221 protein-coding genes, 1 tRNA gene, 1 pseudogene and 1 riboswitch (2 of these 224 cut by a window edge) are annotated in these 230,686 nt (G+C 42.7%); of the genes and pseudogenes, 76 read left to right on the forward strand and 147 right to left on the reverse strand.

Annotated elements, in window-relative coordinates; all coding sequences use genetic code 11:
* Positions 1-945 carry the 3' portion of a cryptochrome/photolyase family protein gene (locus tag QE417_RS09295; protein WP_311949484.1) on the forward strand. The gene continues 363 nt to the left of window position 1, outside the view, so only the last 945 of its 1,308 coding nucleotides appear in the window; its start codon lies off the left edge, out of view; its stop codon occupies positions 943-945.
* A 2-nt stretch (positions 946-947) separates the two neighbouring features.
* Here QE417_RS09295 and QE417_RS09300 read toward each other — a convergent pair whose 3' ends face one another.
* The 4 genes from QE417_RS09300 to ggt all read right to left on the reverse strand — a co-directional run bounded on the left by QE417_RS09300 (position 948) and on the right by ggt (position 4,858).
* On the reverse strand, positions 948-1,904 hold the full coding sequence (locus QE417_RS09300) for an FKBP-type peptidyl-prolyl cis-trans isomerase (RefSeq protein WP_311949485.1): 957 nt from the start codon (positions 1,902-1,904) through the stop codon (positions 948-950).
* A 9-nt stretch (positions 1,905-1,913) separates the two neighbouring features.
* Positions 1,914-2,438, reverse strand: a complete 525-nt coding sequence (locus QE417_RS09305; protein WP_311949486.1) for an FKBP-type peptidyl-prolyl cis-trans isomerase — start codon at positions 2,436-2,438, stop codon at positions 1,914-1,916.
* Positions 2,439-2,548: 110 nt separating this feature from the next.
* The gene (locus tag QE417_RS09310; RefSeq protein WP_376717522.1) at positions 2,549-2,989 is read right to left on the reverse strand and encodes a MarR family winged helix-turn-helix transcriptional regulator; all 441 of its coding nucleotides are present in this window, start codon (positions 2,987-2,989) and stop codon (positions 2,549-2,551) included.
* A gap of 183 nt (positions 2,990-3,172) precedes the next feature.
* A complete protein-coding gene (gene ggt / locus QE417_RS09315; RefSeq protein WP_311949487.1) occupies positions 3,173-4,858 on the reverse strand; it encodes a gamma-glutamyltransferase in 1,686 nt (561 codons plus the stop codon).
* A 179-nt stretch (positions 4,859-5,037) separates the two neighbouring features.
* Here ggt and QE417_RS09320 point away from each other — a divergent pair, with 179 nt between their 5' ends.
* Positions 5,038-5,532 (forward strand): hypothetical protein, encoded by a 495-nt coding sequence (locus QE417_RS09320; RefSeq protein WP_311949488.1) that lies wholly within the window; start codon positions 5,038-5,040, stop codon positions 5,530-5,532.
* Positions 5,533-5,598: 66 nt separating this feature from the next.
* Here QE417_RS09320 and QE417_RS09325 read toward each other — a convergent pair whose 3' ends face one another.
* Positions 5,599-9,357 carry a S8 family serine peptidase gene (locus QE417_RS09325; RefSeq protein ID WP_311949489.1) on the reverse strand — a complete coding sequence of 1,253 codons (3,759 nt, stop codon included), beginning with the start codon at positions 9,355-9,357 and terminating at the stop codon, positions 5,599-5,601.
* A 121-nt stretch (positions 9,358-9,478) separates the two neighbouring features.
* On the opposite strand from QE417_RS09325, the gene QE417_RS09330 reads away from it, so the two are divergent.
* Positions 9,479-9,949, forward strand: a complete 471-nt coding sequence (locus QE417_RS09330) for a hypothetical protein (protein ID WP_311949490.1) — start codon at positions 9,479-9,481, stop codon at positions 9,947-9,949.
* A gap of 9 nt (positions 9,950-9,958) precedes the next feature.
* Here QE417_RS09330 and QE417_RS09335 read toward each other — a convergent pair whose 3' ends face one another.
* The 3 genes from QE417_RS09335 to QE417_RS09345 form a co-directional block, all read right to left on the reverse strand.
* Positions 9,959-11,758, reverse strand: a complete 1,800-nt coding sequence (locus QE417_RS09335) for a hypothetical protein (RefSeq protein ID WP_311949491.1) — start codon at positions 11,756-11,758, stop codon at positions 9,959-9,961.
* A 93-nt stretch (positions 11,759-11,851) separates the two neighbouring features.
* Complete coding sequence (locus QE417_RS09340) at positions 11,852-12,526, reverse strand: DUF4136 domain-containing protein (protein ID WP_311949492.1); 675 nt, start codon at positions 12,524-12,526, stop codon at positions 11,852-11,854.
* Between the two features lie 306 nt (positions 12,527-12,832).
* A complete protein-coding gene (locus tag QE417_RS09345; RefSeq protein WP_311949493.1) occupies positions 12,833-14,488 on the reverse strand; it encodes an NAD+ synthase in 1,656 nt (551 codons plus the stop codon).
* Between the two features lie 67 nt (positions 14,489-14,555).
* Here QE417_RS09345 and gldB point away from each other — a divergent pair, with 67 nt between their 5' ends.
* Positions 14,556-15,599 carry a gliding motility lipoprotein GldB gene (gldB, locus tag QE417_RS09350; protein ID WP_311949494.1) on the forward strand — a complete coding sequence of 348 codons (1,044 nt, stop codon included), beginning with the start codon at positions 14,556-14,558 and terminating at the stop codon, positions 15,597-15,599.
* 147 nt (positions 15,600-15,746) lie between these two features.
* Here the strand turns inward: gldB and QE417_RS09355 are convergent, their stop codons facing one another.
* The 10 genes from QE417_RS09355 to QE417_RS09400 all read right to left on the reverse strand — a co-directional run bounded on the left by QE417_RS09355 (position 15,747) and on the right by QE417_RS09400 (position 23,027).
* Entirely contained in the window at positions 15,747-15,947 is a 201-nt protein-coding gene (locus QE417_RS09355; RefSeq protein WP_311949495.1) for a hypothetical protein, read from the reverse strand.
* An 86-nt stretch (positions 15,948-16,033) separates the two neighbouring features.
* The gene (locus QE417_RS09360) at positions 16,034-16,909 is read right to left on the reverse strand and encodes a DUF4349 domain-containing protein (RefSeq protein ID WP_311949496.1); all 876 of its coding nucleotides are present in this window, start codon (positions 16,907-16,909) and stop codon (positions 16,034-16,036) included.
* 302 nt (positions 16,910-17,211) lie between these two features.
* Positions 17,212-18,105, reverse strand: a complete 894-nt coding sequence (atpG, locus tag QE417_RS09365; protein ID WP_311949497.1) for an ATP synthase F1 subunit gamma — start codon at positions 18,103-18,105, stop codon at positions 17,212-17,214.
* 87 nt (positions 18,106-18,192) lie between these two features.
* Complete coding sequence (atpA, locus tag QE417_RS09370; RefSeq protein ID WP_311949498.1) at positions 18,193-19,767, reverse strand: F0F1 ATP synthase subunit alpha; 1,575 nt, start codon at positions 19,765-19,767, stop codon at positions 18,193-18,195.
* Between the two features lie 36 nt (positions 19,768-19,803).
* A complete protein-coding gene (gene atpH / locus QE417_RS09375; RefSeq protein WP_311949499.1) occupies positions 19,804-20,349 on the reverse strand; it encodes an ATP synthase F1 subunit delta in 546 nt (181 codons plus the stop codon).
* Between the two features lie 80 nt (positions 20,350-20,429).
* The gene (gene atpF / locus QE417_RS09380; RefSeq protein ID WP_311949500.1) at positions 20,430-20,939 is read right to left on the reverse strand and encodes a F0F1 ATP synthase subunit B; all 510 of its coding nucleotides are present in this window, start codon (positions 20,937-20,939) and stop codon (positions 20,430-20,432) included.
* Between the two features lie 163 nt (positions 20,940-21,102).
* On the reverse strand, positions 21,103-21,309 hold the full coding sequence (gene atpE, locus QE417_RS09385) for an ATP synthase F0 subunit C (RefSeq protein ID WP_157540113.1): 207 nt from the start codon (positions 21,307-21,309) through the stop codon (positions 21,103-21,105).
* Positions 21,310-21,358: 49 nt separating this feature from the next.
* A complete protein-coding gene (gene atpB / locus QE417_RS09390; protein ID WP_311949502.1) occupies positions 21,359-22,420 on the reverse strand; it encodes a F0F1 ATP synthase subunit A in 1,062 nt (353 codons plus the stop codon).
* Between the two features lie 32 nt (positions 22,421-22,452).
* Positions 22,453-22,833 carry a hypothetical protein gene (locus tag QE417_RS09395; protein ID WP_311949503.1) on the reverse strand — a complete coding sequence of 127 codons (381 nt, stop codon included), beginning with the start codon at positions 22,831-22,833 and terminating at the stop codon, positions 22,453-22,455.
* Positions 22,830-23,027 (reverse strand): AtpZ/AtpI family protein, encoded by a 198-nt coding sequence (locus tag QE417_RS09400; RefSeq protein WP_311949504.1) that lies wholly within the window; start codon positions 23,025-23,027, stop codon positions 22,830-22,832. The genes QE417_RS09395 and QE417_RS09400 overlap by 4 nt, the downstream gene beginning before the upstream one ends.
* A gap of 110 nt (positions 23,028-23,137) precedes the next feature.
* Between QE417_RS09400 and porW the strand changes: the two genes are divergently transcribed.
* The 3 genes from porW (at position 23,138) to uvrC (ending at position 30,249) form a co-directional block, all read left to right on the forward strand.
* Complete coding sequence (gene porW, locus QE417_RS09405) at positions 23,138-25,963, forward strand: type IX secretion system periplasmic lipoprotein PorW/SprE (protein WP_311949505.1); 2,826 nt, start codon at positions 23,138-23,140, stop codon at positions 25,961-25,963.
* A 3-nt stretch (positions 25,964-25,966) separates the two neighbouring features.
* The gene (locus tag QE417_RS09410) at positions 25,967-28,207 is read left to right on the forward strand and encodes a penicillin-binding protein 1A (RefSeq protein ID WP_311949506.1); all 2,241 of its coding nucleotides are present in this window, start codon (positions 25,967-25,969) and stop codon (positions 28,205-28,207) included.
* Positions 28,208-28,407: 200 nt separating this feature from the next.
* A complete protein-coding gene (gene uvrC, locus QE417_RS09415; protein ID WP_311949508.1) occupies positions 28,408-30,249 on the forward strand; it encodes an excinuclease ABC subunit UvrC in 1,842 nt (613 codons plus the stop codon).
* Between the two features lie 181 nt (positions 30,250-30,430).
* On the opposite strand, the gene porN is transcribed toward uvrC, so the two are convergent.
* The 8 genes from porN to QE417_RS09455 form a co-directional block, all read right to left on the reverse strand.
* A complete protein-coding gene (porN, locus tag QE417_RS09420; RefSeq protein ID WP_311949509.1) occupies positions 30,431-31,384 on the reverse strand; it encodes a type IX secretion system ring protein PorN/GldN in 954 nt (317 codons plus the stop codon).
* Between the two features lie 14 nt (positions 31,385-31,398).
* Positions 31,399-32,934: a type IX secretion system motor protein PorM/GldM gene (gene porM, locus QE417_RS09425; protein WP_311949510.1), complete on the reverse strand. Its 1,536-nt coding sequence runs from the start codon at positions 32,932-32,934 to the stop codon at positions 31,399-31,401.
* A 42-nt stretch (positions 32,935-32,976) separates the two neighbouring features.
* Complete coding sequence (porL, locus tag QE417_RS09430) at positions 32,977-33,774, reverse strand: type IX secretion system motor protein PorL/GldL (protein WP_311949511.1); 798 nt, start codon at positions 33,772-33,774, stop codon at positions 32,977-32,979.
* Between the two features lie 68 nt (positions 33,775-33,842).
* The gene (gene porK / locus QE417_RS09435; RefSeq protein WP_311949512.1) at positions 33,843-35,150 is read right to left on the reverse strand and encodes a type IX secretion system lipoprotein PorK/GldK; all 1,308 of its coding nucleotides are present in this window, start codon (positions 35,148-35,150) and stop codon (positions 33,843-33,845) included.
* 244 nt (positions 35,151-35,394) lie between these two features.
* Positions 35,395-36,159: a uroporphyrinogen-III synthase gene (locus QE417_RS09440; RefSeq protein WP_311954635.1), complete on the reverse strand. Its 765-nt coding sequence runs from the start codon at positions 36,157-36,159 to the stop codon at positions 35,395-35,397.
* Positions 36,160-36,180: 21 nt separating this feature from the next.
* Positions 36,181-37,173: a DUF4271 domain-containing protein gene (locus QE417_RS09445; protein WP_311949513.1), complete on the reverse strand. Its 993-nt coding sequence runs from the start codon at positions 37,171-37,173 to the stop codon at positions 36,181-36,183.
* Positions 37,174-37,234: 61 nt separating this feature from the next.
* On the reverse strand, positions 37,235-37,825 hold the full coding sequence (locus QE417_RS09450; protein ID WP_311949514.1) for an HPP family protein: 591 nt from the start codon (positions 37,823-37,825) through the stop codon (positions 37,235-37,237).
* Between the two features lie 287 nt (positions 37,826-38,112).
* Positions 38,113-38,967, reverse strand: a complete 855-nt coding sequence (locus tag QE417_RS09455) for a CPBP family intramembrane glutamic endopeptidase (protein ID WP_311949515.1) — start codon at positions 38,965-38,967, stop codon at positions 38,113-38,115.
* A gap of 121 nt (positions 38,968-39,088) precedes the next feature.
* Between QE417_RS09455 and QE417_RS09460 the strand changes: the two genes are divergently transcribed.
* The 4 genes from QE417_RS09460 (at position 39,089) to QE417_RS09475 (ending at position 42,471) form a co-directional block, all read left to right on the forward strand.
* Positions 39,089-39,412, forward strand: a complete 324-nt coding sequence (locus tag QE417_RS09460; RefSeq protein WP_311949516.1) for a winged helix-turn-helix transcriptional regulator — start codon at positions 39,089-39,091, stop codon at positions 39,410-39,412.
* A gap of 120 nt (positions 39,413-39,532) precedes the next feature.
* Positions 39,533-40,654, forward strand: coding sequence for a radical SAM family heme chaperone HemW (gene hemW, locus QE417_RS09465; RefSeq protein ID WP_311949517.1), 1,122 nt, complete (start codon positions 39,533-39,535; stop codon positions 40,652-40,654).
* A 149-nt stretch (positions 40,655-40,803) separates the two neighbouring features.
* Positions 40,804-41,346 (forward strand): fasciclin domain-containing protein, encoded by a 543-nt coding sequence (locus QE417_RS09470; protein WP_311949518.1) that lies wholly within the window; start codon positions 40,804-40,806, stop codon positions 41,344-41,346.
* Positions 41,347-41,589: 243 nt separating this feature from the next.
* Complete coding sequence (locus QE417_RS09475) at positions 41,590-42,471, forward strand: cupin-like domain-containing protein (protein WP_311949519.1); 882 nt, start codon at positions 41,590-41,592, stop codon at positions 42,469-42,471.
* An 87-nt stretch (positions 42,472-42,558) separates the two neighbouring features.
* On the opposite strand, the gene QE417_RS09480 is transcribed toward QE417_RS09475, so the two are convergent.
* Together QE417_RS09480 and QE417_RS09485 are read right to left on the reverse strand one after the other, a co-directional pair.
* Positions 42,559-42,753, reverse strand: a complete 195-nt coding sequence (locus tag QE417_RS09480; RefSeq protein WP_311949520.1) for a hypothetical protein — start codon at positions 42,751-42,753, stop codon at positions 42,559-42,561.
* Between the two features lie 73 nt (positions 42,754-42,826).
* On the reverse strand, positions 42,827-43,246 hold the full coding sequence (locus QE417_RS09485) for a YybH family protein (RefSeq protein WP_311949521.1): 420 nt from the start codon (positions 43,244-43,246) through the stop codon (positions 42,827-42,829).
* Positions 43,247-43,311: 65 nt separating this feature from the next.
* On the opposite strand from QE417_RS09485, the gene QE417_RS09490 reads away from it, so the two are divergent.
* Entirely contained in the window at positions 43,312-44,175 is an 864-nt protein-coding gene (locus QE417_RS09490; RefSeq protein WP_311949522.1) for a carbohydrate kinase family protein, read from the forward strand.
* 56 nt (positions 44,176-44,231) lie between these two features.
* On the opposite strand, the gene ispF is transcribed toward QE417_RS09490, so the two are convergent.
* Positions 44,232-44,711, reverse strand: a complete 480-nt coding sequence (gene ispF / locus QE417_RS09495; protein WP_311949523.1) for a 2-C-methyl-D-erythritol 2,4-cyclodiphosphate synthase — start codon at positions 44,709-44,711, stop codon at positions 44,232-44,234.
* The gene (gene porV / locus QE417_RS09500) at positions 44,708-45,886 is read right to left on the reverse strand and encodes a type IX secretion system outer membrane channel protein PorV (RefSeq protein WP_311949524.1); all 1,179 of its coding nucleotides are present in this window, start codon (positions 45,884-45,886) and stop codon (positions 44,708-44,710) included. Before porV ends, ispF begins: the two co-directional genes overlap by 4 nt.
* 222 nt (positions 45,887-46,108) lie before the next feature.
* Here porV and QE417_RS09505 point away from each other — a divergent pair, with 222 nt between their 5' ends.
* Together QE417_RS09505 and QE417_RS09510 are read left to right on the forward strand one after the other, a co-directional pair.
* Positions 46,109-47,743, forward strand: a complete 1,635-nt coding sequence (locus QE417_RS09505; protein ID WP_446670064.1) for an SUMF1/EgtB/PvdO family nonheme iron enzyme — start codon at positions 46,109-46,111, stop codon at positions 47,741-47,743.
* Between the two features lie 116 nt (positions 47,744-47,859).
* Entirely contained in the window at positions 47,860-48,186 is a 327-nt protein-coding gene (locus QE417_RS09510; protein ID WP_311949526.1) for a hypothetical protein, read from the forward strand.
* Here the strand turns inward: QE417_RS09510 and QE417_RS09515 are convergent, their stop codons facing one another.
* The 33 genes from QE417_RS09515 to QE417_RS09675 form a co-directional block, all read right to left on the reverse strand.
* Positions 48,187-49,068, reverse strand: a complete 882-nt coding sequence (locus QE417_RS09515; RefSeq protein ID WP_311949527.1) for a glycosyltransferase family 8 protein — start codon at positions 49,066-49,068, stop codon at positions 48,187-48,189.
* A gap of 259 nt (positions 49,069-49,327) precedes the next feature.
* On the reverse strand, positions 49,328-50,113 hold the full coding sequence (locus tag QE417_RS09520; protein ID WP_311949529.1) for a hypothetical protein: 786 nt from the start codon (positions 50,111-50,113) through the stop codon (positions 49,328-49,330).
* 30 nt (positions 50,114-50,143) lie between these two features.
* On the reverse strand, positions 50,144-50,776 hold the full coding sequence (locus tag QE417_RS09525) for a DUF4159 domain-containing protein (protein WP_311954638.1): 633 nt from the start codon (positions 50,774-50,776) through the stop codon (positions 50,144-50,146).
* A gap of 222 nt (positions 50,777-50,998) precedes the next feature.
* Positions 50,999-51,709 carry a 16S rRNA (uracil(1498)-N(3))-methyltransferase gene (locus QE417_RS09530; RefSeq protein WP_311949530.1) on the reverse strand — a complete coding sequence of 237 codons (711 nt, stop codon included), beginning with the start codon at positions 51,707-51,709 and terminating at the stop codon, positions 50,999-51,001.
* A gap of 92 nt (positions 51,710-51,801) precedes the next feature.
* The gene (locus QE417_RS09535) at positions 51,802-53,145 is read right to left on the reverse strand and encodes a hemolysin family protein (RefSeq protein WP_311949531.1); all 1,344 of its coding nucleotides are present in this window, start codon (positions 53,143-53,145) and stop codon (positions 51,802-51,804) included.
* Positions 53,146-53,153: 8 nt separating this feature from the next.
* Positions 53,154-53,699, reverse strand: coding sequence for an inorganic diphosphatase (locus QE417_RS09540; RefSeq protein WP_311949532.1), 546 nt, complete (start codon positions 53,697-53,699; stop codon positions 53,154-53,156).
* A gap of 29 nt (positions 53,700-53,728) precedes the next feature.
* Positions 53,729-54,373, reverse strand: a complete 645-nt coding sequence (locus tag QE417_RS09545) for a DedA family protein (protein WP_311949533.1) — start codon at positions 54,371-54,373, stop codon at positions 53,729-53,731.
* 38 nt (positions 54,374-54,411) lie between these two features.
* Positions 54,412-55,800 (reverse strand): NADH-quinone oxidoreductase subunit N, encoded by a 1,389-nt coding sequence (locus QE417_RS09550; RefSeq protein WP_311949534.1) that lies wholly within the window; start codon positions 55,798-55,800, stop codon positions 54,412-54,414.
* Positions 55,801-55,873: 73 nt separating this feature from the next.
* Positions 55,874-57,352 (reverse strand): complex I subunit 4 family protein, encoded by a 1,479-nt coding sequence (locus QE417_RS09555; protein ID WP_311949535.1) that lies wholly within the window; start codon positions 57,350-57,352, stop codon positions 55,874-55,876.
* A gap of 23 nt (positions 57,353-57,375) precedes the next feature.
* Positions 57,376-59,280: an NADH-quinone oxidoreductase subunit L gene (gene nuoL / locus QE417_RS09560; protein ID WP_311949536.1), complete on the reverse strand. Its 1,905-nt coding sequence runs from the start codon at positions 59,278-59,280 to the stop codon at positions 57,376-57,378.
* Positions 59,281-59,371: 91 nt separating this feature from the next.
* Positions 59,372-59,701, reverse strand: a complete 330-nt coding sequence (gene nuoK / locus QE417_RS09565) for an NADH-quinone oxidoreductase subunit NuoK (RefSeq protein WP_311949537.1) — start codon at positions 59,699-59,701, stop codon at positions 59,372-59,374.
* A complete protein-coding gene (locus tag QE417_RS09570) occupies positions 59,701-60,210 on the reverse strand; it encodes an NADH-quinone oxidoreductase subunit J family protein (protein WP_311949538.1) in 510 nt (169 codons plus the stop codon). Before QE417_RS09570 ends, nuoK begins: the two co-directional genes overlap by 1 nt.
* Positions 60,211-60,276: 66 nt before the next feature.
* On the reverse strand, positions 60,277-60,789 hold the full coding sequence (locus QE417_RS09575; protein WP_311949539.1) for a NuoI/complex I 23 kDa subunit family protein: 513 nt from the start codon (positions 60,787-60,789) through the stop codon (positions 60,277-60,279).
* Between the two features lie 8 nt (positions 60,790-60,797).
* Positions 60,798-61,838 carry an NADH-quinone oxidoreductase subunit NuoH gene (nuoH, locus tag QE417_RS09580; RefSeq protein ID WP_311949540.1) on the reverse strand — a complete coding sequence of 347 codons (1,041 nt, stop codon included), beginning with the start codon at positions 61,836-61,838 and terminating at the stop codon, positions 60,798-60,800.
* On the reverse strand, positions 61,838-62,836 hold the full coding sequence (locus QE417_RS09585; RefSeq protein WP_311949541.1) for a 2Fe-2S iron-sulfur cluster-binding protein: 999 nt from the start codon (positions 62,834-62,836) through the stop codon (positions 61,838-61,840). The genes nuoH and QE417_RS09585 overlap by 1 nt, the downstream gene beginning before the upstream one ends.
* Positions 62,811-63,221, reverse strand: coding sequence for a gamma-glutamylcyclotransferase family protein (locus QE417_RS09590; protein WP_311949542.1), 411 nt, complete (start codon positions 63,219-63,221; stop codon positions 62,811-62,813). Before QE417_RS09590 ends, QE417_RS09585 begins: the two co-directional genes overlap by 26 nt.
* 25 nt (positions 63,222-63,246) lie before the next feature.
* A complete protein-coding gene (locus tag QE417_RS09595; protein ID WP_311949543.1) occupies positions 63,247-63,555 on the reverse strand; it encodes a hypothetical protein in 309 nt (102 codons plus the stop codon).
* A 65-nt stretch (positions 63,556-63,620) separates the two neighbouring features.
* Positions 63,621-64,982, reverse strand: coding sequence for an NADH-quinone oxidoreductase subunit NuoF (gene nuoF, locus QE417_RS09600; RefSeq protein WP_311949544.1), 1,362 nt, complete (start codon positions 64,980-64,982; stop codon positions 63,621-63,623).
* A 3-nt stretch (positions 64,983-64,985) separates the two neighbouring features.
* Positions 64,986-65,324: a hypothetical protein gene (locus QE417_RS09605; RefSeq protein WP_311949545.1), complete on the reverse strand. Its 339-nt coding sequence runs from the start codon at positions 65,322-65,324 to the stop codon at positions 64,986-64,988.
* A 3-nt stretch (positions 65,325-65,327) separates the two neighbouring features.
* On the reverse strand, positions 65,328-65,852 hold the full coding sequence (locus QE417_RS09610) for an NADH-quinone oxidoreductase subunit NuoE family protein (RefSeq protein ID WP_311949546.1): 525 nt from the start codon (positions 65,850-65,852) through the stop codon (positions 65,328-65,330).
* On the reverse strand, positions 65,845-67,071 hold the full coding sequence (locus tag QE417_RS09615) for an NADH-quinone oxidoreductase subunit D (protein WP_311949547.1): 1,227 nt from the start codon (positions 67,069-67,071) through the stop codon (positions 65,845-65,847). The genes QE417_RS09610 and QE417_RS09615 overlap by 8 nt, the downstream gene beginning before the upstream one ends.
* 3 nt (positions 67,072-67,074) lie before the next feature.
* Positions 67,075-67,578 (reverse strand): NADH-quinone oxidoreductase subunit C, encoded by a 504-nt coding sequence (locus QE417_RS09620; protein ID WP_311949548.1) that lies wholly within the window; start codon positions 67,576-67,578, stop codon positions 67,075-67,077.
* Positions 67,578-68,120, reverse strand: a complete 543-nt coding sequence (locus QE417_RS09625; RefSeq protein ID WP_157542763.1) for an NADH-quinone oxidoreductase subunit B — start codon at positions 68,118-68,120, stop codon at positions 67,578-67,580. The genes QE417_RS09620 and QE417_RS09625 overlap by 1 nt, the downstream gene beginning before the upstream one ends.
* Before the next feature lie 239 nt (positions 68,121-68,359).
* On the reverse strand, positions 68,360-68,731 hold the full coding sequence (locus QE417_RS09630) for an NADH-quinone oxidoreductase subunit A (RefSeq protein WP_311949549.1): 372 nt from the start codon (positions 68,729-68,731) through the stop codon (positions 68,360-68,362).
* 78 nt (positions 68,732-68,809) lie between these two features.
* The gene (locus tag QE417_RS09635) at positions 68,810-70,525 is read right to left on the reverse strand and encodes a tetratricopeptide repeat protein (protein ID WP_311949550.1); all 1,716 of its coding nucleotides are present in this window, start codon (positions 70,523-70,525) and stop codon (positions 68,810-68,812) included.
* A 26-nt stretch (positions 70,526-70,551) separates the two neighbouring features.
* Positions 70,552-71,469: a PstS family phosphate ABC transporter substrate-binding protein gene (locus QE417_RS09640; RefSeq protein ID WP_311949551.1), complete on the reverse strand. Its 918-nt coding sequence runs from the start codon at positions 71,467-71,469 to the stop codon at positions 70,552-70,554.
* The gene (locus tag QE417_RS09645; RefSeq protein ID WP_311949552.1) at positions 71,462-71,692 is read right to left on the reverse strand and encodes a hypothetical protein; all 231 of its coding nucleotides are present in this window, start codon (positions 71,690-71,692) and stop codon (positions 71,462-71,464) included. The genes QE417_RS09640 and QE417_RS09645 overlap by 8 nt, the downstream gene beginning before the upstream one ends.
* 6 nt (positions 71,693-71,698) lie before the next feature.
* On the reverse strand, positions 71,699-72,538 hold the full coding sequence (locus QE417_RS09650) for an energy transducer TonB (RefSeq protein ID WP_446670067.1): 840 nt from the start codon (positions 72,536-72,538) through the stop codon (positions 71,699-71,701).
* Positions 72,539-72,581: 43 nt separating this feature from the next.
* Complete coding sequence (locus QE417_RS09655) at positions 72,582-73,121, reverse strand: ExbD/TolR family protein (RefSeq protein WP_311949554.1); 540 nt, start codon at positions 73,119-73,121, stop codon at positions 72,582-72,584.
* 4 nt (positions 73,122-73,125) lie between these two features.
* Positions 73,126-73,734, reverse strand: a complete 609-nt coding sequence (locus QE417_RS09660; protein WP_311949555.1) for an ExbD/TolR family protein — start codon at positions 73,732-73,734, stop codon at positions 73,126-73,128.
* Positions 73,735-73,835: 101 nt separating this feature from the next.
* The gene (locus QE417_RS09665; protein ID WP_311949556.1) at positions 73,836-74,681 is read right to left on the reverse strand and encodes a MotA/TolQ/ExbB proton channel family protein; all 846 of its coding nucleotides are present in this window, start codon (positions 74,679-74,681) and stop codon (positions 73,836-73,838) included.
* Positions 74,682-75,162: 481 nt separating this feature from the next.
* A complete protein-coding gene (locus QE417_RS09670) occupies positions 75,163-75,507 on the reverse strand; it encodes a translation initiation factor (RefSeq protein ID WP_311949557.1) in 345 nt (114 codons plus the stop codon).
* An 8-nt stretch (positions 75,508-75,515) separates the two neighbouring features.
* The gene (locus QE417_RS09675; protein WP_311949558.1) at positions 75,516-76,403 is read right to left on the reverse strand and encodes a diacylglycerol/lipid kinase family protein; all 888 of its coding nucleotides are present in this window, start codon (positions 76,401-76,403) and stop codon (positions 75,516-75,518) included.
* 225 nt (positions 76,404-76,628) lie between these two features.
* Here QE417_RS09675 and metK point away from each other — a divergent pair, with 225 nt between their 5' ends.
* The 4 genes from metK (at position 76,629) to QE417_RS09695 (ending at position 80,415) form a co-directional block, all read left to right on the forward strand.
* Entirely contained in the window at positions 76,629-77,879 is a 1,251-nt protein-coding gene (gene metK / locus QE417_RS09680; RefSeq protein WP_311949560.1) for a methionine adenosyltransferase, read from the forward strand.
* A gap of 82 nt (positions 77,880-77,961) precedes the next feature.
* Entirely contained in the window at positions 77,962-78,894 is a 933-nt protein-coding gene (locus QE417_RS09685) for an EamA family transporter (protein WP_311949561.1), read from the forward strand.
* Positions 78,895-78,939: 45 nt separating this feature from the next.
* Complete coding sequence (locus tag QE417_RS09690) at positions 78,940-79,527, forward strand: NUDIX hydrolase (protein ID WP_311949562.1); 588 nt, start codon at positions 78,940-78,942, stop codon at positions 79,525-79,527.
* A gap of 138 nt (positions 79,528-79,665) precedes the next feature.
* Positions 79,666-80,415, forward strand: coding sequence for a lysophospholipid acyltransferase family protein (locus QE417_RS09695; RefSeq protein ID WP_311949563.1), 750 nt, complete (start codon positions 79,666-79,668; stop codon positions 80,413-80,415).
* A gap of 96 nt (positions 80,416-80,511) precedes the next feature.
* On the opposite strand, the gene QE417_RS09700 is transcribed toward QE417_RS09695, so the two are convergent.
* Together QE417_RS09700 and QE417_RS09705 are read right to left on the reverse strand one after the other, a co-directional pair.
* Positions 80,512-81,243, reverse strand: coding sequence for a LytR/AlgR family response regulator transcription factor (locus QE417_RS09700; protein WP_311949564.1), 732 nt, complete (start codon positions 81,241-81,243; stop codon positions 80,512-80,514).
* A gap of 3 nt (positions 81,244-81,246) precedes the next feature.
* On the reverse strand, positions 81,247-82,212 hold the full coding sequence (locus QE417_RS09705; RefSeq protein WP_311949565.1) for a sensor histidine kinase: 966 nt from the start codon (positions 82,210-82,212) through the stop codon (positions 81,247-81,249).
* A gap of 249 nt (positions 82,213-82,461) precedes the next feature.
* Here QE417_RS09705 and QE417_RS09710 point away from each other — a divergent pair, with 249 nt between their 5' ends.
* Genes QE417_RS09710 through QE417_RS09720 form a run of 3 tightly spaced genes read left to right on the forward strand, consistent with a single transcriptional unit; the run spans position 82,462 to position 84,367 of the window.
* Entirely contained in the window at positions 82,462-82,674 is a 213-nt protein-coding gene (locus tag QE417_RS09710) for a hypothetical protein (protein WP_311949566.1), read from the forward strand.
* Entirely contained in the window at positions 82,668-83,567 is a 900-nt protein-coding gene (locus QE417_RS09715; RefSeq protein WP_311949567.1) for an ABC transporter ATP-binding protein, read from the forward strand. The genes QE417_RS09710 and QE417_RS09715 overlap by 7 nt, the downstream gene beginning before the upstream one ends.
* Positions 83,568-83,572: 5 nt before the next feature.
* Positions 83,573-84,367 carry an ABC transporter permease gene (locus QE417_RS09720; protein WP_311949568.1) on the forward strand — a complete coding sequence of 265 codons (795 nt, stop codon included), beginning with the start codon at positions 83,573-83,575 and terminating at the stop codon, positions 84,365-84,367.
* Positions 84,368-84,561: 194 nt separating this feature from the next.
* Here the strand turns inward: QE417_RS09720 and QE417_RS09725 are convergent, their stop codons facing one another.
* Positions 84,562-85,911: a M28 family metallopeptidase gene (locus QE417_RS09725; protein WP_311949569.1), complete on the reverse strand. Its 1,350-nt coding sequence runs from the start codon at positions 85,909-85,911 to the stop codon at positions 84,562-84,564.
* A gap of 162 nt (positions 85,912-86,073) precedes the next feature.
* Here QE417_RS09725 and QE417_RS09730 point away from each other — a divergent pair, with 162 nt between their 5' ends.
* Complete coding sequence (locus QE417_RS09730) at positions 86,074-87,528, forward strand: sialate O-acetylesterase (protein ID WP_311949570.1); 1,455 nt, start codon at positions 86,074-86,076, stop codon at positions 87,526-87,528.
* 214 nt (positions 87,529-87,742) lie between these two features.
* Here QE417_RS09730 and QE417_RS09735 read toward each other — a convergent pair whose 3' ends face one another.
* Both QE417_RS09735 and QE417_RS09740 read right to left on the reverse strand, forming a co-directional pair.
* A complete protein-coding gene (locus tag QE417_RS09735) occupies positions 87,743-88,615 on the reverse strand; it encodes an IS3 family transposase (protein WP_311954588.1) in 873 nt (290 codons plus the stop codon).
* A 2-nt stretch (positions 88,616-88,617) separates the two neighbouring features.
* Positions 88,618-88,923, reverse strand: coding sequence for a hypothetical protein (locus QE417_RS09740; protein ID WP_311947754.1), 306 nt, complete (start codon positions 88,921-88,923; stop codon positions 88,618-88,620).
* Positions 88,924-89,085: 162 nt separating this feature from the next.
* Here QE417_RS09740 and QE417_RS09745 point away from each other — a divergent pair, with 162 nt between their 5' ends.
* On the forward strand, positions 89,086-89,847 hold the full coding sequence (locus QE417_RS09745) for an AAA family ATPase (protein WP_311949571.1): 762 nt from the start codon (positions 89,086-89,088) through the stop codon (positions 89,845-89,847).
* A gap of 541 nt (positions 89,848-90,388) precedes the next feature.
* Here QE417_RS09745 and QE417_RS09750 read toward each other — a convergent pair.
* From QE417_RS09750 to QE417_RS09765, 4 genes are all read right to left on the reverse strand, one after another.
* On the reverse strand, positions 90,389-90,754 hold the full coding sequence (locus QE417_RS09750; protein WP_311949572.1) for a DUF1304 domain-containing protein: 366 nt from the start codon (positions 90,752-90,754) through the stop codon (positions 90,389-90,391).
* Between the two features lie 285 nt (positions 90,755-91,039).
* Positions 91,040-91,927 (reverse strand): type I restriction enzyme HsdR N-terminal domain-containing protein, encoded by an 888-nt coding sequence (locus QE417_RS09755; RefSeq protein WP_311949573.1) that lies wholly within the window; start codon positions 91,925-91,927, stop codon positions 91,040-91,042.
* Positions 91,928-91,957: 30 nt separating this feature from the next.
* Complete coding sequence (locus QE417_RS09760; RefSeq protein ID WP_311949574.1) at positions 91,958-95,122, reverse strand: ATP-dependent helicase; 3,165 nt, start codon at positions 95,120-95,122, stop codon at positions 91,958-91,960.
* A gap of 119 nt (positions 95,123-95,241) precedes the next feature.
* Positions 95,242-95,661 carry a DUF1801 domain-containing protein gene (locus tag QE417_RS09765; RefSeq protein ID WP_311949575.1) on the reverse strand — a complete coding sequence of 140 codons (420 nt, stop codon included), beginning with the start codon at positions 95,659-95,661 and terminating at the stop codon, positions 95,242-95,244.
* Between the two features lie 109 nt (positions 95,662-95,770).
* Between QE417_RS09765 and QE417_RS09770 the strand changes: the two genes are divergently transcribed.
* The 3 genes from QE417_RS09770 to QE417_RS09780 all read left to right on the forward strand — a co-directional run bounded on the left by QE417_RS09770 (position 95,771) and on the right by QE417_RS09780 (position 97,505).
* Positions 95,771-96,361 (forward strand): SGNH/GDSL hydrolase family protein, encoded by a 591-nt coding sequence (locus QE417_RS09770; protein WP_311949576.1) that lies wholly within the window; start codon positions 95,771-95,773, stop codon positions 96,359-96,361.
* A gap of 80 nt (positions 96,362-96,441) precedes the next feature.
* A complete protein-coding gene (locus QE417_RS09775; protein WP_311949577.1) occupies positions 96,442-97,170 on the forward strand; it encodes an esterase family protein in 729 nt (242 codons plus the stop codon).
* A 59-nt stretch (positions 97,171-97,229) separates the two neighbouring features.
* A complete protein-coding gene (locus QE417_RS09780; RefSeq protein WP_311949578.1) occupies positions 97,230-97,505 on the forward strand; it encodes a YbjQ family protein in 276 nt (91 codons plus the stop codon).
* Positions 97,506-97,670: 165 nt separating this feature from the next.
* Here QE417_RS09780 and ahcY read toward each other — a convergent pair whose 3' ends face one another.
* On the reverse strand, positions 97,671-98,987 hold the full coding sequence (gene ahcY, locus QE417_RS09785) for an adenosylhomocysteinase (RefSeq protein WP_311949579.1): 1,317 nt from the start codon (positions 98,985-98,987) through the stop codon (positions 97,671-97,673).
* A 184-nt stretch (positions 98,988-99,171) separates the two neighbouring features.
* On the reverse strand, positions 99,172-100,059 hold the full coding sequence (locus tag QE417_RS09790; protein ID WP_311949580.1) for a M23 family metallopeptidase: 888 nt from the start codon (positions 100,057-100,059) through the stop codon (positions 99,172-99,174).
* Between the two features lie 189 nt (positions 100,060-100,248).
* Here QE417_RS09790 and QE417_RS09795 point away from each other — a divergent pair, with 189 nt between their 5' ends.
* The 5 genes from QE417_RS09795 to QE417_RS09815 all read left to right on the forward strand — a co-directional run bounded on the left by QE417_RS09795 (position 100,249) and on the right by QE417_RS09815 (position 107,146).
* Complete coding sequence (locus tag QE417_RS09795) at positions 100,249-100,659, forward strand: BrxA/BrxB family bacilliredoxin (protein ID WP_311949581.1); 411 nt, start codon at positions 100,249-100,251, stop codon at positions 100,657-100,659.
* Between the two features lie 110 nt (positions 100,660-100,769).
* The gene (locus QE417_RS09800; RefSeq protein WP_376717523.1) at positions 100,770-103,262 is read left to right on the forward strand and encodes a M1 family aminopeptidase; all 2,493 of its coding nucleotides are present in this window, start codon (positions 100,770-100,772) and stop codon (positions 103,260-103,262) included.
* Between the two features lie 415 nt (positions 103,263-103,677).
* Positions 103,678-105,126 (forward strand): circularly permuted type 2 ATP-grasp protein, encoded by a 1,449-nt coding sequence (locus tag QE417_RS09805; RefSeq protein ID WP_311949584.1) that lies wholly within the window; start codon positions 103,678-103,680, stop codon positions 105,124-105,126.
* Between the two features lie 89 nt (positions 105,127-105,215).
* Positions 105,216-106,151, forward strand: coding sequence for an alpha-E domain-containing protein (locus tag QE417_RS09810; protein ID WP_311949585.1), 936 nt, complete (start codon positions 105,216-105,218; stop codon positions 106,149-106,151).
* Between the two features lie 11 nt (positions 106,152-106,162).
* Complete coding sequence (locus QE417_RS09815) at positions 106,163-107,146, forward strand: transglutaminase family protein (protein ID WP_311949586.1); 984 nt, start codon at positions 106,163-106,165, stop codon at positions 107,144-107,146.
* A 76-nt stretch (positions 107,147-107,222) separates the two neighbouring features.
* Here the strand turns inward: QE417_RS09815 and QE417_RS09820 are convergent, their stop codons facing one another.
* The 5 genes from QE417_RS09820 to QE417_RS09840 all read right to left on the reverse strand — a co-directional run bounded on the left by QE417_RS09820 (position 107,223) and on the right by QE417_RS09840 (position 115,020).
* Positions 107,223-109,721 carry a TonB-dependent receptor domain-containing protein gene (locus QE417_RS09820; RefSeq protein ID WP_311949587.1) on the reverse strand — a complete coding sequence of 833 codons (2,499 nt, stop codon included), beginning with the start codon at positions 109,719-109,721 and terminating at the stop codon, positions 107,223-107,225.
* 123 nt (positions 109,722-109,844) lie between these two features.
* Positions 109,845-110,336 (reverse strand): TlpA family protein disulfide reductase, encoded by a 492-nt coding sequence (locus tag QE417_RS09825; RefSeq protein ID WP_311949588.1) that lies wholly within the window; start codon positions 110,334-110,336, stop codon positions 109,845-109,847.
* Positions 110,337-110,353: 17 nt separating this feature from the next.
* Positions 110,354-111,370 carry a Gfo/Idh/MocA family oxidoreductase gene (locus QE417_RS09830; protein ID WP_311949589.1) on the reverse strand — a complete coding sequence of 339 codons (1,017 nt, stop codon included), beginning with the start codon at positions 111,368-111,370 and terminating at the stop codon, positions 110,354-110,356.
* A 491-nt stretch (positions 111,371-111,861) separates the two neighbouring features.
* Positions 111,862-114,315, reverse strand: a complete 2,454-nt coding sequence (locus QE417_RS09835; protein WP_311949590.1) for a zinc-dependent metalloprotease — start codon at positions 114,313-114,315, stop codon at positions 111,862-111,864.
* A gap of 114 nt (positions 114,316-114,429) precedes the next feature.
* A complete protein-coding gene (locus QE417_RS09840) occupies positions 114,430-115,020 on the reverse strand; it encodes a DUF4142 domain-containing protein (protein ID WP_311949591.1) in 591 nt (196 codons plus the stop codon).
* A gap of 150 nt (positions 115,021-115,170) precedes the next feature.
* Between QE417_RS09840 and gcvH the strand changes: the two genes are divergently transcribed.
* The 5 genes from gcvH (at position 115,171) to feoB (ending at position 121,429) form a co-directional block, all read left to right on the forward strand.
* Entirely contained in the window at positions 115,171-115,551 is a 381-nt protein-coding gene (gene gcvH, locus QE417_RS09845) for a glycine cleavage system protein GcvH (protein ID WP_311949592.1), read from the forward strand.
* Between the two features lie 4 nt (positions 115,552-115,555).
* Positions 115,556-115,945: a VanZ family protein gene (locus tag QE417_RS09850; RefSeq protein WP_311949593.1), complete on the forward strand. Its 390-nt coding sequence runs from the start codon at positions 115,556-115,558 to the stop codon at positions 115,943-115,945.
* Positions 115,946-116,180: 235 nt separating this feature from the next.
* Positions 116,181-119,009, forward strand: coding sequence for an outer membrane beta-barrel protein (locus QE417_RS09855; RefSeq protein WP_311949594.1), 2,829 nt, complete (start codon positions 116,181-116,183; stop codon positions 119,007-119,009).
* An 80-nt stretch (positions 119,010-119,089) separates the two neighbouring features.
* Complete coding sequence (locus QE417_RS09860) at positions 119,090-119,308, forward strand: FeoA family protein (RefSeq protein ID WP_311949595.1); 219 nt, start codon at positions 119,090-119,092, stop codon at positions 119,306-119,308.
* Between the two features lie 9 nt (positions 119,309-119,317).
* Positions 119,318-121,429: a ferrous iron transport protein B gene (gene feoB / locus QE417_RS09865; protein WP_311949596.1), complete on the forward strand. Its 2,112-nt coding sequence runs from the start codon at positions 119,318-119,320 to the stop codon at positions 121,427-121,429.
* A gap of 57 nt (positions 121,430-121,486) precedes the next feature.
* Here the strand turns inward: feoB and QE417_RS09870 are convergent, their stop codons facing one another.
* Positions 121,487-122,059, reverse strand: coding sequence for a hypothetical protein (locus QE417_RS09870; protein ID WP_311949597.1), 573 nt, complete (start codon positions 122,057-122,059; stop codon positions 121,487-121,489).
* Between the two features lie 220 nt (positions 122,060-122,279).
* On the opposite strand from QE417_RS09870, the gene QE417_RS09875 reads away from it, so the two are divergent.
* Entirely contained in the window at positions 122,280-122,894 is a 615-nt protein-coding gene (locus QE417_RS09875) for a SprT-like domain-containing protein (protein WP_311949598.1), read from the forward strand.
* Here the strand turns inward: QE417_RS09875 and QE417_RS09880 are convergent.
* The 13 genes from QE417_RS09880 to pdxA all read right to left on the reverse strand — a co-directional run bounded on the left by QE417_RS09880 (position 122,891) and on the right by pdxA (position 135,206).
* On the reverse strand, positions 122,891-123,469 hold the full coding sequence (locus QE417_RS09880; protein WP_311949599.1) for a dihydrofolate reductase family protein: 579 nt from the start codon (positions 123,467-123,469) through the stop codon (positions 122,891-122,893). The two genes, QE417_RS09875 and QE417_RS09880, sit on opposite strands and share 4 nt — an antisense overlap.
* Positions 123,470-124,861 (reverse strand): LutB/LldF family L-lactate oxidation iron-sulfur protein, encoded by a 1,392-nt coding sequence (locus tag QE417_RS09885; protein WP_311949600.1) that lies wholly within the window; start codon positions 124,859-124,861, stop codon positions 123,470-123,472.
* A 206-nt stretch (positions 124,862-125,067) separates the two neighbouring features.
* Complete coding sequence (locus QE417_RS09890) at positions 125,068-126,594, reverse strand: M28 family peptidase (protein ID WP_311949601.1); 1,527 nt, start codon at positions 126,592-126,594, stop codon at positions 125,068-125,070.
* Between the two features lie 76 nt (positions 126,595-126,670).
* A complete protein-coding gene (gene rpiB, locus QE417_RS09895; protein WP_311949602.1) occupies positions 126,671-127,105 on the reverse strand; it encodes a ribose 5-phosphate isomerase B in 435 nt (144 codons plus the stop codon).
* A 44-nt stretch (positions 127,106-127,149) separates the two neighbouring features.
* Entirely contained in the window at positions 127,150-128,022 is an 873-nt protein-coding gene (gene tatC / locus QE417_RS09900) for a twin-arginine translocase subunit TatC (protein ID WP_311949603.1), read from the reverse strand.
* 73 nt (positions 128,023-128,095) lie between these two features.
* Positions 128,096-129,436, reverse strand: a complete 1,341-nt coding sequence (gene accC / locus QE417_RS09905; protein ID WP_311949604.1) for an acetyl-CoA carboxylase biotin carboxylase subunit — start codon at positions 129,434-129,436, stop codon at positions 128,096-128,098.
* A gap of 94 nt (positions 129,437-129,530) precedes the next feature.
* Positions 129,531-130,010 (reverse strand): acetyl-CoA carboxylase biotin carboxyl carrier protein, encoded by a 480-nt coding sequence (gene accB / locus QE417_RS09910; protein WP_311949605.1) that lies wholly within the window; start codon positions 130,008-130,010, stop codon positions 129,531-129,533.
* 77 nt (positions 130,011-130,087) lie between these two features.
* Positions 130,088-131,077 carry a beta-ketoacyl-ACP synthase III gene (locus tag QE417_RS09915; RefSeq protein WP_311949607.1) on the reverse strand — a complete coding sequence of 330 codons (990 nt, stop codon included), beginning with the start codon at positions 131,075-131,077 and terminating at the stop codon, positions 130,088-130,090.
* Positions 131,078-131,090: 13 nt separating this feature from the next.
* Positions 131,091-132,029 (reverse strand): phosphate acyltransferase PlsX, encoded by a 939-nt coding sequence (gene plsX, locus QE417_RS09920; protein ID WP_311949608.1) that lies wholly within the window; start codon positions 132,027-132,029, stop codon positions 131,091-131,093.
* Positions 132,030-132,046: 17 nt separating this feature from the next.
* Positions 132,047-132,238, reverse strand: a complete 192-nt coding sequence (rpmF, locus tag QE417_RS09925; protein ID WP_311949609.1) for a 50S ribosomal protein L32 — start codon at positions 132,236-132,238, stop codon at positions 132,047-132,049.
* Between the two features lie 14 nt (positions 132,239-132,252).
* Positions 132,253-132,774 (reverse strand): YceD family protein, encoded by a 522-nt coding sequence (locus QE417_RS09930; RefSeq protein ID WP_311949610.1) that lies wholly within the window; start codon positions 132,772-132,774, stop codon positions 132,253-132,255.
* Between the two features lie 96 nt (positions 132,775-132,870).
* Complete coding sequence (locus QE417_RS09935) at positions 132,871-134,049, reverse strand: heparan-alpha-glucosaminide N-acetyltransferase domain-containing protein (protein WP_311949611.1); 1,179 nt, start codon at positions 134,047-134,049, stop codon at positions 132,871-132,873.
* Between the two features lie 101 nt (positions 134,050-134,150).
* Positions 134,151-135,206 carry a 4-hydroxythreonine-4-phosphate dehydrogenase PdxA gene (gene pdxA / locus QE417_RS09940; RefSeq protein WP_311949612.1) on the reverse strand — a complete coding sequence of 352 codons (1,056 nt, stop codon included), beginning with the start codon at positions 135,204-135,206 and terminating at the stop codon, positions 134,151-134,153.
* A 278-nt stretch (positions 135,207-135,484) separates the two neighbouring features.
* Between pdxA and rsmA the strand changes: the two genes are divergently transcribed.
* The 4 genes from rsmA to QE417_RS09960 all read left to right on the forward strand — a co-directional run bounded on the left by rsmA (position 135,485) and on the right by QE417_RS09960 (position 138,335).
* Positions 135,485-136,264: a 16S rRNA (adenine(1518)-N(6)/adenine(1519)-N(6))-dimethyltransferase RsmA gene (gene rsmA / locus QE417_RS09945; RefSeq protein ID WP_311949613.1), complete on the forward strand. Its 780-nt coding sequence runs from the start codon at positions 135,485-135,487 to the stop codon at positions 136,262-136,264.
* Positions 136,264-137,208, forward strand: a complete 945-nt coding sequence (locus QE417_RS09950) for an NAD(P)-dependent oxidoreductase (RefSeq protein WP_311949614.1) — start codon at positions 136,264-136,266, stop codon at positions 137,206-137,208. Before rsmA ends, QE417_RS09950 begins: the two co-directional genes overlap by 1 nt.
* Before the next feature lie 154 nt (positions 137,209-137,362).
* On the forward strand, positions 137,363-137,836 hold the full coding sequence (gene greA / locus QE417_RS09955) for a transcription elongation factor GreA (RefSeq protein WP_311949615.1): 474 nt from the start codon (positions 137,363-137,365) through the stop codon (positions 137,834-137,836).
* Between the two features lie 100 nt (positions 137,837-137,936).
* Positions 137,937-138,335, forward strand: a complete 399-nt coding sequence (locus tag QE417_RS09960) for an HIT family protein (protein ID WP_311949617.1) — start codon at positions 137,937-137,939, stop codon at positions 138,333-138,335.
* Between the two features lie 65 nt (positions 138,336-138,400).
* Here the strand turns inward: QE417_RS09960 and ruvC are convergent, their stop codons facing one another.
* The 6 genes from ruvC to QE417_RS09990 all read right to left on the reverse strand — a co-directional run bounded on the left by ruvC (position 138,401) and on the right by QE417_RS09990 (position 145,830).
* The gene (gene ruvC, locus QE417_RS09965; protein ID WP_376717524.1) at positions 138,401-139,054 is read right to left on the reverse strand and encodes a crossover junction endodeoxyribonuclease RuvC; all 654 of its coding nucleotides are present in this window, start codon (positions 139,052-139,054) and stop codon (positions 138,401-138,403) included.
* A gap of 19 nt (positions 139,055-139,073) precedes the next feature.
* The gene (gene aat / locus QE417_RS09970) at positions 139,074-139,703 is read right to left on the reverse strand and encodes a leucyl/phenylalanyl-tRNA--protein transferase (RefSeq protein WP_311949619.1); all 630 of its coding nucleotides are present in this window, start codon (positions 139,701-139,703) and stop codon (positions 139,074-139,076) included.
* A gap of 286 nt (positions 139,704-139,989) precedes the next feature.
* The gene (locus QE417_RS09975; RefSeq protein ID WP_311949620.1) at positions 139,990-141,930 is read right to left on the reverse strand and encodes a DUF3857 domain-containing transglutaminase family protein; all 1,941 of its coding nucleotides are present in this window, start codon (positions 141,928-141,930) and stop codon (positions 139,990-139,992) included.
* Positions 141,931-141,940: 10 nt separating this feature from the next.
* Positions 141,941-143,917: a DUF3857 domain-containing protein gene (locus tag QE417_RS09980; protein WP_311949621.1), complete on the reverse strand. Its 1,977-nt coding sequence runs from the start codon at positions 143,915-143,917 to the stop codon at positions 141,941-141,943.
* Positions 143,918-144,052: 135 nt separating this feature from the next.
* Complete coding sequence (locus tag QE417_RS09985; protein WP_311949622.1) at positions 144,053-144,307, reverse strand: hypothetical protein; 255 nt, start codon at positions 144,305-144,307, stop codon at positions 144,053-144,055.
* A gap of 281 nt (positions 144,308-144,588) precedes the next feature.
* Positions 144,589-145,830 (reverse strand): MFS transporter, encoded by a 1,242-nt coding sequence (locus QE417_RS09990; RefSeq protein ID WP_311949623.1) that lies wholly within the window; start codon positions 145,828-145,830, stop codon positions 144,589-144,591.
* Between the two features lie 142 nt (positions 145,831-145,972).
* Here QE417_RS09990 and QE417_RS09995 point away from each other — a divergent pair, with 142 nt between their 5' ends.
* Complete coding sequence (locus QE417_RS09995; RefSeq protein WP_311949624.1) at positions 145,973-146,854, forward strand: LysR substrate-binding domain-containing protein; 882 nt, start codon at positions 145,973-145,975, stop codon at positions 146,852-146,854.
* 1 nt (position 146,855) lies between these two features.
* On the opposite strand, the gene QE417_RS10000 is transcribed toward QE417_RS09995, so the two are convergent.
* The gene (locus tag QE417_RS10000; protein WP_311949625.1) at positions 146,856-147,848 is read right to left on the reverse strand and encodes a hypothetical protein; all 993 of its coding nucleotides are present in this window, start codon (positions 147,846-147,848) and stop codon (positions 146,856-146,858) included.
* 252 nt (positions 147,849-148,100) lie between these two features.
* On the opposite strand from QE417_RS10000, the gene dxs reads away from it, so the two are divergent.
* Both dxs and QE417_RS10010 read left to right on the forward strand, forming a co-directional pair.
* Positions 148,101-150,029, forward strand: a complete 1,929-nt coding sequence (gene dxs, locus QE417_RS10005) for a 1-deoxy-D-xylulose-5-phosphate synthase (RefSeq protein WP_311949626.1) — start codon at positions 148,101-148,103, stop codon at positions 150,027-150,029.
* A gap of 46 nt (positions 150,030-150,075) precedes the next feature.
* On the forward strand, positions 150,076-150,378 hold the full coding sequence (locus QE417_RS10010; RefSeq protein ID WP_311949627.1) for a hypothetical protein: 303 nt from the start codon (positions 150,076-150,078) through the stop codon (positions 150,376-150,378).
* Here QE417_RS10010 and QE417_RS10015 read toward each other — a convergent pair.
* The 15 genes and pseudogenes from QE417_RS10015 to QE417_RS10085 all read right to left on the reverse strand — a co-directional run bounded on the left by QE417_RS10015 (position 150,375) and on the right by QE417_RS10085 (position 164,312).
* Entirely contained in the window at positions 150,375-151,091 is a 717-nt protein-coding gene (locus tag QE417_RS10015; protein WP_311949628.1) for an SGNH/GDSL hydrolase family protein, read from the reverse strand. The two genes, QE417_RS10010 and QE417_RS10015, sit on opposite strands and share 4 nt — an antisense overlap.
* A 9-nt stretch (positions 151,092-151,100) precedes the next feature.
* Entirely contained in the window at positions 151,101-151,382 is a 282-nt protein-coding gene (locus tag QE417_RS10020; RefSeq protein WP_311949629.1) for a hypothetical protein, read from the reverse strand.
* A 71-nt stretch (positions 151,383-151,453) separates the two neighbouring features.
* Entirely contained in the window at positions 151,454-152,323 is an 870-nt protein-coding gene (rfbA, locus tag QE417_RS10025) for a glucose-1-phosphate thymidylyltransferase RfbA (RefSeq protein ID WP_311949630.1), read from the reverse strand.
* Positions 152,324-152,379: 56 nt separating this feature from the next.
* A pseudogene (locus QE417_RS10030) lies at positions 152,380-152,944 on the reverse strand (DUF3109 family protein).
* Between the two features lie 7 nt (positions 152,945-152,951).
* Positions 152,952-153,788 (reverse strand): DUF3108 domain-containing protein, encoded by an 837-nt coding sequence (locus QE417_RS10035; RefSeq protein ID WP_311949631.1) that lies wholly within the window; start codon positions 153,786-153,788, stop codon positions 152,952-152,954.
* Positions 153,789-153,990: 202 nt separating this feature from the next.
* On the reverse strand, positions 153,991-154,506 hold the full coding sequence (locus tag QE417_RS10040; protein WP_311949632.1) for a DUF2480 family protein: 516 nt from the start codon (positions 154,504-154,506) through the stop codon (positions 153,991-153,993).
* Between the two features lie 69 nt (positions 154,507-154,575).
* Positions 154,576-156,681, reverse strand: a complete 2,106-nt coding sequence (locus QE417_RS10045) for a peptidylprolyl isomerase (protein WP_311949633.1) — start codon at positions 156,679-156,681, stop codon at positions 154,576-154,578.
* A 91-nt stretch (positions 156,682-156,772) separates the two neighbouring features.
* Positions 156,773-157,312 (reverse strand): LPS export ABC transporter periplasmic protein LptC, encoded by a 540-nt coding sequence (gene lptC, locus QE417_RS10050; RefSeq protein ID WP_311949634.1) that lies wholly within the window; start codon positions 157,310-157,312, stop codon positions 156,773-156,775.
* Positions 157,313-157,334: 22 nt separating this feature from the next.
* Positions 157,335-158,657 (reverse strand): hypothetical protein, encoded by a 1,323-nt coding sequence (locus QE417_RS10055; protein ID WP_311949635.1) that lies wholly within the window; start codon positions 158,655-158,657, stop codon positions 157,335-157,337.
* Positions 158,650-159,393, reverse strand: a complete 744-nt coding sequence (locus QE417_RS10060; protein WP_311949636.1) for a type III pantothenate kinase — start codon at positions 159,391-159,393, stop codon at positions 158,650-158,652. Before QE417_RS10060 ends, QE417_RS10055 begins: the two co-directional genes overlap by 8 nt.
* 1 nt (position 159,394) lies before the next feature.
* Positions 159,395-160,087, reverse strand: a complete 693-nt coding sequence (purQ, locus tag QE417_RS10065) for a phosphoribosylformylglycinamidine synthase subunit PurQ (protein ID WP_311949637.1) — start codon at positions 160,085-160,087, stop codon at positions 159,395-159,397.
* A gap of 45 nt (positions 160,088-160,132) precedes the next feature.
* Positions 160,133-161,128 carry a DUF6427 family protein gene (locus tag QE417_RS10070; protein ID WP_311949639.1) on the reverse strand — a complete coding sequence of 332 codons (996 nt, stop codon included), beginning with the start codon at positions 161,126-161,128 and terminating at the stop codon, positions 160,133-160,135.
* A gap of 39 nt (positions 161,129-161,167) precedes the next feature.
* Entirely contained in the window at positions 161,168-162,172 is a 1,005-nt protein-coding gene (locus QE417_RS10075; RefSeq protein WP_311949640.1) for a glycosyltransferase family protein, read from the reverse strand.
* A gap of 102 nt (positions 162,173-162,274) precedes the next feature.
* Positions 162,275-163,027 carry a glycosyltransferase family 2 protein gene (locus QE417_RS10080; protein ID WP_311949641.1) on the reverse strand — a complete coding sequence of 251 codons (753 nt, stop codon included), beginning with the start codon at positions 163,025-163,027 and terminating at the stop codon, positions 162,275-162,277.
* On the reverse strand, positions 163,020-164,312 hold the full coding sequence (locus QE417_RS10085) for a glycosyltransferase (RefSeq protein ID WP_311949642.1): 1,293 nt from the start codon (positions 164,310-164,312) through the stop codon (positions 163,020-163,022). The genes QE417_RS10080 and QE417_RS10085 overlap by 8 nt, the downstream gene beginning before the upstream one ends.
* 73 nt (positions 164,313-164,385) lie before the next feature.
* Between QE417_RS10085 and QE417_RS10090 the strand changes: the two genes are divergently transcribed.
* The 7 genes from QE417_RS10090 (at position 164,386) to QE417_RS10120 (ending at position 169,300) form a co-directional block, all read left to right on the forward strand.
* On the forward strand, positions 164,386-164,610 hold the full coding sequence (locus QE417_RS10090) for a hypothetical protein (protein WP_311949644.1): 225 nt from the start codon (positions 164,386-164,388) through the stop codon (positions 164,608-164,610).
* Positions 164,611-164,679: 69 nt separating this feature from the next.
* Positions 164,680-165,426, forward strand: a complete 747-nt coding sequence (locus QE417_RS10095) for a class I SAM-dependent methyltransferase (RefSeq protein ID WP_311949645.1) — start codon at positions 164,680-164,682, stop codon at positions 165,424-165,426.
* Between the two features lie 203 nt (positions 165,427-165,629).
* On the forward strand, positions 165,630-165,887 hold the full coding sequence (locus tag QE417_RS10100; protein ID WP_311949646.1) for a DUF4834 family protein: 258 nt from the start codon (positions 165,630-165,632) through the stop codon (positions 165,885-165,887).
* A gap of 9 nt (positions 165,888-165,896) precedes the next feature.
* On the forward strand, positions 165,897-166,214 hold the full coding sequence (locus tag QE417_RS10105) for a hypothetical protein (RefSeq protein ID WP_311949647.1): 318 nt from the start codon (positions 165,897-165,899) through the stop codon (positions 166,212-166,214).
* A 65-nt stretch (positions 166,215-166,279) separates the two neighbouring features.
* On the forward strand, positions 166,280-167,047 hold the full coding sequence (locus QE417_RS10110; protein ID WP_311949648.1) for a hypothetical protein: 768 nt from the start codon (positions 166,280-166,282) through the stop codon (positions 167,045-167,047).
* Positions 166,950-168,758: a hypothetical protein gene (locus QE417_RS10115; protein WP_311949649.1), complete on the forward strand. Its 1,809-nt coding sequence runs from the start codon at positions 166,950-166,952 to the stop codon at positions 168,756-168,758. The genes QE417_RS10110 and QE417_RS10115 overlap by 98 nt, the downstream gene beginning before the upstream one ends.
* Before the next feature lie 143 nt (positions 168,759-168,901).
* Complete coding sequence (locus QE417_RS10120) at positions 168,902-169,300, forward strand: VOC family protein (RefSeq protein ID WP_311949650.1); 399 nt, start codon at positions 168,902-168,904, stop codon at positions 169,298-169,300.
* A 267-nt stretch (positions 169,301-169,567) separates the two neighbouring features.
* Here the strand turns inward: QE417_RS10120 and QE417_RS10125 are convergent, their stop codons facing one another.
* Positions 169,568-169,849 (reverse strand): ATP-dependent Clp protease adaptor ClpS, encoded by a 282-nt coding sequence (locus QE417_RS10125; protein WP_311949651.1) that lies wholly within the window; start codon positions 169,847-169,849, stop codon positions 169,568-169,570.
* A 260-nt stretch (positions 169,850-170,109) separates the two neighbouring features.
* Here QE417_RS10125 and QE417_RS10130 point away from each other — a divergent pair, with 260 nt between their 5' ends.
* The gene (locus tag QE417_RS10130; protein WP_311949652.1) at positions 170,110-170,844 is read left to right on the forward strand and encodes a hypothetical protein; all 735 of its coding nucleotides are present in this window, start codon (positions 170,110-170,112) and stop codon (positions 170,842-170,844) included.
* A gap of 97 nt (positions 170,845-170,941) precedes the next feature.
* On the opposite strand, the gene QE417_RS10135 is transcribed toward QE417_RS10130, so the two are convergent.
* Together QE417_RS10135 and dcd are read right to left on the reverse strand one after the other, a co-directional pair.
* Positions 170,942-173,662 (reverse strand): TonB-dependent receptor plug domain-containing protein, encoded by a 2,721-nt coding sequence (locus QE417_RS10135; protein ID WP_311949653.1) that lies wholly within the window; start codon positions 173,660-173,662, stop codon positions 170,942-170,944.
* A 202-nt stretch (positions 173,663-173,864) separates the two neighbouring features.
* Positions 173,865-174,401, reverse strand: a complete 537-nt coding sequence (dcd, locus tag QE417_RS10140; RefSeq protein WP_311949654.1) for a dCTP deaminase — start codon at positions 174,399-174,401, stop codon at positions 173,865-173,867.
* A gap of 75 nt (positions 174,402-174,476) precedes the next feature.
* Between dcd and QE417_RS10145 the strand changes: the two genes are divergently transcribed.
* Genes QE417_RS10145 through QE417_RS10160 form a run of 4 tightly spaced genes read left to right on the forward strand, consistent with a single transcriptional unit; the run spans position 174,477 to position 177,267 of the window.
* Positions 174,477-175,115, forward strand: coding sequence for a 4'-phosphopantetheinyl transferase family protein (locus tag QE417_RS10145; RefSeq protein ID WP_311949655.1), 639 nt, complete (start codon positions 174,477-174,479; stop codon positions 175,113-175,115).
* A 3-nt stretch (positions 175,116-175,118) separates the two neighbouring features.
* Entirely contained in the window at positions 175,119-175,856 is a 738-nt protein-coding gene (gene lipB / locus QE417_RS10150; protein WP_311949656.1) for a lipoyl(octanoyl) transferase LipB, read from the forward strand.
* 59 nt (positions 175,857-175,915) lie between these two features.
* On the forward strand, positions 175,916-176,560 hold the full coding sequence (locus QE417_RS10155; RefSeq protein ID WP_311949657.1) for an SGNH/GDSL hydrolase family protein: 645 nt from the start codon (positions 175,916-175,918) through the stop codon (positions 176,558-176,560).
* A 32-nt stretch (positions 176,561-176,592) separates the two neighbouring features.
* Positions 176,593-177,267 (forward strand): hypothetical protein, encoded by a 675-nt coding sequence (locus QE417_RS10160; RefSeq protein WP_311949658.1) that lies wholly within the window; start codon positions 176,593-176,595, stop codon positions 177,265-177,267.
* Between the two features lie 6 nt (positions 177,268-177,273).
* Here the strand turns inward: QE417_RS10160 and QE417_RS10165 are convergent, their stop codons facing one another.
* The 10 genes from QE417_RS10165 to QE417_RS10210 form a co-directional block, all read right to left on the reverse strand.
* Positions 177,274-178,563, reverse strand: coding sequence for a voltage-gated chloride channel family protein (locus tag QE417_RS10165; RefSeq protein WP_311949659.1), 1,290 nt, complete (start codon positions 178,561-178,563; stop codon positions 177,274-177,276).
* Between the two features lie 29 nt (positions 178,564-178,592).
* A riboswitch (Fluoride riboswitch) is annotated at positions 178,593-178,659 on the reverse strand.
* Positions 178,660-178,934: 275 nt separating this feature from the next.
* Positions 178,935-180,101, reverse strand: coding sequence for a TlpA disulfide reductase family protein (locus QE417_RS10170; protein ID WP_311949660.1), 1,167 nt, complete (start codon positions 180,099-180,101; stop codon positions 178,935-178,937).
* 113 nt (positions 180,102-180,214) lie between these two features.
* Complete coding sequence (locus QE417_RS10175; RefSeq protein WP_311949662.1) at positions 180,215-181,285, reverse strand: PA0069 family radical SAM protein; 1,071 nt, start codon at positions 181,283-181,285, stop codon at positions 180,215-180,217.
* A gap of 171 nt (positions 181,286-181,456) precedes the next feature.
* Positions 181,457-181,789 (reverse strand): hypothetical protein, encoded by a 333-nt coding sequence (locus tag QE417_RS10180; RefSeq protein ID WP_311949663.1) that lies wholly within the window; start codon positions 181,787-181,789, stop codon positions 181,457-181,459.
* 63 nt (positions 181,790-181,852) lie between these two features.
* Entirely contained in the window at positions 181,853-182,689 is an 837-nt protein-coding gene (locus QE417_RS10185) for an SGNH/GDSL hydrolase family protein (protein ID WP_311949664.1), read from the reverse strand.
* Between the two features lie 150 nt (positions 182,690-182,839).
* A complete protein-coding gene (locus tag QE417_RS10190) occupies positions 182,840-183,940 on the reverse strand; it encodes a DUF6515 family protein (RefSeq protein ID WP_311949665.1) in 1,101 nt (366 codons plus the stop codon).
* A gap of 253 nt (positions 183,941-184,193) precedes the next feature.
* Entirely contained in the window at positions 184,194-185,945 is a 1,752-nt protein-coding gene (locus QE417_RS10195; RefSeq protein WP_311949668.1) for an outer membrane beta-barrel family protein, read from the reverse strand.
* Positions 185,917-186,666, reverse strand: a complete 750-nt coding sequence (locus tag QE417_RS10200) for a carboxypeptidase-like regulatory domain-containing protein (protein ID WP_311949671.1) — start codon at positions 186,664-186,666, stop codon at positions 185,917-185,919. The genes QE417_RS10195 and QE417_RS10200 overlap by 29 nt, the downstream gene beginning before the upstream one ends.
* Positions 186,667-187,036: 370 nt before the next feature.
* Positions 187,037-188,854 carry a PspC domain-containing protein gene (locus QE417_RS10205; RefSeq protein WP_311949673.1) on the reverse strand — a complete coding sequence of 606 codons (1,818 nt, stop codon included), beginning with the start codon at positions 188,852-188,854 and terminating at the stop codon, positions 187,037-187,039.
* 26 nt (positions 188,855-188,880) lie between these two features.
* Entirely contained in the window at positions 188,881-189,213 is a 333-nt protein-coding gene (locus tag QE417_RS10210; protein WP_311949675.1) for a PadR family transcriptional regulator, read from the reverse strand.
* 171 nt (positions 189,214-189,384) lie between these two features.
* Between QE417_RS10210 and QE417_RS10215 the strand changes: the two genes are divergently transcribed.
* Genes QE417_RS10215 through QE417_RS10230 form a run of 4 tightly spaced genes read left to right on the forward strand, consistent with a single transcriptional unit; the run spans position 189,385 to position 195,099 of the window.
* Positions 189,385-190,515 (forward strand): TonB-dependent receptor plug domain-containing protein, encoded by a 1,131-nt coding sequence (locus QE417_RS10215; RefSeq protein ID WP_311949677.1) that lies wholly within the window; start codon positions 189,385-189,387, stop codon positions 190,513-190,515.
* The gene (locus QE417_RS10220) at positions 190,412-192,520 is read left to right on the forward strand and encodes a TonB-dependent receptor domain-containing protein (RefSeq protein ID WP_311949679.1); all 2,109 of its coding nucleotides are present in this window, start codon (positions 190,412-190,414) and stop codon (positions 192,518-192,520) included. The genes QE417_RS10215 and QE417_RS10220 overlap by 104 nt, the downstream gene beginning before the upstream one ends.
* 12 nt (positions 192,521-192,532) lie before the next feature.
* Positions 192,533-194,191 (forward strand): SusD/RagB family nutrient-binding outer membrane lipoprotein, encoded by a 1,659-nt coding sequence (locus QE417_RS10225; RefSeq protein ID WP_311949682.1) that lies wholly within the window; start codon positions 192,533-192,535, stop codon positions 194,189-194,191.
* A gap of 29 nt (positions 194,192-194,220) precedes the next feature.
* Positions 194,221-195,099: a hypothetical protein gene (locus QE417_RS10230; protein WP_311949684.1), complete on the forward strand. Its 879-nt coding sequence runs from the start codon at positions 194,221-194,223 to the stop codon at positions 195,097-195,099.
* A gap of 403 nt (positions 195,100-195,502) precedes the next feature.
* Here QE417_RS10230 and QE417_RS10235 read toward each other — a convergent pair whose 3' ends face one another.
* On the reverse strand, positions 195,503-197,995 hold the full coding sequence (locus tag QE417_RS10235; protein ID WP_311949686.1) for a M14 family metallopeptidase: 2,493 nt from the start codon (positions 197,993-197,995) through the stop codon (positions 195,503-195,505).
* A gap of 169 nt (positions 197,996-198,164) precedes the next feature.
* Here QE417_RS10235 and QE417_RS10240 point away from each other — a divergent pair, with 169 nt between their 5' ends.
* Entirely contained in the window at positions 198,165-200,714 is a 2,550-nt protein-coding gene (locus QE417_RS10240; RefSeq protein WP_311949688.1) for a gliding motility-associated C-terminal domain-containing protein, read from the forward strand.
* Positions 200,715-200,752: 38 nt separating this feature from the next.
* Positions 200,753-202,900 (forward strand): DNA helicase RecQ, encoded by a 2,148-nt coding sequence (gene recQ / locus QE417_RS10245; RefSeq protein ID WP_311949690.1) that lies wholly within the window; start codon positions 200,753-200,755, stop codon positions 202,898-202,900.
* Between the two features lie 223 nt (positions 202,901-203,123).
* Here the strand turns inward: recQ and QE417_RS10250 are convergent, their stop codons facing one another.
* Positions 203,124-203,747, reverse strand: coding sequence for a YceI family protein (locus QE417_RS10250; protein WP_311949692.1), 624 nt, complete (start codon positions 203,745-203,747; stop codon positions 203,124-203,126).
* A 102-nt stretch (positions 203,748-203,849) separates the two neighbouring features.
* Here QE417_RS10250 and QE417_RS10255 point away from each other — a divergent pair, with 102 nt between their 5' ends.
* The 4 genes from QE417_RS10255 to QE417_RS10270 all read left to right on the forward strand — a co-directional run bounded on the left by QE417_RS10255 (position 203,850) and on the right by QE417_RS10270 (position 206,594).
* Positions 203,850-204,758, forward strand: a complete 909-nt coding sequence (locus tag QE417_RS10255) for a helix-turn-helix domain-containing protein (RefSeq protein ID WP_311949693.1) — start codon at positions 203,850-203,852, stop codon at positions 204,756-204,758.
* A 209-nt stretch (positions 204,759-204,967) separates the two neighbouring features.
* Positions 204,968-205,645 (forward strand): hypothetical protein, encoded by a 678-nt coding sequence (locus QE417_RS10260; RefSeq protein WP_311949694.1) that lies wholly within the window; start codon positions 204,968-204,970, stop codon positions 205,643-205,645.
* Between the two features lie 17 nt (positions 205,646-205,662).
* Positions 205,663-206,016 carry a hypothetical protein gene (locus tag QE417_RS10265; protein ID WP_311949696.1) on the forward strand — a complete coding sequence of 118 codons (354 nt, stop codon included), beginning with the start codon at positions 205,663-205,665 and terminating at the stop codon, positions 206,014-206,016.
* Complete coding sequence (locus tag QE417_RS10270) at positions 206,016-206,594, forward strand: hypothetical protein (RefSeq protein WP_311949697.1); 579 nt, start codon at positions 206,016-206,018, stop codon at positions 206,592-206,594. Before QE417_RS10265 ends, QE417_RS10270 begins: the two co-directional genes overlap by 1 nt.
* A gap of 225 nt (positions 206,595-206,819) precedes the next feature.
* Here QE417_RS10270 and QE417_RS10275 read toward each other — a convergent pair whose 3' ends face one another.
* The 3 genes from QE417_RS10275 to QE417_RS10285 form a co-directional block, all read right to left on the reverse strand.
* Positions 206,820-208,040, reverse strand: a complete 1,221-nt coding sequence (locus tag QE417_RS10275; protein WP_311949698.1) for a sugar transferase — start codon at positions 208,038-208,040, stop codon at positions 206,820-206,822.
* Positions 208,037-208,447, reverse strand: a complete 411-nt coding sequence (locus QE417_RS10280; RefSeq protein WP_311949699.1) for a response regulator transcription factor — start codon at positions 208,445-208,447, stop codon at positions 208,037-208,039. Before QE417_RS10280 ends, QE417_RS10275 begins: the two co-directional genes overlap by 4 nt.
* A 117-nt stretch (positions 208,448-208,564) precedes the next feature.
* The gene (locus tag QE417_RS10285) at positions 208,565-209,368 is read right to left on the reverse strand and encodes a glycosyltransferase family 2 protein (protein WP_311949700.1); all 804 of its coding nucleotides are present in this window, start codon (positions 209,366-209,368) and stop codon (positions 208,565-208,567) included.
* Positions 209,369-209,643: 275 nt separating this feature from the next.
* Between QE417_RS10285 and surE the strand changes: the two genes are divergently transcribed.
* On the forward strand, positions 209,644-210,411 hold the full coding sequence (gene surE, locus QE417_RS10290; protein WP_311949702.1) for a 5'/3'-nucleotidase SurE: 768 nt from the start codon (positions 209,644-209,646) through the stop codon (positions 210,409-210,411).
* A gap of 352 nt (positions 210,412-210,763) precedes the next feature.
* On the opposite strand, the gene QE417_RS10295 is transcribed toward surE, so the two are convergent.
* Positions 210,764-211,330: a hypothetical protein gene (locus QE417_RS10295; protein WP_311949703.1), complete on the reverse strand. Its 567-nt coding sequence runs from the start codon at positions 211,328-211,330 to the stop codon at positions 210,764-210,766.
* Between the two features lie 118 nt (positions 211,331-211,448).
* On the opposite strand from QE417_RS10295, the gene QE417_RS10300 reads away from it, so the two are divergent.
* Positions 211,449-211,712: a hypothetical protein gene (locus QE417_RS10300; RefSeq protein WP_311949704.1), complete on the forward strand. Its 264-nt coding sequence runs from the start codon at positions 211,449-211,451 to the stop codon at positions 211,710-211,712.
* On the forward strand, positions 211,709-212,857 hold the full coding sequence (lpxB, locus tag QE417_RS10305; RefSeq protein WP_311949705.1) for a lipid-A-disaccharide synthase: 1,149 nt from the start codon (positions 211,709-211,711) through the stop codon (positions 212,855-212,857). The genes QE417_RS10300 and lpxB overlap by 4 nt, the downstream gene beginning before the upstream one ends.
* Before the next feature lie 39 nt (positions 212,858-212,896).
* Here lpxB and QE417_RS10310 read toward each other — a convergent pair whose 3' ends face one another.
* The 7 genes from QE417_RS10310 to QE417_RS10340 all read right to left on the reverse strand — a co-directional run bounded on the left by QE417_RS10310 (position 212,897) and on the right by QE417_RS10340 (position 219,099).
* On the reverse strand, positions 212,897-213,037 hold the full coding sequence (locus tag QE417_RS10310) for a hypothetical protein (protein WP_311949707.1): 141 nt from the start codon (positions 213,035-213,037) through the stop codon (positions 212,897-212,899).
* A gap of 35 nt (positions 213,038-213,072) precedes the next feature.
* Entirely contained in the window at positions 213,073-213,240 is a 168-nt protein-coding gene (locus QE417_RS10315; RefSeq protein WP_311949710.1) for a hypothetical protein, read from the reverse strand.
* A 26-nt stretch (positions 213,241-213,266) separates the two neighbouring features.
* Positions 213,267-213,449, reverse strand: coding sequence for a hypothetical protein (locus QE417_RS10320; RefSeq protein ID WP_311949712.1), 183 nt, complete (start codon positions 213,447-213,449; stop codon positions 213,267-213,269).
* A 195-nt stretch (positions 213,450-213,644) separates the two neighbouring features.
* Positions 213,645-214,829, reverse strand: a complete 1,185-nt coding sequence (locus QE417_RS10325) for an MFS transporter (protein WP_311949714.1) — start codon at positions 214,827-214,829, stop codon at positions 213,645-213,647.
* A gap of 396 nt (positions 214,830-215,225) precedes the next feature.
* On the reverse strand, positions 215,226-215,942 hold the full coding sequence (locus QE417_RS10330) for a hypothetical protein (RefSeq protein WP_311949716.1): 717 nt from the start codon (positions 215,940-215,942) through the stop codon (positions 215,226-215,228).
* Complete coding sequence (locus tag QE417_RS10335; protein ID WP_311949718.1) at positions 215,902-216,396, reverse strand: DUF5009 domain-containing protein; 495 nt, start codon at positions 216,394-216,396, stop codon at positions 215,902-215,904. Before QE417_RS10335 ends, QE417_RS10330 begins: the two co-directional genes overlap by 41 nt.
* A gap of 249 nt (positions 216,397-216,645) precedes the next feature.
* A complete protein-coding gene (locus tag QE417_RS10340; protein WP_311949720.1) occupies positions 216,646-219,099 on the reverse strand; it encodes a glycoside hydrolase family 95 protein in 2,454 nt (817 codons plus the stop codon).
* A 261-nt stretch (positions 219,100-219,360) separates the two neighbouring features.
* Between QE417_RS10340 and QE417_RS10345 the strand changes: the two genes are divergently transcribed.
* On the forward strand, positions 219,361-220,662 hold the full coding sequence (locus QE417_RS10345; protein WP_311949722.1) for an NAD(P)/FAD-dependent oxidoreductase: 1,302 nt from the start codon (positions 219,361-219,363) through the stop codon (positions 220,660-220,662).
* A gap of 126 nt (positions 220,663-220,788) precedes the next feature.
* On the opposite strand, the gene QE417_RS10350 is transcribed toward QE417_RS10345, so the two are convergent.
* Positions 220,789-220,862 (reverse strand) — tRNA-Ala (locus tag QE417_RS10350).
* 254 nt (positions 220,863-221,116) lie between these two features.
* Here QE417_RS10350 and QE417_RS10355 point away from each other — a divergent pair.
* Positions 221,117-221,491 (forward strand): hypothetical protein, encoded by a 375-nt coding sequence (locus QE417_RS10355; RefSeq protein WP_311949724.1) that lies wholly within the window; start codon positions 221,117-221,119, stop codon positions 221,489-221,491.
* A 54-nt stretch (positions 221,492-221,545) separates the two neighbouring features.
* Here QE417_RS10355 and QE417_RS10360 read toward each other — a convergent pair whose 3' ends face one another.
* Together QE417_RS10360 and QE417_RS10365 are read right to left on the reverse strand one after the other, a co-directional pair.
* Positions 221,546-222,343: a DUF4350 domain-containing protein gene (locus tag QE417_RS10360; protein ID WP_311949727.1), complete on the reverse strand. Its 798-nt coding sequence runs from the start codon at positions 222,341-222,343 to the stop codon at positions 221,546-221,548.
* Between the two features lie 84 nt (positions 222,344-222,427).
* The gene (locus QE417_RS10365; protein ID WP_311949728.1) at positions 222,428-222,592 is read right to left on the reverse strand and encodes a hypothetical protein; all 165 of its coding nucleotides are present in this window, start codon (positions 222,590-222,592) and stop codon (positions 222,428-222,430) included.
* A 155-nt stretch (positions 222,593-222,747) separates the two neighbouring features.
* Here QE417_RS10365 and QE417_RS10370 point away from each other — a divergent pair, with 155 nt between their 5' ends.
* Positions 222,748-223,203, forward strand: a complete 456-nt coding sequence (locus QE417_RS10370) for a PA2169 family four-helix-bundle protein (RefSeq protein ID WP_311949731.1) — start codon at positions 222,748-222,750, stop codon at positions 223,201-223,203.
* Positions 223,204-223,348: 145 nt separating this feature from the next.
* On the opposite strand, the gene QE417_RS10375 is transcribed toward QE417_RS10370, so the two are convergent.
* The 3 genes from QE417_RS10375 to QE417_RS10385 form a co-directional block, all read right to left on the reverse strand.
* Positions 223,349-225,412, reverse strand: coding sequence for a TonB-dependent receptor (locus QE417_RS10375; RefSeq protein WP_311949732.1), 2,064 nt, complete (start codon positions 225,410-225,412; stop codon positions 223,349-223,351).
* Between the two features lie 191 nt (positions 225,413-225,603).
* Entirely contained in the window at positions 225,604-226,920 is a 1,317-nt protein-coding gene (locus QE417_RS10380; RefSeq protein ID WP_311949734.1) for a PQQ-dependent sugar dehydrogenase, read from the reverse strand.
* 89 nt (positions 226,921-227,009) lie between these two features.
* Positions 227,010-227,531 (reverse strand): NADPH-dependent FMN reductase, encoded by a 522-nt coding sequence (locus QE417_RS10385; protein WP_311949735.1) that lies wholly within the window; start codon positions 227,529-227,531, stop codon positions 227,010-227,012.
* A 159-nt stretch (positions 227,532-227,690) separates the two neighbouring features.
* Between QE417_RS10385 and QE417_RS10390 the strand changes: the two genes are divergently transcribed.
* From QE417_RS10390 to QE417_RS10405, 4 genes are all read left to right on the forward strand, one after another.
* Entirely contained in the window at positions 227,691-228,494 is an 804-nt protein-coding gene (locus QE417_RS10390; protein WP_311949736.1) for a ParA family protein, read from the forward strand.
* A gap of 7 nt (positions 228,495-228,501) precedes the next feature.
* A complete protein-coding gene (locus tag QE417_RS10395) occupies positions 228,502-229,425 on the forward strand; it encodes a ParB/RepB/Spo0J family partition protein (RefSeq protein ID WP_311949737.1) in 924 nt (307 codons plus the stop codon).
* Between the two features lie 8 nt (positions 229,426-229,433).
* Positions 229,434-230,120 carry a DUF5683 domain-containing protein gene (locus QE417_RS10400; RefSeq protein WP_311949739.1) on the forward strand — a complete coding sequence of 229 codons (687 nt, stop codon included), beginning with the start codon at positions 229,434-229,436 and terminating at the stop codon, positions 230,118-230,120.
* A 107-nt stretch (positions 230,121-230,227) separates the two neighbouring features.
* Positions 230,228-230,686, forward strand: the 5' portion of a protein-coding gene (locus QE417_RS10405; protein ID WP_311949740.1) for a DUF5683 domain-containing protein. The gene runs 174 nt beyond the window's last position; only the first 459 of its 633 coding nucleotides appear in the window; the start codon lies at positions 230,228-230,230; its stop codon lies beyond the right edge, outside the window.

Here is a 230,686-nt window from a genome sequence, read left to right on the forward strand (position 1 = left end):
CACGAAATAGGTATCACTTTTAAAACTTTTAAAGACCACGTAATATTTGAGCGCGAAGAAGTAGTTAAAGACGATAAAAAGCCCTACACCGTTTTTACCCCTTACAAAAGGCGCTGGATGAGCACCATAACTGATTTTTACCTCAAAGCCTATCCAACCGAAAAGTATTTTAAAAACCTGCTCAAAACACAGGTGCTTACAATACCATCTTTAAAAAGTATGGGTTTTGAAGAAAGCAGCATACCTATACCCGATACAGAATACAAAAGTGTGATAGATGATTATGCCCGCGACCGCGATATTCCGGGTAAAAAAGGCACATCTCATATTGGTTTACACCTCCGCTTTGGAACACTCAGCATACGCGAGGTAACCAAAGAAGCCTTTAAACACGAGCATACCTGGTTGGGAGAGCTGATATGGAGGGAATTTTATTCCATGTCGTTTGATTTCTTTCCGGAAACTGAACACAGTGCCTACCGCCCCGCTTACGATCGTATTGAATGGCGGAATAACGAAAAAGAGTTTGAAGCTTGGTGCGAGGGTAAAACCGGCTACCCGCTGGTTGATGCCGGCATGCGCGAATTAAATGCCACCGGCTTTATGCACAACAGGGTGCGTATGGTAACAGCCAGCTTTTTAATAAAACATTTGCTGATCGACTGGCGCTGGGGTGAACATTACTTTGCGCAAAAACTTTTAGATTATGAGGCATCAACCAATATAGGCAGCTGGCAATGGGTAGCTGGCTCAGGTACCGATGTTATGCCCTACTTTAGAATATTTAACCCCGAGGCTCAAAAGGAAAAATTCGATCCGAAAATGGTATATATAAAAAAATGGGTTCCGGAGTATGGTACTAACCAATATCCTGAACCCATTATTAATAATAAAGCCGGTAAAGAACGGGCTTTAGAAGTTTATAAAAAAGCGGTAGCTAAATAATTCTAATTATTTACCACACTTATTAAATTCACCTCAAATCTTATACAACTAAAAGGAGGTATAATAACAACTCCATTACTGGTACTCCCGGCATAGCCATAAGCTATATTTGAAGGTATTAACATAGAAAGCTTACCTCCTGCCTTTATTTTCTTAATACCCTCTGCAAAGCCCGGAGTAATACCTTCCACATCAAGAGGAACCCCTGCTGGATCAGCATTTGAAGAAATATCAAACTGAGTGCCATTAAGCAAACTACCTGTATATTGTACATATACAGTTGAGTTATCAGTAACAACTACTTTACCAGTATCGGCCTGGGTTTGTTTCCAAAATAAACCCGACACGGTATTGTGATTGTATGTGCTCAAATCAATACCATTGGCAGCTGCATATTTACGAATAGATAATTCATCATAAGCATTTTGACGGGTTAGTAATTTAGTAGCAGGGTCAACATAATCGTCCATTACGTTAATATAATACTCTAAACTGGTATTACCTGGTAAACGGCCGCTGCCAGTACCCGACCCACTTTGCCCGTAAGCTAAACGCGAAGGAATAATAATACGCGCACGTGTACCTTTAGTTTTAATAATATTTTTAAAAGCCAAAGCTAAACCTTTAGGAGATAATGCTCCTGCATAATTATAACTACGGCTGGTAATAGTATCAGTAATGCTATACTTGCCATCTAACGAACGTATACTATATACAAATGCAACACGTGTTGGATCTGAAATTGCGTCGCCTTTACCTTGAGCAAGTATTTCATAATAAATACCGGTAGTATCGCCATCGCTTACATCACGCTTCATGCCGGTTAAACTGTTTGCTTTTATATAAGCATCAATCTGTTGCTGGTCGTAAGTTTTAATGTCAATATCGTTTCCATCTTTACGGCAAGCACTTAAAGCCACAACAGCCAGTAAAATAAACGCTGAATAAATTTGTTTCATTTATAAAAATCAGTTCGTTACGTCAAACACTTCAATAGTAAAATCGAGCACGGCATTGGCCGGCAAACCAACCACCGGTTGCGCATAAGGGCCATATCCATAGGCGGATGATATAAATAGCCTGATAACACCACCTTCACCTACCTTTGGCAGCCCTATCCTCCAACCTCGTATAACCTCTCCCAAAACAAAGGATGGGTGAATATCACCTGTTTGGCTAAATACCTTACCAGTAGTTAATAATTTACCGGTATACCCCACCGTAACCGAGCTTGATAAGCTGTAAAGCGGCTCGCTGGTTCCGGGTTTTTCAATTATATACCAAACACCTATAGTATCGGGGCGGCCTAAAATATTCTCAACCCTTTTGGCTTTTCCTTTTAAGTTGTTTCGTACCAGGTAATTGTTGATCAGGTTGCTGTCAATGGCTACCTGGTCTGTATTAATTACGGCCGGATCATCAACTTTGTTACAGGCAGTAAATAATCCCGTAAAAAGTATAGCAAAACAAAATAAAAGTAATAACCTGTTCATGCCCCACTTACTAATCGGCAAATTTACCTTTTTAAAGCACAAAAACGGCAGGTTAACAATTTTTAACATTTTGGGGTGAGCATAATATGTATTTACGAGTGTAAAACGTATTATTCGGGATTATAATCTAACGTGAGCTGATTTATTTTTTTAAGCGCATTGGTAAGGTATTGTTTCTCCTTATCGGTAATATGATCGTTTAAATAAGCATTAAACTGCTTTACTATTGCGCGCGACATTTGCCTTTTTTGCTTACCCTGCTCGGTAAGATATATTTTAACCGAACGCTTATCCCCCTCGTTAGACTGGCGGTATATAAGGTCCATTTTTTCGAGCTGGCTCAGCATACGCGATAAGCTGGTTGATTTAATACCCAGTAAAGCTGCCAGCTGCGATACCGTAGTGCCTTCCTTCTCATCAATATTAATTAGCACATAACCTATAGATTGAGTAATACCAAAATCGGCCACTAATTGGTTGTAGCGGTTGGCCATATTTTGCCAAACAATTTTTAACAGGTAATCAATGGTTTCGTGGTGATGATGTTTCACAGCTACAGCAAGTATGCAAATCAAAGGTAATTAAAAATGTATGTGAGCCAAATAAAAGTGAATTGACTGTTTTGGATGTGATATTGCTTATATCATATTAAAAAAACCAACTCAAATACATCTTGGTAAATCCTGAGATTACATAATTTGTAATCCTGAATCTGCACTACTGGTTCATTTATATTACCATCCTGCTTTGGTATCATCTCCTCTTGGGTCGGCGCCGCCTACATAGCCCTGCGGCGTTACCACAATGGCATCAACCCGGCCAATGCTGCCCCGGGGCTTTATTTTATAACCTTTTTGTTGGAGCTTATTAAGTACCTCATCGGTAAAGGCTGCAGTTTCGGGCTGAATTTCATCAGGCAGCCATTGGTGGTGGAAACGTTTGGATGTTACCGCTTGCTGTGCATCCTGCCCAAAATCAATTACATTTAATATGGTTTGAAACACCGAGGTTATAATAGTTGACCCGCCCGGTGTGCCAACCACCATGAAGAGTTTACCGTTTTTTTCAATAATAGTGGGCGTCATGGATGATAGCATGCGTTTGCCCGGCTGTATGCTGTTTGCCTTGCCGCCTACCAGTCCGTACATGTTTGGTACGCCCGGTTTCGAGCTAAAATCATCCATTTCGTTATTGAGCAAAAAGCCTGCACCGTTAACAAATATTTTGTTGCCAAACGAGCCATTGAGCGTAGTGGTAATTGATACCGCATTGCCCGCAGCATCAACAATAGAAAAGTGGGTAGTTTGGTCGCTTTCGTAACCGGCAAAGCTGCCGGGCTGTATACTGCTGCTTGGAGTAGCTGCATCCCAGCTAAAGCTTTTCATTCTGCCGATTATATAATCGGGTTTCAACAGGCTATCAACAGGCACTTTATAAAAATCAGGGTCGCCCAGGTATTTAGAACGATCGGCATACACGCGCCGTTCGGCCTCTGTGATCAATCGCACCGTCGAATCCTGGTTGTGCCCCCAACGGTTTAACGGATAAGGCTCAACACTACGCAGCAACTGCAATAAAGCAATACCACCGCTTGATGGCGGGGGCATAGTAATAACCTTATAACCTTTATAACTACCCGTAATTGCCTTGCGCCATACCGAATGGTAGTTATTCAAATCGGCCTGGCTTATTAAGCCGCCCCCGGTTTTCATTTCGGCCACCATGTAGTTTGCCACAGCGCCCTCATAAAAACCGGCACGCCCTTTATCACTAATCAGCGTTAATGTTTTGGCCAAATCTTCCTGTACTAATACATCACCAGCTTTCCAGGGCGTGGTTTTTATAAAATAGTTTTTACCATTGGCATTGAGCTTGGTAAATTGCTCCTGGCTGCGGTTAATATCATTCGCCAAATGTTCGGTTACTACAAATCCTTTGCGGGCCAGGTCTATCGCCGGTTGCACTACATCGACCCATTTTAGCTTGCCATATTTTTGATGAGCCTGCACCATACCATCAACCGAACCGGGTACACCGGCCGCCTGATGTGTGAATAAACTTTTATTAGGTATAACATTCCCGCTACCGTCAAGATACATATTGGTAGTGGCTAAGGCGGGAGCCTTTTCCCTGAAATCTAAAGTACTGGTTTGCCCGGCCGCCGAACGGTAAACCATAAAACCGCCGCCCCCAATATTACCGGCCTGAGGTAAGGTTACCGCCAGGGCAAACTGCACAGCTACGGCGGCATCAACGGCATTACCACCTTTTTTCAGTACTTCAAGCCCGGCACGGGCAGCATCGGGGTAAGCGCAAACTACCATACCCTTATAGTACCCTTTGGTTTGTGCCGATGTATTTACCGTAAAGCCTGCAACTGCTATAAATAAGCAGGCAGCAGCACGTTTTAAATTTACCATACCTTAACCTCTAATTTTTTGTAATTTAATGAATAGAGTTAAACTTATGAGGCAAAGGACCGTCATAATGACTTAAAAATTTATCACTGATACTCAATACTTACATCGCTTAAACACAAATTTAAGATCACAAAATGGCATAAAACCCCAAATTTGCCGTTTACTACAAAACTCACATCATGAAAAAAACAGCTCTAATACTACTTGCCTCGGCATTTATAATGCTATTTCAGCAGCAGGCAAAAGCACAATTATATACAGCAGCAGCCGGTTTAAAATTTGGCGGTTATGAAAATGGCCCTTCAGGAAAATACTTTTTAAACGAGAGTAACGCCATAGAAGGTATTTTAGGCATTCGTAAAAACGGATTGGTTGTTACAGGATTATACCAAATACACCAAGATGCGTTTAATGTAGCACAGCTTAAATGGTATTATGGTGCAGGCGCGCACTTAGGTGCCATGAGCGAAGGGCGTTACAAACGCTTTGGCGGTGGTGATGAGTATTACAAAGGCGGTATACTGTTAGGTGCCGATGCTGTTTTAGGCTTAGAGTATCTCATTCCTCAAAGCCCTATTGCCATAAGCCTCGATCTTAACCCCCGCCTTGAACTTGGGCGCGGACCATTTTTTGACGTTGCACCAGGCTTAGGCATAAAATATACCTTTAAATAAAGTTAGGCATTATCCTAAACAAGAACGCCATTGCAGTTTGCAATGGCGTTCTTGTTTAACGTGCTTTTATTTAGCAATAATTATTTTAGCCGAATACGCTTTTTGCCCCAGCATTATGCGCATTACATAAGTACCGGCGGCATACCGGCTAACGTTAATGGCACCACTGTAGTTACCTGCCTGTACAGCCGATTGATTATTATAAACAACCTGCCCTTGTGTACTGATAAGCGACAAAGTGAGCGTATTTGCTTCGGGCGCTACAAAAGAAATATTTAAGTTAGTAGCTGTTGGCACCGGATACACCGATAGCTTAATATCGGTTGAGGTATTTACCACCCCATCGGCCTTAACGTAGGTATAAAGCGGTGAGATAGCCGTACAACCTGTAACCAGTATATTTTGTAATTGATAGTTACCGCTTTGCGCTGGCACCAGCGTTTGGCTTGTTGCCCCGGGTATTAAAGTACCATTTAAGTACCACTGATTATTTGTTGCAAAATTTGATGAAAGCATTGTACCATTTTGCGTAATAACAGGACTTGTTACCTGTACTGGCACACGTACAGCCGATGGGCAACCACTGCTGGCCACTTTCATGTCATAAAAAAAGTAATAAAAACCACGGTAAGCTGTAGTATCAGTAGGGTTATTAGCCAATACTGCATTATTACGCTGAATGTTAAAAACTGCATTCCCAAAAGGATAGCCGCTTACACCAGCGTTACTTCTAAACAATGTAGCGCCATCAGCATAACTTACAGTTAAACGATAAATACCGGCTTGAGGCAGCACTAAATTTAAATTATAAACCTGACCCTGATCGGCTAAATCATCGTTTTGCGCGCCGGCTGCGGGCGTAGTGCGGGTTGCCGTTACTGCTAAATTGGTACGGGCAACCTCCTGCCCGTTAGCGTTGGTAGCTATAACGCTAACTGTACCCGAATTACCCACATACAAACGCGCACTTTGAATTACAATTGGGATTTGTGTAGATACTGTAACCGATTGGCCGAACTGATTATAACCTCCCCCACCAAAATTAGACTTGGTCGCAGGTCCAACAGATGCACTGTAATCATTAAGGGCTGCATAAAAGGTATTGTTGGTTGGCGTGGCCTTTGTAAGCGCACTTGAACCGGCAGTTACAGGCGTACCTCCGGTTGGAACAGTGTACCATAACACTTCGCCCTCACCACTGCCCGAGAGCAGGTATTGCTTGGTATCATCGCAATAAGCAGCCATTAAATTTGCCGGTACTGGTATAGATCCTATCACAATATTAGCTGTAACGCCATTATTAGCCGCAACCTGATCATTAGTAAGATTTGTAGTTGCTGTTATAGTGTACGATGCACCGGCCACGGCATTGAACGTACCGTTGAGTATAAAATCATCTTCGGCCAGCGTAGCAAGTGTTTTGGTATAGGTTTCGGTTAAAGTAATGGTTTGCCCTCCGGCAACAGGAGTAACGGTTACAGTTACCGGTATATTGCTTATGGTTGTACGTCCAAAGTTTTTCAGTCTTACACTAATGTTTGATGTTCCGGCACAGGCTCCGCCCACTGCAGTGTTGGTAACCCTTATGGCACCTGCATCACGGGCGGCTTGTATAAACTGCACGCGGTAATCCTGCGTTTCACCTTTATTATAAGTTCCGCAAGGCAAAATGGCGGTATCATCTGTAGTTTCCACCAATACTACCCGCATCAAACTATAATTTCCGGCTATGGCAGCGGCTGGTACGGTTATATTGGCGTTGTAGGTACCTGTTCCGTTTATTACGCCGGTTGTGGCAACCAGTTCAGTTACAGGGTCAAAAGTTCCATCACCGTTCCAATCAATAAATACTTTGGCACGTTTGTTAAAATTGCCTCCGCAGGTACCTAATGTTAGGCTTAACGGATAGCTCAAGCCCTGCTCTAATTGTATTACCCTGTTAGTATAATCGCTATAAGTAGTGCAGCCGGCAGCAGGAGTATTGTTAATGTTTGATAGGGTAACATTGTCGATGCGTGAGTCGGCGCTTGATGCCGGAGCCGAAGCGCAATAAGGAGATCCACCTACGCCTGTGACAATTAATGAATACGGCTGAGAGCCACCCTGCAAGGTTCCTTTATGACTTACTCGTATTGTATAAGTATGACCCGGAATTACATTATCAACATAAACCTGCTCAACGTTATCGCGTGTATTATCGCCGCGTGTGGCTGCAACTGATGGAGTTAACAAGTTGAGTGTCCAGGGGCTGTATGTAGTTGATGCATCGCTGATGCGAATATCTAAATCATTAATGAGTTTGGCAGTACGATCGTTTAGTGTGCCATCTGCCGCAACTGTGGCTTGCGGATCTGTCCAGGCTATGGTGGCCACCAGGGTACCGTTGCCCGAGGCTACCACACTAAGTGTTTGAGTTTGTCCCTGCTGTAAAGTATTTTCGTTTATCAGGCTTTTTGTTCCCTTATCGGTTATAGCCTGGGCTGCTTTGCGGCTGTCAAGCACACCCCAGCCGTATATATAATCAGGGCCGATATTACCTGCATCAAAAGCGGTATGGCAAACTAATCCTTTTAAGGTAGCCGAACGCATAAACGCACCGGCATTTTTTTGTGAATAATACTCTTGTAATAAGAGTAATGACCCGGTAACATTTGGCGTGGCCATTGAGGTACCTGACAAAGTTGTGTATGCCGTATTGCTGCTGTTACTGGTTGATAAAACCTGGTCGCCATCGCCGCAAATATCAGGCTTAATACGGCCATCATCTGTTGGGCCAAGCGAACTAAAACTGGTTACAGATACCGATTGCGGCGTTGTAGGCCCGTTGGGCAACTGGTTTATAGCGCCAACGGTAAGCACGTTTTTAGCAACCGAAAAACCGGCAATTATATCAAAACCACTATTGCTGCTTATACCAGCAGGGCGAGGGCCTTTACTTACTAAAGTTGGATCGGTACGGCTGGCATAGCCCCAGTAGTTAGCTCCTACTGCCGGCCCTGTGTAACTGCGGTTATTACCCGCTGCCGAAACAATAAGATAATAAGGGGCATTTACGGCCACCTGATCTATACTGCGCGATTCGCTGTCATAAAAACCGAATTTGTAATCTTCGGTATCGCCGGGTAAACCATACCATTCCCAGCGGGCTTCGTCATCATTGTAATTCCAGCCTACAATAGGGCCATAAGAGTGGTTGGAGAGCAACAAGCCTGATGCAGCTGCGGTTATTTCGGCTATATCTGCGTTAAAATCATAGGACTGCAGAGTGCCTGCATTAAAAGCCATGCCCTTGGCCGGGGCATAAATGCCCTTTGCTATCATAGTACCAGCTACGTGAGTTGAATGCTGCGAAGTTGCGGCTGCTGCATTGCGCAGGGTAATAGTTTTACCGGCAAATTCCTGGTGAGTGGTTAACACCGAGCCACCATCCCAAATAGCCAATTTATTATTTAGCGTAGTGCTTGAGCCCGAAAGGTTCAGGCCTAAATCGCCACCGGTTTGAATGCTGTTTGTGCGGGTGGTTGCTGCCGCAGTGGTATTGTTGTAAGTTTTATAAAAAACAGGAAAACCCAATGGAGTGATGCGCTGCAGTGCAATTTCTTCGCCGGTTTTAGTGGTTCTGCGGGTTATCCAATTGCGTTGAGGAGCTAATAATAATGCCTTTTGCAAGCCAGTATTATAGGTATTTTCTATCTGAACGGCCAACTGGTCGAGCTCGGCTTTTTTAGCTTCGGTTACCAATGGCTTTTGAGCCAAAGCATTACATATTGATAGTAACACTATTGCAGCAGTCCAAACACTTTTACTAAATTTATTGCTATACATATATTAGTAGCGATTGGCATACAATCGCCTTATAATTTTTGACTAATTTAATATTATCTGATAAGATTTTATGGTCAAAAATATTTACAATAAATTTATTCTTTTCCTTAAACTGATATACATGAAATTCAACTCCTTTTGGTACATAAAAATTATTGGCATTGTCTTAATTACAGGTATTATCATCATTTCATGTTCGATGCAAAAACCACAACAAATTACACAAGGTATTGAGGGACAAGTAACCCGCCTTAGCGGAAACCAGATGCCCATGAAAGGTCGATTGCCAGCACAAGGAAAAGGCTTACTTGCCGATATTTTAATTTATGAGGCTACAACCATACAGCAAACCGAAGGACAAATACCACTTTTCAATAACATTAAAACACATAAGATTGGCCAAACCAAAAGTGATAGCACAGGCCATTATAAAATATCTTTACCTCCCGGGAATTACTCGGTATTTATGAAATTTAACGGGAAATTTTTTGCTTCTGAAACCGATGGTAAAGGTACATTGAACCCGGCCGAAGTTATAAACGGGAAAATTACCCAACGCAATATCACGGTTAATGTTGGAGCAGCATATTAAACTTTAGGCTTAGTTAGATTTGGTTTTCTCCAGCTTTTCTTTAAACTTCTTATCTTCTTTTTCTTTGAGTTTTCGCGCCTTTTTGGCTGCCTTTTCCTTCTCTTTCCTGATTTTTTTGGCCGTACGTTCGTTGGCTTTAGGAGCCTTGCCCATGCCACTGGCTTTTATGCCGTTGAGCAAAGTAAACCATATGGTTTTAAAGAACGGAAAGTTGCCCGGCCGGATAAATGCTAACGTAGCCAACCGCGGACTTTGCCCTGTCTTATCAGGATTATCACTTTTGATCACGAAGCTATTAGCAAGCAAACTCAACAACGACTTTTTAGTGAACCCTTTTTCATCATCCTGCCGAAGCAGTTTTACATTTAGGTTGTTATATAAGATTTTGAGCTGCCCATTTGATACTTTTTGCGTACTACTCACCTTAAAATCAATACTTTTTAAATTGCCCGAAGTTATTTGTATCATACTCAGCGGCACCAATGCGGTATTGGCTGACCGCATATCCATAGCGCCGAGGTGACCACGATAGCTATACTTGTAATCGGCATCGTTAAGGTTAAAATTAAACCATAGATCAAGCCCGCCTACGCCCATAAAGCGCGTATGAACGTATGCCCTACAAATATTATTTTTTTGCAAAGCCTGTTTGCTGTTGGTAATATTAAGGAATCTTGCTGATGTGCTTAAAAATTTTACTGCCCCGCTTTTTTTAGATTGCTTATTATATTGGCGGTAGCTTACGTCGGTATTTTTGATGCGAAGGGTATCAATATTAAAAATGGTTTTAAATTGATGCCGGATAGCCCAATGCGGAAAAGTGACCAACCTGTCGGTAGCTGGAATAGAACCATTTGGATTACTGAATACTTCAAAAAAACCACCCTCTAACCGCGCATCTGCAATGGTTATGCCGCTGCGCCGGTAATACATGTTAAAGTCGAAGTTATTAAGCGTAATGCTATCAAACTTACAGGCAAACCTATCTGTTTTACTTTTAGCAAAGTAAACAGACACGGGCAATGGTTGCACCTCTACCCCTGAAGCCGTTACCCTTGATGCAGCGGTATGCAATTCGAGCGATTTTACCCTATACTTATACAGGCCGCTGGTTGATTGCCCGGTGTAATTGCGTAAACGTGCGGTTATATCTTTACAAAATAATGTTCTGGTGGTATCGGCCTGGGTTGCAGAGTCAATAAGTAAATCATCGGCCCTAACACTAATGTGCCTTAAAATGGATGCAGCAGCTTTTTTACCCGAATAATCGTTAAAAGTAAACTGCATATCATCAAGCTGTATGGCATCAACCTTTATGTGCTTAATATCTTTGGCTATTTTTTGATAAAGGGTACGCTTTTCTTTAGCGCCTGTACCGGGCTTCTCACCGTATTTATTCAATTGCACTTTTGAACCCGTAAGTACGATATTTCCAACCTCAAGTTCCTTTTTAAAGAACATTTTAATTGCCTTTGCCCCGTTTATACTTACTTGCTTTACCTGCAAATTGTACAGGCTAAATGGTGCCTTACCCTGCCGCTTCAGCTTCTTGTAAACGGCGGTATCGGGTTTGAATTCAATATTGTACAGCGAGGCTTTGCCTCTAAAAATATTTAAATCAAGATCAGTAAAATTTACCTGGTAAAGGCTATCGGTTGCTTTTACAACGCCTTCTTTAAGTTTTTGGGTTAGTACAGGTTTTAAAAAGCTGTTAATAAATAACACCACTATGAGCAACAGTAACGCCAATGCGGCAAGTACTGCAAGTACAATTTTTTGCGTACGTGTTTTAAATACAGAACCCGCCATGTGTTTTAGGTAACCTCGCCCTTAAAATAAACCCCGTAAAACAAAAAAGTTTGCCCGTAAGGCAAACTTTACAATTCAACATGGCTAAACAGGTTATGATCTTACCGGCAATTTTTTGAATATACCTTCAACAATTTCGGGTAACCGGGCCATTACTTTTTGCGGGTCGCGACTTAACTCGCCACTGCTATAACCTATCCATACAGGTTCGCGGGTGCGTGCATCAATCAACTCAATGGCTAACACACCTTCTTTAAAGTGTTCCTGGGTTGGATAGGCATAACCGCCTCCCCAGCCGCCCCAACCACCGTAAAACATTGGGCTAAAACGGCCTCTCCAGCCCATTCCCCAACCCCAACCAGGACCCCAGCCCCAGCCACCACCCCAATAAGGCGAATTGTATGATGTTCGGGTACCACGGTCAACCAGGGTATTAAAACGTACAATTAAATCGGCACCACCATTTTGTTCGGTTAAACCTTTATTTTTGAGGCTTAATGCTGCAGCATCCTTAATTTTTTGATAGGCCTCCGGGTTATTGTAATACTTGTTGTTGTTAATGTAATTTAAACGTGCGCCCAAATTACGTTTGTCACTTATTACACTATCCGGCTTACGCGGCTTTATTTGCGGTGCAAAAGCAAATGTTTTGTATTGCGACAAGCTAATGTCGTCATGACCGGCAGTGTAATAATGATAGCCGGTTGAACAGGCTGAAAATGCGGTTACCATAACCAACATCAGCCCCACATATAGTAACCTTTTCATAGATATAATTTTGATAGTATTTATTAGACAACGCTCATTATAAAGGTTTAATGTGTGCTGGTACTTTTTATTGCAATAAATTTTGCATAAAGTAAACAAGTATGAGCGGTGGTAATTTGTTTAGAGTAATGAGTGCAGTTTGCAAGACTGTTACAGCCTCAAGTATGCGTTCATATGCTATCTACCTGTTTATTGGTTTTTCTTTAACATAGCCCACAATTATCCGCCTCAGGCGAGATAATAATTCTGAACCATTCCGGTTCACATAACAACAATGACATCATTAGCCATCATGCCAAGAATGCTCTACGATAAATACTTACCTACAATAGGCATTCTGCGCCCCATGCCAAAGGCCTTGGGCGATACGCGCAATATTGGCGGTGTTTGATAGCGTTTGTGTTCGGCTGTGTTTACGAGTTTCAGCACACGGCGCACGGTGGCTTCATCGTAGCCTAAGGCAATAATTTCGGCCGATGAAAGACGGTTTTCCACGTATTCCATCAGGATGGTATCAAGGGTATCGTAATCAGGTAGCGAGTCGCTGTCTTTTTGATCGGGGCGTAACTCGGCCGAAGGGGGTTTAACAATAGAATTTTGCGGGATAATTTCGCCGTTACGGTTAATGTAATTAGCCAGCTGGTAAACCTGTGTTTTATAAACATCGCCCAGTACCGATATGCCACCGCACATATCACCATATAAAGTACCATAACCCACTGCTGCTTCACTTTTGTTTGAGGTATTGAGCAGGATGTAGCCAAACTTATTACACATGGCCATTAATACCACGGCACGGCTACGGGCCTGTAAGTTTTCTTCGGCTATATTAAACGGCAAACCCTCAAACTGCGGCTGAAGCGCTGTTTCAAAAGCATCGGTAATTGATTTAATTTCTACCAGTTCAGATTTACAGCCCAGGTTGCGTACCAAATCTTCGGCATCTGTAATGGAGTGCCCGGTTGAATATTTAGAAGGCAGCAATACAGCCATCACGTTTTGTGCACCTAAAGCTTCGGCAGCCAACGCACAAACTACAGCCGAATCGATACCGCCTGATAAGCCTAAAATAGCTTGCTTAAAGCCTGATTTGTAAAAATAATCGCGTATGCCTAACAGCAGTCCCTGGTGTATCTGCTCAATATCGGTTTGGCGTTGCCGCATCAGGGTTACAGGTTGTTCGGGCGTTATGATTGCATCATCATTTAAGTTGTAGTAATTGAGCACCTCTTTAAAGTAAGGCATCTCATCAACCATTTCGCCCTTATTATCAAAAACCAACGAACCACCATCAAAAATAATTTCGGTTTGGGCGCCTACCTGATTTACATAAAACAGGGGCAAGTTATAGCGTTTGGCATTATCGCTTAAAATGGCAATACGTTCTTCATCATGATTGTAAGCAAACGGCGATGCAGCAATGTTTATCATCACATCAGGCTTTTGCTCAATTAGCACATCCATCGGCCTGCTGATGTATAGCGGGTTTTCGATGGTGTTCCACAAGTCTTCGCAAATGGTTAGCGCTATACGATGACCCTTGTAATCAACACAGGTAAACTCTGTTTCGGGTTCAAAATAGCGGTATTCGTCAAATACGTCGTAATTAGGTAACAGGGCTTTATTTACAACGTATTTTACCTCGCCGTCGGCAATAAAATAGGCCGAGTTATGCAGGTCTTTGCCCCCTTTGCTCTTCTTTTTATTAGGCGTAGGTATACCTATAATACATGCTACATCGGTACATGCAGCCGCAATTTTTTGTGCCGATTGCTCGCACAAGCCTATAAATTCGCGAAACTCCAAAAAATCGCGGGCAGGGTAGCCACTTATGCACAGTTCGGCAAATACAACTAAATCGGCTCCGTTTTGGCGGGCTGTGTTTAGCGTATCAATAATTTTAGCTGTATTTGAATCAAAATTACCGATGTGATAATTTAGCTGTGCCAGTGCAATTTTCATAGTAAAGGTATTATATAGTGCATTATCATAAATATGAACTCAAAACCAATATTTTTGTTCATACCATATGAGCATACTCTACCGCAGCAAATTAAAACATTTTTATGCGCTTTTTTTAATAGCCGCCATACTAAGTTCTTGTAAAGAGGACAAAAAAAAGATAGATGTAAGCAATATTAAACTCGAAGTGCATATTGAACGGTTTGACCATGATTTTGACCTTATGCGAAATAAACCCATGGCGCAGCAGGTAGCGGTATTACAAAGTAAATATGGCCCGTTTTATGCAGATTTTATTCAGCGTATTTTAGATGCAGGTAATATTGCCGATACAGCATACTTTGTCAACCTGCGCCAGGTATTTGCCGGTAAGCCCTACCTGGATTTAAAACACGAAGTAGATTCGGTTTATCCTAACCTCCAAAAGCAGGAAGAAGAATTAACCGATGCATTCAAACGTATTAAATATTACTTCCCGCAAAAGCAGTTGCCCAAGGTTTATGCTTACTTTTCTGGCTTCCAGGCGCAAACTACTTTAGGTAATGGCTATTTTGGTATAGGGCTCGATCAGTTTTTGGGACTAAAATCAAAGTTTTACCCGGCATTGGTTAATACTTATCCGCATTATTTGTCGCGCAGGTTTACGCCCGATAATATAACCCCGAGAGTTATAGAAGGTATGCTGCATGAAGACATGTTTCCGGAAGCGGATGCAGACAGATCTCTTTTAGCCAAAATGGTTTATGAAGGTAAAATGTTGTACCTGATGGATGTATTGCTTCCGGATGTGCCCGACAGCACAAAGATTGGTTACACCTCGCAGCAAATACAGTGGTGCCAAGCTTTCGAAAAAAATATATGGGGTTACTTTTTAGAAGAAAATTTGCTTTACGAAACGGATTACCTCAAACTGCAAAAATATTTGAACGAAGCCCCGTTTACACCCGGCTTAGGCGAAAAAAATGAATCGGCCCCTAAGTTGGCCGTTTATACGGGCTGGCAAATCATCAGGCAGTATATGATCAAGCATCCCTACACTACGGTTCAACAGCTCTTGGCATTAAATGACCCGCAGAAGATTTTGGATGATGCGGGGTATCACCCTAAGTAGGTAGACCACCTAAATCCTCTCCGCCTAAGGCGGAAGTACTTAAAAACAGGACAAGTTTCCTCTCCCTCAATTCCAGGGAGGGCCAAACAAAAAAGAGCTTCCTAATCATCTTAGGAAGCTCTTTTTGTTTTATGTAGAAAAAGGTACTTAGTCTTTTGCGCCTAAAATGGCGAACACACCTTTTAACGAAATCAGGATACCAATTACCAGGATAACATTTGATACACTGGTGAATATAAATCCGTGACCCCAGATTTGATCCAGGAAACGGAAAAACACACCTACTAAACCAATAATGGTAGCTGCAGATATTATCAGGTAAATACTTGGCGAATTAGCTTTTTGCATTGAACTCATGGTAATTGCTATTTGTTAGCGCAAAAATATAAATCTTTGGGTAATTCACCCTATCAGATTGCAGATATTTTAAACATTTAAACAGCAGTTGTTATTGTAGAGTTTTTGCGTTTATACATACGATAACCTACCCAAGCCCCACATCCGGCCAGTATAAACACCCAAAGATTAACGAGGCCGATAATGAACACGGCAAACATTTCCCAGCCATCTGTAACTGCAATCCAAAACCTACTCAACAACGGCAATTGGTAAGCACTTGTATTATCATTAGCTACCATCTCGCGCACTACTGTATTGCTTTGATATAAATTAAGTACAACTATGCTATACTTAACCGATTCATCAAGGAATGTATTGCTGATTTTTTGATCAACCATATCATCCTTAAGCTTTAGCATGGCATCTGCTTCTTTTATGGTTGGCTTCCATTTATCTTGTTTCGAATCAATTTCAGCCCTATTTTCGCGTTTTAGCCGGGTAGATAAATAATCGAGTGTCTTATCTTCAATATCCATTCGGCGAACATTCACATATATTCCTAAATGGCTCACCTCTTTTAAAAACTGTTCTAAATTTTGCGAAGGCACCTTAACTGTGATGTCGGCCGTAGAAGTATATGCCGACACATGCTTTAACGAATCAATGTGATTGGTACGCATATCTTCATCGTGCAAAATTGAAGATTGCATGTTGTGGTGCACTACAAAACCTTTGTAGTTTCTTGCTAAATCACCGATCTTTTCTCCGGCCTGTTGTACATCCTTTACTTTAAAACGCATTTCTCCTGTTTTCACCAGCTTTTTGCCAATAGTATCAGTGATAACCGCATCAACCGAAGCTGAGTCGGCAGATGAAGTACTATAGTCTGATGCTGATGAACTTCCACTTCCTTTGCAGGCTGCAAAAAGGCAAAGCACGGCCAGGAGCACTAATAAGTTGCTCATTTTCATAGTATTAAAGTTTTATGGTTTTTTATATTGATACCGAAAACCGGCAAAAAGTAACCCTAAGGTTTTGTATTTACTATGTGTTTGTTACAAAGTTATCTTAAATTCTCATTGCGATCGATAGCGTGGTACTTCCCTTATGCAAAGGTAAACATCAAGAGAAGATTGCCATCGATCATCTGTTCTGCCACACCCTGCGCCTCGCAATACACGAAATACCAGCTATAAAATAAATCAGCTAATTCTTTTAAAACAAAAAAGCCGGACTGGCGTCCGGCTTTGGTAAAATATATTCAAGTTTATAATTATCCGTTTGATAGGGCTGCAGCACCGCTCACGATCTCGGTAAGCTCGGTGGTAATGGCTGCCTGGCGGGCCTGGTTGTACGAAAGTTTTAAGGCTTTCAGCAAGTCGCCGGCATTGTCAGTTGCCTTGTCCATCGCGGTCATACGTGCGCCATGCTCAGATGCATTTGAATCTAATACGGCACGGTATAACTGAATTTTAATATTTTTAGGAATCAACTGCTCAACAATATCCTTTTGCGATGGCTCCAAAATATAATCAGTTTGATCGGCAGCTGTTTTAGTTGCATTAAGCTCGGCCTCGGCTTTAGGCACAGGCAATAATTGTTCGCTAACTAAAACTTGTACAGCAGCGTTGCGGAAGTGGTTATATACTAATTCAACACGATCGTATTTACCATCAACAAAACCTTGCATAATGGCCTCGGTAATTACCGATACGGTGGTGAAGTTTAAATCGCTGTATACTTCGTTGTTATCGCCAATTACATTAAAGTTGCGTTTCAGGTAGTAATCCTGAGCCTTACGGCCAATGGCTACTATTGATACGTTACCGGCTGCAAATTGCTCGCTGTATTTATCGGCTATAAGATTATTAGTGGTTTTAATGGCGTTGGCATTAAAAGCACCTGCCAAGCCACGGTTTGATGATACCACAACTACCAATACACGCACGGGCTCGCGCTCCTGCAAATAAGGTGATGCGCCATCTTCAATACTTGCCGATAGGTTTGCCAGCATTTCCTTTAGCTTGGTAGCATAAGGGCGCAATTGAACAATAGCATTGGTAGCTCTCTTCAGCTTGGCAGCCGAAACCATTTTCATGGCCTTGGTGATTTGCTGGGTTGAGTTTACCGACGCAATACGGTTTCTTACTTCTTTTAAATTAGCCATGCTTTGTGAGTAGAAAGTATCAAGTAAAAAGTAGTAAGACTTTATCCTGCTACTTTTTACTTTTTACTAAGTACTTTTTACTAAATATTAATATTTTGCTGTAAGTTCTTTAGCTACGGTTTCGAGTACGCTGGTTAAGCTATCATCAAATTTACCGGCTTTCAATGCTTTCAATACTTCAGGGTGACGCAGTTCCATCTGGCTTAAAAACTCCGACTCAAACTCACGTACTTTGTTTACAGGTACGTTACGCATTAAGCCTTTGGTTCCTAAGTAAATGATGGCAACTTGTTTTTCAACCGATACCGGCGAAAACTGGCCTTGCTTCAGGATCTCTACGTTACGGGCACCTTTATCTAACACGTTTTTGGTAGCTGCATCAAGATCCGAACCGAATTTAGAGAAAGCCTCTAACTCGCGGTACTGAGCCTGATCAAGCTTTAAAGTACCGGCAACTTTCTTCATTGATTTGATTTGCGCGTTACCACCCACACGTGATACCGAAATACCTACGTTAATAGCCGGACGAACACCTGCGTTAAACAAGTTCGACTCTAAAAATATCTGACCATCGGTAATTGAGATTACGTTGGTTGGGATATAAGCAGATACGTCGCCAGCCTGGGTTTCAATAATTGGAAGAGCGGTTAATGAACCACCACCTTTTACTAAGTGTTTGATCGACTCAGGTAAGTCGTTCATGTCTTTAGCGATCTCGTCGTTAGCGTTAATTTTAGCGGCACGCTCTAATAAACGGCTGTGCAGGTAAAACACGTCACCAGGGTAAGCCTCACGGCCCGGTGGACGACGAAGTAACAAAGATACCTCACGGTAAGCCACAGCTTGTTTAGAAAGATCATCATAAACGATCAAAGCCGGACGACCAGTATCACGGAAGTACTCACCAATGGCAGCACCTGCAAACGGCGCAAAGAACTGCATTGGAGCAGGCTCGGCAGCGCTGGCAGCAACTACGATTGAGTATGGCATAGCACCGTTCTCTTCAAGTGTGCGAACAATGTTAGCTACGGTAGATGCTTTCTGACCGCAGGCAACGTATATACAAATTACAGGTTCGCCTGCAGCATAAAATTCTTTTTGGTTGATGATGGTATCGATACAAACCGCAGTTTTACCGATCTGACGGTCACCAATAACCAACTCACGCTGGCCACGACCGATAGGAATCATCGCATCGATAGCTTTGATACCAGTTTGTAACGGCTCGTTAACCGGCTGACGGTAAATTACACCAGGAGCTTTACGCTCTAAAGGCATATCGTAAGTTTCGCCGGCAATTGGTCCTTTACCATCAATTGGCTCGCCCAGTGTGTTAACCACACGGCCTAACATACCTTCACCTACTTGAATAGAGGCAATTTTGCTGGTACGTTTAATAGTATCACCTTCTTTAACACCTTCCGAAGAACCCAGCAATACCACACCTACGTTGTCTTCTTCAAGGTTAAGTACTATACCTTGTAAGCCGTTATCAAATTCAACCAGCTCACCGTATTGTACTTTTGTTAAGCCATAAACACGGGCAATACCGTCACCTACCTGAAGTACGGTACCCACTTCTTCTAATTCAGATTCTGACTTAAAGCCCGACAATTGCTCACGCAGGATGGCCGATACTTCGTCTGGTCTTACCTCTACCATTTTGTAATTTTATTTAGTATTAGTGTGTTTTTAATATTAAATCACCTTTTGGGCGAAATCTTTCTTCAATTTTTGCAGGCTGCTCGCTACTGATGTATCAATCTGGCGGTCGCCCACGGTTAATACAAAGCCGCCAATTAATGCTGCATCAACTTTTTCTTGCAATACAACCTCGCCACCGCTCAGGCTTTTAACCTCGCTAATGATTTGATTACGGTTAGCTTCAGACAATGGAGTTGCCGAAACCACAGTAGCTTTAACAATGTTCTTTTTGATGTTGTACTGGTTAATAAACTCCTGGGCGGTTGGATATAATAACTCCGCACGGCTTTTAGTTACCATTATTTTGAAAAAGGCATCAGTTGATGGAGCTACTTTTCCGGTAAAGATACCTTGCAATACCTTCAATTTTTTATCGTGCGAAATAATAGGATTACGCAAAACAGCCTGTAACTGGGTATTAGCTTTTAATGTTTGCACAAAAAAAGTCATATCCTGCTTAGTGGCTTCCAAAGTATCTTTCTCCAAAGCCAAATCAATTAATGATTTAGCGTAACGGGATGCAACTGTTAATTCAGACATATTGTTGAGTGGTGAATGGTTGAATGGTGAGTGGTTGAAAAGTTAATTACCTAACTACTCACCATTCACTACTCACTAACTTATTTAATCTTTACTTCCTTTAATAAATCGGCAACCAACTCATCTTGTGCGTTTTGGTTGGCAAACTCTTTGCGTAAAACTTTCTCGGCTATCTCTAATGATAAAGTAGCTACCTGGTTTTTCACATCAGCCATAGCAATAGCTTTAAGGCTGTTAATTTCAAGTTTTGCTTTTTCTATCATTTTAGCACCTTCAACATTAGCTGAGTTCTTAGCTTCAGCTACGATCTGATCTTTCAGATGTTTAGCTTCGCGTAAAATCAAATCGCGTTCGGCACGTGCTTCCTTCAATAATTGCTCGTTTTCGTTAGTTAAACGGGCCATTTCTTCTTTAGCAGCTTCGGCTTTCAGTAAAGCATCCTCAATTGAACGCTCACGCTCGCCAATAGCAGTCATGATAGGTTTCCAGGCAAATTTACCCAGCAGGATAAGCAGGATGATGAACGCTAACGCAGCCCATACCACAAATCCTAAATGATCATTTAATAAACCTTCAAATAATTGTTCCATTTATATGAATATTGTTAGATAAACCAACACTGTATTTAACTTACTAAGCCTTATTAAGCCCTCTCCTCCGGGGAGGGTTTGGGAGGGGTTAGAGGCTGTTTAAAAACCTTACCTGCCGCCAACCGCTGCAAGTAAGGTTTTTGATTTTGTGAGTTAGGTAATATTATTTACCTAACAATGCAACTACCACACCGAACAGTGCAACACCTTCGATAAGTGCAGCAGCGATGATCATTGCAGTTTGAATTTTAGAAGAAGCTTCAGGCTGACGAGCAATACCTTCCATTGCTTTACCACCTACCTGACCGATACCGATACCAGCACCGATAACCGCTAAACCTGCACCTAATGCAGCAATACTTCCAGTCATGTTTGTTTAATTTAAAGTTAAATATAGTGTATAATTATTTACGAAACTATTAATGGTGATGCTCCTCAACAGCTGTACCGATAAACAAAGCGGTAAGCATGGTAAAGATGAACGCCTGTAGAAATGCAACCAGTAATTCCAATACGTCCATAAATAATACGAACACAATAGAAACCGGGGCAATAAAGAAACTCTTAAAGATGAATATCAACGATATTAAGCTCAATACGATGATGTGACCTGCCGAGATGTTAGCGTACAAACGAATCATTAACGCAAACGGCTTAGAGATAACACCTATTAACTCTACCGGAATCATGATCGGGTACAACCAAACCGGTACAGGTGGCATAAAAATGTGTTTCCAGTAGTACTTGTTAGCGCTAAAGTTTACCACCAACAATACAATGAACGACATTACAAACGTAAACAGGATATTACCGGTAACGTTGGTTCCACCCGGAATAATTGGAATTAAACCCAATATATTGTTGATCCATATAAAGAAGAATATAGTTAACAAAACAGGCATATAACGCTCGTAACGGTAACCAATATTAGGACGCGCAATTTCATCGCGCACAAACATGATAACCGGCTCGATAAATGACTGCAAACCTTTAGGGGCTTTACCCACACGTTTTTTGTAGGAAGCAGCAATGCTAAAGAAGATAATAAACAGGATCAAACCCGCTATCCACATAGCCAATACGTTTTTAGTAACCGAAAAATCATAAATATGGCTCGATGCTTCTTTATCAACTTCGCCGGCAGCATTTACCACACGAATCTTATCTTCAATAAGCTTATAAGTATAGTACTGCCCCTGGTAAGCCTCATGCCCGTGATGGAAATTGGCGCCTGAAAAAAACTCCGTACCCTTATCGGTAAACAAAATTATTGGCAAAGGGATAGATACATCACCAATCACATGCCAATAGTGCGAATCGGCAATGTGTTCAAGAATTGCAGTGGTAGGATTAAAGGCCTCCTTTTCTGCATTTGCAGCCTCAGCAGGGTGTTCTTCGTGTTGTATAGCAAAACTTTTACACGTGGTTAGTGTAAGAAAGACACCTAAAATAAGGCTGAGGAATAATTTTTTTGAGTTCAAAATGTGCCTAAAATCCATTAATTGTGAGATTTTTACTTTTTATTTTGGACGCGCAAGTTACTCAACAAACTGTATATTTCAAAGGCCGTATAAAATAAATATAGATAAAAATAGTTGAGCACAAACGCGATGTCGTTTACCTTGTATTTATGCATGTAAACAAGGGCTATTGTCATGCATAAAATAAGTTTGAGTGTGGTGGCTCCTAAAAATATTTGTCCGCCCAAAGTATCATTTTGCCGCTGGCCCCAAATTACGCCCAAACAAATCAAAAACGTTAACGACGAGAAGAACTGGAAAACGAGCCAGAAACCCGGAATAAGCAAACTGCCTTTACCTGCATAATCTAATATGGCGGGAGGTAAGGCAATAATTAAAGTACAAATGCCAAAGGCAACAAAAAACCTTTTCAATCTTTAAGGGATTTAATAACCAGGTATAATGATATAAATACACCTATTAATGATAGGATGGCGGTTACCCACATGGTAGCATGAGCAGCCCTTGTATCTAACTCGTAACCAATAAAAGTAAACACACCTATAATAACAACCATCTGAAAGGCTATGCCTGTATATTTAATATAGTTGTTAACCGGTTTACTCATACTTATAGTTTATATTATATAGTGTATTATGAATTGCTGCAAATTTATGAAACGCGTTGCAGAGTATTTAGTAAATTAGCCTGGCTTTTTACAACCTATGTACATTTAACTTGAAGCGCACTTTAAAAAACATACGTCCTTTTCATTTGGTGATGCTTTTGCTATTGGCCGGTTGCTCGCTCGAAAAAGAGAGTGCGGTAAACCGGGGGCTGCAAAATCTTACTGCACGCTACAATATTTTATTTAACGCCAATGAGCTTTTAACAATAAAACAGGAAAGCTACGCCACTGCTTTTATTGACGATTACGACCGTGTATTAAACGTATACCAGGATACCGCTTCAACCCGGGCCACGGGCGATAAGGAACTGGACGAAGTAGTGGTAAAAGCCAACAAAATCATCAGCATTAAAGAACAAAGCAATTATATTGATGATGCCTACCTCCTGCTGGCAAAAGCTGCCCATTTGCGGGGCGATTATTTTAACTCGGTTGAGTATTGCGGTTACATAACCCGTTCATTCAGGCAAAACGTTAAAATTGTGCAGCAGGCCCGTGCCTGGCAAATACGCTCGTTGCTATACCTTAACCAACTACAACAGGCCAAAGTGCTTTTAGATACCGCCATTATCAACCTTACTGATAAGCAAAAAACCGAGGCTGGCATGATTTACGCCGCAGGTATGCAGTTGTATATCGACGCTCAAAACTACCCCGATGCTATTGATATGGGCAAAAGAGCTATTCCGCTGGCCACTGGTTCGCAGCAGCGTTTGCGCTGGATATTTATACTGGCGCAACTGCAGGAGCTCACCAAACAACCGGCCGATGCTTACGACAACTATACCCGAGTTGTAAAAAGTAATGCGCCGTTTGTAATGGCTTTTAACGCCGAAATTAACCGCATACGCATAGAGGATATTCAAAACGGCCGTAATATAAGCCGTGCCGACCGCCTGAAGAGTTTACTCCGCAACGAGAACAACTTGGAGTTTAAAGACCAGATATATTATCAGCTGGGCGAATTAGCCATCATTAACAATCAAACTGATGAGGCTGTAAAGAATTACGAACTGTCTGTTAAGAACAGTCTCCGTAATCAAAATCAAAAGGGTTTGAGTTACCTGCGCCTGGCCGACATCAGCTTTAAAAACAAAAGCGATTATGTAACCGCCCGTAAGTATTACGATAGCACTTTGATTAGCTTATCGCCCAATTACCCGGGTTACCAAACCATAAAAACCAAGGCCGATAACCTGCAACTGATCGCTGATAAGCTACATATCATAGCGCGTGAAGATACCCTGCAAGCCTTGGCAAAGTTAGATACCGCTACCCGCAGTAGGCGCATCGAAGAAATGGCTAAACGCGATGAGGAACAAAAATCTCTTACTGCAGCAAGCAACGCCTCTGCCTCAGCAAATACAATTAACCCGGCTAATAATCTTACCAGTGTTGACAATAGCAAAACGCCAACCACCAACGGCGCCGACCCAAGCGGATTTTATTTTGATAACACCGGGGCTATAAGCCAGGGCTTTACTGATTTTAAGCGTAAATGGGGAAACCGCCGTTTGGAAGATAACTGGCGGCGAAGCGTGCGTAACAACAGCGACATTACCACCAATACTGCTAATTCATCACAAACGGTTAACCCTGGAGTGGTTCTTCCAAACATGCAGAAGAGTACGGAAGACGTGGCATCAAACAACGCCAAGCAGGATTTATTGCAAAGTATACCGGTTACACCCGAGCAGATCGAAAAATCAAACCAGCGTATATATAATGCCTATGTTGATTTAGCAGTTTTTTACCGCGATGTGCTGAATGATAAACCAGAGGCAATTGCTACTTTTGAACAGCTGCTGAAACGTTTCCCGAAAGATGAAAACCTGGCGGCCAATTATTACAACCTTTACCGTTTGTATGCCGATGTAAACCCATCGCGCTCCGAGGAGTATAAAACCCTTATTTTAAATCAGTATCCTAACAGCACTTTTGCCAGGGTAATTACCGATCCTGATTTTGCCCGCCGTTTGGATGATAAAGATGCCGAGCTGAACGCTTTTTATAACCAGATATACGATTTATACGTTCAGCGCCAGTACCCGCGGGTAATTACCCGTTCAGACGAATTATTGCGCCAATACCCTGATAATCGTATTTCTCCGCAAATAGCCTATTTACGTGCATTAGCCTCAGGCCACCAGGAAAAGGTGACGCCTTTCCGCAGCGAATTAGTGCAAATAAACACCCGCTATCCTAATGATGCCCTAATTACACCGCTGGTAAGGCAACACCTTATATATATAGATGCTAACCAGGCCGAGATGGCAACCCGCCGCTTTGCCGTTATTGACAGCGACCCGAATGCTCCTGTATTTATTCCAGAGCCCGTGGTTCAGCCTAAATTACAACAACCTGTAATTGCAGCCGCCAAACCACCTGTTAACAAACCGGAGCCTAAGCCTGCGGTTAAAGAACCTGTTGTTGCAAAAACACCGCCGGTAGAAAAAACTGTTGCGCCTGCCCCTACTGTTACAGCCCCGGTAATACCACCACCTGCCCCATCAATTTTTAATAACCGCGATAGCACAAATTACTATTTTACCATTAATGTGAGTAGTGGTACAACCAACCTATCGTCTTCGAGGTTTGGGTTTGGGCAGTTTAACCGCACAATTTACCGTGGAAACGGTGTAAAACACCAGCTAAAACCGGTGGGTGCCGATAACCAGCTTATTTATATAGGCGTGTTTAACAGTAAAGATGCAGCCAAAGAATACGCCAGGCAAATTGTACCCTTGTTACCACAGATCATGAAGGTTCCGGCAGATAAATACAGCTTTTTTATCATCACTCAAGAAAATCTGGATAAATTAGCCGACCGAAAAACTTTGGATAGCTATATTGATTACTATCAAAAAAACTTTTAACCGATGTTTGTAAAACTTACTCAACACGAAATAAAACGTTATAACTGGATGATATGGAAAGCAGCCATTGCCTTCCTGTTATTTATTACGCTAATTTTTACGCTTACAGCCTTTGGCGTGTTCGGCAGTCTGCCGTCGTTCCGCGATCTGGAAAACCCGAAAAGCAACCAGGCATCTGAGATCATCTCCTCTGATAAAAAAATATTAGGTAAGTATTTTGTGCAAAACCGGTCGAGCGTTACCTATAATCAAATATCGCCCAATGTAATTAACGCGCTTGTTGCTACCGAGGATAATCGCTTCCTGAAGCATTCGGGTATTGATTTTGGCCGTACGTTTACCATTATTTTGTATAACCTTATTGGTAAAAAACAAGGTGGCAGTACTATTACGCAACAATTAGCGCTTAACTTGTTTTCGGAGCGTTCGCACGACTTTACTACACGCATACGCCAAAAACTACAGGAATGGGTAATTGCAGTTCGTTTGGAGCGTAACTATACCAAAGAAGAGATTTTGACCATGTACTTAAACACGGTTGATTTTGGGGCTTACAATACCTTTGGCATAAGTTCGGCCGCAGCTACTTACTTTAATACTACTCCTGATAAACTTACCCCCGATCAGGCAGCGCTGTTAATTGGTATGATAAACGGACCGGGGCTTTACTCCCCCATTCGTCACCCCGATAACGCCATTAGCCGCCGTAACTTTGTTTTACGCCGCATGGCCGAAGAGGATTATTTGAGTGAAGGCCAGGCCGCAGAGTTTAAAGCAAAACCGCTGGGCTTAAACTTTCACCCTACCGATCATAATGAGGGTTTAGCTACCTATTTTCGTTCGGTATTGAAAAAGGATGTGCAGAAGATTTTAAATGCACAAGACCTGCATAAATCAGATGGTACGCCTTATGATCTTGACCGTGATGGTTTAAGAATTTATACCACCATTAACTTCACCATGCAGCAATACGCCGAAGATGCTCAGCGTGAGTATATGAAGCAATTGCAAACCCAGTTTAACCAACACTGGCGCGGCCGTAGCTTATGGAAAGGCATCCCCGATTTTAAAATGCTGTTAGACCAGGGCATGAAACGCTCGGACCGTTACCGCTCGTTAACACAACAAGGAAAATCCGAAGAAGAAATACGTGCCGATTTTAATACGCCTGCCCCCATGAACCTGTTTACCTGGCATGGCAATATTGATACCACAATGAAACCTATCGACTCGATAGTGTACTGCAAGATGTTGCTCCGCAATGCCATGATGAGCATGGACCCAAGTACTGGTTACGTTAAGGCATGGGTTGGCGGTATTAACTACGAGCATTTTAAGTACGATCAGGTAAAAATGGGTACCCGCCAGGTGGGTTCAACCGCTAAGCCGTTTACTTATGCGGTGGCTATTGAGCAGGCAGCGTTTTCGCCATGTATGCAAATTAATAACGTGCCCGATACTATTTATGGTTACGGTAAGCCCTGGTGCCCACGGTCTGATCCGGGGGAAACTGTGCCCGGCATGATTACTTTACGTAAGGCACTCGCCCGTTCGCAAAACTGGGTTACCGCCCATGTTATGAAAGAGGTTGGTCCCGAACCGGTAATGCAACTTATTAAAAAAATGGGTGTAACATCAGACGTGCCACCTTACCCTACCATTTGTTTGGGCACATTTGATGCATCAGTTTATGATATGACCGGTGCTTACAGTGCCTTTGCAAATGAAGGTTTGTGGACCGAGCCTACTTACCTGGTACGTATTGAAGATAAAAACGGCAACCTGCTTTACGAACATAAGCCCCGTGTATCACAAGCCATGAACCCGCAGGCTGCCTATGTAATGACGTACATGCTTAAAGGTGTGGTTGACGAAGGTACCGGCTGGCGTTTGCGCAGCAAATACGGCTTACGCAACCCTATTGGTGGTAAAACAGGTACCACACAAAACAATTCCGACGGTTGGTTTATTGGCGTAACCCCGCAACTGGTTACCGGCGTTTGGACCGGTTGCGAAGACCGGGCTATCCACTTCCGCAGTATTAACTTGGGCGAGGGAGCTAACAGTGCCTTACCCATTTTTGCGCTGTATATGAAAAGAGTGTATGCCGATCAATCGTTAGGCATTAAACAAAACATAGACTTTGCCCAGCCTAAAGGCGGCGTGGGTATCACGCTTGATTGCAATGCTTATAACCAGCAGCAACAAGGCACCGCCGAGGTAGATAATAAGCTGGGGTTTTAAAACAGAGTCAAGAGCCAGGAACCAAGAGCCAAGACACTTGTAAACTAAATACCGCTGATTAGTGAATTGATTTACTAATCAGCGGTATTTTACATTGTAAGGTACACTGAGCATATATCAGATATTCAAACAAAACCGTTCTATTCATTATTAATCATTCAACAACAAGTTTAACGCCCCTTTAGGGGTTGGGGGCTTTTATGTTCGACTATCGAGAAGCATTAAAAAAAATACCACATAAACCGGGCGTATACCAATACTGGGACAGCGAAAACCAATTGATATACATTGGTAAAGCTAAAGACCTGCGCAACAGGGTATCATCATACTTTGTAAAAGACCAGCAGCTTAATGCCAAAACACGCGTATTAATATCTAAAATACGCAATATCACTTTTACCATTGTTGATACCGAGGTTGATGCCTGGCTGCTTGAAAACAGCCTCATTAAAAAGCACAAGCCCAAGTATAATATCGACCTTAAGGATGATAAAACCTACCCGTGGATCGTTATTAAAAAGGAGAATTATCCACGTATATACTGGACACGCAACATCATCCGCGATGGTTCTAAATATCTGGGGCCATACCCTTCTGTAAGCATGATGCACACCATTTTAGGAGTGATACGCGAAACTTATCCCTTGCGTACGTGCAGCCTGGCTTTAACGCCGCAAAACATTAATGCAGGCAAGTTTAAAGTATGTTTAGAGTACCAGTTGGGTAATTGTAAGGGTCCTTGCCAAAACTATCAAAGCGAGGAAGATTACGATAACAGCATCGAAGAAATTCAGGATATATTGAACGGCAAAATTGGCAATGTAGTGCGCACGCTTAAAGCCGATATGGATACAGCTGCCATGAACATGGATTTTGAACAGGCGCACCGGCTTAAACGTAAATATGATCTGCTGGTAAACTACCAGCATAAATCAACCGTAGTAAATTCATCCATCACCGATGTTGATGTGTTTAGCATTGCCAGCGATGAAAAGTACGCCTTTGTAAACTACCTCAAGGTAATGAACGGCACCATCATTCAAACCCAAACGCTCGAAATGAAAAAGCGGCTGGATGAAAGCGATGAAGAACTGTTGACCATTGCCATATCTGAGTTCAGGGTAAGGTACGACAGTAAATCAAAAGAAATTATTGTTCCGTTTGATATTGAGCTTGACGACGAAAAAATAAAATTCACGGTACCTAAACTGGGAGAAAAGAAAAAGCTGCTTGATCTGTCGCAAAAGAACGTTCACTTCTTTAGGCGCGATAAGATGGAGCAGTACGAAAAACTAAACCCTGATGTACGTACCGACCGCCTGTTGACGCAAATGATGAAAGATTTGCGCTTAAACCAATTGCCCCGCCATATTGAGTGTTTTGACAACTCTAACTTTCAGGGCAAGCACCCGGTATCGGCCATTGTGGTTTTTAAGGATGCAAGGCCTTCTAAAAAGGATTATCGTTTCTTCAATGTAAAAACGGTAGAAGGCCCTAATGACTTTGCTACCATGGAAGAAGCCGTTCACCGCCGCTATCGTCGCATGCTGGATGAAGGCACGGAGTTACCTCAACTTATTGTTATTGACGGGGGTAAGGGACAATTATCGGCGGCACTGAAAAGCCTGAAATTGCTGGGTATCGAAAAAAAGGTAACCGTAATAGGTATTGCCAAGCGCCTGGAAGAGCTCTTTTACCCCGGTGACCAATACCCAATGTATCTCGATAAAAAGTCGGAAACCCTTAAGATCATTCAGCAGTTGCGCGATGAGGCACACCGCTTTGGTATTACCGCCCACCGCAAAAAACGCGATAAGAGCACTTTAGCCACCGAACTGGAACTCGTACCTGGCGTGGGTCGCCTATCGGCCGAAAAGTTGTTAAAATACTTTAAATCGGTAAAGAAGATACGAGAAGCAACAGTAGAAGAATTGCAGGAAGTGGTTAATCTGAAACAGGCTCAGGCGGTGAGGAGTTATTTTGACCCACAGCAGGCTGAAGGGGGAGAAGTTAATGTAGATAGTGGAGCTTCCGAAGATTAAAATTAAATAACTCGTCATTGCGAGGAACGAAGCAATCTCTGAACTATGCATGGCCGCTTGTCCTTCGCAGAGATTGCTTCGTTCCTCGCAATGACGGAATGTAAACCATTACGCACTCAAAACAAAGGCCCGATTGATTGCTCAACCGGGCCTTGTATTTTATCCTCTGTTTTGGGAAGGCTTAGTATTGCCACAACCCTAACTCCCAATCCATAAGAGATTTTTTAACTTTTTCTGATTCGTAAAGTTTATCAATACCCTGAGCATAATCTTTAATACGTTCATCTTTTTGGTTCGATACCTTTACGATCACGCTGGCAAATAAGCGCTTCATGAATACATCATCAAAGCTTAAACCAGTAGCATCGTTATTACGGCTGATAGCTTCTTTAGTAGCCAACACCTGGCGGGCTTCAGGAAAATAGATCCAGAAAGCCGGCTGAAAATCGGTTTCAATACCAGCGGCTTTAAGCTTAATTAATGGTGCTATACCAATAATACGAGGCTCAAATACCGAACGCTGACGATCAAATACCCAATCTTCTTTTATGCGGAAACGTATCACGCTATCGGCATTAAAATCCCCTGCCTGTAAGCTCGAACCTATTTTGTTACCATCCTTGTCAAACTTGTCAACCACGGTACTATCTGCCATTTTACCTTTGGCCTTGCCTGGGGTTAATGGCACTGCAAAAGCATCGCCGTTAGGGTCGTCTTTGCTTGGATTGGCATCGTAAGCGGTAAGTTCGCCGGCCTCTACCGCTTCCATCAACACATCAATTAAGCGTGCTTTAGGCGACGACAGGTACTGGTTCATCTTCTCGCGCAAATCGATCTCGCGCCAGATGCGCTTTGCATATACAACGTCAGCTTCGCGGATGTTGGCGTATGGAGAAACACGTGCACTTAAAATGTTGGCTTTTTTATAAAAGCCATCCATCGGGCGTTCAAAAGCTTTGGCCTTTTTACCGGTATCAACTACCGGCTGCGCATTAAACGTAGTATTAGCCGTCTGCGGGGCGGTAGTTACCGCCTTTTTAGTAGTTGTACGCTTACGTGCAGTACCTCGCTTTTGAGCAAAAGTGCTCAAACATATTAAACTCAACAGCCCCACCACAAAAATCTTACGTCTCATATGTTGTATAAATCTTAATTTGCCGATATAATAATATCATCCAAACCACGCTGTGAACCATCAGGACCTGTAGCAATAACGTTAGTGAAAATAACTTTACTACCAGGTACTAAAGTAGCCATTGCAGCGCGCATTTGAGCAGACAGTTGGCTACCTGAAGTTTGCATCAGAATAGGATCTTGTCTTGGTTTAATGATTACCAGGTTAAAACGTTGGATGCTGAAAGAAGCATCAAATTCAAAATCCTCCAATTTAGCAAACACCCTGTCTTGGGCCTTTAAGTTTGCTGATGAAGTTTGACCGCCGCTTTTGCCACCAAACATAACCTTTGGATCGGGTATACGTTTTACACGGAATTTTGTTGCACCCAAAACCTGGGTTTTTCCGGGAGATGCCTCACCAGATACAGTTACATTAACTGTGCCCGGCGAAGATACCTTAGCAGTAAATGAACCATTTGAACCACTTACCGAACCACCGCTGATGCTTACGCGCAGTTTTTCTTTAGGAATACCTGGCGCCGATACTGATAACGGGTTAGGTACACCTATATAAAGCACGTTCATTTTCTCGGCAGCTACAGTAGCAGATGGACGAGCCACCTGGTACTTTTGCTCAGGAGTTTTGTACTCTTTGATAGTACCATCGTTTTGACGAACGCGTACTGTACCAACCCAAGAGCGCATACCCTCGCCGCTGGTGCCTACGGTGTATTGGCCACGGCCATCAACAACCTGTAATTTTGAACCGTTAACGCTGATATCTGGACTTGACTTTGAATCAGATGCGGTCAAGAATACTTCAGCTTTGAAAGGCTGACCTGCAATAATGTAGCTGCTTGGTGCTACGGCAACAGCCGCAAACTTATCCAAGTTAACTACAGCCTGGTCTACTTCACCTAAAATCTTCTTTACAACTTCCGACTCGGCGTTTTTCAAATCTGATTGAACTTTTATCAACGAGGTCATGGCAGCACCCATCGGGATACCATCACCAAAATAAGCGCGCTCCCAGGTTAACTGTGGTTTGCCTTTTTTAGGTTTCGGGGCATCGGTTGCTAACGGAAGCTTAATACCTACACGCTCTTTATCAGTTAATAAAGCCATTAACTTTTCGCGTGTCTCGTCAATCTTTTTGTGTAATTCTTCGCCTTTTTTACCGTTGATCATAATTTCCGAAGAAAGATCAAGGTTATCGCGTTTTTTATAGTCGGCAATATTTTCGTCAATGCCGCCGGCTTTTTCGGCAAGTTCGGTTTTAATACCTTCAACGTAGGTATTTAAATCGTTGGCAATTGCGCTGGCTTGCTTAGCCTTATCATATACCGGTTTTGCACGATCGGGTTGCTCTTTAAGCTTGGTTTTCTCAAATGCATCAAAAGTATTATCAATACCTGCTTGTACGTTTGATTTTGATGAAGTTAAACTGTCGCTAATGTTTTTAAAGGCATCTAACAGGTTGTCGGGCACGTTAAGCGCCACCAACCCTAATAATACCAAGTACAGGATGCCTATCATTCGCTGCCTTGGGGTTTCCTTACCTCCAGCCATGTGGTTTGATCTTAATTAATAGTGAGAAATGAGGTTAATTAATTAAGCACGTGGTTGGTTCATTGCGGTAAGCATGTTACCATAAATATTGTTTAATGAGCCTAAGTTTTTAGCTAAACGACCAACTTCTTCTTTAAACGATTTAGAATCTTCTAACGACTCGTTAAAGTTATTCATGGTTAATGAAAGGTTCTGGTAGAACTTGTTCATTGATTTTAAGTGAGCACTTGAGTCTTGTAATTCTAACTCGTACACTGCATTTAAAGCCGATAAGTTTTTAGCTAAGCTGTTTACCTGCTCATGGTATGCTTTAGAGTCAACGCTTGTTGAAGCTAATTCGGTTAAGCTTTCAGATGCTTTAGAGAAAGCAGAGCTCAGGTTATCATATCCAGCACTTGCAGTTTTAAGTTTTTGAGCAAACTCGGTAGTTGCAGCACCAGCGTCAGCTACTTTTGAAATAGTTGCTACTTTGTCGCCAAAGGTTCTTAAGCCATCGCCTAAATTACCGATCAGTTCAGGGTTAATTTTGGCATCAGCCAGCATTTTGTCTAACGCTGCAGTATGACCAGTGCTTACCTGGGCAGGAGCAGCTCTTCTAACAGGTTCGCCAGTGTAATCGTCAGCTAACTCAGGGTATGCTTTAGTCCAGTCAACTTCGGTAGCTTCTGGTTGTAAACCTAACAATAAGAATAGAGCAGCCTCGGTTAATAAACCAACGGTAATAAAAATTTCAGCGTAAGCCCAGTGCTGAATTTTAAATAATAAACCAACGATAACAACACTTGCACCGATCGATACAATGTTACCAATACCAAATTTGGATTTTTTCTTGCCAGCCATAATTAATTGTGTTTTGTAGTTTTTAGATGTATTTGTTTTATTTAGAGTGTTTGAATATGGAGAAAAAATTAACGTTTGTCGCGGAAATCGCGCCCTACGAAATGTGATACCAGGCGAAAACCGATGTATGATTTAGCAGTATCCTGAAATTCGTAGCTGCGGGTAGCGTTTTGTAAAAAGTAACCAATATCTTTCCATGAGCCGCCGCGTACTACTTTGCGTTTCAGCACTTCAGGGTCGGTAGCTTTGGCCTCGTAATTAAACGTAGGCGACATATCATGTACAAATGTAGTTGCCGATTCATCAAAGGCTGATTGCGTCCACTCGGCTACGTTGCCTGCCATGTTGTATAAACCGTAATCATTAGGAAAATAAGAGCGAACATTTACAGTATAAGCGCCGCCGTCATCGGTATAGTTACCGCGGCCGGGCTTAAAGTTAGCCAGTAAGCAGCCTTTTGCGTTTTTAATGTAAGGACCGCCCCAAGGGTAATCGGTACCAATACGGCCACCGCGTGATGCGTATTCAAACTCAGCCTCAGTAGGTAAGCTGTAAGGCAAACGGTGAGCCTGTTTCATTTTATCTTTATAAGCATCATTATAACGTGACCTCCAGATACTAAAGGCACGTGCCTGGCGCCAGGTAACACCTACAACCGGGTAATTTTGGTAAGCCGGATGAGAAAAATAGCCCTCAACCATTGGCTCGTTGGCAGCGTATGAAAAATCGTTTAACCAAACCAGTGTATCGGGATAAACCGGAACGGTATCACGTAAAATAAAGTCGGAACGTTTTTTGGTTTTATCGAAACGTTGCTCAGATGCACTGCGCAACACCATCATGGCATAATTATATTTTAACAAACGAACGTCAACCTCATTACGATCAAACACGCGGTCGTCGCCCTGATAGTACATACCATCAAGCTTACCGGCATTTTGGTTTTGACCTTTTTTACTTCCGCTGCGCCAAACCGGGTTCTTACTTACGTAATCCCAATTAATGTATTTACGGTCGGTTGTGGCCGTGCCTTTAGGCTTAACGTAGTATTTATCGTCGTTAAGATAATTGCTGATGGCGATAGAATCGCGCACCCAATTTACAAATTGCTTGTATTGGCTGTTGGTAGTTTCGGTTTGGTCCATAAAAAATGGCGAAACGGTAACCTGCTTGGTTTGAGAAATTTGCGCAAAGGTTACATCCTGATCGGTTTGCCCCATTAAGAAAGATCCGCCCGGAATATAAACCATACCTGCCGGTAATTCGGCCCTGAACGGACGCTGACGTACGCCAAGTACTTCTCCCCTATCGTTTAAATTACAACTGCCCAGTATCCCACCCAATAACAATAATAAAAGAAAGTACCTTGTCTTCATGCTTACTGTTTAATAACCTAAATGTTCTTTTTCGTGTGTTTAATTATAAGTAGAAGCTTTGGGTGTTTCTTTTACCTTCAACAACTATCAAATACAAGTTTTTGAAAATTGTTTGGGTACAAATAAACACTTTTAAATAATATCTGCCTAAAAATATTAAATAAGCATCATATTATCAAAGCTTACACCACTTATACGGGAAAAACACCCTCAAGGTTACGGTATTTTACAGCAAAAAGTGAAATTACTTGTTGGCTTGCTTTACGTATTGTTCAATGGCCATAGTCATTGATGGTGCACCAGGCGTTGGTGCCGGGATATCTAAAATAAGACCTGCATCTAATACAGCTTTGTGGGTTGTAGCGCCAAAGGCAGCAATACGGGTATTGTTTTGTTTAAAATCAGGAAAGTTTTGGTATAGTGACAGGATGCTTGAGGGGCTGAAGAATGCGATTACATCATAGAACACTTCGGCCAAATCACTCAAATCGCTGCATACAGTACGGAAGAGTACTGCCGGGGTAAAGTTGTAACCGTTTTCGGTCAAAAACTTTTGAGTTTCTTCGGCAGCCACATCAGAGCATGGGTAAAGAAATTTTTCGCCCGAGTGTTTTTTAAGCACCTCGGCCAAATCGGCCGCGGTTTGTTTGCCAAAAAATATTTTGCGCTTACGGTACTGAATATACTTTTGAAGATAGAGGGCAATGGTTTCTGAAAGGCAGAAATATTTCATATCAACCGGCACCTCAAATCGCATCTCTTCGCAAATACGGAAAAAATGATCGGCCGAGTTGCGGCTGGTAAAAATCACGGCTGTAAAGTCGGCCAGGTTAATTCTTTCTTTACGAAAATCTTTAGCCGGTACGCCCTCAACATGGATAAAAGACCTGAAATCAATTTTCAGATTAAGCTTCTTAGCCAGTTCAGCATATGGATTTTTGTCATTCTCAGGTTTGGGTAAGGTAACCAATATACTCTTAACCTTTTTCTTTCTGTCTTCCAATTTAATCTAATGTTAACTACCTAAGTTCTAATTATTCAGTGCCTTAATCAATATTAGAATTGGGCAAATTTCGAGGGCACAAAGATACGTAAATAAATAAAACTTATGAAATCTAATATTCGAAATAATTATAACGCTGCTGCGCAGGTATTGCCAAACAAATATTACCACTACCAAAACCAGTGCACCGCCCAATACATAAGGTATATAAGGCGCGGCCAATAAGCTAAAGCATAAACTTAAAGGCAAAAAAACAAACGTAATATTAAAATAAGTTAAATATAATATGGATATATATTCATCAACCAATCTGCCGGTTTTAAATACAAAACCCAAAAATCTTAATATAAACAGCTTTACTGCAAACAAAACCAAAATCAGCAGTGCAAACGATACAAATAGCTGAATACCGCTTATACTATAGAATACTTCGTAATATTGAGTTAATTGGTAAACAAATAAACCAAAAGTAAAACCAAATAATATAAACAATCCAACAAATGCCCATGAGTTAAGCAAGCTTTCTTCGCGGCTTATTTGGTTAAGTATGCGGGTATTGTAAAAAGATTGCACCACACTTTTTATATCCTTACTCATAGCGCGGTTAAGTATGGCGGTATACACCAATAGCGCAACAATAATTACAATGATCCATTGGTCGCGCATGTGCCGGGTACTACCCTCACGTAGCAGGCTCCTGGTTTTGCCAAGCTGGTGCAAAAAGCCATACTCAGTATATATATGTTTTTTTAAAACCGTATCGTAATACTGGTTATGCCTTAGCGGGTTGGGGTTAGTAATATATATCTTAGACAATGAGTCGCCTACAAATCGCTCGCGTGCAATCAGGGCGTTAGCTACCGAATCGAGCAGGCCTGCTGCGGCAGGCTTAGGCTGATAATAGCGCGGTTGTGGAATACTGTCGGGCTGGGCGTACTGTTCCAGCGTATCTGTTTGGGCAGAAGCATTGAAGCACGTAATGGCTAAGAAAACAAAATATAAAGTTATGATACGCAGCACCGGCACAAAGATACAAAAAACCGTATGCTGTTAATCTCTCATTTTAACTATCGCATTATTGTTAGTGCATATACCGGTAACTGCGTTTCCAAAATTTATACCATTGCTTGTTTTGCGGATAATGGCGGTGTGGTGTAGCATTATTACAAACAATTGCCACCAGCAGCAAAATAGTTACCCCCGATAGCACCGGGCTTAGCACATAAAAATATCCCAAAGCCTGTATTTTGGCCGACCCAATATTGGCAATAAGCGCAGTGGCGCCACCCGGCGGATGCAGCGTTTTGGTAATTTGCATCAACACAATGGCCAGCGATACCGATAAGGCCGATGTAAACCAAACCTCGCCCGGCACAAACGTATGTATAGTTACACCGGTTAAAGCACAAATAACATGCCCTCCAACCAAGTTGCGGGGCTGGGCTAACGGACTATTAATAATACCAAAAATAAGTACGGATGATGCCCCGAACGAGCCTATGAGAAACAGGTTATCATACAGCGTAAAATACCTGCTATTTAAAAAACCAATTAGCCCAATACCTATGAAGGAGCCGAGAAACGTCCAAAAGTGCTCTTTAAAATCAACTAAGGTTTCTTTGTAGAATATGTAACGCGCTCTGCGTGCATGAAGTTTAATATGTTTACGCATAGGCCTATTCCGGAGGATGATGCAATTTAATCGTTGTTGCAAATTTAATATAAGTTAAATCAACAATATACCGAATACATCAAAAACCATGATCTACACCATACTTTCGCTATATATTACCATTATCAGTTAATCGAATAGCTCAAATAATCACAAATTCATATCATATCCTTTTGATGACTGCGGAGCTTCGTATCTTTGCCGCTTATGGCCGGTATAGAATTAATAACTGTAAAACAATTAGTTACATTCAAAAAGTAACAAATAAGTAACGCTCCGATAGAAATTCATCTTTTAAACAGTTTGCTTTTTACGATTTTGCCTTCCTTTTTTGCACGATAATAAAGTGCTATTCCAATAAGCAATAAAAAAGATGCTGTAAAAATTGAACCCTCAATTCCAACTGCACCACCTGTTAATAGTTCAGGACCATTAAATTTTGATTGAATGATACTGCCCATATCATTTAACCCTGTAAGATTTGAGCCATAAAAAGGCTGAGAAAAATTCCAGCCTAAATGGAAAAAAAAAGGCAACCATATTCTTTTAGTATAAATAAACATCATCGCCATAGTAAACCCCCAAATTAAATAAAAAAAAAGGCCAAATAGGTTGGAATTAGGATTAAAAACATGCTGAAGCTCCACTAACATTCCAATAATAAGGGTTAGATTAGTCCCTAACCAATTTTCACAGATTCTTATTATTAACCCTCTATGAAATAAGTCTTCAACTAAGGCCGCAAACATTAATACCGTAAAAAATTTTATGGAGTAGTGAGTTGTTGTAATACTAATAGCCTGATAATACCCTAATAAGTATAAAATGAAAATAGATAATGAAATTGTAAAAAAACCAAAGAAAAACCCTCCAAACATTTCTTTGGGTAAATATTTTATGGATAGTTCTGTTATTTTTCTTTTATCATACAAACGGAATAAATAGTAATAAGCGGCTAATAAAACAATAAAATCAATACAGTGGATAATTGGGTCCGCAATACTTTTATCTTGAATAATGCTATAAAAAAATGGTTTTAATACAAAGTTTTGAATTAATACAAATAGAGAAAAACAGACGACAATTCCAACGATAATTTTTGTTAACGGAAAATGCAGCACTCTTTTAATAGTTACATTCATTATTTAAAGTTTTCGCAAAAAAAAGTATTTAATAACTTTACAGCAAGTACGTACAATAAAGTAGGCTACATACTAAAAACATAGCAAAGTTGATTATCAATGGTTTAAGTTTTTTATAAAAATGAAAAAAAATATTAAAAGGGCATATTGTGCTGTCGATTATGCTTTTCAGCGAATAGGTGGAAAGTATAAAGGTCGAATTTTATGGGTACTAAGAGAAGGTTGTCTCAGGTATGGAGAGTTAAACAGAGCTGTGGTTGGGATAACTCCAAAAATGCTAACCCAAACATTAAAAGAATTAGAATCAGATGGGCTAATTGTCAGAAAAGTTTATTTAGAAGTTCCACCAAAAGTTGAATATTCACTTACCGATACAGGAATGGAATTAATTCCTTTTATCAGTCAAATGAGAAGTTGGGGAGAAAAACAAATGTCAGCAAATTGAAACTTACAATTCGTAGGGTATTGCGAAAAGAATACAGATACTCAGAATTATAAATTAACAAGTGATTAAAATAACTGCCCTTAACAAGCATAGTTTAATTTTGCATTTTATTAATCCCCAATGGCCGGTATCTACATTCATATTCCCTTTTGCAAACAAGCCTGCCATTACTGCGATTTTCATTTTAGCACTTCGCAAAAGTACCGTACCGAAATTGTACAGTCGCTGGCTAAAGAGATAGGCCTGCAAAAAGATTATCTCAGCCGCGCCCCTATCGAAACCATTTATTTTGGCGGAGGCACGCCCTCGGTGCTTGATGCAGATGAGATCAGCTTTTTGCTTGATACCATTGGCCACAACCACAGCGTAAGCAAAGATGCCGAGATTACCCTCGAGGCAAACCCAGACGACCTGAGCCGCGAAAAAGTTCAGGCTTTACGCCAAACTGCTATCAACCGGTTCAGCATCGGCATACAATCGTTTTTTGGTGAAGATTTGGCCTGGATGAACCGGGCGCATCGGGCAAACGAAGCAGATGCATCAGTAAAGCGGGTGCAGGATGCAGGGTTTGAAAACATTACCACCGACCTGATATATGGCTATCCTCTGCTTAGCGATGCCAAATGGGAACAAAACATGAGCCGCATGTTTGAGCTGGAGGTTCCGCATATATCGGCCTATAGTATGACGGTTGAGCCGCGTACCGCACTTGCCGCCCAGATCAAGAAAAAGCAAAGCCCACCTGTAAACGACAGCCAAAGCGCCCAACAGTTTACGCGCCTCATGGAACGCATGCAGCAACAGGGTTTTGAACATTATGAAATATCGAACTTTGGCAAATCGGGCCATCATTCGCGCCATAACTCCAATTACTGGAAAGGTGTACCTTATGTGGGCATAGGTCCATCGGCACACTCTTACAATGGTGAAACCCGCCAATGGAACGTGGCCAATAATGCGCGTTACTTAACCGCCCTCGAAAAAAACGAGCTACCCGCCGAAGTTGAAGATCTCACACCCGAAAACCGCCTGAATGAATATATCATGACTTCGGTACGTACCATGTGGGGGCTTGATTTGGATAAATTGGAAAGTATACAAAGCGGTACCGCCCCCCTACTGCTCAAAGAAGCTCAACAGTTTTTGAACAATGGTTGGCTGTTACAAAACGGCAGCGTGCTCACCCTGTCGCAACAAGGCAAACTCTACGCCGATCATATTGCTGCCGAGATGTTCTTTTAATATCGTGCCCGTAACGAAAATTGCTGCTATATGGTTTTAATTTTGGTATAAACTTCTCACACCTACAGGTGTTTACAAGTTTCCTTAGTTTTTAAATCCGAAGTGTAGCAGGGTGCGTATCTCTTTTCAAAACACTAACACAGTTATTTATGAAAAAATTATTTTTAGCGGCATTTGCCTTTGTAAGCATGGTAACCGCAGCAAATGCACAAACAGTTATGGTAGGCGGCGCGCCCATGTATCCAACTAAAGATATTGTTGACAATGCCGTAAATTCGAAAGATCACACTATACTGGTTGCTGCTGTTAAAGCCGCCGGATTAGTAGAGACTTTAAAGTCGGCCGGTCCGTTCACCGTATTTGCTCCAACCAATGAGGCTTTTGACAAACTACCTAAAGGAACGGTAGAAACCCTGTTGAAACTAGAAAACAAAGCCACTTTAACCAAAGTACTTACCTACCATGTGGTAGCAGGTAAGTGGAGTGCTGCCGAAATTGCAGCCAAAGTTAAAGCAGGCGGCGGCAAAGCCGAACTTAAAACCGTAGCCGGCGGCACCTTAACTGCCATGGCCGATGGTAAAAAACTTTACCTGGTTGACGAAAAAGGCGGCAAATCATGGGTAACCATTGCCGATGTTTTTCAAAAAAACGGTGTAATACATGTGGTTAATACCGTATTGATGCCTAAATAAGCATCAGCTACAATATTTATTATTGAATAGCCCGGTTGCAATTAAGCCCGGGCTATATTTTTGAATTAATAGTTTGGTAACATTAATCCGGTAACTGATAAGCCTTAATTCAATACCTTCGCGACTGGATTTTTTGCAAAAATTTTGCATTACATAATTTGTCAGCCCCGCATCAAAAACAAACAAATTGGTGGTGCTATTTTTAAATTAAGTAGTTTTGTGTGTTAAATTGATGTGAATAAAATGGGTTTAATACTTACGCCAATAGATAGAGTTGACACTATTAGCAAAGAAGATTTTATAAATAACTACCTTAAACCTCGCAAACCATTGGTTATACGCAAAGCCACCGAAAGCTGGCCTGCACTACAAAAATGGACCTTTGAATACTTAAAAGAAGTAGTGGGCAATCAAACCGTGCCACTATACGATAGCTCGAAAGCCGACCCCAGCAAGGCCATAAACGCATCGGCTGCAGAAATGAAGTTTGGTGATTACATCGACCTTATTCAAAAACAACCTACTGATTTACGCATATTCCTGTTCGACCCAATCAAACATGCGCCTGCTCTGTTAGATGACTACCGCTCACCTAAAGACCTGATGGGTGGTTTTTTAGATAAGTATCCTAACATGTTTTTCGGTGGTGCAGGTTCGGTAACTTTCCTGCATTACGATATTGATTTAGCCCACATCTTCCACACCCATTTTCACGGCCGCAAGCATGTAATACTGTTTGATTACAAGTGGAAAGAGCGTTTATACCAAATTCCGTTTGCTACTTATGCGTTAGAAGACTACGACATTGAGAACCCCGATTTCAGCAAGTTCCCGGCTTTAGATGGTATAGAAGGGCAGGAAATTATACTGGAACACGGCGATACCTTATTTATGCCAACCGGCTACTGGCACTGGATGAAATATTTAGACGGCTCATTCTCCATATCGCTCCGCGCCTGGGATAAATCATGGGCTATAAAAGCCAAAAGTTTATACAACCTTACCGTACAACGCGAGTTCGACAGCTTCTTTAAAAAACGCTACAAAAAACGTTACATGGATTGGAAAGAAAAGTTGGCCTTTAAACGTGCCAATAAAGCTTTAGCTGCGGGTGAACCACGTTAGTTAGTGGGGTGAATAGTTAATTGTGATTTTCCTCTCGGCTTTACAAGAATATAATAAACATTATTCCTCCTAATACTGCAGCGCCTATCAGCTTTGGCTAAACTCTTCGGCAAACTGCCAGTAGTTATCGGTGCTATCGTATTCTTTGTTCCAAATATGTTTAAAAGTATAAACCGTACGGGCAGGGTTAAAAAAGAATGCCACTCTGCCCAGTACAACTAAAACTGCAACGCCTATACTTTTAAATATATAATGGCTAACAAAATGTGATACAATGTGCATTAGGCTGTAAGGTTAAAATTCCTTTATCAGTATTCAACTATTCACCAATCAACTACTTAACCAATCAACTCGACTACGACGAATGATCGGCCACAATTTGCCACACTCCTTTTATTTTTCTTAGCCATAGGGTAAAATAACCTTCTGGAGTATCTTTGGCACGCTTTAAATGCCAGGCACCTAAAACAAAGGCATTGCCTTTGTCCAATATATCTACTTTTAAAATATCGAAAGTGAGATAGCCCATCGCGGCCTTGTCGGGATAGCCTTTGCGGTAATTATCTAAAGTAGTTTGCCAGCCATACTTGGGGCCGCTTTTGCCTACAAACAGTAACGAATCTGATTTCCAGTAGCTTTGCATGAAAGTTTCGAGGTCGCCCTTGTTCCAGGCTTGTCGTTGGGTTTCGAGCACATGGAGGATGGCTTGTTTATCCTGTGCAAAGGCAAAAGCAGTTGTTAGGATGAGCAAAAATACAATTAGACACTTTTTCATACCCTAAAGTAAACAATTGCATCCTGAATTTTCTTGTAGCTTTACAGTTTAATCTGCTAAAATTTATGAGCAAAAAGGTATTATGCTTCGGCGAGGTTTTGTGGGATACATTTGAAGACGGTAAACAAGTAGGCGGGGCGCCGCTCAATGTAGCACGCCATCTAATACAGCAAGGTGCCAATGCCATAATGGTAAGCCGGGTAGGTGTTGATGAACCGGGCAATGAACTACTGAGTGTGCTTACCGAAAACAACCTCGACCTGACACTTATACAACAGGACAAGCACTTACCCACCTGCGAAGTGACCGTTGAACTTGATGCCGGTGGGCACGCCACTTACATTATTCCCCAACCCGTATCATGGGACAATATACAACCAACCGACGAACTGCTGCAAAACATAGAACAGGCCGAAGCTATTGTATTTGGCAGCCTGGCCTGCCGCGAGGTAGAAACACGTACTACATTGCTGAATTTGCTGAGCGAATACACAATACCGATGAGGATATTTGATGTGAACCTGCGTGCGCCACATTTTGAACAGGATACCATTGAAACATTAGCAGCCTTATGCAATGTTATAAAAATGAACGAAGATGAAGCCCACATGCTTATACATGGCAGCGCCCCCGTGCGCGAAAAGATGGTGGAGTTCCATAAGAAATTTCATACCCAAACTATATGCGTTACCCGCGGCGAAAACGGAGCCATCATTTGGCACGATGAAGAATTTTACGAACACCCGGGATTCAGGGTAGATGTTGTTGACACCGTTGGCGCAGGTGATTCGTTTTTAGCAACACTGATTGCGGGTTTACTAACCGGACAACCGATTCCGTTTACCTTAGAAAAAGCCTGCAAAGTGGGCGGTTTTGTAGCCAGCCAACGTGGAGCTAACCCTACTTATCCAGGTTATTTACAATCCTAACATAAAAAAAGCATTGGTAAATTATTCCAATGCTTTTTTGCTCAGGCAATGAGCAACTATTTTTCTATCAAACAAACAGCATAAGCCACAACACCTTCTTCGCGGCCTATAAAGCCCATTTGTTCGTTTGTGGTGGCTTTGATGGATATATCTTCTTCGCTAATACCAGCAGCTTGGGCAATATTAGTTTTCATGGCCGGAATGTGCGGATTGATTTTAGGAGCTTCGAGGCATATCATCGCATCTATATTGCCTACGCTCCAGCCCTTTTCTTTCAACAATTCAATTACGTGCTGCAATAATATTAAACTGCTTATGCCGCGCCAGCGCTCATCCTGGTTAGAAAAATGATAACCAATATCGCGCAGGTTGGCTGCGCCCAGCAAGGCATCGCAAATGGCGTGCACCATAACATCAGCATCCGAATGCCCAAAAGCTCCTGAATGGTGCGGAAGGGTTACTCCTCCCATTACAAACGGATGCCCTTCTTTCATCTGGTGAACATCAAACCCGAAACCTACACGTATTTTACTCAAAATATACTCCTTTTTCCGCCAAAGTTAGCAATCACCGTAAAACGTAACGTATTGGCTAATGCACTTTTTTGTTGCGTACCCACCAGGTATGATAAATCGATGTTAAACTTATCGTATTTAAAGCCTGTACCTAAGGTGGCGTATTGCCGGTTTCCTTTAGAGGGGTTTTCATAAAAATAACCGGCCCTTAAAAAAAACTGCTTATTGTAAGCATACTCGGCACCGGCTGCATAGCTTAATTCTTTCAATTCTTCACTAAAGCCACCGGGTGCATCGGCAAACGAGCCAAACACCCCGGCCGGCACAGACCGGTTATCATCGTACCCACTGGTAATTTGTCCGTTGGCATTGCGTATGGGTGGTGTAGGCACCATCAGTTTATTTATATCGAGCGTTAAGGTAAACTGGTTGGTGTTATCTAAAAACCAGGTATCGGCCACGCCAATGCGCATATTGGCAGGCAAAAAATAGCTGGCACCGTTATCAGTGTAACTCATTTTTGTACCGATGTTTGAAAAATTAGCACCAAAGGTTAGCAAGGCATCCTTACCAAATTGTGTACCCGGCTTTTGGTAATAAGCCGAAACATCGGCCGCTATGGCATTACCTGCTTTGGTTTGCAGGCCGTTTACTACCGCCCCGTTGGTTAAGCCGGAGTGGATATACCTAAGTGATAAACCCAGCGAAAAATTTTGCCCGAACTTGCGCGAAAATGAGCCGTCTATAGAAAACTCATTTGGCGTATAAGTACCCTGGTCGGCCTGCGAACCATCTATCAGTTGTATTTTTCCGAGGTTAAAATATCGTAAAGATAAGCCTATGGCATTGCGGCTATCCAACAAATGGGCATAGCTTAAATATGCCAGGTTCACATCTGAAATTAGGTTACGCAACCAGGGGCTGTATGATAATGAAACATTATCCTTATCCTCAATAAAAGCCAGTTTTGATGGGTTCCAGTAATTAGCATTCGCATCGGCACTTAATGCTACCCCGGCATCGCCCATAGCTCCCGAGCGCGAATCGGGCGCAATGGTTAAAAATGGAACAGCAGTATTTATACCGTTCGAGCTACTTCCGTTGGTATTAGTATTGGTATTATTTGTTTGTGCAATAAGCGCTGCAGGCAACAAAAAAAAGGATATGGATAAAGCGTAAAGCTTAGTCATTTTCATCACCACAAATTAGCTGTAATTTTTTGAAATAAACTATGAGTCATGGTATTTAAGTATGATAAAATATTGACTGTGCCGAAAAGATATTTTTAAACCTATGTAACTTATCATCGTGCAATACGTACAAAAGCTCAAATAATCCCCTTCTCCTTATCCCATATTATAACATATTACTGTTAATAGATTTTTTGTAGTTTTACTAAATCCAATTTGTTAAAAAACATGATTAAGCGTTTTACTAAATCTGCCTTACTGTTAGGATGTGTGGGATTGTTATTAGGCAGTTGCAGTAATCCAATGAGGTCACAAAAAACCGGCATTGTTTATAATAATAAGGACAATGGTGGTTATATGCGCTTTAAACAAACCCACCCTGCACCGGGCCCCGGCCTGGTAGCTATTGAGGGCGGTACGTTTGTGTGGGGTGGCAGCGCCGATCAGGATGTGGCATACGAGTACAACAACGTACGCCGCCGCATAACCGTAGGTTCGTTTTACATGGACGAAACCGAGGTGTCTAACCAGGATTGGCTCGACTATTTACACTACATCAGCATTACTTTTCCGGGCGATAGGGAGCTTTATTACAATGCCACTCCTGATACATTGGTATGGCGCAGGCCATTATCATACAACGAACCGTACGTTGACAACTATTTAAGGCACCCGGCCTTTCAGGATTACCCGGTTGTGGGCGTAACCTGGGATCAAGCTAAAGAATACTGCGTTTTTCGTACCAACCAAATGAACGAAAACATTTTACGTGAAAGCGGCCGGTTGGCCAGTTGGAAAGATGCATCGGGCAATGGAGGTGCAGGTACTGCTGCTGCAAGCGGCAAAGCGAGTGCTACCGAACCATTTGATACCGAAATATATTTGAACGGGCAAATTAAAGGCCAGGGCATTGACGGCAAAAAAATGATGCCTGATATGAACCCATTGGCTAAACCAGGCACCGGCGGCAAACCAACCCGCACCGTTCGCATGGAAGACGGTATATTAAAGCCGAGCTTCCGTTTACCATCAGAAGCCGAATGGGAATATGCTGCCATGGGCTTAGCGGGTAATACGCAATACGAAAACATTGAAGACGGTAAAATTTATCCGTGGAATGGCATGGGTGTTCGTTCGCCTAAAAAACGTACCCGCGGTATGATTATGGCCAACTTTAAACGTGGTGCAGGTGATAACATGGGTGTAGCCGGTTCATTAAACGACAAGGCCGATATTACCGCACCAGTGCGCTCGTTTGAGCCTAACGATTTTGGCTTGTACAACATGGCCGGTAACGTTAACGAGTGGACCGGCGATACTTATCGCCAGATGACTTTTGAAGACGCCGACGACTTTAACCCTTTCCGCGGTAATGAGTGGACCAACAAAAAACTGGCCGACCCTGAAAAAGGCTTGTACGCCAAAGATAAATACGGCCGCCCTATAAGAGAGGCTGCAAAATCGAACAAAAAACTATCATGGGCCGAGTTTACAGCGCAACAGCAAGGTGGCAACAGCGTTACCCCGCCGGCTACTAATGCTGCTGGTACAACTGCTGCCATTGCAGCATCGGGCAAACCGTTTAAACATGATCAACGAGGCGCAGCCGATTCGACCGATAACAGCCTTTATGGGGTAACTACATTGGTAAACGACCGCTCAAAGGTTTATAAAGGTGGCTCATGGAATGACCGCGCTATGTGGCTAAACCCTGCTACCCGCCGTTTTATGGATCAAGGTGAGGCCAGTGCCGAAGTAGGTTTCCGTTGTGCCATGACTATGGTTGGCGCTCCCGAAATTAATCCTAACGGTAAATCACACTTTAGCGTGAAGAAACCTAAAAACTACAATCCTAAGAAATAAAGAATATTTTTAATAGAAAGCCTGCTACACCTTAGCAGGCTTTTTTACGTTATAAGCGCACCGGATTTGTTTAAATAATGGTATAGTTGTATATATGCCTTTACATCCTTACCCACATGAACAACTCAGTCAATAAAATTCTGAAAATTATTGCTTTGGCAATAGTTGCATTTCTTTTAATTGATACGGTTTCGAAAATTGATATTTCATCGTCGAAGAATGACCTTCTCTTATTTAAAAAGAAAAAGGAAATAGATGCTTTAGAAGATGCAACCGAAGTAAAATATAAAGCTAAAGACACGCTTGACACCGTTCGCCGTAAACAGGAAGATGATTCAACGGCAGCAATAATTAACATGAACCTGTTAATTATATTGGTATGCATACAAGTTTATTTGAACTATTACGGCAATAATTCAAACAAAGCACAACAGCCAGATTAGTTAGTTTTTCAGCTTCTTTTTCAAACTGCGGATAATTGAACGCCTTATGTTCCAGGTACGTTCAAACTTAACTTTGGAGTACTTGCCATACGTTTTTTTCCAGAAAGGCGTATTATACGATGCCCAAACTTTATAGCCAAAATGCACTAACGAACCAGAAATATCCCATGGTTTGGGCGAACCCACAAAATGCAAAATGGCCTTTTCTGAGTTTTCGGGGCGTTGACTGGCCGGGTACCATGGCACATTATAAATATCAGGCAATATTGCGAATTGGCCTTTAATGTATAAATTAAGTAAGGTTTGATCGTGCGAACGTAAAAGTATGCCGTGTTCTTTAGTCAACTCATCAATTGCTGTATCAATGTCCAGTTCATTCCAGCGCTTAATATTGAACAGCACTACACCCGAGTTAAAGTACGGCGTTTCCGGGTCCCAGCCCTGGTTTTCTATAAAGAAATCTTTCTCTAAACACCATTTCACAGCAGAGCCGTGTACAGCGGCATAAGGCTTATCGCCAAAATCAAAATTTTCGAGCGTTAAAACATCAGATAATATTATAAGATCGGCATCAAGGTACAGGGCAGTATCGCTTTTAACAGTACGCGGAATTAGTAACCTGCCATAAGCCGTCCAGTCGCCTTGTAAGGAGAGCAAATGACCAAAAATGGCTTTAGCGTCAAAATATACAAACTCCGGCTTTTGTGTATATCCTTCGCCAACAAGTAGTTTTAAGATATTCTCCTGATCACCTGGTTCAAAATCGGTATATATAAACCAAAGTTTTAGTTTTTGAGGAGCTGAGCAATTTCTGATTAATGAGGTTAAGGTTGGCCCCATGCCCTCCAATCCGAGGTGATTGATGTTAAATACAATATCCATGTTATTGTCGTGATATATTAGCCAGGGTACAAATTATTAGTTAATCTGCATCCTAGAAAGCACAATCCTCTCACAAAGCTTAAATAACATTGCGCACAGACTAATTACCAAAGATTATAAATAATATTTAAAATAATTGCACCAAACGGGAATTTATTTTGCAAAACTCTTAACAAATATTCCATTATTCACCTTCTCATAAACAAAAAAAGGCATACAACTATATGCTGTATGCCTTTAATAATACATTATCTAGCAATTACTCGTTTTTAACAGATGCTTGAAATATAACTTTGTAACTCGTGCTTGAGCCCTCGTTGTACAATTGAAGTGAAACATCGGCCGTATCCCAAGGCTGATTTTTCATGGCTGTTGCAAAAGGTGCAAAAGCTGTTGTATTAGCCTGAAAGCCTTTATAATCTGCGGCCTTAAAATTCAACACACCATATTGAACAACATTATCAGTGCTATCAATTGTTTTGTAAACATAACGCTCAAAGTACACGTGGGTGTATCCAATTAGTGTGGGCGGTAAAAACAATTCGTAATAAGCATCGGTAGGTAAAGCTGCTACGGCAAAGCTAATACCATAGTTACTATCGTGCACAAACAAGTTAGTTTTCCAGTTATCGGCCAGTTTACCCGTAGGCCCTACAAAGGTGCTGCTGTTTGCGGTATTTAAAGCCGTTTCAAAACGGTACATTCTTGATTTGGTGTATACCTTGATATTAGTGCTCCAGGTGCCGGTATAAACCCCATTTAATGATATGGTGTAGAAGGTGCCACCCTTAGTTGCCTTTTTACGTATGGTAGAAGTTCCGCTGCTCAATACCGCTACAACTGAATCGGTGGTGTTAATGTCAATACTCGTTCTTGGAAAGGCAATAACCACCTGGTTTTGGTTATCAGAGCCATTTCCTGTGCCGGTTGTTGGGTTGGGAGGTGTTACATCATCGCCACCGTTGCTATACGTTCGGCATGATGAAATGGCGGCAATAACCGTAACAGCTAAAACTATGAATTTCAATTGGGTAAATATTTTCATACTTTGTACTTCGTCTAAAATTATGCCATATTATTGGGTAAGAGCGTATTGCACCAGGTTAGCACCCATGCGCAAAGCCTTTAGCCGTGTCTCCTGGCTATCGCCGGCGTAGGTGCCCAAATCTTCCCAACCATTGCCTAAATCGCATTCTACGTCGTAAAAACACACTAAACGACCATTGTAAATTAAGCCGTACCCTTGCGGGCGCTTACTGTCATGCTCATGAATTTTGGGTAAACCATTTGGAAAATCAAATTTTTGATGATAAATAGGATGGTTCAGCGGCAGCTCTACAAAATCCAATTCGGGGAAAATTTTCTTCATTTGGGGGCGTATAAATTTATCCAACCCATAGTTATCGCATATATGCAAAAAGCCGCCCCCTGTAAGGTATTTACGCAGGTTCCGCACATCCTGATCGGAGAAGATCACATTGCCATGCCCGGTCATAAAAATAAACGGGTAGTGAAATATTTCGGCGCTCCCTGCTTCTACCGTCTCATCCTCTGCCCTGAAGTTTGTTTTAAGGTTTTGATTACAGAATCTGATAAGGTTGGGCAATGCGGTACGGTCGGCATACCAATCGCCGCCGCCGTTGTATTTGAGGCGGGCTAAGGTATAAGTTGGCACCGGGGCATAACTGCTTAACACCATGCTAAACATCAGCAGTGTTAAAACAGTCTTTTTTACATTAAATTCTATCCCGTAAAACCTCATATTTCCTCAAAAACCTTTTATTATTACGCGTTATTACTCGGTTTATCTTTACTGTTCAATCAGGTGTTCAATTTAATGGGGTAAACACTTTGAACACTGACACAATCCTGTCACCATCTTATCTCAGCAAGTGGTATTTAGCTCCTTGCAATCAAGTTTAAGTAATTACTATCTATTCAAAAAATTCACTTCAAAACAAGCTTCTAAAGCCGCTGTTTCGGTGCGAAGCCTGCTGTCGCCTAAAGTTATGGGTTTAAAGCCATTGTGCAAAGCATCAGCTATCTCTTTTTCGGTAAAGTCGCCCTCGGGCCCAATTAAAATCAGGCACCTGCCTTTTAATTGCAATTGCGAAGCCAGGCTTACCTTATCCTCACCGGGCAAACAGTGGGCTATAAATTTTTGTCCATCAAACGCTGCCGAAAGCAACTTGCTTAAAGGCTGCATGGCATTTAACTGCGGGTGGTAAGCCTTTAACGACTGCTTAACAGCCGAGGTAATGATCTTATCCAAGCGTTCAACCTTAGCCTCTTTACGCTCCGAGCGCTGGCATTGTATCAATGATATTTCATCTATACCAATCTCCGTAGCTTTTTCTAAAAACCACTCCAGCCGCTCAATATTTTTGGTTGGAGCAACGGCTATATTCAGGTAATGGTTGCGCTTCCCGTATTCCTCTTTTACCTCGGTAATGGCCAGCAATGTTTTCTTAGGATGCGCATCCATAATGCGGGCGGTGTAAAAGCCGCCACGGCCGTCAACCAGTTGTATATGATCATCGGGCTGAAGACGCAATACGCGTATGGCATGCTTGCTTTCCTCCTCGCTCAGCATGTAGTGCGTTGCGTTGGGGGCTATATCAGGGGTATAAAAAATGTGCATGCTTTGTAATTTACAATACTCCAAAAATAGCAAACGCGGAAGATAAGCCGATCGCTTTTCTTTCCGCGTTTGAATATTAGTTTATGAAAAGATTAGTGATCGTCTTTCATATCTTCTTCGTTGATCAGCAGTTCTAACTTAACCGATTCAATGTTTTGTTCAGATTTGCGCAGTACGGTAATGTTATAGCCATTTGCTTCGCGCTGTTCGCCAACATCAGGTATCTTACCAAATATTTCGCTTACCCAACCCGATACCGTATCAAAGTCGCCATCCTCAGGTAGATCATGTGGCAAGGCTTCGTTTACGTCGTAAATAGATGCTACGGCGTTTACAATAAATTCACGGTCGTTTACCTTTTCAACAATTGGCTTTTCCTCGTCAAACTCATCCTGTATCTCTCCTACCAATTCCTCTACAATATCTTCGAGGGTAACCATACCTGCTGTACCACCAAACTCATCAAGCACAATAGCTATCTGAATACGGCGTAGCTTCAGCTCGGCCATCAACTCGTTGATTTTTTTGGTTTCGGGGATGAAGTAAGGCTTGCGAATTATATTCTTCAGCTCAAATTCTTCCTTACGGGCCAATAAAGGCAAAATGTCTTTAGCGTGTACAATGCCTACAATCTTGTCTAACGAATCATCGTAAACAGGCATACGTGAGTATCCTTCGGTAACCAGGCAATCTAATACTTCAGGCGGAGTGCTATCCATCTCTATGCCCGAAATTTTAGTACGGGGCACCATGATATTTTTCACCACACGCTCATTAAAATCAAAAACGTTTTTAATAAGTTCGTGCTCGTTGGAGTCCAGCGCGCCGCTTTCTTTTCCTTGCTCAAGCAAGTATTGTAATTCTTCGGATGAATGGTGAGATTCTTCGCCGTGTACGGCAACTACACCAAACAACTTTAAGATAAAATTGGCAAAGCTATTGAGTAACCATATGGCCGGGCGAAACACCACAAAAAAGAAACGCATGGGGTATGATACCGCCAGCGTAGTGCGTACCGACCGTTGTATGGCCAATGATTTAGGCGCCAGTTCGCCAAATACGATGTGCAAAATGGTGATGGTAACAAAGGCTACCACATGACTTATATTGATAATAAGAGGGGAAGTGATTACCAGGCCAAACATTGAAAATGTTTTAAGCATGATATTAGATACCACACTCTCGCCGGCCCAGCCCAAACCCAGCGAAGCAATGGTTATACCCAGCTGCGTGGCAGCCAGGTATCCATCTAAGTTGTGCATTATGCCCCGGGCAACTTTGGCCATGCTGCTGCCGGCCTTTGCCTGTATTTCAATTTGCGAACCGCGTACACGCACCATGGCGAATTCGGCGGCTACAAAAAAACCATTTAACAATACCAAAAATATGGTAAGGAATATATGAAAACCGTTTATGTCAATCGTCTCGGGGTCCATTTATAGAGTTATTGGTTCGAACGGAAAGTAGAATTATACAATTCTAAACTTTCTTGAATTACCTTAAGCGCATAAGGTTTGCCCATTAAGTGCTCAATGGTCACGTTTTTGCCTTCCAGCTTTTTGTAATCCTGGAAGAAGCGAACGATCTCTTTCATAGCATGCGGTGGCAATTCATTAAGGTCGTTAATGTAGTTGACCGACATATCATTTTTAGCAACAGCAATAATTTTATCGTCTTGCTCGCCGTTATCAACCATGTGCATTACGCCAATTACTTTAGCTTCGATCAGCGACATCGGGAATACGTCAACCGAACATAAAACCAAAATATCAAGCGGATCTTTATCATCGCAATAAGTTTGCGGAATGAATCCATAATTGGCCGGATACATTACGGATGAAAATAATACGCGATCAAGTTTTAATAAGCCTGAATCTTTGTCGATTTCGTATTTGGCTTTTGAACCTTTAGGAATTTCAATAATAGCATTAACAACTTCGGGAAGATCTTCGCCCGGAGTTACCTGATGCCAGGGGTGCTGTGTACTCATGTGTAGAATTAGTGTGAATATTGAATAAATTAATGTTCGTCGTTTTTGTTTTCGCCTTTTCCGCGTTTTACAAAGGCAATAATAAGCGGTATACTTGTTACTACTATTAATGCAATTACAATATACTGTAAATAGTTTTTAATTTGTGGATATTTTATACCTAAAAAATACCCGAGTAACGTTAATGTGCATACCCAGGCAATACTACCTACAAAATTATATAAAGTAAACTTTTTAAAGTCAACCTTAACCACACCTGCAAAAATAGGTGCAAAAGTTCTGATGATGGGAAAAAACCGGCCTAACACGAGCGCCATACCACCATATTTCTGGTAAAACTCGCGGGCCAGGGTAATGTGCTTCTTCTTAAAAAAAAGCGTGTCTTTTCTGTTCTCCATAAGCGGCCCGGTGCGGAAACCAAACCAGTAACCGGTATAGTTACCCAATACCCCAGCTGCAATTAATGACAGTACAAGTGTATACACGGGTACATCCAACAGGCCGGTTGCACAAAACAATCCTGCCATAAACAGCAGGTAGTCTCCCGGAAGAAAGAATCCGAAGAACAGCCCTGTTTCGGCATATACCACGATCAGCAAAAGGTAGAAACCGCCCTTACTGATGATGGATTGTGCGTCCGTTAGATTTTGGAGATGCTCCCAGAAATTTTCCATTCACAATATTTGTAAAGCTACAAATATTATAACAATTGCTAAATGTTATATGTAAGGTTGTGAATTATTGCAGGATAAATACCAATTACCAGCGTAACAACGGCTGAAAAGCCTAAAACGAACTGGTAATAACCCGGTACCGTAAGCTCCTCATGCTCGGCATTACGGAAATACATGGCAATAATAACGCGGAAATAGTAGAAGATGCTCACGATAGCATTGATGACCGCAATGATTACCAGCCATAAATGGAAGCGACTCAAGGCTCCGCTAAACATAAAGAATTTACCAATAAAGCCAGCCGTTAACGGAATGCCCGCCAGCGATAACATAGCAATAGTTAAGGTAGCCGCCAGGAAAGGGTTGCGTTTGTGCAAGCCGTTAAAGCTCTCAAAACTATCGCTGCCCAATTGCTGCTGAACCAATATCAATACGCCAAAGGCCACGATAGAGGCTACAGAATAAGCAGTAGCATACATGAATATTGCATTGCCCGAAGCGGCGCTTAAAGCTACAACGGCAAACAACATATAACCGGCATGTGATATGCTCGAAAAAGCCAGCATGCGCTTAAAGCCGTGCTGATACAGCGCGGTAAGGTTACCCACAAACAAAGTTATAATGGTTATTACCAACAGTGTTGGCATCCAAAACTCGGCCACCGGCGCAAAGCAAACGCTAAACAAGCGTAAAAATGCGGCAAAGCCGGCAGTTTTTACAACGGTAGACATAAACGCGGTAATTAACGTAGGCGAACCTTCGTATACGTCGGGCGTCCAGAAGTGGAACGGTGCTGCACCTACTTTAAAGCACAGGCCTACGATAATAAGGACGATACCTGTGTGAAACAATGGATCGATACCACGAGGGTGCTGAACTGCCCAATTGCGAATAGCTTCGAGGCCGAACGAATGGGTTGCACCGTAAATTAGGGTGATGCCAAACAGCAGAAAGCCGGTTGAAAAGGCACCCATCAGGAAGTACTTCAACGCAGCCTCGTTAGAGGCAAAGTTCTTTTTATCAATACCCGCTAATATGTATAAGCTAACCGACATGATCTCGATACCGATGAACAGCATAGTAAGGTTATAGTACGATACCATTACAATAATACCGGCCAGCGCAAAAAGGATAATAGCAATATATTCGGCCACATGATCACTGATGCGCTCAAAGTAGCCTTTCGATAACATGAGTATGAGTAAAGTTGATACGATAGCCGTTACCGAAAATGCCACCGAAAAATTATTAAACAGCATCATATCATGAAGTATGGGTACTGCCCCGTTATTCCACTGCCATACAGCCGATACTATAGCCGCCAGTAAACCGGCAATAGTAACCGGAAGCAGTAACTTATTAGCCTTAAACAGGCCAATGTACAGCAACACAATGGGTAATATGGCTATGATAATTAATGTGGTCATTTTATATCTCGAATTCGAATCTCCAATAAATTAGTTGTCAGTCACCGGTTTTCAGTTATCGGTACTATCTCTTTTAATTTTTATGTATTAAAGCGGCGCTTATCTTAGCGTTCACTTCGTTCATCAGTTGTGTTACCGATGACTCGGTAAGGTGCAGTATGGGTTGAGGGTAAACACCTATGGCAATTACCAATACGCAAATGATACCCAAAATGAGTTTCTCGCCTGCGGTAATATCGGTAAAGGTTGCGGTAAGCGTATTAGTTTCTCCCTGCATAATGTTTTTGTAAGCACGAAGCATGTAAACCGCGCCCTGTATAATGGTTAAGCCCGCCACAATGCCCATCCACATATCGTAACGGTAAACACCGTTCAATAATAAAAACTCACCAATAAAGCCGTTGGTTAAGGGTAACCCTACCGAACCCAATACGATGATGAGGAATGCAATAGCCAACTGAGGTGCAATTTTTGCAATACCGCCCAACTGGTCAATATCACGGGTTTTAAGCTGACGCTCAATAATATCCAGCACAAAGAAAATACCTACCACCTCTAAACCGTGGTTAAGCATCTGTATCATGGCACCTTGCAGGCCTTGTATAGTCCAGGCCAGTAAACCGGCGGCTATTAAACCTACGTGCGCAATTGATGAGTAAGCTATTAAACGCTTGCTGTCTTTAACCCTGAATGCAATGATCGAGGCGTAAACAATACCGGCAATGGCTAACCAAAGCGGATTGTTTTGCCACTCGTAAAAACCTACAGGAGCAATAGGTATCATCCAGCGGATGGCGCCATAAATACCCATTTTTAGCATTATACCTGATAACAACATGGTACCGGCGGCAGGTGCTTCGGTATATGTATCGGGCTGCCAGGTATGCAGCGGGAAAATCGGCATCTTGATAGCAAAAGCTAACAGGAAAGCGGCAAAAACCCACGACTGCTGTGTATTATTAAGCTTTAGCGCGTAAAATTTGTAAAGGTCGAAGCTATGCTCGGGAGTTTGCAGGTACAGGTAAATTAATGCTAACAGCATGAACAGTGATCCGGCAAATGTATAAATGAAGAATTTTAGCGTAACCTTAACCCGGTTTTCGCCGCCCCACATGCCGCATATAAAGTAAATAGGTATAAGCGCAACTTCCCACCCCACGTAAAACATAAAGCCGTCTAACGCGGTAAATACCAACATTAAGCCAAACTGCATAAACATAATAAGCGCGTAAAACGCCGATGGATTATTGTACTCGCGTTTAAAGGTTGTGCCGATTATAAGCGGTATCAAACCCACAGTTAATATAACCGGGATGATGTTAATGCCATCCAACGCCGCTGTAAAATATATGCCCAGTTTAGGCATCCACGCTGCATCAAACACAAATTGAGGCCCGCTTACATTGGTTTGAAACTGGGAGATAATGTAAATACCCAAAGCCAGCTCAACCAGCGATAATGCAAGGGCAACCGATTTTACAGCATTGCCTTTTATAAATAAAAGCGCCAGGGCTGCCAGTAAGGGTAAAAAAAGTAAAATACTAACCGTCATTTTATATGCAGTAAACGCTTGTTTTAAAACTTAATTAAACTGTATATGAGCACACCAATAATGCCAATAACCATCATAAACAGGTAAAAACCTACATTACCGGTTTGTAGCAGGCGCAAGCCTTTGCCAGCTTCGCAAGGTGCCTGGCTAAGGCCGTTCACTATTCCATCAATGCCTAATTTGTCAATTACTTTAAAGAAAAAGTCTGACAGGAAATCTAATGGCTTACGGATAATGGTATCATAAATTTCATCGATATAAAACTTATTGTACGATAGCCTAACCAGCGCAGGGCGTTCTTCGGTATCGGCCACCGGTATATCGGCTTGTTTTACATATTTAACGTAAGCATAAATCAACGCAATAACCGCTACACCTACCGAAATACCCATCAACATATACTCAGTATTATGAGCAATAAACATTTTACCGGTTAACGCTGACGATTTGCTCATCACAGGTTCAAGCCAATGCTCTAACCAATGGTGACCGCCCAACGCCTCGGGCACACCTATAAAACCGCCAACGGTTGATAGGATAGCCAATACGATTAACGGAATAGTCATACTTGGCGGCGACTCGTGCAAATGGTGTTCCTGCTCATGCGTTCCGCGGAATTTGCCCCAGAAAGTGAGGAACATCAATCGGAACATATAAAATGAGGTAAACATAGCACCCAGCACACCTAATATGTATAATACACGGTTGTGCATATAAGCATGCGCTAATATTTCGTCTTTAGAAAAGAAACCTGCAAAAATAGGAAGGCCTGCAATGGCAAAGGTGCCAATGAGCATGGTAATGAACGTTACCGGCAATTTGCCTCTCAAGCCGCCCATGTTGCGCATATCCTGCTCGCCGCTTACCGCGTGTATAACCGAACCGGCACCCAGGAACAATAACGCTTTAAAGAACGCATGGGTTAACACGTGGAAAAAAGCACCTGTATAAGAACCAACGCCCAAGGCCAAAAACATATACCCCAATTGAGATACGGTTGAGTAGGCCAATACCTTTTTAATATCAGTTTGGGTAAGTGCAATTATAGCAGCCAGTAATAAAGTAGCCACACCAATAATGGCAATTACATGCTGTGTTACCGGGGCCAGGGTGAATAAGATGTTCGAACGGGCAATCATGTATATACCCGCGGTAACCATGGTAGCCGCGTGTATTAACGCCGAAACCGGGGTTGGGCCGGCCATTGCATCGGGCAGCCATGTAAACAATGGTATTTGTGCCGATTTACCGGTAGCGCCCACAAACAGCAATAAGGTGATAAGCATGATCGTACTATCGCCGCTTTTCATATTTGCGGCATGGCTAAATACGCTGGCATACTCAATGCTGCCGAACGCCTTCATGATAACGAATACGCCGATGAGAAAACCTAAGTCGCCTATGCGGTTCATTACGAAGGCTTTTTTGGCGGCATCGGCATAAGCTGCATTGCCATACCAAAACCCAATGAGCAGGTATGAGCATAAGCCCACGCCTTCCCAGCCTATAAACATGATGATATAGTTTGAACCCAAAACCAATAGCAACATAAAGAACACGAACAGGTTGAGGTACGCAAAAAACTTACCGAAACCTTCATCGTGGCTCATGTAGCCTATAGAGTATAAATGAATTAAAAAGCCAATACCGGTGATGATGAGCAGCATAATGGAACTCAACTGATCGACCAGGAAGGCAAACGGAATATGCAGATCACCAACCTTAACCCAATCGAACAGGGTAACATTGATAGGTGCGCCGGTTGATTTTACCTGTAAAAATGCGCCAACACTTAAAGCAAATGATAACAAAACCATCAAACTGGCCAAACCGCCAATGATGCTTTTAGGTAAGGTATTACGGCCCAATCCGTTAATTACGAATCCTGCCAACGGCAGCAGCGGAATAAGCCAGAGGTATTTATCCATGTTCTTAGTACATTATTTTATGGAGCGGGGAGCGAGGATGGGAGAGCGATTTGTTAACCTCGCTCCTTCATCTTCGCTCCTCGCTCCTACTTTACCATTTTAATCTGTTCAATATATCTACGTCGATAGAGTTGGTATTGCGGTGTATCATTACGATGATGGCCAGGCCTATAGCTATTTCGGCAGCGGCCAGCGCCATGATGAAGAACACGAACACCTGCCCGTTAGGATCGTTGCCATACACCGAAAAAACGGTAAGCAACAGGTTAACGGCATTCAGCATCAGCTCAACCGACATAAATACCACAATGGCGTTACGGCGTATCAACACACCAATTACACCTATCGAAAATATAATTGCGCTTAACAGTATATAATGGTTAAGCGGAACGACCTTTACAGTTTCAAAAAAACTTTCCATTATACAGTAGTAGCTTTAGGTTTACCTTCTTTAGTTGCCAGCAATACAGCGCCCACCATGGCCGATAACAGCAGGATAGACGATACCTCGAACGGCAGTAAAAATTCATTAAATAATACCTTACCCAGGTTTTGCACCGAGCCAAGGTTTACATCTCTCAGTACCACCGGGTTTGATTTTGCTGTTAGTTTGATGGCTCCTACCAGGGTTACCAGCAGTACGCCGCCACCTATTATGCCTGCCAGTTTTACATAAATGCTTTTGGTTGGCTCGGTATCCTTATTCAAATTCAGCATCATGAGCACAAACAGAAATAGCACGAGTATAGCCCCCATGTAAACAATAAAGTTTACCACGGCCAAAAACTGGGCATTCAAAATAATGTAATGAATGGTGAACGTAAAAAACGTAATAATGAGGTACAGCACACTATGCACCGGGTTTTTGGCAAAAATAACCAGCAGTGAAAACAGTATGGACAAGAATGCGATAAAGTAAAATACACTCATAGCTCGATATACAGAAAAATACCCTTGCCGGTTAAATTGGTTGCCGCCAAAGGTATCATTCTTTTTTTATTGGTTTAAAGGCGGCTCAACTAATTTGTCTTTGCCGTATATAAAGTCTTTACGTAAAAAATCGGTTGGTACAATGTCACCGTCCAGGTATATAGCTTCTTTGGGGCAGGCTTCTTCGCACAAACCGCAAAAAATACATCGTAACATGTTAATTTCGTAAACTGCTGCATATTTTTCTTCACGGTACAGGTTTTCCTCACCTTTCTGGCGCTCGGCGGCAGTCATGGTAATGGCTTCGGCCGGACACGACAGGGCGCAAAGGCCGCATGCAGTACAACGTTCTTTACCGTTTTCATCGCGCTTTAGCGAGTGCATACCACGGAAATTCTCCGAAAACTCCCGTTTTTGTTCAGGATAACGAATGGTTACATCGCCACCGGCAAACACATTTTTTACAAAGTGTTTCATGGTAATGCTCAAACCCTGGGTTATGGCAGGCAGGTAAGCACGCTCCCAAAAGTTGAGCGGCTTAACTTCTAATACTTTTCGCTTTTTACTTAATGGTTCCATGTATAGGGTTAAGCAAATTTCTCAATTAATGTAGCAATTACACCGGTTAACACAATGTTGGCAATAGCCAGTGGTATTAACGTTTTCCAGCCCAGGTGCATCAGCTGGTCATAACGGAAACGCGGGATAGTCCAGCGGATCCACATGAAGAAAAAGATAAAGGCAAATATTTTGGCAAACAGCACCGCTACACCAATTAAAGGTGCAATAGTTGGGCCTGCATGCGCCGCCACCCAATCCATACCCGGGTAGTTATAGCCGCCCCAATACAGGGTAGCCATTACTGCCGATGATACGAACATGTTGATGTATTCGGCAAACAGGTAAAAGCCCAGTTTCATGGACGAATATTCGGTATGGTAACCACCTACCAGCTCAGTTTCACATTCAGGTAAATCGAACGGGCTACGGTTGGTTTCGGCAAAGGCACATACGATGAATATCAAAAAGCCAAGCGGCTGATAAAGCACGTTCCAGTGCCAGCCATGCTGTTGTTCTACAATTTCTTTTAAGCTTAGGGTACCGGTAAGCATCAGCAGGGCAATAATGGATAAACCCATCGAAATTTCGTAGCTGATATTTTGCGATGCTGCGCGGATAGCGCCTAATAAAGAGTATTTGTTATTAGATGCCCAGCCACCGATCATGATACCATATACCCCCAGCGATACCACGCCGAAGATGTATAAAATTCCCACGTTAATATCGGTAACCTGCAGATCGATAACACGACCCGCAATTTGCATTTGAGGGCCCCAAGGTATAACTGCCGAACCTATACAGGCCGTCATGATAGCCAGCGACGGACCTACAATGAACAAAAAGCCGCTTGCGCGGGTAGGAATAATTTCCTCTTTCATGAACATTTTGGCACCATCGGCCATGGGCTGTAATATACCAAACGGACCGGCACGGTTAGGGCCTACCCTATCCTGCAAAAACGCCGCAACCTTACGCTCGGCATAGGTAGAGTACATGGCTACTACGAGGCTTATGGCAAAAATTACCACCACAAGCACCAATTTAATTAATAAGTCAGCAGTCTCCATTATAGTCTTGTCTCCCGTTCAAATTGTTCTTTATTAGCTTCGAGTAAAACCGGGTTGGTTTTAACTACCGGCAATGGCCTTAAAGTATCATAATGGTTTGAGCTGATAACCGATTGGTTTGATACCTTGCGCGGCCCCTCAATAACCCAGTCGGCAGTTTTCTTTTTATCAAAGCGGCAGGTATTGCAGATGAATTCCTCCACTTCGCCATACTGGTCTTTACGGGCAGTAACGCGTATAACGTCTTCTCCTTTGTACCAAAGAGTTACTTTTCCGCTGCATTTCTCGTGCTCACAATCGCGGTGTGCTTCTACCGGTTTGGTAAACCAAACGCGGTTTTTAAAGCGGAAAGTTTTATCGGTTAACGCTCCTACCGGACAAACGTCAATTACGTTGCCCGAAAAATCGTTATCAACTGCTTTTTGGATGTAGGTAGAAATTTCGGCATGATCGCCACGGTTTAGTACGCCGTGTACGCGTTGCTCGGTTATCTGGTCGGCCGTAAAAACGCAGCGGTAGCATAAAATACAACGGGTCATGTGCAGTTGTATCTTATCACCAATATCTATTTTCTCGAAAGTACGGCGGTCAAATTCGTAGCGGGTTTTGGCGGCACCGTGCTCGTAACCTAAGTCTTGCAGGTGGCATTCACCAGCCTGATCGCACACTGGGCAATCCAGCGGGTGGTTGATGAGCAGCATTTCTACAATGCCTTTACGTGCTTCAATAACCTCGGGCGAGGTTATGTTTTGCACCTCCATACCATCCATAACACCGGTACGGCATGAGGCTACCAGCTTAGGCATCGGGCGCGGGTCTTTTTCAGAGCCTTTTGTTACCTTAACCAAACAGGTACGGCATTTACCGCCGCTGCCTTCCAGCTTAGAGTAATAGCACATAGCCGGCGGAACAATATCGCCTCCTATCTGCCTTGCAGCATTCAGAATAGATGTGCCGGGTTCAACATCAATGCTAATTCCGTCGATAGTTACTTTCATTAACCTTATCTCTAATATAAGCGAGGTAATCGCCGTTTATAATCTTTATATATGATGGATGCAGTTCATTTATAAACACATACACCCAACAATTTATCTTTCTTTGGTTACCAAGCTTCACCGTTTTTAAAACGCGGTTGTACTCGTCACCTTCGTACTCATCAAGTACCGTAAACACCGCTTGCACATTGTTTACGCGGTATACCTCGCCTACAATAGTATCGGTTGCATCAGCAACTTCAACAAGGCCGGGGTATTGCCCTAAATCATACAGCTGGCCCAATATCGAGCCGTTGCCTTCAAAATGAAGATGCTCCTGCACGCTGCGCATTACCCCGGCATCAAAGTGCTTTAACAAGGTGCCGTATACAAATATGTAATCCATACTTTACCTTATTAAAACCAGCCCGTTACAGCTGGTACTCTTTTATAACGGGGGTGCCATCAGCGGCGGTACCCATTTCTATGTCAATTTTTGCGCCTTTTAATATAGGCGACTCCTGCAATACAGGTTTTATATTTTTGAACAAAACTTCGGGGTTTGCTGCTGTTAAATAAAACAACGCCCTGTTATTTTCTTCATCTAACTCGTAAGTATCGTATTCACCTACATTATGATGAGTTACCGCATTCTCAATTTGATCCTGCAAGTCATCCAAATAATCAAAATCCTCAGTTTTGTAGTCGAATTTGATAACTACCGGGTGTACTTCTGCCATGTTTTCAATAAGTTTTATTATACGTTATAAATATAACAACTTATAGGCCAGATTTATTGCCCTTTTTAAACTGTTGCTTCCGGTTTTGGCAACGGATCGGCATAATGTGCCAAACCGTAGTTGCGGCTAACCGCTTCTGCGCCATTGGTTACGTGCCACTCAAATTCATCGCGGAAGTGACGTATGGCACTGGCCACCGGCCATGCTGCCGCATCACCCAGCGGACAAATCGTGTTACCTTCTATCTTTTTCGATACGTCAACCAGCAGGTCCATATCGCTCATTTTACCATGTCCCATCTCTAAGCGGTGCAGCACCTTTTCCATCCAGCCGGTACCTTCACGGCAAGGCGAACACTGTCCGCAACTTTCGTGATGATAAAAACGCGTAAAGTTCCAGGTATTACGCACGATGCACTGGTCTTCGTCAAAAGCGATAAAACCACCCGAACCCATCATGGTGCCGCTTACAAAACCGCCCTCCGACAAACCTTCGTAACTCATTACGCGGGCATTGCCCTCTATAGTTTTTAATATAAGGTTAGCCGGTAAAATTGGCACCGATGAACCACCGGCAACAACTGCCTTGAGGCGTTTGCCATTGGCTATACCACCACAATACTCGTCCGAATAAATAAATTCTTCAACCGGAACGCCTAATTCTATCTCGTAAACTCCCGGTTTTACCAGGTTGCCACCGGCCGAAATAAGCTTGGTACCAGTACTGCGGCCAACACCTATTTTAGCATACTCATCGCCACCATCACGAATGATGGGCACGGTAGCTGCAATTGACTCTACGTTGTTTACCACCGTTGGGCAGCCATACAAACCAGCAATAGCCGGGAATGGCGGTTTAATACGCGGGTTACCTCGTTTACCTTCTAACGATTCTATCAGTGCAGTTTCTTCGCCGCATATGTAAGCACCACCACCAGGTTGTACGTACAGCTCCAGATCGTAACCAGTGCCTAATATATTTTTGCCCAAAAAACCAGCATTTTTTGCTTCGGCAATGGCTCTTTCGAGAATGCGGATCTGCGCCATCATTTCGCCGCGTACGTATATGTACGATGTTTTGGCACCCAGCGCAAAGCTGGCTATAATCATTCCCTCAATTAACAGGTGAGGGATGTGTGTCATTAAATAACGGTCTTTAAACGTACCGGGTTCTGATTCATCGGCGTTACAAACCAGGTAACGGGGCACACCTTCGGGCTTGGCCAAAAAGCTCCACTTCATACCGGTTGGGAAACCGGCACCACCACGGCCACGCAAACCCGATTTTTTCACCTCTTCCACCACTTCATCGGGTGTCAAAGTTTTCAGGGCTTTTTCCATGGCAGCGTAACCACCTTTTTGGCGGTAAACTTCCAGGGTATTTATACCGGGTACGTTTATATGTTCAAGTAATAATTTGCGTCCCATGTTCTAATTCAAAATTACATAACCCTTGCTTATTACAGGTTCGGTTCTAATTAAATGATCCTCATTTATGAGATGGCTGATAACATCTTGTTTGAGTCTCGCTCTCTCGATTTGATGAATCATCTGTTTATTCCTCTGATTGCTTTTCCGGGTCGAGTTTCTTCTACGCTTATCACACACCATCGACTTAGTGCCATATTTAGCATGTAGTTTCTTGTACCTCTTTCTTGCTTCGGCATTTTCTTTAGTCATTCGCTCTCTAAACTCAGACATATCCTTAAATCCCACATATAATTCAGGATTTCTTAAGATATGGTAGTCCTTATCCTTTTGCGAAGCCATCACTTAGTTATTTGCCTTAGCTTTTAAATCACTAACTAACCGGTCAACCGACTCAGGCGTTAAATTCTCGTAAAAAGTATATTCAGGACCAATTTGTAATACGGGGCCAAAGCCACAGGCTGCAAGGCACTCTACGCCGCGCCAGCTAAACAGGCCATCGGCGGTAACTTCACCTTCTTTAACGCCCAACGTTTGCTCAATGTGGTCCATTATCTTTTCGGCACCTACCAAACAGCAAGGGCCTGTGCGGCAAACCTCCAGCACGTACTTACCCTGCGGGCGTAAAAAGTACATGGTGTAAAAGGTAGCAACCTCGTAAACTTCAATTGCCTCTATCTTTAAATATTCGGCAACTTTATCCATTGCCTTCGAGCTTAGCCAGCCATGCTCGGCCTGTACGGCGTGCAGCATCGGCAACAACGCCGATTTTTGCTTACCTTCAGGATAGCGGCTTACAAAATCGGCAAACTGCTCAAGCAATGCGGCCGAAAACTCAACCGGTGTTTGGGTATCTTCTACTTTAAGCATCTAACTCTCCGGCTATAACGTTTAAGCTACTCATGTTAATAATGGCGTCTGAAAGCAACATGCCACGGCTCATATCGGCATACATACTGTAATTGATAAAGCTTGGCCTGCGGAAATGCAAACGGTACGGCGACCTTCCACCATCGTTTACCAGGTAAAAGCCCAACTCACCGTTAGTGCCCTCAACCGCATGGTAAACCTCTCCTACCGGCGTTTCAATCTCACCCATCACAATTTTAAAGTGATAAATGAGCGCTTCCATATTGTTATACACTTCCTCTTTTGGAGGCAGGTAAAACTCAGGTACATCGGCGTGGAATATGGTTGGGTCTTCTTTTTCTATCTTATCCAAAGCCTGCTGTATCATGCGCATGCTTTGTTTCATTTCTTCGTTACGTACCAAAAAGCGGTCGTACACATCACCCGTTGTACCCACCGGAACTTCAAAATCAAAGTCTTCGTACGAGCAGTAAGGGTTCATGGCGCGCACGTCATAATCAACACCTGTGGCGCGTAGTATGGGGCCGCTCCAGCTGTAGTCCAGCGCCGTTTCGGCGGTTACCGGGGCTACGCCTTTTGTACGGTCGATAAAGATGCGGTTACGATTGAATAACGATTCAAACTCGGCCAGTACTTTAGGGAAATCCACCAAAAACTTCTTGATTTTGGCAAAAGCTATCTCGTTAAAGTTACGCTCAAATCCGCCTATACGGCCAACATTAGTGGTTAAGCGTGAGCCGCAAACTTCCTCGTAAATTTCGTAAATGGCCTCGCGGTATTCCATCATGTAAAGGAAGCCGGTAAACGCGCCGGTATCAACCCCCAATACACCATTACAAATTATATGGTCGGCAATACGCGAAAGCTCCATGATAATTACACGAAGGTAATCTACCCTTTTGGGTGTTTGTATCTTCAAGAGCTTTTCAACCGTCATGTGCCAGCCCATGTTATTAATTGGGGCCGAGCAGTAATTTAAACGGTCGGTTAGCGGGGTGATCTGATAGAACGGGCGGTGCTCTGCAATTTTTTCGAACGCGCGGTGAATGTAACCTATGGTAGATACACCGCTTACAATACGCTCGCCATCCATTTGCAACACATTTTGGAATACGCCGTGCGTAGCCGGGTGCGTTGGCCCAAGGTTAAGGGTAGATAACTCGCTTTGCAGGTTGGTATCTGTATTAATATTGGTATTTAACGAAGGAAAATTCTGCATAGGTTATCTTCCAAAATAAAAATCTTTTTTGTCTACACGATTCGGATCTTCCAGCGGGTACTCTTTACGCATCGGGAAAACGGTCATATCGTCTACGTTCAATATACGCACAAGGTTAGGATGCCCTTCAAAGTTCACCCCAAAAAAGTCGTACGTTTCACGCTCCATCCAGTTGGCGCCGTTCCAAAGCTCGGTAGCCGACGGTATGCGCTCATCACCAGCCGGTAAAAACACCTTGATGCGTATGCGCACATTGTGCACCAGGCTGTGTACATGGTATATTACCCCAATTGGGTTTTCCTGCTCAGGGTATTGAATGGCAGTGATATCGGTAAGATATATAAACTGCAGGGCTGCATCAGTTTTAATGTAGCGTAGCAGGTCTATAATCGTATCGCGGTTGGTTTCAACCGTTAACATGCCGTAATCTTCAACAACCGGCTTTACCAGTTCGCCAAATTTGCCCGTAAGGCTTTCGAGCAGTATTTCGTTATTCAATTCGGCCATTACTGGATTCCGTATTTAGCTAATAATTGCTGATATTCCGGTGTGTCGCGGCGGCGCAACGACTCGGTTTGTACCAGTTTCTGAATATTCATAAAACCATCAATAATGGCTTCGGGGCGTGGCGGGCAACCGGGTACGTATACATCAACCGGTATAACCTCATCAATGCCTTGTAACACCGAGTAAGTATCAAATATACCACCGCTTGATGCGCAGGCACCAACGGCCATTACCCAACGTGGCTCGGCCATTTGCAGGTAAACCTGACGTAAAACCGGAGCCATTTTTTTTGAGATGGTACCCATTACCATGAGCAAATCGGCCTGGCGAGGTGAAAAGCTTAAACGCTCGGCACCAAAACGCGACAAATCATAATGCGAACCCATGGTGGCCATAAACTCAATACCACAGCACGAAGTAGCAAAAGGCAACGGCCACAACGAGTGTGAACGCGCCAAACCTATGGCCTTATCTAACGATGTAGCGAAAAATCCCGAACCTTCAACACCCGGAGGGGCATTAACTATCTGTACATCACTCATTGGTTATAACTGCTAAATTCCGCTTAAACGGATGCCTACAAATTTATTATTATAAACGTTATTTGGTATAGTGTAATATGTACAACATAGTATTTAGAAACAATCTAAACAGCTTGATTATGTGCATTATAACCACACCATAAATTATTAATATAACTAACAAAAAGCACAAAGCCCGATTGATTTAATAACCAATCGGGCTTTGTATTATAAATTTGATAATACTTACAATTTTCTAATTAGTTCCAGTCTAAAGCGCCCTTTTTAAGTACATAAATGAAGCCTAAAAGCAACGTTGCCATAAAGATAAACATCTCGATTAGGCCGGTAGTGCCCATCGCTTTAAAGTTAACCGCCCAGGGATACATAAAAATTACCTCCACATCAAACAGCACAAACAGTATAGCTACCAGAAAGTACTTGATTGATACAGGCGTACGGGCGTTACCCACCACCTCAATACCCGATTCAAACGGTGTTAATTTATCGGCCGTTACACGCTTAGGGCCTAACTTGTGCGTAGCCAGCATGGTTGTAACAACAAACCCAATGGCCACCAGCATTTGTATGATGATAGGCAAATAATTAACCGGTAAACTTTGTGCTTCCATTTGGCAAATATAGGGGTGGGTTTGGTAATAACAAAAAAGGTGCAGCTAAACTGCACCTTTTATTAAAATAATATTTAATTATTTACCTTTTCCTTTTGTTGCTGCAGGTTTTGTTCCTTTAGCTTTGCGGGTAAAGAAATCGGCAGCCAACCTGTTGCTGGGATCGTTCTCTTTAGCTTTGGTATATAACTCAGTAGCTTTGGCAATATCCTTGTCTTTATACTCGGCAAGGGTAGCCAAATAAGCATAAGATTCGGCCAGGTTCTTTTTATCAGCATCTACCAATGATGGTTTGGCTGTAGTTACCTCGATCAGTTTTTCATAAAAAGGCTTCGCCAATCCTGCTATATTGTTACGATCTTTCTCTTTCAAATCATACAAACGCGCACGGTACAGGGTTACTGTAGTATTTGGCGTAGTTAATTTTTGCTGAATATGCGAAAAAGCAGAATCGGCTTTGGTTAACAGAGCAGTATCAGGCGTTGGCTTAGGAGTAGCTTTGCTTGACAACTGGTCTCCATAAGCAAAGTAATAGCTAAAACCTTCAGAAAAGTAATCATTCAAAGTAGCTTTGCGTGATTTTGATACGTATTGAGCGTAGTTATCACCAGCTTTTTCGAACTGACGTTTTGCATAGTAAATTTTAGCAATGTCGGCATATAAATCACCCATGGTGGTATCCAACTTCACTGTTTTCTCAAAAGTTTGCAAAGCGGCAGCTGTATCTTTAGCGCTAAGTAGTATACGCCCCTGGTAGTAGTAATCATATGGAATAACGCGTTTAGGATCGGCCTTAGTCATCCAGTTGGCCATGGCAGTTTTGGCAGTAGCAAAATCTCCATTTTCAAATGCAGAATATCCTAAATAACGGAATGCACGGGCATTGGCATTTGGCATTTGTGTTAAAGTGGTTGCTTCTGTTTGCAAATCTTTAAACTTACCAGCCTGGTATAAAAAGTCGGCATAGCGTAAGCGTGATTCTACCGAGTTATCAGTTAAGCTTAAGAACTTGCTGTATTTTTCAACAGCCTCATTTACTTTAGCTGAAGCCTGTGCAGGAACTTTTTGTGCCCAACGGATATCAGTTTCAGCCCACTCGCGATAAGCCGGACCATAGTTAGGGTCGATAGCTAAAGCGTCTTTAAATTCTTTTTCTGATTCTTCCCAGTTATTAGCCTGGCGCCATACCACACCGGTTGCAACTTTTGCAGAAGCAGCCTTTGGATTAATATTCAATGCATCCTGGTATGCTTTTACTGCATCAGTGTTTTTTAATTGAGTACGGTAAGCATCACCCAAAGCAATATATAATTCAGGGTCTTTTGCACTTACGGCAATGCCTTTTTGCAGTACAGCAATGGCCGCATTGCCATCAGGCTCGCCTAATAGATAACCTTCGCCTACATATTGGTACGGTTTAGTCTCTTTACCAGCCAGGGTTATAGCCTGATTAAAATTTGATTGTGCACCAGCCTGATCTTTATTTAAACGTGCTACTGCACCTAAACCTGCATAATTTAATGCCGATTTTGGATTTGCAGCTATACCTTTATCAAATGTAGCTTTAGCAGAGTCAATATATTCTTGTTCAAGATATACCCAACCCAGATAAAAGAAATTCTCGTCTTTAGTGGCCTGAGTGGCAGTCAGGTTCTTTAACATCGACTTGGCTTTCTGGTATTGTTCGGCGTCAATGGCTTTCTTGGCGTCGGCAAGACTTTGCGCAAAAACAGTTGAACCTATAAATACCAGCCCTGTTGCCGTTGCGGCTACTTTACTAATCATATTTTTCATGGCTTTTTTTTATAGTTTTAGTTAAGTTATTTCTTTAAAATCATTTCCCGCTGAGGTATCGAATCTGGCAATAAACCTGATTTTAGTATGATCCTCTGCCCTGGGTCGCTTAATACAAATGCAGAAAAACCTGCTGCCAGTCCCATTTTACCGGTACTGTTAAGTATATACAGACCACGACTAAGCGGATATTGTTTTAGAGCTAAGGTTGTTTGATTAGGTTTAAAATACTCTGTCGGAACTTTGTCATTACTTTCATCTTTAACACCAACTATTTTAACCTTAGCTACTGCATCTGCATAATCTTTATCAGGATCATCAAGCCAGCTAAAGCCAACTATACCTATTGATTGCGGATGTGTACTTACATACTTAATAACGTCTTTATTGGATTCCAAAGCATAAATATTTTTCTGCTTTAGTTCTTTATTACCCGATAGCTCCTTCAAATATCTTACCAAACTTGAGTTCGGGTTATCAAAAACTATGTTTTTATCGGTCATTATCTTCCCGTTTAACATGTCTTTGACCTGCTTAACCGATATGGTGGTATCGGCCGATTGCTCGTTTACAATTAACGCTACTGCATCAATTGCAAAACGGTTAACATCAGGCGGAAAGTTTCTGCTTTTGAGTATTTGCAACTCATCGGGTTTCAACTCGCGCGACATGATGGCAACCCTTATGCTATCTTCCAGAAACAGCTTTAACAGCTCATTTTCTGATTTATAGATCAATACAGGGTTAGCTTCCTTATACAACGATTTGAATACGTAAACTTCCTGCTCTAATATTGGCTTAAAAGATTCATCGGCCAAAAATTGTGCTGTACCTTTAATAAAGGAATCTTCTCCTTTTACCTGTGTTGTTTGTTGTTGGCGGCAGGTGCCAAAAACAACAATTACAATAAGGCTGCAAAAAATAATTTTTATGCTGTTACTCATTTGCCGTATTAGGTCTTATTACGCGTATAAAGCGTAAAATGCCGTAAATAATAAACAAACCGCCAAAGGTGTAGCGTTGCGTTTTTGATAGATCGAGAGGGAGCTTGTCCCAAAACATAATCATCAATCCAAATATGATGACTACAACAAACAAGGCTGCTCCTAAAATAAACAAAAACCGCCTTTGGGGCGATTTTTGTTTATCAGAATTTGAATTCAACATTAATTTTTACTGATCCTGTAGCGTAAATACAATTGGCACAGTGTACTGTACACGTACAGAACGGCCATTTTGTCTACCTGGGGTCCACTTAGGTGAATTTTTTAATACACGTATAGCTTCTTCTTCCAAACCTGAGCCTAAAGTACGGCCAATGGGTTTTATATCAGTTAAGCTACCGTCACGTTCTACTACGAAAGTAACGTTAACACGACCTTGTACACCGTTTTCAGAAGCTACTGCAGGGTAACGCAATGCTTTACCTAAATACTTTCCAAAGCCGGCCATACCACCCGGAAACTCGGGCAATTGCTCTACCGATGTAAAGATCTCGTTTGGATTTGATTCGGTTACGGCAGTACTCACAGGAGCATTACCTACCGGCTCATCAATACGAACGGTTTGAGTAGGATCACCTTTAATATCCTTCTGACCTGGGTCAGCCACTTTCAAATCTTCCTGGCTTGGCGGATCTTTCTCCGGAACCTGGTTATCTGGCTTTACAACCGGAGGTGGGAAACGAACCTGGTCAACTTTGGGTTTTTGAGGCTCAGGGCTTGGTGGCGGCGGCGGAGGTGGCTCTGCCTCATTAAGTGGCGGTGGCTGTGCCAGCACCACTTCTTCAATTTTAACTTTTTCCTTAGGCTTAGGTATAAAACCTTTGATCTTGTTAATGATAGTAGGCATTGCAACCGCAAGTGAAAATACAACTACGGTTATAACTAATGCCCTTAACGTATTACGCGGGTTGTTTTTACGCAACTCATAAGCGCCATACGCTTTATTTCTATCCGAAAAAACAACATCAAGCCATTCAGGTTTCAGTATGTCTAATTTTGATCCTAAAATAGCCATGACTATAATATTTAAACGTTTATGTTAATGCTATTTATTAATAAATTTTCTCTCGTTTCAATAAATCAATCTCAACCGGAGTAATATCAACAATAGCGTATGATTTATTGTTTGTAATGTTCAGCTCGTCAATAACATCAATCATATTTTTATAAACTGATTTATCACTCGGCTTAATAATAACAAACATATCCTTACCAGTTGATTGTTTGATTTTTTTGCTTTGCTCAATTAAAACTTTGCGGAAACCATCTTTTCCATAACCATCAACAGCTGGTGCCGAAAGTGGTTCGGTTGGTACACCAATAAACCATTCAAGTTTATTGTCATTACCAAGCAATACGGTTAAAGTTCTTGACGCAGCAATAGGCTCTTCAACTTTTTGGTCGTCTTCCTTATCCGGCATGGCTAAATCCATTGCCTTAGCTTTTGACAGGGTTGTGGTAAGCATAAAGAAAGTTACCAGTAAGAAAGCCAAATCCACCATCGCTGTTAAGTCAACGCGGGTTGATTGTTTTTTACTTCTTACCTTGCCACCTTTTTTCTTACCCCCGCCGGAGGTGTCTAATTCTGCCATCTTCTTATTTTCCTCTTAATGATGTGATTAAACTGAATTTATTTACTTCCTGCTTTTGCAGTATGGCAATTATGCGCTGTATTGTCGGGTATTCTTCCTGGCTATCACCTTTAATGGTAATACGCAGCTCTTTACCCGAAATGTTTTTGGTTACTATACGAGCTTCATGTATCCAGTTAAACAATTCGTTACTAACCGAATCGGTTGGTATACCAGGTGCTTTAAATTCTTTCATCTGGCTGCCATCTAAAGCAAGGTATTGTTTAACCTGGGCCATTGGTACACCAATGTTTGGCATAACCGAAAATTTATTTACCTCCGGTTGGGTGAAAGTAGTTTTATACTTTTCGCCCATACGCATTAATAACTGCTTACGCACTTCAAAACCTTCAACACCAAAAAACACTTTGTTTTTACCGCCAACGGTTATCGTAGCAATATCGCTTTCGGGAAGAAGCACTTGTGATGTAGAGGCCGGAGTATCAATTGGCACCGGATCTTCTACTTTAGGTTTTGCCGTTAATATAAAGAAGGTAAGCAACAGGAACGCAACGTCGCACATGGCGGTCATGTCAATTGCTGTACTCTTTCTTGGAACTTTTACTCTTGGCATTTCTATCCTTTTCTAAAAAAGTAAATACTATAAATTGGTTAATTTTTAAACCGGCCTGTTACCCTACAGGCAACAGACTGGTAATATATCAAAACCTGTTATTAGTATTTAGCCTGATTTTTGTGTGACGAAGCAAATGTTTGAACGATGCTGAAACCGGTCTCGTCAATAGCATAAGTCAATTTATCAATTTTTGACGTAAATACGTTGTAAGAGATAATTGATAAAGCTGAAGTTAAGATACCTAATGCAGTGTTAATTAACGCCTCAGAAATGTGAGATGATAATTCGGCCTGGTTAGGAGCACCTGAAGTTGCTAACGCACGGAACGCACCGATCATACCCACAACCGTACCTAATAAGCCGATAAGGGTACCTACTGATACTAAAGTAGCAATGATAGTTAAGTTTTGCTCTAACATTGGCATTTCTAATGCAGTAGCTTCTTCAATTTCTTTTTGAATAGCTAACATTTTTTGATCAACGTCCATATTAGGCTCTTGCTCCATTTCTTTGTAGCGTTTTAAACCCGATTTGATAACGTTAGCTACCGAACCTTTTTGTTTATCACACTCTGCGCTTGCAGCGTCAATATTACCTTGATTTAAGTAAGAGTTGATTTTTCTAACGAATGCATCAACGTTACCTGAACCGGCAGCTTTACCAATAACAACAAAACGCTCAATTGAGAAAACAACCATCATTAAAAAACAGGTCATTAACACAGGAACGATCGGGCCACCTTTGTGGATAGTACCAAAGTAATCGGTAGGCTCGCCATGCTCAACATCGCCGCCTTTGTAATGGCTTGGGTCACCAAAAACGAAAATGAACAGCAATACGGCTATTACAAAACAAATAGGAATTACGAATGATGCAAATGCTCCAGATGAACTTGAGCTTTCTTGTTTAACAGGAGTAGTTGGTTTTGATGGTGCGGTTGCCATTACTTTAAATTTAGTTTTAGTTTTTGTTTATAATATTTAGTTAATTAAATATACGCTACTGTGCGAATAACAAATTTATAATTTTAATCAGATAAAACTATTCAAAATGAAATTCTTCATAATTATTTAACGTGTGCTTTTGCAAGCCTTACAATTGGCAGTAATTTACTTATAACTTATTAATAACGTAAATACTGCCATATATTATGTTTCAACAACAATTTTCTGCAATGAAAACTATTTTTTTTAAAATAACCAAGCTTAGTGCATTAAAAGTATGTAACTAAGCCGATATAAAGCCCTTTTTAACACATTTTTAACATATAAAGGTGTGCAATATACACCTTTCGGGTATTTAAAAATTCGTAAAACACCTTTACAATATTAATTTTAAGAAATTATCTAATCAAAACACAAGATAGTTTAAATTTTCTTAATAAAAACTTAAAAATAATATAAAACAGGCAAATTAAATTTGAATTTACCCGCCAGCTTTCTTGGCTTTGTACCCATCTTGTATAAGAACTGCAAGAATTTTATCACGAAAATCTCCCTGAATCAAAACTTCATAATCTTTTACCGAACCACCCACACCACATTTGGTTTTAAGTTTTTTGCCTAATGCTTCCAAATCGGCTTCGGTACCGGCAAAGCCGCTGATGCGTGTTACCAGTTTGCTGCCACCTTTACGGTCGAGGTATATTTTAAGATTTTGCTGATTAGGTGCCGGAGTGGCTACATCGTCGTTATTATCGGGGGTGTACTCAAAATCGGGATTTGTTGAGTACATAACACCATCGTTGAGGTTGCGGTTTTTTTTCGACATACTGCTTTTCAGGAATGATAATTATTGCCTACTATAACATTTAACGAGCGCGGAACAATATGAACTTCGGCATTGGTACCGGCATTATGCGGTTCGCCGTCAACATGCACAGCGCCAGGCTTACCCCGCTTTATGCTGATGTTCTTTCCGCGGATAATTTCTACGTATTTAGATTTATCGGCCGTTTTGGTGAACATACGCATACCCATTTCCGGAAAACGGTACAGTGGGAAAGGCTTAATTACACAAACATCCAGCAAACCATCCTGTACCGACGCCTGCGGCGATACGTGGGCATTGTTGCCATACTGCGATGAATTAGCAATGCTCAGCATAAATGCTTCGCGATCATATTCTTCCCCGTCAATAAGCAAATTATAAGTTTCCGATTTATAATTTACAATTTCTTTTACCGCCGATTTAAAGTAGGTAATAAATCCGCGTGTAGTTTGCTCGGCAAACACCTGGCTAATGTGGGCATCAAAACCCATACCGGCCATATTAAAAAACCACTGCCCGTTCAGTTGCCCGGCATCAATGGTTTCTACCTTATTAATATTGATGTTTTGAATGGCCCCCACCGTATCCATAGGAATGGATAAAAACCTTGACAACCCGTTTCCCGATCCAAATGGCAATACGCCCAGAGCTGCCTTGGTGCCCACCACGGCCGATGCTACCTCGTTAATGGTACCATCGCCCCCAACGGCTATAATAGATTGGTAGGTGTTAACGGCGTCTTTAGCCAGCCAATGGGCGTGCCCGGCTTCTTCGGTAAAAACGATGGTGTAGTCGATAGTATTTTTATCGATATGCTGTTGTATAAGCGCGGGTACGTGGCCTTTGGCCTTACCACCTGCTATAGGATTAATCACAAATAAAACTTTCCTTTTCAACGAGCTATCTTTTTCGCTCCCAAAAGTAAACCTATTTTCGGCTTTTGTAAAATTGTTTTACTTTTGCTACCCGAAAGTGGACTGATTTGATTATGCTGCCCCGGCAGTAAGGATTGCAACCACGTAAAAAAGTGCTAAACCCATTCTTTTTCTCTTTTTTACCCAAATCCTGTTCAATACTCCAAACTTTCGTTTTTACAAACGTTTTTTATTGACAATATTTTTATGCCTTATTTATTCACTTCAGAGTCTGTTTCAGAAGGACATCCGGATAAAGTGGCCGACCAGATATCGGACGCACTCATTGATAATTTTTTAGCCTTTGATGCAGAATCAAAAGTAGCCTGCGAAACTTTGGTTACCACCGGGCAAGTAATTTTGGCCGGCGAGGTAAAATCAAAAGCCTACCTCGATGTACAAAAAATTGCGCGCGATGTAATTAACAAAATTGGTTACACCAAGGGCGAGTACATGTTTGATGGCAGCTCATGTGGTGTGCTTTCGGCCATTCACGAGCAATCGCCGGATATTAACCAGGGTGTTGACAAGCAAGACCGCGAGCAACAAGGTGCCGGCGACCAGGGTATGATGTTTGGTTACGCCACCGTGGAAACCGAAAACTATATGCCTTTAGCTTTGGATATTGCTCACGCATTATTAATTGAGCTGGCCGCCATACGCCGCGAAGCCACCGATATTAAGTATTTGCGCCCTGATGCAAAATCGCAAGTAACGTTAGAGTACGATGATAATAACCAGCCACAGCGCATTGATGCCATCGTAATATCAACCCAGCATGATGATTTTGCTGATGACGAAGCTATGCTGGCCAAAATCCGTGAGGATATTATTGGCATCCTTATTCCGCGTGTTAAAGCGCGTTACCCTAAATACGCGCACTTTTTTAACGAGAACATTAGCTACCACATTAACCCAACCGGTAAATTTGTTATTGGCGGTCCGCATGGCGATACGGGCTTAACCGGCCGTAAAATTATTGTGGATACTTACGGTGGTAAAGGTGCTCATGGTGGCGGTGCTTTTTCGGGCAAAGATCCATCAAAAGTTGACCGTTCGGCCGCTTACGCAACCCGCCACATTGCTAAAAACCTGGTAGCTGCCGGTATTTGCAAAGAGGTATTGGTACAGGTATCATACGCTATTGGCGTGGCTCAGCCTATGGGTATTTATGTAAACACCTACGGTACTGCCAAAGTTGGCTTGCACGACGGTGAAATTGCCAAAAAAGTAGAAGCTATTTTTGATATGCGCCCTTACGCTATTGAAACCCGCTTTAAACTGCGCAACCCAATTTATAGCGAAACTGCTGCTTACGGTCACTTTGGTAAACCAAGCCAAACCGTAACCAAAACCTTTGTAAGCCCTGAGGGCCGCGAGGTTACTAAAGAGGTTGAACTGTTCACCTGGGAAAAACTTGATTACGTAGAAAAAGTAAAACAAGCTTTCGGCTTATAATACTTCATCTCACAAATACACAAGCGGCCCGGTAATCATCGGGCCGCTTTTTTTATGTCAGGCTTTTAGTTACTTTAGGGCGATGCCTCACTCAACCGCTCCCTCCCGTTTATTGATCCTGCTGTCGTTTTCCGCGGTGTATATTATATGGGGGTCAACCTATCTTGCTGTACGGTTCGGGCTCGAAGGTTTTCCGCCTTTTGTGCTGGTAGCACTGCGCTACTGCATTGCAGGTTTACTCATGGCCGGCTACTGTTTTTTTAAGCGCGAAACATTACCTTCTTTACCTATAGTTAGCCGCCAGGCATTAAGCGGTATACTTATGCTGGTTGGCGGCACGGGCATGGTGGCCTGGGCCGAGCAATACATCACATCGGGCCAGGTAGCAGTTTTGATAGCCGCCCAGCCTTTATGGTTCCTGCTTTTAGATAAAGCCAACTGGCGCAAATATTTTTCCGACAAATTTATTATTTCAGGCCTGCTTGTGGGTTTCGTGGGCATTATTCTGTTCATTAATATGGGCGAGCACGAAGCTAAGGAATCATCCATGAAACTGGCAGCTATGATAGGTGTGCAGATTGGCGCCATGCTGTGGGTGGTTGGCTCGTTGGTTACACAAAAGCATAAAGGCGGGGCATCGGTAATTATGAACAGCAGTATACAGTTAATTGCCGCCAGTTTATGTGCTGCCATAATTGCATTACTGATGGGCGAATATCAGGGCTTCAGCTTTAAAAATGTAAACACCGATGCGTGGCTGGGACTTATTTACCTGATAACTTTCGGTTCCTTGGTAGCCTATGTGGCATATATATGGCTGTTAGGACACGTGGCTCCGGCGCTCATCAGCACCTATACTTACGTTAACCCGGTAGTTGCTGTGATACTGGGCTGGCTCATGGCTGATGAAAAACTTTATGGCGGGCAAATGCTTGGGCTGGTAGTGATATTAATAGGTATTTTACTGGTGAATGTACCCAGTTATAAAAAAGCAGTAGTTAAGGATGAGAATTAGCCTCGCGGCTACTACCGTTTTACTCACAAAACCTATATTAGCCACATGCAACACCCCGAAGATAATCCATGGAAAATTGTAGCCGAAAAGGAAATTTACGACAACCCGTGGATAAAACTCACCCATTACGATGTAATTACCCCAACCGGCACTAACGGCATTTATGGAAAGGTGCATTTTAAAAACCGCGCCATTGGCGTTTTACCGTTGGATGAAGATATGAATACCTACCTGGTGGGTCAATATCGGTTTACCATCAATCAATACAGTTGGGAAATGCCCGAGGGTGGAGGCCCACTCAATGAAGAACCTTTAGATGCCGCCAAACGCGAACTTTTAGAAGAAACCGGCCTGAAAGCCAGCCAATGGACCGAACTGGTACGCATGCACCTCTCCAACTCGGTAAGCGATGAATATAGCATTTGCTACCTTGCCCACGGCCTCGAGCAGTTTGAACCCGAACCCGAAGAGACAGAACAACTCATTGTAAAGAAAGTACCTTTTGCCCAGGTTTACCAAATGGTTTGCAATGGTGATATAACAGATTCGATGACTGTAGCGGCTGTATTAAAAGCGCAACTTTTAATATTAGAAGGAAAATTAGCCCCCCAGCCCCCTAAAGGGGGAGCTTAAGATAGAGCCGGGAACCAAGAGTCAAGAAACAAGATAATACTCAGCCAGTCAAAATCTTGGCTCTTGATTCTTGGCTCTTGGTTCTCTCCCTCAGGTTCTTGCCTCTTCGCTCTAAATCCTTACCTTTGGGGTTCTGTTATGCGTAAACTTTTAGGATTTATTTTCTCGGCGTTTCATTACGTAGCATTTGGATTCATACTGCTGGTGTTTCAGCCTATACAATGGATGTGCTATAACTGGGGTGGCTATAAACCGCACAAGCGCTCGGTTGATATTTTAAACGGTTTTTTAACTTCGACTTATTACCTGCTGTTTAACCGGGTTACGTTTACCAACAAGCAAAACCTTCCGGTTGGCCGCCCTATTATTTTTATTGCCAACCACCAGAGCATGTACGATATTCCGCCATTGATCTATCATTTGCGCCGTTATCATGCCAAATTCATCTCTAAGATTGAATTGACTAAGGGCATCCTGTCTATATCATATAACCTTAAAGTAGGCGGCGGTGCAAACATTGATCGTAACGACAGGCGCCAATCCATCATGGAGTTGAGCAACCTGGGTACCCGCATGAAAGAGCGTAACTGGTCGACCGTGATATTTCCCGAAGGAACCCGCTCTAAAGACGGGCACCTGAAGCCGTTCCAATCGGCCGGTATTGCCACTATACTCAAAAAATGTCCTAATGCATTATTAGTACCTATTGCCATCAATAACGCCTGGAAAATGGTGCAATGGGGTATTTACCCGCTAAGTACGTTTTTACATTTAAGTTTCGAGGTACTCCCCCCCATCGAACCCAACGGCCGCCCGGCAGATGAGCTGGTGAAGGAGGTTGAGGAAACGATTAAGCTCAGAGTCAAGAACACAGAATCAAGAATATAAACTTTTTACAGCCGCTTCGAGGAAAGTTTTTTAGAGAATAGATGATACAAATTGCCAAGTATCTTGATTCCTGACTCTATACTCTTGATTCTCTCCTTAAATGTTCTTCTCCTCCACCATTTTAAAGAAATCGTCACGATAGGTATCGCCTATGGGGATAATTTTATCGCCCATAAAAATGCGGCTGCGTTCAATGCTGTCAATTTTGTTGAGGGCAACGATGTATGAGCGATGCACGCGAATAAAGTGCCGTTCGGGCAGGGCATCTTCTACCTTTTTCATGTTTTGCAGGGTGATGATGCGCTCTGTGGGGGTAAAAATGGAAATATAGTCTTTCAGTCCTTCGATGAACAGAATACTGTTAAGGTATACCTTTTGAATTTTATGCTCGGTTTTTACAAAAATGAAATCGTTAGAAATATCCGACTGGGGTTGCTGCACTTCTTCCTTTTCGGCAGGTTTAGCACTGGCCGGAAATAATGTAGCCTGAACTTTTTGAGCTGCCTTGTAAAACCTGTCGAACGCGATGGGTTTAAGCAGGTAGTCTATGGCATCCAGCTCGTAGCCTTCCAACGCATATTGCGGGTAAGCTGTGGTTAAAATAATTTTGGCCTTGCCGTTAGCTATACGCATAAATTGTATGCCGGTAAGCTCGGGCATCTGCACGTCCAGAAACACGAGGTCGATACTACCGTCCTGCACCAAGGTTAAGGCCTCTATAGCGCTGGTAGTAGCTTTTACCAATTGTAAAAACGGAACCTTTGCAATGTAATCTTCTACTACGTGCAGGGCCAATGGCTCATCATCAACTACCAAACATCTAATCATGGGTTATAAAACTAATGATAATTCGCAAGTATATGTGTATTCGGTATCAGTAATGTTTAAATGATACTGACCGGGGTACAATAATTTTAAACGGCGCTTTACATTAACCAACCCTATTCCGCCCACGGTATCGCGGTTATGCAGGTGCTTTTTGTTGTGCATGTAAAACTGTAAACTGCCATCATCAACTGTAATTTTAAGCTGAATGGGCGAGCTGGGATCGTTAGCTACACCGTGTTTAAAGGCATTCTCAATAAAGGATATTAGCAGCAATGGCACAATGCGCTGTTTGGAAATAATGCCATCTACATCAAAATCAACATAGCAGTTTTCACCAAACCTGATCTTTTGTAAATCGATAAAGTTTTGCAGGTATTGCAGCTCTTTAGCCAGATCAACCTTGTTATCATTACACTCATACAGCATGTAACGCATAATTTCCGATAGCTTGAGGATGGCATCGGGCGTATTATCGGCCCGTTGATAGGCCAGCGAGTATATGCTATTGAGCGAGTTGAATAAAAAATGCGGGTTTATCTGCGATTTCAGCAAAGCGAGTTCGGCCGTAAGGCGCTGGTTTTCGAGGTCGCGCTGTATGCGTTCGTTTAAAAACCAATCAACCGTAAAATGCAGCAATAAACTTAGCAGTATAAATATGATGCTGGTAAATAAAGCACTGATGTAGTAAGACGCAAAGTTGATGGTTTTACCATTGCGGCCCGTTAATATATACTCATGGAATATCCAGCCTACCCCGTATTTTAAAAACCCTATCCCAATAACTGCCAGTAAAACATACAGTATGTATTTACCATACTGCTTTTTATCGAGGTAGTTGGGTATATATATAAGATAATTTAGGTAAAAAAGGCTGATGTTGATAGCACCGTAACCCACAAAGGTTACAAACAGATCTATGGTTTTTAATTTGGAATTATTGTGGGCAATGAACATGAAAAAAGCGATCATGCTTATCCAAAAAAAGGAATGCCAGAATATTTGCCAACTTTTTTTCATTGCTCCTAATATAATACTTAAGTAATAATTGACCGGTATATTTATATACACCCACCTTTTTTACCGATGAACCGCCCCTGACAATCGATGAATCTTTTCGTCGGTATAAATGACAGTTCATCTATAATTAGAGGCAGTTGGTCTAATTAAGTTTAGCACCCCGATTTTTTGAATTTACTTTGTATCATCAAATCAGTCACAATGAAAAAGTTATCAAACATCAACCCATTTATATTACTGTTAGCCCCTGTATTATTTGCTTTAGTATTAGGTGTAAGTTACCAGTTTGAACACGCTAAGGCTTTAGCCGAAAGCAGTGATGTTGCCACTGTTGAACATGCTACCTCTTTGTTTTCAAAAGGTGTACACTTAGTAAAAGCAGTTTGCAGCGTATCAACAGGTAAAGTATGGTAATTAAAACCAACAACCTAAACTTTTACTTTGGCAACCAGCTTGTTGTTAAATCATTATCTCTCGAAGTACCCGAGGGAAGCGTATTTGGATTTTTAGGCCCTAACGGTGCCGGAAAAACCACCACTATAAAAATGCTGCTCAACCTGTTAAAAATACAGGAGGGTAGCATTCATATTTTTGGCAAAGAGCTGCAAAGCAAGCGTTTGGAAATTTTAAGACAAATTGGTTCGCTTATTGAGCAACCCGCTATATATACCCACCTAACCGGTAAAGACAATCTTATTAACCGCGCACGTTTACTGCAAGTACCTATTGATAGGGTTGAAGACATGCTGGCGCTGGTGCATCTTAAAGATGCTGCCAACAAAAAAGCCGGAGCCTACTCGTTAGGAATGAAACAGCGCCTGGGTATTGCCCTGGCTATGCTGGCCGATCCAAAACTGCTTATTTTAGATGAACCCACCAACGGCCTCGACCCCAACGGTATCATAGAGATACGCGAACTACTGATCAAGTTGGCTAAAGAGCAGGGCAAAACCATTTTTGTAAGCAGCCATATGCTGGCCGAAGTTGAAAAAATGGCTACGCACGTTGGTATTATTAACCACGGTGCCATGCTGTTTCAGGGTAGTATTGAGGAACTGGAAAGCCTTAGCCAACCTATGGTGCAAGTTGAAACTGATAATACTGCCGATGCTGCCAATTATTTAAAACGCAGCGGTTACGAAATTTCGCAAGTTACCGATAACTATCTAACCTTACCTTTCACCTCAAAAGACGATACAGCCGCCATTAATGCTTCACTGCATAATAACGGCCATAAAATATACAGTATTGGCAAGGTGCAAAAAGACCTCGAAGAGTTGTTTTTAAATATTACCCAACAAGCCTAAGCCATATGAAAGGATTCTTACTATCACTGCAATCTGAATTTTATAAGAGCCGCAAAACCTTAGGTTTTTGGGGCTCTATACTCTTGCCGCTGTTAATTACCTTTTTTGTAGCAGTAGGTTTTTACTTTAATGCCGATAAAGTAGCCGCTTTTCCTTCTGAAAAATTATGGGGACAATTTGCCGGTATACCATTAGCGGTAATGGGCTCATTGCTATTGCCTATGTATATTGTATTTATAGGATACTCGGTAAACGCTATCGAACATAAATCAGATACGTGGAAAACACTGTTTACATTGCCTATTCCAAAATGGTCTATATATACTGCTAAATACTTGTATGCTGTAATTTTAGTGTTAATAACCCTAACGTTATTCTTTGTGCTTACCATAGGCTTTGGTAATTTGTTAGGCAATATTCAACCCAAATTAAAATTTGGCGGCTACCATATGGAAAGCACGCTCTTTCAGGTATATGCAAAATTATTCTTAGCATCGCAAGGCATTATTGCACTCCAGTTTTTAATGGGCTTGCTTTGGAAAGACTTTTTAAAACCCATGGGCATTGGCTTTGTAGGTACTATTGCCGGTATAATACTTACCGGGCCGGCTCACTGGAAATACGCATATATTCTCCCTTATGCACAACCTTTACTTTCCATCATGGGTATAGGTAACCGAAAAATACGCCCTAACGAAACTCCCGACTTTTTAACTAACGAAGTGTGGATTAGCCTGGTCATAGCCGCGGTAGTTTACGTAGCCGGTTATTTTATTGTAGAACGCCGGAGTATTAAGTAATCACTCAACCCTATCATACATTCACACAACGCAAAAGGCTCCAAATGGAGCCTTTTGCGTTGTTATCATTATCGTGTAATTGCGAGGAGCGGAAGGGAGCAATGTGCGATGGGGCGACGTGGCAATCTCCTCGCGTTTCAATTTTGCATGAAGAGATTGCTACGCCACGCTCGCAATGACATATTATCTATTTCCTACCTCACCGGTTTCGGGTAAACCGCCAAACTTTCATGCCCATCGGCATCTACCGCCTGTACGGCAAAAAAGTAGTTATCCTTTGAGTATTCTGATGTATACTCATTACCGGTTACAAAAATCTTGCGTTCCCAGTACGGATTAATGGTTTCGCGCATGAGGATGTAATAACCAGCCGGTTTTTTTCCTGCTTTGGGTTCTTCCCATTTGAGGGTGGTTTTATTGGTGAGGCCGCTGGTGCTTACACCTACATTTTGTGGTTGAGCAGGTGCCAAAGCCAGGTTAGCCAATACCGAAAGATTCATGCGCGCTACTTTTTGTATATAGGGGTAATCGGCAAAATCGGGTAGGTCGCCGTAGTCTATACCTTTTTCCTTGCGAATGTCCTGGTGCTGGCGGGTAAAGTCCTCATTCATTTCGGTAAAGCGTACGGCGGTGAAGCCGTTTTGCAGGAACGGTGTTTGGTCTCCTCCACGCAAAAAGCGGTCGCGGCGATAAACCATTTTCACATCTAAATGGCCTACATAACGTTCGCCTACTTCTTTCACATAACGGGCCAACAGGCGCGAAGGGCTGTCGTTTTCTCCGCCGTTGTTAATAAGCGACGTGATCATGCGAGCATCCTTAGCGGCAATGGATGGTACACCCTCGCTAAATACACGTACAGTAGTATTATTTTTTATGCCATTATCCATGCCGTAGGTATTGCCTACAATATCATTGTTAAGTACAGCATCTATATTCCATTTTTCGGCAAGGGCACGTTTGGCTACGTTGGTGGAGCCATTCAGGCCTTGTTCCTCACCTACTACCGCCATAAAAATTATTGTAGCCGGGAATGAACGTTTAGCCATCACACGTGCAATCTCCATCGAAACCGCAGTACCCGAAGCATCATCAACCGCACCCGGTGCCACCGAGGCCGAGTCCATCACGTTATTCACTCTGGAATCATAGTGCCCCGAAACAATGTAAACACGGGTATCACTAGGGTCGGAGCCTTTTAGGGTGGCCAGCACATTTTTGAGCACAGTTGGCTTGCCAATTCGGCCTCCTGAGGGCTGGGTAAAAGTGTCAAATTCCACTTTCATGCGTCCGCCCGATGCGGCGGCATAGCGCTCATACTCGGCTTTTATCCAGTTACGGGCAGCGCCAATACCGGTTGTTTTGCTGGTGGTATCGCTCAGGGTATGGCGGGTTTTAAAGCTCACCAGTTTGCGCACAATGGCTTCAATGTTTTGAGCCGATACCTCATCGCCCATTTGCTTAATGGCGGCATCCTGTTTTACCGTGGTTTGTGCCATAGCGGGTACGGCAAATAAAAAGGGGAGTAAAAATTTGAGTTTCATGGAGGAGTTGGAGTTTACTCAAGCAAGATAACGGATTAGGCAACAGATTAGCCCGCGAAACAAGATTTTTACCTTAATACATGTTCTTAAATATGCGGCTTAACATAAAGTTAATCAATATTTGATATTTTAGACCACCAATAAACCCAGCATCATTTACCTATGATTAAGCAATTTACGCTCGCTCTTATTACGTTACTCATTTGTGTTACCGCATCGGCACAAATACGATTGCCAAAAGTTATTGCCAGCAACATGGTATTGCAGCAAAAACAACCCGTACCGGTTTGGGGCTGGGCTAAAGCCGGACGCACCGTGAAAGTAACCTTCGGCAGTCAAACCAAAACAGCTACTGCCGATACCGCAGGTTACTGGAAGGTTACCTTAAGCAGTTTAAAAGCAAACGATAAACCGCAGGATCTACTCATATCTTCCGACACATCCAACATCAAGCTTACCAATATTTTAGTAGGTGAAGTTTGGCTATGCTCGGGCCAATCGAACATGGAATACACCATGCGCCTGATGAAAAATTATACTAAACCGGCCAAAGGTATCGACAGCGCCGAACTGGAATTGACCACCAATAACCCGCAAATACGTTTGTTTAAGGTTGAAAAGAAATTGAGCTTGCCCGATGTTATCACCACCGGCTGGAACGAATGTGGTGGCGAGGCACTGGCCCAAATGTCGGCCGCGGGGTATTATTTTGCCAAAAACCTGCAGGCTAAACTACATGTACCAATTGGCATCATCAGTTCATCGTGGGGCGGCAGCCGTATTGAGCCGTGGACGGCACCATCGGCCTATACCGTTTTGCCTGCTTTTGCCAAAGAAGCCGCACAAACACCATTAATGATAGATGAAGTGGAACCGGGCAAAAATTATAAAAGTATGATTGAACCGCTTGCACCGTTTGCACTGCACGGTTTTTTATGGTACCAGGGCGAATCGAACTGTATGCTGAATGAACCGGGTATGCGTTACGCCGACAAAATGCAGGCCCTGGTTGATGGCTGGCGCAAGCAATGGAACCAGCCTAAAGCACCATTTTACTCGGTATTAATTGCGCCGCATTATTACACCCGCCGTAAAGACAAAGTCCCTCATACCCCACAAACCGAGGCAGAGTTTTGGGAGCAACAAGTGCAATCAACCCAAATACCCAATACGGCATTAATTACCATAACCGATCTGGTTGATGACCTGCCCAATATCCACCCTTCGTACAAGTGGGAGATTGGACGCCGGCTGTCATTACTGGCCTTGGCTAAAGATTATGGGGTTAAAAACCTCACTTACAGCGGACCAATGTATAAAAGCATGCAGGTTACCGACAATAAGATAGTGCTCAAATTTACTGATGCCGCAGGCCTGAAAACCAGCGATGGCAAAGCGCCCGACTTTTTCACCATAGCCGGTGCCGACGGGAACTACGTGGAAGCAAAGGCCGAAATATCGGGCAATACTATTACACTGTCCAGTCCGCAGGTTGCCAAACCAACCACTGCCCGCTTTGCATGGACAGAAATTGCGCGGCCTAACCTGGTTAACGGTGCAGGTTTGCCCGCCGTGCCTTTCCGTACCGATGGCTTAAAATGGGAGTATAAAAAGTAAACTAAAACCAACGTTGCGTTTCCGTTTTTACTTCTGAAAACCGCGAAATTCCACGAAAAGTGCCGGTTTTTCCGAGGTGTTCAATTTAGTGTTTCATGAAACATGTTGAGCACTTGCAACGCCTGAAACGCTGACCCGTCCTGAAAAAAGTTTACACTTTGTGTGGTTAATACTGTTATTGATTTACACTTTAAAGGTACGTACTAAAATAAGTTTACACAACATCCGCATACTGTTGCTTTACCGGGTAGTAATTCTGCCACCTTCGTTTGATCGGCCCTGTCAGCCTGTGGGCTTGTTCAGGTGTCATCATATCCAGGCTACTGTGCGGGCGCAGGGTATTATAGATAATAACAGCCTGCCTGATGCTTTGCCTGGCACTGCTGATATCTGCGTATCTTTCCTGCAATAGTTCCATCTTGAGGATCCCGTTAACCCGTTCTGCAATGGCATTGTCGCGCGGGTTACCACTTTGCGTCATGCTGATAGAGATCCCATTTTGCTTTAATAACTCCGTATATGCCCCGCTGCAGTATTGTATGCCCCGGTCCGAATGATGCACCAGGGGATGGTTTCCTTCCCGTTGCTTCAGTGCCATCTTTAAAGCCTGCAGGCAATTGTCCGTAGAAAGGTCATGGCTCATTGAAAAGCCAATGACCTTTCGGCTGTAAGCATCTGTTACCAGGCTCAGATAGGCAAAGCCTTCCCCCATGCGGATATAGGTAATATCGCTCACCCAAAGCTGGCCCGGACGGTCTATAACCATCTCTTTTACCAGGTCCGGGTACTTCCTGAAGCGGTGGTAGGAAAACGTGGTGCGTGCATGACGGCGCTTCTGCCGCACCAGCAGCCCGCTTTCCCGTAACAACACAAAGAATGCATCACGGCCTATAGCCGGCTGCAGCAGTGAAAACAGCTTCCTCGTCCCTATACGGGGTTGCTCCCTGCGGTAAGCCAGTACCTGCTGGACGAGCTCTTCCTGGCCGAAGCTCCGACGTTCCGTTGCTTTTAAATACTGATAATAAGCTTGTGTGCTGTAACCAAGCAGTCCGCACAGTTCACGCAAGCCACGTGAATGTGCCGTTATACTTACTCCGACCGCCTGATGCCAGACTTTTTTCTGATGTTAGTGCCCAGCTCCTGATCTGCTATATCGATGATATTGTTCAACAGTTCGTTCCTTAAACGCTCCTTGCGCAGCAGCTCTCTGAGCTGTGCTACATCATCAGGCATGGACGTGTCCTGCTCTTCCTGGGTTTTTTTAATGGGGTGCTCTTTTTTCACAATTCGATGGATAGTAGCCGCAGAGGTACTATACTTTTTGGCTAAGCTACGAAAACTTAGCCCGTGCGTGATCCGGTCATGAAGGATCTTCGCTATCTGGCTCTTGTTCATGGTTACACTTTCTGTTTTTATTGTGTAAACCTTAGCCAGGACAAGTCACGCATTTGAACACCTTGAACACTGACAAGATCATGTCAGTACTGTTAAAATAGTGCGGCGAAAACATCAGCCATAAACCGCGTTTTGAAAACTTGAATATTACAACAGTAAGTTATGATTTCGAGAGGGGAGCTTAAAGAGATTTATTTCAAAAAGGAATCGGCACCATTAGGCGCTTATCCTTTCTCGTTGCCGTTTTTTAACCAGACAGATAAGCTGACTATCCATCCATCGGTAACGTTTTTTGTGGGCGAAAACGGCACGGGCAAGTCTACACTAACCGAGGCTATTGCGGTGGCTTGCGGCTTTAACCCCGAGGGCGGCTCATTTAATTTTAACTTCAATACTTTTGCATCGCATTCCATATTGTACAAATACCTGCGCACATCGCGTGGTGTGCACCGGCATACCGATGGTTTCTTTTTGCGCGGCGAAAGTTTTTTTAACGTGGCTACCGAAATTGAAAACCTGGATATTGATGAACCAGGTAGCGCCTCCCCGCCAAAAATAATTGACAACTATGGCGGCAAGTCCTTACATCAGCAATCGCACGGCGAATCATTCTGGGCTTTATTTATGAAGCGTTTTGGCGGTAACGGCCTGTATATCCTCGATGAGCCCGAGGCGGCCCTATCGCCCACCCGGCAAATGGCCATGCTGGTACGTATGCACCAGCTTATTGAGCAGCGGTCGCAGTTTATTATAGCCACGCACTCGCCCATACTCATTGCCTACCCTAATGCCATAGTGTACGAGTTTAGTGCTGACGGTATTGAACGTAAGCCTTACCACCAAACCGGGGTATTTAATACGTACAAACGTTTTTTGAGCGATACCGAAAATATGATCGATCAATTACTAAACGAAGACTATTGAATAAAAAGTTGCAGTAGGGTCTCTCGTAGAGGATCCTACGCCGCGTTTATGTACAAAAATCTGCTAAAGGATTGCAGGGGCTTCTACCCCCGCGTTCATGTGTAAAAACCTGCAATCAACATTGCAGGGTCCTCTACGAGAGACCCTGCTAAAGACATAGGGTCGCACGTAGAGACGGCCGCTAAAACAGCCTTTTTCTTTAAGATATGTTGAAACAAATCTTGCTATTTCCTATAAAGTATACCTATAAGTAAATAGTGCTAAAAACACCATCATCAAGAAACCAAATTGTAGTATAAAAATATACCTTGTTCTGTCGCGTTGTTCACTAAAGGGCGTTTTAATTTGATAGCCCAACAAGGTGGTTATTGCCGCAAAGAAAACATTCACAGTAATGGCAAAAGCAAACAGCTTTACATAATTAAGTAAGTAATTGGTGCCATATGACGGGCCATTTAAAAAGGCCGTGCTGTTGCAAGTAATGGCCAATAAGTTGTTTATGGCAACCAGTAAATATGTAAAAGCCCTCTTCAACACTCTTTTAAAGATTTAACAACACCAACAACAAAGCTACAATGGCAGGAACACCCTGCTTAAGCAAGATAGACTTCGATGCCGTGAAAGCCCCGTAAACCGCGGCTACAATTACACACGATAAAAAGAATAAGGCAATGTTGACCGACCATTGAACATCAGCTATGAATAACGACCATATTAAACCTGCCGCTAAAAATCCGTTGTACAATCCCTGGTTAGCGGCCAGTACTTTGGTTTTTTCAAATAAATCGGGTGGTATAGAAGTAAAGGTGGCCTTGCCTTTGGTAGTCCAGGCAAACATCTCTATCCATAAAATATACAGATGCTCTACGGCTACCAAACCTGCCATTATTGATGAAAGTGTTTTCATATAGATTAAGGTTTTGTGTTGCTTAATTTAACACGCTACCGCAAGTTTAGCGTAGCATAACTTGCGGTGATTAGAGGATTAAACTTTTAGCTTAACCGGCAGGTGAAACCTGCAAGCACGTAAGCCACAAGTTACAAACTTGCGGCAGCACGGTCGCAGGGTCCTCTCCGAGAGACCCTGCTGAGACAAAATTATTTATGCGGTACGAATTTGCCAACGGCAAGGTAGTCTGAAGACTACCGGCATAGACATTCGAAGTTATAAACTTCGAATAGCCAGTTGGTTTTAACTTATTATTCTTTTTATAACTAAGGGCTGAAATATTTCATCGTTATTTTCTTCCAACTGTTGCCCTATTTGACATTCTATAGTTACTTTATACGCCGCATCTCCAAAGTAGACTACCTGTCTACTATTATTATCTCTTACTGATAACTTTTCTATTCCCTCTTGAGGTATTTTACCTTTAAGTTGATTAAACACCAATTCATCAAAGTCAAAAGTGACTACGTAACTTGTCTCTTCAATTTTTACAGAACTTGAAAAGGAAAACATATTTGAGTCCAATTGTCCAATTTGCGTTATCGGGACATCTGGAAAAAACAAACTATCAAATTTGTCGAACCCTAATCTTTGCAAGTGAAGTCCTAAGTCTTTTGCCAGTTTGGTACTGTTCAAATTAAAGACATTCGGTGGGGCTAATATCTTTTTCAAATTATCCCAATACAAAGGAATTGCCTGAACAGGAAATTGAATTAAGGGTTTCACATACAGTATATTGTATAAAACAAACTCCCTACCATTACATAGGGAAAAATAATTAGCCCTTACTTCATTATGAATTGCGTACGAGTAAGCTTGTTCAACATGATGGGATTTAGTAATAGATTCTGATGGAGATTTTGCATCTAATATCCAAGCTGGCTTATCATTTACTTCAAACAAATAATCAGGAGTTATATAAACATCCCTCCGTTTTGAGCCTATTGAGACAAATGGATGCAATAGGTTTCTACTTCTGATGACTTGATAAGGTTTGACTGCTGAATATCCCAAACCCTTAATAATAGGCAACACAACTTCTTCACGTACGGAATCTTCTTTAAACTCAGGATCATTTAAAAGGTTAAAATCAAACTCTTTCAAAACATTAAAAAGTCTCTCTTCTTTCATCAAAAAATACTAATCTAAAAAGTTTAACTGTTACTCCTCCTCACTCCCATCCATCACACCCTCCGCCTGCTTAAAATTACTCCTTACAAAATGACACCAGCTACATTCGGGTTTGCCGCAGCCGGTGGCAAAATCGTGGGCCATAATTTTTTGGTAGGTTTCGGTTAGTTGGCGGGTTACGGTGGTTTCGTCGCCGGGTATAATCACAATTTTTTCTTTGTGGTACTCACCCTCGTTTATGGGTTCAATAAAATCAAAGGTGGTGCCGGTTACCTCCCAATCTTTGTGGCGGTCGGCATCTATGAGCATTTTATAAAAAACAGCCTGGCGCCAGTAGTCGCCGCCGTTGGGGTTATCGGTGGTGGGGCGTATAAACTTTTCTTTGGCGTATTTTAACTTGCCGGTTTTGTAATCAACAATGGTGGCTTGTTTGCCGTTAAACTCTATCTTATCCAAATGGCCTTTTACCGGCACGCCGTTTATTACTATGTTGCGTACGGGCAGTTCTACCAGGGCAACCTTGTTCCAGGTGGGCAGGTTTTGCTCGTAGTACGCCGGTAGTATCTTGTCGCCATAATCCATCCGCAGTTTAAAATCTTCTTTGGTAAACGAGTCACGGCTACGCATCATAAACCAACGGAACTCGCGCATAAAATCATCAGTGCCCGCAAAAAGCTTGTCCTCACTCTTAATCATCTTATCAAACACCTTATACAACGCATTATGCACCGCCGAACCAAAGGCCATAGCCGGACTTTTACCTGCCGGTACGCGTATGAGGTTTTGGAAATAAAACTTCAGCGGACAATCGAGATAAGCATTTAAATGCGTAACCGACAGCACATACTTTTGCAGCAACTGGTCAATGTAGTTTTTGTCTAACAGTTGCACCACCGGCTTATCGGCTTCGCTAAACTGGGTGGCCATGTAGCTCATCAGCGCATCGGGGTGTACCTGCGGGTATTGCACACGCAGGTGGGTGGCGGCCAAAATTTCGCCTACAAATTGCGAGGCTTCCTGCTCTTTATCGTTACGGTCTTTTACGGTGTACGATATATTGAGGCACTGCTTGGCGCGGGTAATAGCCACGTAAAACAACCTGCGCGATTCTTCTTGCTGGGCAACCTCGTCGTTAGTGCCTTGCATCAACGTATCAGGGAAACTAAAGCCGTTGTTGCGCCCCTTGGCATCCCATATACGTTTATTGCAGCCAATTAAAAACACGTGCTCATACTCCAGGCCTTTTGAGCCGTGGGCGGTAACAAAGTTCACTCCATTATCGGCGTGTATAACCTGGTTTAACTCCAAACGGATGTTGTTGCGCTTCATGAGGTCGATGGTAAGGATGATGTCCTTCAGCTTGCCCTCGGGATTTTTGCGGGCTTCATCGCGCACAAAATTAAACAGGCTGTTGAGCACCTCCATGTGCCAGCCCTTATCGGGCTGCTGCATAACATACCGCAGTATACCCAGCGATGTAATAATATGCTGAAACAAAACCTGCACCGTAAAACTCATGGATACTTTGAGCAAATCTTCAATACCTGCAACTAAATTGCGCAGAGGCTCTTTATTATCAACATCAAACAGGTTACCCTGTCTTGGCCCCTGCATTTCGGTTAAGTAACGGCGTATGGAGGTTTTTTGATCATCGGCCAGTACCTTGTAATTAGCTTGCGCTACAGCTATACTAACCTTGGCAATCTCAATAGGCTTAATGTCGAAAAAATCATAGTGCATGATCTCGAACAGCAATTCATCGCCACTGTAAGGCGAATCAATTTCCATGGCCAGGTACTCGAGTATATTGATGATCTTTTCGCCAAAGGGCAGGGTAAAAATATCAATTTTACGACGGGTGTTAACCGCTATCTTTTTGGTATCGAGGTAGTGTATAAGCTGCTCAACCTGGTTATGGTTACGGTAGATAACCGCAATTTCGTTAGCCTCGACGCCGCTGCGTACCAGGTCTTCAATTTGGTAGGCTACATCAACCAGCTCATGGTCGGGGTTGGCATACTCGCTAATGATGGGTTCAACCGTTTTGAGGCTGAACCGCGAGTTTGCGGCCTGCAAATTTTTATCTAAACGTAGCTGACTGGTTAAACGCTCATTGTTATTACCGATCAACGCCCTCGAAATATCCAGAATGGTTTGGTTAGAGCGATAGTTTTGCTTGAGTACTACGGTTTTAAGGGTATCCACATAATCGCCCGCAAAATCGAGGATATTTTTCATGTTGGCACCCTGAAAACGGTAGATCGACTGATCGTCGTCGCCCACTACAAACACGTTGGGCGTGTCCCAGTAGCTCAGCATAAACTTTAACAACTCGTTTTGCGAGCCGCTGGTATCCTGAAACTCATCAACCAAAATATATTGGTAACGTTCCTGGTAACGGCGCAGCAAATCTTCGTTATTGGCAAAGGCACGCAACACCCACATAATCATGTCGTCGTAATCGTAGCGTTTGGCTATGTCGAGGCGGTTTTCATAATTATCAAATTCGTTTACGGCGCTTAGCAGCTTATCCATTTTTTCTTTGGCGGCTGCAATGTCTTTTTCTTTAGGATCACCTACTTTAATCCCTTTTGAGGCATTGGGGCGTTTGTAGGTAAATTCTTCACGGTTGGGCAAATCGTCGATGTACTCTTTTACGGCCTGCTCAATAAACGCTGGTGTCCAGTTTTCCCGTTTCATGGTACTAAACAGGCTTTTAAGCCGTGGCACATCGTAATAAATGTCACCTGTAAAGCGCTTTAGCAAATGGTCTTTGCCAAAACTGTCTACCAGTTCCCTGAACAGCATGGCCGAATCTAAATCGGTCAATGGTTCGAGGCCCAGTTTGCCAAAGTGTTCGAGGTTTTCCTGTATTATATCGTTACAAAAGGCATGGAAGGTGTATATGTTAATGCGGTAAGCATCGGGGCCAATAAAATCGAACAAACGCTTGCGCATGGCCACTGCACCGGCATCGGTATAGGTTAAACAGAGTATTTCGTTAGGCTGGGCATCGGTATCTAATAATATTTTGCCAATGCGCGCGGCCAGTATCTGGGTTTTGCCTGTACCGGGGCCGGCAACTACCAGCACAGGGCCATCCAGTTTGTTTACGGCGGCTAACTGCTCGGGGTTAAGCCTGGTTAAAATTTCCTGAAATTTTTGATTATAACGTTCGGCAGAAGGCTGTATCATGGTAAGGGTAAAGGTACGGAATTTTGTAACCCCCTCTAAATCTCCCCCGGGAGGGGAGACTTAAAAAAATACCTTTTATGATTTTAAAGCCCTCCCTCCCGGGGAGGGTTGGGTGGGGTTTATAGATATTTCTCCCCCATATACTTCACCGAATCGGCGATCATCTCCTTTAATACTTCCAAATCCACATCGGCCAGCTTTTTTATGTAGATGCAGGCCACGCTTGTTTTATGCTTACCCAGTTTGGCCAGCAGTTGTTCTTTACGCGGAAAATCCATAGCCAGGTAAAGCGTAAGTGCATTAGCCCTTGGCGAGAAGCCTACCCGTGGGGCGTCTCCTTCGCGGCCGCTTTCGTACTTGTAATGGTAGCTGCCAAAACCCACAATGGCCGGTCCCCACATTTTGGCGGGCAGGCCGGTTGCATTGCTCATCAGGTCGATAAGCTTAAAACTGTCGGCACGTTTGGTTTCGTCGGCAACGGTATTGATAAAATCGGTTACGCTGGCTTGGTTTTCAATGGTTTGGTTAGGCTTGGCCATGTTTTTGTGATAAAAAATGCAATTATTGTAAAAATAATTAAACGTCGAACATTACCGTTAAAAAAGCATTGACTACAATTAATTAATACTATTTTTATAACATTACGCCATGTATTGGTACGAAGACGAGGTTAAACGCCTCGAGAGAGACAGATTAAAACTAAGCTACGAACCCGAAACGCTATTTTACGGCAGTTCGAGCATACGTTTATGGGATAGCCTGTATCAGGATTTTGCTCATTTAAAGCCCGTTAACCTGGGTTTTGGCGGTTCGACACTGGCCGCCTGTGTTTGGTTTTTCGACAGGATAATGACGCCCTATAACCCTAAGCGGTTAATTGTATACGCGGGCGACAATGATTTGGGAGATGGCCGCCACCCCGAAGAGATTTTCATATTTTTTCAGCAATTAATGGTAAAAGCGCACGAGCATTTCGGCGATATCCCGTGTTATTATGTGTCGCTCAAGCCAAGTCCGGCGCGCTGGCAAATTGCCGATAGCTTTAAGTACGCCAACAACTTAATTGAAAGCGAAATTGTGAAGCAGCAAAACAACTGGCGTTTCATTAACATTTTTAAAGCCATGCTTGATAACAATGGCTTACCACAAAAACAGTTTTTTGTTAATGATGCCCTGCATTTAAGCCCTGAAGGGTATGAAGTTTGGAAACAGGTGATCAATACCGCCATACACCCCTGAAATTGATTAACAGGATGTTGATATGCAGGTAATATTGAGTATGGATATTTCTACAATATAAATAAAAGTTACCCCCCGCCATGGAAAGAGCATATCATAAATGGTTTAGCCCGATATTGCAACGAGATATGGAACTGCTCGTATTCGGCCATTCGGGCAGAGCCGTTATTTTCTTTCCAACACGTATGGCCCGCTTTTATGATTATGAAAACTGGGGCGTAATAGGTGCCATGCAAGACCAGATCGAAGCCGGCGAACTGCAGGTTTTTTGTGTAGATAGCATTGATGCCGAAAGTTTTTACAACAAAGCCCAACCGCCCGCGGCGCGCATAACAAGGCACCTGCAATACGAGCAATATATTTTAAAAGAAGTGGTGCCCTTTATTAAGGAGCTCAACAATAACAATTACCTGGTAAGCGCAGGTTGCAGCATGGGCGCTTATCACTCGGTTAATATAGCCTTCAGGCATCCGCATATATTTAAAAAAGTGGTAGCTATGAGCGGGCGGTACGACCTTACTATTGCCCTGCCCTATTACGACGATCTGTTCGACAGTTTCCACAACGAAGAGATTTACTTTAACATGCCCCGGCAGTATATCCCTAATTTGGAAGATGGTGATTTGCTGGATAATTTGCGCCAGATGGATATAACCATAGTAATAGGCCGCGACGATCCGTTTTGCCCCGGCAATGAAGCTTTTGACATACAGCTTTGGGAGAAAAACATACCTCACCAGTTTTATATTTGGGAAGGCAATGCGCATAAACCCCGCTACTGGCGGCAAATGGTAAAACTGTACCTATAAAATATTGTTTACCTTACAAATTATTTAAAAGCTGTATCAACCTATAAAACAAACAAATTATGGATACTTCACTTATCACCACCAGCACTTCATTAGAGGGTTACAAAATTGTTAAACATTTGGGCGTAGTACGCGGTATAACCGTGCGCAGCCGTAGTGCCCTGGGTAACATCGCCGGTGGCTTTCAATCGCTTTTTGGTGGCCGCTTATCAATTTATGTTGAATTGTGCGAGCGTACCCGCGAAGAAGCATACCAATTGCTTGTACAACATGCATCGGCCATTGGTGCTAATGCCATTATCAATATGCGTTATGATGCTAACGAAGTAATGTAGGGCATTACCGAGGTATTGGCTTATGGTACTGCTGTTGTGGTAGAAAAGGATGCTTAATCTTTGGATAATACTTCCGGTACTGAAATTCCGAATACAAAAAGGGCGTGATCAAAACCACGCCCTTTATCTTTATACTTCTTTGCACTTACTGCTAAGTACTCAATATTAATATCTGTAATACTCCGGTTTAAACGGACCATCAACTGTTACGCCAATGTACTCGGCCTGGTATTGGTCAAGTACTTCCAGCTCTACGCCAATTTTGGCTAAGTGCAGGCGGGCAACTTTTTCGTCGAGGTGTTTAGGCAGGGTGTACACTTTGTTTTCGTAAGCACCAGCGTTTGTCCAAAGCTCTAACTGAGCCAAAGTTTGGTTGGTAAACGAGTTTGACATTACAAAGCTTGGGTGACCGGTTGCACAACCTAAGTTTACCAAACGGCCTTCGGCCAGTACAATTACGTCTTTACCGTCAATGGTGTATTTATCAACCTGTGGTTTAATTTCAATTTTGGTATTGCCATAAGCGCCGTTTAACCAGGCCATGTCAATTTCGTTATCAAAATGGCCAATATTACATACAATGGCTTTGTCTTTTAACGCACGGAAGTGTTGCTCGCGTACAATGTTACAGTTACCGGTTGCAGTAACCACAATATCAGCCTCGTCAATAGCGGTTCCCAGTTTTTTAACTTCAAAACCTTCCATAGCAGCTTGCAGGGCACAAATAGGATCAATTTCGGTAACAATAACACGAACACCTGCATTACGCAATGAATCGGCCGAACCTTTACCCACATCACCATAACCGCAAACAACTGCTACTTTACCAGCCATCATAACATCGGTTGCACGACGGATAGCGTCAACCAACGATTCGCGGCAACCGTATTTGTTATCGAATTTTGATTTGGTAACCGAATCGTTAATATTGATAGCCGGCATAGGCAGGGTACCATTTTTTACGCGCTCGTATAAACGGTGTACACCGGTGGTGGTTTCTTCAGATAAACCTTTGATGGCAGCAACCAGCTCAGGGTATTGGTCTAACACCATGTTGGTTAAATCGCCACCGTCGTCTAATATCATGTTTAACGGGTTGCGCTCTTCGCCAAAAAACAAGGTTTGCTCAATACACCAGTTAAACTCTTCTTCGGTTAAACCTTTCCAGGCATAAACAGATATACCGGCAGCAGCAATAGCGGCAGCGGCATGATCCTGAGTTGAAAATATATTACATGACGACCAGGTAACCTCTGCACCCAAAGCAACCAGTGTTTCAATTAACACAGCGGTTTGAATGGTCATGTGCAAACAACCGGCAATGCGGGCACCTGCTAATGGCTGCGATGCGCCAAACTCGGCACGTAAGGCCATTAAGCCCGGCATTTCGGCCTCGGCCAGTTCTATTTCTTTGCGGCCCCATTCGGCCAGCGACATATCTTTTACTTTGTATTTAACGTAAGTGGTCTCTACTGATGACATACTTTATTTATTTTGAAATGCAAAAGTAGTTAATAACGAGGTGTTAAACAAGTTGCAAACTTTAAGAAGCAAGAGTACGGAATCAAGAATACAGATAAAAGCTTATATAATAACAAAGCCTACATAAATGCAGGCTTCGTTTAAGTCCATTCTTGATTCTTGGCTCTTAATTCTTGACTCTCTCTTAATTCAGGCTCAAGTACTGTTTCGGGTTAACCGCCCTACCATTTCTGCGTACCTCATAATGCAAATGCGGGCCGGTTGAGCGGCCGGTTGAACCAACTTTACCAATTAACTGGCCAACATTAACTCTTTGTCCTTCACGCACGTTAATACGCGATAGGTGGCCATACCAGGTTTCGAGGTTATTGGTGTGACGAATTTTGATGCAGTTGCCATAACCACCAGCACGGCCACTAAATATAACCCTGCCACTTGCGGTGCATTTTACAGGGTCGCCCATTCGGCCTTTAAAATCTAACCCCGGGTGAAACTCACCACCGCCACCACCAAACGGGTTACTGCGGCCACCAAATACCGAACTTAAACCGGCTACCCGTGGGTAACCCATAGGCATTTGCGCAATGTTATCAACCAGTTTATCTAAATAACGGTTATAACGACTGTACAAATCAACGTGAGCAGCTTTATCGTCGGCTTTTGATGATGAAGATTTATTGGCTTTAAAAGCAATGCTGCGTAACCCCCTTTTACTCAGGTAAGAGTTTATTTTGCTGAGTTTTGATTGTATGCTTTCGATATAAGTAAGCGCCTTGTTGCTCGTACTATCGTTGGAGGCCGATATAAGATCCAGCTTTTCCGAACCCTCACTCAACTGATCTTGCAGGGCTTCTACCTGTGCGGCTAAACGGTTGTTTTCGGCCTGTTGTAAAGATGCTTTTTTATTTAACTGAAACACCGTTACCATTAACACGGCAATCAACGAAAAGCAAACCGCTGTTATGGTTTTTATTCGGGTAAAATAGAGCGACTTCACTTGTGCCAAACGTTCGCGCAAGCCGGGATTATTCAAAGCACGCTCCCTGCTTAAATTATTACGTTTAAAGTTCATTCAATAGCTTACTTAACTTTTTAATTAATTGGGGGTTCGACCTAAAACCTTTTTGTGGGTTTGCATGTTATACATGCTTAGCCAGCTCAAGGTTAAAATCAAACGTCAAGATAGTGTTAATATTTTGATAGGTGCAAATATTTTGTTCAGGTTTTAATATTTTTGCAACTCAAAATTAAATATAACGCAATGTATCCAGAATATTTAGTAGCTCCGATGAGGGCTGATTTAACCAACGCCGGCTTTGCCGAGTTGAAAGATGCCGAAGAAGTAAAAACAGCTATTGAAAGCGAAGGAACCGTATTTGTAATGGTAAATTCGGTTTGTGGTTGCGCTGCTGCCATGGCGCGTCCGGCCGCTAAACTTGCCGCACAAAACGCCAAACACCCTGATAAATTGGTTACTGTGTTTGCAGGCATGGAAAAAGAAGCGGTTGACGAAGCCCGTCGTTTGATGCTACCTTACCCACCATCATCGCCTGCAATGGCTTTGTTTAAAGATGGTAAATTGGTTCACATGATCGAGCGCCACCAAATTGAAGGCCGCCCGGCACAAATGATTGCCGACAACCTGATAGATGCTTTTGACCAGTACTGCTAACCTGCATTTAAAACATATTGAAGAGATCCGGCCCACAAAGCCGGATTTTTTTGTTTTCGGTTAAAAATGCGGATATTGCAGCTTAGTAATTTTACGCTGTTAACCATTATATGATTTTGAACAAACCTTTAGCTTTTGCGCTGGCAAGTTTTTGCTTTGCAGCCATTAGCATGCAAGCCTTAGCACAAACCGAAGAGAAAGCAGCCGAATCGGCCAACTTTAAGATCTACCGCGCCACCCCCGAAAAAGTAAACGACCTTATTCACACCAAACTTGATGTACGTTTTGATTATAAAAAACGCTTTTTGTATGGCAAAGAGTGGGTAACCTTAAAACCACACCTATACCCAACCGATACCTTACGACTTGATGCCAAGGGTATGGATATTAAAACGGTTGCCGTAGTAGTTAATGGTAAAAACACCCCGCTTAAATTTACTTATGATAGCCTCTCGCTGGCCATTAAGTTGGATAAAGTTTACCGCAATACCGATAAGTATACTATATATATAGATTACACCTCGAAACCCGACCAGTTAAAAGCAGTGGGCAGCGCGGCCATAAGCGATGCCAAGGGTTTATATTTTATTAACCCCGATAGCGCGGTTAAAGCCAAGCCGGTACAAATTTGGACCCAGGGTGAAACCGAAAGTTCATCGGCCTGGTTTCCAACCATTGACAAACCCAATCAAAAAACTACCGAAGAGGTTTACATGACCGTGCCGTCAAAGTACGTAACCCTGTCGAACGGTAAGCTCATCTCGAAAAAAAACAACGGTAACGGCACCCGTACCGATTACTGGAAACAAGACCTGCCCCACTCGCCATACCTGTTTATGATGGCGGTTGGTGACTTTAAAATTTATAAAGACACCTGGAAAGGCAAAGAAGTAAGCTATTACCTCGAGCCTAAATATGCGCCATATGCTAAAACTATTTTTGGCTACACACCCGAAGCCATAGAGTTTTACTCAAAAACTTTAGGTGTTGATTACCCTTGGGCTAAGTATTCGCAAATTGTAGTTCGCGATTACGTAAGCGGGGCAATGGAAAACACATCGGCCACCCTGCATGGCGATTACGTACAAGGTACTGCCCGCCAGTTTTTAGACCGCTACTACGCTACTTCGCCGGGTGAAAGCACCGTGGTGCACGAGCTATTCCACCAATGGTTTGGCGATTACGTAACTGCCGAAAGCTGGAGCAACCTAACCGTAAACGAATCATTTGCCGATTTTAGCGAAACCCTTTGGGCCGAATACAAACACGGCAAAGATGAAGGTGATGCCCACATTAACAGCGACCGCAGGCAATATCTGGGCAGCGCCGATGCTGCAACCAAAGACCTGGTGCGTTTCCATTATAATGATAAAGAGGATGTATTTGACGTAGTTACCTATCAAAAAGGTGGTTCAATATTATATATGTTGCGCAACTTTTTAGGTAACGAGGCTTTTTACAAGGGCTTAAACATCTACCTTAAAACAAATGCCTTTAAAAACGGCGAAGCTCAACAATTGCGTTTAGCGTTGGAAGAAGCCAGCGGTAAAGATTTAAGCTGGTTCTTTAATCAATGGTATTACAATGCCGGTCACCCGGTGTTAAATATTACCTATAACTGGGATGCCAAAAGCAAAACCCAGTCGGTTTACCTGCAGCAAACCCAAACCGATAATGCGTTTATATTGCCAATGGCGGTTGACATTTACACAGGCGGCAAAAAAGTACGCCAAATGGTATGGATGCGCGACAAAACCGACACACTTACATTTAAACTTGATGCCAAGCCAGATTTGGTAAACGTTGACGGTGATAAAATGCTGTTGGTTAAAAAGACCGATAACCATACCCCCGAAGAATTTGCCTACATGGCTGCACATGCACCGCTTTATTTAGACCGCTATGAGGCCTTAACCTGGGCCGAGGGTCAAAAATCCAATAACGATATTGCACGCCAAATCATCACCTCGGCGCTAAAAGATAAATATTATGGCCTGCGCCTTAAAGCTTTAAAAGCACTTAAACTTACTAACGAAGACGTTAAAAAAGCAGCAGTTCCTCTGTTGGAGACCATGGCAAAAAGCGATGCCAATAATTTGGTTAAAGCAGGTGCTATAAACGCCTTAGCTACTTTAAAATCACAAAGTAATGTAGCTTTATTTAAACAAGCGTTAACCAGCCAATCATACGCGGTACAGGCAGCAGCCCTTAACGGTATGAGCCAGCTTGACCCTGCGGGTAGCCTTGCCTTAGCTAAGGGGTTAGAAAAAGACAGCGAAGGCGAATTAGCTCAAACCATCCTAAATACCTATGCTACCAACGGCACCGATGCCGAATGGCCATATGTACTTAATAAATTTGAAAATGCCGATGTACAAGGCAAATTCAGTTCGATGCGTAATGTGGCTGCTTATATTGGCCGCTTAAAAAGCTCGGAGTATGCCCAGCAAGGTATTGAGCAAATAAGAAGTACCGGCGTGCGTTATAAACAATATGGCATTACCCCGGCACTTATTAAAGTACTGGAAGGCATCAAAGCGCAACGCAGTGCCGATGCAGCATCGGTTAAAGCTATTGATGCAGCAATTAAAGACCTGCAATAATTATAAATAAGGCTTAAAATTAACGGCTGCCTTTGCGGGCAGCCGTTTTTGTTTGAGTAAAATGCAGCTTTAAGCTGCGGCAACAGTTGGTAATGTATAATAGTAGTAGTAAAACCCGTTAGCTACAAACAAGGCACAAGGTATGCTTGTTATATAGTTCTAAATCTTGAAAAAACTTGTTTGGAAAAAGCACAAAACATCTCCACGACTTAAAAAAGTCAATATTGTGTTTCTTTAGAAGGTCAGTTAATACACTATTTACATAGCGATAGTATAAAATTAATAAATAATTTTATAAATTCTTACCTCTTTTATAAAAAATATTATTTTTTTATTCCAATATTCAAAAAACTGTTACTAAATTACCCAAACTGATTTAAACCATTTAATTTAAAAATACAATTTCAAACTGTTTATGTACAATTCGGCGCATTTTAATGATTATAACGCCATAAGTGGCGTGTGGGACGAGATGTATAGAGACAATTCGACCATACGTGAGCATTATCAAAAGGTAATTTCTTACCTTTCTAACGAGTCAACCGATAATCTTAATAAAAAAGAAGAGCTTGCCCGCAGGCTATTCATGACCCAGGGTATCACTTTTACGGTTTATAATAGCGGCGAGGGTATCGAAAAGATCTTCCCTTTCGATATTATTCCACGCATTATTACCGGCCCGGAGTGGAACCTGGTTGAAAAGGGTATTAAGCAGCGGCTTACAGCGCTCAACCTGTTTTTAAAGGACGTATATCACAACCAGTTCATCATTAAGGATGGTATTGTTCCGATAGATGTAATTTACTCGTGCCCACATTTTTTGCGCGATATGTATAAACTCAATGTGCCTTATGATATATATGTGCACATTGCCGGCATCGACCTTATACGCGACGAAAAGGGCGATTTCTTTGTACTCGAAGACAATCTGCGTACTCCCTCGGGCGTGAGCTACATGCTGGAGAATCGTGAAATTACCAAGCGCCTCTTCCCCGATCTATTGCCCCAGTGCAACGTGCGCAGTGTTACCGAGTATCCAACTATTCTGTATAAAAACCTCATGGCCTTATCGCCAAGGCGAATTAGTAACCCAACGGTGGTATTGTTAAGCCCCGGTATTTACAATTCGGCCTACTTTGAGCATACAACCCTTGCCCGCTTAATGGGTGTTGAACTGGTTGAAGGGCGCGATTTAGTAGTGCATAACCACAAGGTTTACATGAAAACTACTACCGGCCTGCAACAGGTTGATGTAATTTACCGCCGGGTTGACGATGATTTTCTCGATCCGCTCGTATTTAACCCTACCAGTGTTTTAGGCGTAGCCGGTTTAATGAGTGCTTACCGTAAAGGCAACGTTGCCATTGTAAATGCCATAGGCAACGGCGTGGCCGATGATAAGGCCATTTACAGCTATGTGCCCGACATGATCAAGTATTACCTTAATGAAGAGCCTATCCTCAAAAACGTGCCCACGTACCAATTACGTAATGATGATGAGCGCGAGTTTACTTTTTCCAACATCAACACCATGGTAGTAAAACAAACCAACGGAAGTGGTGGCTATGGTATGCTAATGGGGCATGCCGCCGATGAAAAAGAAATAGAAGACTATAAAAAAGAAATACTGAAAGAGCCGCGCAACTTTATTGCCCAGCCAACCATCAGCCTTTCGGCAGCGCCGTGTTATATACAAGGCATGTTACAGCCGCGCCGAATTGATTTAAGGCCTTACGCACTTTGCGGCCCAGATGGTATTGAGATCGTGCCTGGCGGATTAACCCGTGTGGCATTAAAAGAAGGCTCGCTGGTGGTAAACAGTTCGCAAGGCGGGGGTAGTAAAGATACCTGGGTACTGGTTTAACCCCCCCGGCCCCCTAAATGGGGAGCAGAGTTAGGATAATTAATTTATAAATATTGAAAAAATCCCCCCTTTAGGGGGTTAGGGGGCATATGTTAAGTAGAGTAGCAGCAAGTTTTTACTGGATGAGCCGGTACATTGAGCGGAGTGACGGTATTTTGAGGATGTTGAAGATCAACTATGCATCGTCTCAAGATGCCGTGCGCGAGTTTACCTGGGAGCCGGTTATACGAATATATTCGGGCGTTAATGATGGCCTTAGTGCCGAGTTGCACAATGATAGCCGGGCAGTGCTATCATACATGGTAAGCGGGCGAAACAATCCGAACTCAATTTTAAATATGATTACGCTGGCACGCGAAAATGCCCGCAGTGTTCAGGAGCACATCACCCGCGATTTATGGCAATGCCTTAACGAGTACTATCATACCATTAAAGATCCATCCATCAACCAGCGTTTAATGGACGATGACCCCATTAGTACGCTTGATGTACTTATTAAGCAAATTATGTTGTACTACGGTACCGCCGAGGTTAGCATGGAACGTGGTCAGGGCCGGAGTTTTATGAACATTGGCAAATTTTTAGAGCGCAGCATACAGGCTGTTGATATACTGGATGTAAAATTTGGTTCGATCAACGCCAACCCCGATTTGCTTACCGACATTACTTACTGGAAACATCTCTTACAATCCATAGGCGGTTATGAACTTTACTTAAAAACCTACCGCGATGGCATTGAAGCTCAAAACGTAATGGAACTTGTTATTCTGAACACAGATTTTCCACGTTCGGTAATATATGGGGCAAACAACATTCACCGCTATTACGAACGCCTTAAAACCGAAAGCCATGTAACCAACCATCGTGACATTGCATTTCAGATCGGCAAACTGCAAAGCTTTATTCAATACAGTTCGGCGCAAAGCATAAGGCAGGTGGGCCTGCATCAATTTTTGACGCAAATACGGCAAGACTTGTTTGCCATAGGCACCTCCATGAACGAGCGTTATTTTGCAAACTATTAATCCCTCAAGCCATGCCTGAATTTAAAATACAGCATATTACCCGTTACACCTATGAGGGTATAGTGCGCGACAGCGCCAACCAGATCATTTTGTTTCCGCTAACCGATGTGGCCCAGGAAGTATTAAAACACGACCTAACCATTACCGGTAATCCCACAGTTGATACCCATACCGATTACTATGGTAACGAGGTGGGCAGCTTTACTTATCTTGAAAAACACAGCCGCCTGGTTATCAATTCAGAGGTACTGGTGGTTACCCACCCTAAAGAACTGCCACCCGATACATCTCCGGCTCAAGAGCAATGGCAAAAGCTTAATTCATTGCAATACATTGTGCCTTATATTGATTTCCTGAAACCGGAATATTTTGAAGCACTGCCCGAGCTTATTAACAGTATTGAGCAACAAAAACAGGAAGGCGAAACGCCCTACCAAACCGCGCTGCGCTTTACCGAATATATTTACAATAACTTTGATTACGTGCCTGGTGTAACCACAGTTGAAAGCACCCTTGATGAGGTATGGAAACTAAAAGCCGGTGTTTGCCAGGATTTTGCCCACCTGCTTATACAAATACTACGCCTGCTTAAAATACCTGCGCGTTATGTAAGCGGCTATATATGCCCTAATCACAACGGCATGCGCGGCGAAGGTGCAACACATGCCTGGGCCGAAGTTTACATCCCCGATTACGGCTGGATAGGCATAGACCCGACTAATAACTGTGTGGCCAATGAAAGGCACGTAAGACTGGCTGTGGGGCGCAACTTTTCAGATTGTTCACCGGTTAAAGGTGTTTACAAAGGTAACTCGGGGCATATGCTGGAGGTTAAAGTAAGCGTTGAGTACCGCAACCAGGCAATGGCCCAACCCGAAGACCCTATTGCAGCCGACAGTTTCATACAAGCTACCGAAGCGGAACCCTTTACCACCAACAGTTACCGCCGCTACCAGGAAATTATGCTGATGCAGCAACAACAGCAGCAGCAATAGCACTCTCTCTAAAACAATATCAATAAAAAAACGGCCAACATAATTATGAAGGCCGTTTTTTGTTTACTCATATTTTTTAGTTGCTACGGAGGGGGCCGCCGCCCATGCCGCCACCGCCCATATCATCCGGGCTGCCACCACCATTGTCCTGGTCCTGGTTCTTTTTCTTCTTCTGTTCAGTACCGCCGCCGCCAAAACGGTATGACAGGGTGAATGAGATGGTACGGAATGAGAACCTGCGGTAAGACTCGGAAGTGTAAGGAATAGTTACCGAGGTATTATTAATAATAGAGCCGAATTTACGGGTATTGAATACATCGCGCACGTTACCGCTAATGTTCAGCGCTTTGGTAATATCATAGCGTACGCCACCATCTAAACCATACATAGCTTTGCTGTAACCTTGCGCTATAACCTGCTTGCCCTGGTAATCGCCGCGTACTTGTATACCTAATTTTTTAACAGGCTTAATGTTGGCGGTTAAGTTACCATTAAAAGCATAGCCCGATGTTGACTGAACAAACAATGCAGGGTCGCCTTTAATGTTGCGGTAATACACGTTTACGTTACCGGTTAAATCTAACTTTGAGGATGCCGTTAGTTTGGCAATTAACTCATAACCAGCATTGGCCGCGCTGTTAATGTTATCAAACCGGGTTATGGTACGTACCGAATCGAGCGGCAAACGCACCTGCTGAATATTTTGGTTGGTATAACGGTAATAAACCGATGAAGTTAAGGTCAATGCATTCCAGTAGTTCATGTAACTTAACTCAAAGGCGTGTGTATCTTCAGGCCTTAAGTTAGGATTACCCTGCTGGTAGTTCAATGGGTCGCTACGGTCAAGAAACGGGTTAATTTGTCTGTCGCGCGGGCGGCTAACACGACGGGTATAGCTCAATTGCAAGGTTTGATTTTCGGTAAGCTTATCGCTTAAAAATATGCTTGGATAAACCCTGAAATAATCCTGCTTAAACTCATCGGTGGTACCTACCAAACGGCTGCGGATGTGCGCATCCTCTAAACGTACGCCGGCCTGCACACCAAACTTGCCAAACTGGCGCTGGTAGTTGGTATATATAGCATGAACCTGCTCGTTATAAATTAAGTGGTTTGAGCGTGTAGGATCGAATAAAAACTGGTCTTGCGTTTTATTAACTAAAGCAAAAGCGCGGTAATCATTATCATTACGATTAAAGGTGCTGCGGTAACCGGCTTCCAGTTTACTTTCTTTGCCTAAAGGCATGGTATAATCGGCCTGAAAGTTCAGGTTACGCTGGCGGCCAGTGGTGTAGTTATTTTGCTTAAAAGCACTATCAGCACGAGCCGATGAATAGAAATTATACAGCGTGTACAGATTTTCGTCGCCGTCTTCTTTTTGTGTTGAATAGCCTACGTTAGCAGTAAGCTCCTGGCCTTGTTGTTTGTATTTATGGCTAAAATCGGCATTCAAGTCAATGTTATTACCCGAGTTGCCGGAGAAGTTGTTTTGGGTAAGCCTTTGGGTAAGTGCATTTTTAGTGGTGATGCCTGTACCTCCATTTTGAAAACGGTCGCGGTCGCGGATGTTAATATTGTCTGATAATGTCAATACCGTTTTAGGATCAAGGTTAATATCGATACCGGTACGGATGTTATGTGAGTTGAATTTAAAAGTTTGGTCTGATTCCTGGTTTTGAAAAATAGCATTGGCCGTACCCGGGTAAGTGGTACGGTTAGTATAGCCGTTGCCAATACGGTTGGCCTTGCGGTAGCTGTAATTACCAAACAAATTAACTTTTGAAGTTTGATAAGCAAGGTTCAAGCTCGCATTCTGCGTTTTTTGATTGCCCACTGTACCGGCTACCGAGCCATTGAAGCCTATCTGCGCATTACGTTTTAATATGATATTGATGATGCCCGATTGTCCCTCGGCATCGTATTTTGATGATGGGTTGGTAATGACCTCAATGTTTTCGATAGCACTGGCCGGAATAGATTGCAGAATGTCGGCCACGCTACCGCCCGATATGGCAGATGGTTTACCGTTTACCAGCACGCGTACATTATTTGAACCACGCAAGGCCACGTTACCTTCTACGTCAACCTGTACCGAGGGTACGTTGGTTAACAAATCGGTTGCCGAGCCGCCCTGGCTAACCAAACTTTGATCAACGCTGAATACTTTTTTATCGGTGCTGAGCTTGATCTGGCTGCGTTGGCCGGTTACAACCACCTCTTTAAGCACACCTTTGGCAGGCTTAATTTTTACCAAACCAAGTTGTACCGTTTTATTTGAGGGAGAGATTTGTATACCCTCTTGTGTAAGGGTAAGATAGCCTAAAAAAGTAGCCTTAAAAGTATAGGCACCATCTTTAAGTCCGTCAATTTTAAAATTTCCGTTTAAATCGGTTTGGATGCCTTTAGTGGTATTATCGGCTTTGTTTGTAACGCTTACGCTGGCAAAATCAAGTGGCTGGCCGGTATTGCCGTCAACCAGCTTGCCGGTTACGGTACCGCCCGTTTGCGCTGCTGCGTTTATAGTGAAAAAAGTAAGTAAAATTAAAAGTGTGTGTTGTATAACCCGGAAATTCATCCGGCAAAAATCCCCTTTTTAATTTTACCGCTGTAATAAGGCTTGTAACTTTATTGCTAACTAAGCGGATAGTTATGGTAATTTTTTTATTACCAATATTTTAACTGTTTAAAAAACTTTGGGTCAGGCCTTTTTAACTGTTGCGGCCAGTTCTTTCATTTTAGGCACTTTATCATAAGCTTTAACCAGCTTGCCGCTATGGTTATAAATAGCTATGTACGGCGTCATTTTAACATTGTAATAGTTAATAATGGCGTAGGAATTTTCCTCGGTACCTACGGTTAAATTTTTATAAGCCGATAAACCAAAATCGCGGTGAAAGCCTTTTACCAGTTTGTACATAGCATCGGTTATCATCACGATCTGGATGTTCGAAAAATCCTTCATCTGTTCTTTCATATCGTACATTAATTGCTGGCAATGGCTACAATCCGGCGAAAAATAGATAATCATAACTGGCTGGCCTTTTTTCAAATTGGCCTGGGTACGGTAATTACTATCGGCAGTTAATATTTTGTACGTTGGTATTTTGTCGATTTTGCTGTTGCTTTTATTTTGAGCCTGAGTACAGGCAGTTGCTATAACTAGGGTCAGCAAAAAAAGTATTCTTTTCATTTGATGTAGGCTCATTTTTATAATTCCAGTAACTCTAACTGCCAGGCAATATGTTCATCAGTTATAGGGTACAATGCACCGTTGGCCAATGTTTGATATACCGCCTCGAACAAATTTAGATAATTACCTTTATGCGAAGATATTTTTTCAACAGTCTTTTCGTTATCAAGCCTCATATTTGTGAGTATGCCTTCGCTGCCTTCGGGCTCTACACCGTAACCCTCATCTGTGGGTTTAATGGCTTTGTCTAACTGGGCTTCCTGCACATCTACCCTATCTTTTATAAAGCTCCCGGCAGTGCCATGCACAATAAAGGAAGGCACGGGCTGCGCTATTAATAGTCCCGATGTTACGTTTACCACCAACTGATGCGGGTAAGTTAAGCGAAACGAAAAGTAATCAACCACCTCCGACCCTTCGCGGTGCGAGGCGGTAAACTTAGTTACGGTTAGTGGTTTTCCAAACAAACTAATTACCTGATCTAACAAATGCGGCCCTAAATCATACACCAATCCGCTGGCTTCGGTGCACACGGTTTCTTTAAAAGCTTTAGGGCTTAACATAGGTTTATACCTGTCAAACCTAAAATTCACTTCTATCAATTCGCCTAAACGGCCACTCTCAATTACCTCTTTTACCGAGAGGAAATCGCTGTCCCAGCGGCGATTTTGATAAACCAGTATGTGCAATCCTTTTTTCTTAGCAATATCATACAGCTCCAGCAATTGTGCCGATGTGGCCGTAACCGGTTTTTCTACCAATACATGTTTACCGGCTAATAAGGCTTGTTTAGCTTGCTCATAATGCAACTGGTTAGGCGTATTTACAATAATGAGTTGAATTTCTTCATCATTGAGTATTTCATCTACGCTATCATAACTTATTACATCAGGGTAATATTCCTTAACATTTTTCTTACTGCGCTCAACCACGGCTTTAAATTGAAAGCCCGGATGCGCGTGTACAAAAGGTGCGTGAAAAATACGGCCCGACATGCCAAACGACAATATTCCGGTTACAATAGGTGATGACATAATGCAAGTATACAGTTTTAGTTGAGGAGATAAAAACTTGATAAAACAAGCATTGCGAGGCTGAAGGATCTCCGCAGAGATTACTACACCGCTAACCCTTAGATAAGAAGTTTTTGTCGTCTCCCAGCTTCGGGGCGAAAGCGGGGCAGCACACGACGGCCTATGTGCGGGAAGGGGCCTTTTAGATTTTGCTGAAGCGCGGGGTAAGCGGGAACGAAGTAGGGCAAAAGCTAAGCAGCCCGTGGTGCTGCCCGGCTTTGCAGCGAGGGGTTTGTGCGACAACGAAGCTTAGGGAGGTGACTTGATTTTGGTTCTTTCATCAAGGAAAGAACAAAGAGCCTCCGCGGCTCAGAAGCGGTAGATGAGCGATAGGCTAACCACCTATTTAAACAACATTGCGAGGCCGAAACACCTCCGCAGAGATTGCTTCGTCCCTCGCAATGACGTTATTTTTTAAGCCTTCCATCCCGGGAAGGGTTGGGAGGGGCTGTTTATCTTCCTACCCCACATTCCAACTCATCACCCATACCAATAGGCGAGCCATCGGGCATATCTAATGATTTGGCCGGTTGAAATTTATCCGGATCGTTTTCAAATTGTTTTATTTGCGACAGGCCGTATAACAAGTTAGCCTTGTTCATAGCTCCGGCTGTTAGGGAAGCATTGTACATCCATTTTTTCAACTCATCTATTTTTAGTAAAGCAATACTGCGCACGTTTTCGGGTGCCTGGGTAGTAGCGGCAAGTGTTAGCAGTTGCTTTAAGGTAAGGTTGTTTACCATGCGCTGCAGTTCGCCTTTATAGCCTACAGCTTGTGGTGCTTTCCAGGTTTGGGCAATCAGCTTATCTAATACGGCAATTAAACCGGGCTGGGTATTATCACGCGATTGATATTCCACCAGCCTTGCTGCCCTTTGCGGTTGCAGCATAAATGACAAAGTTGTGCTTGCAGCTGATTCGGCAGCACCAATGGGGTCGAACGTTAAACCGGTGCGCGATTTAAACAGTTCGCGCGTGCGCGGATAACCAACCGGACGCGGCGGTATTTTAGCAATCAAGGTTTCGGGTAAGGCCAGCGCATCGGGGGTAATGGTTCCTATTAATGCATCAAAGGCTTTCCATTGCTGGGCGGCAGGCACCATGCGGGTTATGGTTTGTCCGTCGTTTTTAACAGCATAGGTATAATACAATCCGCCCAACACTTTTGATGCCGCCTCAACCTGGTAACGATGAATGAGGTACATGGGTACCAGCACCTCTTCAATGGTGGCCATAGGTGCGTTTTCATGAATGCTTTTTTCAGAAAACGTACTTATTACACGTTTGCGTAGTACCATTAAACGGTTAAGCTCATCGGCGGCATCTACACCACTATCCCACAGGTGGGCTTTAGGGTGGGCGCTACCAGCCGGGCGCGAATCAGCATCGGCAATAAATACCTCGCCTTGCTTAAGGGTTTCGGTCAGGATATTTTTAAGCGCTTTGGCTTCGTCGGTTCCCGCGGCAAAATCGGTGTAACCGTAAATAATAGCACGTTTATCCCAGCTGCCAATTTCGGCGGTGTAGGCATCGCTCAGGTCAATAGTTCCATCAGCTTTTAACGTAACAGTTGGCGGCGGGTAATCCATAACAGAGGCACGTTTATTGGTACTGGCAACGTAATTATGGTACAACCCCAAAGTATGCCCAACCTCGTGTGCGGCCAGTTGACGCAAACGGGCAATAGCCAATTTCAACATCTTATCGCTCACCGGCTTGCCATCTTCATAAGGCTGTACCAGCCCTTCGGCTATTAAAAAGTCCTGCCTATCGCGCAGGGAACCTAAGGAAACCTGTCCTTTGATAATTTCGCCGGTACGCGGATCAGTAACCGATGAACCGTAAGACCAGCCCCTGGTTGAGCGATGTACCCACTGGATCATATTATAACGGATGTCCATAGGGTCGGCATCATCGGGCAGTACTTTAACCTGGAAGGCATTTTTGTAACCGGCTGCCTCAAAAGCCTGGTTCCACCAGGATGCACCTTCAATTAATGCGCTACGCACAGGCTCGGGCGCACCACGATCAACATAGTATACAATGGGTTCAACCGCTTCGCTCACCGCCGCTTTAGGGTCTTTTTTCTCAAGACGATGACGGTTTATAAAGCGCTTTACAATAGGTTGATCTATTGGCGTAGCAAAATCCATGTAATCGGTACTAAAAAATCCCGAACGCGGATCGAACACCCGTGGCTTATATTGATTATCGGGCAGTTGGATGAAGGAGTGGTGCATACGCACGGTCACAAAAGCGGCATCGGGTGTAACCGAACCAATTTCGCGGCCTGCCGGGCTGCCAGCCAGTGTAATGGTGGCTTCCATCTCGGTATTTAACGGAAAGCTTTTGGTGTTAGGCAAATATATAGCCGAGCGCGTTTCATCGGCACGATAAGCGCCTTGGCCCGACCGGGTGAGGCTGGTGCCCAAACCGTGACTGTCGCGCATCAGGAAGGGGGTCATATCTATTAAAACACGGTCGCCATCTATGGCTTCGGCCTTAAAGCCCCAAATGATAGATTGTGCAAAGGCTTCTTCAACCGAGCGGCGTTCATCGGCATTATTACTTACGGCACGGTAATCCTGATTAGGTTGAATGAGGAAAACCTTGTGGCCGCTTTTAATGAATTTAACAACTTTGGTATCGCCCAGTTGGCCACGGTCTAAACCTAAATCATTTGAACCCACGCCCGATGGAAGGGATTCTACATATAAAAACTCTTGGTTCAGTTTATTAATTTCGAGCAACAGGCGGCCGGTCTTTTCATCCCAAAACGTATTAAAATAGCCTTGTTGTTTGGTAAGCCCCTGGGTTTTGGCATCAATACCGTCGACCTTTTGTTGGGCAAAAGCACCGGGCCAGGCAACAGCTAATAATAAAAGTAGTGAGTAAAGTTTTTTCATCAAATAAGTTAATAGTTATTCAATAAAAATACTACTTCGACTCACCAATGCCAAATGTCCACAAAAAAAGGGAAGACTTTTCAGTGCTTCCCTCCTAATTGTTACAATTATTAATTATTTAATACCTTTTTCAATGGTTTCGATAGCCTGTAAGTGGCTTTTTAAAGTTGGCAAAGTTTCAGTAGCAAAGGCTTTGATTTCTGCATCCTTAGCATCTTTTGAAGCTTTTTCAAAATGATCCACTGCTTTTTTGTGATCTTTCACCATTACATCAACATAAGCTTTGTCAAAATCAGCACCCGATTTGGTTTGTAAATCGGCCATTGTTTTTTGCTCGTCTTCGCCTACAGTAGTTGGTAAAGTAATGTTTTTAGCTTTAGCCAAATCCATTAATTTTTGGTTAGCACCGCCATGGTCTTTAACCATCATAGCTGCAAACTCTTTTACTTTTGCGTTGGTAGCTTTAGTTGCGGCCAATTTTGATAATTCAACTTCGGCCATACCTGAATTAGCTGCCGCTACTGCCCACTCGGCATCATCATTAACTACGGCAATACCACCGGTTTCTAAGGCGTTGGTTGATGTGTCTTTAGTGTAGTTGGCACTGTCAGCATTTTCTTTACTGTCATTACTTCCGGCTCCGCCGCATGATTGAAATGCCAGGGCTGCCAGCGCCAGCATTGCTATTGAACATACTTTTTTCATAATGTAGATATAATTTTAATTGTTAATTAAAGCCAACAACAAGTTTAATGCCTTTGGGTTTTAAAAATTCAGTCAAAAACTTTATCTATACCATTGTTATACTAAACTTAAAACGCTTTTACTATTTTTGGGCACCAACAAAAAGACGATATGAATTTTCCGGCAGAATTAAAATACACTAAAGACCACGAGTGGATCAGGGTTGAAGGCAACGAAGCCTACATTGGCATTACCGAATTTGCCCAGCGCGAATTAGGTGACATTGTTTACATTGATATAAATACAGTAGGGCAGGAAATTGCCAAAGATGCAGTTTTTGGCACTGTTGAAGCTGTTAAAACCGTATCAGACCTGTTTATGCCGGCAACTGCTACTGTATTGGAAATTAATGATAAGCTTGACGCACAGCCAGAGCTGGTAAACACCGACCCTTATGGCGATGGCTGGATGGTAAAAGTAAGCCTTGCTGATGTTGCTGAAGTTGAAGGTTTACTTTCGGCCGATGATTACAAAGGTGTAGTAGGCGCATAATTAAATGAGATCATTTTTAAGATACCAAAAGCTCACCCTCGGGTGGGCTTTATTTGTTTTGGTAATTTGCAATATGCCCATGGGCGAAGTAGGCAAATCGCCCAGGTTTTTTGCCGGGTTTGATAAACTGGTGCACTGCGGCTTGTTCTTTGTATTTAATATATTATCCACCTACGGAATTATAAGGCAACAACGTAACTTAAGGTGGCTTAATGCCGTAAAAGTGTTGGTAATTACGATTGCCTTTGGGGCGGTTATTGAACTGCTTCAGCTTTACGTTTTCACCTGGCGCAGCGGCGATTGGAACGATTTATTTGCCGACAGCGTGGGCGCTGGTATGGCAACTTTTGGCAGCATACTTACCGTAACCCTGATAAGTGATGAAAAGAATTAAGTTATTTGCAGCTCTTGCTTTGTTTGTGTCGCTATCTTCATGCGCAATATTAAAAAAAGACTGCGGTTGCCCGCATTTTGGAAAAATTTTAAATAAATCGGGCCAATTACGTAACGCTTGATATTATGACGCGTCATTTAGGCGGGTGTTTGTACTTATTTAGTTAAAATTTGTTAAAATTCAAATTTTAAACTAAATAATTAGTTATAATTACCTACCTTATTTCACGTATAATATGAAGCTACTCCTACCCTCTTTTTTATTAACCCTTATATTATGTATACCAGCTTTAAATGGTTTTGCACAAACGGGCGGAACTGTTAAAGCGCATATTATTGATGCCAAAAACCACGAGGCTATTGATTTTGCACCTGTTGCCATAATCAGGGCAGCCGACTCGGTAACTGTAACTAATTCAACTACCGATAAGGATGGTAATATCACCTTTAACAAAATTGCTTTTGGCAGCTACAAACTTGTAGTAAAACAATTGGGTTTAACTACCAAACTTCTTCCCTTTAATCTTACTAAAACAAATGTTGCGATTAACCTGGGCGATGTGCTTATGGAAGCAGATGTAAAAGCATTGAAAGCTGTACAGGTAGAAGGACAAAAAGCACCGGTAACCATTAAGAAAGATACAGTTGAATTTAACGCCGGATCTTTTAAAACCCAGCCCAATGATAATGTAGAGCAGTTATTGAAAAAATTGCCCGGCGTTGATGTAGATAAAGACGGCAAAGTTACCGCCCAGGGGCAACAGGTATCAAAAGTATATGTTGATGGCAAAGAGTTTTTTGGTAACGACCCAAAAGCTGCAACGAAGAACCTGCCTGCCGATGCCATTGATAAGGTGCAACTTATCGACGACAAAACCGAGAAAACCAAAAACACCGGTATTGACGATGGCCAGCGTGAAAAGGTATTGAACCTTACCCTAAAGGCCGACAAAAAGAAGGGTTGGTTTGGTAATGCAGCTGCTGCTGGTGGCAACACCGACAGGTTTTTAGGCCAGTTTAACATCAACCGTTTCGATAATAAAAAGCAGATCTCGGCCTTACTCCTGAGCAATAATGTAAACGAATCGGGCTTTACGATGGAAGACCTGAACAACTTTTCGGGCGGAAACATATTCGACACTTTTGGCTCGGCTAACGGCAGTATATCTATCAACGTGAATAGTGCGGGTAGGGCAAATATAAACGGCGCATTTTCGGGCGTAAGCGGTGGTTTAATTACCAGCCACAGCGGGGGACTTAACTATTCGGACGTTTGGGGAAGCAAGAGCCAGCTCAAATTCAATGCTAATTTTGTAACGGTTATATCATCAAATAACCTGATCAAAACCGATGATATACAAAACCCTGCACAGGGCCTGCTTACCAACCAGTTAAATACCGGTAACAATACCTACAACAGCTACCGGCTAAATATGAACCTCGAGTATAAGATGGATACGCTAACCACCCTACGGTTTAAACCCAGCTTATCATACGGTTACCAAGGCGGCATGAATACAGCCAACATTAATACTACTGATTATAGTAACAAAGCAATTAACCGCGGCAACCAGTTTTTAGATCAGGTAACCCGCACCCCGGTATTTGGCGGCCAGATAGGCATTAACCGTAAGTTACCTAATGGCAAGGGTTCGTTCAACTTTTTTACTACCGGCAGCTACACTCCTTACCGCAACCGCAACACCAGCCGCTTTGGGTCAACCAGCTATGTGGGCACCGCCCCGGTTGATAGTTTATCAAACCTGTACACCAACCAAAACGATGATGCCAGCAACGTTAATAGTACCCTTACACACGTTAGGCAGCTGAGCAAAAAACATAAGATTAACCTTGCCGTTGGACAGGGCATACAATACCGGTATGACAACGCCAACCAAAACACACTGCAATACAATGCAACCACTGGTTTTTATGATATAGTTTCGCCACAGTACAGCGGAGCTTATAACAATACCAACTGGCGTTATACATCCACTTTAGGAATCAATCAATCTAAAGAAAAGACCTCGTTAAATATTAATGCCGAACTGGCAAACCTGGGTCTTAACGGCGAATTCAACACCTCCTCATCGGGACCGGTTAAACGTAACGAGTGGGCTTTTGTGCCAAATGCCAGCTTTTCTTACCGTCCTAAACAAGGTACCAGTTTTTCGGTAAGTGCCCGGTTAGATGCCTCATTGCCTTCGATTACCGATCTGCAGCCATTTATCAATACCTCAAACACCATTTACAAACGGGTAGGTAACCCTGATCTGAATATGTCGCGTTCATTCAACATCAATACCAATTACAATACCTACGATGCTAAAACTAACTATTATTTCAACTTTTACGGTAGCTACAGCCGTATTTGGGACGGATTTTCGACCGAAAGTTTTTTTGACAATACCGGCATCACTACATCGCGCCCTATTAATACCGATGGCAACTACAGCGCTAATGCAGGTTTTAATTTAGGCAAGCCAACTAAAATTAAAGGCTTAAAATTAAATGCAGGGTTTTATGGCAACTTAAACCGCAATGTTAACTTCATCAATGGTAACGAAAACACGGTGTTGCGTATATCGCCAAGTGTAAACCTTGGCTCGAGCCTGGACAGGGACGTATTTCAATTATCGGCCAGGGTATCAGTTGGGTATAACAATGCTAAAAACTCTTATCAGCAAGCAGCCAACCGCGAGTATTACACATTTAACAATTATTATTCGGCCAGTGTAAAGCCTGCTAAAACATGGCGTATTTTCAGCGATCTAACGCAAAGCCTTTACCGTGGTCAGCCGGCAAGTGCCAATACCTCGGTTTACTTAATGAATGCCGGTATTGAACACTACTTTTTTAAAGGGCAAAACCTCACCCTGGCCCTTAACGGGTTTGATTTGTTAAATCAAAATGCGGGCTTGCAACGCTCGCTTTCATCAACCGGGCAAACCACCATAACGCAAACCAATATTTTAGGTCAGTACTTCTACATGAAACTTACCTACAAACTGGCAAAAATAGGCGGCGGAAACAATAGCAATAATGGCGTTATCATTATGCGCTAAGCCCCTGCTTTTTTACAAATGGCAAACACATACCTTATTTGGATTTGTTTTAAATAAGGAGTATGTTTGCGCATATATTTATGAAGAAGCTTTCGGATCTTAAAGTAGGCACAAAGGGCATCATTAAAGAGTTTACCGACCTGGAAATGTCGGTAAAGCTGATGGAAATGGGATGCCTCCCGGGCGAAGAAATTAAACTCGAGCGCGTTGCCCCACTGGGCGATCCTATTGCCGTTGCCGTTTCGGGCTACACACTCAGCCTGCGCAAACAGGAAGCTTCGACCATTATTTTACAGTAATTTATACCATTGAAGGCTGAGATCAGAGTTGCACTTGTTGGAAATCCCAATACCGGAAAATCGACCCTTTTTAACTTATTAACCGGGTTAAACCAAAAAATAGGGAACTTTCCGGGTATTACTGTCGATAAAAAGACCGGATCATGTAACCTGCCTGATGGCCGCCGTGCCGAAATAATTGACTTACCCGGCACCTACAGCCTATATCCTAAAAGCCGCGATGAATCCATCGTATTTTCGGTACTGGCCGATAAAGTTCACGAGGCCCCCGATTTGATCGTGGTTATCCTTGATGCATCCAACCTTAAACGTAACCTGCTTTTATACACCCAGGTAGCCGATTTAAAAATACCTGTCATTATAGCGCTCAACATGATGGATATGGCCAAAAAAGATGGCATAAGCATTGATGTTGACGGCTTATCGAAAAAACTGGGCGTACCGGTGGTTCCCATATCAGCACGTAAAAACGAGGGTATTGATAAACTTAAAGAAGCCGTTTCGCACGCCAATACCTATGCTTTACAGCAGGAAAGCATAGACGTAAAAGCCATTGCCCCGCAGTTGGTTGATGACATTGGCGAGGAAATGCAGGTAGACAATCCGTACTATGCCCTGCAACTGGCCCACCAGCATGAACACCTCACCTTTTTAACCGAGCAGCAAAGCAGCCGTATTGAAGAGTTGGAAGGTATACACAACTTCCACTCGCAACAGGCACAGGCTACCGAAACCATTGCCCGTTACAACTATATTAATGAGTTGCTTTACGACACGGTAAAAAAAGAGTCGACCGCTAAAGAAGAAACTACCAGCAACCGTATTGACAAGATACTTACGCACCGCGTGTTTGGCTTCCTGATATTTTTCGGCATTTTACTATTCATCTTCCAGGCCATATTTGCATGGTCGTCATACCCAATGGAGATGATCGAGGCACTTTTTGTATGGATGCAGCAAGGCGTGCATAACCTCTTACCCGCCGGTCCGCTAACCGATTTACTGGCCGATGGTATTGTGGCCGGGCTTAGCGGTGTACTGGTATTCATTCCACAAATTGCTATATTATTTGCGTTTATAGCCATTTTAGAAGACACCGGCTACATGGCACGCGTTACTTTTATGATGGATAAGGTAATGCGCAAAGTGGGGTTGAATGGAAAATCGGTAGTGCCATTAATTGGCGGTTTTGCCTGCGCTGTACCCTCAATTATGAGTACCCGCACCATCGAAAACTGGAAAGACCGTATGATTACAATTATGGTTACGCCGTTGGTAGCTTGTTCTGCCCGTTTACCGGTTTATACCTTATTGATAGCCCTGGTAGTGCCCAATAAAAATGTGTGGTGGATATTTAACCTGCAAGGTTTAGCCTTAACAGGAATGTATGTATTGAGCCTGGTATCAGCCATTATAGTTGCCTGGGTAATGAAACATATTTTAAAAGCCCGTGAGCGTGGTTATTTCATTATGGAGCTGCCTGTTTACCGTATGCCCCGCTGGAACAATGTACTGCTTACGATGTACGATCGTGCCAAAACCTTTGTGATTGAGGCAGGCAAGGTAATTATAGCGGTATCAATTATTTTATGGGTGTTAGCATCATACGGCCCGGGTGACAATTTTAAGCAGATAGAAAAGAAATACAGCGAACCTAAATATGGCCAAACCATGAAGCCATCGGAAATTGAGCATGCCATAGCATCCGAAAAGCTGGAAAGCTCATACGCCGGTTACTTAGGCCACGTTATTGAACCGGCTATTAAGCCACTGGGCTTCGACTGGAAGATAGGTATAGCCATTATTACCTCTTTTGCCGCACGTGAGGTTTTTGTAGGCACTATGGCCACCATTTACAGTGTAGACGGCGACCCGGAAGAGATACAATCTGTTAAACAAAAACTGGGTACTGCCCGTAACAGCGAAACAGGCCAACCTACTTTTACACTCGCGGTATCTTTCTCATTAATGATGTTTTATGCCTTTGCCATGCAATGTGCCAGCACCGTAGCAACCGTTTACCGCGAAACCAAAGACTGGCGCTGGCCAGCCGTACAGTTTGCTTATATGACGGCTTTGGCTTATGCGGCGAGTTTTATTACGTATCAATTGTTGAAATAAAAAAAGCACCTTGATGTAAAGGCGCTTCTATCCAATTATACTTCCTTATTTGTTGTATTAACGGAAAAATTCTCCTGTAGCTGTTGTATAAGTTGTGGTGTTAATACTTGGATCTGTACTAAAATATTCAAAAGAAACTCTTAAAGTAGTTGGAGCAGTACTTAGATCTATCGTACCTGAATCTGACCAGGTAACATTGCCATAGCCTGTAGCATCAGGGTCCTCGTAATCACTATCAGCGTAAGAATCAAAATTATCGCTGTTATAATCATATATCCATAAGCGGTGCAAACCCACGTTTACGCCAGTACCTGGAACTACGTTAACCGACCAACTGAGCGTATTACCGCTAACACTTAGAGTTACGTCCATAACATTACCCAAATAATCTGTTTTCGAAAAGCTCATATTGGTATTATTCATGGTTCCATCATAATGGGAACCATTAGAATCATAATGAGAGGACGTGCTTTGGAAATTATCGATATAAGGTATTTTAAGGCTAACACTTTTTTGCGAAAACCGTGTTGTGCCAAATTTGCATTTTAAAAAAGAGCCCATAGGTTTTTTGCCAGCTTTTGCTGTACTAAATAACACTATAAGCGCAACGAAAAAGAATACTTTTTTCATAATAAAGATTTAATAAGGTTTCAATAAATGCCTTAGGCAGGCTGGTTAGTTGTTAGGTTATTAGGGGAGTATAATTGGCTGTTTAGCAGACGTGCAGAAGTATCTGCGTATTATAAAGCTCAGTATTAAAAATCAGATTAACAATTATTTGCGATATATTTTTTGCAGTAGCCCGACAGAAATAATTTTAACAAATGTTATATTTGATTAGGAGAAAGAATTGGACAAGATTAAAGTTTTAGAGAAATACTTACCTACCGGAGCGGCACCGCTCATTGTCAAATGGATTGACTATTTTAAATGTGAGTTTAAAATATCGCGCAGCCGCAACAGTAAGTTTGGCGATTACCGACCGCCTTTTCAGGGTAAAGGGCACCGTATATCGGTTAACCACAATTTAAATCCTTATGCCTTTTTAGTAACCACCGTGCATGAGTTTGCTCACCTATACACCTGGAATCAGCATAAAAACCTCATTAAACCCCACGGTGCCGAATGGAAAGCAAATTTCAAGAAAATGATGCAGCCATTTTTTGAGCAACAGGTTTTTCCGGCTGATATTACTTTTGCTATAACCGCTTACCTGAATAACCCCGGCGCCTCAAGCTGCTCGGACTTGAACTTGTATCGTACCCTAAGAAAATACGACAACAACGCAGCAACAGCTACCACTATTGAAAAAATACCGTTAAAAGCTGTTTTTAAAATTAAGGATGGACGGGTGTTCCGTAAGGAAGAGCAATTGCGCAAACGCTTCAGGTGCGTGGAAATAAGCACCAAGCGCATTTATTTGTTTAGCCCTGTAGCTGAGGTGGAGTTAGTAGAGGTTGCTTAAAAGATCTTGGTGTCAAGATCATTCATTTGCGCATCCAGCACGCTGGTATCAAACACGGGTTTCAGCACATAAATTAACTGCACTAAACCACTGCTGTAAGTAATTGTGTCTTGTAAAATAAGTTCTACCCGGTTCTTTAAATCTTCAAATAACGGTTTACCTGCACTTAATATAATGGGATGAACCGATAAATGCATTTCGGTTATCCAGCGCTTTGCTAAAAAAGCTTTTACTAAACTGGCACCGCCATATAGCCAGATATTGTAGCCTTCGCTTTCCATTATAGCCTGCACTTTAACATCAAACTCATGGCTGCGTATCAATTCAATTTTAGGATGTCCGGCATCCTGCATCGAATTTGAAAACACATATATCTTCTTTACATCAGGAAAGTACTCGTCCTCTTTGCCGGCAATCAGTTCATAGCTTTTACGGCCAACAAATAGGGCATCGGTTTGGGCAACAAACTCGGTTAAACCATAGCCCTGATCGGTAAAGCACCAGTCGTAAGCGCCGTTGGCATCTTCTATATACCCGTCAAGGCTTACGGCCACGTTCAATATTACTTTTCTCATTTAGTCTTTATCGGTTAGGTTTTGCTCTTCTTTCCAGCGTTGAGCAAATGATTTTTCGGCCACTTCAGGCATCGCCCTGTACTTACCCCACGATTTTTTGAAGAAGGTGCGCAACATAAAGTTCTTCATCTTTCCTCCAAAAAAATCGGTGAGTTTGCGGCTCATCATGGCCTTTTTCCAGGCTGCCCATCCCCATTGCTCGGGCTTACTTACTATACCTTCTTTCACGGCATCCCGGCGGTTAAGCAGCAACATTTTATGGATGTCGATTTTAACCGGGCAAACCTCGGTACAACGTCCGCAAAGACTCGATGCATAGCTCAAGTGTTTAAACTCCTCCATGCCCCGCATATGCGGCGTAATTACCGAACCAATTGGCCCACTATACGTAGTATCATAAGTATAACCACCCACGTTTTGATACACCGGGCAGGCATTTAAACAAGCACCGCAACGTATACAATATAAACCCTGACGCTGATCTTTTTGAGCCAACAGGTCGGTTCGGCCATTGTCCAGCAAAATTACGTACATTTCTTCCGGGCCGTCGGTTTCGAGCGGTTGGCGCGGACCGGTGAGTATAGTATTGTACACCGTTAGATTTTGCCCTGTGCCGTGTGTAGCCAGCATAGGCCAAAACAAATCAAGCTCATTAATAGATGGTATCAATTTTTCGATACCCACCACGGCTATGTGTATTTTAGGGAAGGTGGTGGTTAAACGCGTATTGCCTTCATTTTCGCTTACGGCTATGCTGCCTGTATCGGCAATTAAAAAGTTGGCACCGGTTATACCCGCATCGGCCTCTAAATATTTATCGCGAAGTAACTCCCGCGCTTTGGCAGTAAGCTGTTCGGGGGTAGAATCAATAGGCGTTCCGAATTTTTCGTGGAAGAGCTTGGCAATGTCTTCTTTGGAGAGGTGCATAGCCGGAGTTACAATATGATAAGGCTTTTGCCCCAGCAGTTGCACAATGTATTCGCCCAAATCCGTTTCCAGCGATTCGATGTTATTCTGCTCCAGAAATTCATTTAAATGAATTTCTTCGGTAGCCATGGTTTTTGATTTTACTATACGCCTTGCTCCTGCATTTTGCAATATACTTAATATCTCCTGCTGCGCTTCTTCTACATCATTGGCCCATATTACCTTACCACCACGACGCTGAAAGTTGGCCTCAAACTCAGGCAGGTACTTATCGAGGTTTTCCATAATGCGCCACTTGATAACATGCGCTTTGCGTTTGGCCGTTTCCATATTAGCCAAACGGGCAGTACCACGGGCCACCGAAGTATGGTAGCGCCCCATATTAAAGTTTATAATGCGGCGATGATCGCGGTCAAAAACCTTCTCCTCCGAATCTGTCAAAAATTTCGCGGCAGTATCTCCCATAAAGAGCGAAAATAGTGTTTTTTAATTTTAGTTGACGGAAGTTATAGCTATAAATGCCATCCTTGAAAGCAAAGTTTGCAAGGACACACCCCTGCCATTGCTTTACCTCACCCGCCCCCTCTCAAGAGGGGAATTGAACTTCATCAACAAAAAAGCGCCGTTTGAGTTTCCTCAACGGCGCTTATGTTTTCAACAATGTTATTTGCTTAGTTACGGTTAGCTGGCATATCGTTAGTAACGTCAACCACGGGGCGCTCATCGCGGTTTGCTAAATCCCAGCCGGTATAAAATACCAATTGAGCACGTTTAACCAGTAATGGGAAGTCGATTTTGCTTACCTCATCGCTTACCTTGTGGTAGTCTTCGTGCACACCATCAAAGTAAAATACAATTGGCACGTTGTGCTTGGCAAAGTTATAATGGTCTGAACGGTAATAGATACGCTCAGGATCTTTAGGATCATTGTACTTATAATCAACCGCCAACTTGGTGTAGGTATTGTTGGCGTTCTCGCTTATTTTGTGCAGCGTGGTACTTAACTTATCCGAACCAATCAGGTAGCAGTAATCAGGCGAATCTTTGTGGGCAGGGTCACGGCGACCGATCATATCGATGTTTAGATCGGTAATGGTATTAGCCAGCGGGAATACAGGATGCTCGGAATAGTATTCAGAACCCAATAAGCCTTTTTCTTCACCCACGTTGCCTAAAAACAGGATGGTACGGCGCGGGCCTTTACCGTCTTTTTTAGCTTTCATAAAAGCGGTGGCAATTTCCAGAATGCCAACGGTGCCTGAACCATCATCATCGGCACCGTTATTAATACGGTCGCCCGGAGTACCTTCTGGTTCCATGCCAATGTGATCGTAGTGAGCCGAAAAAACTAAAACTTCGTCTTTCAATTTAGGGTCCGAACCGGGGATCATAGCCACAATATCAACAGCTTTGGCATCTATAGTTTTGGTTGCGTAATCAACCGCAACATCGGCTTTTGCAGTTTGAGTAGCAGGAGCAGCTTTTAATTGCTCGTAAGTTTTACCGCTTGCTTTTAAAAGGTTATCGGCAACGGGTTGGCTTATGGTTAGCACAGGTGTACGGGCAACCACAGGCCGAGGGTTATCGGCTTTAAGCGTCATTCGGCCACCGGCAGGTGCAACCGGGTTAACTTTTCCTACTGCAAGTATCAAAGCTGCCTTTTTTTGACCCAGCATTGCTGCTAAACGGCCAAAGGCACGCATAGGGCTAACACTGGCATCGGCACCCGGTTTCGCATCAGCAATTACTAAAACTACTTTGCCTTCCAGGTTAACATCTTTAATCTCTGCTTCAGATCCGTATCCTATAAACACTATTTCGGCAGCAGTTACGGTTTGAACACCCGAACCACTCATTACCGAGAAATCTTTACCCTGGGTAAGTTTACTTCCGTTAATGCTTAATGAATTTACACCAAAGCTGGTAACCGACAAAGGCACATCTAAAAAGTACGAACCTTTATTGGCAGGCAACAACCCTAATTTCTTGTATTCGCCGGCCAAATAATTAGCGGCTCTGTCTGCACCTGGTTTACCGGTTTCGCGGCCTTCCATTTCATCCGACGCTACAATGGTTAAATGCTTTTTGGCATTTTCAACGGTAATGTACTTAGCGTACTTTACCGCAGTGGCGTTTTGCTGGGCACAAGCCCCAAGTGCTACCGCCAGTGCAGCACTGCACAATAAAATTTTCTTCATGAGTTAATAAAAAGAGCAGTAAGTTACTTAATGTATTTTAACAGCTAAGCAACAAATATGTGACTTTATGTACTGATTAGCAAGACATTTTAGCCACGCGATTGGCATGACGGCCACCTTCAAATTCAGTATCTAAAAACAGTTCAACAATTTCTTTGGCATCATCTAAAGAAATGAAACGCTCGGGTATGCAAACAATATTTGCATTGTTATGCTTACGCGCCAGTGATGCCAACTCGGGCAACCAGCAAATAGCTGCGCGTATATCCTGATGTTTATTAGCTGTAATAGCAACACCATTAGCACTTCCACAAACTAAAATACCAAAATCAAACTCGCCGCTTTCAACAGCCGAAGCTACGGGATGGGCAAAGTCAGGGTAATCAGTAGATTCGGTTGAATGGGTACCAAAATCTTTAACGGTAGCTTGTGGTAACCATTCTACTAATGCTTGCTTATAGTTAAAACCTGCATGATCAGAGCCTATGGCTATTTTAAATTCTTTGTTCATGATGATGTATGATGATTAAAATAACAACCTGTATGACTATCAGGTTAATTACCTGTCTTCATTAATTTATTGGCTTTTTTAAGTTTGATTTTCTCTACCCTGCCAGCTACCACAATACCCACTTCATAAAGCACAAATAACGGCACACTCACAATACACATGGTAAGTATATCTGGAGTTGGGGTAATTACGGCCGAGATAATGAGAATCCCTACAATAGCATAACGCCTGCCATTACGCATAAACGCCGGGGTTAGCATACCAATGCTCGATAGGATGTAAACGATCATAGGTAACTGGAACACAAGACCTGTTGCCAGCGTAAGCGTGGTTACTGATGATAAGTAAGAATCGATAGTAAAAGTATTTTCAATAATATTACTCACTTTGTAGCCTGCCAAAAAGCTGATAGACTCAGGAGCAATAATGAAGTAACCGAACATAATACCCATAATAAACAGGGCGGTGGCATAAAACACAAAACCTGATGCCGCCTTAGCCTCGTTTTCATGCAGTGCAGGCTTTATAAAGCGCCATATTTCCCAAAGTAAATAGGGAGCACCAAGCACCAATCCTGTTATAAAACACGAATTGATTTGCATGGTAAACTGCCCGGCCATTTCGGTATTAATAATTTTACCCTGAATAGCCTTTACACATAAACCCGGACGGTTTAACGCATCGGCCAGTTTGCACATCATGCGGTAGAACCAAAAATCGCTACGCATGGGACCCATAATCACTTTATCAAAAATAAAGTCGTAAAAATAAAATGCCAGGCCGGTGAAGATCAAAATGGCAATTGCCGAGCGTATCAAATGCCAGCGTAACACCTCAATATGGTCAAAAAACGACATTTCAACGTCGAGTTCCTTGCTCTTTTCCTTTATTGCTTCTACTAATTTATTATCGCTCATGTATTGTAAACAAAAATACCATTCTGTATAACATACGAATGGTATTAGAGATTAATTTTATTTATATCGAAATTTATTCTGCAATCTCGAAGCTTTCCATAAACTTGGTGGTAAAATTACCGGCCCTGAAGTTAGGGTCCTGCATTAACTGTAAGTGGAAAGGAATAGTAGTTTTAATACCTTCAATAACAAACTCGCTTAATGCGCGGTGCATCGTATTCAAAGCTTCTTCGCGGGTTTGGGCCACACAAATTAACTTGGCAATCATCGAGTCGTAGTTTGGCGGAATAACATAGCCGCTATATACGTGTGTGTCAACACGTACACCGTGCCCACCCGGTGAGTGGAAATTGGTAATTTTACCCGGTGATGGACGGAAATTATTAAAAGGATCTTCGGCATTGATACGGCACTCTATGGCGTGCATTGTTGGCTCGTAGTTTTTGCCCGATATTGGCGTTCCCGCCGCTACTTTGATCTGTTCCTTAATTAAGTCAACGTTAATTACCTCTTCGGTTACGGGATGCTCCACCTGTATACGGGTGTTCATCTCCATAAAGTAGAAGTTGTGGTGTTTATCAACCAAAAACTCGATGGTACCGGCACCTTCATACTGAACAGCTTTGGCACCTTTGATGGCAGCCTCACCCATTTTTTTACGCAGCTTTTCGGTCATGAATGGTGAAGGTGATTCTTCAACCAGTTTTTGGTGACGACGCTGAATAGAGCAATCCCTTTCAGACAAATGGCAAACTTTACCATACTGGTCGCCTACTACCTGAATTTCGATGTGGCGTGGATCTTCCACGTATTTTTCGAGGTAAATACCATCGTTACCAAAGGCAGCGCCTGCCTCGGCACGGGCCGAATCCCAGGCGGGTTCAAACTCCATGTCGTTCCAAACAATGCGCATACCACGGCCACCACCACCGGCAGTTGCTTTTAGTATAACCGGATAGCCAATTTTGTTGGCAATATGTATACCTTCTTTAACATCGTGCAACAAACCTTCCGACCCCGGAATAGTTGGTACACCAGCTTTTTTCATGGTTGCTTTGGCAGCAGCCTTGTCGCCCATATCGTTGATCTGGTCGGCAGTGGCACCAATGAATTTAATGCCGTACTCGGCACAAATAGCCGAAAATTTGGCATTTTCAGACAAGAAACCATAGCCCGGATGGATAGCATCGGCATTAGTAACTTCGGCAGCTGATATGATGTTGGGGATATTTAAATAAGAATCGCGGCTGGCCGGCGGACCTATACATACGGCCTCATCGGCAAAGCGCACGTGCAGGCTGTCGCGGTCGGCGGTAGAATATACGGCTACCGTTTTAATGCCCATTTCCTTACAAGTACGGATAATGCGCAGGGCTATTTCGCCACGGTTAGCTATGAGTATTTTTTTAAACATGTCTTTTTAGATGTGCAAATGTGCAGATATGCAAATGTGCGAATGATTTAATTTCTTATCATCTGCACATTTGCACATCTGCACATCAGCAAATTTACATAGGTTCAACTAAAAACAAAGGTTGGTCGTACTCAACCGGTGATGAGTTATCAACCAGTACTTTTACGATTCTGCCCGATACTTCTGACTCGATCTCGTTAAACAGTTTCATGGCTTCGATGATACAAAGCACGCTGCCCGGTTTAATTTCGTCGCCCACGTTGGCTAACGATGGCTTATCAGGAGATGATGAACGGTAGAAAGTACCGATCATAGGAGATTTTATAGTTACATATTTAGATACATCTGCAGCAGCAGGAGCATCGGTAGGAGCAGGTATGTGTTCGGCAGCAACGGGAAGTACAGGTGCCGCAGCCGGAACACCAGCTTGTGCTACCGGCAATGTAGCATTAACAATAGTTGGAGCCTGATTTGTTTTGATGGTGATCTTGAACTCGTTTTGTTCAATGGAAACCTCGTTTACGCCCGATTTAGAAACGAAACGGATCAAGTCCTGTATTTGTTTAATATCCATGTTTTAGGTGTAGTTGGTTCTTAACAAGAATTAAAAACCTAAGTTATAACAAATTAAATAAAAATTGTTCCCAAAAATTAGTAAGCCCACTTAATGAGCATCGATCCCCAGGTAAAACCACCGCCAAAGGCAGCCAGCACAATGTTGTCGCCTTTTTTGAATTTGCTTTCCCACTCCCAAAGGCATAATGGTATAGTTCCGTTGGTGGTGTTACCGTAACGTTCAATGTTTATAACAACTTTTTCGTCGCTTATACCCATACGATTAGCAGTGGCATCGATGATACGCTTATTGGCCTGGTGTGGAACCAGCCATGCAATATCATCGGCAACAAGGTTATTGCGCTCCATAATTTCGGCAGCAACATCGGCCATGTTGGTAACGGCAAATTTAAATACGGTTTTACCTTCCTGGTAAGCAAAGTGCTCACGTTTATCAATGGTTTCGTATGAAGCCGGGCGTAATGAACCGCCTGCTTTCATGTGCAGAAACTCGCGGCCTGCGCCATCGCTTTTCAACACCGAATCCATAATACCTAAACCTTCGGTAGTTGGCTCGAGCAGGGCACAGCCACAACCATCACCAAAAATTATGCAGGTGGCGCGGTCGGTATAATCAATTATAGACGACATTTTATCGCCCCCTACAACCAGTACCTTGGTGTGTTTGCCGCTTTCTATAAAAGATGCACCAGTAGCCAAACCAAATACAAAACCCGAGCAGGCAGCCTGCAGGTCATACCCCCAGGCGTTCTTGGCTCCAATTTTATCGGCCAGTATGTTGGCCGTTGCCGGGAAAGGCATATCAGGAGTGGTGGTACAAAAAATAATAAGGTCAATTTCTTCGGCAGTGATGCCGCGCTTTTTTAGCAAGCCTTCAACAGCGGGTACAGCTAAATCAGATGTAGCAGTTCCTTCGCCTTTGAGGATGCGGCGCTCTTTGATGCCGGTACGAGAGGTGATCCACTCGTCGTTAGTATCAACCAGCGATTCAAGCTCGTGGTTGGTAAGCACATATTCGGGTGCATAGCCATGTACAGCGGTAATTGCAGCCTGTATTTTATGCATTTATCTAAATAGTTTAAACGAAAGCTTGTTTGATTTTATCAACCAGGTTACTCTCGGCCATATTAGCCGACAAAAGTACCATATTCTTTATGGCTTCGGGATTGGAGATACCATGCCCTACAACCACCGGCGCATTTACCCCAAGAATAGGGCTGCCGCCATACTGCTCATAGTTAAAGCGGTCAAAAAACTCGTCTTTTATCCTTTTTTTACGGGTAATAACGTAAAACGATTCTGCCAGTTTAAGGATAACGTTACCTGTAAAACCATCGCACACAAATACATCTGCGCTGTCGTTAAACAAATCACGGCCTTCCACATTGCCCACAAAGTTAAAAAGCTGGGTTTCTTTCATTAAAGGATAGGTGGCCAGGCTAAGCATATTGCCTTTTTCTTCCTCTTCGCCTATATTCATGAGTGCAACGCGTGGGTTGTTCATGTTATAAACGTTTTCGGCAAGCAAGCTGCCCAGTACACCAAATTGCAAAAGCACATCGGGCTTACAATCGGCATTGGCACCTACATCTAACAAAATACCCAAACCGCCTTCCAGTTTGGGTACAATAGTAGTCATGGCCGGGCGTATAACACCCGGTATAGTTTTTACGCTGAACATAGCACCAACCAGCATAGCGCCTGTGTTACCTGCCGACGAAAAGGCCTGAATATGGCCTTCTTTCAACAGCTTAAAGCCCACACCAATACTGGAGCCGGGCTTTTGCGCAATAGCTTTGGTGGGATGCTCACCCATACCAATCACCTCAGTTGTGTGTACAAACTCAAAGCGATCAGGATTGAAGTCATTTTCCTGAAGAATACTTGTGGCAATTTCTTTATCGCCAACCAATACCAGCGTTTGCCCGCCGGTTAAAGCTTTATAAGCTTCAATTGCTCCTAAAACAGCTGCTTTAGGAGCATAATCGCCGCCCATAATATCTAAGCCTATCTTCATTTGCACGAAAACGGGGCTTAAACGGTTGCAGCTTTCTCGATCAGTAATTTACCGTTGTAGTATACGTTACCATCAACAGTGTAAGCACGGTGAGGTAAGTGTACGGCACCGGTAGTTGCACAAGTAGTTAATGAAGGAGCTTCAGCTTTATAGTGCGTTCTGCGTTTTGCAGTTCTTGATTTGGAGAACTTACGTTTTGGATTTGGCATAACTTTAAATTATATCATTTTAATTTTTTGAGCGCGTCCCAGCGTGGGTCTTCACTCTTTTCCTGTTCGTCACCGCCCGACAGTTGATTTAACCTGTCAAGCATATCTTTATCACAATCGCGACCGTTACCCTCATTACTGCATACCGCAATAAAAGGAACGGAAACATTTATATACTCGTATATCAACCCCGAAATGTCTATTTCAACATCATTTTTATTCAGGGTAATTATCTCTTCGTTCTCATCAACCTCTTCTTCGCTAAACTTAGCCACCTGCTGCTCGTGTATATCAACAGGCTGGTTATATTCAGACAAACACCTATCGCAGGTTACTTCAACTGTACCGTGGATATGAAAATCCAGGATAATCATAGTTTCCTGCTTATCGAGCGTTACATGGCATTGAAGATTTGCTTTTTTAACAAGTGAGTATTCAAATTCTTTGAAAAACTCGCCGTCAACCACATAATCAAAGTCATGCTTGCCCAGCTTTAAGCCGGTAAAGGGTATTGAATATGTTTTTAACGATTTCAATGAGCGATAATTAGCCCGCAAATGTAGACAAATTTTATTTAAGTGGAAAACGTTTTTTCAAATTGCGGTAACACCGGTATTACATGCCACATGCTGCTATATCTTCAGCCTGATATTTATCTTACTCAACAGCCCTGCCACCCATATCATCAGGAACGAAAACACCAAACATTTGATTAGTCCACCCATACCTTCGCTCAGGTATTCGGGGTAGCCGTAATCAGTCATGCCGTAAATAGGGTAAAATATGAACGGGATAATATAACAGGTGAATGTGTTGGTACCGGCAGGTTTAATAAAGTTAAACCAATGAAACTTTTGCTTCACATCAACTAAAAACAAAAACACCAGATAAGTAAGCAAACTGATGGAGGTACACATGAGCAACCATGAAGGAGTGTCGCGCGCTTTGGATATACCGCCTATGTAGCGCACTATAAAACCTAAATTACCCAATATAATAGCCAGCAATATAATGCCCGGCCAAAGCAGTTTAAGTTCGTTGCTTTTCATGAGGCGCATATACATTACCGATACCACAACACCGGCCATTGTAAATGCCTGCATAGCGCCGTTACCCGCCAGCCATATATAGCTTTTCCATTGCATAATAAAGCTGAGCCAGCCAAAATGAAAATCGATGTTAATAAAAAGAAACACGATCCAAGCGGCAACCTGAATCCATAACACGCCCTTTGAGTAATGATATATGAGCGCGCAAAACAGGTACGACCAGCCAATGAGACCTAAAATACCCCACCAGCTAAAGTGCAGCCACACGCCGTGATTAGGATCGTTACTACGATATAACACTGACATGGCAATCAATATAGCAATACCAATACCTTGTAAAATGTATCGTCGTATTTTGGGCATATCCCTGTAATCCAAAAATATAAAGAAGAAGCTAAATGTTACCAGGCTTTCCCACACGGGCTTGGGCAGCAGGGTATGAAAATCGTCGTAAGTTTCCATATTGGCATGAAAAAAGCCAATAAGCATTAAGGCTAATGAGCGGGTAATAATGCGAAAAGGCACATGCCTGCCGCTTTGCTCCCTATTTTGAAAGGCAAAAGGGATAGAAAGCCCTACAATGAATAAGAATGCAGGAAATATAACATCGGCCAAACCCAGCGCGTCAACATTGTCGCCGGCGTGATTAAGCCACTCGGGCACGTTCGGCACACCTTCCAGATCATTTACAAAAATCATCAGGAACATGGTAACCGCACGGAAAGCGTCGATAGACCGCACCCGGATATATTGGTTATTCATTATGGTGGTAGATGTATTAAAAGTTTACAACCGGTGTAAATAAGTAACGGCTGTAACAGTTAAACATTGCCATCTGTTTTGCAACAGATGGATGAAAAAGATTAATCGCGGTCGCGGCTCAGCTTGCTAAACTGCAACGGATTTTCATTAAGTACTTCATTTTCGCGGCGACGGCGAACAATATGTATAGCCTCAAACAATGCCTCACGGAACGATACCTCCGAAGCCTTGTTTTTACCGGCAATGTCATAAGCGGTACCATGGTCGGGCGAGGTGCGCACAAAGCTTAGCCCGGCAGTAAAGTTCACCCCCGATTCAAATGCGATTTGTTTAAACGGAATCAGGCCCTGATCGTGGTACATGGCCAGCACGGCATCAAACTGCATGTAAGCTCCGTTGGCAAAAAAGCCATCGGCCGGGTAAGGGCCAAATGCCAGTATGTCGTTGGCACGGGCTTCTTCTAATGCAGGTATTATAATTTCCTTTTCTTCCTGTCCTATCAGCCCGTTATCACCCGCATGCGGGTTTAGCCCTAAAACAGCTATACGTGGTTTACGCACCCAAAAGTCCTGCTTCAGGCTCGAATTCATTAGTTTAAGCTTGGCCAGTATTTTTTCGGTTGTAATGCTTTGTGCAACCTGCGATACCGGTATATGGCCGGTTACCACGCCTACACGCAGGGTTTCGCTCACTAAAAACATAAGCACCTCGCCTGCCCCATCGCGCTCCTGCAAGTACTCGGTATGGCCCGGGAAGGTAAACTCTTCGTTTTGTATATTATCTTTATTAATCGGTGCAGTTACCAAGGCATCAATATTACCGGCCAGTAAATCGTCGGTTGCGCGTTGCAGTGATTTAAAGGCATATTTGCCACCCGCTTCGGTAACGCTGCCCAGTTCAATTTTCACATCTTCTTCCCAACAGTTAATCAGGTTGGCTTTTTTGTGATGAGCATTGGCAGCGCTGTCAATTACGTTAAAATTAAGGTCGTGTACCTGCACTGTGCGGCGGTGAAACGAAGCCACCTTGGTATGCCCGTAAACTATGGGGGTACAATAATCAAATATGCGGGTATCGGCCAGAGTTTTAATGATGATCTCTAAACCAATACCATTAACATCGCCTACACTGATACCTATTTTTAACTTCTCGCTCATATTATTTTGTGTGATTTCACCGATGACATTTATGATTACACCGATATATTCTTTAGTTTGATTACACTGACAAATTTCGATAATACCATCTGACTATTCTAATCAGGTTAGTAAAATCATATCAAAATCAATAAGAAATCGATTAATAAAATCGGTGAAATCTTATCAAAATCGGTGAAATCCAAACATAATCCAACTACAAATAAAGGACTTTCGGTAATAAAGTTTACCATCAAAGCGCAAATATCACGTAATTTGTAAAAATCAGCACCGCGTTAATGTCATTAGTACGAGCAAAAAAGCACCTTGGGCAGCACTTTCTTACCGATAAAAATATCGCATCTAAAATTGTGGAAAGCCTGCGCCCCGAAGCAAAATACACACAGGTTTTAGAGGTTGGCCCGGGTATGGGCATATTATCCGACTTCCTGCTGCAAAAAACCGATTACCAAACCTACCTGATTGATATTGATACCGAATCGTACGAGTTTTTGCAAAAGAAATACCCGCAGTTACAGGAACGCCTCATCAATGCCGATTTTTTAGAAATGGATTTCGGCAGTGTATTCGATAAGCCGTTTGCCATCATAGGTAACTTTCCTTACAATATATCTTCGCAAATACTTTTTAAGGTTTTAGATAACCGCGAGCAGGTAGTTGAGGTAGTAGGCATGTTTCAAAAAGAAGTGGCCGAACGCTGTAACGCCAAAGCAGGCAGCAAAGAGTATGGCATTTTGAGCGTATTTTTACAGGCATACTATAAAGTTGAATATCTATTTACAGTAAAGGCCGGGGTATTTAACCCGCCGCCTAAAGTACTATCGGCCGTAATAAGATTAACCCGTAATGCAACTGCACAACTCAACTGCGACGAAAAGCTGTTTTGGCAGGTTGTAAAAGCAGGTTTTAACCAGCGGCGTAAAACATTGCGCAATGCACTATCAGCCTTAATTAACAAAGAAGCTATGGCTACTGATACCATGCTCGACCTGCGTGCCGAACGCTTGACCGTAGCCGATTTTGTTGAATTGACTAACCGTATAACTGCCAACCGTTAATGCCAAATAAAAGTATTCTTATAGTCGACGACCTTCACCCTATTTTTATTGAACAAGTAGAAGAATTAGGCTACACCTGCCATTATCGTCCGTTAATTAAGCGCGATGAGGCTTTAGAGATATTGGGTAATTATGAAGGGCTGGTTGTGCGCTCAAAATTCCGGATCGATAAACCCGAACTGGATGCGGCTACCAATCTTAAATTCATAGCCAGGGCAGGTGCCGGTATGGATAATATTGATGAGGCTTATGCCGTTCATAAAGGTATCACTTTAATAAACGCTCCTGAAGGTAACAGCGATGCCGTTGGCGAACATGCCGTAGGCCTGCTACTATCACTCATGAATAACCTTAACCGTGCCGATGCTGAGGTAAGAGCAGGTTTGTGGAACCGCGAAGAAAACCGGGGTTATGAACTAAAAGGGCGTACAGTAGGTATAATAGGTTATGGCCACATGGGGCAAAGCTTTGCCCGCAAACTTAAAGGCTTTGAGGTTAATGTAATTGCTTACGACAAATACAAAACCGGCTTTAGCGATGAATATGCCCGCGAGGTAAGCATGGAAGAAATGGTGAAGCACAGTGATGTGCTCAGCCTCCATGCCCCGCTCACCCCCGAAACAAATGGCTTGGTTAACGATGAGTATCTTTTCCATTTTCGTAAGCCTTTATTTTTGCTGAATACGTCGCGTGGCAAGGTGGTGCAAACCCAGGCTGTATTGAACGCCATTAAACAGGGCAAGGTTTTAGGCGCAGGACTTGATGTGCTGGAGGTTGAGAAGTTTCCGTCATTGAGTGAGCAACAATGGTTTGAGGAAATACGCACCAACGGCAAAGTTATATTAAGCCCGCACGTTGCCGGTTGGACATTTGAGTCGTACCGGAAAATAAGCGAGGTGATGGCAGCCAAAATAAAAAATTTGGATATTCAAACTTTAAAATAGTATCTTCGTTTTATACCCAACAAGACTATGGCAGCGTTATAGCTGCATAGTCTTGTTTGTTTTTTATAGCTATCGCGTCCTTTCTTAAATATTAGGGAGGGCGGTTTTTTTTGATAGCTGTTCAACATTAATATCTACTTAAAAAATTGTGTTTATGGCAGAGGTTGCATACTTTACCAAAGAAGGTTTAGAAAAATTAAAAGAAGAATTACAACAGTTAAAAACTACTGGCCGTGCCAATATAGCTAAGGCAATTGCCGAGGCGCGTGATAAAGGCGACTTATCAGAGAATGCCGAGTATGATGCTGCCAAAGAGGCTCAGGGTTTACACGAAACCAAGATTGCCAAAATGGAAGAAACACTGGCAAACGGCCGTTTACTGGATGAATCGAAAATTGACTCATCAAAGGTATTAGCACTTTCAATTGTTACTATTAAAAATACCAAAAACGGCGCAAAGATGACCTACCAACTGGTAGCTGAAAGCGAGGCCGACTTAAAAGCGGGTAAAATTTCGGTGTCATCACCAATTGCCAAAGGCCTGTTAGGCAAAAAAGTAGGCGATAAAACCGAAATTCAGGTTCCGGCTGGCAAAATTGAATTTGAAGTATTGGAGATAAGCAGATAGTTTTTTAGTTATTAGGTTATTGAGTTACTAAGTTCTTTTTTTATAACCCAATTACTTACAACCTAATTACTCAATACACTACATTACCTAACAACTACCTATGAGCATCTTTTCAAAAATTGTAGCCGGAGAGATACCGGCGCATAAAGTGGCCGAGAGCATTGATTATTTGGCTTTTCTGGATATAAGTCCGCTAACTGAAGGGCATGTGCTGGTTATCCCCAAAAAAGAGGTTGATTACCTATTTGATTTGGATGATGAGTTATATACCGGACTGCAGTTGTTTACCAAAATAGTAGCCGAAGGCATTAAAAAAGCCATTCCATGTAAGAGAGTTGGTGTTGCGGTTATTGGTTTAGAGGTGCCTCACGCACACATACACCTTATACCCGTAAACCATGTGGATGATGTAAACTTTGCCCGCCCCAAACTTAGCTTCACTGAGGAAGAGTTAAATGCTACGGCTGAGAAGATCAAAGCTGCGCTGCGCGAGAATTAGTCTTTTTAGAATACAGATTCAGGAATCAAGATAAAACTTGGTTCCTGTTTTTTTTTAAAGAAATTCTACTCTCGATTCTTGACTCTTGACTCCTGACTCTCTTTTTTTTGTTCCTGGATCTTAGCTCTTGGTTCTATCTTCTGGCTTACCACCCTTTTATTATTGTCCTTCACAAAAGATTCCCAGCCCGAGTAGCTTATTTTGCTACCCCGTCCGGTGGTTATTTTTTGAAAACTGTGGCATACGGCTACGGCCAAACCATCGGTTGCATCTAAAAACTCAGGGGTTTCTTTAAAGTTGAGTAAGCGTTGCAGCATAGCGGCTACCTGCTCTTTGGTAGCGTTACCGTTGCCCGTTATGGCTTGCTTAATTTTACGCGGGGCATACTCATTTACAGGTATATTACGAGATAATGCGGCTGCAATTGCCGTGCCCTGCGCTCTACCCAATTTGAGCATTACCTGTATATTTTTGCCATAAAAAGGAGCCTCAATGGCTAATGCATCGGGGTTATAGTTATCAATAAGAGCAATGGTTTTTTCAAAGATGCGCTGCAGCTTGAGCATGTGGTCGTCGGCGTTGCCCGGTATTTTAACGCTGCCGAGGGCTATGAGTTCTGTTTTAGAGCCAACCTCTTTAATAAGGCCGTACCCCATAACTACGGTTCCGGGGTCGATGCCTAAAATAATGCGTTCTTTTTGCGGCTGGATGCTGTTCACGTGGGTAAAGATACGGTTTTCAGACCTGTAAAACATTCAAGTATTCCTCGCGGCTGATGAATCTTGCCCCCATACTTTCGAGATGTTCGGTATGCACCTGGCAGTCTATCAGTTGGTATAAACCACTTGTTGCAAAGGTTATAAGCGCTGTTTTAGAGGCATTGCTTACCTTGCTGAACATACTTTCGCCACAAAATACCCTGCCGGCATCCACCCCATATAAACCACCTACTAATTCATCCGCCTCCCATACCTCGTACGAATGCGCGTGCCCCATTTGGTGTAGGGCAACGTAGGCCTGTTTCATATCATCGGTTATCCAGGTACCGTCTTGCCCGGCACGGGGTACGGCAGAGCAGGCTTCAATAACCTGTGCAAAAGCCTTATTTACGGTCACCTTAAACTTTTGTGAACGCAATACCTGCCTCATACTCTTACTTATTTTCAGTTGATGAGGATACAGCACAAAACGCTCGTGTGGTGAGTACCATAGTATAGGTTCTTCCTCGCTATACCACGGGAATATACCGTTTTCGTAGGCCAGCAACAGGCGTTGGTACGACAGATCGCCTCCCACGGCCAGCAGTCCGTCGGGTTCGGCCAGTTGAGGGTCTGGGAAGATTATGCGCTCGTCTAACCGGAAGATCATGCAGGCAAAAATAGCTATTTTGATGCGAAGCTGTGGGATATATGCATATCACAGTCCTGCCTCTCTTCGGTTTCTTCTTTTAAAAGCCCTAAGATTACACGCAAAGTCCTGGTTTTTCCGTGGTGTTCAATTTGGCCCGTCATGAAACATATTGAATACATGTAGCAGGTTAAACGACTTGAATACCGACAGTATTTTGTCAGTTGTTAAATTGGGAAATTAGCATTCGGTAATCTGAATATACACGTAATGATACTGGATATTTAAACTAAGATAAAATTAATATTTACGCCTTCTTCTTCACTATCAACTTCTTATTCTGCGCCTTGGCAATATCGTCCATATACTTTTGCATTTCGGTGTATTTGGCCGCGGGGATAACGTGCTTGTCCATATTGAATTTAACGGTGCTGGTTACCTCATTTTTGGCGGCATCGTATTTATAGCTGGCCTGGTACGTGCCGTAGCTAAATTTTAGGCTCACGTTTTCGGGCACCGATTCGGCTTCAAAACCCTCGGGTAAACTTATTACTGTGGTACACTCTTTTTGCATAGGGTGCTCAAAGTAGTAATCACCCCGGCGCTTATCTAACACGGGCATAGTTGCACCCCACAAATCAAATACACGCGGACGGTAAAATTTTTTCATCCCTGCCGATGCCTCGGTAAAGGTATCGTAATCCAGCTCAAAATTAGCCTCATGCACACCGGCGCTATCGGCCGATTGCTTGATGTCAAAAAACTGGGGCTGTTTAAAGTTTAAAGAGCGCAGGAGATACTCTTTTTGCTTATCCTGATTTATGGTAGGTAATGCACTTACATACAGGTCGCGGTATTCACCTGTGCTTATGATCTTAACTTTAGCAGTGGCACCGCCATTGGCATCGAGCTTTATATTTACCAAACTGTTAAAGCGGTTATCGGCACCGGTACTGCGAGGCGTGTTCACCAGTTTGCCGCCTTCTTCGGTTATCAGCAGGGCGTTGCGGTTTTCGGTAAAGGTACCCAGTTTGCCATAGGGCTGGGTATTGCTGGTACACTCCAGCCAGGTGGTATCGCCCTTAAACGGCACGCACAATATAACATGGTTAAACGGATCGGCCGGGAAATCGGCATCGGCAGGTTCTTCGTTGGTACCAGCACGTACCATAGCGTAGTGTGAGCGTATACCGGCAGCCTTTAACATGGCATACATATAATTGGTAAGTGCTTTGCAATCACCATATTTTTTCTGATCTACAAAATTGGCTGCAAAGGGTTTTAAACCGCCAATGCCTAATTGTATGCTTACATAGCGCATGTTTTTTTGCAGGTAATTATATAAAAAGCGGGCTTTTTCCTGATCGGTTTTAAAGCCATCGGTCATTTGCTTTATTTCGGCCTCGCGCTGCGGGGTAAGGCTGCATACATCGGCATTGAGTTCGTGCTGCCAGTTGCCATAGCTCTGCCAGGTACTTATATCGCCGGGTTTGCCAAAATATTCAAACTTGTTGGCCGCAAAAATCACTTTGGGCTCAATACTCCATGCCGGTACATCTTCCTCAGGTTCTTCGCCTTTTAAGTTCTTTACTTCCCAGGTATATACTTCGTAACTACCTTGCATCTCCTTTTTAGGAACGATGGAGGTATTTTTGTTTTTATACCTGAATTTGAGCTCGGGCAAGATACTTATTTTGTAAATTGAGTTTTGTACCGCTGTTTGTTTAGGCCTGATATGCCACTGAAACAAATCAAGGTAGCTGTACAAACTTATCTCAGAGTACTTCTCAATAGTAATAGGATAACTGGCTACCGAATGGCGCAGGGCCATAAAACGGCTATCGGTTATTACCGAAAAACCATCAGTTGCCGAGCGGTCGTACATATCACTTTTACTGTACTTTTTAATAACCTGGCCCTGGGCGTTATAGGCTATCATTTGCACCGAATTTACCGAACTGAATTTCTTATCGTATGCGATTAAAAAATCAGCAGCCTCTTCCCCCTTTTCATCAAGGATGGTTACTATTTCATGCGATTTTACCAACACCCTGCCCGGCCCTGATACTTTTACATCGTCCATCGAATAACGGATTACCTTATGCACGTCCTGTTTCAACGAATCAGGTATTGTGGCGGCTATGTATAGATCTTTAGGTAGGTTTTTATCTTGCGCGTTTACAATTTCACCGGCCAATAGCAGCCCTGCCGCAACAATAATTACGCTTTTTAAATTAAGGGGAAGCATCTGTATGTACTTATGATTTCTTTAACACCACTTTCTCATTCAACAACTCATACATTTTTTTGTAGAAGTCGTGCACAGGTGGGTAATCATCTTTGTTAAATAATGACTTATTATAGTTAATGAGGTAGCGTATCATCAGTGTACCGTTTTCTTCGGCCACTACCCGCCTGCAGCTAATGCTTTGGTCGGGCATTTGTAAGCTAATACTTTTGGGCAGGGCTTCAAGCTTATAACCGGCCGGTAATTTAAACATACCGGTTAAGTTGTAGCTATTCAGGTGTCCAAAGTCAATATCGGTAATACGGTTTTCGCTTAAAAACGGGTTACTGTACATGGAGGTGAATATATTACTGCTAAAGTATATGTAGTCTTTATCTGACCCAGTTAACTCCTGCTTAAAAGCAATATTATGTAAGAGCGGTAAGCTATCAACATCTATGTTATCCATTTTAAGCGAGGTAATGCTCAATGTGTTATCATTATCGCGCAGGTACTCAATGTACTTTTTCTCTCCGTTGGTTTTATAATTTTCAATACTGGAGGTGCGATGATAGCTAAAGCTATTGATCATAGCGGTACCGTCCATTTTACCGTCGGGCAATATTTGAGCATTAAGCATTACTACTTTGCGTACAGGTGTTTTACGCTGTAGAGTAATTAAATCAAACCTTTTATTTTCTTTATCAATATACAAACCATATGAGCCTACCAGTTCAGCCGGAATATCAAAATATGTATTATACTTATTAGTAGCATCCAGCACATAACTTTTAGCGCTATCAACCGGCACATATACTACACCACGGTTAAACTGATATAAAAAAGAATACATCGGGTTTACACGTCCGTGAGAACGGGTACTCACCACCATTGGATAAGCATCAACTCCCGATTGTTTGAGCAAACGGTATAATATAAGGTTCACTTCGGTTGAGTTACCTATTTTCTTCTCCCACGCTTTTACGGTACCTTCATTGGTATACCAGTCATCGCTGTTATTCCATTTCATGGTATTTTTAACCTCGTTAAATACATAGGCAATTTTTTGCTCGTTGGTTTTAAAAGTTTTGGCTTTGTCAATAATTGCCGCTTCGCCTGTTAGTTTTCTTTTTAACTGGGCACCAAAATCTTCGTGCTCAGCTAAACCTCCACCAACCTTGGCCCAACTATCTGAATACGATTTAGAAAAGCCTGCCGGAGGATTAAAATGCGTTAAATGAAAGAAAAGCGACTGCAGATTATCAACCCTTGAGGTCATGTATGGTTCCCGAGCTATCGATTCTACATTGCTCATGGCATACTGATCCATGTTTTCGGTAAATAACAACGCACTTGTGCCCGAACCATACGAGCGGGATTTAGTTAACTTTGCACGCTTAGTAAAAGGCCGAAATGCACGCTGTTGCACAGTAAAGTAAAACCACTCGGGTATGGTGGTTTGCAACTCACTGTATTTAACCGGTATATCATCCTGAAAATACCAGTTAGGTATATCATCTGATACGTTAATGGTTTGTGTATACTTATACTCGATAACCGAACCCGGTTTGATGTTTGGGAACGAAAAAACCAGCGCCATGCGGTTTTTGTCAATATTTTCGGTAAAAATTTGCTTCTTGTCAATTTTGGTTATTTCTACCTTCCCGTCAACCAGGTTATACACTTGGGCCTGCAGGCCGGTTACATATTCATAACGGTTACCGCCATAATATTCAATACGTATATCGGCTGCTTTTTTACCGTTATCATTAAAAATCTTAATGCGCTTGTGATGATCAATAATGATATTGAGATTATCATCATAATATAAATCACCCTTTTGAAATAATACCATGGCATTGGCATCCTTTTCAAATTCACAGATTTTGAGTTCGAGATCAGCTTTATCTATTTTTCCGTAAGGTTGTGCATCCGATGCAAATTTTTGGGCACGTGCGGTGCTGAAGGATAACGCCAGCAGGAAAAGGCCGGTCAATAGTTTTTTCATTTATTATAATAAGGTTTACCTGCACCAAGGTACACATAAACCACATTAAAAAAAATATTTAAAACATATTACAAGTCAAATTGTATGGCTTAATTCACTTAGTGAATCATTACCAATTACAGAAAATAATAGTAGCTAATCATCAAATTCAAAGTACTCTTCAATATTTGATACACTTGTGCTATCAACAATAGCTCCTTTAGCAGCATCTACCAACAACACACCTTGCGATAAAGATATTTTAGAGATCAGCTCTATAAATTCATTCGGGGCCTTTTCTTTAATTAAAAACCAAACCGAATTAGTATCAACTATTATAGCACAACCTGATGAACCAAATCCAATTTTGGAAGATTCAATATTTTCCAGAACGACCTTCAATCTTGGCACTTGAGTTCGATTTGATAACAATGTCAAGATATTATTCCTTGCATCATTGGTAATTGAACCTGTATAGGATCTCAACATTTCATCAATATCATTGGCTGTTAAGTTTACAATAATATCATCAAACCCAAAACACTTGACAGTTTGAGCAAACTCGTAGTTTAAATTCTCATTGGAAGAAAATTAAATTTGATTTACGTCATCAAGAAAGCAATGTACTTTGTGCATTTATTAACGGCTACTTTGTGCATTCAAATTATACTTTTTCAACCAAACATAAAATATTATTTTCCAGCCAACGCTGTTTTTCTAAAAAACATAGCATCTCCGGCCTGCCTTCTTTTATACAACACAAACAACCCGGTTGATAACACACCGATCACCCCTTCCACACATACCGCCCCGCGTGGTCCTAAGGAGTTGGCCAACCAGCCAATTAACAAACTGCCAATGGGAATCATGCCCTGGTAGGCCATTACATAGTAGCTTATGGCCCTTGCCCGCATGGACGGTACGGCGTGTGTTTGTATATAAGTATTGATGGTTGATGTTTGAGCCATCATACCTATGCCAGTCATGGTCATGAACAACAATGCTATGGGTAGTTTGGCGGCGTAACCCAAAAGCATTACGCTTAAACCAAAAACTAAGCTGGCAATGGTCATTACTTTGATGATGTGCTTATCGGTTTTTAAGGTGGCCAGGTAAATCGCGCTAATTACCGAACCGAGCCCGGCCGCGCTTTCAAACCAACTGAAGGTTTTGGCATCGCCGTTGAAAATATCTTTGGCAAATATGGGCATGAGGGTGTTAAACGGAATTACAAACAAGCTGCTCACAGTTAGCATGATAATGAGGCTGCTCAAATCACGGTCGCCCGATACGTATTTGAAGCCGTCCTGCAATTCAACCCAAATACTTTTTTGCGGGCGAGGCAATGCCGTGGTACTCAGCTTCATCATAAATAGACAGGCCAGCACCGGTATGTAGCTAAAAAAGTTCCCGAAGAAACAGGCATCCTCACCAAAAGTACTCAGCACAATACCCGCAATAGCCGGACCGGCAATACGGGCAATATTGGTCATAGTGGAATTCAGCGCAATGGCATTAGGCAAGTCGTTTCTATTAGTAACCATTTCGCTCATCATGGCCTGGCGGGTGGTAATATCAAAAGCATTGATGATACCTTGCAGCAAACTCAGCCCAATAATAGCCGGTATATTATACACCTTAAAAAACAGCATAAACGCCAATGCCCCGGCCTGCAACATTGATACTACCTGCGTAATCACCAATATTTTATAACGGTTATGCCTATCCACCATGCTACCTGCATATGGTGATAGCACCAATGAAGGAATTAAACTTGCAAAGCTCACCAAACCCAGCAATAAGGCCGACCCGGTTAGGCGGTAAACCAGCCAGCTCACGGCTGTTTTTTGCATCCAGGTACCAATGAGCGATATGGACTGGCCATAAAAGAAAAGTTTAAAATTGCGGTATTTGAGGGAGCGGAAAACGTTCATGCACTATATCGGTCTAACGAAAGAAACTTAGTTGAGTCCGAATGCCGGGCTACTGAATTCTTTGTAATACAAATATCGGCAATAATGATACATTTGTAAAATAGATTGTTTTAATGATATTGATTGATAAAAACGATTGATTATGGAACTACGCCAATTGCAGTACTTTGTAAAAGCTGCCGAAACCATGAACTTTACCGAGGCTGCCGTTGCGGTATTCATCACCCAAAGCACGCTATCGCAGCAAATTAAGCAGTTGGAAGAAGAACTGGGCATGCTCCTGTTTGATCGCATTGGCAAGCATGTACGCATTACCGAGGCCGGACATCTGTTTTTAGAGCATGCACAAAAGATATTGCGCGATGTGCAAAAAGGCAAACAAGCCATTGCCGAGCTAAACAATGCCGTAAACGGTGAACTGAATATTGGTGTATCCTACGCGTTTACTTCACTACTTTTGCCTGCGCTTGCGCCGTTTTCTACCAAATATCCGGGTATTAAAATTTACATCACCTACGGCAACCCCGAAGAGTTGGAGAAAAAGCTGCGACTGGCCGAGCTGGATATGATCCTGGCTTTTCATAACGAGTCGGACGATGAGGATCTGGAAATGCAGGTGCTTTTTAGTTCGGGCATTGTGGCGGCGGTTTCCAGGAACAATCCTTTAGCCAAACTTAAAACCATTACTTTAGAAGAATTGGCTCAACAGGAGCTCATCATACCTGGTAAAGGCTTTAGCTCACGCACCTATATAAACGACCTGTTTTACCGCAAAAAATTAAATCCCAACATTAAAATAGAGATGAACGATGTGCATTCCATACTATCGCTGGTGCAAAACGGGCATTGGGTAACTATACTTAACGAAAAGGCCTTATTTGGCTGGGATAAGATAAAAGCCGTTAATATTGACACCAAGGCCATTAAACGGCAATCATACATCCTATGGCAAAAGGGCGTTTACCGTAAAAAAGCGGCCAAATTATTTGCTGATGAACTGATGCGCGTAATGGAGCACGAGTAGACTAATAATTACTTTCTTTAACCACAAATGGAACCTTTTCTTTAGTTGCAAAAGGCGATTTGTTATAGATGGTAAAATACACGCGCTTATCCATTTTGTTAATGCCCGGCAACACATCGCCTATCACTTTTTGCAACTCCTGATGTTCAGCATCTATGGCCTTAGTGTCCTTCAAATCAAATTTCGACACATAGCTTACCAACGGCGAAATACCGTAACCGGCATCGGTGTTTGACATGGAGATAATTTGCGGGTGAGAGGAAACCTGTTTAACCACCACCGGGAAATCGAAACGACTGTTGCCCTCTTTCAAGGTTTTACTGTAAAAGGCATCCATCTCCGCCATTTCGTTATACCGCCATATAGAACTCGGTATAGCGCACCTGCGTGAGCGCTCCATGAGGTTTATGGCACCCACCAAGTATCCTTTATCATAACCGGCTTTAGCCTCATGATAAATCTCCGGTGCTGTTTTGCCTGATACCGTGTAGGCCGTAACTTCCATTTCGCTAAGCTTCCAACCGTATTTGTACTTGTTGTAAATAGCCGTAAGCAACCACTTGTTGTTACGGTAGTTTAATGTATACATGGCAATGTAACACTCTTTAGAAAGCGGGGTGTAGGATAGCGAATATCCATTTATGCCTTTGCCCGGCATTTTTGCAACAAAGAGTTTGCGCTTGGTTTGTGATGAGTAAACCTGTCCCAACATGGTGTTTTTACCTTCGCGCATGTAAGTGCTGCATAGTTCTAAATCGCCATTGATGCCATAACGCTGCATTAACTCGTTTGATAAAATGGTTTCGAGCAGTTTGAGGTTGTTTTTTTGAAGGGCCTTGAGCAAAGTAGTATTCAACTCCTTAGCGGTACCTGCCATACCCGATGGAATTTGGTCATTGATATAAATACCCGGCTCAGGTGCGCACGACGGCAATAATGCAGAAATAATAAAGCACCATACTATGATGATGAAATAAGGCTTAAAGGTTTTCATTGATGATTTTATGCGAGGGCAATATTATCAAATATGATAAATAAGATTTGCTTACCACACAAAATGGCTCAATATTTTGATTTTACATTTCCAAATACTTAACTTTGCTTTTGAAAGTACTTTTATAAAACATTTAACATGTAAGATTACCAAAACATGCGGGTATTATTAAAACATTTGATGCTCCAATTTGTCAATCCAATTACCAATTAAATTTGCTTACTTTGTAAGTTCAATCCGTATAATATTTAGATGCAAGTACCGGCCGGCGAATTACTTCAAAAAATAAACTCTCCTTCTGATTTAAAGCAATTTAGCGAAGACGATTTAGAGCAAATAAGTCAGGAGCTGCGCCAATACATTATTGACGTGGTATCGGTAAATGGTGGGCATTTTGGTGCCAGCCTGGGTGTAGTAGAGCTTACTACCGCCCTGCACTACGTATTAAACACCCCTTATGACCAATTGGTGTGGGATGTAGGCCACCAGGCTTACGGCCATAAAATACTAACCGGCCGCCGCGATAATTTTCACACCAACCGTATATATGGCGGCCTGAGCGGTTTCCCTAAACGTTCGGAGAGCGAATACGATACTTTTGGCGTTGGGCACTCATCAACCTCCATTTCGGCAGCATTGGGTATGGCCGTGGCATCGCACTACAAAGGCGAAACCGACCGCCAGCACGTGGCCGTTATTGGCGATGGTGCCATGACCGCCGGTATGGCTTTTGAAGCCTTGAACCATGCGGGTATTGCCAACAGTAACCTGCTGGTAATTTTGAACGACAATAACATGTCGATTGACCCCAACGTGGGCGCATTAAAAGAATACCTGGCCGATATTACCACTTCGAAACCGTACAACAGTTTCAGGGCTGATATTGGTTACGTGCTTGCAAAACTATCAGCCATTGGTCCGGACGCTTTGAAGTACGCCAAGAAAATAGAGAAAAGCATTAAAGGTACCCTGCTTAAACAAAGCAATTTATTTGAGGCCCTTAAATTCAGATATTTTGGCCCAATTGACGGTCATGATGTAAAGCATTTGGTAAAGGTGCTGCGCGATCTGCGCGATATACCAGGCCCTAAATTATTGCATTGCGTTACCGTAAAAGGTAAAGGCTATGCCCTGGCCGAAAAAGACCAGACCAAATGGCACGCCCCGGGCTTGTTTGACAAGATAACCGGCGAAATTAAAAAGACTTATTACGAAAAACCCCAGCCTCCTAAATACCAGGATGTTTTTGGGCATACTATTATTGAACTGGCCGAGCAAAACCCTAAAATTATGGGTATAACCCCGGCCATGCCATCGGGCTGTTCGTTAAACTTAATGATGAAGGCCATGCCCGATCGTGCTTTTGACGTAGGTATTGCTGAGCAGCATGCCGTTACGTTTTCGGCCGGTTTAGCTTCGCAAGGGATGGTGCCTTTTTGTAATATATACTCAAGCTTTATGCAACGGGCTTTTGACCAGGTGGTGCATGATGTAGCCATTCAAAAGCTCAACGTGGTACTGTGCCTCGACCGTGCCGGCTTTGCCGGTGCTGATGGCCCTACCCACCACGGTGCTTACGATTTGGCTTACATGCGCTGCATACCAAATTTAACGGTATCGGCCCCGATGAACGAGGAAGAATTGCGCAACCTGATGTACACCGCACAACAGGAAAACGCTGGTCCGTTTGTAATACGCTACCCACGCGGTAACGGTGTAATGGTTGACTGGCAACGCCCAATGAAGGCTATACCAGTGGGCAAAGGCCGTAAAATATGTGATGGTGAAGAAGTGGCCATCTTATCGATAGGTGCTATTGGTAATGAAGTGGTTATAGCCACTGCCGAACTTAATAACGAAGGCTACTACCCTGCACACTATGACCTACGCTTTGTAAAACCGTTAGACGAGGCTATGCTGCACGAAGTATTCACCAAATACAGCAAAATAATTACCGTTGAAGACGGTTGCCTTGACGGCGGTGCAGGCAGTGCAGTATTAGAATTTATGGCTGATCATAAGTACCAGGCCGAAGTGATCCGTTTGGGCATACCCGATGCCATTATTGAACACGGCGAACAACCCGAGCTTTGGGCCGAATGCGGTTTTGATGCAGCAGGCATAGCACGTACTGTTAAAAAAATGGGGCTTAGCCAAAACAGGCATATTATAGCCTCTTAACTGTTTCTAATTCAGAATTTCAATCTTTAGAAAAACCTTTATATTTATGAATTCATTAAGAGGTTCTTCTGTAAGAATTACTGTTCATAAACCTGTTAGCCTTAAGAATGACCATCTTTTTGGCACAGTGATTTATGAACGACATGGAAATAAACTCATTGTTAAACTCACTGAGAACTTGAAGGGTACTAAAGTAACCAGCAATATGGTTCTGTTGAGTCCGCAAAATGTTAAAGAAACATTTAAACCAGGAAATCAACACTACGCAGTAATGGTTAACGGAACTTTAATTAGCGAAGACCACCAGGAGTTAGAAACCACTTTAAGCGGTACTTTATCGTTTGATTAAACAGCCTTTATAAACGCCGCTACCAAATCAGCCATCATTTTACCGCTTACGCTGTTCAGGTGAATAGTATCGGTGGTTACCTGCAAGCCATGTACTCCGACGTATTCGTCCCAATCTTGTTTCAGCACCCTTGTGCGAAAATGAATATTGGCTTTGAGCCACCAGCCAAACGGGCGGTATATGGCAGGATTCTCTACGGGGTGGACTTTAAGATATTCTGTTATTTCTTCGTTTAACGGCAAGTAGTGCAGATTGTACTTTTTTACAAGCCGCTGTATCTTTTCATTATAGCGGTTCACTATTACATTGGCGTTATCTTCTAAATCTTCCCCTAAAACCGGCAAAGAGGAAAGCGCAATACGGGCATTCGTCTCCTGCCTTAACGTTGTAATCATCTGATCCAGATTTTCTATATACCAGGCCATATCAGGCACACGTGGCAGATTGGCAATTTCAAGATAAAGATTGGTATTACCTTTGGAGAGTGTGGCTAAAACATCATTGGTACCAACAAGAATTACCACATAATCGGGTTCAATATCAATTACCTGCTGAATGCGTAAAAGATTATTATAGGCCAGTTCGCCGTTTATGCCGCAGTTGTAAAACTCGAAGGTTGGGTTAAACTGTTGTTGCAGATCGGCCAACCAGTTGTAACTATCGGTGCCTTGTGTTATGCTGTCGCCCAGGCAGGCTACTTTGATAGATGGCATACAAACGTATTATTGCTTGTGCTTTACTACGGTTTGGCCGAAGCGTTGTGTATCTGGGCTGAAGCCCAACTGCATCATGCGCTCTTCATCCACGTCAATAACCACACCACGCTCTTGCAGGCCTTTTCCGCTAAACTCCACTTCTACGCCTAAATCCATAAAGGCCGATCGGATATGATCGCGCACAGTTTCGCTATTAAGGTTGGTGTTTAAATCGTCAACTAATAGCTGTGGTTTTTCACCTTTTACTATAAGCGCAACTGCGTGGGTTATCTCTTCAAGCGTTATCATTCCTCGTAAAACAAATAATCCTTTATACCCCGAAAGATATAAAGGATCACTATAGTTATCTATATTAAAAATTATTTTTTGCCTTTAAGTAATTTAAGCAGGTATTGGCCATAACCACTTTTGGTAAGCGGTTTAGCAATTTCAGCCAGTTGCTCGCCATCAATAAAGCCCATACGAAAGGCTATTTCTTCGATACAAGCTATTTTAATACCCTGACGCTCCTCTATAACCTGTACAAACTGTCCGGCCTGCATCAATGATGCAAAGGTACCTGTATCTAACCAGGCAGTGCCACGGCTAAGGATGGCTACCTTAAGTTTGCCACGGTTAAGGTATTCTTTATTTACATCGGTGATCTCATACTCGCCGCGTGGAGACGGCGCTATGTTTTTAGCTATCTCAACTACATCGTTATCATAAAAATATAATCCCGGTACGGCATAATCTGATTTTGGCTCCGACGGCTTTTCTTCTAATGATATAGCATTATTGTCTTCATCAAACTCAACTACACCATAGCGTTCAGGATCGGCCACCTGGTAGGCAAACACCATACCACCGTCTGGGTCGCTGCTGGTTTGTAATAGCTTTGACAGGCCATCGCCGTAAAATATATTATCGCCCAATACCAAAGCCACTTTATCAGTTCCAATAAAATGGGCACCAATTACAAAAGCCTGAGCCAGTCCGTTTGGCTCGGCCTGTATAGCATACTCAAATCGGCAGCCAATGCGCGAACCATCGCCCAGCAAACGCTGAAACTGCGGCATATCATGTGGGGTGGAAATAATAAGAATTTCTTTTATACCGGCCAGCATAAGTACTGATAGCGGATAATAGATCATCGGCTTATCATATACCGGCATTAATTGCTTGCTTACAGCTAAAGTGAGCGGGTGTAGACGGGTGCCGGAGCCTCCGGCGAGTATAATTCCTTTCACGGTTTAAGTTTTGTTAAATTACGGATAGTTGTAATACGCTAAATATATGAAAAGGTTTATATACCAGCCACTTTATCTTCCAGTTCCTGGTACCACTCGGCACCATACTTACGTATGAGCGGTTTCTTTTAAAAACTCATGCACATGAACTTTCAGTTCATCGCCAAAGCTACAGGCAGGGCTGCAAATGTTCCAGCGGTCGTAATGCAGTACGTCAAACTCCGGGTAGTTGGTAATACGAATAGGATATAAATGGCACGATACCGGTTTACGCCAATCAACAGCACCTTCTTCCCAGGCTTTTTCAATAGCACATTTGGTGATGCCGTTTTCCCAGGTTACATAGGCACACTCCTTGTTGGTGTCAACGCATGGGGTGGTGTAATCGCCCTCAAAATCAGTTACGTGTGTGCCTACCGCTTCAATAGTTGCTATGCCCTTAGCTGTCATATATGGCTTAACTTTAGGATAGATCTCCTTAAGTATAGCAAGCTCGTTATGCGCAAGTGGTGCGCCTGAATCGCCTTCTAAGCAACATGCTCCTTTGCACTTGTTAAGGTTGCAAACAAAGTTTTCGTTAACTACATCTTCGTGCACTAACGTGCTCCCAACTTCTATCATTTTTACTTTACTTCTTTATGGGGTTTAAAGGATATTTAAGCCCTTTGGCACCGGTGAGGTCCATAGTTACACTACCCACTACCAGCTCTACGTGCGCCTTTACGGGTATACGGTTACCATCATCGGTAACCCAAAGATACAACTTACTGTTCTTACGGAATATACGCCCCGGAATAATAGTAGGATTAAACTTTAAGCAACTGAATTTTCCCATCGAACATTCCACCGTTTCTTTACCTAAATAGGTAATGGTCATGGCCTGTATGGAATCATCCAAAAAATACCGCAATTGAAAGGTTTCGCCGATTTTGAGTTTGGATACATCCAAACAACGGGCAAAATAATAGGCCGAAGGAAAATCGAACACCTGCCCCGAAAAGGGATAGGTGCCGCTGTTAGCCGTAATTTTATCAGTTTGATGATCGAACACCACCCTGTCCTGGTGCTTGTATTTGGCCTCACGCCTATCTTCGGTATACAGGTAGGGCATTAACGTGTTATGGTCAATAAAAGTCTCGTATCGGTTACGTACTTTGTAAAAAACATCAAATGTGCCGGCAGTTTTGCCATCGGCTATGATATGCCAGGCAGGTTTACCGCCTTCAAACTTTTCATTGGTTTCGGCTATCTTTAAATGCGCTTCGGCACCGGTAAACCAGCCGTATTTTAATTTATAACTAAGCTCCTCTCCTGCTTTAAAAGCGGGCTCAGGCAGTTTGGGTAACTGCGCAAACGCACCTGATGCCATTGTGGTGGCACAAAAAAACACCAGCAAGGCTTTGTACACACACAACACTTTGCGTCTCGCCGGCTGCAGTTGCTCTCGCTCGTCAAAAGAAGACACAAAGTATCGTGTTTCTAAGGGGGAGAATATCTTTTTTAAATAATTTATCATTCCAAATTTACCGTGGCCTTTTCGGTTTTAATGATGTTCGACACTTTTACAGTCTAACAGTTTAAATGCCAAATCCGAAAAGATCTCTCACTATCGTTCGAGATGACATTATTTTTTATCAAAAAACACAGGGTATTCGCCTCTAAGCGTATTAATCCCTACGCTTATAAATAGGCACGGTTGAGCAAGGCTCTCCAAACATTAAGCTTTTAGCCACAGGCGTGAGGCGTTTGGTTAACTCCACATAGGCCGATGTTGGCACCGGTATGTCGCCACAACCTTTTAGTACAATGCGCTGATCGCGGTATTGCTCAAAATCGGCTTTAGCCATCTCTTTTTCAAACAATACAGTTTCCAGTACGTCGGCATCACCAAAAACTATTTCTTTGGCGTATGGCGCCATACGGTTAGCCAACAGCATGTAAGCCCAAGCCGGTACAATGGCATCGGCAGTACAGGTAATTCCTACGTTTTTGCCGCTATACTGTGACCAATCGTGTCCTTTTACAAACTCTCTGAAATCTTTTTCTTTCAAAATGAGTTCCATAAACAGGTTGTTTTTTATATCGTAGATCACACGTTCTCCCGTAGGGTAAAAGTCGGCCGGATCGAGGGTTACCAGTCCGCTTTGTGCTACTTTATTAACGAAGTTTTCCTGAATTTCCATAGCGTATAAAATAAAAAATCCGGAAACAGCTCAAGGCCATTTCCGGATGTAAAATTACTTCAAATTTTGTTATAAGAACTTAAAGCGGTAATCTTTTACATTAGCCTTATCTTTCAGTGCATCAAACAAACGGTTATCAGCCTGTTGCAACAAAGTTTGCGAAAGTTGTTGTTTTTCGCGAATGTTATTGGTAAGCGGCGCAGGGTTTTGGAAGCTGTTAAGCGATACCACGTACACCCCATGCGCACCTTCAATTGGTTTTGATATTTTGTTAGGCTGCATACCAAATACAGTACCTATAACTTTGTACTCTAATGATAAGCCCGGAATCACAGGGTTAGCAAACACAATGTTTTCAACCGGTATGGCTTGTACACCTGCTTTTTGTGCAACCTGTGCAATGCTCGAAGAACCGTTTAAGGCCGACTGCAATTTGCTGCTAAATTGTTTAGCTTTTACCTGGATCAATACTTCTGGCTTAATCATGTCCTTAACATCCTCTAAAGCTAAAGTACCTGCAGGTTTAATTTTAGTTACCCGAGCCACAATGTATTGGTCGCCCAGGGTATAAACCTGATCAACTACGTCACCTTTCTCGGCCTTGTTAAATGCCCATTTTACGAGTTCGCGAGCACTTTCAACACCTGGAATTGTTGAAGCAGTACCTGCTACATCTTCAGCATTACGAATTGACAGTTTCTCTTTTTTAGCCTCTTCAGCAAAATTACTTCCAGACACATTTCCTAAAAATGCCTGAGCTTTGCTGTAAGCTGCTGACTGTGTTTTATTACTTGCAACCAGTGGTTTATCAACAGTAGCCACTTTAACTACTTTTGAAGAACCTTTTTGGCTCAATACATTGATCAGGTGAATACCGAATTGTGATTCAACAACTTTTAAATCACCCGGCTTGCCGTTAAAAGCTGCTTCTTCAAACTGAGGAACCATAGCGCCACGGCCAAAAGTACCTACGTCGCCACCTTTTTCGCCTGATTGTTTATCTTCTGAGAAGTTTTTAGCCAGTTCGGCAAACGGACGGCCACCTTCGATCAGTTTCTTTAACGAGTCGGCTTTAGCTTTTGCTTTATCGATACCACCTGCAGTAGCTGCGCTGATAAGGATGTGACGAGCAGTAACCGAATCAGGACCTACGCGGCTGTCAACCAGTTTTGCCAATTTGTAGCTACCGTTTGATACATAAGGACCGTAAACAAAACCCGGAGCTGCGGTAAACATAACCGAATCCAGCTGAGGGTCTAACTGACCTTTCTTCTGGTAAGCCAAAGGAGCTTTGGTTTCAGAGTTGATTTGAACAAAAAGTGAATCATTAGTGCTCGCTTTAAAATCGGCAGCTAATTTTTCAACCTGAGATTTGATAGCAGCAGTATCTTCTTTTGAAGGTGAAGCATTAAAGCTTACAAATTCAAGGCTGCGTAATTCCTGAGGGTTTTTAAACTGGCCTTTGTGCTCGTTGTAATAAGTTTGGTAATCATCATCGCTGATGGTTACTTTATTATCGGCAATGGTGCTGTATGCTAATTCAACGTAAGTAAATTTAGCCAGCTTGTTTTTTGCCTCGTAGCTATCGGTAGCCTCCAAAGAGTTTACGTATAAACCGTTATGTACTAACGAAAAATATTTTTCGCTGCGTTTGCCTTCAATTAACGAAGCCACCAGGTTGCTCCATTGCTGGGTCATGGGATCGTTAGGCTTTGCAGTTTGCATTTGCTTTAAAAAGTTATTCAGCGCTTCGCGGTTTAACTGCCCGGTTTTTTGATCGGTAAAGTATTGTGCAATTTGCGGACTAACATTTTTACCGCTGATCATTGACTGGGTTTCATCAGTACCCACAACTATGCCTAATTTTTCCAGCTCTTTTTTAAGGATGATTTGACTAACCGCCTGGTTCCACGAATTTTCCTGAACGTAATCAGTAATTTGAGGAGTTAAACTGGTTTGACCAGATTGCTGCATGAACATTTCGGTGTTTTGTTTCACCTTGTCCATATATTGCTCATAGGCAATTTTTTCGCCTGCAACCTCGCCCAATGTATTGCGGTCGCCACTCATGAACGAACGGCCGTACGTAATTACTTCACCTGCAATAAAGGCAAACAGCGCCAAGCCAATAACCACGACTAAAATCGTGCCCATGCGCTCGCGCAAAAAACTCATGATACCCATATAACCTATAAAAAATAAATTTTCACTTCTTTTAAAAGAGGGCGCAAGATACAATTTTTACTAAAAAATTGCGAAACAAAATTTACTGCCCAAAGTTTTGATTGACTGGTATTTGTCCGGTGGTATTTTTGATGGTCCAGGGGTACATACTTTCGTTACTATCGGCACCTGTTCCGTATAAAATTGTACCGTCTGAAAAGCTTATTTGAACCGGCTTATTGGAGTATATCGTCCTTTTACCTTTATCCCAGATCAACTCATCAGATTTAAAGGTTTCGCCCTGTGAGTTTTTACAAACTACATTTCTGCGCAGCTCAATAATATTTTCATTTTCGCGCTGAATACCGTAATCAGCAGTGATCTCTCCTTCTTCTTTGCCCTTACTGTCATATGAAATTATCTTAAGTCCTTTAGGCATTTCCTGAAAGTGCTTATCCAGATATTCAATTAACAGCGGACTGGTGAGATGCATTTTTATCACGGCCGAATCACTGGTAATTACATCAAGGCCGGTGGTGGTACTTATAGGCTTGCTAACTTCTTGTGCCGATATTTTTTGAATGGCTTTTAAATCGTTTTCGCAGGCGCTTAAACACAATATGCCGGCCAAAGCGGCCAGCATACAGCAAGTATATGTAAAGTTCTTAATCGAACTTGTATTTGCGGAACCAAACATCATTAAGCGTAAAGCCAACATGTATAGTAAAGAAGTTTTCTTTAATGAGACTATTTTGTAACGTGCCACGCTGACCATAATCGGCAGCAATATTAATTTTATAAAACGTACCACCGTTTGGTGCTAAAGGCAAGCCCAGGCCAAAAGTAGCTGCGTATTGGTTAATATTTGTATTAGCAACGTTAATATAAGTTTTATCGTATCTGAAACCCAAACGATAATCAACCAAAGCAAAATAACTGTGTAAGGCATTGCTATTTGGCGTAAACTGCCCACCCACATTAAAGCTTTGGCTGTTTTGTAAAACATCGGTGCTACCCGGTACGGTTAACTTTGACCAATTGCCTATACTATAATCAGCTCCTATTAAAAATTTACCGTCTTTTTGAAACGATACACCAAAGTGGTGCATTAATGGCAACTTAATTTTGCCATTATTTAAAACCTGGTTTGAAAGGGTGTCCAGCGCAGAAGTTTCGTTACCCTCGGTATCGGCAGTGTACTGGCTTACCACATTGGTAACTTTTGAGTTAATGGTACTGGCGGCCGAACCCGAGTATGCAAACACGAGATGCTTATCTCTGTCTCCAAAATCAAAATTAACCTGGGTACCGTAATCGAAATTTACCCCGCCAACACTATTGCTGCGCTCGCTGCGTGAGTTAAGGTTACCATATAGGTTAGGCAATTCGGTTGAGCGGAATTTGCGCAGGTTCCCAAATATATAAGATACGTTACCACCAAAAGAGATGTGCCTGCCAATGCCAAAACCATAACCGGCATAAGCTTTTGATAAACCTCCATCGCCGCTGTAAATATAATTTACGGTGTTGGTATCAACCGCGCTGCCTGTGCCAAAACCTTTTGAGGTTTGACGGTAGTTGTAACCCAATTCCGAGTATGGTACTAAACCAAAACTCAAAGCCGAGCGCTTGGTAACAGGTGCGGCAAAGTTAAAATGGCTTAACCTGAAATTACCATTGGTTTGCCCTGTAGTACTACCTTGCTTTAGGGTAGAAAATTTACTGAGTACACCAATATCAATAGTGGTAAGATTAATATAGCTGTAAGATGCAGGGTTTTGAATATTGATGGTGTTATAACCGTTAATGCGGTTTATAGCAGTTGCAATACCTCCCATTGCGCGGGTTTGCGGAAGCAGGCCGGTATTTAAATCACCCAGGCCAAACTGCGAGTATGGCGAGCTGGTGGTAGCCGTTGATTGCGCCATTGCCCCCAAAGCAACCGTTGAAAGTAAAAAAGTAAAACCTGCTCTTATATTTTTAATCATTATGCTCTTGTATAGCTGCGTTCAATCCTTCGAGAACCAGTTGAGGTTCAGTTTTTATATAGCCGGCAAAGATGCTGTTTTTTAGCATAGTATGCAAAAATTCACTATCGCCGCCGGTGAGTATGATATTAAGGCTTTGCGCCTGTTTGTTATAGTTTTGAATAAATCCTTCTACTTCATATAAAATGCCGTTTTGTACGCCCGAGCGCATGGCAGTAACAGTATCATTGCCATAATAATTACTAAAACCGGCATCGGCATTAACCAATGGCAGCGCCGATGTATAGTACTGCAATGCTTTGAAACGCATTTGCAAACCCGGCGATATGCTCCCGCCGTAGTAATTTCCGGCAGCATCAACACCATCGTATGTTATGCAAGTACCGGCATCAATTACCAGGTTATCCAGCCCGGGATAAAGGTACAGGGCACCTGTTACAGCAGCAAGCCTATCCAACCCCAAAGTTTGCGGCGTGGCATAATGGTTAGTTATGCCATAAGCCATACTGCTGTTGAAGTAGCTTACTTTAACATGCTTTTCTACCAGTTCAACCCAGGGTTGCGGCTCTTTTTTAACGGTGCTAATAATGGCTTTGGTAATATGGTAAGCCTGAAACAGATCTTGTATATCCTGCTCAATTATCTTGTTGTAACTACCCACACCTAATAAATCCGCTTCGTCAAAAACGGCCATTTTGGTAAAGCTGTTACCAATATCAATTACCAGTTGGGCCATTTTAGGCTTTAACCAGGCTCAGTATCGATTCGAAAATTCCAAGGCCGTCTTCATTAGCCAACAGGGTATCGGCAGCACGCTCAGGGTGAGGCATCATACCAAATACGTTGCGGTTAAGATTACAAACACCGGCAATGTTCTCTAATGAACCGTTAGGGTTAGCTTCGTCGGTAATGTTACCGGCCTCGTCACTGTAACGGAACAAGATCTGGTCGTTGTCTTTTAACGATTGCAGGGTATCGGCATTGGCAAAGTAGTTACCCTCTCCATGGGCAATAGGAATTTTAAGCGCCTTTTGCTCGTCAATTTGCGAAGTAATAAGCGAGTTTTTGGTTTGCGATACCAGGAAGGTATTGCGGCAAATAAATTTACGCTGCTTGTTGTGCAGTAATGCACCCGGTACCAAACCGGCTTCGGCCAGTATCTGGAAACCGTTACAAATGCCCATTACGTAACCACCTTTTGCAGCAAACTGAATAACTTCCTGCATAATAGGCGAAAAACGGGCAATAGCGCCAGAACGTAAATAATCGCCAAAAGAGAAACCGCCCGGAAGTATTACCATATCAACGCCTTGCAAATCATGCTCTTTATGCCACAGGCGAACCACCTGCTGACCCATAACTTTTTCCAAAACGTAGATGATATCTTCGTCGCAATTTGAACCGGGGAATATAACTACACCAAATTTCATGCTACAAAGCTAATATAACCGCTTGAACATGAACGAATGTAAAAGTTAAAAAGTGTTAAACTGGAAGTAAATAATACTGGCAATCAGCAAGAAAAACAGCGTTTCGTACATCCAGCGCTTACTTGCATATAAAAAATAATAGGCAAAAAATATGGCAGCGGGTACCACGCAAAGTAAAAAATGGCTCAAACCAAACATGGGCCGCACGTAATAAGATACCGAAGCCACCGGCACCATAAAGAAAAAAAGCTGAAATGCCTTGCGTATAAGCACATAACTTTTAAAGAAGTTTTCTTGTAGTTTGAGTGTACCTAACACCAATATGGCCATCACTGGAATGAGCAGCAAAAAGTCGTACTTGTCTAACACCTGCGGCCCGGCAAACTTAGCGCCCAGCGGCAACCATATTTTATACAGGTAAGGCAGCTTATCGGTTAAATAATACACCACGCCTATAAAAAAGAAGATGGTGATATACCCGATTAATGTAGCCACCCACTCGCGCCAGTCAAACGGGCGAAAAATGATGAGCCCTATCCAAACCACTGCCAAAAAGTAGGTAAACGGGAAATAAATAAGCGAGCCTACGGCGGCCAGCATACCCAGATCATAGGCCAGCGATTTTGAATCGTCGGTTTTGTAAAGTTCAAATAGCTTGAACAGCATCCAGATAATTACAAAGTTGCATAACAGTGGGGCACTCAACACCAAGAACGGCGTAAATAAACCCGACAGCGTTACGTATAATAAAGCCGGTAAAAAACTTGGCCTCCCCAATAAATTATAAGCGTTTACGAGGTAGTTAACCAGTACAGCCTGTGCCAGCACCACCAGGGCCGCTCCCCAAATGCTAACTGCCGCCGGAAGCGTTTTTACAATAGCTAAGGGCAATAAGGCACGAAAGAAAGGCTCGGCCACCTGAACAGGAATATCGGCAGGTAACGACGACGAGAACAACAGATAACCACCCCGCGTAATTAGTAGCAGAACAGCCAGCCATAAAATGTTGAGGGGATTAAACCGCCTGAAAATATCGATCATGCACGCCGTGGTTTCAGCAGGCAATATTACCAAAAATGTTTAAGCTAAAACAGCCTGCGGGCGCGTATATTTCTTTACCATGTCTTCCACTATCTGCGCAGTTTCATCGGGGAAATTTACACGGATGTTGTTTCTGCTTTGTATCCAGTTTTTAATGTGTGGGATGGCATGCGTGTTAATGCTGGTAAGTACCGGTACGCCCAGTTTTGAGGCCGCCAGGGCATTACAGCGTTGTTCATATTGCCCGCTCATAGGCACCATCATTACCTTTTTTTGAAGGAACAGGGCTTCGGCAGGGCCTTCAAAGCCACCGCCGGTAAGCAAGCCTTCGCAACTGGCCATGCTTTGGTTAAATTTTACGTTATCAACCGGGCAAATATGGATGTTGCCAGTTTGGTAGGGTGTTTTTTGACGTTTAGAGAAGATGTGCCACTCCACCTCGCTTACCTGGCTTAGTATTTTTACCAGCGTTTTATCATCATAAGCAGGCAGATACACGGTATAATGCCCCTTGTTAGTTGGCTCCAACTGGCGTATCTCGCTACGAATAACCGGGGTATGGATGAACGAATCGTACCTATCAAAATGAAAACCAATGTGGTGCGTTGTAGGCGAATAGTATTTAAACAACCACTCGGCATAATTCCAACGGGCGGGACGCGGTGTTTTGGCCGATACAAATGAGCATTGGTGACTTAACGAAACCGACGGTATACCTTGCACCCGGCAGGCCCAGGCACTTACAGGTTCAAAATCGTTAATAATGAGATCGTATTGTTTGAGGGGCAGGTTATGAATATCGCGGTACAGCCTCCACAGGTTCATGCGTTTGTAGGTTTCCCATTTATCTACCCCTCCCTTTTTACCAAATACAAAGCTAAAGCCATGAAACTGGTGTTTTAAAGGTTGTGATAAAGAAACTTCGGCCTCGGTACCGCTTACAATCAAATCCAACTCGCCATGCTGCTGCAGCAGCGGAACAATCTCGCGTGCCCGGCTAATGTGGCCGTTACCAGTACCTTGTATGCCTAAAAGTATTTTCATTTAAGAGGTTAAAGCAGATACACTTCAGCAAATATAAACGGCTTTTGCCTTAAAGCGTTTGCAATAGTATAAACTTACTTTTAACAAACTATAACTTATGTATTAATCATTTGTACGGCGATGCAGCAGCCAGTACCAACCCAGGTTAAAAGCAATAACGGCGTGGTTAAATAATGTGGGTAGCAGCCCGTAATGCTCACGCATAATATCAAACCGTTCCATCAAACTTTGGCGGTGCTTCTTTTTCGACATGCCCCCTACCAGGTATTTAGCCACGTAGCGGTTAACGTTAACTATCTTCTTAGCCTTTTTGGCGGCCTGCAATATCCAGTCAATATCGGCGCTTAACTGGTATTTGCGGTTATAAGGTTGCGCCAAGTCACGTTTTATGTAAATAGCCTGATGGCTAATGCTCATGCCATACCTAAAATCTTTAAACCGAAACTGTTTGGGGGCTTTGTGACGGCGTTGGCCTAAGTTGTTACCTGCCTCGTTCATCATTTCGGTTTCGCCATAATAAATATCGGCATCGGGTGCCGTAGCAAAAACCTGCTCAACAGTATCGTGTGCGTAAAAAGTATCGCCGGAGTTCATGAATATCACATAATCGCCCTTGGCAAGCGCCAGGCCTTTGTTCATGGCGTCATAAATGCCTTTATCTTTTTCGCTGATGAGCGTGGTAATTTTGTCGCCATACTGATGAATAATATCGAGCGTACCATCGGTTGAAAGCCCATCTACCACAATGTATTCGATGTTAGCGTACGTTTGATGAATTACCGACTGAAGCGTGCGCTTAATATGCTGCACGTTGTTGTACACAATGGTAATTACGCTCAGTTTGGGCTTAAACATTTGGCCCTCCCCCCACCGTTTTATCCAGCAGACGATTATATAATTGCAGATGCTTTTGGGCAATTACCTTTTCCGAAAACTTCTCCATTACGGCTTGCCTGGCCTGTTTTTGCAGGATGCTGCGGTTGGGGTGATTAACGGCCCAATCCATACCATCGGCAAAACTTTCGGATGAGCGGTATTCGGCCAAATAACCGTTATAACCATGCTCAACCATGTTGGGTATGCCGCCCGTAGTAAAGGCCACAACCGGTGTGCCGCACGCCAGGCTTTCCATCACGGTATAAGGCAAGTTATCTTCCAATGATGGTATCAGGAAAGCATCGGCTGCAGCGTAGCAAGTAGCCAGCTTTTCATCGTCGTTTATAGTGCCCAAAAAGTTGGTCTTAAACGGAAACTCAGGCACGTTCTTAGCATCGCGATTGCCAAATACAACAAGTTCAACATTTTCGGCCTGTGCGCCTAAACGGGTTTTCAGCAGTTCGAGGCTTTCCAAAAGATAGCTTGCACCTTTATGCAAATCCTTACGCGAGGGCATAAAACCGGTCAAAAAGATAAATTTATCTTCGGGCAAACCTAACTTGCGTTTGGCTTCGGCTTTATCTATCGGCCTGAAAATATCCGTTTCGAGCGTATTGGGTATTTGCACGGCGGGTTTATCGTGCATTAAACTGCTTTTCAATACCGAATCGAGCATCCACGAACTTGGCGCAACTACATTAATGTTAAGCTGCTTATATGCGTTGTTTTTTTGCACCCATATTTTGTGCGAAATATCATTGGCACCCGAATTTTTCAGCAAGGGGCAATGGCCGCATTCGCGCAAAAAATGGTCGCAGGTGTAGCGCACGTGGCAGCCGCCGGTAAAGGCATTGCTGTCGTGAAAAGTCCATACAATGGGCTTATTGAGTTTAGCCAGTTCGGCCAAGTGGGAAGGGTTTAAAAAGCTGTGGTTTATCCAGTGCAGGTGTATCACATCGGCCGTCTTAACATCGGGGTGATGGATAACCGACCGCCCGAACCAGGTGAACGAAAACGGCGTGCGCTTGCCGGGGTTAAGCACTCGCTTGGCTAATATGCGTTCAAAAATGATAGTTGCTGCCGTATATGCCTTTTGTATAGCGTTTGCGTTAAAAGTTAATATCGATGGATTTTTACCAAACTTATAATGCACCACCACTTTCGAATGTATCCCTTCGGCCAGCAAGGCACGGTTTAGCCTCAAACAGGCCCGGCCCGCTCCGCCATTACCATCGTACGTGTTTATATGCACCACTTTTAACATGGCTTCAAAAATACATTTTATCGGTACTTAAATTGGAGCAATTTATTTTCACCTCCTTTTTAGTTATTTTGTGATGATGAACGAACGACATAAATTAATTTGTAAAGTTTTGGCAGGCTTATCAACAATAGGTTTTGTCTATTTAACTGCCCCTATAATTTTTATTCTTAATTCAGGCATTTGGGCAGATGACTTTGCAAGCTCAATAACCCCTGGTTGGCATACAACCATCTATCCTTCATGGATAGAAAAGTTATATATTACTGCCAAAAACATTACTATTAGTCATAGCTGTTAATCTGCTTTATAAAACCCTGTTAAGGTTTTTTACTTACATCGGCCGAAAAATCTTTTCTTTGCAATAACAATGAGCAACGAACTCACCGACCGCAAATTCTGGGCTAACTACTGGGAATCAAAAACAGGACTGGCTTTCCAGGTGCCTGCCAACTACACTTTTCATCAGCTATTTAAAAAATTGCTTGCCGATAAACCAATCAAATCGGCCATCGAATTGGGCGGCTTCCCCGGCTACTATGCCATTTTTTTAAAGAAATACTTCGGGTTGGAAACTTCGCTGTTTGATTTTTATGTGCATGAGCCTATCCTGAAAGAGGTGTTGGCTGCTAACCAGCTTACACAACAAGATGTAAAAGTTATTGAGGGCGACCTGTATAAATTTGAGCCACAAGAGCAATACGACCTCGTACTATCATGCGGATTGATTGAACACTTTAACGACACTAAAGATATTATAGCCCGTCACCTCATGTTTTTAAAACCGGGCGGAACGCTGTTTATTACCCTCCCCAATTTTACCGGGGTAAACGGCTGGGTGCAGCGCACTTATGATATGGACAACTATAACAAGCATAACATTGATAGCATGAATCCTGCCCTTCTGGCCGAATACTGCAAGCAGCTGGGTTTAAAAAATGTAGAAGCTTATTACTATGGCCACTTCTCTATTTGGCTTGAAAACATGAAGCAGCAAAGCAGGTTTACTAAAGGCTTTTTGAAAGCCTTGTGGTTTGCCGGAAAGGTGTTTACTAAGGTTGTGCCGGTAGAAAGTAAGGGGTTGTCGCCTTATATTGTGGTGAAGGCGGTTAGATAACATCTTATTTCGAACGGCAGAACATATTCCTGTTTAAATTTTGTTTGGCTTTTACTTATTGCAGCGCCCTGTAGCATAAATAAATTGGTTGCACTGGCTTTGTATAGCAATTCTATTTTTGACACACCAATAGCACACCCCTCTATCATATCCAAACAAAAATTTCGTTATTAGCTTTATATTTGTGAACTAATCATCTCAACATGATATTAATTCGTTTCTTAATTATATCGATTTGTGTTTTCTACATCATTCGCAGTTTGGCGCGTATATTTTTGCCCATGCTGTTTCAAAGCATGGTGAACAAAGCTCAACAACAATATAGTCAGCAGCAAAATCCTTTTCAGCAGCAACGCCAAAACCGTCCTGAAGGAAAGATCAAAATAGACCACGCCCCCCAGGTAAAATCGCAAATACCCGATAACGAGGGCGACTTTGTTGATTTTGAGGAAGTAAAATAACCACAAGCCATGAGAGAGCAACCCGGAATGGTTTTCAGGAACCGCAATTACAGCATACAAGCCTTAGTTTCATTAATAACGGCTAATTACATTGTATTTGCCTTACTGGTGCAAATGTGCGTAAGCTGTACGGGCATACATTGGTTTTTATGGGTTGGCTTAGCGGGCTTGGCCTGGTACAACTATTACACCATACGCCGTAACCTCGAGGAGTTTGAGGAGAAGAGAACTCAAATTATTTATTTAGCAAGTATTGCCGGCATGGGCATACTTTATTATCTGTTAGGCGTAGTGGCTCTACATTGCGATCTTGTAAAACCCGTATAAACTATCTGTTTCCATTAGTCAGGCATTTTTATATTTTTGGGGAATAATTTTTTCCCTAAAGATAAATGAGCAACTGGTTCAAGCGTAATGGCATTCATTTTGCCATCTTCGGAGTTTTTTTAGCTATGTGTTTCGTGTATTTTACCCCTGCGTTTCAGGGTAAAGCCCTAAACCAGGGCGACGTTATGCGCGCACAAGCTACCCAGAAAGAGATAATGGATGTAAAGGAAAAAACCGGTAAAGCGCCGCTTTGGACCAACAGCATGTTTAGCGGTATGCCCTCTTACCAAGTATGGGCACCCTACCCCAGCAATGTTACCACCTACGTGGTTGACACCCTTAAAACCATCTTCCCTAACCCGGTTGATACGGTTTTACTGCTGTTAATGGGTACTTATTTCCTGTTATCGGTATTACGGTTAAACCCGTGGCTTGCAGCAGCGGGTGCAGTAGCGTTCACTTTTTCTACCTATAATTTTATATTAATTGATGCCGGGCATGCCAATCAGGTATATGCCATTGCATTTTTTGCGCCGTTAATTGCCAGTATCATTATGGCGTTCAGGGGTCGTTATTTGCTGGGTGGTACGCTAACCGCTTTCTTTTTGGCTATGGAGATCCGCTCCAACCATATCCAAATGACGTATTACCTCATGCTGGCGTTAATTATTTACGTATGTATTGAGGCTTACCATGCCTTTAAAAACAAGCAAACCCAACCTTTCTTTAAAAGTTATGGGTTATTTGGCAGTGGCTATGGTGTTGGCACTGGCGGTAAACGCCGGCTCGTTATGGACTACTTACGAATACGGAAACGAGTCTATCCGTGGTAAATCAAACTTAACCAAACACACCAGTGAACCATCAAACGGACTGAGCAAAGAATACGCCTTTCAGTGGAGCCAGGGCATTGGCGAGTGCTTTACCTTTTTAGTGCCTAACGCTTATGGCGGCGGTAGCCGCGGTATGGCCGCAGATGCCGACTCGAAAGTAATAAAGGTATTACAAGAAAAAGGTGTTGATGCACAGCAGGCACAGGGCTTTGCGCAACAATTACCCGCATACTGGGGTGGCAAACCGTTTACCGAAGGCCCTTCCTATTTTGGTGCCGTGGTATGTTTCCTTTTCATATTTGGCTTATTAGTAGTTAAAAGCCGCTTAAAATGGTGGTTAGCGAGTGCTTCGGTGTTTACTATCCTGCTATCATTCGGCCATAACTTCCCGTTATTATCTGACTTATTCTTTAACTACTTCCCGCTTTATAACAAATTCCGTGCGTTAGATTCTATTTTGGCTATTGCCGAATTGTGTTTCCCTGTGCTGGGCTTTATGGCGGTGCATGAGGCTATTACCTCAACCAATAAAGATGAAGTTTTAAAGAAGTTGAAAATTGCTGGTGCTATTGCCGGTGGCCTTACACTTTTGTTGATTTTACTACCTACCGTGCTGTTGAGCTTTAAAGCTCCCGAACACGAAGGCTTTGTAAATCAACTTTCACAAGCTATTGGCGGCGACACCTCTTTTGCCAATACCATTGCCAATGCTTTGGTTCAAGACCGTATTTCATTAGAGCGTGCCGATGCTATCCGCTCGTTTATATTTATAGCGCTTGCATTTGGCGTGCTATGGGCTTTGGTTACCAAGAAAATCAACGCCACGGTAGCATCTATATCATTCTTATTATTGGTTGCTGTTGATTTATGGACTATTGACAAACGCTACCTTAAAGACGAGAATTTTGTTTCGAAAGAAGATGTGATGAAACCGCAACAACGTGAGGTTGACGGCTTTATACTGCGCGATAAGGACCCAAACTTCCGCGTGTTTGATTTAGCCGGGGGCGATCCGTTCAGCAATGCCAATACCTCGTACTTCCACAAATCAATTGGTGGTTACCATGCGGCTAAGCTGAAACGCTACCAGGAGCTCATCGAAAACCAGTTTAGCAAAAGCATTAACCAGGATGTGTTGGACATGCTGAACACCAAGTACATCATCAATAATGACCCTAAGAGCAATACCGCAAGCATGCAGGCTAATCAAACCGCCTGTGGAAATGCATGGTTTGTAAAAAGCATTAAGTATGCCAAAAATTCCGATGAGGAAATGCAGGCCATCAGCAGTTTCGATCCTAAAAACGAAGCTATTGTTGATGAGCAGTATAAAAACCTGCTGAATAATAAGCCAACTGTGCTTGATCCTAACGCAACCATCAGCCTTACCAGCTACAGCCCCGATACTTTGGTTTACAAGGCAGGTTCAACTTCCGAACAAACCGCTGTGTTCTCGGAAGTATTTTATGACAAAGGCTGGAAAATGTATATCGACAACATAGAAAAACCTTTCTTCCGTGCCGATTACCTGTTACGTGCTGCCGTTATTCCGGTTGGTAACCATGAAATTAAATTTATTTTCCACCCTACTTCATACTACACCGGCGAAACCATTTCGTTAATTGCTTCGGTATTATTAATACTTACCTTAGTTGGTGCCCTGTATATCGAAAGCAAAAAGAAAGCGCCGCTTATTAATAAAGAGGCCTAAGCAAAATTATAATATTCCACAAGGGGATGCACCATCAGGAGCATCCCCTTTTTTGTTATAAACGCTTGTTGGCAATTACTTGCTTAAACGTTTGCTTTTTAATGGTAAGCCACTAACTTTAAGTAAATTAAAACCTCAACATTATGGCCTTTAAAAATGCGATCAGCTGGTTCGAAATTCCTGCAGTGGATATAGCTCGTGCCCAAAAGTTTTACGAAACCATTTTTGACACCCAATTACAATTGATTAATCACGACGGCTACCAGATGGCCATGTTCCCGCTGGAAGACCCGATGACAGGTGTTGGCGGCGCGTTGTGCCAGGTATCTGAATTTCATCAGCCATCGGCTAATAGCGGCACGCTAATTTACCTCAACGGTAATCCTGATGTACAAATTGTATTAGATCGTGTAGAGGCTGCCGGTGGTAAAATAGTCTCACCCAAAATCGAAATATCGCCCGAGTATGGCTACATGGCTGTATTTTTAGACACAGAAGGTAATCGTGTGGCTCTGCATTCGGTTCCGGAAAAGTATTTATAATTGTTATGCTATACCTCCCACAATGTCATTTCGAACGATAGTGATAAATCTTATACACCTTGCATTATATCGCACGTATATGATTCCTACTTGGGTCGGAATGACAGGATGGAAAAATATGGTTAAATAAAAATGTCATTTCGAGTGATAACGAAAAACCTTTGACGCACGCTAAGCGATTTGAAAAGTGCTCTCACTATCATTCGAGATGACATAATTTTATTGAATGAGGGTTAGCACATAATTGGTGTTATCACCAACCATACATTAGTCAACCGTTACGGTTAAACCCTCTTGCTGTAAAATTTTGCGGTAAACTTCCATTTCGGTAAAAGAGCCTTCTAATACAGCGCACTTACCTTCATTGTGTACCTTCCAGGCAATTTTTTCGCCCTGCGACTCGGAATAGTCGAGGTATTTCATCATGCAATAGATCACGTGTTCGAAAGTATTCACATCATCGTTCCACAAAATAAGGCGGTGCATTTCTTTTAAACTCGCCAGTATCTCTTCAAGCGTAAGTGTTTCTTCCTGTACTTCTGTTGGCATAATATATATTAACGGTAAAGTTACTCAAAACGCAAATAATAATTACGTTAAAATGCTGTTATTTCTTCGATGCAGAAAGAGCAATGCACAAATTCAACTAATTAATCATGATAAAAAACATATTCAGCCCGGCTTTAATTATGCTGGCCGGTTTTATACACGCAATTACCGGCGCGTAAGCTCAATCACATAACAATATCTTACACCACCCGCCAACAATTATTACCATTGATGGCAATTTAAAAGATTGGGGAGATAGCTTGTATTACTATAACGAAGAAAAGAAGTTATACTATACCCTGGCTAATGACGCTCAAAATATTTATGTAGCTATACGCCTAAACGATCGCAGCGAACAAGAACGTGTATTAATGGCCGGATTAACCTTAGGAATTAACAGCAAAGGTAAAAAGAAAGATAGCTACAAAGTAACCTTCCCGGTGGCTAACCCGCAAGATATGGCCGATATGATGGCCGCACGCCGCAATACAACGGAAAAGCCCGACGAACAACCTATTGATCGGGAAGAAATGCGCAAGGCACGGCTCACCAAGCTGCGTAACATTAAAGTTGAGGGTTTTAAAGATATTGATTACGATATTTTAACCACTACTAATTCGTACGGCTTTAAAGCCGCAATTGATTATGATGCTGATGGCAACCTGGTGTACGAGGCCGCCATTCCGCTAAAGTTTTTTGATGCGACGGATGCGGCTAAGAACGAGTGGGCGTTTAATTTTAAGGTGAACGGCATTACCCGCCCACAAGGCGAAGGACAGCAGGGCGGTGGCATGGGTCATGGCGGTATGGGTGGCGGCGGCAGTATGGGTCGTGGAGGAATGAGTGGAGGCATGGGCGGCGGCGGTGGTCGTGGCGGCCGGGGTGGCGGCATGGGTCCCAGCGGTGGCATGCAAGGTGGCAACAGCGGCTTTGACCGCAGTGCTTTAAGCAAATCAGAGGATTTTTGGGAGAAGTTTCATCTGGCTAAATTGTAATTTGACAATCAATAACGCAAGGAGGCTGTCCCCACTGAATAGTGAACAGCCTCCTTTTCTTTCAAACTCATTGGTTTACACCCTAAAGCCAGGTACACTATTTCACTTCATACCTGTAAACTTGCCGGCCTAAATAACCTTCGTCATTTATACCTTCAACTATAACCCGGTATGTGCCCTGGCTTCCTGCGTTAAAGTATTCAAAAGAGGCATTGCCGTCTTTATTGGTTACTATGTTAGGTTGCCAGTGTATAGTTGTACGTAAATCGGCAATGGCAACATTGATTTTGGGGTCATCATACTTAGGTGCGTAAAACTGACGGGCCGAGTAAAAGCCTTTGGGTGTGTAAGTAATTATACCCGGAGAATAAATTTGTGAAGCATTATAATTGTACTCACCGCCACGTTTAGTGTTGATAATTAAAACACCGCCGCCACCGCGGCTGCCGTATATAGCCGTGTTACCAATAGATCGCAACACTTCAACACTGGCAACATTCATGGGTGGTATAGTGGCTAAAAAGTCTCCTTCTACATAAATACCATCCACAATTACTTGCATTGGGGTATTCATACTACGGGTTGAATACGGGACGCCGTTTTGAAACATTACCCCCAACAAGCGGCCTTGTAAACATTGATCAATGGTAGCACAACCCATTTTATCAAAAAACTCACTGGTTATAACCTGGTCGGCATTGCCGGCACCGTTAAGGTTTGATGAATTAGCCAATGACTGGCTCTTCTTCTTTTCGGTTACGGTTACTTCCTTGAGCATGATGGTATGATTGCCAAAACCGTACTTTGCTTCCTCATCGTATTGCTTCTTGCTATTTTTAAGATAGCTCATTAATGCGGCCGAACTGTTCACCTGCACATCGGGCACTGCTTTGTTTTTAATCATAGAAGGCATGGGCAGTTTATCCAAAGCAATCTCCACGTTCTTTCCGCCTTTAACAGTACGTGCCTGTAGTACAAACTTAATACTATCTTTAAATACCATATTTTTAAATGAAAAACGGCCTTGCGCATCGGCAACAGTATCTAATATAAAAGTACCGCCAGCAGTGGTAAACAAGGTAATTTTACCATTAGGCACGGGCTTGCCGCCCGATGTTTTCAATGTACCTGATATTTGTAAAGTTTTTTCGGGCTGAAACTTAACAGGCGGAAACTGGCCGGCAAACATGCTTTTCCACTCAAAACGACGATACCCCTGGGTAAGCATCAGCACATCCAGATCGGCTGCCGTTTTATCATCAGGATTAGTGAAATAGAAGTTAGGCTGTTCAATGTATCCTTTAATATCAGCGCTTAAAAGTATCTGCGAAAGTATGCTGGGTTCATCGGCTTCTTTGCTTTGTACTTTGGTTTCGTCGATAACTGCGGCCGAGAACACGCCGATAACCGGCGCGCCGGCACTATTTTTTGCATTAAAGCCAACTTTTACTTTTTCTCGCGGCGCCGAAGAGGCTTTATCTGCACTAACATTCAGCTTCAAAATATCTACATCGTTTCGTATAAATACAATGCGTTCATTTAATGCCTGGCCATCGGCATTAAACAAGGTAAATTGCGCAATTCCCGATGGAAACTTGTTTTTAGGTACCTGTGCTCCAAAAGCAATAGAACCGTTTGCATTTTTTGCGGCGTAACAAACCACCCCGCCCGATTGAGCTATTACAAAAGTTCCTTTACCGCTCATGCTACTGCTGCCGGTTACTCTTAAACTGATATTGTTGGCATCGGTGTTATTTACCGTGAGTACATAACCGTCATTTTGCGCAGCAGGCAAAGCAACGGTATTTTTTGAACCATCGGGGTAAGTAATTTGTGCCTTATAGGTTTTACCAGCCTCAGGAGTAAAGGCAAAGCTGCCCATTCCCAAGTGCCGCGTGGTTATTTCGGCAATTTGGTTATTGGCATTGTCTGTCACCAGCCCTTTTACTTCAACGCCTAACCCATCACTGCCTACAGCTTTAAACGCAACTCTTGAACGAATGCCATTAACCAGGTTTCCTCCTTCGGGGAAAAACTGAACATCGGCCAAACCTGCTGTGGTTTTAAGCGCTATGGTTTTGGTTACGGTTTTCTTGTCGGCCAGTTTAATTTCGGTAGCAATATTACCCGAGGTTAAGGGAGCCGATGTGGCATTAATAAAGCTGATGTTAAGATTGCCCTTGGCATCAGTAGTGCCTTTGCTTTTAAGTATCTGTTTATCGTTAAGCCGCACATTATAGCTCACTTCGTTACCGGCAAAAGGCGTATTATCCAAATCGCTGAAATTGATCACGGCATCAACCTTTTGCCCGTTATTTAACTTGCTGTATGTATAGCTGGCTTTGGTAAATACGTTATCGGTAACTGCATTGCCTATGGCAATACGTTTCTCAAAAAAGTAATCTTCACCTGCGTTAAGCATCCAGTTGGTGTAGGCACGTACGCGGTACGTACCTTCCTTCAAGGTATCGCTCAAGGCAAAATCGCCCCAGGCAATACCGCTGGTAACTGGTAGCTTAATCCACTGTTTAACCGAGTCGCGCTCATCAATAAGCTGTACATTAAGTGCACCGCTTAGTGCCGATAGCTGGTGCTTACCCCCTACTGTTATATATGCCTTGAACCATATATTATCGCCTACGCCGTAAAAAGGCTTGTCAAATTGCAGGTAAACTTTTTCGTAGGGTTGGTCTGCTGTCCATTTCTCGAGCTGGGCAACCAGCTTTTGAATGGGGTCATCATCCAGTTTAATAAAGGCAGTAGCAATAACGGCGGTTAAAGCAAGCAATAAGCCGGCGACAGGTTTTTTAAGGTTCATATGTAATTGACAGGCAGATGTATTTTACTCCAATAAAAGTACGCAAAACATTAACATATAGGCAATAAGCCTATAGCAAAAACCGCGATAGTTTTTTGGGCAAGGGAAAGGTGAGTGCGAAGCAGTTATTTATAAATAACTGCGATGAATGTTTGGCTATAATTAATGTTAGACGAACAAAAATCAAAAGGTTTAACGCCTTTTAAAATTTATTCTTCCACATCATACTTTCAACCGGGCGGGTTGATGGGTTGTTGTATTTGGCGTTGTTTTTGGTGTTGTACATGGTTTCAATTTCGCCTTCAACCACAAAATAGATTAACTGACCGATAGGCATGCCCGCATAAATGCGTACAGGTTGGGCTACCGAAATTTCGAGCGTCCAAGTATTGCAAAAACCTACATCACCTTTACCGGCTGTGGCATGTATATCAATACCCAAACGGCCTGTGCTCGATTTTCCTTCTAAAAACGGAACATGCGCGTGGGTTTCGGTATATTCCATGGTTACGCCTAAGTACAGCGTGCCTGGTTGTAATATGTAGCCTTCTTTTGGTATTTCAAACCCGTCAATTTCATTATGCACTTTGGCATCCAACACACGGTTGCGGTAGGTTGCCAGGTATTTACCCAAGTGTACATCGTATGAATTTGTACCCAGGCACTCGCGCTTAAAAGGCTCAATAATGATAGTTCCTTTTTCAATTTCCTCTAAAATTCGTTTGTCTGATAAAATCATTTTACGGTGACGGGTTACGCCCACGAAATTAAATTATTTAACCTAATTTTGCTCTCTGTTTTTGTAATTTAACACATGGCCATAGCTTTTATAAAACAGGTGGATGCCGATACCGAATTTGCGCTGTGGCGCATTGAGGAAGAGGCGGATACCCTTTACCAACAGTTGCAGTTGAACGATGAGGAAAAGGCTTTTGTAGAGCAACTGGCCAATGGTAAGCGCCATTTACACTGGCTGGCAACGCGTGTTTTGCTGCGCACCATGCTGCACACCGATGAGTATATTGACTGCAAGGTTGATGTGCATGGCAAGCCTTATTTGGTTAGCCTGCCCTACCATATATCATTAAGCCACTCGTTTGATTATGCCGCGGTAATGATAAGCCGCAGCCGCCCCGTAGGCATTGATATTGAGCAGGTGAAACAAAAAGTGGAACGCATAGCCCCTAAGTTTTTGAGCGCTGCCGAACGCGCTTCAATTGACCAGCAAAATAAAATTTACCATTTGTATGTTTGCTGGTGTGCCAAGGAGGCCATTTATAAGTGCTACGGACAAAAAGAGGTATCGTTTTTAGATAACATTGCTTTGGAGCCGTTTGCCTTTACTCCCGAAGGCAGTGTTAAGGCCAACCTGAGCAAGGGCGACTTAAATATTGATTATAAAGTAGATTACCTGCAGTACGAAGATTACATGATAGGTTACGTTAAAGCTTAAACCATGAAAAATAAGCAGGTTGAATACCAGGACTGGGGCCTCATTGATTATAAAGAAGCCTGGGACAAACAGGAAAGTATTTTTAGCAAAAGCGTACAGCTTAAAACCGAAATACGCAACCATCAGCAAGCCGTATTGGCCGGAACCGAAGAGGATGGAGAGGAAATACTCACGCCTAACTATCTTATTTTTTGCGAACACCCTCACGTGTACACCTTGGGCAAAAGCGGCAAGGCCGATCACCTGTTGCTTGATGAAGCCGGGCTGAAAGAAAAGGATGCAGTTTACTACCCTATTAACCGTGGTGGCGACATTACCTATCATGGCCCCGGTCAGTTGGTAGTATACCCCATTTTAGACCTTGATAACTTTTTTACAGACATACACCTGTACCTGCGCACGCTGGAAGAAGCTGTTATACAAACCCTGGCTCATTATGGTATAATTTCCGGCCGTTACCCAGGCTATACCGGCGTATGGCTCGACCCTGATAACGAGCAGCGCGCCCGCAAAATTTGCGCTATGGGCGTGCGTTGCAGCCGCTGGGTAACCATGCATGGGCTGGCGCTTAACGTAAATGCCAACCTGAGCTATTTCGGGCACATTGTACCCTGCGGCATTGATGATAAAGCCGTAGCTTCAATGGAGAACGAGTTGGGCCGGAAAGTTGACATGAATGAAGTTAAAGAAATCCTTAAGCGCCATATTTCCGTACAGTTTGGTATGGAGATGATGGGATGAGAAAAATAAACCTGGTAATATTACTGATGGCGTCCTTAATGAGCTGTGCTAATAAAAATATGGATGAAATAGAAATAGCATCTCCAACATACCCGCAGGATGGGTTAAGCTACCTTGCCCTGGGAGATTCCTATACCATTGGCGAAGCAGTACCTGCCGTCTCCTCTTTTCCATACCAGTTGGCCACTGCACTAAATGCGCAGAAAACTAAAGTAACCGCGCCAACTATAATAGCCCGCACCGGCTGGACAACCGACGAATTAATTGCTGCCATTAAAGATAAAGCCCTAACCGGCAAATATGACATAGTGACCCTGCTTATTGGTGTTAACAATCAATATCGTGGCTATAACGCCGATACCTATCGCGCCGAATTTGTACAGCTGCTAACAACCGCAATTACCTATGCCGGTGGCAATAAAAAGCACGTGTTCGTGGTATCTATACCCGATTGGGGCGTAACCCCATTTGCCCAAAGCCGCGACCGTGCACAAATTGCCCGCGAAATTGACCAGTATAATGCCATCAACAAAGAAGAAACCCTAAAAGCAGGAATAACTTACTTTGATATTACCCCCGGCTCGCGCAATGCCGCTGCCGATGCTGCTTTGGTGGCAAGTGATGGCCTGCATCCTTCGGGCAAAATGTATGGCGAGTGGGTAGGGAAGTTGCTGCCTGAGGTTGTGAAAGCGTTTGGTAATTAGCACATTGCCATTACATATCACAAACTATCTAAATGAAATTCCTTATCCCGGTTTTACTTGCTGTATTGCTGGTTAATTGTAAACGCCCGTTTCCAAAAGCTACAAAGGTTGAAAAGCCTGTAGCCAAGCCTGCCTCTGCCCCCAAAGTTGCTCCACCCAATTATATTAAACTGATAGATGTTTACGTGCCGCTGAAATTTGATACGTTGCAGGTGTTTTCATCTAGTAACCTCGACAGTATTGGTTATAAGTACAGAGGTGTTCAGCTAGATAGTACTAATGCTAAAGTACTCGGAAGCAACTGGCAAAACATAGAAAATTACTACGCGAATTTTAAGTTCGATATTGATGAATATAAAGTTGGGCTGATCACGAGGGTGCCGTCAATGTATGAGTCTTCATCAATTACGCTTTTTATATACGATAAAAATAAAAAAACTTTAATCGAAAAACTTGAGCTTGCCGAAAACTGGGGTGATGCAGGAGCCGTTTTTGAAAAGCGGAGCTGGTTGTTTAGAGACAGTAAAGGCAGACTAAAATGCCTTTTGCACCAAAGCTACTACTATGATCCTAAGGTGAATGATGAAGATGCGTCAACAGCTGTTGATGAAAACAACGATTACCTTATCAATCTTCAACATTCAGTAACTGATACGGTTGACCGTAATGCTAAAGTTCTTTTCAATAAAATGAAAAGATTGAGATAGCCCTCTCTAATTCTTTGGAAAAAGCCACTTTCCTTCCGTTCGTTGCGCACTGTAAATTCCGGCATCTCCACTAAAATAATATGCCGTAAAACAAGCTACCGCAAATAATAACGCATGTTCACTTCCAAAAAGTTCAATTCCCATAATGGTACAGGCTAAAGGAGTGTTGGTGGCTCCGGCAAATACAGCTATGAAACCTAAGGCGGCAAACAAACTCACGGGAGCATTGAGCACTCCGGCCAGCATATTACCCAGGGTAGAGCCAATGTAGAACAGGGGTGTTACCTCGCCGCCTTTAAAACCTGTGCCCAGTGTAACCGCTGTATAAATGAGTTTCCATAACCAGCTGAAAAAGTCGGCGCCGTTTTGTTGAAATGCAGATACGATGGTTACCGCTCCCGGATATTCGGCATCAACGCCCAAGCTCAAATAATCGGGCTTGCCCAAAATGAATGTTAAGGCAATAATGATAATCGCACCGCAAACCGGGATAAGCCATTGAATTTTTATAAGCTTTAAAGAGAGCTGTTTTACGCCATGAATAGCCTTAGCAAACGCATAAGCAGCTAAACCAAATATCGCCGAAGCCACAATGGTTTTAAGCAGCAGCCAAAAGTTAATTGTCAGGTGATGCCCGTAAAAATTCTGCCCCGCTGATACATAGCTGATGTGGTAAGGCGTGTGATGTATGCCCCAGGCCGATACGGTAACATCGCCAATTAATCCCGCAATAAGGCAAGGGAGCAAGGCATTGTATTGTATGCGGCCAACGGTAAGTACTTCTAATGCAAAAATGGTTCCGGCCAGTGGGGTGCCAAATACGGCCCCAAAGCCGGCGGCAATGCCTGCTGTGAGTACAATGCGGGTGTCGCTTTCGTTAAGTTTAAACAGGCTTCCTATCGCATTGGCAATGCTGCCGCCAATTTGCACCGCCGTACCCTCGCGCCCTGCCGATCCACCAAATAAATGCGTAATAACGGTGGTAATCAAAATAAGCGGAGCCATGCGTTTAGGCACGCCCGCACCGGGTTGGTGTATCTCATCAATAATGAGGTTATTGCCCCGCTCGGCCGATCGTCCGTATAGCTTATATAAAAAATGTATAACTACGCCCGCCACCGGCAACAGGTATAGCAGCCATGGGTGCGCAAACCGATAATGAATGCTCCAGTTTAACAGCCATAAAAATAGGGTTACCATGCAACCAACGGCCACAGCAACGGGTACGATGATGATCGTCCAGCGGATAACGTAGTATAGTACTGATAACTTAGCCGAACTGATTTTTTTAAACATAAGCCTGCATTGCAATAAATTTAACCATCTATTGGGCAGGCGCTATCAGCTTTTTGAGGGCGGTTCAATTAGGCGAGCACCATCGCCTTTGTGTATGCAGCAAATATAGGTTTATTGAACAATTAATGAAAACATGGTTTTGTGCATTTGATTTCCCCTCTTGAGAGGGTTTGGGGGTGTGTAATTGGGATAAGTGTATAACTGCTTTGATAATACACACCCCTGCCATTACTCGACCCTACACGCCCCCTCTAAAGAGGGGAATTTTATGCTTTGCTATGGTAATAATCAAAAAAAGTAAGCGTTAAACGCTTACTTTAATAACCAATTCAAGCATTGGACGCTTGAATTGGTTATTGCATAAATTAAATTTATTCGCCTTTGCCAGCTTTTTGAGGTGCACTTAATACTTTCAACAATGTCATTTCCAAATCGCCGCCGCGCAGGTTTTTGGCTACTATTTTGCCATCGGGCCCAATTAAAAAATTTTGTGGGATGGATTGTACAAAGTAAAGTGCGGCAGCTTCATTGTTCCAGAATTTCAGGTCGGATACGTGGGTCCAGGTCAAACCATCGTCTTTAATAGCTTTAAGCCATGCCGCTTTACCATCAGGCCGGTCTAATGATACGCCCAATACGGTAAAGTTCCGGTCTTTAAACTTGTTAAATACCCTCACCACGTTAGGATTTTCCTGGCGGCAAGGGCCGCACCATGATGCCCAAAAATCAATCAGCACATATTTACCTTTAAATGAAGACAGGCTAACAGGTTTACCATCTACATCATTCTGTGTAAAATTGGGAGCTACGGCACCTATGGCAGTTGCCTTCAATGCTGCAAAAGAGGCTTTGAGTTGTTGCCCTTGCGGCGAGTCTTTCAGTTTTTGCGATAAGCTATTATACAAAGGTTCGATCACATTTGCATCAGCCGATGGACCACCCATGGAGCTAACCGCCATCAGGCTTAAATAGCTGTACGGGTGGCCAAGAATATATTCTTTCAGGAATTTTTCGCGCTCCAGTTGTATGGCCTTAAACTTATCCTGCATGGTGTTTTGATACACATTGCTTTGGCGTTGCTCCGGAGAAGCAGCCTGTACTTCGGTATAAATTCTTTCGGCACGGGCATACAGCGGTGCCAGCAAAGTGTTCAGTTCTTCGTTATCCCTGTTTATTTCCGAACCCGTAATTTTGGCTTTTGATACCGAATCGGTAGCGGCAATGTACATATCCCCTTTTTCGAGGTAGAGGTTTAGCACATCATCAGTTTTGCTGATGCCGCTAAAACCCACGCCACGGTGGTCTAATACCATTAATGCACTTGTTGGGTTGTTTATTTTGCCGGCAAATTGAAACGTTCCGTCAACCAGGGTGGTAGAGTCTACTTGTCGGGCTTGCCCTTGTTGGTAAACAAGGTAAACACGGTAGGGCTGCTTCACCGTATTTAGTTTACCATTAATAGTAAAGGCTTCGGGCGTTTGTGCTAACGCTACCGACGGCAGCAAGGCAGTTATATACAGGGCAATTTTTTTTAACATCAGTGTTCTTTATCAATAACCATTAACGACAGAAATACAATTTTGGTACAAGCCCTAATCTGCCATAATATTGGTTCAAAATTACGTTTTATTTAAATCATCAGCACAGCATCTCAAAACAGGGTAACCTGCCTGCCGGTTTTGGGTGTAAATATTGATAAATCATATCCGGGCATTTCCCTGCCTGCCAGGTACTTTTTACAGGCCATGCGGTATAGCTGGTGTATAGATTCGGCCACTTCGCCATCGCCGCTCATGCGGCGGCCAAATTCGCTGTCGTTTAGCTTACCATCGTGGCACTCGCGTATGAGGTTCAATACTTTTTCGGCCCTGTCGGGAAAGGTTTTGTGTATCCAATCAACAAACAATTCGGCTATAGAGCCATTGAGCCGCACTATGGTAAACCCTGCCGAAACTGCTCCGCGATTTGCTGCCGCCCTGATGATGGCAGGCACCTCGTTACTGTTTAAGCCGGGAATAATAGGTGCCGTCATTACCCGTACAGGTACACCAACCTGTGTTAGTTTTTCAATAGTATTTAAGCGCCCTACCGAGGTGACGGTACGGGGTTCGAGCTTTTGGCGCAACTGTTCATCGAGCGAGGTAATGGAAACATTTACGTGGATGAGTTTAAGTTTAGCCAGTTCGCTTACCACATCAATATCACGTAAAATGAGGTTGTTTTTGGTGATAATGCTTACCGGGTGTTTGTACTGTAAAAACACTTCGAGCAGGCGGCGGGTAATTTGCAAATCGCGCTCAATAGGCTGGTAACAATCGGTATTGCCCGATAGTACAATGGGTACGGGTTGATACCTGCGGCGATTAAAATATTCTTCGAGCAGTTCGGGCGCATTGCGCTTTACTATGATCTTGCGTTCAAAATCAAGGCCCGCGCTAAAGCCATAATATTCGTGGCTGTTACGGGCATAACAGTATACACAACCATGCTCGCAACCCTGGTAAGGGTTAATGGAGTGCATGTGGCTTAAATCGGGACTGTTGCTCTTGCTTACAATACTTCTGGGGTTTTCTTCAAATATTTGTGTTTTGCTGTTATGCAGTAACGGCTCGTCCAAACCCTCAATATGCTCGGCTACATACTTGTTTTGCAGGAACTTATTATGTGTATTTACCTGTGCCCCTCTCCCCCTAAAAAACTCGCTGTTTGCCTCAAATGCCATGAAACAAATTTGCTAATTTATTTAGCAACAACACAAGGAATATCAGTATTTTTTATTCGTCAACTAAGTAGTCAAGCTCCCGATTCACTAAATCGTATATATCAGATGAGGGAATATCAAGTTCTTCATAACTATCAGCCAAAACTTCTAAAGTAACATCCTTAAACTTTATTATGTAGTGCTTATAATGCGAGAATAAACTTTCTGAATGCTGGGAATGGATACTATTTTGCTTAGACAATTTGCCCAAGGTGAATAATGCACTTCGAAGAAGCCATAGAAGCCAAGTCCATAATCCATGTAAGGATGACCAGCTTCATCATTTGGATATCCATATTTATACTGCCTGTACTTAAACTTGAGTATACTTACCACTTCTTTTCTTTTTTCTAAAGCAAGATATAATTCATGTTGCGTCGACAGTAAAAAATTCTCGTACATAAATACGTATTCTCTTTTTAGTGCTATCTCCTTAACTTTTGGTTGCCGTTTAAATAAATTCATATTCTAAGTGTGTTTAAGCCCTCCCTGTACAAATCTACTTATAAGCAAATAGATGAATAATCGTTACTTTATCTTCTTCATCACCTTAATCAGCATACCGGCAATAATTTCATTTCCTTTATCAGATGGATGCAAGCCATCGTAAGTCATATTAATAGCTTCAGGTGGATAAGGGTATCCGTCGGTTTCGGCATTAAAAGGGATGTTGGTGTAGGCCGGGTATTTAAAGTTTTGGTATTGATGGGTTAAGGAATCTTTTAAGCGCTTAAACTTTACTGCATACTTAACATCCAGTTTGCTGTTATGATAAAGGTCAACTACCTCGTAATTTTCCAGTTTGGCAATAGCTTTTACAGCTTCGGCAAATTGCTCAAGGGTTTGGCCTTCTTTTTCTTTGTACGAGCCCCATGCATTGTTTTTAGGATTGCGGATATATACAAAATCGCCACGTTGCATGGGGGTAATTAGTATAACACGGGCTTGCGGATTGAGGCTTTTCAGTTTATCGGTAATGATGCGGTAGGCGCCGTATACAGTTTGTAAGCCTGTGCTGTTTTGGTAATCGGCCATGGTTCCCCGTTTGCCGCCGTGCCACCAGTCGTTGGTGCCTAAAAACACGGTGTAAACATCGGCCTTTTGCAGATTTAGCTTTTCTATTTCTTTGGCAATGCGTACCACCGTCCAGCCGTTATGGCCCTGGTTGGTGTAATGCAGGTAGGGCAACTGCTCGGTAACGCGGGTAAGGTAGCCTTTGGTTATACGGTCGCCGGTTTCATTGGTGTGATCGTTCAGGTAAGTTATCGAATCACCTATGGCTGTCCAGCTGATTTGTTTTTGGGGGATGAATGATGTTGCAGCAATTAAAAACAGCACCAGCAAAAAATATCGATAAAATTTCATACGTTATAAATGTTGCACTAAATATAAAGGCAACATTATAATATGGCATCCTGCTGTATGCTGTTGGTTGCTTTAAAGCATCTACATTAAAAGAAAAAGGTGCGACCATATAGCCGCACCCCACTCTAAAAAACTATCAATCATTACTTATTACTGGTCATCGGGTTCATCATCGGGCACACCGGTTACCACGTAGATAATTTTACCGTTGGCATCACGTTGCTCGTGCAAATAAACGCCATCGGGGGTAAGCCAATATTTTTCGCCGTTAATTTTTACTTTACGGGTATCGTTTGGCAATTCATCAATTACATCGCCAATTTCGGGGTAAGCACTGTTATCGTTACCATTTACCTGGGCATTATCAGTGTTAAGTTCACCATCTTTACCCATTACACGATACACTAACCGGCCGCTGCCATTGGTTACCGCCTGGTAGTATACACCGTTCGATTCATAGTACTGTACACCGTCAATTGTAATCGACTCGGCATCATCGGGCAAACGGTCAAGTTCGGCACCAACAGGAGGCTCAACTACGGTGTACTGATTATTTAAGTTTTGGTAATAAAAACCATTACTATAATAGTACCATGATGAGCCCCAGTAAAACGGATAGTAACCGTAAGGCAATACACCAATGCTTAAACCTATGCGCGGATAATAGTAACTATTGTAATACCCGCGATAGTTATGATAAAAGCCACGATATGGGTTGCCATAATAGGCTCTAACCCCACCACGGTAATAACTACGGCCGCTAAAATAGCTACGGCCACCAATACCACGGTAATTGTAACCGGGGCGAACACCGCCACGGAAACTATACGTATTACCTGATCTAAAGCCTCCGCGGGCTCCATTATAACTTCCTCTCGATCCTCCGTAAACGCGGTTGTTATCAAAATTTCCGCGAGGCGAGTTACCAAAGTTGCCACCTGCATTTGGCCTTACACCATAGTTTTGACGACCTTGTGTATTACCTCTTTGTGAGAAATTACCACCTGGGTTACCTCTTTGTGAGAAGCTGCCGCCTGAGTTTCCGCGTGGTGAAAAACCGCCTCCGCCAAAACCGCCGCGAGAGCCACCACCGAAACCACCGCCACGAGAACCGCCTCCGCCGCTAAATCCGCCACGACCGCCGCCACCGCCACCACCTCTGCTTCCTCGCTGAGCATCGGCCGATAGGGTAAACAGAACTGTTAAAGCGCTTAACCCTATGCTCAATAAATATTTATTTAAACTTTTCATGTATGTATGTTAGAAAGAAACGTTACTACCCGCACACAGCAGGCTTTTTGTTAATTTTAAATTTTCGACTATTTAAACATTCAACGGTTTAATAACCTTATAAAAATTAACATTTTATTTGGTCGGTTAGCCCAGCCACATTACACTACAAGTATCAATTACAAAGCCATTAAACCCTGCTCTATACACAAAAAAGCCATCTCCCGGTCATTTATCCGAAAGATGGCTGTATATGGTTTCTTTGTAATATGGTTTAGCTGCCCGATTTAACCCGGCTCTTTTCGCTATCGGCACCGCTTTGGTGGCGGCGGGCCTGTATTTTGGTATTACCAAAGTTGTAGGTAAAGGTTAATCGTGCTACGCGGGTTTCATTTTTTTGGTAAACGTTAAAGTTTAAGTTACCCTGGCGCACATTTAAATTTTGCTCGCGGGTGTTAAACACATCGGTTACCGAAAATTTTAAGGTAGCTTTTTTTGCTGCGAATGACTTGCTGATACCAGCATCCAAACCATATTGATGGCCTATTTGAAACAAGCCATATGTTAAAGGCGATTGATAATTAAAAGTACCTTCCAATTTTACAGTTTTACTTAGTAAAAAGGTATTTATTGAATTTCCCTGTAAAGCAAACTGGCCATTATCAATACCGGTGGCCGGCGATTTAAAGCCCAGGTAAAAACCTGTTATGTTGTTATTCATGCTCCACCATTTGGTAAGTTTAAACGGAGCGCTCAGGTTAGCATTGTATGAGTTTTGCTCAGCTAAGTTTTCGCGGGTTATAAAGGTTACCTTTTGAGCATCAATCTGCTTGGGTATCTCTACCATTACATCGGTAGTTTTGCTATAACCCAAGGTAAGATTGTAGGTTTTTTTAAAGGTATACGATAACTCGAACGAATTGGTAAATTGAGGTTTAAGATTAGGGTTACCTTGCTGATAGGTATAGGCATTTAATATTTGTACAAAGCTATTCAAATCATCATAGCTCGGCCTGTCAATACGGCGGCTGTAGTTTAAACCCAGACTATGATTTTCTGATAATTCGTGATTAACAAACACGCTTGGAAACCAGCTCAGGTAATGTCTTTCGTTAATAGTGGCTACACCATTAATATCTCGCGAATCGCCTTTTGAATTGGTTTGCTCGGCGCGTAAACCGGCTTGCACCGATGTTTTTTTCCAGCTTTTGCTAAAGTTAAAGTAACCTGCGTTAATATTTTCGGTGTATTTATAAAGGTTGGTGCGGCCTGCATCGGGTACCCAGTTACCGTTAAATACCGAGTCGGTGCGTAAATCATTATCGGTTGCCACGTAGCTGAATTTTACACCGGCTTCCAGTTTCATGGTTTTACCAATAGGATTGGTATAATCCGCCTTATAAGTACCAATGTTGATTTTGGTTGGCAGGTTGTTTCTTAATAATGAGCTTGTACGCAGGGTGGTACCATCGGCCTGGTAAAAGTTGTTGTTGTAATTGTTGCTTTGACGGTTCCAGAAGTAAGAGTAATCGGCATCCATACTTAATTCTTTTCCTGCGGTATCAATTACCAGACGGTTGTTAATATTAGCCGCAAAGTTATTGTAAGCTTCTTTAGAGTTGTTGCCGGTGGTGGTAATACCGGTTTGGTTACCCTGGTTACCTCTAATTAAGGTGTTGTTGTTGCTTAAACCATCAAAGGTTGAATTATAACCGCTTAATTGTATACCCAGGGTGTTGGTTTTGCTGATATCGTAGTCGGCACCTACTTTATAATTGTGTGAGTTGCGATCTCCTACCAGTTTAGTATTCTCGGTAAAAAAAGTATTAACACCGGCATTATTAATTGTGCGGTTAAGCTCCAGGTTTTGAGGGCGTTTATTGCTGTAGTAGCTGTAATTACCAAATATATTTAAGTTGCCGTCTTTATGGTTAAGGTTTAATGAGCTGCTGGCTTTATGGTTTTGACCATAACCTGCAGTAGCTGCAAAACTACCGTTAGTACCACCTGCACGGTTTTTTTTCATTTTGTATGTTAATGATACCTGAATTACCGGCAGCATCATACTTAGCCGATGGATTGGTAATTAACTCGATAGACTGGATGCTGTTACCATCGGTTGAGCGTAACAAGGCAGCCAATTGGGCGGCCGATAGGTAGGTTAATTTATTATCGATCATTACCGTTACACCTTGTTTGCCCTTAAGGCTAATGTTATCATCTTTATCAACAGTAACACCGGGCGCACGCTCCAATATTTCCATAGCCGAGTTACCGGCTGCCAGCACGCTGTTTTCTACGTTCATTACGGTACGGTCTATTTTACGCTCGATGAGTGGTTTGGTAGCCGTTACCGTTACTGCCGCCAGGTTTTTTGACGAGGATACCAATTTTAAAGCCGGAACATTTACAGTGGCATTGTCTGTAACATTGATTGGGGCACTTACCACTTTATCAAAACCTACAACGGTTGCTTTAACCAGGTAAGTACCGGTTGCAACACGTTCAATGGTATAAGCACCGGCATCATTGCTCAGGCTGCTTTTCACTACCGATGAATCTTTAGCACGCAACAGGGTTACGGTGGCATAATCGGCAGGTTTACCTTTATCAGTCATCAATGAGCCATTGATTTTTCCGGTTGCAGATGGTGCCGCGGCTGGTTTTGCATTGTTTTGAGCCTGTACAGTTCCCGCTCCAAAAGCAAGGACCAAACAGGCAAATATTTTAAAGGTGAGCGTTTTCATGTGAGTTTAGTGTAAGTGTGTAGTGTAAAATTTTGGCAATAGGTATCCTGTTAAAGATTTTTAATCTTTTTAAAAATTGTTAAACTGTTTTATTGATTAAAGCTTACCTGTACCGTGTAAGCTTGTTATTGTATTTGTTAGTAAGATGCACAAACAGGGCATCTGGTTACAAGAAAATGTAACTTTTTTAAAAAATCATTGGAGAGGAAGGTATAACCAAAGTTAAAACCAGGCCAAACAACTTAAGCCTCAACAAATTGCGATAAGGTGTAGGCAACAGTAAATTTATTGGAGTTAAGAATTTAGCATCCCGCCTGCAACCTCATCATGAACATTTAGTATGCAGGCAGGATGTAAATTCCTTATTTTGTTATTGCACCTTGCGGTGGCGGCGATGAATTACCACCGGCTTTTTAGCAGGTTTAGCTGTTTGAATGGTATCATCAACATAAATAGTATCGCCAACAGCAGGCTCATTAGGAGCTGTAGGAGGTGCTTGTGCTGCTTTTAATGCTTCACTCGCATCAATTGCACCATCATGGTTAAGATCAAGGGATTTAACTTCATCACTCATTTCGTTACCGTCAATACCCACTACTTTTTCAAACTTGCATTTTAAGCCTTCGTTAGTCATTACAAACGGTGCCATTTCGGTGCTTTTGTGATCATCGCCAGGCAGGCAGGCATAAACATCCATATAATTGCTTATGTAGCGGTTTATTTTCTCATTCACCATAACAGTGGCATTTAAAGGTATACGCAAAGTAAGTTTTACTTCTTCGTTATGCCATCCCATGTTATTTAAACGGCGCAACCTGCGGTCGAACTTTAAAACCGAATCTTGTTGAACAAATACATAACGTGTGTTACGTGCGTTCTCTAAGGCGGCATCATAATCATAACCACGAGCCGAAAATTCCTGAACCAGTACCGGGTAAGGCACGTCTGATTTTTCGATGCTGATGCTCAAACTGCGGGGTTCCAGTTCATGGCGGTCTTCATCATCGGTTAAAATCATGTTCCTGAACTTGTCTTTTATTTGCAGGCGGGTGCTATCCTCACGGGTTAAAAACATTACGTCGTTCAGCTGTAGGTAATAAACCTGGGTTTTGCTCGGTTTTAGATTAATGGTTTGTGTAAAACTGGCCGAGTCTCTGAATTCGGCAGCTGCACGGGCACCATGGTAAGCTAATACTGCTACTGAACTTAACCAAACCACCAGCAAAGTAATACCTGCCGACCGGTTAATAGATGCGGTAGAAAACATGGCGCTTGCCACCACTATAATAATAACTGTAAGCGGAATAATGGCAATGAGTGCCACCGCAGCACGTACCTGGTTAATATGCTCGTAATTAAAAAAGCTATCTGGCAGTGAAAAGTTATTGCCACCAAAAAACCAGGTAGCGCCAAGGCCAATTACAACGGCAATTATGCCGGCTACACAACCTAATATTACGGAAAGGCCTAACAGCTTAACAGCCACTTTACCTGCACCGCCAAAAAATACAAACAGGTGATGAAAAAAATCGCTCACAAAATCGCGGGTTTTATATACAAAGGGACGTCCCTCACTTTTCAAGCCTGCAATGCGGTCGCTTACCGAACTCAATTCGGCTTCAAAGTTTCGCTTAAAGCCTTGCAGGTCCAGAGGCTCGCCTTTCATGGCCATTTTATCGGCACGGGTAACGGCTTTGGGCAGTATGATCCAAAGAATGATATATAATAACAAGCCTGTACCGAAAAACACAAAAGCTACTGTAAAGAACAAACGGATCCATACCGCCTGTACATCAAAATAGTTAGCTATACCGGCACAAACACCACCTACCAAATGGTCATCCGGGTCGCGAAATAAACGACGGTTACCGGCATGATCTGCAAACGCAGGTTCTTCAAAACCCGGGGCTCCGGTTTCTTCGGCATATTCAAAATCTTTAACCGAGCCCATTTGCTCAATCACATAGTTAATATCCTGGTCAATTACCGCCTGGCGGCCTTCGCGCACCAAAATCTCGTTCAGCATTTCGGCAATACGGTTTTCAATGTCGGTAGTTATTTCAAGGCTATCGGCCGAGTTAAAAAAGTGACGTTTTACATCGGTCATGTATTCCTTAAGCAGCTCGTAAGCCTGCTCCTCTATGTGGAATACCGTTCCGTTTATGTTAATGATAATTGTTTTGTTCATGATGATTTATAGTTAATAGCGGTTGATTATTTTCTTCCTTCGATTGATGTTTGCACGGCAAAGGATAATTCCTGCCATGTTTTATCTAAATGTGCAAGCACCTGCTTACCTTCTTCAGATAGTACATAGTACTTTCGGGGCGGCCCGGAGGTTGACTCTACCCAGTTATAACTGAGTAGGCCGTTATTCTTCAATCGGGTAAGCAACGGGTATAATGTACCCTCAACTACAAGCAGTTGTGCTTTCTTTAACTCGGCAATGATATCTGATGCGTATATCTCGCCCTTGGCAATAACACAGAGTATGCAATACTCGAGTATGCCTTTTCGCATTTGGGTTTGGGTATTTTCTACAAGCATAATACAAAGATATATGTTTTAGATTGTATTATGCAATACATAGTACTAAAATAAATAAAATTTTTACTCAATTTATTCCAAAATTTAATTTTGTTGACATAAAACTTGACTTTATGGAAATAGAAATATATTTTTAATGATTATTTAATAATAACTGATCTTATAAAAAACATGAAGAAAATTCTACTAATGAATTTGTGCTTCTTGATGCTCGTTATCGGGCAACTTTTTGCGCAAGATCGTACTGTTACTGGTACGGTTACATCAAAAGACGACGGTTTGCCTATTCCAGGCGTAAGTGTAAGGGTTAAAGGTTCACAAACCGGAACTGTTACTGATGCACAAGGCCGCTATAGTTTGCAGGCAGCTTCAGGAGCAACTCTACTTTTCACTTATTTAGGCTACGATGCCCTGGAAGTAGCAAGCAGCGGCAGTCCACAAAACATTATTTTGGTTCCAAACAGCAAACAACTCAATGAGGTTGTGGTAACATCGTTCGGTGTTAAAAGGGAGGTTCGCTCATTAGGTACAAGTGTTGGTAAAGTTACCAACGAACAGATCACCCAAATTTCGGAGCCTGACGTATTAAAAGCAATGCAAGGCAAAGTAGCTGGTGTTGATATTCGTTCATCTCAGGGTACTCCGGGTGCTTCAACACGTATACAGATACGTGGTAACACCTCATTTACCGGCGATTCGCAGCCACTGATTGTTGTTGATGGTGTGCCTTATAGCAACGATAACGTAGTTACCTCAAGCCAGGTAACCGGTGGCGGTGCTTATGGTAGTGGTATATCAAACATCGACCCTAATGATATTGCTGACATGCAGGTATTAAAAGGATCGGGCGCTGCTGCACTTTACGGTTCACGTGCTTCAAACGGTGTTATATTAATTACAACCAAATCAGGTAGTGCCTCACGCAGTAAAAAAGGTTTAGAAGTTAACGTTAAAAGTTCTGCTTCGTTAGAGCAAATAGCAAAACTTCCTGAAATGCAAAACAGCTTTGGCACTGGGTCATATGGCAACTATTCGGAATCGAATGGCTCATGGGGTCCTAAATTTGGCGGAGCTTTAAAAAATATACCAGCATGGTCGGCTTATTTGGCAGCATACCCTGAGTTATTTCCTAACGGTACAGTACCATACGTTGCTCACCCTGATAACGTAAAAAACCTGTTTAAAACCGGTAGCGTTTTTGAAAACTCGGTTAGTATTAACGGTGGCGACGAAAAATACCGCATTTGTGTTAACTGCTTCACAGTTAAACCAAAACGGATACATGACCAACCAGGACTTTAAACGTTCAAACATATCATTAGGTGGTAGCTCAAAACTGGCAAATGGTTTAAATGTTCGCGGTAACTTAAGTTATGCCCGTACCGATCAATCGGGCGGTAATTTTGGTGAAACACAAAGCGGTGCACCTTCACTATTTTCACGTAGCTTGTTCTTAGGCCGTAACTGGGATTTGGATCTGCCTTTTGAAGACAAAAACGGCAACAGCATTATTTACGCAGGTGCCGGCCAGTTTGACAACCCGCTTTGGTCTGCCAAATACAATCTTAATAATACTGCCTCTGAGCGTTTTATTGCCAACATGCGAGCCGACTATGATGTTACCAAATGGGTAAACTTATCGTTTGCATTAGGTAGCAACACATTTACTAATGATCGCCGCGAGGTAATTGAAATTAGCTCGAGAGCTGCGCAAGGCTTAGGTAGCTTAGTTGTAGATAACTACCGCAAGCAAGAGATCGAATCGACATTTTTGGCAAACTTCCACCCAAAAATCGCAACAGATTTCAGTCTTAACGGTTCATTAGGTTTAAACTTTAACCAGCGTACCATTACCGATTTAACAAACGTAGGCAATCAGTTTATTGAACGCGGATACCATACTTTAACCAATACAGTACAAAAATTAATTGGTGAAGACAGCTATTCAAGAAGAAGAATCTTTGGTTTGTTTGGTGAGGCAACCCTCGGTTACAAAAATTATGCATTCGTTACCGTTACAGGCCGTAATGACTGGTCATCAACTTTACCATCAAACAACAGAAGCTATTTTTATCCTGCGGTACAAGGTACTTTCGTATTTACAGATGCCCTGGATATTAAAAGTGACATATTGGACTACGGCAAGTTGAGAGCAAGCTGGTCAAAAGTAGGTAGAGATGCCGATCCTTATAACCTAATTGCCAACTTTGGTTACAATCCTAATTACTTAGGTCAGCCATCTTTAGGCATCAGTGCAAGAGCTTATGATCCTAACCTGAAACCTGAATTTACTAAAGAGGTTGAGTTAGGTACTGAATTAAGTTTCTTCCACCAAAGAATTAACCTGGATTTCACCTACTACAATAAAAACTCATCTAACCTGATTGTGCCTATCACAACTCCAACCAGTACAGGTTACTCAGAGTATTACACTAACCTTGGTGGAATAAACAATAAAGGTATTGAGGTAATGTTAACGGTTAAACCGGTTATGTCAAGATCTGTTAACTGGACAGTATCAGCAGCCCTTACCAATAACAAAAACACGGTTACGAGCTTAACCCAAGGTATAACCAGATATAGCCTCGGTTATCTTGGCTTTGCTGAACCAGGATTACCTTATGCCTATTTCAGAGGCACAGTTGCCGCGCGCGACGACGCAGGTAATTATTTGATTAACCCGGCAACAGGTTTACTTATTGAAGCAACAGAGCCTGCTAACATTGGCAACCCTAACCCTAAATACAAACTGGGTTTAACTAATACTGTGAGTTACAAAGGCTTTAGCTTATCTGCATTAATTGATTATACTAAAGGCGGAGACGTTTACTCAACCACCATTGTTAACGAATTAGGCCGCGGTACTGCTAAAATTACTGAAGACAGGGAATCAACCTGGGTAATTCCGGGGGTATACGGTGATCCAAATACGCAACAACCTATTTTAGTAAATGGTAGTAAAGTACAAAACACAACCCGTGTACCAACAAACGATTTATACTTTGGTACCAGCTTTGCCACAAACGGCCCAACTGAATTTGCTATATACGATGGTACAGTTTACCGTTTAAGAGAAGTAAGCCTTGGTTACAATCTCCCTAAAGGTTTACTTAAGAAAACTCCATTTGGCAATGTGCGTTTTAGCTTAACAGGCCGTAATCTTTGGTTCTTTGCACCTAATGTACCAAAAGGTACAAACTTTGATCCTGAAACCGGCAGCTTCGGAAGCGGTGCCAACCAGGGTATTGAGCTTTCTACAGCGCCAACAGTTAAGCGCTATGGATTTAACCTTAATGTTACCTTCTAATAAAAGAAAAACATGTTACGAAAATTAAAATATATTATACCTGCTGTTTTGCTGATGACATCATGCAAAAAGCAACTCGATATTAATACTAACCCATATGCACCTACAGCGGTAACTGAAGCACATTTACTTACCGGTATTGAAAGAGGGCTGGGTAATGCAACTTCCCAAAATGGCCTTTCTTATGCATTAGAGGTTTATACACATCGTATTACCGTTCGCGAAGCTCCTAACGGATACGGCTTAACAGGCAATGATATTTCCTGGGGTGATTTTTATGTTACTGTATTAACAAACACAGATTTCCTTATTGCAGAAGGTACTAAAAATGGGAACCTGCAATATGCCGGAATTGGTGAAATTATTAAGGCATATGCATATAGCTTATTAGTTGATGTTTACGGCGACGTGCCTTATTCAGAAGTTAATAAACTTGTTTCGGATAAAATAACTAATCCTAAATTTGATAAGGGATCAGAAATTTATCCTCAGCTTATAACTTTACTTAACAAAGGTATTGCCGATCTTAACGCAAGCGCAAGCAACGTTAAAAAACCTGGCGTAGATGATTTAATTTACGGTGGTAGCATTGCTAAATGGGAAAAAGCAGCTAACTCAATTAAATTAAAACTGCTTTTGCAACAACGCAAAATTAAAAACGTTACCGCCGATGTAAATGCGTTAATTGCAACTAATAAATTAATTAGCACTACAGCCGAGAGCTTTTTATTACCTCACGGCCCTAACGGCGCTACCGACGACCGCAATGCTGGCTTTAGCGAATACTATGCGTCTCAACGTACTAAGAACGTAAGCCCATGGTTTTATGAAATTTTGAAAGGTTATAATCCTAAAATTTACACAGGCATCACTGATCCACGTGTACCTTACTACATTTATAACCAATTAAGAACCGCATCAACCACTACACCCAACCCAAGTGAATATAGAGATGGCAGATTCTTATCAATCTACTTTGGTTCTACCGGTCCTAATGCTGGCCAATCGCAACAGAATTATATGTCATTATCGGGTATTTATCCGGTAGGTGGACGCTATGATGATGGACAAGGCGGTACTGCAACGGCAGCGAGTGGTACTGGTGCTGCGCCAGATCGTTTTATAACATATGCAGATGTTCTGTTTATGCAAGCTGAGCTTATAAACACCGGAGTAATAACCGGAAATGCCAGAACTACTTTCCAGGCAGCGGTAAATGAAGCATTTAAACAAGTTGATTATGTAATTACAACTTATGTTAAGCCTACAACTCAAACGGTTCCGGCATTAGTTGGAGCATCTGCCACAAATGCATATATAACCGCAGTAATGGCGCAGTTTGACGCAAAACCAGCTCAACAATTAGAGCAAATTTTGACTCAAAAATGGATATCAAGTTTTGGATTTGCTGTGGATGCTTATACAGATAATCGCAGAACAGGATTTCCGGTAATGTTTGATCCTTCAAACACAGAGCAAGCTCCGGGCGGTAGGGTACAACCTCCGGTTAGCGGTAACCCAAGTCAGCCGGTACAACCGTCTGTTCCCGTTCAGGCGACTAAAAAATTCCCGCTTACTTTGCCTTGGCCGCAAGATGAGTTGAATAGTAATTCAAACGCACCGGCGCAAAAAGTTGATCCTTCAACCTATAAGCCTTTCTGGTTACCATAATATTTATTTGATTGATTAAAATAAAAGACATGAAAAAGTTATTAATATATTCACTCGCTGTATTGTCATTTATGGCATCATGCCGTAAAAGTGACAACCCTAAGTTGGAGGGGGTGGAAAGAGTTCCATTGCCACAGCTTACTGTAAATGCAACTGCCGACCAGGTAATTAAAAGTGATGCTCCTGATGCGTTTGTTGGAAAATTCACTGTGGGTCTATATTTTCCCGATGATGTAAAACCATCAAAAATGGACATTGTGGTTATAAAAAACGGTGATCAGAAAAACGTACAAGTACTGCAAAGTAATGTTACCACTTTCCCTACCGAAATTACGGTTAGAGGAACACAGTTTAAATCGCTTTTTGGTAACGTTTCGTCTATATTAGGCGACTCATACACTATTGGTGCTAACATTACCACTCAAGACGGTAAGGTTTATCCTGCTTTTTCAGGCGTGGCTAATCAAAACAATAGTAACATAGCGAGCCTTGCAGGTGCTACACCTACTATTACTTATGGAGCTCTTTGCGGTTTCCATATGGAGGATTATGGCGCAATTGGTTCAACCGTTCCGTATACTGTAGTTGCTGACGGCTGGCAAGATTATGCCGTTGGTAGCACCATTCCGGTAAAAATTATTGATGCTACACACTTATCATTTGTATATGGTGTAACAGATAATGTTCAGCCCATCGTAATTACTATCGATCCGGCAACTAATAAAACGTCGGTTACAAAACAGGTTTATGGTAATTACGGAGACGGTCTTAACTTCTCAGCAGCAAGCGTTGCGGGTAGTGCCGATAATCAGGTTCTTCCATGCCAGCTTACGGTAGGTGTTAGGCTTGCTCATACCTCAAGTGCGGGTAGCTACGGTAGCTTTACTATTACCCTGAAAAAGAAATAATAGTTAATAGTAGTTCATTCAAAAAAGAAAGCGGGTTGTAAATTTTACGACCCGCTTTCCTTTTTACAACATTTGGAAGCTTTATTCTCCTCTTCACTGGTCTAAAGTCAAGTTTGTTGCTTTTCCCAATTCTTCACCCAAAGCATTATTTACTTTGGCTTCATAATTTTCATCATCGGGCAATTCATTAGAATGTTCTTCCGAAGATTGCCTTTATTTACTGCACGTTACCGCTCATTAGCATTATCCTTGCGGTATCAGCGTCTGATCCGTTTTACATCCCGTAGTTAACAGTATCCGGGCATTCATCCTGGTTAGCCGGATCGTTATTTTCATTCCACTGAGCCATATCAGTCGATTTATTGATACAACAGTAAGTTTCCAGTACGATTTTAGCTTTTAATTAATTTACCATAAAAATCGCATTACTAAATAACAGCTTACCATTCTCCCAAAAACTGCGGAAAAGCGGATCATCGGTCAAATAAACTATGGAGCCACGACCTACATTCTCCACACCAAAAATCAAACCGGTGCTAAGTTTGGCTTTTGCTTTTTCGCCGGCAAAGCCCGTTACATAGCTGTCCTTTTTAAACACGCCCACATTCACATTGCCATCGTCGAGGTAATCGTAAATTTCATCACCCAATTTAAGAGTGTAATAGTAGCTTGGATAGCCGTAGCCCAGCGGATGGGTATTATCTAAGTAAACCTTGTATATAGCTCCGGGTACGTTGTTTTTGATCGATTCACGGTCGCGGCCATCATAGGGCGACAGGTCGGGCTTTTTACCGCCTTTATCCTCTTTCTTGTCATCTTTACTTTTCAAGGCGAAACCTTTTTTATCGGCAAACTGGTTGATGGCTCCTCCCATGGCAATAAGTTTACCGCCATCACTTATCCAGTTTTGTATACGCTCGACTGGGAAGTTGCTGTAACGTCCGTCGGGGAATATAGCCACGTCAAAATCGCTTAGTTTAATACGGCTTAAATCCTGGTAACGCACTACTGATACAGGATAGCCTATCTGCTGTTCAAAAAAGTGCCATACCTCGCCCATGTCATTGGCCGATACGCCCTCGCCCGATACCAGCATCACTCTCGGCTTGGTAATAAAACCAACGGCGCTCGAACCCAAATCAGCACCTTTATCAACAAAACCGGTGCTGATGGGAGTAAGCGTGCGGCCCAAGGCCACTGCCGTTTCGTTAACCACTTTATCAAAATCAGCCCGGGTATTACCGGCGCGGGTAATAATTAACGAGCCTGCGGTAAATTTTTTTCCACCCATTTCAAATGCTTGTGAGGCCGAACGTATTTTGATTCCCTTTTGCAGTAAAGCCGTCATAAACTTTACATCCTGTACCGATTGCCACCCGGATACATACGCATAAGCGCCCGAATTGGCAATGCCAGGTGCCGGTTTAGCAGTAGGCGTAGTGCTTACAGGTTTTATTGACTCAGTAAGACCATAAGCCTTTAATCCGTAGGCGTAAGGTAACGACCAAGCTGTTATATCGTAAGTATTTGAATCGGCCACAAAGGTTTTAGGCTCCAGCAACACCGTTAGTAAAACCGCTTTAGGCTGATAGGCATTCACGATCATATCGCCTGCATTAACATTATAGCTTTCGTATTTGCCATTAAAATAGTTGTAACCGTTCACCGTTTTGTTAACGCCGTAGCCGTATTTAATCAAATTTTTATCAAACAATTCGGCCAGCTTAGCCAGTTTGTCGGGGTTATCATTTTTAATAATGTAAGTTTTATACGCCCCTGGTGGATTGCTGCGGCTATTATCAAAATACTTTTTGTACTCATCCAGCATCTTTTGATTATTATTTGATGCGGTTTCAATAGTGCTCAAGCCGTTAGAGTGATGGTGGGCAATACGGTCGGTAAGGGTTAGGGTATCGCCGCTGCGCATAGTAACTGCCAAACCACCAGCCGGGCCTCCACCCTGCTCGTAGGTCATACCAATTGAGCCATTGTAAAGCGGGTAAGTATCACCGTATGATGGGTACAGCAGATCGAACACTTCCTTAGTAAAATACAGCCAGCCATTCTGGTCAAAATATTTGGCATTGTTTTTACCAATAGTGGTTTGAAAATCACGCTGCCATGGGGTAATATCCTTGTGGAATGGCTCTGCCGCAGGTGCAAAATAATACGGGTTATTAAATCCCTGCTCGTGAAAATCAACATGAATTTGCGGCAGCCACTTGTTATATAAAGCTACACGTGCTTGAACTTCTTTTTGTGTTTGCCATGCCCAGTCACGATTTAAGTCAAAATAATAGTGGTTTACCCTGCCGCCCGGCCAAGGCTCCATGTGCTCGCGCGATGAGGCGTTTGGATCGGGGTTAATACCGCGCATCTGGTTATAAAAGTTCACGTAACGGTCGCGTCCATCAGGGTTTAAGCAAGGATCGATAACCACTACAGTATTTTTCAGCCAAGCCTGTGTACGGCTGTTGGCAGGGTTAATCATATCATACAAAGTTTGCATGGCGGCCTCGCTGCTGCTGGGTTCGTTACCGTGTACGTTATAGCTTAACCAAACTATGCCCGGTGCATTGCTTAATGTTGCAGGCCCATTGCTTAAACCGGCCAAATGCAGGTTATGCTCACGCACTTCTTCTAACCGGGCTAAGTTTTCCTCACTGCCAACAAAAGCTACCATTAACGGCCTGCCTTCATTAGTTGAACCATACTGTAGCAATTTTACTTTTTTAGATGTTTGCGCAGCATACTTAAAGTACTCGGCAATGCGGTAATGGTAGGTGTACTGGCTTCCCAATGGGTAACCTAAAAACTCAGATGGCGATTTCAGCGCCTGGGCAAATGCAACACAGGTAATGCTCAAAAAAAGTAGTAGAGCGTATAATTTCTTCATATAAACGTTATATCTCCCTAATCTAATAAAGTATTTTATTAAATTAGGCTAACGGTAAATGCTATCGGCATTTTTACGATATATTTTAGTAGATTTCGGCAATCTAAGCCCCCTTTGATTAGTGTTATTGCTACGTTACCTGCTGTTAATTATTTTCACAAATCTGCTCATGAATGCCTTCGCTCAGCAGGATGTTGAATTTCACCTGAATGCTCATTTATTGCAAGGAAAAAATATCATAAAAGTTAAAAGAGATTTTAATGACCCCTACTTATGGGTGTTAGCGCAGAACAATGAGGTTTTTCGTATTAATAGTATTGATAATACTGTTACTAATTATACCGCCTTTTTTAACATTTACAACAACTTTAACCTTATTGATATTGCAGGGGTAAATAAAGATACCGTGTTTGTGGCAACTAACTCACCGAATGTAATTGCCTATAATAACGGAACAATTAGATTTATTGGTGTAAATAATGGCTTAACAGGCAACGTACATTCATTAGGTGTAGATTATTCAGGTTCGTATTTAGATAATCTCACGCGAAGGATTCCATCAAACCACAGCATTAGTATAGCCACCGCAACCGGAATGCACCATTATGATTACCGACAGCAAGTTATGCTTCCCGGATCGTCAAATGTGCCAACGACCGTGTATGAAGCTACATATAGGGCAGAAATGGTTAGGGCCACCGAGGCCGGCAATTTCCCCGGACTGCCATTTAATTACCCTGCATTTGCCTTGTCATTAGGCACCTATGGTGGTTACTTATATTATGGCGGAGCTTATGGAACAATTAATACAGCTTATTATACCGAATACCCGGCACGTCCTGGTATTGGATTTATGAATTTTTACTGGGGTACAGAAAATGGTTTATTTCAAAATGGCACCGCATATTCAAATAATCCAAATTCACCACAGAAACATTATCTGGATGGGATAAATGTAAATAAAATCACATCATTGTATGGACTAAAGAGTTTTGGAACCCCTCAAAATGAAGGACTTATAAAAGAAATTCTTTTAGTTGCAACGGATAAAGGATTGTATTTCAGCAATTCGGGATACGGAAAATTCAGCACAGGTCCACTCAATGTTTACGATTTCTATTTTTATGCTGATATTGGTAATATCAAAATTAACCACGTAACTTCAAACAATGTTGTTAATACAAGCCCCGTATGTGAGGATGGCGTTTGGGTGGCATCGGTAAATGGCCTTTATCTTTTAAAGCCCGACTTTGGTAAATATATAAATCCGCAGCAATACCAAGCAATACAATTCCAAAATCAACCATTTACAGTTACTCAACGCGACATTTGTTCCGGTACAACAACTACTGCCACTGTTAATTCCATTTCTTATTCAGGAAACAGTATTCAATGGTATAAAGACGGTGTGCAACTACCTGCGCAAAGTGGTACAGATCTCATTATTGATAAATCAGGAGACTATTATGCCGTTTTGTACGATCCTTGTTCAACTTTTCATGTTGAAAGTAATCATCTTAAAGTAAATGTAATTTCAAGCCCAACGGCTGACTTATTATATCCCGACCTGATACAGGCTTGCAGTGGTTCAACCATTAATCTGGCAATTGCAACTAATCCAAATTTTCAATACCGATGGTACAAAGACGGAGCGTTAACCGGCAACATTACAGGTTCGCTTAATACAACACAATCGGGGAAGTTTAAATATGAAGTAAGTGCCTGTTCAGGCAATTGGATTTCGTCAAAAGAAGTTGAGGTTAAATTTATAAACCTGGCCTCGCCTGTTATTAATTCCGATAAAACGGCTTACTGTATAGGCGAAATAGCCACTTTATCTGTAAACGTTTCACAAAGCCCTGATTATGATATTAACTGGCTCTACAACGGGGCACCGTTAGCAGGAAAGCTAAATTCAACAAGCATAAGTACCACCGATGCAGGCACTTACAACGTTTATTTATCCAGTAAAATTTTGAACTGTACAGGCCCCCCTTCGGGTAAAGCCATAAGTTTTGATGCCATACCTACATTAAGTATTCAACAGAGTAGCAATACCACGTTTTGTAACGGCGAAACCGTAAACTTAAAGGCTACCTACAGTAACGGTAATATAAAATGGTCTACCGGTGAAACCTCTGATAACATCTCGGTTACAACATCCGGATCATACTCGGCCACTGTAAAAACTGCTGCCGGGTGTGAATTTAATCAAAGCATAAATGTTAATTTTTTACCTAATCCTGTAATTAGCATTCCGGATGCAAGGTTGTGCGAGTACTCGCGCGAGCAAATAACTTTAACCGCACCAGCGGGCTTTGCTAAATATATATGGAATGGCATAGCCGGCTCACGTAACTTTGTAACCAATAAATCGGGGGTTGTAACTTTGGTTGTTACCGACGCAAATGGCTGCAAAGCCTCTGAAAGTATAACCATCAACAATTACTGTAAAGACATTTTACTACCTAATACCTTTACACCCAATGGCGATGGTGTAAATGATACCTGGCAAATCATAGGCTTAAGTAGCGACCTTAGCACTTTGGTAAAAGTTTTTAATCGTAATGGTGAAATGGTGTTTGAAAGCCGCGGCTATCCAACAGCCTGGAACGGCCAGCACAAAGGAAAAAAATTACCGGCTGGCGCTTATTACTACATCATAAGCACCAGAAGCAGTAAGCAAGTTTTAAGTGGTTCGGTTACCATCATTTATTAATTTGTGTCAAACTCAATAACTTTACTACCTTCATTATAATGACCCCATCAGAGGCACTACATAAATACTACGGCTATACCAAATTTCGCCACCAGCAAGAGGCTATTATTCAACAGGTTTTAAGCGGGGGCGATGCATTGGTGCTGATGCCTACGGGTGGAGGTAAATCATTATGCTACCAGTTGCCTGCGGTTTTACTGCCGGGGTTAACCATCGTTATATCGCCATTAATAGCCCTGATGAAAGACCAGGTAGACAGCCTGAACCTCACTGGTATACCGGCGGCTTACCTCAATTCAACCCAAAACAGCGGTGAGCAGCAGAATATTATAAGCCGGTTAAAATCAGGCAAAATCAAGCTTTTATACCTTGCCCCCGAACGCCTTTTTAGTTCAGAAAGCAGGCTGGTAAGCTTCCTTAAATCATTAACGGTTAGCTTGATTGCTATTGACGAGGCACATTGTATTTCGCACTGGGGGCACGATTTCAGGCCGGAGTACCTGATGCTGGCTCATTTTAAAACTGAGTTTCCGTTAATACCGGTTATTGCCCTCACCGCTACGGCCGATAAGCTTACCCAGCAGGACATCAAAGATAAACTTGCCCTGCATAACCCGGCCGAGTTTGTATCCTCATTTAACCGGCCCAATATTAGTTACACCGTTGCGCCTAAAAAGAACAGCTTTGACCAGTTACTTAAATTTTTAGATAAGCATAAAGACGATTCGGGTATTATCTATTGCCTTTCGCGCCAGGGCACCGAAGATTTGGCGGCCAACCTGCGGGCACAAGGCTACCAGGCCGATGCCTATCATGCCGGACTAACCGTTGAAACCAAATCCCGCAACCAGGATAAGTTTTTGCGCGATGAGGTAAAGATCATGGTGGCTACTATTGCCTTTGGCATGGGCATCAACAAATCGAACGTGCGCTATGTGGTGCATTATGATTTACCCAAGAATATTGAAGGCTATTACCAGGAAACCGGTCGTGCCGGGCGTGATGGGCTGCCGTCGGAAGCGCTCCTATTCTTTTCGGCCGGGGATGTGTTTAAGCTACAAGGGTTTGCCCGGGTTGAAGGCAACGAAGAGCAAAGCCGTATTATGCTTAAAAAGCTGGATGATATGGCCAAATACTGCAAGCTGCAAACTTGCAGGCGCCAATACCTAATGCATTATTTTAATGAGCCATTCCCCGATAATTGTGGCTCGTGTGATGTTTGTTTAACCGAGTTTAAAAAATTTGACGGTACGATATTAGCCCAAAAAGCATTATCGGCCGTGGTAAGACTGAACCAGCGTTTCGGCACCAATTATGTGATCGATCTGCTGCGCGGATCGCGGAGCGAGAAGATACGCGAGGAGCATAAACGACTTAAAACCTATGGTATAGGCAAGGACGTAAGCAAAGCCGACTGGCAACTCTATATAGCTCAATTGGTAACCCAAGGATTATTGCAGGTTACCGAGGATGATTACCCGGTGCTCAAACTCACCCCGGCAAGCGATGCCGTTTTAAAAGGCCAGCAAACCGTAGAATTCATATTAGTTGAAAACGTGGAAACCTCCACCGAAATACAGGTTCCGATTTATGAGGCCGGTTTGTTGCAAGACCTCAAATCCATCCGCTACAACCTGGCCATGGGCGAGAACGTGCCGGCTTACCTCATTGTATCTGATGCCACCTTACTCGAAATTGCTACCTATCTGCCGCAAACACCTAATGAGCTAAGCCGTATTTCGGGCTTTGGCGAGGTAAAGCTGGTGCGCTATGGCGATGCCTTTTTGCAGGCTACGCTGGCTTACTGCCATCAGCATAACTTAAAATCATTGATTGATGCCAAGCAGGTTAAACGTGCTTCAAAATCCAGGGCAGCAAAAGCATCGGGACCAACGGCTACGCAGCGCGAAAGTTTTGACTTATACCGTGCCGGGTTAAGTATCAGCGATATTGCCAAACAGCGCAACCTATCGCCAACCACTGTTGAGAGCCACCTGTGCAACTTTATACAAAGCGGCGAAATGAACGTAAGCGAACTGGTAGCTTCCGAAAAAATGCCTGCCATAAAAGATGCCATTGAAAGCTACGGTGCCGACCGCCTCTCCCCTCTCAAAGAGATTTTAGGTGAGGGTTACACCTATGCCGAAATTAAAGCCGTGGTAAGCTGGATGAAACGGGAAGATTAGGGAGCGGAGGTATTGGAGCGAAGAGCGGGATTTTTTAGAGACCTGTTTTCTCTCTCTCTTCGCTCCTGTATCTTCGTAACTGATCCCCCCGCTCCTCTTTTACTTTCTCTTCTGAAAACCGCGAAATCACCCCGTTTTTTCCGTAGTGTTCAATTTAGTGCTTCATAAACACGTTGCACCCTTAACACTGGCATTATCCTGTCACTATCTTTTAAAATCAAGCCTACCGGGTAAACACCATTTTTAGTGTAATGGGTACTTCGCCAACCATAATCTTGTTTTTAATTTTATTTTCTAAAGTTGTCACTAATTCCCACGGCTTGGGTTTGGCTTGCGGCGGAGATTGCAAATCTATATGCCATATTAGCCGGTCTATCACAAGTGCGGCAGTGGCTATAATATTGCCTCCCTTTTTCTTCAGAGTGGCTGTAAACTCAATAGGGTTGGTAATACCCTTTATGGTAAGGTCGCCGTTTACTTTGTATTTATCTGTTTTGCCAATCTGGGTTATGGTTAAAACCCTCATGGTTGAGGTTGGGTACTTATCTATATCAAAAAAGCCCGGCTTCCGGAGTTCCTGGTCAACCTTTTGATTATCGGCTGCCTTCTCATGGTCTTCGCTCCTGATGCTGTTCATATCCATACTAAACACACCATTAACAGGCTGCCCGGCAGATGAATAAATAAGTGTGCCCGAGCTAAACAGCAGGTAACCGTAATGGCCTCCCATAGTTTGGCGGGTGTTCCATAAAACTTTACTTTTACTTACATCTAACTGGTAAGCCTGTTGCGCATAGGCCGAAGCCTGGATAACAAGTAACAGGATAATTAAGTGTTTTTTTATCATAGCTCATGTTGTTTTGATTAGGGCAAACCTACTCAGCCACAGTAGTATAGATATTATAAACATTGTAAATTAAAGTGTAAAATATGTAAATTAAGCCCGGGTATGAGCATTATCAATTTAATCAAGCGCATTGGCGCACAAAATCAATACATGGTGGCACTATGCTGCCTGTTGTTTACAGCTCTTACCTGCGTTGCATTTAGCTTTAACACTAATGATAATTTTGATAAATTGCGCCAGCAGGTACTGATCCGCAATATTGGGCATGAAGTGTTATTACAATCGGGCGATAGCACCTCGCGGGTATTGCCGGTAACCCAACCTGCTGATAACGAGTATAGGTTGAGGTTTGAAAACGAGTTTACTTTTCAAACAGATTCGCTGGTAAAAATTGTAAAGCGTTCGTTGGCCAAAAGTAACTTTAGCCATAATTACATTGTTAACGTTTTAAATTGCTCAAACGGGCAGGTAATTTTTGGTTACGCTATTTTTAAAAATGAGCAAAACAATATCATACCCTGTTCGGGGCGTAAGCAGCCCAAAAGCTGTTATTTGATCAGCATAAAATTTGAGCATGCCGGCTTTACTGCCCGCGAAGGAGGGTACTTACTTAGCGGACTACCATTAATTGCTTTATTGGGTTTTGTTATACTAAGATCTGGCAAAATACAGCCCCCTAAAATCAACCCCGATGTTATTGAAAACAAAGCCCTTGTTTTGGGCAATACCGTTTTCGATTTCACCAACAAACTCATTATAACAGCAGGCATAACAACACCCCTTACTGCTAAAGAGAACAAACTGCTGCTAATTTTTGCACAAGCACCTCAGGCTATTATTGAACGAAACCGCTTGCAAAAAGAGCTTTGGGAAGACGAAGGTGTTATTGTTGGCCGAAGCCTGGATATGTTTATTTCCAAACTCCGCAAAAAACTGGAGCATGATTCATCGGTACACCTGGTGAATATTCATGGTAGAGGGTATAGATTAGAGATTGCGAAGCAGGTATAACCTAACTGTATTAGACCTTCCGCTTTTTCAGTTATTGAAGCTACACAATAGTTAAATTAAAAGCTTTGGAACTGCAGAATTACTGACTTGCATGGTGGGGTGACAACACCGACATAGGTTATATATAACTCAGATTATTAATTTAAAATAAATTTTATATTTCTCTATACTTTATTTAAACTTTTGATAATCAATCTTATCACAAATTCATGAAACCTCTCAAACTCCTTACAACTATTTTAGTTTTAATTTTTGCTTGTGTAATGTTTTCTTGCAAAAAGTCGGATAGCGACTCAACATTACTCAAAAACAACTCGTCAACACCCGAAAGTTCAACTGTTGAAAGCTTTCCAAAATTAACCAACCTCACGCCTGCAGAGTCAGATAGTTTGAAACGAATGTTAAGGAACTATAAAACTAAACGTGCCGATTTAGTTGCCTATGCTAACAGCATCTTAAAGCCCGAATCATCAAATAATAGTTTTAAGGCTGGCAATAATTACAGAGTGAATGACCTTAATGACCCAACGGGAGATTCGGGAAATTTTGATGAATCAGAAACTACATCTTCAATGGAATTCTCACCAATGTATTATGAATCAAACGCAGAATTTGACGGCATAACGGATTGGGATGACGAACTCTATTACAATCCCTATGGGCCGTCTTTCTATTTAGATGTTCCCAAATTTTATATGAAGCATACGACGGGTGGTACTTTGCCTGGAAGAGGTGTATTTGTTACTGTTGAAGTACCTATAGAATACCGGTTTAGATTTAATCAATTGCCTCCATATAATTCTTATTATTATATCAATACAATGTCTTACCAATACACATCAACCAGAAAACCTAAAATGTACCTATCGGAATACTTGGCCAATTAACGGTAGTAAATGAGGAGTTGTCGTTTAACTATTATGGTACACCAGGGGAGTATGCGGGGCATGCAAATATCAGGGTTCAAGAAAACAGAACAATAGTTTACACATCTACAGGAGAAAAAAAGGTAGAGGTAACACCTGTGACCATAGGGGGCACAACTTCATCTGGAGCAACTATCACCCAAACCAAGAATATACAAAATTATTTTAACTATGACTGTGACTTTATATTTTTTGGAACCAACACTGGTTATTATGGGAGTGCGCAAGATTACAACCTTCATGGCTTGGGTATGGGGTTCCATCAACTGCTGAAACCTATTATCGGAACAACCTCTGAAGTGATCACTTTTACCGGTTTAAACAGAAATTAATGAGCCACCTTATACTTTTAATTAACCTAATATTGGTTTGGGGATTTTTAGGCTATTATCAGCCAAACTCAAATGAGCTGAAGCCTGGGTTATATAGATATGACTATGTTTCGGTTTACATTCAAGGCAATTCTGTTACCCATGGAGACTGGCGTAAACCCAGTAAGATGAAGCCTCTTGAAAACGTAGCTTTCAGAATTATCGATCACAATACGATCTATAAAGGTTACGGTAATTCAAAAGGAGCCTATAGATGGGGTGATACATTAATTCGTGTCAGTGATTCGGCGTTGTTAGCTTACCGACCGGTTCCAACTAAGGTATTAGATTTTGATTTAGTTGGGGTTTATTATTTTGACCGACGATTTACCGATTCATTCAGCGTGATTTATTATTCTAAAAAAAGGAATTCCTTTATAGAACAAACGCATATTTACGCCTTAAACAGAATAGTTTCTATCTGCATGTATATGAATGAGCCTTATCATCCATTTTATGATATTGATAAATATTTTAAAATCCCTAAAGGTAAGGATACCATATATTACGGGCCGACTCAGAAGCTCAAGTTAAATTAAATTTGTTTCTACCTCCGTAATTAACACAAATTTCCAACTTGTGTTAATTACGGTATAAGCTTCAAGCTCTGTTATTCGAAGTCTCCGACTTCGAATCAATATGCCAATAGTCTTCAGACTACTGGCAGCAACCCTAAAACAAAAAAGGTCAACCCAACCGGATCGACCTTTCTATAAGTATGATATATATCTTGTTTCTTTGCTCTTGGTTCTTGTGTCTGCAGCTTACACGCTTTCCTTTTGCAGCAGAGCCGGTATAGTCTTCATGATGAGTTTTACATCATTAACCAGGCTGTGGTTTTGGGCATAAACGTTGTCGAGCATCAGGCGCTCTTCTTCGCTCATGTCGCCTTTGCCGCGTTTTTCTACCTGCCACAGGCCGGTTATGCCTGCCGGGGCGTGGAAACGCAGGGCGTATTTATCGGTAGTTAGCTTTTCGGCTTCGTAAAGCGGTAGCGGGCGGTTGCCTACTATGCTCATGTCGCCTATAAAAACGTTCCACAGTTGCGGTAATTCGTCGATACTGGTATTACGAATAAAGTTACCTATACGGGTTATACGCGGGTCGTTCTTTATTTTAAAGAAGGCCGAACCTCCGGCAGTTTTTTTGTTGTCAATGTACTCACGTTCGCACCAGTGCACATTATCGGCATACATGGGGAACTGGCATTTGCCAGAGCCCATGCAATCGGCACATAAAAATGAGGTATTTTCAATTACCTTCTCTTCTTCCTTAACGCCTTCTTTTTCCTTTTTGGCGGCAGCGTCGGTATCGTACTGGTTCAGGTGTTTCAGGTCTTTTAAACGCTGGTCGGCGTTAACGTACATCGACCTGAACTTGTAAAACTTAAACACCTGATAGCCCGTACCCACCCTCAGCGAGTAATAAAACGCCGGACCTTTTGACTCGAGCCTTACCAGCAAATAGATAAGCAGGAAAAATGGCGATAAAAATAGTAGTGCCATACCCGAAAAGAAAATGTCGAAAGCGCGTTTACCGGCTGGTATGCTATAATTAGCCGCTACCTTCTGTCCCGATTTTTTATGCAGTGTTTCCCAGTATTCTACCAAAAAGTTTACCCGGGTTTCGATATTGCTGATCTTTACCGGATTTTTAAAAACATCGGCAACACCGGCATTTAACGCCAGCTGGCGTAAGTTGCTGTTAAAGTGGTTAACAATTAAAAAGAAGGGCACGTTGCCCATGTTGTTCTTTTTAAGCGTTTCGAGCAGTGTAATGCCCGACGAAGCCAAAACCTCATCCTGCGAAATTATGGCTGCAATGTTTAATTTATTTTGCTGCCAGGCCGAAAACATCTGCATTCCGTTTTTGAAATGCATCAGTTGCCTGTCTTTAAAATTACACTGATTAATAGAGATGGTTAAATCATCACTCAAATTAATCAACGCAATTATTTGCCGTTGCTGGGTAAATGGTTCGCTCATAAGCTTTGCACATTCTTTCCAATTCTTCTCAATATCGCTCTCACACGTGCTTCCAGTTCGGCCGGGTTAAATGGTTTCACAATAAAATCGTCGGCACCTGTATTTAAACATCTCACACGTACTTCAGAGCTGTCTTCGCCCGATACAATAATTACAGGTATCGATTTAAAGAAATCACTGCTATGCATCTGGGTTATTAAGTCTAACCCGCTAAGGTTAGGGGTATTTAAGTCGGATATGACTAAATCGGGGATATTACCATTTTGTAAAAACGACAGCGCCTCTAATGCCGAGGGGCATATCTCCAGTTCGTAGGATTTGCCTAAGAATTTGCGGAGTATGAGCTGCATATAATTGTCGTCTTCAACAATCAATATTTTGGTTTGTCCCGTGTCTGAAAATCCCATTCGAGTGGATTTGTTAGTTGTGCTTAATAGGTTGTTAATAACAGGTATCATACTCAATTGCTTTATGTACCTTGTTACGAAATTTCTAACGTAAAGGTTCTGCGATTATCAAATATGTTACGAAAAAAATACTCTTTTAAAACGTTTAACGGTTGCTTTCCACAAACCACCGTCAATTTGTATTCTCCGGTCCGTAGTCCAAACTATCGACTGCGGGCTTGTAACACGATGTATACTGCCAAAACCTTTATTTTTTAATTTTAATGCCAGGTAACCATCCTCGTTGGTGCCGGCCGGGTGGTTAAAACTATCCACCTGCAGGCCTTCTTCGCGCCTAAAAGCCGAATCGAACCCGTAAACATTTACCGCCTCATTTTTAAAGTACTGGTTATAAACCCGGGTAAGGTCAGAAAAGTACTCGTAAAAAAAGTAAGTAAAACGTCCTGTTTTGCCCACCGGTATAAATGAAAACAAACCGTAGGTAATAGCTACTTTCTTGCTCTCATCGGCCAGCGGCTTTATCATTTCCTCTATCCAGTCTTCCGGGTATATGGTGTCGGCATCGGCATTTAAAATATATTTGCCTTTGGCTTCGGCCAGTCCACGGTTGCGGGCAGGCGTTATACCCTGTGTAGTTTCAAGTATGCAGTTAACACCGCAGGCTTTAACTAATTCTTCTGTTTTATCTTTAGAGTTATTGTTGATTACGTTGATCTCAACAGCCCATTTTGTTTCGTTGTTGCATAACGAGGCCAAAGTTTGCACTATGGTACTCTCTTCATTATAAGCCGGTATTGATACCGTTACATCAGGCACGGCTGTGCCCTTACGTAACCGCTGATAAGCCTCACTCACCTTTGCAGGGTCTTGCTTATTGTAAAAAAAATTGCTTACATAAGCAGGTATCGAAACAGGTCTCATAAAACGAAGCAAATTATAATTTTTCCTTGAACTTTTTATATTTTTTATCAGCCAACCAATGCATTTAATAGAAATTTAATACCATTAGAGCTATTAGTAGTAACCTTTACCGCATTAACAGAAGACTAACAATAACGTTATACGGAAATCAGGTGCAGTTGGTGCAGTTAATTTACATTTTTTTCACCGCTTGTAAATAACTGTTAATGTTTGAGTTATATATATGATAAATTGTACGCTCCCGCACTTAAGCAATTATTGGCTAAATTAGCAGCATGAGCAAGCAAAAACCCACCATTTTAGTAGTAAACGATGATGGCATAACCGCACCGGGCATTAAAGCACTGATTGAAACCATGCAGCAAATAGGCCGTGTGGTGGTGGTGGCTCCGGATAGTCCGCAATCGGGCATGGGCCATGCCATCACCATAGGTAAACCGCTGCGTTTAGACCCGGTTGACCTTTATGAAGGCGTGGAAATGTACAAATGCTCGGGCACACCGGTTGATTGTGTAAAGCTTGCTGTTAACCGTATTTTTAGTGGCAAAAAGCCCGATCTGTGCGTATCGGGCATTAATCACGGGCTAAACAATTCTATTAACGTATTGTACTCGGGCACCATGTCGGCCGCGGTTGAGGGTTGTATCGAGTCTATACCATCCATAGGTTTTTCGCTCGATGATTATACTTTGCAGGCTAATTTCAAACCATCTTTACCATTTGTTAAACAAATTGCCGAGCAGGTTTTAGCGCATGGCTTACCGGCCGGCACATTGCTTAATGTAAACTTTCCTAACAGAAACGACTTGAAAGGCATTAAAATTTGTCGGCAGGCCCACGGCAAATGGGCCGAAGAGTTTGACGAGCGCATGGACCCACACAAACGCCCTTATTACTGGCTAACCGGCGAATTTCAACTCAACGACCAGGGTGAAGACACCGATGTTTGGGCGCTTGATCATGGCTACGTATCAGTTGTACCGGTACAATATGATATGACCGCGCATCATGCTATTTCGGTTTTAAATGGGTGGAAGTTTTAACCTACCACGTCATTGCGAAGCAGTAGCGGGTATTTCGCGGGGTGCTGAAGCAATCCGGGAGTTCAAGGCAGTGCTTTTACTTAATGCAGTGTCCTATTAGCACAGGTAAAGTGATTCTACCCACGTCTGTGGATGTACTTTCTTCTTTATACAAAAAATAAAGTACAAAACACTGATGCCGCGAAAAATGGTTTCGTTAGGACAGTGCTTTATTATGATATAAATACCCACCTGTCAGCCTGAGCCTGTCGAAGACTTAGCAAAGTGCTTAACCAAGCGGCGAGTGCTTCGACAAGCTCAGCATGACAAGTTTTTCACACAACTCCCAACCAACATCTGACAACTCCCAAATCTACTGCACACTATTCAGCGACAAATCTATTCCCTGCGGGGCGCCTTCTATTTTACAAACGAGTGGAAAATCGGGATTGTTGAGTATCCAAATTTTAGTTTTGCCGTTGGCCGTTGTGGCGTAAAAGGTATCTACTTCTTTATCACCCAGGGTAAAAGCCGGGGCAGCATCGGTTACTACGATAAACTTTTGTCCGTTAAGCTCAAACGCTTTGTTGGTGGTGAGGCTGGTAAACGTATCTTTTGATATAAAGGCTATGGTTTCGTTGTCCTTGAGTTTGGTAATTTCTTCGTAACCGGGTTCGCGCAGGGCCATTTTGGTGCCGCTTTGTATGGCCTTGGCCGATATTTCGAACGTGCCGCTACCTAAAGGCCCTATTGCCCACTTCATGCGCAGCGGAGCTTCAAATTGAGTAATGGTTAAAAAAGCCGGAACGGTTTGCCCCATGGCACGGGCATGAGCGGTATAGTTTAGTATGGTACCGGTTTTTATTTGCGGCACCAATTTTTGTGCGTTGGCTGTTATAGCGGTAATGACTATGCTCAGGGTAATAAAAAACTTCTTCATCTTCAATAGTTTATTAATTGCTTAAATGTAGCTTTTTATTTATTGCAGATGAGCAACTTTCTTACCATCAAATATCATGTGTAAACCCTAAACTCTTAAAGATTTGTACTTTTACCAAATGTTGAGCAAAAATTCGATGGCATTAGGGGTATTGCTTGGTGCCGTACTACCCGGTATAGCTTGGCTGGTGTTCGGTTTTTTTTATAAAGATGCCTTTGTACTTAATAAACCCGCTATACCCTACATCATTGCCATAGGTTTAAATTTAGTGCTCATCAGAGTTTTACACAGCAAAGGCGCCGATAATACCACCCGGGGCATTATGCTGGCTTCATTTGCTTGTATGGTTTTGCTTATTGTATTTAAAGTGCGGTTAACATGAAATATTACCTTGTAGCCGGCGAAGCATCGGGCGATTTACATGGTGCCAACCTCCTGAAGGCATTGAAAGCTGAAGACCCGCAGGCTGAGTTCCGCTTTTTTGGGGGCGATTTAATGCAGGCTGAGGGCGGCACGCTGGTTCAACATTACAGCACCATGGCCTATATGGGTTTTGCCGAGGTGTTGATGAACATTCGCACCATCATGCGCAATATGAAGGCCTGTAAGCAAGACATTGCCGCATGGAAACCCGATACCTTAATACTGATTGATTTTCCCGGCTTTAACCTCAAAATAGCCGAGTTTGCCCAAACGCTGGGTATTCCGGTTTGCTTTTACATATCGCCCAAGGTATGGGCCTGGAACCAAAAGCGCGTGCACAAAATTAAGCGTGTGGTTAATCACCTGTTTTGTATACTGCCTTTTGAGGTGGAGTTTTACAAGCAGTTTGATATGAAGGTAGATTATGTGGGCAACCCACTGCTGGATGCCATAGCCGCCTTTACGCCTGATGAAAGCTTCCTGCAAAAACATAAGCTAAACGATAAAAAAATTATAGCTCTGCTACCCGGCAGCCGCAAGCAGGAAATAAGCCGCCTGCTGCCCGAAATGGTAAAATTAGCTACCCGTTTCCCCGAATATCAATTTGTAGTAGCCGGTGCGCCATCGTTCCAAATGGCATATTACGAGCAATATCTTGATGGCTCAAACCTACCGGTGGTTTTTAATGCCACTTATGATCTACTGCACCACGCGCACACGGCCATTGTAGCATCGGGCACCGCTGTTTTAGAAACCGCCTTGTTTAATGTTCCGCAAGTAGCGGTGTACAAAGCCCACCAGTTTATGGTAACCGTTGCCAAGATGTTTTTAAAGATCAAATACATTACGCTGGTTAACCTCATTATGGATAAACCCGTAGTAAAAGAACTGATTCAGGAAGATTGCAATACCGAAAGCTTAAGTACCGAACTAAGCCAACTACTTTCAGGCAGCTACCGCAATGCCATGCTCAGCAACTACCAGGAGTTGCATACCCTTATGGGCACTCCCGGCGCATCGGCCAAAACGGCTAAGCTTATTGTTGGGTATATCACAAAAAAAAGAGCCATGCTTGCAGCATGGCTCTATCGTTTTCATAGGTGATGTAAAAAAGTTTTATATAGGTAGATGGTAAAATGCTTATTATGCGGCAGCAACTAACTGCTTATTTACAAACTGGCTTTTACTTTTAAGTACTTTTAAATCAGCCATTAGTATATTTCTTAAATCCATATCAAACTTTTTCAAAAGTTTGGCTTCGGTAATTTGTTGAGTATTTTTCATAGGTAGATGTAGGTGTGAGGTAAAATACTTTATAATTAAGCAGCCGAAAGGCCTTTTTTTGAACTGATGCTTTGCTTGATAGTATCGATCAGTTGATTTTTTGCACTCTTAACGGCTTTCAAATCTTCCATTAACAGGGCTTTTAATTCATTGTCAAAACGTTTTACGATTTTGCTAATTGGGGCTTTGGTAGTAGTTTTCATCGTTTGGTAAGTTTTAAGGTCAAATATTAATTACTCTGTTTTTTCTCTTTGTCAATATGGTCTGTTTCGGTCAGGTTGTCTTTACGACGTTTGGCTTCTTCATACTGCCTTTGTACCTGTTCATCATCACGCGGGTCCGATGGTTGTTCAGGGTTTTGCGGGTTTTCCCACTCCTGTGATTCGTCGGGGTTTGTGTGATTATTTACCATTTCAATCAATTTGATTAACCTATTGCCAATTGAATGCCAAACTATGCATCCGCACAAAAAATATTTTACAATTAACTGAATATTAGGAAGAAAAATTACAATACAACTTCGATTATAGGTTTCACACGAAGGCGATTGCTCCTTTTAATTAATAAAATGCTGTATGGTAAAAACAGACACTGTATAGTACAGTAGTTAAACCGTACTCTTTTTTGAGTTAAGCAAATGCACCAACAGTACGATAACGGACAGTGTGATACCAATAACGCACACACCTGGCCAATGGAAAGTACCCCAAACCCGGGAGGCCAGGAATGTACCTGCCGAACCACCTGCAAAGTAAGATACCATATATACCGTATTAATACGGTTGCGCGCCGATGGGTTTAGTCCGAAGATAATAGACTGGTTAGAGATATGCGTAGCCTGCACGCCCATGTCCATTAATATTACGCCTACAATTAGCCCGGCCATGCTATGGCTAAAAGCAAAAAAGATAATAAACGATACCAGCAATAGCAGTAAAGTATAGGTAATTAGCCTGTCGGGGTTAGACTTATCGCTCAACCGGCCAATCAATGAAGCTGCCAATGCTCCAAAAGCCCCTATCAAACCAAATGCCCCGGCTACAGCGCTCCCCTCGTTAAAGGGCGGCTCGCGCAGCAGGAAAACGAGCGTTGTCCAAAAGGCGCTGAAACAGGCAAAGCACAAGGCTCCACGCAGTGCGGCAATGCGAAGTTTGGGCTCTTCTTTAATAAGCGTTATTAGCGAACGCATCAAACTACCGTAGTTACCTTTATGCTGCGGTTCAACCTCAGGAATGATGAGGGCAATGAGCATCCACATTAACAACATTAGTGCGGCAGCAATGTAAAACATAGACCGCCAGCCTAAATGCTCACCCACAATGCCACTCACCGTGCGCGATAGTAATATACCTATGAGCAGGCCGCTCATGATAAAGCCAATTTTCTTGCCCCGCTCTTCAGGGTTGGCCAAATGCGCCGCCATAGGCAGCAATATTTGCGGTATTATGGAAGTTACGCCTAATAAAAAACTACCCAATGCCATTACCCATAAACTTTTTGCCGTAGCAACTAACATTAAGGCAGCAAAAACACAGGCAAGATCAATAAGCATTAGTCGCTTGCGTTTAAACATATCGGCCAGGGGCACAATTAACAGCAAACCGGTGGCGTAACCAATTTGAGTAAACATAGAAATTTGCCCTGCCTGCCCGTTGCTTATCTTAAAATCGTGGGCTATATCGCCCAGCAGGGGCTGGTTGTAGTAAATATTAGCAACCACAAACCCGGTGGCCAAAGTCATGGTCCAAAGTATGAGCGGTGTAAGTTTATGTTGATGAGCAGTTATCGACATAATTTTTTATCAGATAATTATAAGAAAGCAAAGGTGAGAAACGTTTGCTTTAAATAATGTTCGCCTCGGTCAGATAAGTGTTAAAATGAAGTTTATGTATTAAACACGTTACAACATTTATTTTATTTTAACATTTATTAACATATCGTATAATTTTATGACAATCTGATACAATAAACATCTGCCGAATAAATTTTTTATAATTATTTTGAAAAAACATTTGGCAGTTTAAAAAGTAAGTGTTACTTTTACACCGTATTCAAAAGATACACAAAATAGTCTTCTCATAATTTAGGTTTATAATTGGTTAGTAAAAGCTCCTGCCCATCAGGAGCTTTGCTTATTTTAAGGCTTTTTGTAATTTAACAGGCAAATCATCCCCTCAATAAATTCATTTTATAATTTAAGACTCAAATTCCTTTTATACAGTCCGTTGGCTATTAAAATCACCAAAAAGGCCATAGCAAACGACCGTAAAATAGCCAGCCAACCATCATAAAAGCTATCGGGATAATTGACATGCAGCAACCGCATACCAAAAAAGGTAAGATAAGGTATCAAGTAGCAGGTCAATGTTGCCGTACCTGCCGCACTGATGAGTTTAAACCAGTTTAGGCATCCCTTCAAATCAACCAAATAAATAAAAAGCACATATACCAGCACACTAATACCCGTGCAAATAAAGACCCATGCCGGAGTTGAGTAAATTTTAGATATACCACCCGAATATGGTCGGATTAATAAACCAATGGCAATTAGAGCTGCCCCACTTAGCAAGCATCCGGTAATAAACCGATTGACGGCATGAGCATACTTTGCATACAACATACTCATTACCACGCCCGCCATAATTAAGCAAACGCTCGATGCATCATATATAGCCCACAGTTTAAAGCCATCGTAAACCGTATGAACCGTTACATGAAAAATCAGAAAAACAGCGAAAGCCACCCAAATAAACTTCAAATTGCCTTTGGCAAAAAGGTATATCAGTGCACAAGCCAGGTAAGCCCAGCCTATTAACCCTAAAATGCCCCACCATTGTACATTCATGCCTGTATAGCCATCTTCATCAGGATGGCCTTTGTATATAAGGGCAAGGGCAACCAGCATGGCATATCCCCACAATAATTAACACGGTTTTCACCGTTTTACTAATTGATGGTTTATAATTAAGCCATATTAAAAAGAAACTCAGGGTAGCCAATATAGCCCACAATGGCCGTGGGAACCAGTTGTTCTTATCATAACTATCCATGTTTACCTGGTACACCCCCATTAGCAGCAAGGCAAAGCCACGGTATAGTATATGTAAAAAGATCTGGGTAAAAGTGGCACCTTTGTGCCATTTATGTTCAATAGCCAACGGTATAGATAAGCCTACAATAAATAAAAAGGCCGGAAAAATGGTATCGGCAAAGCCCATTCCGTCAACTTCAGCTTCTACGTGGTCTATCCAGCCGGGAATGCCTTTAGCACCGCTCAACTCGTTAACAAAAATCATGAACAACATGGTAACGGCACGAAATACATCGACCGAGAGCAGGCGGGTAATTGGTTTGGTCATTTGGCAAATATTAGGGCTTGATTTGTAAAACCCAAGCCTATATCGCCAAATATATTTGCTGTAAACTACATTATAAAATCACAAAATACTGTTAAACAACATATTAAACTCTACCCAATACACTTTAATCAAAACCTATAACAATGCTGAATAGCTATATAAAAGTCCTTAAAAGATAAATGCCTCAAGCGTACAATACGCTTGAGGCACATCCAAACTTTTTAAAGTTTTTATCTATTATTTTTTCTTTTAGCCTTTCACTGCCGATAAATTATAAATACCACCCTTTACCGTAGCTATGGTGGTTTGATAACCCTGCGCAGTTTTCACCGATTTAGTTTTACTTCCGGAAACTTTAACAGGCTGGCTGGTCATCAGTACACACTTACCGCCTACTGCCGATTTAATAATAGCGGTACTTAGTTGCCCGTTTTTCCAGTTAAGGTCTACCGTGAATGCTCCGCGTGCTTTAATGCCTGCAATGCTGCCATCTTTCCAGGCCGATGGCAGGGCAGGCAGCAATTGCAATTTACCCAAATGGCTTTGCAGCAGCATTTCGGTCATGCCCGATGTGGCACCAAAGTTACCGTCGATTTGGAACGGTGGATGGGCATCAAATAAGTTAGGATATAGGCCACCGCCTTTTGATACACTGAGGTCGCGCATGAGGTCGCGCACCAGTTTGTAAGCATGGTCGCCATCCATCAAACGTGCCCAAAAGTTAATTTTCCAGGCCAGGCTCCAGCCGGTGCCTGCATCGCCGCGCAACTCCAAGGTTTTGCGGGCAGCATTGGCAAAGGTTGGTGTAGTAAGCGGAGATATTTCGCGACCGGGGTGTAATCCATATAAATGGCTAACATGGCGGTGATGCGGATCTTCATCTTCCCAATCTTTATACCACTCCTGCAAATTTCCTTTTTTACCAATGTGCAGCGGGTAAAGTTTAGCCAGCTTTGCTTTTAAAATATTGCGGAAAGCAACATCGGCATTTAACGCTTCCGAAGCTTCGATACAGTTCATAAAATGGTCGCGTACTATCGACATATCCATCGTAGTGGCTATAGATGTATTGCCGCTTTTGCCTTTATCATCAATAAAATCGTTCTCGGGCGAAAAAGATGGCGCAGTAACCAGGTAACCGTTCTTATCCTCCACCAAAAAATCAATTAAAAACTCGGCAGCACCTTTCATAACCGGGTAAGCTTGTTTTAAAAACTGCTTATCCTGGCTAAAGCGGTAATGCTCAAATAAATGGCGGCTCAACCACGGCGCACCCATATACCAGTTGGCCCATTTAGGGTCGCCTTTACCTAAATCACCTACCGGGTTGCTAATGGCCCATATATCGGTGTTGTGATGCGCAACCCAGCCTTTCATGTTGTAAAACTCGCGCGCAGTGGTTTTACCCGTTACGGCCAGCTCTTTAATAAAGCTAAACAGCGGGTATTCCATTTCCTCAAGGTTACTAATGGCGGCAGGCCAATAGTTCATTTGCGTATTAATGTTGATGGTGTAGTTTGAACTCCATGGTGCACGTAGTTTATTATTCCAGATGCCCTGTAAATTGGCTGGCACACCACCCTCTCTTGATGAGCTGATGAGCAAATAGCGCCCAAACTGGTAAAAAAGCGTTTCGAAACTTAAATCGACCGCACCTTTGCTAAATGCGAGCAAACGCTCATTAGTTGGCAAATTGGCTGATGGTGATGGGGCACCGGTTAAGTTAAATTTTACCCGGTTAAAATAGCGCGAATAATCGACCAGGTGATCAGCATATAATTTAGTCCAGGTGGCTTGCGTAGCAGCTTGCATGGCATCCCGGCATAACTTTAGTTCATCTTTACCCTCGGTTACCGGGCATTTATCATACCCGTTATAACTGGTTGCCGCACAAATGAACAATAAAACTTCATCAGCATTTTTCACGGTCACGCCTGATGTATCTGCATTCACCATACCGCCTTTTGCCAGGGCTTTAATTTGCACAGCCGCCCGCATACCTTTACAGTTAATACTATCGGCATACTTGATAGGTTCCTTATTGTAACCAATGTAGTTAGGGTCAACCTGCGACGGAGCTTTCATTTTCAATATTAATCCGTTGCTACCATTAGCCATAACCTCATATTTAACCAAGCTTGAATGGCCTGTTTTAAAGCTTATTTTGCCCGCTTTGCTGGCGGTAAAACGCACCACAATTGCCTTACCGGGAAATGAAGCTATAATTTCGCGTTTATAATTAACTCCTGCTGCGGTAAAACTTACACCAGCCAATGATTTGTTAATATCCAAATCGCGGCGGTAATTTGCAAAATCATCGGTACCTAAATCCTGCCTAATTTTTAAATCGGCCAGGGGTAAATACGATTGCGTGTAAACACCCTGTATTCCTTTTATATAATTATTTGCCGCAGCATAATCTTCATCCTGCAAAAGTGCTTTACGGGTTTTGGCAAGTGCTGCCGGGCCGTTAGGGTTTACATTTTTGCTTACCGGGCCGCCGCTCCAAAAGGTGGCCTCGTTTAATTGCAGCAATTCATCAGCCGGGCTGCCAAATATCATGGCACCAATGCGGCCATTACCCACGGGGAGTGCTTCGGTCCATACTTTGGCAGGTTTGTTAAACCATAAAACCTGCGAATTTTGTTGCGCAAACACGGATTTTGCCACAAACAGTAACAGCAAAAAGAGAAGTTTTTTCATGAGATTTACAAGGCTATTTCAATATAATGGGTCACAATCCTGATGATACCATTATAGGATATTGACGCCTAAGTTAGCATTTATTATCAATTTAACACTTAAAACCTAAGCAGGAAAGTACATGATAGTGTAATTTGTACACATTAAATATTATTACTACTTTTGTGTGGTGATGGAGAGCAACAAATACTTCCTTGACAATCTCCCGGAAATAGCTTTGGCATCCATTGTCATACACGTAAAATCAAACTGATTTTTGCTATGAAAAACACACTCATGAAAACAGTTATTATAGGCGGCGGCTTTGCCGGCATTAACCTTGCACAAGAGCTTTTAAAAAATAACCCCAACATACACGTTACCCTGGTCGACCGGAATAATTACAACTTTTTTCCACCGTTGCTTTACCAGGTAGCTACAGGCTTCTTGGATGCATCGAACATCAGTTACCCTTACCGCAGGCTATTTCGCGATCATGCTAATTTTACCTTCCAGATGGGCGATCTTCAGGAAATTTTTCCCGAAGAGAACCGCATCAAGCTATCAACAGGCGAATTGCATTATGATAATCTGGTAATTGCCACAGGTACCACCAGCAACTATTTTGGCATGCAAGACATACAAAAGTATGCCCTGCCCATGAAAACAATTGATGATGCGCTCATCCTTAAAAACACCCTGCTTACCCGCTTAGAAACAGCTACCCGCAGTACTGATGCACTCGAACGCAAAAGGTTAACCACCATTGTGGTAGCTGGCGGTGGCCCAACCGGCGTTGAGGTTGCAGGTATGTTATCAGAACTTCGCCAAAATATTTTTAAGAAAGACTACCCCGAACTGGCCGACCTGCCGTTTGATATTTATTTGGTAGATGGAATGCCTACGCTGCTTACACCAATGAGTGCCAAATCACAGGCTTATACGTTAAAATCATTAAACCAAATGGGTGTACAGGTTAAGCTCAATAAAAAAGTGGTTGGCTTTGACGGCAACGCCGTATCATTTGCCGATGGCGAGGTTATTGAAACCAGCAACGTAATTTGGGCAGCCGGTGTCACCTCCGAACGTTTTGCAGGTTTACCGCAAGAAAGCTACGGCCGTGGCAGCCGCCTTATTGTTGATGAATTTAACAAGGTGAAAGGCGAAGGTAATATTTACGCCATTGGCGATAACTGTTTTCAGGTTACCGATCCGGCCTTCCCGCAAGGTCACCCGCAAGTGGCCCAGGTAGCCATTCAGCAAGGACAAAACCTGGCCAAAAATATTATCAGTACCCTGAGCGGTGGCACACAAAAACCGTTTGTGTACCACGATAAAGGCTCGATGGCTATTATTGGCCGCAATAAAGCCGTTACCGACTTGCCAAAACCTGCACTACACATGAACGGCTTTATTGCCTGGTTAATGTGGCTGTTTGTACACCTGGTTAGTTTGGTAAACTTCCGTAACAAGCTTAAAACTTTGTACAACTGGGTTGCTGCCTACCTCACCAAAGACCAACACCTGCGTATGATCGTGAAACCGGCTCCAAGATTGGAAGACCAACCCGAAGCCATAAGCTAACATTGCACCTTATTCAAATACAAAAAAGTCCGGTTTTGCCGGGCTTTCTTTGTTTAGTGCATGACAACAAAATTTCTATAAAACAAAAAAGTCCTCAGAAATTTACCTGAAGACTTTTTGTTTTAGTGGAGAATATCGGAGTCGAACCGATGACCTCTTGCATGCCATGCAAGCGCTCTAGCCAGCTGAGCTAATCCCCCGTTGGGGTTGCAAAAATAGCAAAAAGTTAGTTAATCCAAAATTTTGTTAAATAATTTGTTTAACTAACTTTTGCTGGTGCTAAATCGAATTTACAATCCCACTTCTATGGCCCTGCTTATCAAGAAACCATCCGGCTGTACATAAAATATGCGAAATAGAGGAAGACGAAAAAAACTTTAAACCAATCTGCAATTAATTATGATTTGCACATCAGCGCTTTAATCATTGCAACAAGAGTTTGTATATTTAAACTATGAAATACTTATTCGTTTCGCTGTTCACAGTTTTTATTTCGTTTGGAGCATCGGCGCAAACTGTTGCGCCCGATTGGTCGGCTCCCCTGCCATCAAAAAATATAGCTGCCCAGGTAGACCATAGTGTTGCCGTTTGTGATACCGTGTCGGACTTTAGAGTGGTTAGCCCAGTGCTTACCTTAATAAACATTGGAGGCCGTTATCCCAACCAAAATTTAACCGTTGCGGTTAAGGGCGATAAAATAAAAATTAATGCTGCCCTCATGAAAAGCAAAGCTGTTTGCTTTTATGGCCCGGTAACCATTTTTAAAAACAAACCCGAAATTGTGATAACCGAACCCGAACAGATCAAAGACATTAAACAATACCAATAAAACAAAACGGGCTTGCAAAAATTGCAGGCCCGTTTTGTTATACCAGAAGTGCTTTTATTTAGATTTTGGCACCATTGATTTGATCCAGCTTACCAAATCGGCGGCAGCCTTATCGTTTTCAAAACCTAAATTGGCAGGAAGGCGACCGTTGGTATATTCGTCGTACAACCATGGGTCGGCAATTGCAATTACTGTGCCTTTACCGTGTTTGGCCGATGCTATAAGTGTTGCGCCCGCTGTATTTTTTAATACCGGCTTTGCAGCACCTGTGGTAGCTATAGAGCAGGCATCCTTCATGTAAATTTTTTTGGAGGTTTTAAATACAGGATTATCTTTTATGATTACGCCGCCATCTTCAAAGTGCTTATCATCAATTACGTGGTTTTGTATATCATCGTTAAAGTGCATGCCAAACTCGGCCGCTAACTGGTTATAATGCGGAAACTCCACATTGGCACTATCGTTAGCAAACATCACCAGCACACCACCCTGTTTAACCCATTGGCTGATTGCCTTTATATCATTAGGTAAAATATAATTAGGGTTAGGGTTTTCTTTTTTGCTATCCGGATCAACAATTATATAAACGCTGGTACCTTTAAGATTTGCTGCAGTTGGCGCAGCATCTAACGATTTTAAGTCGAAACCCTGACTTCTGAAAATATCGCCCAAAACAGAAAAACCGTTATGATCCTTCTCTTCCCATATATAATGGAAGCGTTCGGGCTGGCCTTGGCTATTTTTGCGGGTTTCGTGATTAAAATAATAATCAAGAGTTACGGTTTGAGCCTGGCTTTGTAATGCAGTAAAAGCTAACGCCCCGGCAAGTACATAACGGTAAAGTAATTTCATAGTCGATTTATTGATAATTGGTTGCAAGGCTAAGCTATAAGTTTTTAATTAAAAACAGTAAGCAAACTTTAGCCTCACCACAAGTCATGATTTTTTACCAGCATCTTTGTTGGCTTTATCATGCGCCTTGCGTGTACGCTCTTCGGCTTTCTTTACCTCGTCTTTTTCACTAATTGGTTCATCGGTTTTTAATTTTTCATCAGATGAATCATTAAGATGCTTATCCTGGTTTACTTTATCTGTTGCCATGATGTTAATGATTGATGGTGTATTAACTAACACCTCTTATAGCCAGTGGTTTTATTTAATTCATTTTACACATAATGTCTTATTTTTTAAATAAAAATTAAAACCGAATACCTGCTAATGGAGTTCTAATTTCAAAACATTAATATATCTATACTATGGAAACCATTGAAAAATCAGTAGAAATTTTAAACGACTTAATTGAGATTAATAACGACCGTGCCGACGGTTTTCAACGCGCTTTGAAAGATTTAGGTGAGGGTGATATGGATCTTAAATCGTTATTTGAAGAGTACAGCACACAAAGCCGCCAATTTTCACAAGAGTTAACCGCATTGGCTGCCCAGCACGGTGGCGATGCCGAAACCGGCAACAGCGTATCGGGCACCTTACACCGCGCCTGGATCGACGTGAAAGCCTTATTTACCGGCAGCGACCGTAAAGCCATTTTAGCAGAGTGTGAGCGCGGCGAAGATGCTATTAAAAAAGCTTATCGTGAAGGTTTAGCCGAAGGTGTATTACCTGCCGAAGCTATTACATTGGTAGCTCACCAGGCACAAGCCATCGGCCAGTCGCACGACCGTATTAAAGCCCTGCGCGACAGCCAGGCATAATTCATTTTTTTAAGATTAAACGCACAAAGGCTGCTAATTAGCGGCCTTTGTGCGTTTATACCCCTTGTCATTTCTATTGATAACAAGAAATAAAAAAATGCCTAGCAAGCTCTTGATTCATGATTCTATACTCTTGATCCTCTCCTTAAAACCCCACACTCAACCCTGCATAATAATTGCGCAAAGGAGCCGGATTGTAATACCGGTTACCCACCGCATTTAAATCATTCCCTAAGCTGTATTTTTGATTAAGCAGGTTATCGGCCCCGGCATAAATATTGAGTTTAAGCTTGCGTCCGGCATTAAATGCCCAGCCTGTTTTGGCTTGCAGCAAGTGATACTTTTCGGCGTAAACAGTATTGGCATCATTAACGGGCAACTTGCCGGTATAATTATGCTGCACAAAGAGATAAATTGCCTTGGGAAACCTGAATTGCAAACTACTTACCGCCACCTGCCTCGGTACCCCAGTTAAGCGGTTGCCCGAATAATTGTTGTTATTGACGGTATAGTTCCTGAAGTTAAATCCGTTATAAGTAAGCGCCTCATTAAACTGAATACCCCGAATAAAGCCCTCATTTTTTTGGCATAATAGCCATGCGGTAAAATTCAGCTCAACACCTAATTGCCTGGTACCACCTGCGTTTATAAAATAATCGGTTTCATTGGCTAATCGCTGATTAACAATGGTGTTGTTTAAGCGATAATAAAACACGGAGGCATCCAGCATCAAACTTTCATCCTGGTTACGCAGGCGGAAGCCGGTTTCATAATTCCAGCCGGTTTCGGGTTGCAGGGAGGTGTTGACGATGTTATTAGTGGGCCGCACCTCGGCAATGGTTGGTGTAGAATAACCACGACTCACCGATGCCCGCCATATAAAATCATTCAGTATGCTGTATGATATGGCCACACGAGGCATCAGTTGCGGGTCGAAGTTTTTGGTATTCAAGCTCTGTTGGTTAAGCGGAAACAGATTACGGAATTTGTAGCTGTAAAAGTTAACGCTCAGTGCAGCTTCAATATTCAACTTGTTAAAAAGCGTAGCCGCATAACGGGTGAAAAAGAAATGCTGGTTAGTGTTTACTTCATCCAAAGCCTGTGGTTTGCCTTGTACACCTTGCAAATTATCGTAATTATTAATACGGGCATTGGTTTGCTGCCATTCAGCACCTATATTTAGTTTCCAGTCAAATTGAGTTAATGGCAAACCGCTCAACTCAAAATAGGTGCGGCCGCCAAACGTATTTTCTTTGCGCTGCTCATAATTGGTAATAAACGGGTTGTCAAAATTAACATGCGACCCAAATATGGTTGCTATATTACGTATGCGGTTAGTTAGTCGTGCTTCGTTCACTAACCCTCCAAAAAGCATTTTTGTAGTGATACCAATATTTTGCTGAATAGCCCCCGGTAAGGTAGCTGTTGCCGGGCGTGATGCACGTGGGTTGGCATCAAACTGCGACTGATTTAATCCGCCGGGAGTTTGATATTGCAAATCGGAATAAAAGCCCAATGCCTTTAGCTGATTACTTTTACCATAGCTATGCTTATTGGCTAACTGTATATAATGCCGCTGCATGTAGCTATGGTCGCGGTAGCCATCATAGCTTTGATAGCCTTGGTTAACGTTCAGTTCATTCCTGCCCCATTTTTGATGAACAGCGGCGCTTTGATGTATTAATCCGTACGAACCTGCGTTAAAACTAACGGAAGCCGTGCTGCTATCAGTCAAGCGATTAACCGGGTTAATCAATACAACTCCCCCAGAATTAGCACCAAATAAGCTCCCGTCGGGCCCTTTTAAAATTTCGATGCTGTGCAAACTGGCTATATCAAGCGCATTCAGGTAAGTATTGCCCCCGGCATCGGTTAGGGGCATCTCGTCAAAGTATATCTTCACGTTACGTACCCCAAACGGCGACCTTAGCAAGCTTCCTCTTATTGATAGCCGGTAACTGCCCGGCGTACGCTCCTCCATACGGATGCCGGGAAGTGTATTCATGGCACTAACCAGCGAATTGGTAGGCTGCAAACTTAATTGCTTGTTACTCAATACGCCAACCGAGGCCGGCACCTGCAACATTTGCTGCTCTGATAAATATCCCCTAACGGTAACGGGTTTAAGTTTACGGCTGGTATCGGCCTGTTGTGCAAAAACACTGAACGATAGAAAAGATAGCAGTACAGTAGTAACTGTTTTGTACATAGGTTGAATGAGGTGTAAAACAAAAGTAGTCCTTTTGCTGAAAGGACTACTTTGTTGGATTGTAAAATGAAGGTTAGATAGTTGTACGTGAGGACAAACAAAAAATGGCGGTGAATTGCCCCTCCTAAATCCTCCCCGGAAGGGAGGACTTAAAACTAAAAGCCCTCCCTTCCGGGTAGGGTTGGGTGGGGCTATCTACTCACCCTCCATATCTTATTCCCCGCATCATCGGCCACTAACAGCGAGCCATCTTTAGCAACAGCCGTACCCACCGGACGACCGTAAACCTGTTTTTTCTCAACATTGGCAATAAAACCGGTCATAAAATCTTCGGGCTTACCGGGTTGGGTTCCGTTGAAAGGAATGGCAACTACTTTGTAACCTACCAGTTTAGAACTGTTCCATGAGCCGTGCTGGCCAATAAATGCTGCGTTTTTATATTTTTCGCCAAAACCATCGCCAGCATAAAAGGCTAAACCTAATGATGCCGTGTGCGAACCTAAAGCTACATCGGGCACCAAGGTGCTTTTTACTAAATCGGGGCGTTGGCCTTTTAAGCGGGGATCTTCATGCTGACCAAAATATGCGTAAGGCCAACCGTAAAATCCGCCTTCTTTAACGCTGGTAGCATAATCGGGCACCAGCATGTCACCCAATTCATCCCGCTCATTAACGGCTGTCCAAATGGTATTGGTGCCAGGGAAAAAATCGATACCTACCGGGTTACGTAAACCACCGGCATATATTTTCTCGCCCGAGCCATCTAAGTTTACCACCAGGATACAGGCCCGGCGGGCTTCGTTGGCTATACCATGTTCGGCCACGTTACTGCCCGATCCAACGGTGATGTAAAGTTTAGTACTGTCTTTACTAACCAGCAGGTTGCGTGTCCAGTGGTTATTGTAACCTCCGGCAGGTAGTTTTAATACACGCTTGCCTTCGGCAGTTATGCGGGTGTCTCCCGGTTTGTAAGGGTAACGCCATAGGCCATCGGTGTTGGCTACGTAAAACCAGTTGCCAACCACAGCCATACCAAAAGGCTGGTTAAGGCCGCTCAGGAAAAGTCCCTTGTTATCAACTACGCCATCACCATCTTTATCTCTGAATATGACAATGGTGTTTGGGCTGTCGCCCATGTTTTGCGATTTATTTTTGCCCGCCAATGCCGAACCGGCTTTTTTCAAGCCCTTAGCTTCGGTTGTTGCCAAAGCGGCAAACACATCGCCATTGGGTGCTACATAAATATTGCGTGGATTATTTAAATCTTCGGCATACAAACTCACCTTGAAACCGGCAGGCGCTGTAGGGGTTTTACCGTTAGGCCAGCCTACCACCTCACAAAAATTTTGTACAGATTTGGTGGCATAGGGTGCGGGCAAATCTACCTGCTGGCCTACTTTATCGGCCGTGGTATCGGCCAAAGCCTGGTCAGGCTTCTTGCTTTGCTGGCAGCTGGCAAGAATTGTTCCGGCTGCTATGGCCAAGTATAGTAAGTTCCTGTTTTTCATAAGGCATTCTTTTGCTAACACTAAAAAGAATTAACCTTAAAGGAAACTTTTTGTTTAAAAGAAGAAGTCTATAATTTGAGCTTTATGGTCTAAAAATTCACAAACTTATCCACCTGCTCATTCACAAATTTCACCGTTTTTTCCTCAAACAAATCGCCATCGGCATTAATCTCTTTACGTATACCGGGTATGTGGATGCGCAATGGTAAAACATGCAAATGCAGGTAACTGCAAACACCGGCAAAATGATCAATACCGCGTATGTTACCGTATGTGCCTGATGAATGCCCAACCAGTGCCGCCTTTTTATCATAAAAACTATCAGGAAAAGTACAGGCATCAATAAAAGCCTTGAGCACACCGGGGAAACTGCCATTGTACTCGGGAATGATGAACAGGAACTTTTGCGTAGCGGACATGAGTTGTTGTATGGGCTCAAACCCGGCGCTACGGTTGCCAAACATATCGGTTTGGATAAAGTTGGAAGGCAGGTCTTCTAATGATAGCAGCATAACCTCTAATCCCTTATTTAAAAGCAGCTTTCGATAATATTTAGCCAGTTTAAGAGTTGAACTTGCGGGGCGGTTGGTGGCGGCTACAACGGTTATCATTAAAAAAAGTGTTTATAAGTTAACGCAATACGAACGGCTGCCGAATTGTTTAATTTCGTATCTTTAGCCCCCGGTTAAAAGCAAAGCGAATGTATAAATTTTTAGCTTTACTTTTAATTAACCGGCAAAGGCAGTTTTCATTATATCTGAGGTAACAAAATGAGTAAAATTATAGCTTTAGCTAATCAGAAAGGAGGCGTTGGTAAAACTACGTCGTCTATTAATCTGGCTGCAAGTTTGGCCGTGTTAGAGTATAAAACGCTGCTGGTTGATGCCGACCCTCAGGCCAATTCAACCTCGGGTATTGGCTTCGATCCACGCACCATTAAAACCAGCATATATGAGTGCATCATAAATCAGGTTGATGCGGTTGATGCCATTCAAAAAACCGACACGCCAAACCTCGACCTGCTGCCTGCTCACATTGACCTCGTTGGTGCCGAAATTGAAATGATCAATCTTACCGATCGCGAGTATAAAATGAGGGCTATCCTCAATCAAATACGTGATCAGTATGATTTTATCATCATCGATTGTTCGCCATCGTTAGGCTTAATTACCATTAACGCCCTTACCGCAGCCGATTCGGTTATCATACCTGTACAATGCGAATACTTTGCGTTAGAAGGTTTAGGTAAACTGTTGAACACCATTAAAATTGTTCAAAACCGTTTAAACCCCCAGTTGGATATTGAAGGCATTTTATTAACCATGTACGATGTGCGTCTTCGCCTTTCAAACCAGGTGGTTGAAGAGGTGCGTACCCACTTTGAAGATCTGGTTTTTGATACCATTATACAACGCAATACCCGTTTAAGCGAAGCGCCAAGCTTTGGCGTATCGGTAATTATGCACGATGCTACCTGCAAGGGCGCGGTTAATTATTTAAACCTGGCCCGTGAAATTATTCGTAAAAATGGTTTAGGACAAACAGCTGGCAAGGCAACTCCGGCAGCAGTTTAATATATAAATGAGTTTAGATAAAAAGAAGGCATTAGGCAAAGGGCTCAGCGCCCTGCTCAACGATAGCGACAGTGTAAATGCTCAAAGCAATTACTCGCGCGAAGCCGGTGGCAATGGTAACAGCACCGCCGGCAACAACGGCGTGGGTTCTATCAGCGAAATTCGTATTGCCGAAATAGAAATAAATCCATTTCAGCCCCGCACCGATTTTGATGAGCAAGCCCTTATTGAACTGGCCGAGTCTATAAAGGTACAAGGACTGATACAACCTATTACCGTTAGGCGCGTTAACTCGCACTCGTACCAGTTAATATCGGGCGAGAGGCGTTTACGTGCATCAAAACGTGCCGGCTTAAATACCATACCTGCTTACGTACGCACCGCTAACGACCAGCAAATGCTGGAGATGGCGCTCATAGAAAACATTCAGCGCGAAAACCTGAACGCCATGGAGGTTGCCCTCAGCTTTCAGCGTATGATTGATGAGTGTAGCTTAAAACAGGAAGAACTGGGCGAGCGTGTAAGCAAAAACCGCAGCACCGTTACCAACTACCTGCGCTTGTTAAAATTACCGCCAAGCATACAAGCTTCCATTCGCGATGGTGATATTAGCATGGGCCATGCCCGTGCCCTGATCACTATTAACGACCCTGTTAAACAAGTGCACCTGCACCAGCAAATTTTACAGCACGGTCTTTCGGTTCGTAAGGTTGAAGAGATGGTACGCGCCTTGCAAAACGGCCCTGAAAAGAAAGAAAGCAATAAACCCGCCCCCGTTTCGTTTCAGATACAAAAAATACAGGACGATCTGGCTTCTAAGTTCAGCAGTAAGGTTAAGCTGAAGGTAGGTAATAAAGGCTCGGGAAGCATCGAGATCCCATTCCTTTCGCAGGATGATCTGAGCCGTATACTCGAAATGCTGGATTGGTAATAATATTAATGAACAGGTTTTTCATCATTTGCATACTCAGCTTTTTTGCCCTGGCAGCCTATGCCCAAAAACCTGATACCCTAAAAAACAAAAGCCGCACCGATAGCCTTATCCGTAAGCGCGATTCGGTTAAAACAGCCGATGCCATTACCAAGGTAATCACCAAAAAAAATAAAAAGAAATACAATCCGGATAGTACCCATAGCCCGGGCCTGGCATTCAGGCGTTCGGGCTTTATACCCGGCTGGGGGCAATGGTATAATCGCCGCTGGTGGAAAGTGCCTATCGTTTACACAGGTTTGGGCTTGTTAGGCTCGGCAGTGGTGTTTAACCAAAAATACTACAAGCAATACCTGCGTGTATATAACTTAAGGCGCAACGGAGAGCAACCCGGCGACGGCGACTCGCAAGAAATAAAAAATCTTTATCGCAATACTACAAGCGCCTCAACTACGGCTCTCGAAAATGCCGTTAATGGTTATCAGCGCAATATGCAGTTGAGTGTATTAGGTATACTGGGTGCATGGGGCATTCAAATGATAGATGCATATATCGATGCCAAATTCATACACTCCTACACCATGGACCGTGATCTGAGTTTCCGCATAACTCCGGGCGTACAAACCGGACCGCTTTATGCCTCAAACAGCCTTTCAACGGTTATGCCGGTTGTTAAGGTTAGTCTTACTTTTTAAAAGGCCACTAACGGGCAACAATAAAGCCACAACACTTCCGTTTCAGTGAAACACCAACAAGGAGATGATGTAATTCGTCTCCCAAACACTGAACCCACGGAAATCACATGAACAAAACCTTTGTAATGATTGGCCTTGTGCTTACTTGCGCTGCCGCATTTGCTCAAAGTAACATCACAACCACCTTCAGGACCACTCCTCAACTTCACAAAAACAAAAAATTCAGCCAGCCCGATAGCCTGCACAGTACATCATTAGCAGTAAAACGTTCGGCTATAATACCCGGTTGGGGACAATTTTACAATCACAAATGGTGGAAAATGCCCCTGGTTTATGCCGGGCTGGGCGGTTTTGGTTATGGCTTTATATTTAACCGCGCGGAATACAATGCCTACCTACGGGTTCATCGCCTTGTAAAGGGTGATGCCAAACCTGGTGTTACCGACACTAAGGCCGTAAAAGACTTATATGCAAGAGCAGGTAAAGCCTCGCTGCCTCAAATTGAAAATGGCTTAAACTACCACCAGCGCAATATGCAACTTTGCGTACTGGGCTTTGTAGGCTTT

Source organism: Mucilaginibacter terrae, assembly GCF_031951985.1.
GTDB classification, from domain to species: Bacteria; Bacteroidota; Bacteroidia; order Sphingobacteriales; family Sphingobacteriaceae; genus Mucilaginibacter; species Mucilaginibacter terrae_A.

What these genes read in the sequence shown, in the direction of transcription:
- QE417_RS09830 (WP_311949589.1), bottom strand. Translation starts at nt 111,370, where the DNA reads ATGTCATCACCTATTGTAACCGGAATATTGTCGTTTGGCATGTCGGGC.
- QE417_RS10335 (WP_311949718.1), bottom strand. Translation starts at nt 216,396, where the DNA reads ATGACCAAACCAATTACCCGCCTGCTCTCGGTCGATGTATTTCGTGCC.
- QE417_RS09335 (WP_311949491.1), bottom strand. Translation starts at nt 11,758, where the DNA reads ATGGCGGGTTCTGTATTTAAAACACGTACGCAAAAAATTGTACTTGCA.
- QE417_RS09645 (WP_311949552.1), bottom strand. Translation starts at nt 71,692, where the DNA reads ATGTTGAATTCAAATTCTGATAAACAAAAATCGCCCCAAAGGCGGTTT.
- QE417_RS10095 (WP_311949645.1), top strand. Translation starts at nt 164,680, where the DNA reads ATGAGCAACGAACTCACCGACCGCAAATTCTGGGCTAACTACTGGGAA.
- QE417_RS10330 (WP_311949716.1), bottom strand. Translation starts at nt 215,942, where the DNA reads ATGCTGGTTGCCCTTGCCCTTATATACAAAGGCCATCCTGATGAAGAT.
- QE417_RS10215 (WP_311949677.1), top strand. Translation starts at nt 189,385, where the DNA reads ATGAAGAAAATTCTACTAATGAATTTGTGCTTCTTGATGCTCGTTATC.
- QE417_RS09750 (WP_311949572.1), bottom strand. Translation starts at nt 90,754, where the DNA reads ATGAAAACACTTTCATCAATAATGGCAGGTTTGGTAGCCGTAGAGCAT.
- gcvH (WP_311949592.1), top strand. Translation starts at nt 115,171, where the DNA reads ATGAATTTTCCGGCAGAATTAAAATACACTAAAGACCACGAGTGGATC.
- QE417_RS09700 (WP_311949564.1), bottom strand. Translation starts at nt 81,243, where the DNA reads ATGATTAGATGTTTGGTAGTTGATGATGAGCCATTGGCCCTGCACGTA.
- QE417_RS09615 (WP_311949547.1), bottom strand. Translation starts at nt 67,071, where the DNA reads ATGCAGAATTTTCCTTCGTTAAATACCAATATTAATACAGATACCAAC.
- QE417_RS09885 (WP_311949600.1), bottom strand. Translation starts at nt 124,861, where the DNA reads ATGGGAGATACTGCCGCGAAATTTTTGACAGATTCGGAGGAGAAGGTT.
- QE417_RS09760 (WP_311949574.1), bottom strand. Translation starts at nt 95,122, where the DNA reads ATGATACAGCCTTCTGCCGAACGTTATAATCAAAAATTTCAGGAAATT.
- QE417_RS09690 (WP_311949562.1), top strand. Translation starts at nt 78,940, where the DNA reads ATGCAACACCCCGAAGATAATCCATGGAAAATTGTAGCCGAAAAGGAA.
- surE (WP_311949702.1), top strand. Translation starts at nt 209,644, where the DNA reads ATGAGCAAGCAAAAACCCACCATTTTAGTAGTAAACGATGATGGCATA.
- QE417_RS09470 (WP_311949518.1), top strand. Translation starts at nt 40,804, where the DNA reads ATGAAAAAATTATTTTTAGCGGCATTTGCCTTTGTAAGCATGGTAACC.
- QE417_RS10390 (WP_311949736.1), top strand. Translation starts at nt 227,691, where the DNA reads ATGAGTAAAATTATAGCTTTAGCTAATCAGAAAGGAGGCGTTGGTAAA.
- QE417_RS09745 (WP_311949571.1), top strand. Translation starts at nt 89,086, where the DNA reads ATGATTTCGAGAGGGGAGCTTAAAGAGATTTATTTCAAAAAGGAATCG.
- QE417_RS10275 (WP_311949698.1), bottom strand. Translation starts at nt 208,040, where the DNA reads ATGAGCGAACCATTTACCCAGCAACGGCAAATAATTGCGTTGATTAAT.
- QE417_RS09545 (WP_311949533.1), bottom strand. Translation starts at nt 54,373, where the DNA reads ATGGAAAATTTCTGGGAGCATCTCCAAAATCTAACGGACGCACAATCC.
- QE417_RS10340 (WP_311949720.1), bottom strand. Translation starts at nt 219,099, where the DNA reads ATGAAAAAACTTCTCTTTTTGCTGTTACTGTTTGTGGCAAAATCCGTG.
- QE417_RS09870 (WP_311949597.1), bottom strand. Translation starts at nt 122,059, where the DNA reads ATGAAAAAAGTATTCTTTTTCGTTGCGCTTATAGTGTTATTTAGTACA.
- QE417_RS10225 (WP_311949682.1), top strand. Translation starts at nt 192,533, where the DNA reads ATGTTACGAAAATTAAAATATATTATACCTGCTGTTTTGCTGATGACA.
- porM (WP_311949510.1), bottom strand. Translation starts at nt 32,934, where the DNA reads ATGGCTGGAGGTAAGGAAACCCCAAGGCAGCGAATGATAGGCATCCTG.
- QE417_RS09345 (WP_311949493.1), bottom strand. Translation starts at nt 14,488, where the DNA reads ATGAAAATTGCACTGGCACAGCTAAATTATCACATCGGTAATTTTGAT.
- QE417_RS10345 (WP_311949722.1), top strand. Translation starts at nt 219,361, where the DNA reads ATGAAAAACACACTCATGAAAACAGTTATTATAGGCGGCGGCTTTGCC.
- QE417_RS10205 (WP_311949673.1), bottom strand. Translation starts at nt 188,854, where the DNA reads ATGAACAAAACAATTATCATTAACATAAACGGAACGGTATTCCACATA.
- QE417_RS09705 (WP_311949565.1), bottom strand. Translation starts at nt 82,212, where the DNA reads ATGATCGCTTTTTTCATGTTCATTGCCCACAATAATTCCAAATTAAAA.
- lpxB (WP_311949705.1), top strand. Translation starts at nt 211,709, where the DNA reads ATGAAATATTACCTTGTAGCCGGCGAAGCATCGGGCGATTTACATGGT.
- QE417_RS09825 (WP_311949588.1), bottom strand. Translation starts at nt 110,336, where the DNA reads ATGAAAAGAATACTTTTTTTGCTGACCCTAGTTATAGCAACTGCCTGT.
- QE417_RS10285 (WP_311949700.1), bottom strand. Translation starts at nt 209,368, where the DNA reads ATGAGACCTGTTTCGATACCTGCTTATGTAAGCAATTTTTTTTACAAT.
- QE417_RS10370 (WP_311949731.1), top strand. Translation starts at nt 222,748, where the DNA reads ATGGAAACCATTGAAAAATCAGTAGAAATTTTAAACGACTTAATTGAG.
- QE417_RS09460 (WP_311949516.1), top strand. Translation starts at nt 39,089, where the DNA reads ATGAAAAAAAATATTAAAAGGGCATATTGTGCTGTCGATTATGCTTTT.
- QE417_RS10080 (WP_311949641.1), bottom strand. Translation starts at nt 163,027, where the DNA reads ATGTTTAAGCCCAAACTGAGCGTAATTACCATTGTGTACAACAACGTG.
- porV (WP_311949524.1), bottom strand. Translation starts at nt 45,886, where the DNA reads ATGAAAATGACTAAGCTTTACGCTTTATCCATATCCTTTTTTTTGTTG.
- QE417_RS10060 (WP_311949636.1), bottom strand. Translation starts at nt 159,393, where the DNA reads ATGGCCCAACTGGTAATTGATATTGGTAACAGCTTTACCAAAATGGCC.
- aat (WP_311949619.1), bottom strand. Translation starts at nt 139,703, where the DNA reads ATGATCTTCCGGTTAGACGAGCGCATAATCTTCCCAGACCCTCAACTG.
- QE417_RS09730 (WP_311949570.1), top strand. Translation starts at nt 86,074, where the DNA reads ATGATTAAGCAATTTACGCTCGCTCTTATTACGTTACTCATTTGTGTT.
- QE417_RS09815 (WP_311949586.1), top strand. Translation starts at nt 106,163, where the DNA reads ATGCCTGAATTTAAAATACAGCATATTACCCGTTACACCTATGAGGGT.
- QE417_RS09810 (WP_311949585.1), top strand. Translation starts at nt 105,216, where the DNA reads ATGTTAAGTAGAGTAGCAGCAAGTTTTTACTGGATGAGCCGGTACATT.
- QE417_RS10075 (WP_311949640.1), bottom strand. Translation starts at nt 162,172, where the DNA reads ATGAAAATACTTTTAGGCATACAAGGTACTGGTAACGGCCACATTAGC.
- QE417_RS09340 (WP_311949492.1), bottom strand. Translation starts at nt 12,526, where the DNA reads ATGAAAAGGTTACTATATGTGGGGCTGATGTTGGTTATGGTAACCGCA.
- porL (WP_311949511.1), bottom strand. Translation starts at nt 33,774, where the DNA reads ATGGCTGGCAAGAAAAAATCCAAATTTGGTATTGGTAACATTGTATCG.
- QE417_RS09450 (WP_311949514.1), bottom strand. Translation starts at nt 37,825, where the DNA reads ATGCGTAAACATATTAAACTTCATGCACGCAGAGCGCGTTACATATTC.
- QE417_RS10260 (WP_311949694.1), top strand. Translation starts at nt 204,968, where the DNA reads ATGAAACCTCTCAAACTCCTTACAACTATTTTAGTTTTAATTTTTGCT.
- QE417_RS09475 (WP_311949519.1), top strand. Translation starts at nt 41,590, where the DNA reads ATGGGTTTAATACTTACGCCAATAGATAGAGTTGACACTATTAGCAAA.
- QE417_RS09935 (WP_311949611.1), bottom strand. Translation starts at nt 134,049, where the DNA reads ATGAATAACCAATATATCCGGGTGCGGTCTATCGACGCTTTCCGTGCG.
- QE417_RS10100 (WP_311949646.1), top strand. Translation starts at nt 165,630, where the DNA reads ATGATATTAATTCGTTTCTTAATTATATCGATTTGTGTTTTCTACATC.
- QE417_RS09840 (WP_311949591.1), bottom strand. Translation starts at nt 115,020, where the DNA reads ATGAAAAAAGTATGTTCAATAGCAATGCTGGCGCTGGCAGCCCTGGCA.
- atpF (WP_311949500.1), bottom strand. Translation starts at nt 20,939, where the DNA reads ATGGAACAATTATTTGAAGGTTTATTAAATGATCATTTAGGATTTGTG.
- QE417_RS09775 (WP_311949577.1), top strand. Translation starts at nt 96,442, where the DNA reads ATGGAAAGAGCATATCATAAATGGTTTAGCCCGATATTGCAACGAGAT.
- QE417_RS09515 (WP_311949527.1), bottom strand. Translation starts at nt 49,068, where the DNA reads ATGGATATTGTATTTAACATCAATCACCTCGGATTGGAGGGCATGGGG.
- QE417_RS10115 (WP_311949649.1), top strand. Translation starts at nt 166,950, where the DNA reads ATGGGTTATTTGGCAGTGGCTATGGTGTTGGCACTGGCGGTAAACGCC.
- QE417_RS10210 (WP_311949675.1), bottom strand. Translation starts at nt 189,213, where the DNA reads ATGCTTGTAGAAAATACCCAAACCCAAATGCGAAAAGGCATACTCGAG.
- QE417_RS09575 (WP_311949539.1), bottom strand. Translation starts at nt 60,789, where the DNA reads ATGGAACCATTAAGTAAAAAGCGAAAAGTATTAGAAGTTAAGCCGCTC.
- QE417_RS10195 (WP_311949668.1), bottom strand. Translation starts at nt 185,945, where the DNA reads ATGAAAAAAAACCGTGCAGGTGGTACTAACGGTAGTTTTGCAGCTACT.
- QE417_RS10200 (WP_311949671.1), bottom strand. Translation starts at nt 186,666, where the DNA reads ATGAAAACGCTCACCTTTAAAATATTTGCCTGTTTGGTCCTTGCTTTT.
- QE417_RS10300 (WP_311949704.1), top strand. Translation starts at nt 211,449, where the DNA reads ATGTTGAGCAAAAATTCGATGGCATTAGGGGTATTGCTTGGTGCCGTA.
- QE417_RS10325 (WP_311949714.1), bottom strand. Translation starts at nt 214,829, where the DNA reads ATGTCGATAACTGCTCATCAACATAAACTTACACCGCTCATACTTTGG.
- QE417_RS09585 (WP_311949541.1), bottom strand. Translation starts at nt 62,836, where the DNA reads ATGAAAGTAACTATCGACGGAATTAGCATTGATGTTGAACCCGGCACA.
- QE417_RS09590 (WP_311949542.1), bottom strand. Translation starts at nt 63,221, where the DNA reads ATGGATTACATATTTGTATACGGCACCTTGTTAAAGCACTTTGATGCC.
- QE417_RS09990 (WP_311949623.1), bottom strand. Translation starts at nt 145,830, where the DNA reads ATGAACGTTTTCCGCTCCCTCAAATACCGCAATTTTAAACTTTTCTTT.
- QE417_RS09755 (WP_311949573.1), bottom strand. Translation starts at nt 91,927, where the DNA reads ATGAAAGAAGAGAGACTTTTTAATGTTTTGAAAGAGTTTGATTTTAAC.
- lptC (WP_311949634.1), bottom strand. Translation starts at nt 157,312, where the DNA reads ATGCTGGCCGCTTTGGCCGGCATATTGTGTTTAAGCGCCTGCGAAAAC.
- QE417_RS10280 (WP_311949699.1), bottom strand. Translation starts at nt 208,447, where the DNA reads ATGGGATTTTCAGACACGGGACAAACCAAAATATTGATTGTTGAAGAC.
- QE417_RS09765 (WP_311949575.1), bottom strand. Translation starts at nt 95,661, where the DNA reads ATGGCCAAGCCTAACCAAACCATTGAAAACCAAGCCAGCGTAACCGAT.
- tatC (WP_311949603.1), bottom strand. Translation starts at nt 128,022, where the DNA reads ATGAGCGATAATAAATTAGTAGAAGCAATAAAGGAAAAGAGCAAGGAA.
- QE417_RS09525 (WP_311954638.1), bottom strand. Translation starts at nt 50,776, where the DNA reads ATGTTTAGCATGGTGTTAAGCAGTTATGCCCCGGTGCCAACTTATACC.
- atpH (WP_311949499.1), bottom strand. Translation starts at nt 20,349, where the DNA reads ATGTCTGAATTAACAGTTGCATCCCGTTACGCTAAATCATTAATTGAT.
- QE417_RS09835 (WP_311949590.1), bottom strand. Translation starts at nt 114,315, where the DNA reads ATGAAAAAACTTTACTCACTACTTTTATTATTAGCTGTTGCCTGGCCC.
- QE417_RS09710 (WP_311949566.1), top strand. Translation starts at nt 82,462, where the DNA reads ATGAAAAAGTTATCAAACATCAACCCATTTATATTACTGTTAGCCCCT.
- nuoF (WP_311949544.1), bottom strand. Translation starts at nt 64,982, where the DNA reads ATGGGACGCAAATTATTACTTGAACATATAAACGTACCCGGTATAAAT.
- QE417_RS09820 (WP_311949587.1), bottom strand. Translation starts at nt 109,721, where the DNA reads ATGAATTTCCGGGTTATACAACACACACTTTTAATTTTACTTACTTTT.
- QE417_RS09980 (WP_311949621.1), bottom strand. Translation starts at nt 143,917, where the DNA reads ATGAAAAAACTATTGACCGGCCTTTTCCTGCTGGCGTTATCCTTCAGC.
- QE417_RS10045 (WP_311949633.1), bottom strand. Translation starts at nt 156,681, where the DNA reads ATGAGTTTTTTGCGCGAGCGCATGGGCACGATTTTAGTCGTGGTTATT.
- QE417_RS09635 (WP_311949550.1), bottom strand. Translation starts at nt 70,525, where the DNA reads ATGAAAAATATGATTAGTAAAGTAGCCGCAACGGCAACAGGGCTGGTA.
- QE417_RS09505 (WP_446670064.1), top strand. Translation starts at nt 46,109, where the DNA reads ATGATTAAGCGTTTTACTAAATCTGCCTTACTGTTAGGATGTGTGGGA.
- QE417_RS10355 (WP_311949724.1), top strand. Translation starts at nt 221,117, where the DNA reads ATGAAATACTTATTCGTTTCGCTGTTCACAGTTTTTATTTCGTTTGGA.
- QE417_RS09880 (WP_311949599.1), bottom strand. Translation starts at nt 123,469, where the DNA reads ATGAGAAAAGTAATATTGAACGTGGCCGTAAGCCTTGACGGGTATATA.
- QE417_RS09535 (WP_311949531.1), bottom strand. Translation starts at nt 53,145, where the DNA reads ATGGACCCCGAGACGATTGACATAAACGGTTTTCATATATTCCTTACC.
- QE417_RS09360 (WP_311949496.1), bottom strand. Translation starts at nt 16,909, where the DNA reads ATGAAAATGAGCAACTTATTAGTGCTCCTGGCCGTGCTTTGCCTTTTT.
- QE417_RS10165 (WP_311949659.1), bottom strand. Translation starts at nt 178,563, where the DNA reads ATGTTTAAAAAAATCAGTTCGGCTAAGTTATCAGTACTATACTACGTT.
- gldB (WP_311949494.1), top strand. Translation starts at nt 14,556, where the DNA reads ATGAGCATACTCTACCGCAGCAAATTAAAACATTTTTATGCGCTTTTT.
- plsX (WP_311949608.1), bottom strand. Translation starts at nt 132,029, where the DNA reads ATGAAGATAGGCTTAGATATTATGGGCGGCGATTATGCTCCTAAAGCA.
- metK (WP_311949560.1), top strand. Translation starts at nt 76,629, where the DNA reads ATGCCTTATTTATTCACTTCAGAGTCTGTTTCAGAAGGACATCCGGAT.
- QE417_RS09720 (WP_311949568.1), top strand. Translation starts at nt 83,573, where the DNA reads ATGAAAGGATTCTTACTATCACTGCAATCTGAATTTTATAAGAGCCGC.
- hemW (WP_311949517.1), top strand. Translation starts at nt 39,533, where the DNA reads ATGGCCGGTATCTACATTCATATTCCCTTTTGCAAACAAGCCTGCCAT.
- QE417_RS09725 (WP_311949569.1), bottom strand. Translation starts at nt 85,911, where the DNA reads ATGAAACTCAAATTTTTACTCCCCTTTTTATTTGCCGTACCCGCTATG.
- QE417_RS10375 (WP_311949732.1), bottom strand. Translation starts at nt 225,412, where the DNA reads ATGTACAAAACAGTTACTACTGTACTGCTATCTTTTCTATCGTTCAGT.
- QE417_RS09610 (WP_311949546.1), bottom strand. Translation starts at nt 65,852, where the DNA reads ATGCTTAAAGTAGAAGATACCCAAACACCGGTTGAGTTTTCGGCCGCA.
- QE417_RS09485 (WP_311949521.1), bottom strand. Translation starts at nt 43,246, where the DNA reads ATGAAAAAGTGTCTAATTGTATTTTTGCTCATCCTAACAACTGCTTTT.
- QE417_RS09530 (WP_311949530.1), bottom strand. Translation starts at nt 51,709, where the DNA reads ATGCACATTTTTTATACCCCTGATATAGCCCCCAACGCAACGCACTAC.
- QE417_RS09305 (WP_311949486.1), bottom strand. Translation starts at nt 2,438, where the DNA reads ATGAACAGGTTATTACTTTTATTTTGTTTTGCTATACTTTTTACGGGA.
- QE417_RS10255 (WP_311949693.1), top strand. Translation starts at nt 203,850, where the DNA reads ATGAGCATTATCAATTTAATCAAGCGCATTGGCGCACAAAATCAATAC.
- ggt (WP_311949487.1), bottom strand. Translation starts at nt 4,858, where the DNA reads ATGGTAAATTTAAAACGTGCTGCTGCCTGCTTATTTATAGCAGTTGCA.
- QE417_RS10395 (WP_311949737.1), top strand. Translation starts at nt 228,502, where the DNA reads ATGAGTTTAGATAAAAAGAAGGCATTAGGCAAAGGGCTCAGCGCCCTG.
- QE417_RS09715 (WP_311949567.1), top strand. Translation starts at nt 82,668, where the DNA reads ATGGTAATTAAAACCAACAACCTAAACTTTTACTTTGGCAACCAGCTT.
- QE417_RS09890 (WP_311949601.1), bottom strand. Translation starts at nt 126,594, where the DNA reads ATGAAGAAAATTTTATTGTGCAGTGCTGCACTGGCGGTAGCACTTGGG.
- QE417_RS09490 (WP_311949522.1), top strand. Translation starts at nt 43,312, where the DNA reads ATGAGCAAAAAGGTATTATGCTTCGGCGAGGTTTTGTGGGATACATTT.
- lipB (WP_311949656.1), top strand. Translation starts at nt 175,119, where the DNA reads ATGAAAAATAAGCAGGTTGAATACCAGGACTGGGGCCTCATTGATTAT.
- QE417_RS10010 (WP_311949627.1), top strand. Translation starts at nt 150,076, where the DNA reads ATGAATTCATTAAGAGGTTCTTCTGTAAGAATTACTGTTCATAAACCT.
- QE417_RS09960 (WP_311949617.1), top strand. Translation starts at nt 137,937, where the DNA reads ATGAGCATCTTTTCAAAAATTGTAGCCGGAGAGATACCGGCGCATAAA.
- greA (WP_311949615.1), top strand. Translation starts at nt 137,363, where the DNA reads ATGGCAGAGGTTGCATACTTTACCAAAGAAGGTTTAGAAAAATTAAAA.
- QE417_RS09695 (WP_311949563.1), top strand. Translation starts at nt 79,666, where the DNA reads ATGCGTAAACTTTTAGGATTTATTTTCTCGGCGTTTCATTACGTAGCA.
- QE417_RS10135 (WP_311949653.1), bottom strand. Translation starts at nt 173,662, where the DNA reads ATGAACCTTAAAAAACCTGTCGCCGGCTTATTGCTTGCTTTAACCGCC.
- QE417_RS10070 (WP_311949639.1), bottom strand. Translation starts at nt 161,128, where the DNA reads ATGATCGATATTTTCAGGCGGTTTAATCCCCTCAACATTTTATGGCTG.
- QE417_RS09685 (WP_311949561.1), top strand. Translation starts at nt 77,962, where the DNA reads ATGCCTCACTCAACCGCTCCCTCCCGTTTATTGATCCTGCTGTCGTTT.
- QE417_RS09550 (WP_311949534.1), bottom strand. Translation starts at nt 55,800, where the DNA reads ATGACCACATTAATTATCATAGCCATATTACCCATTGTGTTGCTGTAC.
- QE417_RS10385 (WP_311949735.1), bottom strand. Translation starts at nt 227,531, where the DNA reads ATGATAACCGTTGTAGCCGCCACCAACCGCCCCGCAAGTTCAACTCTT.
- QE417_RS09620 (WP_311949548.1), bottom strand. Translation starts at nt 67,578, where the DNA reads ATGGCCGAATTGAATAACGAAATACTGCTCGAAAGCCTTACGGGCAAA.
- QE417_RS10365 (WP_311949728.1), bottom strand. Translation starts at nt 222,592, where the DNA reads ATGGCAACAGATAAAGTAAACCAGGATAAGCATCTTAATGATTCATCT.
- QE417_RS10155 (WP_311949657.1), top strand. Translation starts at nt 175,916, where the DNA reads ATGGATGAAATAGAAATAGCATCTCCAACATACCCGCAGGATGGGTTA.
- QE417_RS10055 (WP_311949635.1), bottom strand. Translation starts at nt 158,657, where the DNA reads ATGATTAAAAATATAAGAGCAGGTTTTACTTTTTTACTTTCAACGGTT.
- QE417_RS09330 (WP_311949490.1), top strand. Translation starts at nt 9,479, where the DNA reads ATGAAATTCAACTCCTTTTGGTACATAAAAATTATTGGCATTGTCTTA.
- QE417_RS10090 (WP_311949644.1), top strand. Translation starts at nt 164,386, where the DNA reads ATGATGAACGAACGACATAAATTAATTTGTAAAGTTTTGGCAGGCTTA.
- QE417_RS09480 (WP_311949520.1), bottom strand. Translation starts at nt 42,753, where the DNA reads ATGCACATTGTATCACATTTTGTTAGCCATTATATATTTAAAAGTATA.
- QE417_RS10250 (WP_311949692.1), bottom strand. Translation starts at nt 203,747, where the DNA reads ATGATAAAAAAACACTTAATTATCCTGTTACTTGTTATCCAGGCTTCG.
- QE417_RS09850 (WP_311949593.1), top strand. Translation starts at nt 115,556, where the DNA reads ATGAGATCATTTTTAAGATACCAAAAGCTCACCCTCGGGTGGGCTTTA.
- QE417_RS09995 (WP_311949624.1), top strand. Translation starts at nt 145,973, where the DNA reads ATGGAACTACGCCAATTGCAGTACTTTGTAAAAGCTGCCGAAACCATG.
- QE417_RS10315 (WP_311949710.1), bottom strand. Translation starts at nt 213,240, where the DNA reads ATGAAAACTACTACCAAAGCCCCAATTAGCAAAATCGTAAAACGTTTT.
- QE417_RS10320 (WP_311949712.1), bottom strand. Translation starts at nt 213,449, where the DNA reads ATGGTAAATAATCACACAAACCCCGACGAATCACAGGAGTGGGAAAAC.
- QE417_RS09355 (WP_311949495.1), bottom strand. Translation starts at nt 15,947, where the DNA reads ATGCAAAAAGCTAATTCGCCAAGTATTTACCTGATAATATCTGCAGCT.
- QE417_RS10000 (WP_311949625.1), bottom strand. Translation starts at nt 147,848, where the DNA reads ATGAAAACCTTTAAGCCTTATTTCATCATCATAGTATGGTGCTTTATT.
- pdxA (WP_311949612.1), bottom strand. Translation starts at nt 135,206, where the DNA reads ATGAGCGAGAAGTTAAAAATAGGTATCAGTGTAGGCGATGTTAATGGT.
- QE417_RS10380 (WP_311949734.1), bottom strand. Translation starts at nt 226,920, where the DNA reads ATGAAAAACAGGAACTTACTATACTTGGCCATAGCAGCCGGAACAATT.
- QE417_RS09455 (WP_311949515.1), bottom strand. Translation starts at nt 38,967, where the DNA reads ATGAATGTAACTATTAAAAGAGTGCTGCATTTTCCGTTAACAAAAATT.
- rsmA (WP_311949613.1), top strand. Translation starts at nt 135,485, where the DNA reads ATGTCATTAGTACGAGCAAAAAAGCACCTTGGGCAGCACTTTCTTACC.
- QE417_RS10310 (WP_311949707.1), bottom strand. Translation starts at nt 213,037, where the DNA reads ATGAAAAATACTCAACAAATTACCGAAGCCAAACTTTTGAAAAAGTTT.
- QE417_RS09860 (WP_311949595.1), top strand. Translation starts at nt 119,090, where the DNA reads ATGAAGAAGCTTTCGGATCTTAAAGTAGGCACAAAGGGCATCATTAAA.
- QE417_RS10180 (WP_311949663.1), bottom strand. Translation starts at nt 181,789, where the DNA reads ATGAATTTATTTAAACGGCAACCAAAAGTTAAGGAGATAGCACTAAAA.
- QE417_RS10295 (WP_311949703.1), bottom strand. Translation starts at nt 211,330, where the DNA reads ATGAAGAAGTTTTTTATTACCCTGAGCATAGTCATTACCGCTATAACA.
- QE417_RS09800 (WP_376717523.1), top strand. Translation starts at nt 100,770, where the DNA reads ATGATTTTGAACAAACCTTTAGCTTTTGCGCTGGCAAGTTTTTGCTTT.
- QE417_RS10145 (WP_311949655.1), top strand. Translation starts at nt 174,477, where the DNA reads ATGGCCATAGCTTTTATAAAACAGGTGGATGCCGATACCGAATTTGCG.
- QE417_RS10085 (WP_311949642.1), bottom strand. Translation starts at nt 164,312, where the DNA reads ATGTTAAAAGTGGTGCATATAAACACGTACGATGGTAATGGCGGAGCG.
- QE417_RS09605 (WP_311949545.1), bottom strand. Translation starts at nt 65,324, where the DNA reads ATGGCTTCGCAAAAGGATAAGGACTACCATATCTTAAGAAATCCTGAA.
- QE417_RS09770 (WP_311949576.1), top strand. Translation starts at nt 95,771, where the DNA reads ATGTATTGGTACGAAGACGAGGTTAAACGCCTCGAGAGAGACAGATTA.
- QE417_RS10120 (WP_311949650.1), top strand. Translation starts at nt 168,902, where the DNA reads ATGGCCTTTAAAAATGCGATCAGCTGGTTCGAAATTCCTGCAGTGGAT.
- QE417_RS09665 (WP_311949556.1), bottom strand. Translation starts at nt 74,681, where the DNA reads ATGGCAACCGCACCATCAAAACCAACTACTCCTGTTAAACAAGAAAGC.
- QE417_RS10230 (WP_311949684.1), top strand. Translation starts at nt 194,221, where the DNA reads ATGAAAAAGTTATTAATATATTCACTCGCTGTATTGTCATTTATGGCA.
- QE417_RS09915 (WP_311949607.1), bottom strand. Translation starts at nt 131,077, where the DNA reads ATGCATAAAATACAGGCTGCAATTACCGCTGTACATGGCTATGCACCC.
- QE417_RS09805 (WP_311949584.1), top strand. Translation starts at nt 103,678, where the DNA reads ATGTACAATTCGGCGCATTTTAATGATTATAACGCCATAAGTGGCGTG.
- QE417_RS10015 (WP_311949628.1), bottom strand. Translation starts at nt 151,091, where the DNA reads ATGCCATCTATCAAAGTAGCCTGCCTGGGCGACAGCATAACACAAGGC.
- QE417_RS09655 (WP_311949554.1), bottom strand. Translation starts at nt 73,121, where the DNA reads ATGGCAGAATTAGACACCTCCGGCGGGGGTAAGAAAAAAGGTGGCAAG.
- ahcY (WP_311949579.1), bottom strand. Translation starts at nt 98,987, where the DNA reads ATGTCATCAGTAGAGACCACTTACGTTAAATACAAAGTAAAAGATATG.
- QE417_RS09795 (WP_311949581.1), top strand. Translation starts at nt 100,249, where the DNA reads ATGTATCCAGAATATTTAGTAGCTCCGATGAGGGCTGATTTAACCAAC.
- QE417_RS10170 (WP_311949660.1), bottom strand. Translation starts at nt 180,101, where the DNA reads ATGTTAAAAAAAATTGCCCTGTATATAACTGCCTTGCTGCCGTCGGTA.
- QE417_RS10105 (WP_311949647.1), top strand. Translation starts at nt 165,897, where the DNA reads ATGAGAGAGCAACCCGGAATGGTTTTCAGGAACCGCAATTACAGCATA.
- QE417_RS10160 (WP_311949658.1), top strand. Translation starts at nt 176,593, where the DNA reads ATGAAATTCCTTATCCCGGTTTTACTTGCTGTATTGCTGGTTAATTGT.
- uvrC (WP_311949508.1), top strand. Translation starts at nt 28,408, where the DNA reads ATGTTCGACTATCGAGAAGCATTAAAAAAAATACCACATAAACCGGGC.
- atpG (WP_311949497.1), bottom strand. Translation starts at nt 18,105, where the DNA reads ATGGCTAATTTAAAAGAAGTAAGAAACCGTATTGCGTCGGTAAACTCA.
- QE417_RS09670 (WP_311949557.1), bottom strand. Translation starts at nt 75,507, where the DNA reads ATGTCGAAAAAAAACCGCAACCTCAACGATGGTGTTATGTACTCAACA.
- QE417_RS09855 (WP_311949594.1), top strand. Translation starts at nt 116,181, where the DNA reads ATGAAGCTACTCCTACCCTCTTTTTTATTAACCCTTATATTATGTATA.
- QE417_RS09540 (WP_311949532.1), bottom strand. Translation starts at nt 53,699, where the DNA reads ATGAGTACACAGCACCCCTGGCATCAGGTAACTCCGGGCGAAGATCTT.
- QE417_RS10360 (WP_311949727.1), bottom strand. Translation starts at nt 222,343, where the DNA reads ATGAAATTACTTTACCGTTATGTACTTGCCGGGGCGTTAGCTTTTACT.
- nuoK (WP_311949537.1), bottom strand. Translation starts at nt 59,701, where the DNA reads ATGGAAAGTTTTTTTGAAACTGTAAAGGTCGTTCCGCTTAACCATTAT.
- QE417_RS10175 (WP_311949662.1), bottom strand. Translation starts at nt 181,285, where the DNA reads ATGGCATTTGAGGCAAACAGCGAGTTTTTTAGGGGGAGAGGGGCACAG.
- QE417_RS09510 (WP_311949526.1), top strand. Translation starts at nt 47,860, where the DNA reads ATGAACAACTCAGTCAATAAAATTCTGAAAATTATTGCTTTGGCAATA.
- QE417_RS09570 (WP_311949538.1), bottom strand. Translation starts at nt 60,210, where the DNA reads ATGAGTGTATTTTACTTTATCGCATTCTTGTCCATACTGTTTTCACTG.
- QE417_RS10185 (WP_311949664.1), bottom strand. Translation starts at nt 182,689, where the DNA reads ATGAAATTTTATCGATATTTTTTGCTGGTGCTGTTTTTAATTGCTGCA.
- QE417_RS10110 (WP_311949648.1), top strand. Translation starts at nt 166,280, where the DNA reads ATGAGCAACTGGTTCAAGCGTAATGGCATTCATTTTGCCATCTTCGGA.
- accC (WP_311949604.1), bottom strand. Translation starts at nt 129,436, where the DNA reads ATGTTTAAAAAAATACTCATAGCTAACCGTGGCGAAATAGCCCTGCGC.
- QE417_RS10400 (WP_311949739.1), top strand. Translation starts at nt 229,434, where the DNA reads ATGAACAGGTTTTTCATCATTTGCATACTCAGCTTTTTTGCCCTGGCA.
- QE417_RS09520 (WP_311949529.1), bottom strand. Translation starts at nt 50,113, where the DNA reads ATGAAAATATTTACCCAATTGAAATTCATAGTTTTAGCTGTTACGGTT.
- QE417_RS10020 (WP_311949629.1), bottom strand. Translation starts at nt 151,382, where the DNA reads ATGATAACGCTTGAAGAGATAACCCACGCAGTTGCGCTTATAGTAAAA.
- QE417_RS09975 (WP_311949620.1), bottom strand. Translation starts at nt 141,930, where the DNA reads ATGCTTCCCCTTAATTTAAAAAGCGTAATTATTGTTGCGGCAGGGCTG.
- QE417_RS10190 (WP_311949665.1), bottom strand. Translation starts at nt 183,940, where the DNA reads ATGAAAAGTTTAAATAAATATTTATTGAGCATAGGGTTAAGCGCTTTA.
- QE417_RS09400 (WP_311949504.1), bottom strand. Translation starts at nt 23,027, where the DNA reads ATGAGTAAACCGGTTAACAACTATATTAAATATACAGGCATAGCCTTT.
- QE417_RS09325 (WP_311949489.1), bottom strand. Translation starts at nt 9,357, where the DNA reads ATGTATAGCAATAAATTTAGTAAAAGTGTTTGGACTGCTGCAATAGTG.
- QE417_RS09780 (WP_311949578.1), top strand. Translation starts at nt 97,230, where the DNA reads ATGGATACTTCACTTATCACCACCAGCACTTCATTAGAGGGTTACAAA.
- QE417_RS09950 (WP_311949614.1), top strand. Translation starts at nt 136,264, where the DNA reads ATGCCAAATAAAAGTATTCTTATAGTCGACGACCTTCACCCTATTTTT.
- QE417_RS09320 (WP_311949488.1), top strand. Translation starts at nt 5,038, where the DNA reads ATGAAAAAAACAGCTCTAATACTACTTGCCTCGGCATTTATAATGCTA.
- QE417_RS10125 (WP_311949651.1), bottom strand. Translation starts at nt 169,849, where the DNA reads ATGCCAACAGAAGTACAGGAAGAAACACTTACGCTTGAAGAGATACTG.
- atpE (WP_157540113.1), bottom strand. Translation starts at nt 21,309, where the DNA reads ATGACTGGAAGTATTGCTGCATTAGGTGCAGGTTTAGCGGTTATCGGT.
- QE417_RS09740 (WP_311947754.1), bottom strand. Translation starts at nt 88,923, where the DNA reads ATGAACAAGAGCCAGATAGCGAAGATCCTTCATGACCGGATCACGCAC.
- QE417_RS09595 (WP_311949543.1), bottom strand. Translation starts at nt 63,555, where the DNA reads ATGGCAGAAGTACACCCGGTAGTTATCAAATTCGACTACAAAACTGAG.
- QE417_RS09790 (WP_311949580.1), bottom strand. Translation starts at nt 100,059, where the DNA reads ATGAACTTTAAACGTAATAATTTAAGCAGGGAGCGTGCTTTGAATAAT.
- rpiB (WP_311949602.1), bottom strand. Translation starts at nt 127,105, where the DNA reads ATGAACAAAGAATTTAAAATAGCCATAGGCTCTGATCATGCAGGTTTT.
- QE417_RS09640 (WP_311949551.1), bottom strand. Translation starts at nt 71,469, where the DNA reads ATGAGTAACAGCATAAAAATTATTTTTTGCAGCCTTATTGTAATTGTT.
- QE417_RS10235 (WP_311949686.1), bottom strand. Translation starts at nt 197,995, where the DNA reads ATGAAGAAATTATACGCTCTACTACTTTTTTTGAGCATTACCTGTGTT.
- QE417_RS09660 (WP_311949555.1), bottom strand. Translation starts at nt 73,734, where the DNA reads ATGCCAAGAGTAAAAGTTCCAAGAAAGAGTACAGCAATTGACATGACC.
- nuoH (WP_311949540.1), bottom strand. Translation starts at nt 61,838, where the DNA reads ATGGAGACTGCTGACTTATTAATTAAATTGGTGCTTGTGGTGGTAATT.
- QE417_RS10040 (WP_311949632.1), bottom strand. Translation starts at nt 154,506, where the DNA reads ATGGAAATTCAGGAAAACTTCGTTAATAAAGTAGCACAAAGCGGACTG.
- rpmF (WP_311949609.1), bottom strand. Translation starts at nt 132,238, where the DNA reads ATGCCAAATCCAAAACGTAAGTTCTCCAAATCAAGAACTGCAAAACGC.
- QE417_RS09555 (WP_311949535.1), bottom strand. Translation starts at nt 57,352, where the DNA reads ATGACGGTTAGTATTTTACTTTTTTTACCCTTACTGGCAGCCCTGGCG.
- purQ (WP_311949637.1), bottom strand. Translation starts at nt 160,087, where the DNA reads ATGAAATTTGGTGTAGTTATATTCCCCGGTTCAAATTGCGACGAAGAT.
- recQ (WP_311949690.1), top strand. Translation starts at nt 200,753, where the DNA reads ATGACCCCATCAGAGGCACTACATAAATACTACGGCTATACCAAATTT.
- porK (WP_311949512.1), bottom strand. Translation starts at nt 35,150, where the DNA reads ATGAAGACAAGGTACTTTCTTTTATTATTGTTATTGGGTGGGATACTG.
- dcd (WP_311949654.1), bottom strand. Translation starts at nt 174,401, where the DNA reads ATGATTTTATCAGACAAACGAATTTTAGAGGAAATTGAAAAAGGAACT.
- porN (WP_311949509.1), bottom strand. Translation starts at nt 31,384, where the DNA reads ATGAGACGTAAGATTTTTGTGGTGGGGCTGTTGAGTTTAATATGTTTG.
- accB (WP_311949605.1), bottom strand. Translation starts at nt 130,010, where the DNA reads ATGGATATTAAACAAATACAGGACTTGATCCGTTTCGTTTCTAAATCG.
- QE417_RS10240 (WP_311949688.1), top strand. Translation starts at nt 198,165, where the DNA reads ATGAATGCCTTCGCTCAGCAGGATGTTGAATTTCACCTGAATGCTCAT.
- QE417_RS09410 (WP_311949506.1), top strand. Translation starts at nt 25,967, where the DNA reads ATGTTTGTAAAACTTACTCAACACGAAATAAAACGTTATAACTGGATG.
- QE417_RS09625 (WP_157542763.1), bottom strand. Translation starts at nt 68,120, where the DNA reads ATGAGTGATGTACAGATAGTTAATGCCCCTCCGGGTGTTGAAGGTTCG.
- QE417_RS09630 (WP_311949549.1), bottom strand. Translation starts at nt 68,731, where the DNA reads ATGGAAGCACAAAGTTTACCGGTTAATTATTTGCCTATCATCATACAA.
- QE417_RS09300 (WP_311949485.1), bottom strand. Translation starts at nt 1,904, where the DNA reads ATGAAACAAATTTATTCAGCGTTTATTTTACTGGCTGTTGTGGCTTTA.
- QE417_RS10270 (WP_311949697.1), top strand. Translation starts at nt 206,016, where the DNA reads ATGAGCCACCTTATACTTTTAATTAACCTAATATTGGTTTGGGGATTT.
- dxs (WP_311949626.1), top strand. Translation starts at nt 148,101, where the DNA reads ATGCAAGTACCGGCCGGCGAATTACTTCAAAAAATAAACTCTCCTTCT.
- nuoL (WP_311949536.1), bottom strand. Translation starts at nt 59,280, where the DNA reads ATGGATAAATACCTCTGGCTTATTCCGCTGCTGCCGTTGGCAGGATTC.
- atpA (WP_311949498.1), bottom strand. Translation starts at nt 19,767, where the DNA reads ATGGTAGAGGTAAGACCAGACGAAGTATCGGCCATCCTGCGTGAGCAA.